This is a genomic window from Acidovorax sp. M2(2025) (genome assembly GCF_049330835.1).
GTDB lineage: Bacteria > Pseudomonadota > Gammaproteobacteria > Burkholderiales > Burkholderiaceae_C > Acidovorax.
This window is the reverse complement of sequence record NZ_CP186262.1, coordinates 948576-1174257: the sequence shown is the minus strand read 5'-3', so window position 1 is coordinate 1174257 and position 225682 is coordinate 948576. Positions and strand designations below refer to the sequence as shown.

Below are 225682 nucleotides of genomic sequence, written 5' to 3'. Positions count from 1 at the left end.
ATGCGCATCAAAGGTGTTGTAGATGCGGCTGCGCTTGTCCAGGTTGAAGGTGAAGCCCAGCGCCGCGCCGCGCGCCGCAATGGCCTCGCGGTTCTTCTGGCTTTGCTCGGGCGTGGCGCCGTACTTTTCGTGCAGGTGCTCGCCGATGTCCTGGCCTTCCGGCGCCATCTGGGGGTTCAGCTCGAAGGGCTGGAAGTGCAGGTCCAGCGCCACCTCGCCTTTCAAGCGGTCCGCCGCCTGCTCCAGCGCCTTGAGGCCGATGATGCACCAGGGGCAGGACACGTCGGACACGAAATCGATCTTGAGGGAGGTGGGGGCAGCAGGGGCGGACATAGCGGTGTGCGGAAAGGCAAAGCCTGAATGGTAGAGCGGCGGCAATGCCCTTGCCAGCCGGGCGTTGGAACGGGCGTTGGAACGGGCGTTGGGGCGGGCGTTGGTGCGGCCCCGGCACCAGCCCCCCTGCCGCCGCTTGACCCTCAAGCGGCTTCAAGGTTTCCAATGGCCGTATGACCCAGGAACACACCCCGTCCACCCTGTGCTGCGGCAGCGCCTGCAGCAGCATCAGCAGCCCCCCGCCCCCCGCCCCCCACAGCCATGCCGCGCACAGCCATGCCGCGCACAGCCATGCCGAGCACAGCCACGGCGCCCACGGCCCCGATTGCTGTGCACCCGCAGCCGCCGCCCAGCCGGGCGCAACCGCCTCGCCGCAGCCAGGCACGCGCTTTCGCATCACGGCCATGGACTGCGCGGCCGAGGAAAGCGAGATCCGCCATGCGCTGGCCAGCGTGCCCGGCATCCGCGGGCTGGGCTTCCAGCTGGGTGCCCGCACGCTGGCCATCGACGCGCCCGCCGACGTGCTGCCGGCTGCCCTGGCCGCGATCCGCAAGGCGGGTTTTGACCCCGAGCCGCTGGACGCGGCCTCGGTGGCGGCCGCGACGCCCGCCGACGGCCTGCTGCGCCTGGGCGCGGCGCTGGCCCTGGCCGTGGGCGCCGAGGTGGTGGCGTTCTTCGCGCCCGACACGCAGGCCTTTCGCGCCCTGGGCATGGGCGTGGCCGCCACGGCCATTGGCCTGGCGGGCTTTTCCACCTACCGCAAGGGCCTGGCCGCCCTGCGCCAGGGGCGGCTGAACATCAATGCGCTGATGACGGTGGCCGTCACCGGTGCCTTCCTGATCGGCCAGTGGCCCGAAGCCGCCATGGTGATGGCGCTGTACGCCGTGGCCGAGCTGATCGAGGCGCGCGCGGTGGACCGGGCGCGCAATGCCATCCAGGGCCTGCTGGCCCTGGCGCCCGACACGGCGGAAGTGCGCCAGGCCGACGGCCGCTGGGCCGTGGTGCCGTGTGCCGACGTGCCGCTGGGCGCAACGGTGCGCGTGAAGCCGGGCGCCCGCATTCCGCTGGACGGCACCGTGGCGGCCGGCACCAGTGCCGTGAACCAGGCGCCCGTCACCGGCGAGAGCATCCCGGTGGACAAGGGCGTGGGGGACGCCGTGTTCGCAGGCACCATCAACGACACCGGCCTGCTGGAGGTGACCGTGACCGCCGCCGCCAGCAACACCACGCTGGCGCGCATCATCCACGCCGTGGAGCAGGCCCAGGGCGCGCGAGCCCCCACGCAGCAGTTTGTGGACCGGTTTGCCGCCGTCTACACGCCCGCCGTGTTCGCGGCCGCGCTGCTGGTGGCGGTGCTGGCGCCCTGGGCGCTGGGCTGGGGATGGATGGAGGCGCTGTACAAGGCGCTGGTGCTGCTGGTCATCGCCTGCCCCTGCGCGCTGGTGATTGCCACGCCCGTCACCGTGGTCAGCGCGCTGGCGTCGGCCGCGCGGCGCGGCATCCTCATCAAGGGCGGCGTGCACCTGGAGGGCGCGCACCGGCTGCGCGCCGTGGCGCTAGACAAGACCGGCACCATCACCGAAGGCCGCCCCCGCCTGGTGGCGCAGGAGGTGCTGGCGACCACGGCCCCCACGGCCCAGGTGCTGGGCTGGGCGGCCGCGCTGGCCGGGCACTCGGACCACCCGGTGTCGCGCGCCATCGCGCAGGGCCTGCACGACACGGCCGGCACGGCAGCCGCGCAGGCCGGCCCGGCGGTACAAGGCTTTACCGCCCTGGCGGGCCGGGGCGTGCAGGGCCAGGTGGACGGGCGCACGCTGGTGCTGGGCAACCACCGGCTGATCGAAGAACGCGGCCTGTGCAGCCCTGCCCTGGAAGCGCGCCTGGCGGCCCACGAGCAGCAGGGCCGCACCGTGACGCTGCTGGCCGACGGCACCGAAGTGCTGGCCGTGCTGGCCGTGGCCGACACCATCAAGCCCAGCTCGCGCGAGGCCGTTGCGCAGCTGCGCGCGCTGGGCGTGGCCACCGTGATGCTGACGGGCGACAACGCCACCACGGCCCGCACGATTGCGCACGAGGCCGGTCTTGACGAGGCCCGCGGCAACCTGCTGCCCGAAGACAAGCTGGCCGCCATCGAAGCCCTGCAGGCGCGGCACGGCGCCCACGTGGCCATGGTAGGCGACGGCATCAACGACGCGCCCGCCCTGGCCCGCGCCGACATCGGCTTTGCCATGGGAGGCGCGGGCACCGACACGGCCATGGAGGCCGCCGACGTGGTCATCATGAACGACGACCTGCGCCGGATCCCCGAGGTGATCCGGCTGTCGCGCCACACGCGCGGCGTGCTGGTGCAGAACATTGCCATCGCGCTGGGCATCAAGGCCGTGTTCCTGGTGCTGGCCGTGGCGGGCAACGCCTCGATGTGGATGGCCGTGTTTGCCGACATGGGCGCCAGCCTGATCGTGGTGGCCAACGGGCTGCGCCTGCTGCGCGGCGCGCGGGCCTGACGGGAAAAGTCAAAATTTGAATCAAAACTGCCTCCAGCGCTTATGCAGCAAGCGCAAGCAGCTCTTCTATTGATAGCAAATTGCACCAGCCGCTGCATCCCACACCCCGGGTAGGCCGGCGCGCACACCGGCCGCCACCGCCCGGGCGCCCCGGCCCGCTGCGCCAATGCCGCCCGCAGGGCGTTGCGCGGCCGCGCCAGCGGCTGTAACACACAGCCCCGCGCGTGACAGAATCGGTCCATGCTCGACCACACGGATCCCGTCGCGTCCATCATCCCGGCCCAGGGGCTGGAGTCGCCGTCGGACAACGCCATGACGGCCCTGTCCCGGCTGGCGCTGGGGCCGGTGAACACCGACTACTACATCGCGGTGTTCGAGCGTTTTGACGCCACCGGCCGCACGACCACCACCTGGAACTGGGCCGCTTGCCTGGCCACCATCAGCTGGATGGTGTTCCGGCAGCTCTGGACGCCGGCACTGGTCTACGTGGCCGCCGCCGAAGGCCTGGCGCTGGGCGCGTTCGCCCTGGGGCGCGCCGTGCTCCACTGGCCGATGGGCGTGGAGCTGGGCGTGCTGGGGGCCGTGGCGGTGCTGGCCTTTGCGGTGCCAGGCCTGTACGGCAACGCACTGCTGTACGCCGACATCCGCAAGCGCGTGGCGCGCGCACTGGCGGCATCGCGCACCCTGCCCGAAGCCTGCCGGCTGCTGGAGCGGCAGGCCAGCTCGCGCAAGCGGCTGCAAGCGGTGGTGCTGGCCACGGGGGCGCTGGCAGCGGCCGCCGTACTGGCCTTCCTGCTCTGGCCGGCATCGCAGACGCGCCCGCTGGCGCTGGAGCCCGACGTGACCGTGGCCCAGGCAACGGCGGCCCACACCCCGCCGTCCGCCCCCCCCAAAACCCTGCCGGTGGGCGAACTGCCGCCCCCGGCCCAGCCCCCCGTGGAGGCAGGATCGGACGAAGCGGCACCGCCCGCCGCCACGCCGGCTGCCTCCACCCCTGCATCCGCGGCGCCCCCTGCACCTGCACCTGCACCTGCACCTGCACCTGCACCTGCACCTGCACCTGCACCGGCGGCAGCTGCGGCACCGGCACCAACTCCTGCAGCAGCGGTCACCTCTGCACCGGCCAAGCCGGCCACCAAGGCCGAGCCGAAGAAGGCAAGTGCTTCCGACAACCACGGGCGCCGGCCCGTCGCCTCTGCTACCTCTGCCGCGCAGGCCGCCCCCGCCACCAAGCCTGCCAAGCCGGCTGCGTCAGCCGCCACGGCACCCGCACCGGCCCCTGTCGGCTCTGCGCCGGGCTACTACATCAACGTGGGGCTGTTTGCGGAGGAAGCCAATGCCCGCAAGGCCCAGGCGCGGCTGCTCAACGAAGGCCTGCCCGCCTTCCGCCAGGAACTGCAGGGCGCCAAGGGCCGGCGCATTCGCGTGCGTGTGGGGCCTTACGCCAGCCGCGCGCAAGCCAACGCCGCGGCCGAATCGATCCGCGCCATGGCCCTGGAGGCCGTGGTATTCAAGCAGTCTTAGCCTCCCCTCGAAACGCGTCTCAGAGGCCCACGGGCCATCTCAAGCGCAGCGCAGCCAGGCCGCCACCTGCTCCACCACCCATGCCGGGTCGTCCAGCGGCAGGTCGTGCCCGGCCCACGGGTGCAGCACCAGCGGCACGCCCCAGGCGGCGGCAATGGCGTGCGAGCAGGCGCAGTCCACCAGGCCGTCCTGGCGGCTTGCCAGCAGCAGCATGCGCGGCACCGGCGCACTCGGGGGGGCGCGGTAGCGGACGGCCGCCAGCAGCTGGCGCAGCGTGTTGCCGGCCGGCACGGGCCGCTGGGCGCGCACGGCAGCCCACTGGCGCACCACGTCGTCCACGCCGTCGTCCGTGCGGCGGCTGGTCATGCGCAAGACGGTGCGCTCCACCGCCTGTGCCGACCCGCCGGCCAGCAGCAGGCGCAGCAGCGCGCCATAGTTGCGCGGCCGCAGCCGCTGGTAGAAGGGGCTGAAGGGCCGCAGGCTGGTGTTCACCAGCACGCAGCCGGCCACCTCCGCGGGCGCCTCCCGGGCCCACTGCGTGGCCACCATGGCGCCCAGCGACAGGGCCAGCAGGTGGTACGGCGGCGCCACGCCGCGCGCGGCCAGCGCAGCGCGGCACGCCTGCGCCATGCCCGGCACCGACGCGGGCGATGCCTGGCGGTGCAATTCCCCATGGCCCGGCAGGTCCAGCGCCAGCACGCGGTCCTGCGGCAATGCGCGGGCCAGGCGGTCCCCAAAGTCCCCCCAGTGCGCGGTCTCGCGGGCCAGGCCCCGCAGCAAGATCCATTGGCGCACGGCGCCGCCTCCTTCTCGCATCAGTACCACGCCGCCAGGGCCTGCGCGCGCCGCTGCGCCCGCTGCGCGGGAGCGGGCGTCCACCGGTCGTGGCTGCAGGCAGCGCGTGCCAGAAAGTCCAGCAGCGACACGTGGCGCCGCAGCACGCGCTGCTGGCGGTGGCTGATGAGCGGGTTGAAGATGCCGTTGCGCGAGAACAGCTGGCGCGGGTTCTTCTTGATCCACAGCCACGAGCCCATCTCCAGCGTGAGCGGCAGGAAGGTGTGCTCCGGGCGTTCGCGGCAGGCCTGCAGGTACAGGTGGTCCCACAGGTCGCCGTGCGCCAGGTACTGCGCGCTTTGCGGCTCGATGGTGTACGGGTGGTGGCTGTGGGCCTGCAGGAAGATCTCCTGCAGCGCGTGCATCTCCGCCAGGTGCTCAATGGGTTTGCGCGTGTGGGCGAACGGGAACCACAGCCGGTCCTTCACGCCAAAGCCCGAGTGGCAGTCCAGCGCCATGCTGAACGGGCGCGCCAGCAGCTCCTGCTGCACCACGCTGCACAAGGCGGCGCTTTCCACCTCCAGCGGGTCCCCCAGGCGCCCGCGGTACCAGGGCAGCCCGGCGCTCACCCGCTGCCCGCCAATCCACAACGGCACCCGGTCGGTGGCGTCGACCGGGGCGTTGCGCATCAGATCCACGCCGCGGGGATTGGCGCGCGTGGCCGTCCACATGCCGCCGGGGTTCACCACCGGCATGAACACCAGGCGCATGCGCTCCAGCTGGCGGTGCAGCAGGGTGTCCCACTGCAGCCGCATCACGAGGCTCTGCAGGTAGGCGATGACCACCTCGGCGCCGATGCGCTCCAGCCCGTGCACCCCGCCAAAGAAACCGATCACGGGCACGTCCAGCGCCGCATTGCCCAGGGCCATGGCGTGGATGGGAAAACAGGTGCCTGAGGCCACCGTCACCTCCGCCACCACGCGCACCTGCAGGTGCGGCGCGCCCATTTCCATGATCTTCTCCAGCGCCAGCAGCTCGGGCAGGGTGTTCATGGCAGTGTCAGGGCAGGCGCAGCGGAGGGTGGACGGCAGGGATTGGCGCAGAGCATAGCCCCGGCCCAGGCCCCTGTGCTGCCCGCGTGCCGGGGTGTGGGATTTCGGCAAAACGACGCGCAGCTGTCACACAAGCGCGTTACCTTGCCAGGCAACTCAACCTGTCGAAGAGGCGCACGATCATGCTCTGGAGATGGCTCGGACTGCAGCGGCTGCTGGATGAACTCTTTGATGCGCCCGGGGGGTTGAGCTTCGACCTGCCGCGCACCCATGAATGGTCCGTGTTCGACGACGCCGCCGTGCCGTCGTCGCCCGACTGAAGCACCATGGCCCGCCAGGCATTGCGCTGGTGCACGCTGGGGTGCGTTCTGGCCTGGGGGCTGGTGGAGCTCCTGGCCCTGCAGCGCCAGCGCCTGCACGTGTGGCGCTTGCGCCACCAGGACGCACAGCCTCGTTGACGGCACCTGCGCCGCAGCGCGCACCGCCAGCCGCCCGTGACTTCCCGCGCAGCGCGCCTTGCCAAGGCGCGTTGATGGGGCTTAGGTTTTGCGCCGCAACCGCGCCGCACCTAGAATTGCGCACCTCCCTGCAAAGCAGGGGAGGCATCGTGCAACTCTGAACCTACAAGAAATCACCATCATGGCAACTGCAAAGAAGACCGCCGCACCGGCAAAGAAGGCCGTCAAGGCCGCAGCGCCCGCTGCCGCCAAGAAGGCACCCGCTGCTGCAAAGAAGGCTGCTGCTCCCGCAGCCAAGAAGGCCGCTGCGCCCGCAGCCGCCGCAGGCGTCAAGCCCATCAAGGCCGCATTCAACAAGACCTCGCTGCTCGCCCACCTGGCTGAACAGGCCGGCGTGGAGCTGAAGGCTGCCAAGGCCGTGCTGTCCGCGCTGGAAGCCGCGATCCTGGGTTCCGTGCACAAGAAGGGCTCGGGCGAGTTCACGCTGCCCGGCCTGATGAAGATCGGCCTGCAGCAGATCCCTGCGAAGAAGAAGCGCTTCGGCAAGGACCCGTTCACGGGCGAAGAGCGCTGGTTCCCCGCCAAGCCCGCGTCGGTCAAGATCAAGACCCGCGCGCTGAAGAAGCTCAAGGACGCCACGGCCTGAGCGCCTGAGCGCCTGCCCCCCCGGCAGTTCCCCTGCCACCGCGGCGGCCCGGTTTCCACCGGCCGCCGCACCCCCAAGACCCGTCGCCTCGCGGCCGCGGGTCTTTTCTTTCTTGCGGCCCGGCCCGCGCAGCAGCGCAACCCGCAGCTCAGGCCGGGCCGACCGCTGTTCGGGCGCGCGGGTCGGCCGCCTGCACGAAGGCCACCGCCTCGCGCACCACCGCCAGGGGCTGGTCGCGGTGGGGCGAATGGCCGCAATCGGCCAGCTCCAGCAGCTGCGTGCCGCGCACGCGGGCCGCGATGCCCCGGATCTGCGCCAGCGTGCCGTACTCGTCCGCAAGGCCTTGCACCGCCAGCACGGGGGCGCGCACCGACGCCAGGTCGGCTTCGATGTTCCAGCGGCGAAAGGCCGGGTCCAGCCAGATGCGGTTCCACCCCCAGAAGGCGGAATCGGGGTCCTCGTGGTACGGGGCCAGGCGGTCCCGCAGATCGGTGGTCTGGTAGGCCTGCCGGGCCTTTTCGATGTTCTGCACGGTGATGTCTTCCACGAAGATGTGGGGCGCCAGCACCACCAGTCCCTGCACACGGTGCGCACAGGCCGCGGCGTGCAGCAGCGCGATGGACGCGCCATCGCTGTGCCCGAAGAGCCACACCGGCCCATGCACACCCAGCGCGTCGAGGAGCGCGGGCAGCACCTGCTGCGCCTGCTGGTGCATGAAGTCCACGCCCCACGCCTCCTGCGGCGCCCGGGGCGTGGAACGCCCATAGCCGGGCCGCGAAAAGACCAGCCCGCGGAACCCGCCTGCCGCGCACAGCTGGTGCGGGAAGCTTTTCCACATCGCCAGCGATCCCAGCCCTTCGTGCAGGAACACCAGCAGCGGCGCGCCCTCGCGCTCCGGCGCGATCCATTGGTACTCCAGGCGCACCACGCGCTCGCCCCAGGGCACGGCGGCAAAGGCGCTGGCCGTTGTTTCGCCGTTCATGCCCGCGCCTCCCGTTCGCGCAGCCGAAAGCGCTGGATCTTGCCGGTGGCGGTCTTGGGCAATTCGGATAGGAACTCGATGAAGCGGGGATATTTATAGGGCGCCAGGCGCTCCTTCACGAACGCCTGCAGCGCCTCTTGCGTGGCGGCCTGCCCATCCTTGAGCACCACGAAGGCCTTGGCCTTGGTCAGGCCCTGGGCGTCCTGCGTGCCGATCACCGCCGCCTCCAGCACGGCGGGGTGCTGCATCAGCGTGGACTCCACCTCGAACGGCGACACGTAGATGCCGCTGACCTTGAGCATGTCGTCGCTGCGGCCGGCATAGGTGTAGTAGCCCTCGGCGTCGCGCACGTACTTGTCGCCGCTCTTGGTCCAGCCGCCCTGGAAGGTCTCGCGCGTCTTGTCGCGCTGGCCCCAGTACAGGAGCGCGGCGCTGGGGCCGCGGATGTACAGGTCGCCCACCTCGCCGTCGGGCACGGGCTGCCCGTCTTCGCCCCGCAACGCGACCTCGTAGCCCGGCACCGGCTTGCCGGTCGTGCCGTAGCGGATGTCGCCAGGCCGGTTGGAGAGGAAGATGTGCAGCATCTCCGTGGAGCCGATGCCGTCGATGATGTCGCAGCCGAAGTGCGCCTTGAAACGCTGGGCGATCTCGGCCGGCAGCGCCTCCCCGGCCGAGGAGCACATGCGCAGGGCCACCGCCGCGCGCTCCGGCAGCCGCGGCGAGGCCAGCATGCCCGCAAAGCCCGTGGGCGCGCCAAAGAACACCGTGGGCCGGTGCTCCACCCAGCGCCGGAAGGTGGCATCGGGCGTAGGACGCTCGGCCATCAGCACCACCGTGGCCCCTACGGACAGCGGGAAGGTGAGCGCGTTGCCCAGGCCGTAGGCAAAGTACAGCTTGGCGGCTGAGAAGCACACGTCCTCGGGGGTCAGGCCCAGCACGGGCTTGCCGTACAGCTCGGCCGTCCACCACAGGTTGCCGTGGGTGTGCACCGTGCCCTTGGGCTTGCCGGTGGAGCCGGAGGAATACAGCCAGAAGCCGGGTTCGTCCGCCCCCGTGGGCGCCGCGGCGGGCAGGGGCTGCTCGGCGCCGATCGCCGCTTCGAGATCGCGCGCCCCGGCGTGCAGCCTGCCCACGGGCTGGGACACCAGCAGCGTTCCCACCTCGTGCGGGCCTTGCGCCAGGGCCTGCGACAACACGGGCAGCAGCGCGCCAGACACCAGCGCGGCCTGTGCGCGGCTGTGGGCCAGCATGTAGGCATAGTCGGCCGCCGTGAGCAGCGTGTTCACCGCCACCGGCACCACGCCGGCGTACAGGCACCCCAGAAAGCACACCGGCCAGTCGCTGGTGTCATGCATCAGCAGCAACACGCGCTCCTCACGCCGCACGCCAGCGTCCAGCAGCACGGCGGCCAGCCGCCGCGCGCGGTCTTCCAGCGCGCCATACGCCAGGCGGCCGCGGTCGTCGATGTAGGCCGTGCGGCCCGCGTGCCCCCGGTTGAGCTCGAACAGATGCGCCGCGAAGTTGAACCGTTCCGGCAGGCTGGTCATGGGAGGGCCTCCAAGTTCCTGGGGGGCGCCGGCGCGTTGGCGAGGGAAAGAAAAATGGTGCGCCGGCGGGCGGGGACAATCAGCACAGTGCACGCCATTGATGTGCGTGCTTGCGGAACCGGAAGATGTGCAGTATTTTGCCTCCGCATGAACCATAAGTAATGCTTGACGCAGTGTCAAGCACTATAGTGCATAAAACCACCCTGTGCCGCCGCGCTTGCTGGCGCAGCAGACCGGCCCACCTCCATGGACACTCCTGACACCGCCGAACTCCCGCAGACCGCCGACGAGGCCCGCAACCCGCTGCTGACGGCACTGGGCGAACGCGTGCGCAACCTGCGCGCGCAGCGCGGGCTGACCCGCAAGGCCGCGGCCCAGGCCGCCGGGGTCTCGGAGCGCCACCTTGCCAACCTGGAGTACGGCACCGGCAACGCATCCATCCTCGTGCTGCACCAGGTGGCCGGCGCCCTGCACTGCCCGCTGGCCGAGCTGCTGGGCGACTTCACCACCCGCTCGCCGGAGTGGCTGCTGATCCGCGAACTGCTGGAACACCGCAGCGAGGCCGACCTGCGGCGGGCGCGGCTGGCGCTGCACGCGCTGCTCAACAGCGGCGCGAGCGACACGGCGCGGCACGGCCGCATTGCCCTGATCGGGCTGCGCGGCGCGGGCAAGTCGACGCTGGGCCCGCTGCTGGCGCGCGATCTGGACGTGCCGTTCATCGAGCTGAGCCGCGAGATCGAAGCCCTGGCCGGCTGCAGCGTGCGCGAGATCCACGACCTGTATGGCGCCACCGCCTACCGCCGCTACGAGCGCCGCGCGCTGGAGGAGGTGGTGCAGATCCACGCCGACGTCGTGATTGCCACGCCGGGCGGCATCGTCTCGGACCCCGCCACGTTCAACGAATTGCTCGCGCATTGCACCACCGTGTGGCTGCGCGCCGCGCCCGAGGAGCACATGGGCCGTGTCCTTGCACAGGGCGACATGCGCCCGATGGCCGCCAGCCGGGAAGCCATGGACGACCTGCGCCGCATCCTGGAGGGCCGCGCGGCCTTCTACTCGAAAGCCGACCTGACCGTGGACACCTCCGGCCGCACGCTGGAAGAGAGCTTGCGGCAGCTGCGCACGGGCGTGCGGCAGCTGATGGACCGCCCCGCCACCTAAGACCCCTTAGCGTTCACAGACCAGGCTGCCGATGCGCCGGCAGCGGCAGGCATTGACTTTGCCGAAAACATGCATGATGATGCATGTCGACACGGTTGATTTGCATTATTTTGCAGCATTGTTCAGGGAGATGCCCATGACCGCCGAACCCCGGCCACCCGCACGCGTGGACTACCGCACCGACCCCTCGCAGTACCGCCACTGGAAGCTGTCGGTGGATGGCCCGGTGGCGCGCCTGACTATGGACATTGCCGAAGACGGGGGCATTCGCCCCGGCTACAAGCTCAAGCTCAACAGCTACGACCTCGGGGTGGACATCGAACTGCACGACGCACTCAACCGCATCCGCTTCGAGCACCCCACCGTGCGCACCGTGGTGGTCACCAGCGCCCGCGACCGCGTCTTCTGCTCGGGCGCCAACATCTTCATGCTGGGCGTCTCCAGCCACGCGTGGAAGGTGAACTTCTGCAAGTTCACCAACGAGACGCGCAACGGCATCGAGGATTCCTCGCGGCACTCGGGCATCAAGTTCGTGGCGGCCGTGAACGGCGCCTGCGCGGGCGGCGGCTACGAGCTGGCCCTGGCCTGCGACGAGATCGTGCTGGTGGACGACCGCTCGTCCGCCGTGTCGCTGCCCGAGGTGCCGCTGCTGGGCGTGCTGCCCGGCACCGGCGGACTGACCCGCGTGACGGACAAGCGCCACGTGCGCCACGACCTGGCCGACATCTTCTGCACCAGCGTGGAGGGCGCGCGCGGCCAGCGCGCGGTGGACTGGCGCCTGGTGGACCGCATTGCCAAGCCGGCGCAGTTCGCCGCCGCGGTCCAGGAGGCCGCCGCCCGCCTGGCCGAGGGCAGCCCGCGCCCAACGGAGGCCCGCGGCATTGCGCTCGCACGCATCGAGCGCGAAGAGGCGGCCGACCGCCTGCGCTACGCGCATGTCCACGTCGACATCGACCGCACGCGCCGCACCGCCACCCTGACGCTGCACGCCCCCGCCGGACCGCAGCCGGCAGACGCTGCGGGCATCGAGGCCGCAGGCGCCGCGTGGTGGCCGCTGGCGCTGGCGCGCGAGCTGGACGATGCCATCCTGCACCTGCGCACCAACGAGCTGCAGATCGGCACCTGGCTGCTGCAAACCGCGGGCGATGCGCAGGCCGTGCTGGCCAGCGACGCCACGCTGCTGGCCCACCAGCACCACTGGCTGGCGCGCGAGACGCTGGGCGCGCTGCGCCGCACTTTCGCGCGGCTGGACGTGTCCTCGCGCAGCCTGTTTGCGCTGGTGGAGCCGGGCTCGGCCTTTGCGGGATCGCTGGCCGAGCTGGCCTTCGCGGCCGACCGCACCTACATGCTGGCCCTGCCGGACGACGCGGCGCGCGCGCCCCGGCTCACGCTCAACGAATTCAACTTCGGCCTGCTGCCCATGGTGAATGGACAAAGCCGCCTGCAGCGCCGCTTCTACGAGGAAAGCGCGCCGCTCGAGGCCGCCCGCGCCGCGGCGGGCCGGCCGCTGGACGCCGATGCCGCGCTGGCCCTGGGCCTGGTCACCGCCGCACCCGACGACATCGACTGGGACGACGAGATCCGCATCGCCATCGAAGAGCGCGCCGCCATGTCGCCCGACGCGCTGACCGGGCTGGAGGCCAACCTGCGCTTTGCGGGCCGGGAGAACATGGCCACGCGCATCTTCGGCCGCCTGACAGCGTGGCAGAACTGGATCTTCAACCGCCCCAACGCCGTGGGGGACAAGGGCGCGCTCAAGGTCTACGGCACGGGCGAAAAGGCCGGCTTCGACTGGAACCGCGTCTAGCCATCCACCACCACCCCGGCCGTTCTGGCGCAGGCCGAACGGGTCGCCGACTTCCCATCCTGCAGGAGACAACCATGAGCGCCATCAACTACAGCGAGAAGATCCCCAACAACGTGAACCTGAGCGAGGACCGCACGCTGCAGCGCGCACTCGAGGGCTGGCAGCCCAACTTCATCCAGTGGTGGGACGACGTGGGCCCCGAGGGCTCGACGAACCACGAGGTCTACCTGCGCACCGCCGTCAGCGTGGACCCGGGCGGATGGGCCCAGTTCGGCCACGTGAAGATGCGCGACTACCGCTGGGGCATCTTCCTGAACCCCGGCGACGCCGAGCGCCAGATCCACTTCGGCGACCACAAGGGCGAGAAGGCCTGGCAGGACGTGCCCGGCGAGCACCGCGCCAACCTGCGCCGCATCATCGTGACGCAGGGCGACACCGAGCCCGCGTCGGTGGAGCAGCAGCGGCACCTGGGCCTGACGGCGCCCAGCCTGTACGACCTGCGCAACCTCTTCCAGATCAACGTGGAGGAAGGCCGCCACCTGTGGGCCATGGTGTACCTGCTGCACAAGCACTTCGGCCGCGACGGCCGCGAGGAGGCCGAGGCGCTGCTGCAGCGCCAGTCGGGCGACGTGGACAACCCGCGCATCCTGGGCGCATTCAACGAGAAGACGCCAGACTGGCTGGCGTTCTTCATGTTCACCTACTTCACCGACCGCGACGGCAAGTTCCAGCTCTCGGCGCTGGCCGAGAGCGCGTTCGACCCGCTGGCGCGCACCACCAGGTTCATGCTGACCGAGGAAGCGCACCACATGTTCGTGGGCGAGAGCGGCATCTCGCGCGTACTGGCACGCACCGCGCAGGTGATGAACGAGCTCAAGAGCGACGACCCCGCCCGGGTGCGCGCGGCCGGCGCCATCGACCTGGCCACCATCCAGCGCTACCTGAACTTCCACTACAGCGTGACCATCGACCTGTTCGGCGCCGACCAGTCGAGCAACGCCGCCACGTTCTACAGCTCGGGCCTCAAGGGCCGGTACGAAGAAGGCAAACGCGAGGACGACCACATCCTCAAGGGCCACGCCTACCGCGTGCTGGAGGTCCAAAGCGGCCAGCTGGTTGAAAAGGAAGTGCCCATGCTCAACGCGCTGAACGAAGTGCTGCGCGACGACTTCATCAAGGACTCGATGGCGGGCGTGGCGCGCTGGAACAAGGTGCTGGAAAAGGCGGGCATCGCCACCCGGCTGGCGGTGCCGCACAAGGCCTTCAACCGCCAGATCGGCGCACTGGCGGGCATCCGCATGTCGCCCGACGGCCGCGTGGTGAGCGAGGCCGAATGGGCCGCGCGCAAGGGCGAATGGCTGCCCACCGGCGAGGACTTCGCCTTCGTGGCTTCGCTCATGGGCCGCGTGGCGGAGCCCGGCAAGTTCGCGGGCTGGATCGCTCCGCCGGTGATGGGCATCAACCGCCAGCCCGTCGATTTTGACTACGTCCGTTTTAACTGAGCCCCCGGAGCCCCCGGAGCCCCATGAGCCCCCTCCTGAGCCTTTGGCGGCGCTGGCGTGGGCCATGCCGGCGCCAAAGCCTGCTCCAGCAGCCGCCTGCCGGGGTGCCGGAAGACTTGTTGGAAGAAGCACATGGATAGCACCCCGCTGATCGACAACGGCATCCTGAGGCAGCACCTGATCGACCCCGAGATCTGCATCCGCTGCAACACCTGCGAGGCCACCTGCCCGGTGAACGCCATCACGCACGACGACCGCAACTACGTGGTGCGGGCCGACGTGTGCAACGGCTGCATGGCCTGCATCGGGCCTTGCCCCACGGGCTCCATCGACAACTGGCGCAGGGTGCCGGTGGCGCGCGCCTACAGCATCGAGGAGCAGCTGGGCTGGGACGCGCTGCCGGCCGAGCAGCCCCCCGGCTCATGGGCCGCCGAAGACGCGCCGCAGGACGCGCCGGCAGCGCCAGCCACCACACCAGCGGCGCCGTGCGCCGAGCCCGGCGCGCAGCCGTTCCACGCGGCCCGCTACGGCGCGAGCGTGCCGCCCTGGTCGGCCGCCCACCCCTACACCAACCTGTTTGCGCCCAAGAGCCCCGCCACCGCCATCGTGGTGGGCAACGCCAACTGCACCGAGGCCGGTTTCGCCAGCGAGACGCACCATGTGGTGCTGGACTTCGGCAGCCTGCCGTTTCCGGTGCTGGAGGGGCAGTCCATTGGCATCATCCCGCCCGGCACGGACGCGCAGGGCCGGCCGCACCACGCGCGGCAATATTCGGTGGCCAGCCCGCGCAACGGCGAGCGGCCGGGGTACAACAACCTGGCGCTCACGGTCAAGCGTGTCACCGTGGACCACCAGGGCAACGCCCTGCGGGGCGTGGCTTCCAACTACGTGTGCGACTTGCAAGTGGGCGACACGGTGCAGGTGGTGGGGCCGTTCGGCAGCTCGTTCCTGATGCCCAACCACCCGCGCTCGCACATCGTGATGGTGTGCACCGGCACCGGCAGCGCCCCCATGCGGGCCATGACCGAATGGCGCCGCCGCCTGCGCAGCAGCGGCAAGTTCGAGGGCGGCAGGCTGCTGCTGTTCTTCGGCGCCCGCACGCAGCAGGAACTGCCCTACTTCGGCCCGCTGCAAAACCTGCCCAGGGACTTCATCGATATCCACCTGGCGTTCTCGCGCACGCCGGGCCAGCCGCGGCGCTACGTGCAGGACCTGATGCGCGAGCGCGCCGCCGACCTGGCCGCGCTGCTGCGCGACGACCACACGCACTTTTACGTGTGCGGCCTCAAGAGCATGGAAGAAGGCGTGGTGCTGGCCCTGCGCGACATTACCGAGGACAGCGGGCTCGACTGGGAACCGCTGGGGGCCGCCCTGCAGCGCGAAGGGCGCCTGCACCTGGAAACCTATTGAACAGGGACCGGCGCAGCCATAGTGGATCAAATTTTGATCAAAATATGGCCGCAGCGCTTGATGGACAAGCGCAAGAAGCTATAAAAATAATAGCAAATTGTTCTGCGTGGCGGCCGCCTGCGCAAGCGCCGCCACGCCGGTGGCGCCCCACACCGTGGTGCCCGGGATAACGCTCGCTCACGGCAGGGACAGCAGCCAGCAGCAATACCTGGCGCGGGCACACGCCATCGCAGCGCTGGGCTGCATGTGCCTGACCTTCGACTTGCGGGGCCATGCGCGCGACAAGGCACACCGCGACACCGTCACGCGCGAGGGCAACCTCAACGGCACGCTGGCCGCGTGCGACCTGCTCACCGGCCACCCTGCGGCCGACGCCGACGCCGTGGCCTGACCGTGGCGAGAAGCAGCTACGGCGGGTACCTGGCCGCCGTAGCTGCTGCGGCCCATCCGCTGGATGGCACTGCGCACCACGGCGCTGCACAAGGACGAGGACCGGCTGGTGCCCAAGCAGCACCTGGGCCGGCAGGAGATCGCACCCGCCCTGGCCGCCACCGCCATCTTCGAAGGGAGCGTGCCCGCTGATGGCCTTGATCAACCTTGTCCGACATCCGCGCTGCGTGCCGGGTGGACCAATGGGACGACCCCGACAACGTTCTGGAGGCCCCCATGTCAAAGACCCATCGCTCCGGTTTGGACTCCTACCACCTCAAGCCCCGCGCGCTCAAGCGCTTGCGCCAGTGGGAAGCCATGGCCCGCCCCCGTCCGGTCCCGCTGCGGTTTCCCGAGCCCGAACCCCCGGTGTGGAAGCCCCTGGGCTGAACCCGCCGGCCCACCCCCATCCACCCCCATCCACCCCCATCCCCCCCCATCCACCCCCCCCATCCATCCCTCTTTCGCCATCACCATGCCGCCACCCTCCACCTCCGCACCGCCTACTTCCGCACCGTCCAGCGACGCAACCACCCAGAAGCAGCAGCGCATCCAGTCCGCGCAAGACCAGAAGGACCAGCGCTCCCAACAGGCGTCGCAGGCCTCGCCCGAAGCGCAGCCCGCGCCCGGCCCCGGCCGCAGCGAGCCCGCGCCACCGCTGCCGCGGCAGCACTTGGCCAAACCCGGCCACGAGGCCGACATGCAGCTGGCCCCCAAGTACCAGGCGCCCCACTACCGCGGCAGCGGCAAGCTGGAAGGGTTTTCGGCCCTCATCACCGGCGGCGACTCGGGCATCGGCCGGGCGGTGGCGGTGCTGTTTGCACGCGAAGGAGCGGACGTGGCCATCGCCTACCTCTGCGAACACGACGACGCGGAGCAAACGCGCAAGCTGGTGGAGGCCGAGGGCCGCCGCTGCATCACGCTCTCAGGCGACGTGAAAGATGCGTCGTTCTGCGTCGACGCCGTGCGCCAGGTGGTGAAGGCCTTTGGCAAGCTCAACGTGCTGGTGAACAACGCGGCCTTCCAGGAGCATGCAGCGTCGCTCGAAGACCTGACCGAAGAGCGGTTTGACGAAACCTTCCGCACCAACATCTACGGCTATTTCCACATGGCCAAGGCGGCTCTGCCCCACCTGCAGCGGGGCGACTCCATCATCAACACGGGCTCGGTCACGGGGCTCAAGGGCAGCAAGGAGCTGCTGGACTACTCGGCCACCAAGGGGGCCATCCACGCCTTCACCAAGGCGCTGGCGCACAACCTGGCCGACCAGGGCATCCGCGTGAACGCGGTGGCGCCGGGCCCCGTCTGGACGCCGCTGAACCCGGCCGACAAATCGCCCGAGGACATTGCAAAGTTCGGGCAGCAGACGCACCTGGGCCGCCCGGCCCAGCCGGAGGAGATCTCGCCCGCCTACGTGTTTTTGGCGGCGCCGTGCTGCTCCAGCTACATCACGGGCACGGTGCTGCCGATCACCGGCACGGCGGGCGACGGCGCCTAGCGGCGGGTGCGGAGCGCGCCAGGGCGGTCCGCGCCGCCCGCAGCGTCAAGCCAGGTCCCGGGCCACCGTGGCCTCAAGGGCTGCCCATTCCGCATCGGTAAACAGCCGCGACCGCGTGTGGAAGGCCTTGCCCGTGCTGCCTTCGAGCGAGAACGTGCCGCCCTGCCCTTCCACCACGTCCAGGATGAGCTGGGTGTGCTGCCAGTACGCGTACTGCGACTTGCCGATGTAGAACGGCACGCCGCCCACCTCCCCCAGCAGCACGTCCTGGGCGCCGATGGTGAGGTCGCTGGGCAGGTAGCAGTTGGCGGCGCTGTTGTCGCAGCACCCGCCACTTTGGTGAAACAGCAGGTCCCGGCCATGCCGGGCCTGCAGCAAGGCCAGCAGTTCCAGGGCGGCCGGCGTGGCCACCACGCGGGGTGGCAGCGGGGGCGGCGGGGTGGTCATGGCCGGGGTTGCGCAACTGCGGCGCTCAGGCCGTCATGGCACCGCGGAAGATGCCTTCGATGTCGGCCTGCGTGGCACGGCGCGGGTTGGTGAGCCCGCAGGCGTCCTTGAGCGCATTGGCGGCCAGCAGCGGGATGTCGCCTTCCTTCACCCCCAGATCTGCCAGGCATTTGGGGATGCCGATGTCCAGCGCCAGCTGGCGGATGGCGGCCAGGCAGGCCTGGGCGCCCGCTTCGGCGTCCAGCCCCGCCACGTCCACCCCCATGGCGTGGGCCACGTCGCGCAGGCGCGCGGCCGACGTGGACACGTTGAACGCCTCCACATGCGGCAGCAGCAGGGCATTGCACACACCGTGGGGCAGGTCGTAGAAACCGCCTAGCTGGTGCGCCATGGCATGCACGTAGCCCAGCGATGCGTTGTTGAACGCCATGCCCGCCAGGAACTGCGCATACGCCATCTGCTCGCGGGCGTTCAGGTCGCCGCCATGGGCCACGGCAGTGCGCAGGTGGCGGGCGATCAGCTCCACCGCCTTCAGCGCGCAGGCATCCGTGATGGGGGTGGCGGCGGTGGACACGTAGGCCTCCACTGCGTGGGTCAGTGCATCCATGCCGGTGGCCGCCGTCAGGCCCTTGGGCTTGGCAAGCATCAGCTCGGGGTCATTGACGGACAGGAGGGGCGTGACGTTGCGGTCCACGATGGCCATCTTGATGTGCCGCGTCTCGTCGGTGATGATGCAAAAGCGCGTCATCTCGCTGGCCGTGCCGGCGGTGGTGTTGATGGCCACCAGCGGCAGTTGCGGCTTGGCGGAGCGGTCCACGCCTTCATAGTCGGCAATCTCGCCGCCATTGGTGGCGCACAGGGCGATGCCCTTGGCGCAGTCGTGGGGCGAGCCGCCGCCTAGCGAGATCACGAAGTCGCACTGCTCGGCCCGCAGCTGCGCCAGACCGGCGCGCACATTGCCCACCGTGGGGTTGGGCTGGGTGCCGTCAAACACCACCGATGCAATCTGCTCCGCGGCCAGCTGGGCCTGGATGCGGGCCGCCACGCCCAGCTTGCTGAGCACGGCATCGGTCACGATCAGTGCCTTGTGAAAGCCGTGGCCCTTCAGGGCCGTGATCGCCTCCTGCAGGCACCCTGCGCCCATGATGTTGACACTGGGCATGAAAAACGTACTGCTGCTCATCGCGAACCTCCTGGATGGATCGAACCGACGGCCCATGCGCCAGCCGCGCTGGCTGGCACGCCCCCGGCGATGTACTCCCGGGGCAGGCCACTTCGCCAAAAAATCGTACGCCCGCATGGGCAGGCGCACCGGGGCGGGCAAGCCGCCCCAGCCTGTCAGAAGAAGCCCAGCTTGTTTTCGCTGTAGCTCACGAGCAGGTTCTTGGTCTGCTGGTAGTGGTCGAGCATCATCTTGTGGGTCTCGCGGCCGATGCCCGACTCCTTGTAGCCACCGAATGCAGCGTGCGCGGGATAGGCGTGGTAGCAGTTGGTCCACACGCGGCCCGCCTTGATCGCACGGCCCATGCGATAGGCCACGTTGCCGTTGCGGCTCCACACGCCGGCGCCCAGGCCGTACAGCGTGTCGTTGGCAATGGCCAGCGCCTCGGCCTCGTCCTTGAAGGTGGTCACGGCCAGCACGGGGCCGAAGATTTCCTCCTGGAAGATGCGCATCTTGTTGTGGCCCTTGAACAGCGTGGGCTGCACGTAGTAGCCGCCTTCCAGGTCGCCGCCCAGGTGGGCCTGGCCGCCGCCGGCCAGCACCTCGGCACCTTCCTGCTTGCCCAGGTCGAGGTACGAGAGGATCTTGGTGAGCTGCTCCTTGGAAGCCTGCGCACCCATCATGCTGTCGGTGTCCAGCGGGTTCTGGTGCTTGATGGCGGCCACGCGCTTCAGGACACGTTCCATGAACTTGTCGTAAATGCTTTCCTGGATCAACGCGCGGCTGGGGCAGGTGCAGACCTCGCCCTGGTTGAAGGCGAACAGCACCAGGCCTTCAATGGCCTTGTCCAGGAACGCATCGTCCTTGTCCATGACGTCGGCAAAGAAGATGTTGGGGCTCTTGCCGCCCAGTTCCAGCGTGGCCGGAATCAGGTTGTTGGCAGCGGCCTGGGCGATGACGCGGCCGGTGCTGGTGGAGCCTGTGAACGCAATCTTGGCGATGCGCTTGCTGGTGGCCAGCGGCATGCCCGCTTCGCGCCCGAAGCCGTTGACGATGTTGAGCACGCCCGGCGGCAGCAGGTCGGCAATCAGCTCGACCAGCACCAGGATGGAAATGGGCGTGGACTCGGCAGGCTTGAGCACCACGCAGTTGCCCGCGCCCAGTGCGGGAGCCAGCTTCCACGCGGCCATCAGGATGGGGAAGTTCCAGGGAATGATCTGGCCCACCACGCCCAGCGGCTCCTGGATGTGGTACGCCACGGTGTTCTCGTCGATGTTGCTCAATGCGCCTTCTTGCGCCCGCACGCAGCCCGCGAAGTAGCGGAAGTGGTCCACCGTCAGGGGGATGTCGGCGTTCAGCGTCTCGCGGATGGCCTTGCCGTTGTCCACGGTTTCGGCATAGGCCAGCAGTTCCAGGTTCTGCTCGATGCGGTCGGCAATCTTGAGCAGGATGTTGGCGCGCGTGGCGGCGTCGGTCTTGCCCCACTGGTCGGCCGCGGCATGTGCGGCGTCCAGCGCCAGCTCGATGTCTTCGGCGGTGGAGCGGGCGGCCTGCGTGTAGACCTTGCCGTTGACCGGCGAGATCACGTCGAAGTACTGGCCCTTGACCGGGGCCACGAATTTGCCGCCGATGAAGTTGTCGTAGCGGGGCTTGTAGACGATCTTGGCGCCAGCGGCGCCGGGGGCTGCATACACGGTCATGGTGGTTGTCTCCGATGGTTTTGTGGACATCTGGCAGCACAAGCGCCTGCCAGATGCGAGCCACCCATCAAAACCCGTGCCAGCGCGCTGCACCCTGCCAAGTCATTGATTTTTAAGGAATTCCCCGCAAAGCACCGGGTTGCACGCGTGACACGGTGTCCGCTCCAGAACGCGACAGCTGTCTCGAAATGGAACAGTTGACCGAGCCAGGGGGTTGTGGCGCTTGCCGGGGAACCGGGGGGCCGCCATACTGGACCGACCCCAGTGAAACGGCGCGACGACGCCCGGGGCGGAGACAAACCCGATGCGTTCAACATCCACATCCGTGGCGCTGCGGCAAGCTCGGCAGCATCTGCTGGAAACCGGCCAGTGCCCCAGCGGCCTGGTGGACGACCGCCTGGCGCGGTCCTGGCGGCGCAGCCTGGACAACGGCCTGGCCCCCACCGGGCGCCTGGGATGCCACGACAACCTGGAGCATCCGGCCCTGCGGCAACTGCGCAGCCTGCACCAGGAGCTACTGGCCCATTCGCGCCCCGTCATGGAATACCTGTTCGAGCAGGTGCGTGACAGCCAGAGCGTGGTGGTGCTGGCCAGCCCGTGTGGGACGCTGGTGGACACCTGCGGCGACCCCTACTTCCTGGGCAAGGCCGAACGGGTGGCGCTGACCAGCGGCGCCTCCTGGCACGAAGCACAGCGGGGCACCAATGCCATCGGCACGGCGCTGGCCGAGATGGCTCCCGTGGAAGTCCATGGCGCGGAGCATTTCCTGGAGCGCAACGGCTTTCTGACCTGTGCCGCGGCGCCCATCCTCTCGGGCACCGGGCAGCTGCTGGGCATTCTGGACATCTCCAGCGAGCACAGCCGGGGCAATCCGCACACGCTGGGGCTGGTGAGCACGGCCGCCCACATGATCGAGAACCGGCTGCTGGTGTCCGGCAGCCAGCGGCACGTCCGCCTGCACCTGCACCCCCACCCCGAAGGGATCGGCACGGTGGCTGAAGGCATCGTGCTGGTCTCGGAGGACGGGTGGGTGGTCGGCGCCAACCGCAGTGCACTGGCGATGTTGCGCCTGCCGGCGGGGCAGCTCGGCAGCGTCCCTCTCGACCAGGTGCTGGACGCCCGCCTGGAAGATCTGATGCTGCGGCACCAGCGCCGCCCGGAGGCCCCCCTATCCCTGCGGCGGCACGATGGATCGGCCCTGTTCGGCCAGCTGGTGCCCGACCGGCGTACCGTCCGTGCCACGCCCGTGCAACCGCCCGCTCCGCTGGCGCCGGACGACGCCCTCGCACGGCTGGACACCGGAGACGCGCGCTGGCGCGCCGCGGCCGCCAAGACGCGGCGGGTTCTGGACAAGCCGATTCCCCTGCTCATCCAGGGCGAATCGGGCGTGGGCAAGGAGTGGTTCGCGCGCAGCGCCCACCAGAGCGGCCCGCGCCGCAACGGCCCGTTTGTGGCCGTCAACTGTGCCGCGTTGCCCGAATCGCTGATCGAATCCGAGCTGTTTGGCTACGCCGCAGGTGCGTTCACCGGCGGGCGGCGCGAGGGGCGTGCGGGCTTGCTGCGCGAAGCCCATGGCGGCACGCTGTTTCTGGACGAAATCGGCGACATGCCGCTCGCGCTGCAAACCCGGCTGCTGCGCGTCCTGCAGGAGCGCCAGGTGGTGCCGCTGGGCAGTGCGCAGCCGGTGGCCGTGGATTTCGCCCTGGTGTGCGCATCCCACCGCAATCTGCGTGAGGAGGCGGAGCAGGGCCGGTTCCGCTCCGACCTGTACTACCGGATCAACGGGCTTGCCATTGAGTTGCCGCCGTTGCGCGAGCGCACCGATTTCGAGGCGCTGAGCCTGCAGCTGCTGCAGAGCATCGAACCGGGCCGCACGCTGCGCCTGGCGCCCTCCGTCATGGCGGCCCTGCAGAACTACCGCTGGCCCGGCAACCTGCGCCAGTGCGCCAGTGTGCTGCGCACGGCCTGCGCCATGCTGGACGCGCACGAAGACCGGGTGGAATGGCACCACCTGCCCGACGACTTCCAGCACGAGCTCCAGCGCGCGGAACGGTTTGCCGCCGAACCACCGCCGGCGCGCGCCCCGCAGAATCTGGACGAGCTGTCGCAGTCCGCCATCCAGCAAGCGCTGGAGAGTTGCCGCGGCAACATGAGCCATGCGGCCCGCACCCTGGGCATCAGCCGCCAGACGCTGTACCGCAAGCTCGCCCAGCGTAAGCAGCGCGCGGCACGCTGAGGGCGGGCCACCTGCCCGGACCTACCGGCGGTCGCCCCGGGCATAGGCCCGCACTGCGTCCACCGCCTGTTCGCGCGAAGGCCATACGGCATCGCTGACCGGGATGTTGTGGCCGTCCACCAGCAGGCTCCGCACGGTGAACTGGCCCTGGCGGGTCCGCCCCAGCACGGCGGAATACGACGTGCCGTCGGATTCGCCAAAGATATTCTCTTCCTGCTCGCTTGGATCCGGCATGTCAGCTCCCATCATTCGGTGGCTGTCGATTGTGGGCACACCAACGCGCCGGCGGTGTAGGCCAACCGCCCTTGGGCCCGTTGGCGATTTCGCAGGAAAACCCCGTTGCAGCGGCAGCGGGCTGCCACCGGCCCGGGGGGGGGACTCCCGCGCGCGTGGGATGATGCAGCGCATGACACCGCGCAAGACCCTGCTGATCGTCTACCACTCGATGACGGACGGGACCCGCCAGATGGCCCAGGCTGCGTGCGACGGAGCCTCGGCCGACCCGGATTCCCCTGTGCAGGTGCGGCTGCTGCATGCAGCGCAGGCCGGCGCATCGGAGGTGCTGGGTGCCGACGGCTACGTGTTTGCCACGCCCGAGAATCTCGCAGCCATCAGCGGGCAGCTCAAGGACTTCTTTGATCGCAGCTACTATGCGGTGCTCGACCACGTGAACGGCCGCCCGTATGCCAGCCTGGTCTGCGCTGGCTCCGACGGACGCGGTGCCGCCAGACAGATCGAGCGGATCGCCACCGGCTGGCGCCTGAAACCTGTTGCCGAACCCCTGATCGTGTGCACCCATGCCCAGACTCCGCAAGCCATCCTGGCGCCCAAGCGCATTTCCGACGACGCACTCCTGCGCTGCAGGACGCTGGGCGAAGCCTTTGCGCAAGGCCTGGCGCTGGGTGTCTTCTGAGCCTGTTCAGCCCAGCACCGCCCCCATGGCCAACAACCGCCGCCCTGCCTGGACCGTCCGCCTGCGTGCCGCTGCTGCGGCGCTGGTGTGCGCTGCTGCGGCGTGCAGCGCCCAGGCGGCGGAGTCCATGTGGCTCACAGTGGTGGGTGACTCCGGGGATGCTGCCGTGGACACGGTGGAGGTGGACGCCACCAGCGCCGTCGCATTCGAGTCGATGCGTCTGGTCAAGCTGCGGGTCAACCGGGCGAGGCCGCGGACGGGGTTTGACGGGCAGCCCTACCGGTCTTACTACTCCACCGCCGTAATGGACTGCAACGGACTCAAGGCCTGGCACCGCACCTTGTCACTGTACGAGCAGCCGCTGTGGCGCGGAAAGCTCCGCATCATGGAATACACCGAGAGCGACGGGCGGGAAGTGGCCTTTGCCGACATGGAAGCCAATCCCAGGGACCGGCTGATCAAGGCCGCCTGCGCCATCGCCCTGCGGGGCGGCTAGCCCCCGCCTTGAGGGCGCGCTGCCGCGGTTGCCGTCAGCGCCCCAGCTGGAATGCTGCCCGTGCTGCGGCGTCGCGCTCCAGCCGCCGTGCAATGTTGCCGCACACCAGGTCGCACAGCGCGTCCACCGACGCGTCGGTCAACCGGTAGTACACGCTCGTCCCACGCCCTTCCCGGCTCACCAGGCCGTTCTTGGTCATCAGTGACAGGTGCCGGGAAATGTTGGCCGCCGTGTAGCCGCATTCCTGCGCCAGCTCCCCGACGTTCTTTTCCCCGCCCCGGAGCAGGTTGAGGATGCGTAGCCGCGTGGGTTCGGCCAGCACCTGGAAGTAAGCAGCCACCTGCGCAAGGGCTTCGGGGGGCATGTTCATCATGGTTGATCTCCAGCATTCGGGTATAGGATACATTATTGACTAATTAGCTGATTAGTTAAATAATTAACAGAACACCGATTCCTGGAGCCTTCATGAGATCCCTGAGCATCTGGACCGCCGCACTCTCGCTGGCCTGGGCGCCCCTGGCCGCGTCCGCCGGTGAAGCCCCCCTGACCAGCTTTACAGTGCAGCCGGCGGCCACGCAGCTGTCCAGCAGCGTGGATGCCCAGGTCGAGGCCGTGCGCGACGCCACGGTGGCAGCCCAGGTGCCGGGCGCCATCGTCCGGCTGGCGGTGCGTGCGGGAGAACAGGTGACGGCCGGCCAGGAACTGGTGCGCATTGACGCGCGGGCCGCGCAGCTCAACGCGGCGGCCAGCACGGCCCAGGTGGACGCTGCACGGGCCACCCTGCGCGTGGCGGCGCAGGAATACGAACGCCAGAAGCAGTTGTTCCAGAAGCAGTACATCAGCCAGTCTGCCCTGGACCGGGCCGAGGCGCAGTGGCGCGCCAGCCAGGCGCAGGTTCAAGCCCTCCAGGCCCAGGCCGGGGCAGCGTCTACGCAGTCCGATTTCTACGCCCTGAAAGCGCCTTTCACGGGCGTGGTCGGCACCGTCCCCGCCACGGTGGGCGACATGGCCCTGCCGGGCAAGCCGCTGCTGACGGTGTACGACCCCTCGGCCATGCGCGTCACCGCGGCCGTGGGGCAGCAACAGGCGGCAGCGCTGCGCAACGCCAGCGGACCGGTGCAGATCGAGATTCCCGGCCTCACCCCCGAGCGCGTGGCCGTGCCTGCCGGCAAGGTTCAGGTGTTGCCCACCGTGGACAGCCTGAGCCACACCGTGCAGGTGCGGGTAGACCTGCCGCCCGGCACGGCCGGCGCAGCACCAGGCATGTTTGCGCGGCTGTGGCTGCCGACGGCCCCACCGCAGAGTGCGGCGGCGGGCGCTGCGCAAGCAGGCCCCCTGCTGGTGCCCGCCAGTGCGGTGGTGCGCCGTGCGGAAATGACGGGCCTGTATGTGCTGGACGCACAAGACCGGCCCCTGCTGCGCCAGGTCCGGCTGGGCCGGGCGGTCGGCGACCAGGTGGAAGTGCTCAGCGGCATCCGCGCCGGGGAGCGGGTCGCGCTCCAGCCCCAAGCGGCTGCAAAGGTGCGCTGACATGGCCCATCCAAACAATCCTTCGCCGCTGGGCATCTCGGGGCGCATTGCCGCCTTGTTCCAGGGTGCGCAGATCACGCCGCTGCTGGCGCTTGTCGCATTCCTGCTGGGCGTGTTTGCCGTGCTGGTCACCCCCCGGGAGGAAGAGCCCCAGATCGACGTGACCATGGCCAACGTCATCGTGCCCTTCCCTGGCGCTGCGGTGGCCGACGTGGAGCAGATGATCGCCATCCCGGCGGAACAGGTGCTGTCGCAAATGCAGGGCACCGAGCACGTGACCTCGGTGTCGCGTCCCGGCGTGGCCGTGATGACGGTGCAGTTCAAGGTGGGCGTGCCCCGCACGGAAGCCCTGGTCCGGCTGCACGACACCCTGCGGAGCAACGCGGACTGGCTGCCCAAGGGGCTTGGCGCGATGGACCCCGTGATCAAGCCCAAGGGCATTGACGATGTGCCGGTGGTGACGCTCACCCTGCACAGCCACGACGAGGCGTCGGGCGCGTTCGCCCTGGAGCGCGTGGCGCACAGCGTCGAGGCCGAAATCAAGCGCGTTCCCGGCACCCGCGAAGTCCAGACCCTGGGCGGTCCGGGGCGCGCCGTGCTGGTGCGCATGGACACGGACCGCATGGCCGCCACCGGCACCACGGTGGACGACCTGCGCCGGGCTTTGCAATCGGCCAACATGGGCCTGCCGGTAGGGGAGCTGCTGGGCGAGGACCGCACCGTGCAGGTGGACAGCGGCCCGCTGCTGGCGGGCGCAGACGAGGTGGCGGACCTGATGGTCGGCGTCCGGTCTGGCAAACCCGTTTTCCTCAAGGATGTGGCGCAAGTGCAGGACGCCGCGCCCCCCTCCACCCAGTACGTGTGGCACGGGGTCCCGCGGCGCGCCGAGGCTGGCGCTGACGCAGCACCGTCCGGCGGCGTGGATGAATTCCCCGCAGTAACCCTCACCGTGACCAAGAAGGCCGGCGAGAACGCCATCGACGTGGCCAACGCCGTGGTGCAGCGCGTGGACCAGCTGCGCAACACCGTGATTCCGGCAGGCGTGGAAGTGACCGAAACGCGCAACTACGGCGTCACCGCCAACGACAAGGCCCAGAAGCTCATCCAGAAACTGCTGTTTGCCACCGCCTCGGTGGTGGCCCTGGTGTTTCTGGCGCTGGGCCGGCGCGAGGCGGCCATCGTGGGCGTGGCGGTCGTGCTCACGCTCACCGTGACGCTGTTTGCCTCCTGGGCCTGGGGCTTCACGCTCAACCGCGTGTCGCTGTTTGCGCTGATCTTTTCCATCGGCATCCTGGTGGACGACGCCATCGTGGTGGTGGAGAACATCCACCGCCACCAGCAGCTGCACCCGGGGCGTAGCCTGCGGGAGATCATTCCCCATGCGGTGGACGAGGTCGGCGGGCCCACCATCCTGGCCACCTTGACGGTGATCGCCGCGCTGCTGCCGATGGCTTTCGTCAGCGGACTCATGGGCCCCTACATGGCCCCCATCCCCATCAACGCGAGCATGGGCATGCTGCTGTCGCTGGCCGTGGCCTTTGTCATCACGCCCTGGCTGGCGCGGCTGTGGATGAAGGAACAATCGGCCCACCACGCACCCGGCACGGCCACGGCCCAGCACAGCGGCCTGAGTGCCCGCATCGCTCCTTGGTTCGAGCGTGTGTTCACGCCGTTGCTGGACGAACAGCGGGGCCGGCGCAACCGCCGCTGGCTGGCCGCCGGGGTGGCGGTGCTGATCGCCGTGTCGGTGGCGCTGCCCGTGGTCGGCTGGGTGCAGCTGAAGATGCTGCCCTTCGACAACAAGTCCGAGTTCCAGGTGGTGGTCGACATGCCTGCGGGCACCCCGGTGGAGCGGACTGCTGCGGTGCTGCATGAACTGGGGGCGCACCTCGCCACCGTGCCGGAGGTCGTCCACTACCAGGCCTATGCGGGCTTGTCCGGGCCCATCAACTTCAACGGCCTGGTACGCCAGTACTACCTGCGGGCCGGCGGCGAAGTCGGCGATATCCAGGTCAACCTGGCCGACAAGCACCACCGCAAGGACCAAAGCCATGCCATTGCCACGCGGGTGCGTCCGGCTCTGCAAGAGATCGGAAAGCGCCACGGTGCCAATGTGAAGGTGGTCGAGGTGCCCCCGGGCCCCCCCGTGCTCTCACCCATCGTTGCCGAGGTGTACGGCCCCAGCGCCGAAGGTCGGCGCGCGGTGGCGCGTGCGGTACGCACCGCACTGTCCGGCACCGAAGGCATCGTGGACGCAGATGACAGCAGCATTGCGGACGCACCGCGCACGCTGCTGATCGTCGACCGGCGCAAGGCCGCGCTGCTGGGTATTCCGCAGCAGGCCATCGTGAGCACGCTCCACGCGGGCCTCAGCGGCGAGGCCGCCACTTGGCTGCGCGATGCCAGCAAGTACCCGGCCCCCGTGCTGCTGCAGCTGCCCGCGGAAAGCCAGGGCGACCTGCAAGGCCTGTTGCGCCTCACGGTACGGGGAGCCCAGGGACAGCTGGTCCCCATCCGCGAGCTGGTCACGCTGAGCGACACCCTGCGCGAGCAACCGGTCTACCACAAGGACCTGCTGCCGGTGAATTTCGTCGTGGCCGACATGGCGGGCCGGGTGGACAGCCCCCTGTACGGCATGTTCCAGAACCGCGCCGAGATCGGCCGCATCGTCGCCCCCGACGGTGGCGCAGTAGAGGAGTATTTCGTGCGCCAGCCCTCGGACCCGCTGCGCGGCTACGCCGTGAAGTGGGACGGCGAATGGCAGATCACCTACGAAACCTTCCGCGACATGGGGGCTGCCTACGCCGTGGGCCTGGTACTGATCTATCTGCTGGTCGTGGCGCAGTTCGGCTCCTACCTCACGCCGCTGATCATCATGGCGCCCATTCCGCTGACCATCATCGGCGTGATGCCTGGCCACGCCCTGCTGGGAGCGCAGTACACCGCGACCAGCATGATCGGGATGATCGCGCTGGCGGGCATCATCGTGCGCAACTCCATCCTGCTGGTGGACTTCATCCGCCTGCAGGTGGGCGAAGGCGTGCCGCTGAAGACCGCCATCGTGCACTCGGCCATCACCCGCGCGCAGCCCATCGTGCTCACCGGGCTGGCCGCCATGATCGGTGCGTTCTTCATCCTGGACGACCCGATCTTCAACGGCCTGGCTATCTCGCTCATCTTTGGCATTTTTGTCTCCACCGTCCTGACGCTGGTGGTGATCCCCACCCTGTACTACGCGGCGTACCGCCCGCGCGGTACGGCCCCGGGACCGGAAGGTTCCGGCCCCGCAACCCCGCCTGCCGACAACAGTCCGCCAGAGACTGTGGCCCGCCCCTGAAAGGACCGGGCGCAGGCACCCCATCCGTCCACCACAGGAGACAAGCATGGCACACGTAGTGATTATTGGAGCGGGCATCGGCGGCATGCCGGCCGCGTACGAGATGCGCGCCCGACTGCCCCGCGAGCACCGGGTGACCGTCATCAGTGCGGTCGACTATTTCCAGTTCGTTCCGTCCAACCCCTGGATCGCCGTGGGCTGGCGCCAGCGTGACGACGTGGTCCTGCAGATCCGCCCCTTGCTGGAGCGCAAGGGCATTGATTTCATTGCCCAGCCCGTCCAGGCGATCAACGCCCAGGCCAACACGCTGGCGTTGCAGGACGGCAGCACGGTGGCCTACGACTACCTGGTCATCACCACCGGACCTCGGCTGGCTTTCGAGGAAGTGCCGGGTTCGGGGCCAGTCAACGGCCACACCCATTCGGTGTGCTCGGTGGATCATGCGGAACATTTCTGGAAGGACTACCAGAAGTTCCTCGAAGCACCCGGCCCCATCGTCATCGGTGCCATGCCCGGCGCCAGCTGCTTCGGGCCTGCGTACGAATTCGCTTTCATCGTTGCGGCGGACTTGCGCAAGCGCAAGCTGCGCCACAAGGTGCCCATCACCTTCGTGACCAGCGAGCCTTACATCGGGCATCTGGGGCTGGGCGGCGTGGGCGACAGCAAGAGCATGCTGGAAAGCGAACTGCGCAGCCAGGACATCAAGTGGATCACCAATGCGCGCACGACACGGGTCGACGAGGGCAAGATGGTGGTCGAGCAACTGGACGGCAAAGGCCAGGTGGACTCCGTGCACGAGCTGGGCTTCAAGCTGTCGATGATGCTTCCCGCCTTCAAGGGCGTGGACGCGGTAGCGTCCGTCGCCGGACTGTGCAACCCGCGCGGTTTCGTGCTCATCGACGAGCACCAGCGCAGCAAGGCCTACCCCAATATCTTTGCCGCCGGGGTGTGCGTGGCCATTCCGCCGGTGGAAGCCACCCCTGTGCCCACCGGCGCCCCCAAGACGGGTTACATGATCGAGACCATGGTGTCTGCGATCGTGCACAACATCGCGGCCGACATTGCCGGCCAGCCGGCCGACGCCACGGCCACCTGGAACGCCATCTGCCTGGCCGACATGGGCGATACCGGCGCGGCCTTCGTGGCCCTGCCCCAGATTCCGCCCCGCAACGTGAACTGGTTCAAGAAGGGCAAGTGGGTCCACCTGGGCAAGATCGCGTTCGAGAAATACTTCCTCAACAAGATGAAGTCGGGCAACTCGGAGCCGATCTACGAGAAGTATGTGCTCAAGCTGCTGGGCATTGCCCGGCTGCACGACCACAAGCCCCATTGAGGCCTGCTCTGCCCGCACGCTCGCCCGTTTTTTTCTCTCATCTTTCCGTGCTTTTTTTACAAGGAGTTTTCATATGACAAGCTGGCAAATCGTGCGCGTGGTCGCAGGCGCATTCATTCTGCTGTCCCTGGCGCTGGGCATCCCGGGCAGCCCGGTGTTCATGAGTTCCTGGTGGCTGGCGTTCACAGCCTTCGTGGGCGTCAACCTGCTGCAAAGCGGCATCACGAAGTGGTGCCTGATGGAATCCATCCTGCGCAAGCTGGGCGCACGCCCCGGCTGCTGACAAGGAGCCACCATGCGCAAACTTCTCCTGTGCGCGGCCGCCCTGCTGGCCTGCGGCGTGGGCCCGGCCCAGGCGGCGGATTTGCGCGACGCCTGGCTGGCAGCCAGACAACAGCACCCGGGCATGGCGGCGGCGGCCGCAGAACGTGCGGCAGGCGACGCCCGCCGCCTGCAGGCCGAACGAATCTGGAACCCGACCGTCGCAGCCCAGGCCAGCGCCGGCGCCATGGGGTCTCGCACCTCCGCCCAGGGCGCTGCGTTTTCGCTGCCGGGGTCCGCACCGGTGGCGGGCGTGGGCTTTGAAACATCCGTGCACAGCGGACCCGGCACACGCTGGGGCGTCGAGGCCCGGATGCCTTTGTACAGCCCGGAACGGTCTGCCCAGGAGCGCCAGCTGCGGCTCTCGGCCGATCTGTCGGAGTTGCAGGCGGCTTCCTTGCAGCAGCAGCTGATGCTGCAGACCGCCGAGCGGTATTTCGCGGCCGTACTGGCCGAGCAGCAGCACGCCCTGCTGGTGCGCCAGCAGCAGGCCACCGACCGGGCCTTGCAAGAGGCGCGCGACCGGTTCACCGCCGGCGACACGCCGATCACCGATGTGCGCGAAGCGGAAGCCCAAGCACTGGCGACGGCCGCACAGGCCGAGGCCGCCAGTGTCGACCTGCAGATAGCACGCCGTGCGCTGGCGCAGACCACGGGCTGGGACCCGGCGGCCCCGCAAACCCTTCGCCCCCCCGCCGCTGTCAGTGCCCTCGCTGAAACCATGGGCGCAGCCTCCGCCCTCGGACCCGTCACCTCCTGGCTTGATGGCGCCGCACATGAGAACCTCCAGCTGCGCACCCAGGCCCAGTTGGTTGCCGTGGCTGCACAGGAAGCCGCCAAGGCCGCCCAAGGCGCCAGCACCAAGGTGGACCTGGTCGGACAGGCCGGGGCCGAGCACCTGTCCGGCTCAGGCCGCTGGGGATCAGCGAGTAACGCGGCCCGCCAGTTCATGGTGGGGGTGCAGATTCAGGTGCCCCTGTACACCGGCGGACAGCAGGATGCCCGCGCACAGGAATTGCTGCGCCTGCAGGACAAGGCCCAGGCGAACCTGGACAGCGCGCGGCTGGAGGTAGCGCAGCAGGTCCACGCGACCTGGCTGCAGTTGCAGGCCGGTGTCGCGCGCGCTCACGCGCTGGAGGCCGCGCTGAAGGCTGCGCAAGCACGGCTGGACGCCACCCAGCTGGGCCGCCAGGTGGGGGACCGGACCACGCTTGAACTGCTGCGCGCCACCAACGATGCACTGCAGGCGGAATCCCAGTTGCTGGCCCACCGGGCGCGGATGGCACAGGCGCGACTGCAGCTGCTGGCACTGGCCGGCCGGCTGGACGAATCGGCCCTGCAAGCTGCCACCGATGCCGGCACGCCGGTCTCACCATCTCTTCCACCGTCTTCCTGAACCATGCCGCTCGAAACCCCTACCGCAAAGCCGCTCCTCATCGTCGACGTGCGCTCTCCCGGCGAATTCGCCGCAGGCCACGTTGCCGGCTCCGTCAACCTGCCGCTGGACCAGTTGGCCCTGCGCGCCAGCACCGTGCTGCCCGACCAGCACCAGCCCCTGGTGCTGTGCTGCCTGTCCGGCGCGCGCTCCGGAATGGCAGCACAATGGCTCAAGGCGCAGGGCTACAGCCAGGTGGTCAATGGGGGAAGCGTGGGCACCGTGGCGCTGCAACTCGGCCGCCGCATCGAGGCCGACTAAAGCGGAGGGTCCTCCGCCTGCCCGTGCCCGCCGGTCAGCAGGTGCGCCGGGCCGTGGCCTGGGCCAGGCCCGGCTCGCAAAACTGCTCGAACAGAACCTTCATCACGGCCAACGCCTCAGGGCTCGCGATGTCGTAGTAAATGCTCTTGCCCTCGCGGCGGGTATTGACCAGGCCTTCTTCGCGCAGCACGGCCAGCTGCTGCGACAACGTGGGTTGTGCAATGCCTGCAAGCGCTTCCAGCTCGCCCACTCTCTTCTCTCCCTGGGTGAGTTGGCACAGGAGCAGCAAGCGGTCGGGGTTGGACAGAACCTTCAGAAGGCGGCAGGCGTTTTCGGCCAGCTGGCGCAAACTTTCGAGATCAACGGGGGTGTCGGCGAGCATGGTGACGTTCCTCAATTTCGCTTCTCATATTCTATTGACAGACAAAATATAAAAACATAGATTATTTGTATCACCGCACTTCTGGTCACCGATGACGCCCCAGATCCAAGCCTTCTTCGACGACGCCACATGGACCGTCAGCTACGTGGTCTTCGACGAGCCCGGCGGCCACTGTGCCGTGATTGATTCCGTGCTGGACTACGACCCCAAGTCCGGCCGCACCCGCACGCAATCGGCCGACCGCCTGCTTTCGTTCATCGAAAGCCAGCGCCTGACGCTGCAGTGGATTCTGGAAACCCACGCCCATGCCGACCACCTGTCGGCTGCGCACTACCTGCGCAGTCGGCTGGGCGGCCGCATCGCGATTGGCGCAGCCATTACCCAGGTGCAGGAGGTCTTCAAGGCGGTCTTTCATCTGGAGGCAAGCTTCTCCACACAAGGCCGCCAGTTTGACCATCTGCTGCACGACAAAGAGGTCTTCTCGATCGGGCGGCTGCAGGCCCAGGCGTTCGCCGTGCCGGGCCACACGCCGGCCTGCGTGGCCTACCAGGTGGACGACGCGGTGTGGGTGGGGGACACGCTTTTCATGCCCGACGTCGGCACCGCACGCTGCGATTTTCCGGGCGGCAACGCGCACACGCTGTATCAGTCCATCCAACGGCTGCTGAGCCTTCCGCCGCAAACCCGGCTTTTCATGTGCCACGACTATCCTCCGCAGGGTCGGCCCCCTGCGTGGCAGACCACCGTGGCGGCACAACGGGAGCACAACATCCACGTGCGCGACGGCACCACGGAGGAGGCTTTCGTGCAACTGCGCGCCGCGCGCGACGCGACCCTGGAGATGCCGGTGCTCATCCTGCCTGCAGTCCAGGTCAACATCCGGGCGGGCGCCCTGCCCCCAGCCGAAGACAACGGTATCTCGTACCTCAAGATTCCGGTCAACGGGCTGTGAGGCGCACTTCCCCATCCTGTTCCTCTCGAGGCCCCCATGAGCAATGAACAAATCACCGTCGAACTCTTCCAGCAAGAAAACTACCGCTTTGGCGTGCGCTTCGGCGCCAGCGTGCCCGACCTGGTCGCCGACGAACCGGCACCGCTGGGCGCGGGCAGCGGCCCCTCGCCGGTGCAATTGCTGTGTGCGGCCGTGGGCAACTGCCTGAGCGACTCGCTCCTGTTTGCGCTGCGCAAGTTCAAGCAGGCACCGGAGCCGCTGCAGGCCACGGTGGCTGCGGAGGTCGGCCGAAACACCGAAGGCCGGCTGCGCGTGCTGGGCATGAAGGCCACGCTGCGCCTGGGCGTGAGCGCTGCCCGCCTGGAGCATCTGGACCGCGTGCTGGGACAGTTCGAAGCCTTCTGCACGGTCACGCAGAGCGTGGGCCAAGGCATTCCCATCACGGTGAAGGTCATCGACGCCGACGGCCTGGTGCTCCAGTAACCCCTCCTTCCATTCTTCAGGAAACGCCATGAAAAACGCCCACGATCTGGTGGCCGAAGCAAAAGCCCAGGTGCCCGAGATCCCGCTGGAGCAGGCCGAAGAGGCCCTGCGCAAGGCCGACGTGCTCATCGATGTCCGCGAAGCCGACGAATACCTGGCGGGCCATATTCCCGGTGCCATCCACATGTCGCGCGGCGTGCTGGAATTCAAATTGAGCGGCGCCCCGGCCCTTGCCGCACGCGATCTCAAGATCGTCCTGTACTGCAAGACCAGCGGGCGCGCCGCGCTGGCCGCCCGGTCGCTGCAAGCCATGGGTTACCTGGACGTGCAGTCTCTCGCCGGGGGATTCGACGCCTGGTCGGCAGCCGGCAAACCGGTGGCCTCTCCCCAGGCACCCACGTTCGACTGACGCAGGCGCCCCACCAGCCACCCGCTTTTTTTTTGCGCCATCCCAGCCCCGCAGGGGCCTTCAACCCGAAAAGGAAAACACCATGAAAGCCAACGTTGGAACCATTGACCGCGTGCTGCGCATCGTTGCAGGCCTGGTGCTCATCGCCCTGGCAGCCACCGGCACCGTCGGATGGTGGGGCTGGCTCGGCGTCGTCCCGCTGGCCACGGGCCTGTTTCGCTTTTGCCCAGCCTACACCTTGCTGGGTATCACCACCTGCCCCATGAAGCAATAAGCCTCAACACTACAACCCGCGAAGGGGCGCTTGGCCGGATGCGCAGCTGCAGTGCGCCCGCGCCTTGGCTTGGCTGCGCCACCGGCCCCTCCCTCCGTTCCCCCTATCGCTGCGCCACCGCTGCGCCGCGGGGCTCCATCGCTGCACTGACGCCCGCCATGGGCGTCCGCCTACACGGCCCGGCAGTGGGTTTCCAGAAGATGAGGTCGCTTTCATAACCCTCTTAAGGAGTTCCCATGCCCTCCAGCCAACGCCAGAAAGACGTGTGCGACCTGCTTGACGCCGACCACAAGGCCGTCAAGAAAATGTTCAAGGATTTTGACGCCCTGTGCGAGTCCCGGGCGCGCAATGCCCCCCAGATGCGGCTGGACCTGGCCCGCGAGATCTGCATCGAATTGACCGTGCATGCCCAGCTGGAAGAAGAGCTGTTCTACCCGGCGCTGCGCGGCGCCATCAAGGAAACCGACCTGATCGCCGAAGCCGAGGTGGAGCACCAGACCGCCAAGGACCTGATCGCGCAAATCCAGGCGGCAGAAGCCGCCGATGAAACCTTCGACGCAAAGGTGAAGGTCCTGGGCGAATACATCGACCACCACGTCAAGGAAGAGCGCAACGAAATCTTCCCCAAGGCCCGCGCGGCCCGAAAACTCGACCTTGTCGCCCTGCGCGACGAAGTGGCGGCGCGCAAGCAGGAACTGATGGACGAACAACTGGCCGTGGCCTGATGGCCCGCCCCCCTCCGGCCCGCGGTGAGCCGGCCTGCGCTGGTTCTTGCGGGGTGAATGCATGTGGCAACTGACGCTGCCGTGGTGGGAACTGGTGCTGCGCGCCACCCTGGTGTATGCAGCCCTGCTGTTGCTGATCCGGATTTCGGGCCGGCGCACCGTGGGCCAGTTCACCCCGTTCGACCTGCTCGTGGTCATGCTGCTCAGTGAGTCTGTGTCCAACGCCCTGTCGGGCGGCGACGAATCCGCTGTGGCCGGCCTCATCGGTGCCAGCACCCTCATCGGGCTCAATTTGGTGGTGGCCGTGGTCACTGCGCGCAGCGCTACCTTGCAAACAATTTTGCAAGGCGAACCTGTTCTTGTGGGCAAGGACGGCTACATCTTCCGCGACGCCCTGCGAAGGCAGCACGTTCCCGAATCTGATCTCCGCCAGGCCCTGCGGGAGGCGGAGTGCGAACTGGAATCCATGCAGTGCGCTTTCCTGGAAGCCGACGGGCGCATCAGCATCCTCAAGAAGCCCGAAACCGGGTGAAAGAACCCGGCGGTACCCCACGAACGGGAACGGCCTTGTGCCGCCCCCCCTCAGTCCAACCCTTCCGCGAGAGGACCTTCCATGCCCAGATCCAAGAATCCCGCAGCCGCCACCGCAACCACCTCAGCCGCGGCGGCAAGAAACACCGACAGCGCTCCGGCCAAGGCCGGGCCCGCCGTGGATGCGGCGTCCGCCAAGGCGGCAGAGAGCGATGCCCTGGCTGCTGCGATGCCGTTCAACACGTCCAAAGCCGCCGAACATGGGTTCCAGAACGGCACAAGCCCCGTGGCGGGCGCCACGGTCCAGCCCGGTTCGCGGCTGGCTACGGCCAGCACGCTGTCCGAGAACCAGAACACCGGGAAAACGGGAGGCATCGCTCCCCAGGGCCTGAATGCCACCCTCCAGCCCCTGGACCGGGTGCGCGTGGACTCTTCCGGCCAGAGCCTCACCACGAACCAGGGGGTCCGCGTTGGCGACAACCAGAACTCCCTGAAGTACGGTGAGCGCGGCCCAGTGCTGCTGGAAGACTTCATCCTGCGCGAAAAAATCACGCACTTCGACCACGAGCGGATTCCCGAACGCATCGTGCATGCACGGGGATCAGGTGCGCATGGCTTTTTTGAATGCTACGAGCCCTTGACCGACATCACACGCGCCGCGCCCTTCCAGGCCGCAGGAAAGCGCACGCCCGTATTCGTGCGGTTTTCCACGGTGCAAGGAGAACGGGGTTCCAAGGACACGGCGCGCGATGTGCGCGGTTTCGCCGTCAAGTTCTATACCGACGAAGGCAACTGGGACCTGGTGGGCAACAACATGCCAGTGTTCTTCATCCAGGACGCGATGAAGTTCCCCGACCTGGTGCACGCGGTCAAGCCCGAGCCCCACCACCAGATGCCCCAGGCCGCCAGCGCCCACGACACGTTCTGGGACTTCGTTTCGCTGATGCCAGAGTCCACCCACATGCTGCTGTGGGTCATGTCCGACCGTGCGCTGCCGCGCAGCTACGCCACCATGCAGGGCTTTGGCGTGCACACCTTCCGTTTCGTCAACGCCGCTGGCGAAGCCGTGTTTGTCAAGTTCCACTGGAGCCCACAGGCGGGTACCCATTCGCTGGTGTGGGACGAGGCCGTGAAGATTTCGGGCGCCGATCCCGACTACCACCGCCGCGACCTGTGGGAACGCATTGAGGCCGGGGCCTACCCGGAGTACGAACTGGGCGTGCAGGTGTTTACCGAGGAACAGGCCGAGGCTTTCAGCTTCGACATCCTGGATGCCACCAAGATCGTGCCGGAAGAGCTGGTGCCCATACGCCCCGTGGGCCGGATGGTGCTCAACCGCAACCCGGACAATTTCTTCGCCGAAACCGAACAAGTCGCCTTCTGCGCGGCGCATGTCATCCCGGGGATCGATTTTTCCAACGACCCGCTGCTGGCCGGGCGCATTCATTCCTATGTGGATACGCAGATATCCCGGTTGGGAGGACCCAATTTTCATGAGCTGCCCATCAACGCCCCGCTCGCACAGGTTCACAACAACCAGCGCGATGGCATGCACCGCCAGGCCATTCCCCGAGGACGGGTGGCCTATGAGCCCAATTCGCTCGCAGGGGGGTGTCCCTTCCAGGCCGGTGCAGCGCAAGGCTTTGTGTCGGTGCCGGCACGCATCCAGGCGCAGGAGGCCCAAGGCAAGTTGCGCGCCAAACCGGAGAAGTTTGCCGACCACTACACGCAGGCCCGGCTTTTCTATGCGAGCCAGAGCCCCGTGGAGCAAGCCCACATCGCGGCGGCATTCCGCTTCGAGCTGAGCAAGGTCACGGTCCCCGCCGTCCGCGAACGCATGGTGGCATCCTTGCGCAATGTCTCCGACGCGCTGGCCCAGCAGGTGGCCGCTGGCCTGGGCATGGAGGCGCTGCCGCCCGCCATGCCCCGTGCGCTGGAAAAGCCCGTGTCGCCAGAGGTCACTGCCTCGGCCGCCCTGTCGCTGTTTGCGCGGCCAGGAGATGGGCGCCTGCTGGGCCGCAAGGTCGCCATCCTGGTGGCGGACGGTATCGTGGGCCAAAGTGCCATGGAGTTGCACGCAGCCCTGCTGGAGCGCGGCGCTGTTCCGCGGCTAGTGGGGCCGCGCATCGGCCCGGTGAAGACGGCCGACCATGTGCCGATGCAAGCCGACGCCTCGCTGGAAAACGAGCCCGGTTTCCTGTTTGACGCGCTGGCACTTCCCGACGGCGATGCGGGGGTGCAGGCGCTGGCAGCTATCGGCCACACGGTGGAGTTCCTGAAGGACCAGTACCGGCACGGCAAAGCGATCCTGACCATGCCCTCCTCGTCGGCCCTGCTGCTGAAAGCCCAGATTCCCTCGGCACTGCCCTCCGGCGACATGGACCCGGGCATGGTCTTCGGGGCATCTGCCGCGGACTTCGAACGCTTCCTGCTAGGCATTGCACGGCACCGGCACCCGGAACGGGAAACCGATCCGCCAGCGGTCTGAAGGACCGCACCGCCGCACGCACTGTTCCATGAAACACACCCACCCATGGTTGCTGGAGCGGGCCCGCCGACGGCTACGGAAGCGACGGCCCAGCCCAAGCAGCGGCTCGCGCGCCGGGACGTGGTGGCGACCTGCGCGAACGACAACTACGGCGTTGGGCATTCAGTCTTCAAGGAACTGGTAGCGGCGTGCCAGAAGTTCCCCTGCCGGCCCCAGCTAAAAATGATCTGACCGAGCTCAAGCCGCGCCATTCCGCGTTCCACGCCAGGCCTCTGGACCATCTGCTGCAGCACGATGTCATCGTCAGCGGTGATCACCGGATCGGGCATGGTCTCTGCCGCACGTCCTTGGCGCCTTGGTAGTTCAGAGCTCTCACAGGGGGCCCTTTTGATCTCAGAGATGGTTCAAAGCAGGGGAGGGTTACCGCCCACTCTGGCCACCGCCTGCCGCAGGGCCCGCAGGACAGTGCCGCGCCAGCGCCACCGCGCGAGGGCGGCCGATTCTTTTGAGAAAGTTGAAGGCCGAGGTAGTCCGCTGCCTACACCACCTTCCTGCCGAGTCCCGCAATCCCGCCCGTCCCGTCCGCAGACGATGGGCTTTTTTGAGCCCACGCCATGCCCGCGCCCACGCCTTTCCTCGCTTCGCCTCTCCGCCCGGCAGGCCGCGCCCTGCGCACCCCATGAACACCCCCATCTTCGACTCCCAGGGCACCGAAGCACCACTGCATGTAGCGCAGGCAAGACGCCACCGCGCCACGCGCCATCGGGTGGAGCCCGGCCGCCCCTGCCCGCTGGGCGCCACGGCGGAGCGCCAAGGCGTGAACTTTGCGGTGTACTCACGCGTGGCAGACCGGGTAGAGCTGTGCCTCTTCACCGCGGACGGACAGGAAACCCAACGCATTGCCTTGCCCACACTCACCGACGATGTGTGGCACGGCTTCGTTCCCGGCTTGCGCCCCGGTCAACACTACGGATTTCGCGTCCACGGGCCGTACGAGCCAGAGCGAGGCCAGCGCTGCAACCCATCGGTGCTGCTGATGGACCCCTATGCCCGAGCCCTTGCGGCACCAGTGCACGGCGCCCCCGACCAGTTCAGCTATGTGCTGGGGCACGCCGACGAGGACCTGGCTCCGTGGCAGGGGGACAACGGCGCCACGGCCCCCAAGTCGCTGGTCGTACGCTCCCGCTTTGACTGGGGCGACGACAAGCCGCCCCGTATACCCGCACAAGACACCGTGTTCTACGAGGTCCACGCCAAGGGCTTCACGCAAACCATGCCCGGTGTCCCCGAGGCGTTGCGTGGCACCTATGCCGGCCTGGCCAGCGACGCCGCCCTGCAGCATTTGCGCAGCCTGGGCGTGACCAGCGTGGAGCTGCTGCCGGTGCAGGCCTTCATCGACGACCTGCGGCTAGTAGAGCAGGGTCTCGCAAACTACTGGGGCTACAACACCATCGCATTCCTGGCCCCCGAGCCCCGTTACGCCACACCCGGGGAGCGGGCGCGGGACGGCGGAGTGGACGAATTCAAGGCCATGGTCAAGGCCTTGCACGCCGCAGGGCTGGAAGTGATTCTGGACGTTGTCTACAACCACACGGGAGAAGGCAGCCATCTGGGCCCCACCCTCAGCCTGAAAGGCCTGGACCACGCCGCGTACTACCGGCTCACGGAGGATCCGCGCTTCTGCCTGGACTTCAGCGGCACGGGCAACACCCTGGACACCAGCAGCCCGCCGGCGTTGCGGCTGGTGCTCGACAGTCTGCGCTACTGGGTGCAGGAAATGCATGTCGATGGCTTTCGCTTCGACCTCGCGAGCGCCCTCGGGCGCGATGCAGCCGGCGACTTCACCTGGCGCGCACCGTTCTTTGCCGCCCTGGTGCAAGACCCGGTGTTGGCCCAGGTGAAGCTGGTGGCCGAGCCCTGGGACCTGGGTCCCAACGGCTACCAGTTGGGCGGGTTTCCAACCGGGTGGATGGAGTGGAATGGGCGGTACCGCGATGCAGTACGGGACTACTGGGCGAACGCCGACGGCAGCCTGCCCGCGTTCGCAGCCTGCCTCTGCGGGTCTGCCGACCTGCTGGAACCCCGCCGCCGGCGCCCTACCGCCAGCGTCAACCTGGTGACGGTCCATGACGGATTCACGCTGGCGGACCTCGTGAGCTACAACGGCAAGCACAACGAGGCCAATGGCGAAGACAACCGCGACGGTGAGAACCACAACCGCAGCTGGAACTGCGGTGCCGAGGGCGAAACCGAGGACACCGAAGTCCAGGCGCTGCGCGCGCGCCAGGTACGCAACTTTCTGGCCACGCTGTTTCTTTCGCACGGCACGCCCCTGCTGCTGGGGGGCGACGAACTGGGGCGCACCCAGCAGGGCAACAACAACGCCTACTGCCAGGACAACGCCCTCTCATGGTTCGACTGGGAGCGCGCCGCGACGTACACCGGCCTGCAGGCGTTCACCCGGGATCTCATCGCGCTGCGCCGTGAACTGTCGGTGGTGCGGCTCGCCCGGTGGCCTCACCACAGCGCTGGCGCTACGCCATCCGTCACGGTCCAGTGGCACAGCGTGTGGGGGATGGCCATGACGGCCGAAGAGTGGGGCGACCCGGCCGTGCGCTGCATTGCCGCCCTGATGGAGAGCACGCAAGCCGGGGAAGACGCGCTGCTCATGCTGTTCAACGCCTCCGGCGAAGAAGCGGTGTTCACCCTGCCCGCAGCGACGCCCACCCGGGAATGGACCCTGCGGCTGGACACCCGCACGGCACAGGTGGTCCCATCAAGCCCTTCGCCAGAGCACCCCGCCGCGGGGTCCGTGGCCTCCGGAGAGCACTACACGCTGCTGCCCCACTCCATGGCTGCCTTCGCTGCGCCTTCCATCGCACCTGCATCAACGGACGGCCCGTCGCCCCCGCCATGAGCCAGACCGAAAGCCCTTCCACCGCCCCGGCCGCGGCCCACGCCATGCCTTTCGGTGCCCGCCTGCACACCGCAGGGGGTGTCGACTTCACCCTCTGGGCTCCCGCAGCGCGCCATGCGCAGGTGCTGCTGGCCGACGGTCCCCAGGTCGAGCCCCAGGCGCTCGCCGCTACTGCTGCGCCCGGCGGCTGGTGGCGCGTGCACGCAGCACACGCCGCTGCGTCGAGCCGGTACCAATGGCAAATCGACGGGAAGTTGAAAGTGCCCGACCCCGCTGCGCGGTATGCCCCCGGGGGACCTCACGGGCTTTGCCAGGTGGGCGATCCGTCCGCCTATTCGTGGCATATCCGCCACTGGGGCGGGCGGCCCTGGCACGAACTGGTGTTCTACGAACTGCACGTGGGCACCTTCACCCCCCAGGGTAGCTACACGGCCGCAGCCGCGGAACTGCCCCGCCTCGCCGACCTCGGATTCACCGCCATCGAGCTCATGCCGCTGGCGACCTTCGGGGGGACATGGGGCTGGGGCTACGATGGCGTGCTGCCTTTTGCCCCCCATCCCGCGTACGGCACGCCGGAGGATCTCAAGCACTTTGTGGATGCCGCGCATGCGCTCGGGCTGTGCGTGTTTCTGGACGTGGTTTACAACCACTTCGGCCCGGACGGCAACTACCTGCACACCTATGCGCCGGCCTTCTTTTCGCAGACCCACCAAAGTCCGTGGGGGGCGGCCATCAATTTCGATGCGGCAGACAGCGACGTGGTGCGCTCGTTCTTCGTCCACAACGCGCTGTACTGGATTGAAGAGTTCCAGATGGACGGATTGCGGCTGGACGCCGTCCACGCCATCGTGGACACCAGCCGCCCGCACATCCTGGAGGCGATCAGCACATCCGTGCGCGCGCTGGCCAGCACCACCGGCCGGCATGTCCATCTGGTGCTGGAAAACGAAAAGAACCAGCCCCGGTGGCTGGCTGCGCCGGACGGCGAACGCGCTGCCTACGATGCGCAGTGGAATGACGACTTCCACCACGCTCTGCATGTGAGCCTGACCGGGGAGTCCCACACCTACTATGCGAAGTTCGCGCGCGACCCGGTCGCGTTGCTGGCGCGGGTGCTGACCCAGGGATTCGCCTTCCCCGACGGCGTTGCGGCCACCGACAACGTTGCGCCCATGGCCCTCACCCGCCTGATCCACTTTCTGGGCAACCACGACCAGATCGGCAACCGGGCCTTTGGCGAGCGGCTCGCTGCGCTGGTGCCGGAGCCCGCTGCCGAACTGGCCCTGCTGCTGACGCTCCTGGCCCCCGCAACGCCGCTGGTGTTCATGGGCGACGAGTTTGGCGCCACCACGCCATTCCTTTACTTTGCGGGGTGGGAAGGGGAACTGCGCGGGGCGGTGCGGGCCGGCCGGCAAAAGGAATTCAGCCACGACGTGCCGGAGGGCCGCACGCTGCCCGACCCCTGCGATCCCGCCACCAGGGCCGCCAGCCGCCTGGACTGGACCGAGTCCGAACTCCCGCCCGGCCGTGAGCGCAGCCTACTGTTGCAGCAAGCGTTGGCGGTGCGGCGGCAGTGGATCACGCCCCGCGCCGCCCAATGGCGCACGGGCGGCCACATTGCCGAACGGGTGGGCTCCCACGGGCTCCGCGTCGGCTGGGGCTGGGGGCCAGGCGCCCAGCGCTGGTGGATGGAAGTCAACCTGGGCCCGCACGAAATTCCGTCGCCCCCACCAAGCCCCCGCGGCACCGTCGCGTGGGAGCACCGCTGGACCACGGACACACCCGGCGGTGCCTGGGCGCCTTGGTCCGCCCGCTGGATCTGCTCAGACTACCTTCCATGACCGCACCTGCATCCCTCTCCACACCGCCAAACGCGGGACACGACGACCTGCTGCGGCGTGCAGAACAGGCCGGCATTGCCCCCACCTACTCGGGCTTTTGGGGGGAGACCGTGGAAGTGGGCGACGAAGTGCTGGCGCGCGCCTTGGCCTCGCTGGGCTCCTGGCGCGATGCCGCTGCCGCGCCGGCCAGCCTGGTCATCCCCGTGGGCCAGCCCCACTCCGTGGAGTTCACGCAAGCCACTGGCTGGACACTGCACCGCGTGGAGAGCGCCGACGCCCCACCGCTTGCCAGCGGCTATGGCACCAGCGCGTCGCTGCCGCCCACGCTGGCAATGGGCATCTACCGCCTGGAAGCGGGCAGCAGCGTACAGACCGTACTGGTCGCACCTCCGCAGTGCTGGCTGCCGGAGGGCTTGCGCCACGGCGAGCGCTGGTGGGGCATCACGGCCCAGATGTATGCCCTGCGCTCCGAACGCAGCTGGGGCATTGGCGACTTCAGCGATCTGGCCCAATGCATCCGCCTGGCCGCCGCACAAGGGGCCGCGTTTGTGGGCGTCAGCCCGCTGCACGCCCTGCGTCCGGGCCAGCCCGATGCCGCCAGCCCCTACAGCCCGAGCAGCCGGTTGGCCCTGAACGTCCTGCACATTGACGTCACCGCCGTGCCCGAGTTCCTTCACTGCGACGCCCTGCACGCACTGTGCGCGGAGCCCGGCTTTCGCGCACGGCTACAGGCTGCGCAGGAAAGCGCCACCGTGGACTACCCCGCCGTGGCGGCACTGAAGGACGCGGCGCTGGCCTGCCTCTGGCAAACCTTCCGGCAGACCGCGTGGGAGGGCGAAGGCACGCGCGGCGCGGCATTCGACGCATTTCGCACCCGCTGTGCGCCGACACTGGGGCCGCACGCACGCTTTGAAGCCATTCAGTGCACGCTGCAGGCCAGCGACCCCGGCATCTGGGGCTGGCCCGCATGGCCGGAGGCGCTTCGCGATCCCCACAGCCCCGCCGTGCAGGCTTTCCTCGACGAGCACGCCGATGCCGTGGACTACCGCTTCTGGCTGCAGTGGCTTGCCCACGACCAGCTTGCGCAGGCGAGTGCGACTGCGCACGCCCTGATGCCCATCGGGCTGTACTGCGATCTCGCCGTCGGCGCGGCCGATGGCGGCACGGACACCTGGGCCGCCCAGGGGCTGTATGCCCGCGGCATGAACGCGGGCGCGCCGCCCGACCCCCTCAGCCCCCACGGGCAGGACTGGGGCCTGCCGCCGATGAACCCCGTGGCACTGGCCGCCGCGCACTACCTGCCACTGCAACGCATGCTCGCTGCGGTCATGGAGCCCGCCGGTGCCGTGCGCATGGACCATGTGATGGCGCTGATGCGACTGTTCTGGACCTGCGAAGCGGGCGGCACCTATGTGGGGTACCCGCTGGAGGCCATGCTCGCGGTGCTCGCCATCGAAAGCCATCGCCACCACTGCATGGTGATTGGAGAAGACCTGGGCAACGTGGCGCCGCGCATGCGCGAGGCGATGGCCGAGCATGCCCTGCTGTCCTACCGACCCCTCATTTTCGAGCGTCTGGACGGTGGCGCCTTCCGGCCGCCAGCGCAATGGCCGGTGCAGGCGCTGGCCGTGGTGACCACGCACGATCTCCCGACCCTGGCGGGCTTCTGGGCCGCGGATGACGTGGCGCTGCACGACGCGCTGGGCTGGCTGGACGGCGACGCGCGGCTGCGAGCCCAGCTTGACCGGGCGCAGGACCGCACGCACCTGCTTGCAGCACTGGAAGCCGAAGGGCTGTTGCCTGAGGGCGCCACGCTCGATGCGCAGTCGGTCCCCGAGATGACGCCAACGCTCGCCGCCGCCGTGCACCGCTATCTCGCCCGCACACCGTGCCACCTGGTAGGCGTGCAGCTGGAAGACCTGCTGGGGCAGCGCGAGCAACCCAACGTACCCGGCACCACCGACAACGTGCACCCCAATTGGCGGCGCCGCATGGCGGTACCGCTGGAACAACTGGCCGCCGCCCCCTTCTTCACCGCCATCACGGCGGCTGTGCATGCCGAGCGCGACAGCAGCTGGCCACTCGCAAGCCCCATCCCGCCACTGCACACGGCAGACATTCCGCGCGCCACCTACCGGGTGCAGCTGAACGCGCAGTTCAACTTTGACCAGGCGCGCGCCGCCGTTCCCTACCTGCAAGCGCTGGGCATCAGCCACCTCTACACGTCGCCGTACCTCAAGGCAGGCGCGGGCAGCAGCCACGGCTATGACATGGTGGACCCTACCCAGATCAATCCGGAAATCGGTACGCCCGAACAACACGGCGCCTTGTGCGCAGCGCTTGCGGACCACGGCATGGGGCATTTGCTGGATACGGTGCCCAACCACATGGGTGTGGAAGATGCGGGCAACCGCTGGTGGAACGACGTGCTCGAGCACGGGCGCGCATCGCCCCACGCCGCCACATTCGACATCGAATGGAACCCGGAAGACCCGCAAACCGGGGAGCGGGTGCTGCTTCCCGTTCTGGGAGACCACTATGGCAAGGTGCTGGACGCGGGTGAACTGCAGGTGCGTTTTGACAGCGGTACGGGACAATTCAAGGTGGACTACTGGGAGCGCTCTTTCCCGCTGGACCCCCGCAGCTACGCCGCACTGCTGTCCCACGCGCCCCTGCCGGTGACGGTAGCGCCAGGGGCGGGACCGGACGACCTGGCGGCCCTGCAGTCCCTCGTCGACGCATGGGCCCAGCTGCCCCCGCAGGACACCCCGGATCCCGCCGCCCGGGCGGCCCGCCTGCGCGACACCGCCCTGCACCAGCAGCGGCTGGCAGAGCTGGCCGCACGCCACCCCTGGGTTCTCGAATGGATTGAGGCCAACCTTCGCCAGGTGAATGGCTCGCCGGGCATCGCCTCCAGCTTTGACGCGCTGGACCAGTTGCTCCAATGCCAGGCCTACCGGCTGGCGGACTGGCGGGTCGCCGGCGATGACATCAACTACCGCCGGTTTTTCAACATCAATGCGCTGGCCGCCATTCGCATGGAAGAACCGGCCGTGTTTGATGCGGTGCATGCACTCACCTTCCGCTGGCTCGCCGAGGGCAAGGTCAGCGGCCTGCGGATTGACCACCCGGACGGGCTGGCCGACCCCGCGCAGTACTTCATGCGCCTGCAGCAGCGCTACCAGCAAATGCGCAATGCGCAGGGCCTGCCGCCCCGTTCGCTGTATGTGGTGGTCGAGAAGATCATGGCCGATCACGAGCCCTTGCCCGCGGATTGGGCCGTGCACGGCGGCACGGGCTACCGCTTTGCCACCCTGGTCAACGGTCTCTTCATCGAAAGCGAAGCGCAGGAACGTTTTGACGCGGTCTACACCGCATTCACGGGCGACACCTTGCCCCTGGACGAGGCTGCATGGGCTTGCAAGCGACTCGTCATCGAAACGGCACTGTTCAGCGACCTGGCATGGCTTGTGGCCACGCTGAGCCGCATCACGCGTGCGGACCGGCGCTTTTGCGACTTCACGCGCAACCAGCTGCGCGTGGTCCTGACCGAGGTGGCGGCCCAGTTCCCTGTCTACCGCACGTATGTCGTTCCGGCAGGCGCCCCGCCGAGCGTGTTCGACGTGCAGCACCTCGACCGTGCGCTTGCCGCCGCAGGGCGGAGCCTGGGCACGGCCGAAGGTGGCGTGCTGGCCTTTCTGCGCGGAGTGTTGCTGGGCGAGGACGGCCCGGAGCCCGCCCTGCGGGCAAGCTTTGTGCGCCGGTGGCAGCAATTCACCGCGCCGGTCATGGCGAAGGCGGTGGAGGATACGCTGTTCTACCGCTGCGTGCGCCTGGTTTCGCTCAACGATGTGGGTGCAGAACCGCGCCGCTTTGGTCTGCCCGTCGCCGCGTTCCACCAGGGCACCCTGCAGCGCGCACGCCACGTGCCCCACGGCCTCCTCGCCACCTCCACGCACGACAGCAAACGGTCCGAGGATGTCCGGGCCCGCCTGAACGTGCTCTCGGAACTGGTGGACGAATGGCACGCAACGGTGCTGGCCTTGCAGAGCGCTGGGGAAACCTACCAGGGAACGGTGGACGAAGCCCCCGCGCCCAGCGCCCATGACCGCTGGGCATTGTTCCAGGCGCTGGCGGGCATCTGGCCGGCGGAAGGCGCCGACGCCACCAGCCGCGCAGCGCTGGGCGAACGCATCCAGAACTACATGGTCAAGGCCATGCGCGAGGCCAAGCAGCAAACCAACTGGCTGTTTCCCCACCAGGCTTACGAAGAGGCCGTAGGTCGCTACATCGACAAGGTGCTTCACTGCGAGCAGTTCCGCAAGCCGCTGCAGGCCTGGGTGGAGCGCATTGCCCCGTACGGCTTTCGCAACAGCCTGTGCCAGCTCGCCATCAAGCTGCTGGCGCCCGGGGTGCCCGACATCTATCAGGGCTGCGAGCACTGGAACTTCTCGCTGGTGGACCCGGACAATCGGCGGCCCGTGGACTTTGCTGCGTTGGCCGCATCGCTCGCCCCCGTGCAGGCCTTGTACGCGGGCGGCAAATACCCATCTGCCGGCGCGTGGGACACATTGCTGGGCCGGACCAGCAAAGCCATGCCCGCGGCCGCCAAGCAACTGGTGACATGGCGGCTTTTGCAGCTGCGGTCCCGCTGGCCCCACCTCTTTCGCGACGCCCTGTACTTGCCATTGACGGTGGAAGGGCCGGCCGCATCCCATGCCGTCGCGTTTGCGCGCATCCATGAAGGCCGTGCCGTGGTCCTGGTTTGCGGGCGGCTTCTGGCCCAGAGGGACGCACGCTTCGCCAACGACGTCGCGGGCTGGACGGCGACCCAGGTCGCCTTGGCCGAAGCGCACCCTGCACTGGCCAAGCCGCAGCGCTGGGCCAACCTGTTCACCGGGGAAACTGTGCCCAACGGTCCACAACTGCCGCTGGCCACCGTGCTCGGCGCGATCGGTGCAAGCGATGCCCGCCTGCCCTTCGCCGTACTCGGCGAGCCGGACCTGTTGCGGTGAGCGGGCGCGACAAACGCCCACCCAGGCACGGGCGGTACGCCTACTCTGCGGCCCGTGACCCGGCCCGACACTGGCGGCCGGCCCCAAAGCCCACTGTGAGGAGACCCCGTGTCGAAGGTGAATGAAACCGTTGAGCGTGTCACGGCACAAAACATCGAAAGCATCCTGTGTGCCGAAGATGAACGACGCACCCGCGTGCCCGCCATCTACCGCGCGATCTCCGCCGTCACCGCGGCGTGCGGCACCCCAGTCTTCCTTGCAGCCAATGCCGCCGTTTTTGCCGCGTGGGTGGCCTTCAACCAATGGGTGTATGCCTTTGATCCCTACCCGTTCACGCTGCTGCTGTTCGCGGTATCGCTCGAAGCCATCTTTCTGTCCATCCTCATCCTGATCAGTCAGAACATGGCGGCGGCAGAGAGCGAGCGCCGCCACCACCTGGATCTGCAGATGAACCTCCTGGCCGAGCGCGAACTCACGGCCCTGATGCGGCTTGTCGTGGACATGGCTGATCGCGCGGGCTTGCCGGCGCAAAACACCGCTGAAGTCCGGTCGTTTGCGCATGAGACCGACCCCTCCGGCGTACTGGCCCAGATCGTTCGCGCAGAGCACCGCCACCGGGTGCCCAACCAGAGTAGGGAAATCCGCATGCACAGCGGCAGGGAAGACGCCAAGACTGCAACCGCGGCCCAACTGCGGGCTATATCTGGCGCGCAGCATTGACGGACAACCCACGGTTGACGCAACGCCGTGGTCCTACAGAGAGCCTTGCACAGAGAGATTCAAAGCAGAGTGCCTGGCCTTCTTCTGCTCGCGCTCTACCGCCACCACGCCTTGGTGTCCGGCTCCGTCGCAAGCCTCTTGTCCGCAGCTGCCCTCACCGGCAGACGCGAGACGCACAGCGCCGCGGCGCCTTCGAACGCCGTGGGCCACTGGTATTGGAGCCACCGGGCGCTGTGGCAGCAGCAGGTAGACGCAAGCACACGCTGGCGGGGTACGCCCCCAACGGCACCTCGGTGTTCCGAGCCACCTTGTTTTCGGAGCTTCTGGAGCGGCTCACGCCCGGGTTTGAGCACCGACGCGCTCGCCCAGCCCTCGCCGCGACCTACATGGCTGTTGCCGCAGGCATGGGGCTGGGAGCCCTGGCCACATCCGCCCCCCTGGGCTTCCTCACCCCGAGAACCGGAAATGGCCAACCTCCGTCAAAGCGTCAGCCTTTTCCACCTCCCGCTGCCATGGTCAAAGACGTCCTTGAGCTTCTGCCACAGGGAATGCGGGCGCTTGGCAGCCGGTGCTTCCGCCAGCCAATGCAGATCGGGAGGGGCGCCAGGTCCTGACCGTGAGCTGCCGCGCCGTATCCCCCGCTCAGGAAGCACTTTCGGTTGGGAGCTTCGGGGCCGGCAGCCAGAGCAGCGCGCTCAGCGTGGCCGCTGCAACGCTGCTCCACACCGCCACCCAACTGCCTTGCCGCAGCACCGCAGCTACCAGCAAGGGCGTCAGAAAATAGGAGCCGAAGGCAAACGTGTTGCCCAGGCCCAGCGCGGCCCCCACGCGCGACGGCCCAGCCAGCACGGCCAGTTCGGTGAACGCCACCCCGTGCCAGCAGGACGCGATGACGCCTGCGGCCACGGCAATGCCCCAGAGCGCTACAGGCGCCTGGATCCATCCGGAGCCCCCTGCCACCCAGGTGACTGCCGCCAGTGAGACCAGGCTCAGGACCGACAGAACCGCGCAACCGCGCAGAAACGCGCGCCGGTTCCTGCGGCGGTCGGTCCAATACCCGGACCACACGCGCAGGGCCGCAGCCCCGCACTGGTAGGCCACCATGGCGGCCGAGGTCCAGGCCAGGTCCATTGCCGCCACGTCGTGCAGGAACACCGCGATGAAGCTGAGGATGGCGATCTGCGGCACGCATAACACACCGATGCCCAGAACGAATCGCCAGACCGTGCCGTCGCGCAGCAGCGGACCACGGGCGCTGGCGGAAGTCGGCCGGGTGAGCGCCGCGTGGACGGCTGGCGCTTCGTGCAGCCATGCCCAGGCCAACCCGGCGGCGGCCAGGCACATCAGCGCCAGCAAACCGTAGGCTGGCGCAAACCCCTGGCGCTCCACGACCGCAGGCAGCACCAGTGCCCCCACGGCGCCGCCGACTGGCAGTGCGGTCTGGCGGATGCTCATGGCCAATCCACGGTCTGCCTCGGTGAACCATCCCATGACCGCACGACCGCTCGATCCATTGAGGCTGCCACCGGCGAGGCCGAGCAGCGCCATCCCGGCCACCAACGCCGGATAGCTGGGCACGGGGCCACGGCCCGGCGAAACCTGCCAAGCCAGCACGGAGAGCACCAGGCAGGTCATTGCGAGGCCCGACAACAGCACGCGGCGGTCGCCCAGGCGGTCGGTGACGATGCCCCACGGCAGCTCGCTCAGCGCAATGCCCAGCCCAATGGCGCTGAGCACCACCCCCAGTTGCACCATGCTCAGCTGGTAGCCCTGCCGCACCAGCGCAGCGGCGGCTGGCAGGCCGGAGATCGCGGCGGAAAACACGGCATTCGCCGCAAATCCCACCCCCAGCACCCGCCACCGGTGGGACGGGCCAAGCGGCCGCGTTGTCTGCAAAGGTTGGCCGGCAGGGACTTCAGTTGGCATCGCATGCTCCTTAGAAGCAGCTGTTTATAGGCAACGCCGACCATTCCAACAATTGAATAAAATCTGTCAACCATTCGATTTTTCGGAACTGTTGTGGCGGCTTCTTTCGACCTGGATATCCTGCGGGGATTTGTGGTGGGCATAGAACTGGGCAGCTATGCCCGGGCCGCGGAACAGCTCGGCCGGTCCACATCGGCCCTGAGCACGCAGCTGCGCCGACTGGAGGCTGCGGCCGGCACAGTGCTGTTGCGCAAGGACGGGCGGGGCCTTGCGCTCACCCCGGCAGGGCAAGTGCTTTTCGACTACGCGAAGCGGCTGCTGGCGCTGCACGACGAGGCCCTGGGAGCTGTGCAAGGCCTGTGTGCAGAAGGCTCCGTGCGGGTCGGCATCCAGCACGATTTCTGCGACGACCTCCTGCCACGCGCCCTGGGCCGGTTCGCCCGTGCCCATCCCCGCGTGCAGTTGCAGACACGTGTGGGCCGCAACACCGAGCTTCTGCAGGCGCTTGCCGACGGCGTGCTGGACTTTGCGCTCGCATGGGGAGAGGCCGTTCCCGGGTTGCGCAAGGACGTCATCGCCAAAGTCCCCATGGTCTGGATTGGTCCGGCCGTGCCAGAGGCGCTGCCGCAACTCGGCTCCGAAATTCCACTGGTGGCCTACGAAGACGCCTGCAGGTTCCGCACCGCTGCGACCGCTGCGCTCGACAGGGCGCACATTCCCTGGCGTGTGGCGCTGACCAGCCCGAGCCTGAGCGGCTTGTGGGCTGGCGTCTCTGCAGGACTGGGACTTAGCGTGCGCACACCGCTAGGCCTTCCGCCGTCGGTGCTCTGCATGGACCGCAAGGCCTGGAAGCTCCCCGCGCTCCCGTCACTGCCCCTGGCGCTGTACCGCCGGGCGCCTCCGCTCAGTGATGTGCAAGCCCGGTTGCAGGAGATCATCCGGGAAGAAATCCAAAAGGCGCTCGTGGCTGCGAATGCAAGAAGCCCCGAGTAGCCCCGCTTCGCAGCGCCACACGCAAGGCGCCTGGCGCCCGGTTGACGCACCACAACAAAAAGGCTCCCCAAGGGGAGCCCGTATGCTTCAGTCAGTGCGGAGCGTGCTTAAAAACACTTGCCCATGGCAGCGGCACCTGCGACATGCCACCGATGTCGCCACCATGGGCAAGGCCCGCAACCGTTGCAATTACATGCTGAATTCGCCCGAAGGGATCTTGCCGGTGCGCAGGGCTTCGGCAGCCTGGGCGCGCACGGCAGCGCGGTCGGCCGTGCTCTTGTAGGTCACCACGCGGGAGCCTGCGGGCTCTTGGCTGCGGGTAGCAGCCACCGTGGCGGCTTCGGAAGCCACTTCAGCGCGGGTGCGGTTGGTCTGGAACTGCGTGGCGAATTGCGAAGCGTCGGCTTCGTCGGCCTGGGCGCCGAAGGAAGCGAAAGCGGCCACGGCAGCGATGGAGAGGATACGTGCGGTCTTGTTCATGATGGATTCCTAGTTAAGCGTCTCAGAAAAGCCGGTGCAAGAACCATTCTTGAACCGGGTTCGGTGAGTCGCCTTGCGGGTTCGGCTCATCGATGGGATGAACTGTACGCCGAGGGGGTTCAGGGAAAAACCACTGGGTCACGAACTAACTGTTCCAGTATTGAAAACAATCGCCACATTTGGCTCTGAGGAACCCGGCGGCAGACGGTTACCGGCCAACGCAAGCCGCAAGGCCTTACAGGGCCTTGACCAGTTCCGGCACGGCCGTGAACAGGTCGGCTTCCAGGCCGTAGTCGGCCACGCTGAAGATCGGGGCCTCCGGGTCCTTGTTGATCGCCACGATCACCTTGGAGTCCTTCATGCCCGCCAAGTGCTGGATGGCGCCCGAGATGCCCGCGGCGATGTACAGCTGCGGCGCCACGATCTTGCCGGTCTGGCCCACTTGCAGGTCGTTGGGGGCGTAGCCCGCATCCACCGCAGCGCGGCTGGCGCCGATGGCGGCGCCCAGCTTGTCGGCCAGCGGGGTGATGACTTCGTCGAACTTTTCCTTGCTGCCCAGCGCCCGGCCGCCGGAGACGATGATCTTGGCGGCGGTGAGTTCGGGGCGGTCGCTCTTGGCGATTTCGCTGCCCACGTAGCTGCTCTTGCCAGAGTCCTGCGCTGCTGCGGCGGTTTCGACTTGTGCGCTGCCGCCGCTGGCGGCTGCGGCGTCAAAGCCGGTGGTGCGCACGGTGATGACTTTCACGGCGTCGCCCGATTGCACGGTGGCGATGGCGTTGCCGGCGTAGATGGGGCGCTCGAAGGTGTCGGCACTCACGACCTTGGTGATGTCGCTGATCTGGGCGACATCGAGCTTGGCGGCCACGCGGGGGGCGACGTTCTTGCCGCCGGCGGTGGCGGGGAAGACGATGTGGCTGTAGTTGCCCGCGATGGCGAGCACCTGGGCTGCGACGTTCTCGGCCAGGCCGTGGGCCAGGCCGGGGGCGTCGGCGTGGATGACTTTGGCCACGCCGGCGATCTGGGCGGCGGCTTGCGCTGCGGCGCCCGCGTTGTGGCCGGCCACCAGCACGTGCACGTCGCCGCCGCAGGCGGCGGCAGCGGTGACGGTGTTGAGGGTTGCGCCCTTGATGGTGGCGTTGTCGTGTTCAGCAATAACGAGTACCGACATCTCAGATCACCTTTGCTTCGTTCTTGAGTTTTTCGACCAGGGCGGCCACGTCGGCCACCTTGACGCCAGCGCCGCGCTTGGCGGGCTCGCTCACCTTGAGGGTCTTCAGGCGGGGTGCAACGTCCACGCCGAGGTCTTCGGGCTTGATGGTGTCCAGCTGCTTTTTCTTGGCCTTCATGATGTTGGGCAAGGTGACGTAGCGGGGCTCGTTCAGGCGCAGGTCGGTGGTGATGACGGCGGGCAGCGTCAGCGAGAGGGTTTCCAGGCCGCCGTCGATTTCGCGGGTGACGCTGGCTTTGTCTGCGGCCAGTTCGACCTTGCTGGCGTTGGTGGCCTGGGGCAGTTCGGCCAGGGCGGCGAGCATCTGGCCAACCTGGTTGGCGTCGTCGTCGATGGCTTGCTTGCCCAGGATGATGAGCTGGGGCTGCTCTTTGTCCACCACGGCCTTCAGGAGCTTGGCCACGGCCAGGGGCTGCAGGTCCAGCTCGGCCGGGGTTTCCACCAGGATGGCGCGGTCGGCACCAATGGCCATGGCGGTGCGCAGGGTTTCCTGGCACTGGGCCACGCCGCAAGAGACTGCGATGACTTCGGTCACCAGGCCCTTCTCCTTCAGGCGCACGGCCTCTTCGACGGCGATTTCGTCAAAGGGGTTCATGCTCATCTTCACGTTGGCGATGTCCACACCCGTGTTGTCCGACTTCACGCGGACCTTCACGTTGTAGTCCACCACGCGCTTGACGGGAACGAGGATCTTCAGCATGTTGGATTGGCAAAAAAGTGAATGCGCTGCTCGGTGAAGCAGCCATGAGAAAGCGGCAATGCCCATCAGGATGGGCATTGCCGCAAACAAAGGCGCTGCGTCAGGGATTGACGTACGCCGTCTTGACCGTGGTGAAAAACTCAGCCGCGTAGCGCCCTTGCTCTCTGGGGCCGTAGCTGGACCCTTTGCGGCCGCCAAACGGCACGTGGGGGTCGACCCCAGCCGTGGGCGCATTGACCATGACCATGCCGGCCTGCAACTCGCGCTTGAAACGCGCGGCGCTTTTCAGGGATTGCGTCATGACCCCGGCGGACAATCCATAAGGGGTTTCATTCGCCACCTTCAGTGCTTCGTCCGCGTCTTTCACGCGAATGACGCTGGCGACCGGCCCGAAAATCTCTTCACGGTTGATGACCATGGAAGGGGTCGTTTCGGTGAACAGTGCCGGCTGAAGATAGAAGCCAGGCTGTCCATTCCATTGCTCCATGGCGTTGCCGCCGAACGCCAGTTTCGCCCCTTCCTGCGTGCCCAGGCCGATGTAGCGCAGGTCCTGCTCCAGCTGGCTTTGATCAACGACGGGACCAATGACCGTGCCTGAAGCGCGGGCGTCCCCCACCACGAGGCGCTTCATCGCGTCGGCCATGCCCGCCACGAAGCGATCATGGATGGCGTCCGTCACGATCAAGCGGGACGAAGCGGTGCAGCGCTGCCCCGTGGAATAGAACGCGCCGTTGATGGCGCACGCCACGGCTTGCTCGATGTCCGCATCGTCCAGCACCACGAGCGGATTCTTGCCGCCCATCTCCAGCTGGAACTTGGCCATGGCACCGGGCCGGCCCACCGCGCTCTGTGCGACTTTGCGACCGGTCGCCTCCGACCCCGTGAAGGTGATGGCCTGAACGCCTGGATCCTCCAAAAGAACTTCGCCAAGCTCCCGGCCCCGCCCCATCACCAGATTGAAGGTGCCTGCGGGCAGTCCCGCCCGCGAGATGATGTCCGCCAGGGCCCAGGCACAGCCGGGAACCAGCTCCGCAGGCTTGAACACCACCGCGTTGCCGTAAGCCAGTGCGGGCGCGATCTTCCAGGCCGGAATCGCCAGCGGGAAGTTCCACGGCGTGATGATGGTGACCACGCCAAGGGGCTCGCGCGAAATCTCCACGGTCATGTTGGCGCGGGTGGATCCCAAGAGCTCGCCGCCCACGCGCAGCGCTTCGCCGGCAAAGAACTTGAAGATGTGCGCAGCGCGCAGCACTTCGCCCGCTGCGTCTGGCAGGGCTTTGCCTTCCTCGCGCGCCAACAGGTCGGCCAGTTCGCCCTGCCGTGCCAGCAGCTCGCTGCCAATGCGGTCCAGCGCTTCGGATCTCTGCATGGGCGTCAGCGCCGCCCAGCGCGGTTGCGCCGCCGCCGCAGCGGCCACGGCCGTGCGTGCCTGCGCCTGGCTGGCGCGCGCATACAGACCAATGACATCCCGGGTGTCGGACGGGTTGATGTTGGCCGCTGCGTCCGTGCCAGCGACCCAATCGCCCGCAATGAAATTGTGGTGGATGGTGTTACTCATTCGGATAGAGACCCTTGGTTTGAGCGAATAGTCGGCAGATCCCGAACAACGCGTCCACATTCGGCGTGGGGACCTGCATCCGTTGCGCAATGTCCCGCACGGCACCGACGATGGCGTCGAGCTCCAGCGTTCGGCCTGCCTCGGCGTCCTGCAACATGGACGTCTTGAAAGCCCCCAGCTTTTCCGTGATGCGATGCCGGTCTTCGGGGCTTTGATCGATGGGGCAGCGGATTTTTGCGCCCAGGGCGGCGACTTCATTCATGGCGGCAGAGCAGAACGCCCGCACTTGCGCACCCGACAAGATGCGGTCCACGGTAGCGCCTGTAATCGCAGATAAAGGGTTCATGGTCAGGTTTCCCCAGAGCTTGAACCAGATGTCTCGCCGGATGTCGTCACTCACCGTGACCTCGAACCCTGCAGTTCGCAAAAGCTCACCCACGGCCACCGCCCGTGGCGAGCTGGCCCCTTGGGGCTCGCCAATGATGAGGTGCCGGCCCTTCACGTGCTTGACCAGGCCCGGCCCGCGCATCAGGCTGCTGGCGTGCACCACAGCCCCGAGCACGTGGTCAAAGGGGATGTTCGCGGCAATTTCCCCGCGAGGATCCATGCGGGGCAGGCCGGCCTCGAAACCTGGCAACCCTTGGCAGAACCACCAGGGCACCCCGTTCATGGCGGGCAGCACCACCGTGTCGGGACCGATGAGCGGCCGGATGGAAGCGGCCACCGCCGCAAGCGCCGGGCCTTTGACCGCAATCACAACCAGGTCCTGGGGCCCCAAGTCCTCGGCGCGGTCACTCGCGATGGCTGGCGCCTGGATGCGGCTGCCATCCTCCCGCTCCATGCGCCACCCGAAAGTGCGCAAGGCCTTCAGGTTGTCGCCACGAGCGAGCGCCGATACCCGGACAGTCCCCGTCGCGGCGATGGATGCCCCAATGAGACTGCCGATAGCTCCCGCCCCTGCGATGCAAACCGTTTGCAGCGTCGGGGCGTCGAGACTGGCGGCAAGGCGCGGTGGCGACTCAAGCATCGGCCGTGAAACCGATGGACTTGACGATAGGCCCCCAACGCTCCAGATCGGCCTTCAAAGCTGCCGCGAGTTCTTCAGGCGAAGAGGCGCGAACTTCCAGGCCCATGGCCGCGAGCCCCTCCACCACGTCTTTTGCGCCAAGCGCCTTGCGGATTTCTGCGTTGGCACTACTCACTACGGCGGCGCTGGCCTTGCCGGGCAGGAAGAAGCCGTGCCACTCACCGTACACCAGCGACTTGTACCCTTGCTCTGCCAACGTGGCTACCTGCGGCACGAACTTGCTGCGCGTTGCGCCGCTGGTGGCAAGGACTCGCAACTTGCCGCCGGGCAGATGGGGCAGAAACTCTCCCACGGGCGCGGACACGGCTGCAATCTGCCCGCCCACCAGGTCCATGATGGCCGGCTGCGTGCCGCGGAAACCCACGTGCCGCAGATCCACCTTGCCCGCCCGCCCGATAAGCACCCCGACAAAGTGGGGAACAGAGCCGGGCGCGGGGGAGCCGAAGTTCGCCAGCGTCGGGTTGGCATTGCACCAGGCAAGAAACTCGGGAATGGTGGTGACCGAGGCGGGAACCAGGGGACCCACGGCAAAACCCATGTCCACCTGCACGGCCGTTGACACCGGCGTCAGGTCGGCCAGCGGGTCATAAGGCAGCTTCTTGTACGTATGGGGGTAGATGCCGAGCATCGACATCGGTGTCACCAGCAGGGTGCTGCCATCGGCGGCCGACGCCTTCAGTGCGGAAATGGCGATTTGCCCACCTGCCCCCGGGCGGTTGTCAACGACGACCGACTTGGCATAGGTGCCGGTCAGGCGGGCAGCAACGCGGCGGGCTTCCGTATCGATCGTTCCCCCTGGCGCGAAGCCGGCAATGATCTTGGCGTTCTCTACCGTGTTCGCCCGGGCTGCAAAAGGTACGGCGGTGGCGGCCAATCCCCATGCCATCTGCGATATGAGTTGTCGACGTGTTTGCATTGATGTGTCTCCTTTGTGAGTCGTTGAGTGGGTGGAAGGGCTCAGCCCCTCTTGTTCTTTCTTGCCTCGGCGAGGTTTTGCTTGAAGCGGTCAGGGACGCGCTCGTCGAATCCGAGCGCTACGCGCCGCACCTCTGCGGTATCAGTGGGCTGGTGGCCCACACCCAGGGCACTGGCGCGGGGAGCCGCGATCTCCACCACCGTTCCGGCCACGCGGCCGATACCAGTGATCTCGCACTCGACGACATCGCCGGGGTCTACGGACCGCGAATGGCACGGGGTGCCCATCAGGATCACGTCGCCCGCCACCAGCGTGATGTGGCGCGCCAGATCGGCGATGACATAGTGGGGTCCCCAGATGGTCTCTTCGCCGATGTGGGCTTCCTGCACCACCAAGCCGTTCACATAGGTCCGAAGAGTCTGCTCAAACAGGTTGACGCCGCGCACCAATCCTGGCCCGATGGGCAGCAACGTGTCCGCCCCCTTCACGCGCAGCATCGAGCCCTGGTCGGTGTCGCGAAAGTTCTGCAAGCCCATGTCGAGTGCGGGGCAGAAACCTTCGATGTAGTCCCACGCCTCGTCGGGCGTGACATTGCGGCAGGTCTTGCCGATCACCACGGCATATTCGCCCTCGTAGTTCAGATACTGGCAATCGGCGGGCTTGAGGATTTGCCCACCGTGCCCGTTGAGCGACGTGGGCGGCTTGGTGAAATACGTCGGCGACTCTGTCGGCTTGGGCTTTTGGCGCGTCTCGTAGCTGCGCGAGCTGTACGAGATGTGCACGGCAATGATCTTGCTGGGGTTGACGGGCGGCAGGTAGCTCAGCGCCTGGGCGTCCAGCACCCGGCCGTCGTCCAGCTGCAAGCGGCCAGCGTCGGCCCCCTCCTCGATCAGGGTTCCCCAGAATGCGCTGCCGCCGACCAAGGCGCGACGGCGCTCCACCCGGGGGCCGCGCATGACGGCGGGGAGCTCAGAGATGGGAAACTCGAAATTCATGGTGCTCAATCTGTTGGAGGTGTTGAAGGGGCGCGACGCATCAGGCGGCAGCAAGCTGGCCCGCTGCGCCGGTGTTGCCCTGGCTTGCTGCCTCGGAAACATCGAACCAGATGTGGATATTTCCGGTGCCGCGGGCGTTTTCGTAGGCCGACAGCGGCTCGCCTTTGGCGCGGCAGGCAGCGCCGCCCATGGCTCCGAGCATCTGCAGGTAGTGCGCCCCAAACGCTTCCCACGGCTTGCGGCGGTAGTCGTCGTCCCAGCGCGCGAGGATCTCGTCATGGCGCCCCTGGCGCATGAGTTCGATGGCGGCCTTGTCGCTGGCAATGTTCTCGGGGCGGGACACATTGCTTTCGTGGAAGATGCGCGGATGGTTCGGGCGCCAATCAATGCCGTTGAACTTGTGGCTCAGCGCCCCTGAGGCGAGCAACACCACGTTGAGATCACTGCGGCGGATGGCCTCGCCAATGTCTTCACCCGACTGAAGGAACTGAGGCCACTCGCAGTTCTGGCAGGAGCTGACGGTCAGCACCGGGGTCTGGCTCAATTCCAGTTGCAGGTGCTTGACCAGGTTGATCGTCGCGTACTGCTTTCCCAAATCGGGATGGCGGATGTTGCGCACATAACCTTTGCGTTCCCGCGAAACGGCCTCCGCCTGAACGGCGAGTTCTGGGCAGCCCAGGTAGCTGTAGGGAACGCCGTGGAGATACCAGGGCATTTCGTCCGAGATGTAGCTGCCTTCGAACTTCTCGCCCCCGTCCACCAGGTGGTAGCCGGTGGTGAACCAGTGCGAATCGAAGATCAGCACGGCATCTGGCCTGACGGCCTTGATCCGCTCCCGCAACCGGGCATAGCCCGAGATCAGGTCAGAGTCTGCCCCCGCACCTTGCAACACGCGAAACTCTTCACACTGCATCAAGCCGGGGTGGTGCGACACCACGGCCGCGCCAACGATTTTTCCCATCGGGAATCTCCTATAGGCTGCCGAACGGGCAGCAGATCAGTTGAATTTCTTGCCCGCCCACAGCTGCCGCCGGTCCGCCAAGGGGTCGGCAACCACGGCAGATCGCGTGTCAAAGCGCATCGTCGGGCGGGTGGCAAGGTCGTACCGCGCCCATCCGGGATCGCCGGTTTTGACGAATCGCAGCCAGTGCCCAAACATGGTGTCCGCGAGCGGCTGGTGGCCCGGACCGCCCAGGAAGGGACCTGCTTGCGGGCTGGTCAAGGTGTTGAAGACGTAAGGCACGTCCACCACGTGGGCCGCACCCAGCCGGCCTCCAAACCCCGGCGATTGCCACGCAAACTGGTAGCTCCACGTCGGAGCGCCCGCTGCCACCCGGTTTTCTGCGTAGCGCAGCGCAGGCATCCGGAACGTGCTGTCGGACTCCAGCGCCGCCAGCATGTCGCCAGGTGTTGCGTTGGGACGCACTTGGGCGTAGACATTTGGCGCGTCGGCGGTCAGGCCCGCCCCTCCGAGCGCAGCCGCGAATGCCGGTGCGGAGATTCGATCAATGGCGCCGGCGGGCACCAGGTACAAGCGGGCTTCGTCGTCGGTGCTGCCAACCAGCAGGGGCACTTCTTTGGGCGCATGCCGGGTCAGCGAGGCCAACGGAGGATCCGTGAGCACCGCGCCGTCCACTACAGGCAGATAAGGCGGCTGGCCGCCGACGCTGCCCCACTTGGCCCGATCGCGCAAGTCGGCCACCATGCGTTCCGTGCCCGCGACGAGCGCGGGCAGTGGTACACCGGCCAGCGCCTTGGCAGTCGGCTCTACCCCCAGCGTTGCGGCAGTCGCCACCGCGATGCGGCGGGCTTGCTCAGGGGTCAAGTGGTTCTGTGGTGGGCTCTGTGCAATGGCCTTGTGGAATAGCCCCTTGGCCGCAGGCATGCCCATCAGGGCCATCACGCTCTGGGCTCCGGCAGACTGGCCGGCCAGCGTCACGTTGGTAGCGTCGCCCCCAAAGGCCGCGATGTTCTGCCGCACCCACTGGAGGGCTGCCACCTGGTCCAGAAAGCCCCGGTTGGGCGGCATGCCCTCTACCCACATGAATCCATCGATGCCCACGCGGTAGTTCACGGTCACCACCACCACCCCTTCGCGGGCGTAGGCACTGCCGTCGTACCACGACTCGGCGGCATCCACACGATAGAAGGCGCCGCCCGGCAACCAGACCAGGACCGGAGCCCTCTGGGCATTGGCGGGGGCCCAGATATTCAATGTCAGGTCGTCAGCGCCGCCCGACATTCCCCCATCGCCGCTGCGGGAAGGCTGCGGCGGCATGGGCCCCGCGGTGGACGCATCGCGAACACCGGCCCATGCGGGCGCTGGCTGGGGCGCCTTGAAGCGGTTGGATTCCAGGTACGGGTTGGCTGCGTACGGTATGCGCTGGAAGGAGAGCACCTGCCCCTGTCTTTGGCCCATCAGTTTTCCCTGTGCCACCGTCGCGATGGGGGCATCGCCCATGGCATGGGCCATCGCCGTGGCCGCCGATGACGCGCATCCACCGAGCGACATGCTGCCCAGGCCCAGCGCTGCGCACCCCATCAGAAGCTGGCGCCGGGATGTGTTCTCGTTGTTCATCGTTGTCTCCTTGTTCCGCGCCCATCCAGGCAGAAACTCAACGGTGGCTGAAGCTGGCCTTGAAAGGCTTCTTGGGAACGACCACGTCCTTCACATCACAGAAGAACTCGAAGCTCCACTCCCCGCCTTCCCGGCCGACTCCCGAACGCTTGATGCCGCCAAACGGCGCTGCCAGATCACGGATGCCGAAGCTGTTCACCCAGATAAATCCGGTGCGGACCTGCTCGGCCACAGCCACTGCGTGTTCCTGCGCGCCGTAGCACACGCCACCGAGGCCGTAGTCGGTGCCGTTCGCCATCTCGATGGCTTCGTCGTCGGAGCTGAAGGTCTGCAGCGTGAGCACGGGACCGAACACCTCGTTCTGTACGATCTCGTCGTCCTGGCGCAGGTTGGTCACCATGGTGGGCTGGTAGTACTGCGCGCCGAATGGATGGCGAGCCCCGCCCCATAGCACACGAGCCCCACCAGCCACGGCACGGTCCACAAACGCGGCGACACGGTCCAGCTGCCGGGGATGAATCAGCGGCCCCACTTCTGTCGACTCGTCGCGCGGGTCGCCAATGTTGAGCTTCTCCACGTAGCCGCGCAGCGCCGCGATGTAGCGGTCGGCGATCTTCTCGTGCACCAGGAAGCGGGTGCCGGCCAGGCACACCTGGCCGGCGTTTCGGTACATGAGTGCCCCTGTGGCCGCAGCGCTGTCGATATCAGCGTCTTCCAGCACGATGAAGGCGCTCTTACCGCCCAGCTCCAGGCTGCACGGCACCAGGTTGGCGCCTGCGGCCCCGGCGATCCACTTGGCGGTAGGGACCGAGCCGGTGAACGAGATCCGGGCAAGGCGCGGGTCGCTGACCAGCTTGGCGCCGGTCTTTGCGCCGCTGCCTTGCACCACGTTGAACACGCCGGGGGGCAAGCCCGCAGCGTGGGCCGCATCGGCCAGCAGCGAACAGGTCAAGGGCGCCCACTCTGGCGGCTTGAGCACACAGGTGTTGCCCGACGCCAATGCGGGACCCAACTTCCAGGTGGACAGCATGAGCGGTGCGTTCCACGGGGTGATGATGGCGACTACCCCCGCAGGGTCATGCCGAACCAGGTGGGTGGCTTGCTCCGTTTCCAGCGTGCGGTCCTGCAGCCCCAGCGCATGTTCCGCAAACCACTTGATGTTGAGCATGGCCCGCGGCACCACGCCGTGGCGCATGCGCGAGAGGAGAACCCCCGCATCGTTGCTTTCCAGTTGGCATAAGGCGTCTGCGCATTTGCCGATCTCGTCAGCAAACCGGTCCAGATAGGGCTTGCGGCCCTCTGCCCCTAGCGCGGCCCAGGCCGGAAACGCACGTTGCGCCGCCTGGATCGCCTGGTCCACATGCTCGGCAAGGCCTTCCGACACACGGCCCAGCAGGTGTTGGTCAATGGGGCAATGCAGTTCGAAGGTTTCGGTGGAACCTATTCTTTGGCCGTCGATATAGTGGTCTGGCGACACAGAGATGCCGGCCACGACCAGGGGTGCGTTATTCATGGGGATTCCCGTCCAGGTTGGAAACAGAAGAAAACGATCGATCAGGGCAGCAACTTGCCGGGGTTGAGCAAGCCATGCGGATCGAGCGCGGCCTTGATGCGACGCATCAGGTCAAGCTCTACGGGCGACTTGTAGCGGGCCGACTCGTCGCGCCGGAGCACGCCCAGCCCATGCTCTGCAGAGATCGAGCCACCACGCGCGTGCACTGCGTCATGAACCAGGCGATTCATCGCTGGCTCCAGTGCCAGAAATTCGGCGGGGGAGGCGCCCTCGGCAGGCGACAGGTTGTAGTGCAGGTTGCCGTCGCCCAAATGGCCGAAGACCACAAGACGGACCATGTCGGACTGTGCCCGGATGGCCGTATCGGTGGATTCGATGAACTCGGCAATGCGCGACGCAGGCAGCGAAATGTCGTGCTTGATGGTCTTGCCTTCGGCACCTTGCGCTTCGGAGATGTTCTCGCGCAGCGCCCACAGGGCCTGCAGCTGCGACAGGCTGGAAGACAGCGCTGCGTCGGTGATCAGGGACTGCTCGAACGCAGCCTCCAGCAGCGACTCCATGCTGGACGTGGCCTGCGCGTCGTCCAGCTCTCCGGACAACTCCATCAGCACATACCACGGGCTGCGTTCTCCAAAAGGAATGCGGCTACCCGGCACATGTTTCTCGACCAGTTGCAAGCAGGTGTCGCTCATCAACTCAAAGGCGGTGAGCGCAGCGCCCAGGCGTGCCTGCGCGAAGGTCAGTAGCTCGACCGCTTCGCCGGGTGCGGGCACCGCCACGCATGCGACGACCTGGGACCTGGGCTGGGGGAAGAGCTTCAGGGTCGCGCCCGTGATGATGCCGAGCGTGCCTTCGCTGCCGATGTACAGGTCGCGCAGGTCATAGCCGGTGTTGTCTTTGCGCAGCCCCCGCAGGCCATTCCACAGCCCGCCTTCGGCCGTCACCACCTCCAGCCCCAGACAAAGCTCGCGCGCGTTGCCGTAGCGGAGCACCTGCACACCCCCGGCGTTGCTGGCCAGGTTGCCGCCAATGGTGCAGCTCCCTTCGGCGGCCAGGCTCAACGGAAACATCCGGCCCTGTGCCTGCGCGGCTTCCTGGAGCGCCAGCAGCGTGACACCCGCATCCACGGTGATGGTGTTGTTCTGGAGATCCACCGAGCGGACGCTCTGGAGCCGGGACAGCGACAGAACGACGGAGCGGCCCGACGCGTCGGGTGTGGCCCCTCCGGACAATCCGGTGTTGCCCCCTTGGGGTACCACCGGAATGCGCCGCTCATGGCACCACCGCATGACGCTCGCAACGTCCTGGGGGCTTTCGGGTTGCACCACCGCCAACGCAGTCCCCGTCCACTTGCCGCGCCAATCCGTCAGGAACGGCGCCATCTCATCAGCCTCAGTGAAGAGGCGGCCGGCAAATGCAGCACGGAGCGACGTGTGCAGCTCAGTACCCATTGCGCACCTCGGGGCTGGGGGAGGCAACGTCGTTGCGATAGCGTTGCAGCAAGGCCCGGGCCGCCTGCGAAAGCAGCGTCGTATCGACCCCGATAGCAACAAACTGCGCACCCACCGAGGTGTAGTGACGCGCCAGGGCTTCGTCGGTGCACAGGATGCCCGCCGCCTTGCCGTGCGAGCGGATGGTCTGGATGGCCTTCTCGATGGCCGCCTTGACCTCGGGGTGCGAGGGCTGCCCCAGGTAGCCCATGGAAGCCGACAGATCGGCCGGGCCGATGAAAACGCCATCCACCCCTTCGACCTGCGCAATGGCATCCAGCTGCGCGAGCGCGTCCGCCGTCTCGACCTGGACCAGCAGGCAGACCCGGTCGTTGGCCTCGTGCAGATAGTTGGGATACCGGCTCCAGCGGGAGGACCGCGCCAGGCCGCTGCCCACGCCGCGAATGCCCTGCGGTGGATAGCGCATCGCGGAGGCCAGCGCGCTGGCGGCTTCCGCAGTCTCCACCATCGGGACGAGCAGGGTCCGTGCACCGATCTCCAGCACTTGCTTGATGAGGGCGGCATCGCCGTGCGGTATGCGCACCACCGCTTCCGTGTCGTAGGGGGCTGCCGCCTGCAGCGCGCCCAGCATGGAACGCAGATCGTTCGGGCCGTGCTCTCCGTCGATCAGCAGCCAGTCATAGCCGAGCCCTGCGCACACCTCCGTCGCATAGGGATCCGCCAGTCCCAACCACAGGCCTGCAAGCTGACGCCCGCCCTTGAGAGCGTCCTTGAACGTATTGCGAGGCGTCTGGGTCATACAAACCTCGCAGAGATCGAGCCCAGAGGGCCGTAGTCCGCATGGAACACATCGCCCACGGCACAAGCGACAGGTCGCGTGAAGGAACCACCCAGAACGATTTCACCGGCGGCAAGCGATTGCCGGTAGGGCGCGAGCCGGTTGGCCAGCCAGGCGACGCCGTTGCCGGGGTGGTTGAGCACAGCGGCCCCGAGGCCCGACTCTTCGATCACGCCGTTCTTGAACAGCAGGGCACCAGCCCAACGCCAGTCCACCTCGTTCGGGCGCATGGGGCGGCCGCCCAGAATGATGGCGCCATTGGCCGCGTTGTCCGCAATCGTGTCCAGCACCTTGCGCGGCGCACGCGTGTTTCTGTCGAACTGCTCGATGCGCGCGTCGATGAGTTCCAGCGCCGGGACGACATAGTCGGTCGCGTTGAGCACATCGAACAACGTAATGCCCGGCCCCTGGAGGGGCTTGGACAGGATGAACGCAAATTCCACCTCCAGACGCGGCAGGATGAAGCGGTCGGTCCGAATTTCCGATCCGTCGGGGATCAGCATGTCGTCGAGCAGCGTCCCGTAGTCAGGCTCCGTGATCTGGGACGAGATCTGCATGGCCCGGGACGTCAACCCGATCTTGTGACCGATGACTCTGCGGCCCTCCTGCTTGCACAGCTCCATCCAGGCGCTCTGGATGGCATAGCTGTCTTCGATATTCATGGCGGGATGAAGACGGGAAAAGTGTTCAAGCTGGATGCGCGTGCGCTGCGACTCGTGCAGCTGACGCGCCAGCGAAGCATGCAATTCAGGGCTGAGATTCACGGTATGGGCCTGGTCGGTGCTGATGGCAGGCCCGGAGTATCTTTGCGCGGATTACGATTGACAAACGACAAATAATGTTGAATTGATAAGCAGAAGTTGCCAATTGATTTGACCTGGTGCAAGGCGCAAGTTGCAAAATCCGCACATGGCTCTTACCCGGTTCACCCTGAGACAATTCGAGGCGTTCGCCAGCGTGGCGGACATGCGCAGCTTTGCGGGCGCCAGCGAACAGATGGGCTTGTCGGCCTCTGCCGTGAGCCAGCTCGTTGCCGAGCTGGAGTCCACGCTCGGCTTCCGTGTGTTTGACCGGAGCACCCGGCGTGTCGAACTCTCCAGCGCCGGGCGGGACTTCCTCGGCTCCGTCAAGTCAGTGCTCAGGCACCTTCACATGGCGGAGTCCGCGGCGTCCGACGTCCGGAACCGGGCCTCGGGGGTGGTGCGCATCGGCGCGCCGATGGTGCTCGCGGGCGCCATTCTTCCTGCAGCGATCAAGGCCTTCTGCGAAACCCGCCCCAAGGTGGTGATCCGCATCCGGGACACCCCCGTCGATGACCTCCTGGACCGGGTGGCCAGCGGTGATCTGGACCTGGCGGTCGGGCCGGACCGCAGCGGCATCGAGCACGTGGAGGCGGTTCCTGTTTTTGACAGCCCGTGGGTGCTGTGGTGTTCCCCCGCGCATCCGTTCGCGCAGCGCAAGACCCTGAAGTGGGCAGACCTGCGCAGTGCGCACATCGTCGCCGCCGGGCGCGACCATGAGCGCAGCGTCGCGCAGATGCGCCTCAACGCGCCGGAAGGCTCTCGCGTGTTGCCGGTGGATGTGGTGGACAACGTCTCCACCGCGCTGGGCATCGCGGCCCAAGGGCTGGCGGCAACCTTGGCACCGGCCTACATCTCCGTCATGGCCATGCCGCTGGGCCTGGTCATGCGGCGGGTCAAAGATCCGGAGGCGATCCGGCAGGTCTGCATATACCGGTCCACGGTGCGCGCAGCGCCTCCGGCGGCGGAGGCGTTTGCCGAGTTTCTCAGAGAGTGGCTTCAGCAGTGGCAAGCTGATCAAGCTCGGCGGACACGGGCTCCACGGGCAGCTGCGCGATAACCTGCCCCGTTCCCGACGCCACGAAATACGGCGTCACCAGATTGGCGTGCGCCTTGTAGTTTTTCCAGCCCAGCGCACCCAGGAGCATCGCCGTGTCGTGCATCCACCCTTCGCCGGTGCATGCCTTGGCATAGCTCGGGAGCATCGCCGCAAACTCAGCCCAGCGGCCCTCCTGCCACAACTCCAAGGTGCGCAGGTCGCACTGCCGGTTGAATTCGTCGCTGATCTCGTACGGCCGGTCCAGAACGTCCTGGTTGTCGTGAATCCGATGGGAGAGCGAGCCGCTGGCGATCAGGGCGACGCGGCTGCCCGACGCTTCGATGGCTCTACGGAACGCAGCCCCCACCCGGCGGCTTTCGTCGATCGTCGCAAACGCGCACCAGCCGGACACCGACACCACCCGGATGCTCTTGTCGAGCTGCATGAAGTGCAGCGGCACGAGCGTTCCGTATTCCAGCCCGAGGTGGGATTTTTGGTGCGCAATCGTCTTGACGCCCGCCGCACTGGCGTACTGCGCCATGGCGAATGCCAGCTCCGGGTTGCCCAGGTAAGAATAAGGCAGTTCGCTCAGCTGCGTCGGGAATTCGCTGCTCGTGAAGACCCCGTCAAACTGCGCCGCTCCGTTGATGTGGTAGGCGGCATTGCTCAGCCAGTGCGTGTCCAAGATCACGACGGTGTCGGCCCCGGCCTCGGTGATTTGCCGGCCCACCTCCAGCAGTCCGTCCGTGGCATCACGCCGGCAACCGTGCAATGGCCCGGGCTGCTCCGACATGATGAGGCGGGGAATGTGCGTGACTTTGGCGGCGCAGACAAGTTGGCCCATGGATGATCTCCTGTGGTTTGAATTCCGCCGCAGTGTGGTTCAGGCAGATCACAAATCACAAGCAATGAATACTTGCCAACTCATCAGAATTCCTCAGCAAACGGGGCTCGAACCATTGCGCTTTGTCAAAACCATGCGCACTTGCGCATGGCAGAGCGGCGGTCACGGGGAAGCGCCTCCGTAAGCCGCATTTGGCGCCGCGACCGTGCGTGATACGGCAACCAGCGCCGAACGCAACGGCTTGGTGCGCCCTCCAAAGCCGCGGAGGCTGCATGAAGGCGCTACCAGGAAATAGCCTGTAGTAGGGCGGCCAACGCCATCACGAACGTGCAGCCTGTGACCCAGGCGACTTCCCAGCGAGGAGCACCAGGACGCCGACGCCTCAGTTGCTCGCCTCTTCGCTGGGCGACGGACAGCAGGATGATGGCCGCCGCGCACAGTGCGGCACAACCCACCCACGATACCGCCCCGGCCTGGAGCAACGGCGTACGCACCAGCAGGGCGGCGTTGACGATCAATGCCAAGACCGCGCGAGTCCATGCCAGGGCCGTGCGCTCGGGTTGCAGACCGGGGTCCGGAATCATTGCAGCCCGAACACGGCCGTCGCCAAGACCGAGAGGACCACGACGCTGCCAGCCAGGAGTGGCAGGAGCCAGGTCCGCGGTAGCGGGCGCTGGTTGCGCAGGGCGATCTCGTTGCCCCTCCAGCGGACATACGCGCCCACCCCCAGCAAACCCGACAGCACCGCCAGCAGCGCAGCAGCCAAGTCAAACGCCCACTGCGGCCGACCATGAAGCGCGAGCTGGTGCAGCGCAACCCCTCCTGCCAACAACGCCAGGGCCGTTCGGCTCCACGCAAGGAAGGTGCGCTCGTTTGCCAACGAAAAACGGTAGTCTGGCTCTTCGCCTTCTTCATGCCACTTCATGCTTGAGCGCTCTCCTGCAAGCGGATCGGAGGGATGGCGGTGACGGGGCTGAAGCGGTATCCAGCGCTTCAGCACACGCAGCACCGAAATTTATGGCCCTGATCAATGGTTTATCTAATCAACTACCCTCGGGGTTTACGCTCAGGAGCAATGGAGGTGCCTGTGGATGGCTCGAAGGAGTTCTTCTTGTTTCGCTTGAACAGGCTCGCTGCCATGGCAGGCCAACCGCTGGTTCGGCTGTGCGAGGGAAAGTTCGGGATCACGCGACGCGAGTGGCGACTGATCGTTGTGCTGTCCCAGAGCGGGCCGTTGCTCTCCTCTGACCTGGCAAGCCGGGCTCTTGTCGAACCCGCCCGCACTTCCAAGGCCGTCAGCCAGTTGGTCGAGAAAGGACTGGCGGAGCGCGTCCCTCGCCCGAACGACCGGCGCTGCGTGGAGATTCACCTGACGGAGCGCGCAAGGCAGATTTACGCAGAGCTGTACCCCGTCCTCAAAGACATCAACGGCGCGCTGCTGTCCTCGCTCCCGGTGGCGGACCAGCAGCACCTGGAACGGATCTTCCAGGCCCTGGAGCACAAAGCCGCCGACTTGCTGGAAACCGGGGGATTTCCCAAGATGGACCGCAGCAGGCAGCGGAGGGAGCGCCCGGCCCGATAGCGCAACTCATCGTGATGCCGCGGACCTGGGGAAACCTAGCGTAATCCCTGAAAAAGCTTGATTTCATGAACTATTGGTGGGGACCTTAGAGTTTGCCAATGACCCGCGTCAAGGCACGCAGGGCATTCAACACACCGGAGACACCATGAACGTTCATCGCTTTGCGCGGCAACCCTTCTCGCGCTGGGCTTTTGGCCTGGCAGCAGTTGTAGTCACGGCCCTTCACACCCCCAACGCCACCGCACAAGGGTGGCCCAGCAAGCCCGTCACCATCGTTGCTGGGGTACCCGCAGGGGGTGCGCTTGATCCGTTTGCGCGGGCGCTGGCGGACCAGTTGCAAAAAGAGACCGGGGGCACCTTCGTTGTCGACAACAAGCCCGGGGCGAACGGCAACCTGAGCGCGGAGCTGGTTTTGAAGGCGCCCGCCGATGGCCATACGCTGTGGATCGGAACACAGTCGATGATGACCATCAACCCCGCTGCGTTCGCAGCGTTGCGATGGAAGCCGAGTGACTTCACCCCCATCATCAAGTCGGTGGAAGCGCCGCTGGTGCTGGTGACCCATCCATCGGTACCTGCCAACGACTTTGCCGGGCTCTCCAAGTGGATCAAGGATCCTGCCAACAAGGCCGCCTACGCCTCTTTCAGCCCCGGAACACCTTCGCACTTTCTCGGCTTCCAGCTCAACGAGCGGCTGCGCGCGTCCATGGTCCACATCCCGTACAGAGGATCGCCTCCACAGGTCACCGACATCCTGGGCGGGCAAGTGCCTCTGGGGTTCACGCAACTCGCCACCGCCATTCCCCATGTCAAGGAGGGCAAGCTGAAAGCCCTCGCAGTGACGAGTCCGCAGCGCTCGCGCTATCTGCCCGACGTTCCCACGCTCGCAGAACTGGGCTACAAGGACCTGAGCACCACCATCTGGTTTGGCGTCTTTGCCTCGGCAGCGACACCGCCCGCCGTGCTCAAGGCGATCCGCGCGGCCGCCGACAAGGTGCACAGCGACCCGGGCTACCGGGCTCGGCTGGAAGCGCTCAATTTCGATATGGCTACCGAGAACATTCCCGCGTTCGAAGCCACCATTGCCACCGAAACGCAGCGCTGGGCCGCCTTGGTCAAAGCCACGGGCTTCCGCGCGGCGGACTGACCTACCCGTCTCAACATTTGGGTCCGGCATGAGCCTTCACTGAAGGCTTTTGCCACGCCCGCGAACCGTCCATGCAACCCAACATCATCTTCATCGTCGCCGACGACCTCGGCTTTGCCGACCTCGGCTGCTACGGCGGGCGCAACGCCCAGTTCGGCCCCGTCTCCCCGGTGCTGGATTCCCTGGCGGCCAATGGCATTCGCTTCACGGACGGTTATTCCAACTCTCCCGTGTGTTCACCCACGCGCTTCGCCCTCATCACCGGGCGCTACCAGTACCGGCTGCGCGGCGCGGCCGAAGAGCCGATCAGTGCGAGTTCCCGGGGCAGCACAACCTTGGGCATGCCGCCCGCTCACCCGACCATCCCGTCGCTGTTGCGCGATGCGGGGTACCACACGGCATTGATCGGGAAGTGGCATCTGGGCTACCCGCCGCATTTCAGCCCCATCAAGTCGGGCTACGGGGAGTTCTTTGGCCCCATGTCCGGCGGCGTGGACTATTTCACCCACTGCGGCGCCAACGGTTCCAAGGACCTCTTCTTCAACGAGGACGAAGCGCAGGACGACGGCTACCTGACGGACCTCCTTTCCCACCGTGCGGTGGAGTACATCGACCGCGTGGCGCCCGAAGGCAAGCCGTTTTTCCTGAGCCTGCACTACACCGCGCCCCACTGGCCGTGGGAGACGCGCGACGACGCGCAGGTTGCCGACGGAATCAAGGGCAATCTCTTCCATCTTCACGGCGGGAATATCCACACCTACCAGCGCATGATCCACCACATGGACGAAGGCATTGGCTGGGTCATGGACGCGCTGCGGCGCAATGGGGTGGACGGCAACACCCTGGTCATTTTCACCAGCGACAACGGCGGTGAGCGCTTTTCTGACAACTGGCCTCTCGTCGGAGGCAAGATGGATCTGACAGAGGGAGGCATCCGCGTGCCATGGATCGCGCACTGGCCGGGCGTCATCCCCCCGGGCAGCGTGAGCCGCCAGCACTGCATGACGATGGACTGGTCTGCAACGGTACTGGATGTCGCAAGCGTCGCTCCGCACCCCGACTTTCCCTTGGACGGAATGTCGGTATCGAGCACCCTGCGCGGCCCGGCGTCGCACTTTGAACGTCCGCTTTTTTGGCGAATGAAGCACCGGGACCAACGTGCCTTCCGCCTGGGGGACTGGAAGTACCTGCAGGTCGATGGAAACGACTATCTTTTCAACGTTGCCGAAGACGCCCGTGAACGGGCCAATCGGGCCAAACTCGAGCCCGACCGCCTGGCCACAATGAAGCAGGCTTGGCAGGCATGGAATGACGGCATGCCTGCCATTCCAGCGGACGCGGAGGTGAAGCTGGGGTACAGCACCAAGGACATGCCGCAGCGCTGATCGCTAGAAAGCCAAGGCCGCCGCCATCGCGCGCGGATGCGCGGCTTGACGAAGGGCTCAGGCCGAACGCGCCGCAATCCAGCGGATCTCCTCAAGCAGTTCCTGCAGGCCTGCCTGGATGATGTCCAGCGTGGGCTTGTCCACCAGCTGGCCGTCCTGCACGCGCGTGGCCACGCTGGCGATGGCAATGTGCTGGCGCACCAGCGGGCGGGCCAGGGTGGCCGTCAACGCATCGCGAATCTGGGCCTGCGCACGGACGCCGCCGGCCGTGCCCGGCGATGCGGTCATGATGAGCGCAGGCTTGCCCTTGAGGGGCGATGCGAAGCCCGGGCGCGATGCCCAGTCGATGGCATTCTTGAGCACGCCCGGTATGCCGTAGTTGTATTCTGGCGAGCAGAAAACCAGGCCGTCAGCGCTCTCGATCGCCCGCTTGAACTGAGCCACGGCAGCGGGCGGCTGGTCCCCATCCAGGTCGGCGTTGTACAAGGGGATCTCGCCCAGAGGGAACAACACCAGCGTCGCCCCCGATGGCAGCAGCGGCGGCAGGCTGCGCAGCACGGCGGTGCAGTGCGAGGCGCGGCGGATGCTGCCCGAGATGGCCAGGAGGCGCGCGGGACGGGAAATCGGGTCGGTGGTCACTGGGGTTTTCTCCTTCTTTCAACGCGCCGAGTTTATGCATAAAATTAAAAACATGTATAAAAATGACACATCGCAGCGCACCCCGCCCCTGGTGGATCAAGCCTTTGCGCAACTGCGCAGGGATGTGTTGAACGGCACCTACAGCCCCGGGGCCAAGCTCAAGCTCGATGAGCTGCAAGCTGCCTATGGCTTTTCCAGCAGCCCCCTGCGGGAAGCGCTGAGCCGCCTGTCTCAGGAAGGGCTGATCCGCGCCGACGAGCGCCGGGGGTTTCGGGTCACCGCAATCTCTGCGGACGATCTGATGGACATCACCCGCATGCGGGTCATGCTGGATGTGCAGGCGCTGCGCGAATCCATCGAGCACGGGGATGACGCATGGGAGGCCCAGGTGGTGGCGGCCTTCCACCGCCTGGAAAAGGTGGAAGGCCGGCTCAGCGACGGGCCGGTCGTGCTGGACCAGGGGTGGACCGACGTGCACACGGCCTTTCACATGGCCCTGATCTCGGCAAGTCCCTCGGAGCGCCTGCGCACCTGGAGCGCCAGCCTCTTTGACCAGGCGGAACGCTACCGGCGCTTTTCTGCACGGCACCGGAAGACCTTCAAGAACAAATCCAGCGAGCACCGCAAACTCATGGATGCCACCTTGCGGCGCGATGCCGACACGGCCTGTGCGCTGCTGCGAGAGCACATCCTGGGCACGGAGCGCAATGTGCTGGCCGTGCTGAGCAAGGTCGAACCCGATCGCGGAGGCTGAGCGCCGCCGCACTGTAAGCCCTCACCAGGGCGCTGCCCGTGGAGGCCGTCATCCCACAGAGGATCACCAGACCCGTCAACGCACGCCGCTCTCGCGGCACACAGCCCGCCGGCCTCGCACCCGCGGGCTTTTTTGCTTCTGGGCGCTGCTCCTTCTGAAGTGGAGCTGCGCCGTCAGCGGCAGCCCGCTCCACATAGGTTCCCGGAATTTTCTCCGTAGAAACCACTATGCATGAAACCATTTTTATGCATAAAAATTACGTCATGCATTTAAAGGGACGGCGGGCTGTCAGCCCTCCTCTCTCAACACCTCCTTTCCATCCCTCTTTAAGGAAACCCATGAAACTGATGTCCTACTCGATCGGCGGCCGTGAAACCTGGGGCGTCGTCCTGGGCGATGGCGTGGCCGAACTGGCCAGCCGCACGGGCCACGCCACGCTGGCCGACTTCATCGCCAGCCCGGATTTCAAGCGCCGCGACGCGCTGGTGGCTGGGCTCAAGGCCGATGCAAAACTGGCCGAAGTGACCTTCCTGCCCGTGATTCCCCGCCCCGAAAAGATCGTCTGTGCGGTGCGCAACTACATGGACCACCACCAGGAGGTGCTCGCCGCCGGCATGCAGCGCGAGCTGTCCGAGCAGCCCCCGATCTTCTTGCGCGTGTGGCGTTCGCAGACGCCCCATCAAGGCCCCATCGTCCGCCCCCATGTTTCGGAATCGCTGGACTGGGAAGGCGAGCTGGCCGTGGTGATCGGCAAGGAAGGCCGCGACATCAGCGAGGCGGACGCCTGGTCGCACATTGCCGGCTACAGCTGCTACAACGACGCCAGCGTGCGCGAATGGCAGTTCCACGCCAAGCAGATCGCCTCGGGGAAGAACTTTGAATCCACCGGCGCCTTCGGCCCCTGGATGGTGACGGCCGACGAGATCGCGCCGGGCCGGGAACTCAAGCTGGAGACGCGCCTGAATGGTGCCGTGGTGCAGTCCAGCCACACGGGGCACATGATCTTCTCCATCCCCCGGCTGATCGCCTACGCCTCCACCATCTTCACGCTGGTGCCCGGCGACGTGATCATCACCGGCACCCCGGCAGGCGTGGGCTGGAGCAAGAAGCCCCCGCAGTTCATGAAGCCGGGTGACGTGGTGGAAGTGGAAATCGAAGCCATCGGCGTGCTGCGCAACCCGGTGGTCGCGCAGAACTGACCCGCCCGCCGTCATTTCTCGATCTTCATCCCCCCCTGCACGGGTAGAGCCAGGCCCCACGCGGCCGCCGCCCACGGAGACAAACACCATGCACAGAAGACACGTCCTGGCCGCCTGTGGCGCGGCCGCGCTTGGATGGACGGCCCTGCCCGCCTGGGCCCAGGCGTACCCCGAGCGAGCCATCAAGCTCTACCAGGGCTTCGCCCCCGGCGGGAACGCCGATGCCATCGCCCGCGCAGTTGGAACGGAAATGGCCAAGGCCTTGGGCCAGCCGGTGGTGGTGGAAGCCCAGTCGGGCGCAGGGGGAACCATCGCCGCCACCACCGTGGCACGCGCCAAGCCCGACGGGTACACGCTGCTGCTGGCCACAGGGGGCCACGCCGTGGCCGGCGCCTTGTACAACACGCTGCCGTACAAATCGGTGGCGGACTTCGAGATGGTGTCCACCATCACCTTCTTTCCCTTCCTGGTGGTGGTCAACGCCAGCTCCAAGGTGCAGGGCCTGCGCGAGATGATCGCAAACGCCCAGGCAGCACCCGGAACGGTGGGGTTCGGCACTGCGGGGGTGGGCTCCACCCACCATCTGGCAGGCGAGCTGCTGGCCAAGATGGCCCGCGTGAGCCTGCTGCACGTGCCCTACCGGGGCGATGCCGCATCGATCACCGCCCTGCTGGCGGGCGATGTGCCTTTCATCATCGCGCCCCCCACGGCGGTGCTGACCAACATCCAGGCCGGCAAGCTGCGGGCCATCGCCACCACCGGGCCGCAGCGCTGGCCGGGCCTGCCCAGCGTTCCCACCGTGGCAGAGCAAGGCGTGGCGGGGTACGACGTGCGGTCGTGGGCCGGGTTGATGGCGCCGGCCGGCACGCCCCGCCCCGTCGTGGAGCGGCTCCATGCTGAGGTTCTGCGCGCACTGCAAGCGCCTGCCGTGCGCCAGCGCCTGGAAGACATGGGCGGCGAGGCACGCGGCAGCACGCCCGAGGAGATGAAGACCCTGGTGAGCCACGAAATCGAGAAATGGCAGCAGGTGGTGGCCGACGCCAAGATTCCCAAACAATGAATACCCCTCATTTCGCCGAAGGACCTATTGCATGACTTTGATCGCTATCCGCAAACGCAGCCTGACCATCGAAACGGTGTACCACGAAGGCGGACCGCCGCCACAAACCCCGCTGCGTGTCGCTTCCGCCTGCGCGGTGATTCGCAACCCGTACGCCGGCCGGTATGAGCCGGACCTCCTGCCCTTCATGGCCGAGCTGCGCAGCCTGGGCACGACGCTCGCCGAAGAGCTGGTGGGCGTGCTGGGCAAGGACAACGTGCAGGCCTACAGCAAGGCCGCCATCGTGGGTGTGAACGGCGAGCTGGAGCACGGCGCCGTCTGGCACGAGGCCGGAGGCTGGGCGATGCGCCAGGTGCTGGGCGAGCCCAAAGCCATCGTGCCGTCGGCCAAGGTGGTTGCGGCGACGGGCTACCGCTTGGTGGTGCCGCTGCACTACATCCACGCCGCCTATGTCCGCAGCCATTTCAACAGTGCCGAGGTCGGCATCCAGGACGCGCCGCGCCCCGACGAAATCCTCTTCGCGCTGGTGATGGCCGATGGCGGCCGCATCCATGCGCGCCTGGGCGGGCTCACGCGCGAGCAGGTTTCCGTCCACGATGGCCAGCGCTGAGGGCGGCGATGGCGACCGCTTCTGAAGGCACGATGAAAGCCGTGCAACTGCAGGTACCGGGCGGGCCGGACGTGCTGTCCTGGGTCGATCTGCCCCTGCCCCGGCCCGGGCCGGGCCAGGTGCGCGTGCGAGCGCAGGCCATTGGCGCGGGCGGCCCCGACGTGCTGATCCGCAACGGCACCTACAAATGGATGCCGCCGTTGCCCGCCATCCCCGGCAACGAGCTGGCCGGCGTCGTGGACGCCGTAGGGCCGGGCGTGGCGCGGCTGCAGGTGGGGGACCGGGTGCTGGTGAGCGCGCGCGAGCTGCCCCAGCGCGGCGGCTGCTACGTGCAGGCCATTTGCGTGCCCGAAGCGGTGCCCTTTGTGCTGCCCGACAGCATCGCTTGGGAAGACGCGGTGAGCCTGGGCAACTTCCAGCTCGCCCTGGCGCTGCTGGCCAGCAACGGCAACCTGCCGGCCCAGGCGATCCTGGTGCCGGGCGCAGCCGGTGGCGTGGCCACGGCGCTTGCACAGGTGGCGCGCTCGCGCGGCCTGCGGGTGATCGGCACCGCCTCCACGCCCGAAAAGCGCGCGTTCGCGCTGGAAAACGGCGTGACGGACCTGGTGGACGGCGACGTGCAGGCGCTGCCGCAGCGAGTGATGGAACTTACGGGCGGCCGCGGCGTGGACCTGGCGTTCGACCACGTGGGCGCCGCGCTCTTCGTTGCCTGCCTGCGCTCGCTCGCGCCGTCGGGCATGGCCGTGTCGTACAACATCCTGGCCGGTCCGCCCTCGGCCGACGTGTTCGACGAGTTGCGCAAGCTGCTCGCCAGGAGCCTGGCCATCCGCACCTTCTCCATCCACGCGGTGGACGCCGATGTGGCACAACGCCGCGGGTTGATGGAGCAGGCCATCGCCCTCATGGCCAGCGGCCAGGTGCGCGCGCCACGCGCCATGCGCATGCCGCTGGCGGAGGCCCGCCGCGCCCACGAGCTTCTCGACAGCGGCGGCACGCTCGGCAAGCTGGTGCTCATCCCCTGAACCCCTGAAGTCCGACACCATGAACCCACCCTACACCGCCAACCTGTCCCACTGCGGCATCTTCTGCCGCGACCTGGACGTGATGAAAACCTTCTACACCGGCGTGTTCGACATGCAGGAGACCGACCGGGGCGAGGGCGTGACCTTCCGGTTCGAGATCGTGTTCCTCAGCGGGCGCGGCGACCAGCACCACCAGCTGGCGCTGGCAGGGGGCCGCGCAGCGGACGCGCCCAGCACGGTGATGCAGCTGTCCTTCAAGGTCCAGACGCTCGACCACCTGCGCGAGGCCCGCCGCCGCGCGCTGGCCCTGGGGGCGACGAAGATGCGCGGCCTCAACCACGGCAACGCGATTTCCATCTACTGCATGGACCCCGAGGACAACACGGTGGAGGTCTATCTGGACACGCCCTGGTACGTGAGCCAGCCGCACGGAGACCCGCTGGACCTGGACCAGGACGACGATGCCATCTGGGCCCAGACAGAGCGCGTGGTGCGCACGGACCCGAGCTTCATGCCCATGGCGGAATGGACTGCGCGGTTTGCGGCAAGACAGGCCGGCCCGAACAATGCGCTTGCGTAGCGGTGCGCGAAGTGAGCGGCGTCCAAGCCGCGCAACCTGGGCGCTGCGCGCGGCGGCGCTGCCGCCCCAAGCCCGTGCCGGTCATTCGACCGTCACGGACTTGGCCAGGTACTTTTTCTCTTGTGCCGCCGCATAACTTCCCTGCGCGAAGTGAGCGGCGTCCAAGCCGCGCAACCTGGGCGCTGCGCGCGGCGGCGCTGCCGCCCCAAGCCCGTGCCGGTCATTCGACCGTCACGGACTTGGCCAGGTTGCGCGGCTTGTCCACATCCGTCCCCCGCGCGCAGGCGGTGTGGTACGCGAGCAGCTGCAGCGGCACCACGTGCAGCAGCGGGCTCAGCGGGCCGTAGTGCTCGGGCATGCGGATGACGTGGATGCCTTCGCTGCTTTCGATGCGGGTGTCGGCGTCGGCCAGCACGTAGAGCACGCCGGCACGGGCGCGCACCTCCTGCATGTTGCTCTTGAGCTTTTCCAGCAGCGCGTCGTTGGGGGCCACGGTCACCACCGGCATGGCGCTGGTGACCAGGGCCAGCGGGCCGTGCTTGAGCTCGCCGGCGGGGTAGGCCTCGGCGTGGATGTAGCTGATTTCCTTGAGCTTCAGCGCCCCTTCCAGGGCAATGGGGTAGTGCAGGCCCCGGCCCAGGAAGAGCGCGTTTTCCATGCGGGCAAAGTCCTCGGCCCAGCTGATGATCTGCGGCTCCAGGGCCAGCACGGCCTGCAGGGCCACGGGCAGGTGGCGCATGGCCTTGAGGTGGGCGGCTTCCTGCTCCTCGCTCAGGCGGCCCTTGCTTTGCGCGAGCGCCAGCGTCAGCAGGAACAGGCCCGCCAGCTGCGTGGTGAAGGCCTTGGTGCTGGCCACGCCGATCTCCACGCCCGCGCGGGTGATGTAGGCCAGCTTGCATTCGCGCACCATGGCGCTGGTGGCCACGTTGCAGATGGTCAGCGTGTGCTGCATGCCCAGCGACTGCGCGTGGCGCAGCGCGGCCAGGGTGTCGGCGGTCTCGCCGCTCTGGCTGATGGTGACGACCAGGGTGCGCGGGTTGGGCACGCTGGTGCGGTAGCGGTACTCGCTGGCCACCTCCACCTGCGTGGGGATGCCGGCAAGGGCCTCCAGCCAGTACTTGGCGGTGCAGCCGCTGTAGTAGCTGGTGCCGCACGCCAGGATGAGGACGTTGTCGATCTCCTGGAACACGCGCCAGGCGGCGGCCCCGGGCTGGCCGTGCAGGGGAGCGCCGTCGAACAGCTCGGGCACGATGCCCTGCAGGCCTTCCAGCGTGTCCGCGATGGCGCGGGGCTGCTCGAAGATTTCCTTTTGCATGTAGTGGCGGTACGGGCCCAGCTCGGCGGCGCCGCTGTGGGCCAGCACGGTGCGCACGGGGCGCTGGGCGGGCGTGAGCGCGGCGCGGTCCTTGCCCACGATCCAGTAGCGGCCCAGCTGCAGGTCCACCAGGTCGCCTTCTTCCAGGTAGACGATCTGGTCGGTGACGCCGGCCAGGGCCATGGCGTCGCTGGCCAGGAAGTGCTCCGCGCCGTCTTGCCCCACGCCCAGCACCAGGGGCGAGCCCGCCCGGGCGCCCACCACGCGGTGGGGTTCGTCCTTGTGCAGGACGGCGATGGCATAGGCGCCGTGGAGTTGCGCCACCGCGGCCTGCACGGCCTCGAACAGGTCGCCGCTGTAGAGGCTGTCCACCAGGTGGGCGACGACCTCGGTGTCCGTCTGGCTCGCAAACACGTAGCCCCGCGCCTGCAGGGCCGCGCGCAGCTCCTCGTGGTTTTCGATGATGCCGTTGTGCACCAGCGCCACGCGGCCCGCGGATGCGGCGGCGGCGTCGCTGCCCGTGCCGTGGCTGAAGTGGGGATGGGCGTTGTGCACGGCCGGCGCGCCGTGGGTGGCCCAGCGGGTGTGGGCAATGCCGGTGGCGCCCTCGATGTGCTCGGTGGTCACCTGCTCCAGCAGCTCGGCCACGCGGGCGGTGCTGCGGGCACGCTGCAGCCCGCTGGGCCGCGAGGCATCCAGGCTGGCGGCATGCACGGCCACGCCGCAGGAGTCATAGCCCCGGTACTCCAGCCGCTGCAGGCCCTGGACGAGGATGGGGACGATGTTGCGCGTGGAGACCGCGCCGACGATGCCGCACATGGTGTTGCCTTGCTGTGTCAAACGAAGATGGGCGGATGGTAGACAGGGCGCAGCGAAATTTGCAGTTGATCTTTTAATGAAAATGAAATTCAATTTCTCATTTCTCCCCGAGAGAAATTTAGTTTCAAAATATTGAAAAAAATGGAATCCCTCACACTCGACGCCACCGACCTTCAGTTGCTGAACCTGCTGCAGCACGATGCCGCCCAGAGCAACCAGGCGCTGGCGGAGCAGGTGCACGTATCGCCCCCCACCTGCCTGCGCCGCGTGAGGCGGCTGCACGAGGCCGGGCTGATTGAGCGCCAGGTGGCGTTGCTGCAGCCCGACAAGCTGGCCGCAGTGCAGGGCCACGGGCTGGCGTGCATCGTGGAAGTCACGCTGGACCGGCAGGGCGCCGAGGCGCTGGATGCCTTTGAAGCCCGCGCGGTGGCGGAAGCGGCCGTGCAGCAGTGCTGGCGCGTGTCGCCCGGGCCGGACTTCGTGCTGGTGGCGCACACCCGCGACATGCCGGGCTACCTGGCCCTGTCGCAACGGCTGTTCACCGCCGACGCCAACGTGCGCAACGTGAAAGCCTTCTTCAGCACCAAGCGCGCAAAATTTGAGACAAAAGTGCCTCTAGCCCTTTTCTAGCAAGCGCAAGCAGCTATAAATTCAATAGCAAATCAATCGCCACCAGCGGCCGCAGGCCATTCCACCCGCACCGTGCAGCCCTGGCCCGGCGCCGCCGTGGCGCTGATGTGCGCCCCGTGGCGCTGGGCAATGGCGCGGCACACGGCCAGGCCTGCGCCCACGCCGTCGAATTCGGTCTCGCGGTGCAGACGGTGGAACACGCCGAACAGCCCGGCGGCGCGGGCCGGGTCGAACCCCGCGCCCTGGTCCTGCACCTCCCAGGCAGCCCAGCCTGCGCCCCGCTCGGCCGGCACCGCGCGCACGGTGATGTGCGGCGCCGGGGCCGCCGGTCGCTGGCTGAACTTGAGCGCGTTGCCCAGCACCTGCACCAGCAATTCGTGCAGCAGCGCCGGGTCGGCCTGGACGGCGGGCAGCCCGCCGGGCAGCGTCCATTGCACCGCGGCCGCCTGGCTGGCCTGCGCGGCGGGCAGCGCCGCACGGGCCTGGTCCACCGCCGCGGCCAGGTCCACCAGCTGCGGGTGCAGCGGGGCGCGCCCTGCGCGCGAGAGCGCCAGCAATCCGTCGAGCATCAGCGCCATGCGGCGGGCAGACTGCTCCATGGTGCCCAGGAAATCGCGGGCTTCCCGCAGCGGCTCGGCGGCCTGCACCTCGGCGGGCAGGTCGCCCAGCACCTCGCGCACCAGCTTGCCGTACGAGGTGATGTGCCGCAGCGGCGCGCGCAGGTCGTGCGACACGGCGCGCAGGAACTCCTCTTGCGCAGCCGCCATGTCGGCCACCTGCTGCTGGCTGCGGGCCAGTTCGGCGCGCAGTTGCTGCAGTTCGTGCTCGGCGGCGGTGGCGTCAGGCGCGCTCATGGCTTGGGTTGTTTGGCGGGACGCGACCAGTTGGCGATGCTCACCTGCTTGCCGCGCGCCACGCTCAAGGCGCCGGGCGCGGTGCTCTTGGTGATGGTGCTGCCGCCGCCCACCGTGCCGCCCGCGCCGAGGGTGACGGGCGCCACCAGCACGCAGTTGCTGCCCACATGCACGTCGGCCTCGATCACCGTGCGGTGCTTGTTCGCACCGTCGTAGTTGGCGGTGATGCTGCCGGCGCCGTAGTTCACGCGCTCGCCCACGGTGGCGTCGCCCAGGTAGGCCAGGTGGTTGGCCTTGGCGCCGTCGGCCAGGGTGCTGTTCTTCACTTCCACAAAGTTGCCGATGTGTACCTCGCGGCCCAGCTGCGCACCGGGGCGCAGGCGGGCAAAGGGGCCGACCAGCGCGCCCTCGCCCACGGTGGCGCCGGCCTTCTCGCCGTCGATGTGGGTGTAGGGGTGGATCACGGCGCCTGCCGCAATGCGCGCATTGGCGATGCAGCAGTGGGCACCGATCGATACGCCCTCGCCCAGCTCGACGCGGCCGGTGAAGATGCAGTTCACGTCGATCTCCACGTCCTGCCCGCACACCAGCTCGCCGCGCACGCCGGTGCGCGCGTCGTCGCGCACATCGAACCGTGCGGGGTCGGCCAGGCGCACGCCCTGCTCCATCAGGGCGCGGGCCTGGCGCAGCTGGTGGGCGCGCTCCAGCTCGGCCAGCTGCAGGGGGCTGTTCACGCCCGCCACCTGCAGCGCGTCGGTGATGCGGTGGGCCACCACGGGCACGCCGTCGGCCACGGCCATGGCGACGATGTCGGTGAGGTAGTACTCGCCCTGGGCGTTGTCGTTGGTCAGGCGCGCCAGCCACGGCGCCAGCAGCCGCGCGGGCACGGCCAGGATGCCGCTGTAGATTTCGGTGATGGCGCGCTGTGCCTCGGTAGCGTCCTTGTGCTCCACGATGGCCTGCACGGCGCCGTCGGCTCCGCGCACGATGCGGCCGTAGCCGGTGGGGTCGGGCAGGGTCACGGTCAGCAGCGCCAGGCGCTCGCCCGCGCTGGCCGCCACCAGGGCGCGCAGGGTGTCCGCCTGGGTCAGCGGCACGTCGCCGGACAGCACCACCACCGTGCCGTCGCCGGGCAGGTGGGGCACGGCCTGCTGCACGGCGTGGCCGGTACCCAGCTGCGGCTCCTGCCGCACGAACTTCAGGTCAAATCCGGCTGCAGCGCTTGCCACGCCTGCGGTGGCTGCTTCTACTTCGGTAGCACCGTGGCCGGTGATGACGATGGCGCTGCGTGCCTGCAGGTGCGTGGCCTGGTCCAGCACATGGTGCAGCAGGGGCCGGCCGGCCAGGCGCTGCAGCACTTTGGGGAGGCGGCTTTTCATGCGCGTGCCTTTGCCGGCCGCCATGATGAGGATGTCGAGTGGGGTCATGAACGCGGGGAAGCCTGTGGGGAGTGCTGCGATTATCGGCGCCCTGCCGCGCGGCCCGGTTACTTCACTTTTGATAGCTGCCTGCGCTTTCCCACAAAGCGCTAGAGGCCGTTTTCCCTTGAAACCCCGGGCCGGCCTACAGCATGGGCATCAGGCGCGGCGGCGTATCGAAATAGTCGGCAATGCGCGCCAGCGCGCGGGTGTTGAGCAGCCGCAGCCGCCCGTTGCGGATCTCGTGCAGGCCCAGCAGGGCCAGGCGCCGCAGCGTCTTGTTGGTGTGCACCAGCGACAGCCCCAGCGCATCGGCAATGTGCTGCTGCGTGAGCGGAAACTCCACCGTGCCGCCTTCGGCCAGGCCGATGCGGTCCAGGCGGCGGTACAGGTGCATGAGCAGCATGGCCACGCGCTCGGTGGCGTTGCGCCGGCCCGCGGTGAGCAGGTTGTCGTCCACGTGTCCCTCCTCGTGGGCCGCGAGCCAGGTCACGTCGTAGCCCAGGCGGGGATGCTCGCGGAACACGGCCCAGAGGCTGTCGTTCTGGAACACGCACAAGGTGCACTCCGTGAGCGCCTCGACCCCGTGGGCGGAGGCGTCGCCAAACTCCTGCTGCAGGCCCACCAGGTCCCCCGGCAGCAGGAAGTTCAGGATCTGCCGGCGCCCGTCGCTCAGCGTCTTGTAGCGAAACGCCCAGCCCGCATACAGCGTGAACAGCTTGGCGTTGGTCTGGTTCTCGCGGATCAGGGCCTGGCCGGGCTCCACCACCTCCGTGCCGGCCCGCAAGCCCCGGATGAATTCCAGCACATCGGGTCCCAGCGGGGTGAAGGCCCCCGTCTTGCGCAGTCTGCAGTCATGGCAATCGGCCGTGCAGGGACCGGCGGGCGAGGCGATGTTCATGGCGGCATTCTAGGGACCGGCACATCCCTCCGGCGTGCAGTACGGCCTGGGCCGCGGACGGGCGGCATACATTTGGCAACAATTGGGCCGATCTTTGGGCGTCGCTTGTGTCTTTTGACGTAGGAAACGGGCCGTGCGAACGCTTACATTCGTTCGCAACATGATGATCCATCCAGGCCTTTACGAGGTGCTCTACGTGAGCATCCTCGCCCCCGACCAGCCGCCCGGCGTGGTTGCCGAGATTGCCGGCCGCGCGCGCGTGGTCAATGCGGAACTGGATGTCACCGGCCTGCTCATCTTCGACGGCCAGCGCTTTTGCCAGCAGCTGGAGGGGCCGCAGAAAGCGGTGCTCAAGCTGATCGAACGCATCCGCAACGACCCGCGCCACGTCCAGGTCGAGGTGCTGCACCACGGCCCGCTGGCGGCGCGGCGGTTCCAGAAGTTCAGCCTCGCCTTCAGCACGCTGGAAGACGCCGACGCGCTGCCGCGCATGGAGCAGCTGGACGGGGCGGCCGCGCTGGCCGCCTTTGAAGCGGTGCGCGGCGAACTCGTTCTCTGAGCCCGTCCGAGCCCGTTTGAGCACATCGGCGATCACGCCCCCGCCCAGCGCCGCAGCACCAGGCTGGCGTTGACGCCCCCGAACCCGAAGCCGTTGACCATGGCGTGCGTGAGCGCCATGGGCCGCGCGCGCAAGGCCACCAGGTCCAGGCCGTCGGCCAGCGGGTCGGGCGTGTGCAGGTTGAGCGTGCCGGGCACCACCTGGTCCCGCAGCGCCAGCGTGGTGAAGATGGCCGCCACCGCCCCGGCGGCGCCCAGCAGGTGGCCGGTGGCCGACTTGGTCGACGCAATGGCCACCCCTGCCCCCGGGCCGAACACGCTGCGGATCGCCGCCAGCTCCCCACGGTCGCCCACCGGGGTGGAGGTCGCATGGGCGTTGAGGTGCTGCACGTCGTGCGGCGCAAGGCCCGCCTGCGCCAGCGCCGCGGCCATGCTGCGCGCCGCGCCGCTGCCGTCCTCGGGACCCGAGGTGATGTGGTACGCGTCGGCCGAGGTGCCGTAGCCGACGATCTCGGCCAGCGGCGTTGCGCCGCGCGCCAGCGCGTGCTCCAGCGCCTCGATCACCAGCAGGCCGGCCCCCTCGCCCATGACAAAGCCGTCGCGCTGCGCGTCAAACGGGCGCGAGGCCTGCTCGGGCGTGTCGTTGAAGTCCGTGCTCAGCGTCTTGGCCGCCGCGAAGGCGCCCAGGCTCACGCGGTCGATGGCGGCCTCGCTGCCGCCGCACACGGCCATGTCGGCCTCGCCGCAGCGGATGAGGCGGGCCGCATCGCCAATGGCCTGCACGCCAGCGGCGCAGGCCGTGACGGGCGCGCCGATGGGGCCTTGCAGCCCATGGCGGATCGACACCTGCCCCGCCGCCAGGTTGACCAGGAACGAAGGCACGGTGAAGGGCGACAGCCGCTGCGGGCCGCGCGTTTCGGTGGTACGCACCGCATCGGCAATGGCGCCAAACCCGCCGATGCCGGAGGCGATCACGGTGGCCGCGCGGGCGCGCTGGCGCTCGTCCGCCGGGGGCCAGCCCGCCTGGGCCAGCGCCTGGTCGGCGGCGCCCAGCGCAAAGGGGATGAAGCGGTCCATCTTGCGCTGGTCCTTGGCGGACACCACGGCGTCCACATTCCACCCGCCTTCGGGGTCCTCCTCGGGCGGCAGCACCCGCCCGGCCACCTTGGCCGGCACCCCCTCGGTCACGGCCTCGGGCAGGCGCGTGAGGCCCGAGCGGCCCGCCAGCAGCCGCTGCCAGGCCAGCTCCACCTGGCATCCCAGGGGCGACACCAAGCCCATGCCGGTGATGACGACGCGGCGCATCAAAGGGCTACCCTTCGCGCAGCGCAGGACGCTGGGCCGGTGGCCCGGGCGGGCAAACGCCGCGGTGGGTGGAAGGAATGGGGATGCATGAAGTCACCTCGCTGGTTGACGCCCGGCGTCCACGGACACCACCGGTCCGCAGTCTGCGCCCACCGGTGGACAACCGGGCGTTTATGATTGGGGCCATCATCATAAGCACAAAAGTGCGGTTTGCTGACGATCGCAATCAATAGAAAATCTGGCCATGAAAGTCTCGAAAGCGCAGGCGGCTGAAAACCGCCAAGGCATCCTCGACGCCGCGGCGCGGCTGTACCGCGAGCGCGGCCTCACCGGCGTGGGCGTGGCCGACATCACGCGCGACGCCGGGCTCACGCACGGCGGGCTGTACCGGCATTTCGAGTCCAAGGACGCCCTGGTGCGCGAGGCCTGCGCGCGCGCGTTCGACTGGTCCATTGCGCCGCTCGACGGCCACACGCCCAACGCGAACGTCGCGGACCGTATCCGCAGCTACCTCTCGCCCCAGCACCGCGACGCGCCGGGCAGCGGCTGCCCGGCCGCTGCCCTGGCCGTGGACGCGGCACGGGCCGGGCCCGAGCTGTCGGAGGTGTTTGCCGCGGGCATCGAGCGCAACATCCAGCGGTTCACGCAGTTGCTGGTCGATGCCGACCCGCCCACCGCCCCGGCGGACACCGGCGCCGCCACGGAGACCGGGTCCACGCCACCGGCCGCGGCCGCCCAGCGGGCGCGCGCCATCGAGGTGCTGGCCACCATGGTCGGGGGGCTGGTGCTGGCACGCGCCACCGCGGCGGCGCAGCCCGCGCTGTCGCAGGAGCTGCTGACCACGCTGCAGGGGCAGCTGATCGGGCTGCTGGAAGACCCCGGGCGGCGCGGCTGATCTATCGCTACAAAAAAGAGAGCTTGCAGCGCTTGTGGGACAGGCGCTGCAAGCTCTTTTTGCTCATATCACCAACTGGGCCTCGGCCGCAGTCCGGCCAGGCCGGCGGTATCAGGCGCAGCAGGTGCCGCCCGCCACGCGCTGGTCCACGGCCGCGGCGCTGCCGAAGGCCGCCCGGCGCCACCACGGCGCCACGCTGGCGACGGCCTCCACCGGCCGGCTGGCCCAGCGATACTTGAGCCGCTCGGCGCCCACGGGCTCCACCACCGCGCGCCGGCCGGCGTCTACCCACAGCGTCTGGCCGGGGTGCAGAAAGACATCCCCCGATTCGGTGCCCGCACCGAAGGGGCCAGCGTCCAGCGTCACCCAGGCGCAGCCCTCGGCCACGCGCAGGGCCATGGGCGCGCGCGGCGTCAGGCTGACGGCATGGCCGGGCGGCAAGGTGTTGACGCCATGGCCGGCCGCGTTGGATCGGGAAGTGAAAGTGTGCGAGAGGGTCATACAAATCTCCGGGTTAACCCTTGGTTAACGCAATGGTGTGCTGTGCTAGGCAAATCGTCCAATGAAAAGGAGTGGCGCTATTGATGCGCTTTGTGCATGCCGTGCTCACACCGGCCTGCGCTGGCGGGGCGTAGCTATCCAAAAGAGAGCAAACCGGGCCAGGCCCGCCACCAGCCGCCCGGTGGCGCCCAGCGCCTGGGCGCCGGCCCACCCCACGGCCCGGCCGCCCTGCCCCAGGGCGCGGCCCAGATCCCGCAGCGGCTGCGCCACGCTGCCCTCCCACTGCGCGCGGAGCGCGGCACTGCGCCAGCCCGCCGCCGGGGCGGCCTCGGCCTCCGGCTCCGCCCACCAGTCGAAGGCGGCACCGACCGGCGCCTCCACGGGGCTCCAGGCTTCCAGCACGGCGTGCTGGCCGGCCGCAATGGCCAGGCGGTCCCCGGCCTGCAGCACCACATCGGCCGCACGGCCCGGCTGCCCGGCGCCCGGCGCTGCCCGCAGGGTGAGCCACACCCGGCCGTCCACCACCTCGACCACGCCGCGCTCCAGCGGGTGCAGGGACAACGCGCGGCCGGCCGCCAGCTTCCAGCAGCCGGCACCCCGTGGCCGAAGGTCGGCGGCGTGCAGGGATTGTTGCGATTCCAGAACGTGACTGGCGGACATGGCAGGCTCCTTGGAGAGGCGGAAACAACGACTTTCGAGCCCCGATGGTGCGCCGCAGGGCCTGCACAGTCCAATGAAAACGCGGTACCCTATTCATTCCACTCACGCATGAATCCACGCGCTATGACCGCTGCCGAATATGCTCCTGCCGTGCTTCGCACGCGCCCCGTCGCCGTCGGCCACTGGCGCGCCTTCCTGGCCGTGGCAAAGCACCTGAACTTCCGCGCTGCCGCCGACGAGCTGGCCCTGACCCAGTCGGCCGTCAGCCGCCAGATCCAGGCACTGGAGGACGAGGTGGGCGTGGCGCTGTTCCTGCGCCACACGCGCGCGGTGGAACTGACCAGCGCGGGCGCCCAGCTGCAGCGCGCCGTGGCGCCGGCGCTTGAGCGCATGGACGCCGCCGTGCGGCTGGTGCGCCAGACCGCCGGGCGCCGCAGCGTGGCCATCACCACCTGGGCCAGCTTCGCGTCCATGTGGCTGATCCCGCGCATGGAAGAGTTCCAGCGCGACAACCCGGGCATCGACATCCGCATCGACGCGAGCGACGTGTCGGTGGACCTGGACACCTCCGACGTGGATCTCGCGCTGCGCTACAGCCTGCCGGGGCCGCCCGCGCAAGGCGGCGTGCGCCTGTTCGGCGAGCAGCTGGCGGTGGTGGCGAGCCCCTGGCTGCTCAAGAGCGGCAAGCCGCTGCGCACGCCGGCCGACGTGGCCCAGTTCACCCTGATCGAAGCGGGAGACGCCCACCGCAGCCAGCACCTGGAGTGGCTGAGCTGGCGGCGCTGGCTGGATGCACGCGACCTGACCAAGCTGCAGCCCCAGCGCTGGCTTTACTTCAACTACGCGCACCAGATCGTGCAGGCGGCGCTCAGCGGCCAGGGGCTGGCGCTCGCGCGCATGCCGCTGATTGCCGACGCCCTGGCCGCGGGCGACCTGGTGGAGGTGCTGCCCGGCTACCGCATCGATTCGCCGCTGGCGTACTGGCTGATCGTGGGCCCGCGCAGCAGCCAGCGGCCGGAGATCAAGGCGTTCTGCGCCTGGCTGCAGATCCAGGCCCAGGCCACGCGCGAAGCCATCGGCGATGTGCCCGATCCGGACCTGAACGACAACCTCGACTGAGCCGGGGCCCGGGGCCTTTTCGGGGTGCCGCGGCGCCCCTCGCGACGCCCACTTGACAGCGCTCAAGGCGCGCCGTTGATGCATATCAACGGGCAGTGATTTGGGTCGCGCCGATGCGCAATGACCATCTTCCGCAGCCCGCCCGGGCCGGGCATTCTGGCGCGCCTAGATACAGGAGAGCGCCCCTCATGACCTTCATGCCATGGACCACCGAGCTGGAACTGGGTTTTGACGAAATCGATCGCCAGCACCAGGAACTGGTGCGGTTGACCAACCTGCTGTACGAGGAACTGTGCTGCCCGATTCCGCGGCGCGAGGCCATCGGCGCGGTGCTGGAAGGACTGGTGGCCTACACGCACGACCACTTCATCGTGGAGGAAGTCCTGTTCCAGCGCCACGGCTACCCCGAGACGCCCGCGCACCAGGCCGAGCACAACGGTTTCACCGCCCGGGCCATGGACCTGCTGATGCGCTTCGAGGACGGGGAGGAGGTCTCCATCGAGGCCATGGAGTTCCTCAAGCACTGGCTGGTGCACCACATCTGCAAGGTGGACCGCGCCTACATGCCCTACCTGCGCGAGGCGCTGGCGCGGGAGGCCGCGTAGCCGGCGGCGCTGCAGCGTCCCCGCCGCGCCGCCGGCTCAGGCCAGCGTCACGCGCGCAAACTTGCGCTTGCCCACCTGCACGACATAGGTGCCGGCTTCCAGCTTCAGCCCCTTGTCGCTGACCACGCCGCCATCCACGCGCACGCCGCCTCCGTCGATCAGGCGGTTGGCCTCGCTGGTCGAGGGGGCCAGGTTGGCCTGCTTGAGCAGCGCGCCAATCCCCAGCGGCGCGCCGGACAGTGCCAGCTCCGGGATCTCGTCGGGCACGCCGCCCTTGCTGCGGTTGATGAAGTCCTGCTCGGCCGCGTCCGCCGCCGCCGCGCTGTGAAAGCGCGTGGTGATCTCCTTGGCCAGCATCACCTTGGCATCCTTGGGGTTGCGCCCACCGGCCACCTCGGCCTTGAGCGCGGCGATCTCGTCCAGGCTCTTGAACGACAGCAGCAGGTACCAGTCCCACATCAGCGTGTCGCTGATCGACAGCACCTTGGCGAACATGGTGTTCGCGTCTTCGGTAATGCCGATGTAGTTGTTCTTGGACTTGGACATCTTGTCCACGCCGTCCAGCCCCACCAGCAGCGGCATGGTGAGCACGCACTGCGGCTCCTGGCCGTATTCCTGCTGCAGATGGCGGCCCATGAGCAGGTTGAACTTCTGGTCGGTGCCGCCCAGTTCCAGGTCGCTCTTGAGCGCCACGGAGTCGTAGCCCTGCATCAGCGGGTACAGGAACTCGTGCACGCTGATGGACTGGCCGGACGTAAAGCGCTTGTGGAAGTCGTCGCGCTCCATCATGCGCGCCACGGTGTACTTGGCGGCCAGCTGGATCATGCCGCTGGCGCCCAGGGGCTCGCTCCACTCGCTGTTGTAGCGGATCTCCGTCTTCGCCGGGTCCAGCACCAGGCTGGCCTGCTTGTAGTAGGTCTCGGCGTTGGCCTGGATCTGCTCCTTGGTCAGCGGCGGGCGGGTGCTGTTGCGGCCCGAGGGATCGCCGATCAGGCTGGTGAAATCCCCGATCAGGAAGATCACCTGGTGGCCCAGATCTTGCAACTGCCGCATCTTGTTGAGCACCACGGTGTGGCCGATATGGATGTCGGGGGCCGTGGGGTCCAGCCCGAGCTTGATGCGCAGGGGCTGGCCGGTGGCTTCGGAGCGCGCGAGCTTCTTGACCCACTCGTCCCGGGGCAGCAGTTCGTCCACGCCGCGCAGCGAAATTTCGAGGGCCCGGCCTACACCATCAGACACCGGTTCGGTTGTAACAGCAGATTGATTCATAAGGGTTTTTTGCGATGTCTATACAGCATGCGCCGCTATACTCCAGCCCACGTTGCGTGAGGCGATTCTAGTGGGCTCGCTGTTTCGACCTGTTTTTCCACCCTGTCGACGCGCTACAGCCTGACAGCCTCGGCTCCCGGCCCTCGTCTCCCCGCCAGCGTTGCGCGAGAGGGGGCTGCGGATCCACCTTCACCCTGGGGATAGACCTTTGATTCACGGCTTGACCACCGCCAGCTCGGCTTTGCTTGACCGGCTGTCCCAAACGATCCAGAAACACCCCCGCCGCATCACCGCCGCCGTCGCAGCCCTGCTGCTCACGGGCGGCGGTGGCGCATTTGCCGTGGCCTCGTTCGCGCCCGATCCGGCCGAGCTGCCGGTGCGCACCGTGAGCTACCCGGTCGAATCGCTGGCCGAGAACCTGGAACTGGGCCAGCTGGAAACGCCCGGTTTCTCGCTCTACCGCTCCGAGCAGGTGCGCAGCAGCGACACCCCCGAGTCCCTGCTGCAGCGCATGGGCGTGGCCGACCCGGCCGCAGCGGCGTTCATGCGCGGCGACACGCCCGTGCGCCAGAACGTGCTGGGCCGCACTGGCCGCGTGGTGTCGGCCGAGACCACGGACGACCACCGCCTGGTCCGCCTGACGGTGCGCTGGGTGCCCGACGACAGCGGCAATTTCCGCCGCCTGGTCGTGGAGCGCCAGGGCGACAAGTTCACCTCCCGCGTGGAAACCGCCAAGCTCGCCAGCGGCAGCCGCCTGGCGGGCGGGATCATCCACAGCTCGCTGTTCGCCGCCACGGATGCCTCCAACATCCCCGACGGCGTGGCCGTGCAGATGGCCGAGCTGTTCTCGGGCAACATCGACTTCCGCCGCTCGCTGCGCAAGGGCGACCGCTTCTCGGTGGTGTACGAAACACTCGAAGCCGACGGCGAGCCCCTGTCCAGCGGGCGCGTGCTGAGCGCCGAGTTCGTGAACAACGGCAAGACCCACCAGGCCGTCTGGTTCCAGGAGCGCGGCGCGGCCAAGGGCTCCTACTACACGCTGGACGGTGAAAGCATGCGCCGTGCGTACCTGACCTCGCCCGTCGAGTTCTCGCGCGTCACCAGCGGCTTCAAGATGCGCCTGCACCCCATCCTGCAAACCTGGCGCGCCCACCTGGGCACCGACTTTGCGGCCCCCACCGGGACCGCCGTGCGCACGGTGGGCGACGGCGTGGTCGAGTTTGCCGGCGTGCAGAACGGCTTTGGCAACGTGGTGTTCGTGAAGCACCGCAACCAGCACGTCACCGTGTACGCCCACCTGAGCCGCATCGACGTGCGCCAGGGTCAGTCGGTGGAACAGGGGCAGACGCTGGGCGCTGTCGGCCAGACCGGCTGGGCTACCGGGCCGCACCTGCACTTTGAATTCCGCGTGAACGGCGTGCACCAGGACCCGCAAACCATCGTGGCCCAGAGCGAAGCCGCCGCACCGATCTCCGCGGCGTCCCGCCCGGCCTTTGACCGATTGGCCGCCAACATGCGCGTGCAGCTGTCCGCTGCGGCGCTGATCGAACAAGCCAGCGCAGAATGATGTGATCCCCCCTGAGTCGCCTGCGGCGCCTTCCCCCCAAGGGGACGACGCCAGCGGCCTGGCAAAGCCAGTTCCGCGGCGTCCCAGGCTCGGGCAGCGCCCGTAGCAAACGCCCTGGCCTGTTTGCATTGTTTCCCATGAACACCCCCACCGAGCTGTACATCGGCCTCATGTCGGGCACGTCGCTCGATGGTATCGACGGCGTGCTGGCCGACTTCTCCGGGCCGCGCATGGTGGTCACGCACCATGCGAGCGCTCCCTTCGAGCCCGGCCTGCGGGCCGAGCTGCTGGCCCTGAACACCCCTGGCGACAATGAACTGCACCGCGCGGCGTTGGCGGGCAATGCGCTCTCGTTGGCCTACGCCGAGGTGGTGGAGACGCTGCTGCAGCAAAGCCGCCAGTCCAGCTCAGCCATCCGGGCCATCGGCGCCCACGGGCAGACCGTGCGCCACCGCCCGCAGGAATTTGACGGCACGGGCTACACCCTGCAGCTGGGCAACCCCGCCTTGCTGGCAGAACGCACCGGCATCGCCGTGGTGGCCGACTTCCGCAGCCGCGACGTGGCAGGGGGCGGCCAGGGCGCGCCGCTTGTACCGGCGTTCCACCAGGGCGTGTTCGGCCGGGCGGACGAGACGGTGCTGGTGCTCAACATCGGCGGCATCTCCAACCTCAGCGTGCTGCATGCGGACGGCCGCGTGGCCGGGTTCGACTGCGGGCCGGGCAACGCGCTGATGGACTTCTGGTGCCACCAGCACACCGGCCAGGCCTATGACGCCGGCGGCACCTGGGCGGCCAGCGGCCAGGTGGTGCCCGCGCTGCTGGACGCACTGCTGGACGAGCCCTTCCTGCACAAGGCGCCCCCCAAGAGCACGGGCCGCGACCTGTTCAATCCCCAGTGGCTGGCGCAGCGCCTGGCGCCCTTTGCCTCCGCACGCCCGCAGGATGTCCAGGCAACACTAACGGAATACACCGCCCGCGCTTGTGCAATCAGCGCAAGCAGCTATCAAAACAATAGCAAATGCCTGGCCGTCTGCGGCGGCGGGGCCCACAACCGCCACCTGATGGAACGGCTGCAGGCGGCCTGCCCCACCCTGCAGGTGGTGGCCACGGACGCCCTGGGACTTCCGGCCCTGCAGGTGGAAGCGGCAGCGTTTGCCTGGCTGGCCCGGCAAGCGCTGGACGGCAAGCCCGGCAATCTGGCCAGCGTGACCGGTGCCGCCGGGCCGCGGGTGCTGGGCGCCATCTACCCCCGCTGAGCCCCGCCGGCGCGCTCAGCTCCCTTCGGCGGCGTCGGCCGCAGCGGCCACCCGCACACCGGCCCGGTCTTCCGGCGAAAGCTGCCAGAAGATGGCGGCCGAGGCGACCGTGATCAGGCCCATGCACGCAAAAGTCGCCTGGAATGCCAGCAGGGTCTGGTGGTCCGGGGCCGCCTGGTAAAAGTCGGTGAAAGCCGCCAGCACGCCACCCGCGGCCGCCACCCCCATGCCCATGGCCAGCATCTGCACCATCGACAGCAGGCTGTTGCCGCTGCTCGCCATGCCGTGCTCCAGGTCCTTCAGGGTGACGGTGTTCATCGCCGTGAACTGCAGGGAGTTCACCGCCCCGAAGACGGCGAGCTGCAGGCCGTGCACCCACAACGGCTGGGAGGGCGCCGCCAGCGCAAAGCTGGCCATGGCCAACCCCACCAGCAGGGTGTTGGTCACCAGCACCCGGCGGTAGCCGAAGCGGGTGATCAGGGGCGTGGTAAACCGCTTCATCGACATGCCAGCCACCGCCACGGGCAGCATCATCAGGCCCGCATGCAGCGGCGAGTAGCCCATGGTCACCTGCAGCAGCAGCGGCACCAGGAATGGCATGCAGGAACTGCCCAGGCGCGAAAACAGATTGCCCAGCAGGCCGATGCGCAGCGTGGGCACCGAAAAAAGGTGGGGCGAAAACAAGGGATCGGGCCGCCGCGCCGCGTGCAGCCAGTACGCCGCCAGCGCGGCCAGGCCGAAGATCATCAGCACCAGCACGCTCGCCTGCCGCAAGCCCAGGCTGGCCAGGCCGTCCAGCGCCAGCGACAGCGCCACCATGCCAAACGCCAGCATCAGATACCCCGCCAGGTCGAGGCGGGCCACCTGCGCCGCCGGCTGGCCGGGCATGTAGCGCAGGGTGGCCAGGCACCCCGCCATGCCCACCGGCACGTTGATCAGGAAGATCCAGTGCCAGGAGGCCGCCTCCACCAGCCAGCCGCCCAGCGTGGGCCCGATCAGCGGGCCGATCAGGCCGGGAATGGCCACAAAGCTCATGGCCTGCAGGAACTGCTCGCGCGGAAAGGTGCGCAGCACCACCAGCCGCCCCACGGGCAGCAGCAGCGCCCCGCCCAGGCCCTGCACCACCCGCGCCGCGACGAGCTGGCCCAGCTGCTGGGCCAGCGCGCAGCACACCGATCCCACCACGAAGAGCGTGATCGCCGCCAGGTACACCCGCCGGGGGCCGAAGCGGTCCGCCAGCCACCCGGAGGCCGGAATCAGCATCGCCATGGCCAGGGAGTAGGCCACCACCACCGACTGCATGCGCAACGGGCTTTCGCCCAGGCTGCGCGCCATGGCAGGCAGCGCGGTGTTGACGATGGTCGCGTCCAGCGTCTGCATGAAGAAGCCGATGGCGACCAGCCACAGAAGCACTTTGAGGGAGGTATCGCGGTTTCGCTGCATGGGCTCAGGGAAGGAGTTTTCTAGCGTGCGGCCCCGGGCACCCGGCAGGGCGCGGTCCCGGCGGCCCATGAAGAAAGCCGCCCGAGGGCGGCTTTCAGCGAAGGGTTGGCGCCCGGCGCACGGTCATACGGAGAAGCTCGAACCGCAGCCACAGGTCGTGGTGGCGTTGGGGTTCTTGATGACGAACTGGGCGCCCTGCAGGTCTTCCTTGTAGTCGATCTCGGCGCCCAGCAGGTACTGGTAGCTCATGGCGTCGATGAGCAGCGACACGCCGTTCTTGGTCATCGTCGTGTCGTCCTCGTTGGTGATCTCGTCAAAGGTGAAGCCGTACTGGAAACCCGAGCAGCCGCCGCCTTGCACGAACACCCGCAGCTTCAGGTCAGGATTGCCCTCTTCGGCAATCAGGTCCGCCACCTTGGCCGCCGCACTGTCGGTGAACAGGATGGGCTCGGGCATATCGGTGGGGGCGTCGTTGTGGGCCACTGCGCTGCTCATGGGGTACTCCGGGGTCTGTAGGAGCGAAATGGTACTGCACCCCGCGGGGGAATTCAGGTCACTGCCCGTTTGACGCTAATTTGAGTGGGGGTTTTTCCTCGACCAGCACGGCCACGGGGCACAGCTGCCCCGCAATCACGGCCCCCTGGTGCATTTCGAGGGCCTTGTAGTGCACGTTGCCGGTGATCTTGGCGCGGGGCTGCAGCTCCAGCAGCTCTGCGGCGTGCACGGGCCCCACGACCTGGCCGTTGACGATGACATGGTCGGCATGGATGGCGCCCTCCACCTGCGCCGTCTCCGAGATGACCAGGATGCTGGGCTGCTCCGCCGCCGCCCGGATATCCCCCACCACGTGGCCGTCGATGCGCATGCCTTCGGCAAACAGCACATCGCCCTCGATCCGGGTGCCCTGCGCAATCAGGCTCTTGATCGGCGGCTGCTTCTTGCGGGAAAACATGGGGTAGAGCTCCTCAGTGGGGGGATGCGCGGCGCAGCACGCGGAACAGCAAGAAAGACGCCAGGGCTGCGGACACCCTGCCGCAAGGGGGGAAGCGCCCGCTATCCGTCGACGGCCATGGCCTGCACGGCGCGCACCGCCGTGCCCTCCAGCACGCGCGCCGTCACGGTTTTTACCACGGCGTTGGGCGGCAGATCGACCACGCCCTCCACGCGGCGGTATTGCCGCACCTGCAGGGGCTGCGACGAAGTCGGCTGCGACTGCGTCCAGGGCTTGCCGTCCAGGGTCCCCGCCAGCACCAGCTCCAGCCGGCCGTTGAACTCGGGCGCATTGCGCGCGGCCTGGATCACCAGCACCTGCCAGCGCAACTGCATGCCGCCCAGCACCTCGGCCTGCAGGCTGCGGATCGCCAGCCCTTCGCTCTTGGCGGCGGGAATCAGCTTTTCAAAGAACCCCAGGTCCTCCCGCAGCGTGCGGTTGTCCGCCTCCAGCTGGCGTACCTGGGCCACCAGGCTCTCCTTGGCTGCGCGTTCCGCCGCCAGCAGGCTCCCGGCGGTGTGGGCCACCGTCTGCTGCTCCTGGCCTTCCGAGCGCAGGCGGGCCACTTCTGCCCGCAGCTGCACCAGCTCATCCCGGGAAACCCGGTCCAGGCCGGCAATGGACTTGCCGAACTCGAACGCCCACAGCGCCACGGCGCCGCACAGGCCCAGCATCACGGCCAGCACCATCCACCGGACGGGCCAGGGCATGGCGCTGCGGATGGCCACGCGCGGGGCGCTGATCGTCAACCGGCGGCGCAGGAGGCGAAAGCGCATGGTGCTGCAGACAGGTGGTTCATCGGAAGGGGGGGGTGCGGGACGAAAAGAGCGCACCATAAACGAAAAAACCGCCCGAAGGCGGTTTTTTGTCTTGCAGGCAGGGCCCGGAAGCGTTGCGGGGAGCAAACAGCGCCGCCCGGGGGCAGGCCGTCCGGTCCGTGGATCAGCGCTTGGAGAACTGCTTGGCGCGGCGTGCGGAGTGCAGACCGACCTTCTTACGCTCGACTTCACGGGCATCGCGGGTCACGAAGCCGGCTTGGCTCAGTGCGGACTTCAGCGTTGCGTCGTAGTCGATCAGGGCGCGGGTGATGCCGTGGCGGGTGGCGCCGGCCTGGCCGGATTCACCGCCGCCGTGCACGTTGACCTGGATGTCGAAGGTTTCGACATGGTTGGTCAGCACCAGCGGCTGCTTGGCAATCATGATGGAGGTTTCGCGGCCGAAATACTGCTGAATGTCTTTGCCATTCACAGTGATCTTGCCGGAACCCTTCTTCAGAAACACGCGGGCGACGCTGGACTTGCGACGGCCGGTGCCATTGTTCCATTCACCAATCATCTCAAGGCTCCTTAGATTTCCAGCACTTTGGGCTGCTGGGCGGTGTGGGGATGCTCAGCACCGCCATACACCTTGAGTTTCTTGATCATTGCGTAGCCGAGGGGGCCCTTGGGCAGCATGCCCTTGACGGCCTTCTCCAGCGCGCGGCCGGGGTGCTTGGCTTGCAGGTCGCGGAAGTTCGTGGCCGTGATGCCGCCGGGGTAACCCGAATGGCGGTAGTACACCTTGTCCAGGGACTTGGTGCCGGTGACCTTGAGCTTGGCTGCGTTGATGATGACGATGAAGTCACCGGTATCGACGTGAGGCGTGTAGATGGCCTTGTGTTTGCCGCGCAAACGGAGAGCAACTTCGCTGGCTACTCGTCCGAGGACCTTGTCGGTCGCGTCAATCACAAACCACTCGTGCACGACCTCAGCGGGCTTGGCGCTGAAAGTGGTAGTCATGAGTCTTCTCTTTTGAAAGAAAGATGGTTTGGCGGGCCCTTTTCCACGGTCGGTGCTTCTCTTTCGGAAGCCTCTTAGGTGGCATGTCCTCTTCGCCGCGGGGCCACAAAGGCGCTGCGAAGCCTTCCATTATACGAATTTGCCTGCGCAGTGCGCAAGGCCGGCATGAGGGACCGCCCGAGACCGCGGTTGCACGCGGCGCGACGATTCGTGCAGAGCGCCCCTAGTTCGGGGTCTGGCGGCGGCGCTGTTCCTCGGCCTCGTAGCGTCGGCGGTTTTCCACGCAGATGGGCTGATTGACCTGCGAGGGCTTCTGGCATTCCTGGTGAATGCACATGGGCCGCGCCAGGAAACCCGAGTCCGCACAGGCCTCCTGGGGGCTGGGCACCCGGGGCGGCGCGGGGCGGGGCTTGGGTTCGGCCACCACCGGCGCGGGCGCGGGCACGGGCTCTTCGCGCACCACCACGGCCGGTGGCGGGGGCTCCGCCGGGGCGCGCTTGGCCGTGCGGGCAGCCGCCCGCGGCGCCACCGCGGGCGCCGCCGGGGCGGCGACGGGCGCAGGGGCGGGTGCGCTGGCCTGCGCGTCCGTGGACGCCACGGCGATGGCGGCAGACGCTGCGGCGGCCACCGAAGGATCGGCCGCAGCGACGTCCACCGAGGCAGGGGTGGCCGCTGCGGCCGGCTCCGCCATCTCGGTGATGATCTCGGTCTGGCGCACCTTGCCGCCGCTGCCCTGCACCCACCGCAGCCCTGCCGCCGATGCCACCACGGCAAACGCGCCGATGCCGAGCCAGAGCAGCAGGTGCGGGCGCCGCCGGGACCTGGGCGCCTTGTGGGCCGAGCGCACCAGTTCCCGCTCCAGCGGCAGGGGACGGGCGTCGGCCGCATGCCGCGCGCTGCCCGCCCCGCCGTCCGGGTACGCCGCCGCGCCGTCGTAGCGGGAGTCGTCGGCCGCCACGGTATCGCGCGGGTCGAAGAACACGGTATCGCCGCCGTCTGCAGCCAGGGTGTCCGGCCCGGCCAGCATCACGGTGTCTCCGCCGGCCAGCGGCTCCACAAAATTGTCAACTTCTGTGCCCGAATCCGCCACTTTTGTCAGGGGCCGATGGGGCTGGACCGTTGTTTCGGCCCCGGCGCGGGGCGCGGAGGTGATGTCCACCGTGGGCGACACCAGGCCGGGCCCGGGCTGGTCGGCCGGCTCGACCCAGATATCCCCCAGCTCAGCGCGGAAGTCGAAATGGTCGATCCCCTCGGGCGGCGCAGTCATCTCCATGGTCCGCAGGAACTCGTCGATGCTCTGCGGCCGGTCCTGCGGCTGCAGGGCCAGGGATTGCGCAATCGCAGCCACGAACGGCGCGGAATACTCCACGCCGAACTGCCGCTTGACGGTGCGGGCCACCCGCGAGAACGACACCATGCGGTCGCGGATGGAGCGCAGGGTGGCCGGCAGCGGCGTGTCGTTGCACAGGCAGCCGTGCACCACGGCCGCCAGGGAGTACAGGTCGCTCCAGGGGCCCTGGCGCAGGTCCTGGTCGCCGTCCGCATACTGCTCGATCGGGGCGTAGTTGACCTTGAGAACCGCCGTGTGCTTGCGGTCCTGGTCGTTGATGGCGTGGCGCGCGGCGCCCAGGTCCAGCAGCACCGGCGGGCCGGCGTCCTGCAGGAAGATGTTGTCGGGCGAGATGTCGCGGTGCAGCGTGTTGTCTTCGTGGAGCACCCGCAGCGCGCCCAGCACGGACCACAGCACCTTGCGCAGCCAGATCTCGGGCGGCGGCGTGCGCATCTGGGCACGGGCCTGCTTGAAGGTCATGCCGCTGTACAGGGGCATGACCATGTAGGCGGTGTTGTTGGCCTCCCAGAAGCGAAACACCTTGACCAGCGACGGATGGTCGAACTGGGCCAGCAGCCGCGCCTCGCCCACGAAGGAGGCCAGCCCGGCGTTGAACGTCTGCAGATCCGCCGGGGAGCGCACCCACAGCGACGGGCCCTGCGCCCGGCCCGCCAGCGCGGAGGGCATGTATTCCTTGATCGCCACGGCGCGGTGCAGGGAATGGTCGAACGCCTTGTAGACCATGCCGAAGCCGCCCACGCCCAGCAGCGCCAGGATCTCGAACTCCGCCAGCCGGGTGCCGGGCGGGAGCGCATCCGTATGGCTGACACCGCTGGCGGGGGCTGGGCTGGAACTTGCGATCATGGTGGAAAAGGCGTGGCGTTCGGGCAGGCATCAACGGGGGAGTGCACCCGATCAGAGGTCAACAGGTTCTCGGCCGCGGCAAAACACAATCAGGAAGCATGCCAGCTCGCACCGCGAAAGCCAGGAATTTTGCGCCGGCCGGAACCGCCCCACCCCATCGGACAAGCCCGGATTGTGCCCGGCGGCGGCGCGCCTGCCGCGGCACTTGATCACGAAACCGCGGCTTCCTTGACGCGCGTCCAGTTTCCGCACAGCGCCCGGCGCTGCCAGGCCCACTCGTTACCATAGCGCCATGTTCAGTTACCGCCACGCCTTCCACGCAGGCAACCATGCCGATGTGCTCAAGCACACCGTCCTGATCGCCGCCTTGCAACACCTTACGGAGAAAGACGCGGCACTGACCGTGCTGGACACGCACGCAGGCGCGGGCCTGTACCGGCTCGATGGCGACTACGCCAGCACCAGCGGCGAGGCCGCCGATGGCGTGGCGCGCCTGTTTGCCCCCACCGCGCCCCCGCTGGCGCCGGCGCTGCAGGCCTATGTGGACATGGTCCGCGCGTTCAACCAGGGCAGCGCGCCGCGGGTCTATCCCGGCTCGCCGTTCATTGCGCAGCGCCTGCTGCGCGCACACGACAAGCTCAAGCTGTTTGAGCTGCACCCCACCGACCTGCGCGCGCTGGCCGGCAACGTGGCCCAGCTGGAGGCCGGCCGGCAGGTGGCCGTGCTGCACGAAGACGGGTTCGAGGGCATCAAGAAGTTTCTGCCCCCGCCGGCCCGCCGCGCTTTGGTGCTGTGCGACCCCAGCTATGAAATCAAGAGCGACTACGCCAAGGTGCTGGACATGGCGGCCGATTCGCTCAAGCGCTTTGCCACCGGCACCTACGCGTTCTGGTACCCGATCATCCCGCGCCCCGAAGCGCACGACCTGCCCCGGCGCCTCAAGACACTGGCCACCAAGGCCGGCAAGAGCTGGCTGCATGCCACGCTCACGGTCAAGTCCAGCAAGCGCACCGAAGCCCCCACGGGCGAGGCCAAGCGGCCCGGGCTGCCGGCCAGCGGCATGTTCCTGATCAACCCGCCCTACACGCTCAAGGACGCGCTAAAGAACGCCCTGCCGCAGATGGCCGAGCTGCTGGCGCAGGACCGCAACGCCGCCCACACGCTGGAATCCGGCGGCTGACGGCGCCTTCTTGCGCAGCCCCGCTGCGCGCCGGGGCGGCGTCACGGCGCGTCACGGCGCCGCGGGGCAGTCGCTTTCGCCGTCGTCCAGCGCGAACAGCTCCACGGGCTTGAGCCCCAGCCCCACCATGCCCAGCGCCTCCGCTGCGCCCCGGCTCAGGTCGATGATGCGGTTGGCGGAGTGCGGCCCGCGGTCGTTGATGCGCACGATCACCGTGCGCCCGGTGGCCTGGCTGCGCACGCACACGCGCGAGCCGAACGGCAGCGTGGGGTGCGCGGCGGTCAGCGCCTTCATGTCGAACAGCTCGCCGCTGGCGGTGCGGCGCTTGTGGAACTTGGCTCCGTACCAGGACGCAAGCCCCACTTCGTCAGCGGAAAGGCCCACCTCCGGCGCCACGGAGAGCCCGGTCTCGCCCGGCCTGGGGCCGGGCGGCGCGGGCGGGTCGATGAGCATGGCCTCGCCCGGCACGCTCAGGAGGTGGGGGGCCAGGGCATCCGCCTCGGCCGACAGCCCCTGGGCGTGCGCGGGCAGCAACCCGGCAGTGGCCAGGCCGACCAGGCAGGCGGCGGCCAGCCGCAGCAGCCGCACCAGCACCCGCTGCCGCCAGGCGCGCTGGCGCATCAGATGCCCAGCCGGCGGCAAATCTCCAGCGTGGCCGCGCTCTGGTTCATGGTGTAGAAGTGCAGGGCCGGCACCCCGGCGCTGCGCAGGCGGTCGCACAGGTCCGTCACCACGTCCAGGCCAAAGGCCTTGATGCTGGCCGTGTCGTCGCCGAACGCTTGCAGGCGCAGGCGGATCCAGCGCGGAATCTCGGCGCCGCAGGCGTCCGAGAAGCGCATGAGCTGCGTGGAGCTGCCGATGGGCATGATGCCGGGCACCACGGGCACGTGCGCCCCCAGGCGCTCGGTGTCCTCCACGAAGCGGAAGTAGGCGTCGCTGTTGTAGAAATACTGCGTGATGGCCGAGTCCGCACCGGCCTGCACCTTGGCCAGGTAGGCCTTGAGGTCGGCCTCGGGCGAGCGCGCCTGCGGATGCACCTCGGGGTAGGCCGCCACCTCGATGTGGAAGTCGCGCCCGGTCTCCGCGCGGATGAAGGCCACCAGGTCGCTGGCGTACTGGAATTCGCCGCCCGCGCCGTAGCCGCTGGGCAGGTCGCCGCGCAGGGCCACCAGGCGCTTGACGCCCATGGCCTTGAGCTGGGCCAGCTGCTCGCGCACTGACTGCCGCGTGGCGCCGATGCACGAGAAGTGCGAGGCCGCGCTCACGCCCTCGGCCAGGATCTCACGCACCGTGCCAAAGGTACCGTCCTGCGTGGAGCCCCCGGCGCCATAGGTCACGGAGCAGAAGTCGGGGTGCAGCTTGTACAGCTGCTGCCGCGCCGCGCGCAGCTTGTCGGCCCCCTCGGGCGTCTTGGGCGGGAAAAACTCGAAACTCACCGGGAAACCGGTGCCCTGGGCATTGGCGGCTGCGTTCATGCGGCCCTCCTCGCAAAGACAAAAAATTCCTGGTTGCCGTCGCCGCCCTGGATGGGGCTGTCCAGCCATGCCAGCACGGCCAGGCCATTGGCGGCGCAGCAGTCGCGGATGCGTTGCTCCACCACAGGGTACAGCGCCGCGTCGCGCACCACGCCGCCCTTGCCCACCTGGCCCGGCTGCAGTTCGAACTGCGGTTTGACCAGCATCAGCAGGTGGCCCTGCGGCGCCAGCAGCGGCACCAGGGCCGGCAGCACAAGGGTGAGGGAGATGAACGACAGGTCGCCCGTGACCAGATCGAACACGGGGCGGATGTCCACGTCCTCGCGGCCCGGCTTGCGGCGGCGCTCGGTGGGCAGCGTGCCTTCGGCGCGGGCGCGGGCCTTGGCGGCGCGCTCGGCCTTGAAGGCCTCCACGTCCTGCTCCTTGGCGTCGTCGCTGTCGTCGTAGGCCTCGTCCACCTGGCCGCCGTTGCGCATCCAGGCGTAGGGTGCCACGGGCTGGGTGTCGTTGTCCTCGTCGTCCTGCACGATCTCCTCGGACAGGGCGTCGTCGCAGCCCTGCTGCAGCGATTCGGCGGTGAGCGCGCGGGCGTTGAGCCCTTCCACGCACACCACGCGCGGGTCGCTCTTCAGCCGCTCGTGCAACTGGCCGTGGCCCACGTCGACCCCGATCACCTGCGCTGCGCCCTGCTGCAGCAGGCAGTCGGTGAAGCCACCCGTGCTCTGGCCCACGTCCAGGCAGCGCAGGCCGGCCACGGCCAGGCCGGTGTGCTGCAGGGCGCCTTCGAGCTTGAGGCCGCCGCGCGAAAGGTATTTGGCCTCGGCGCCGTCCAGCAGCTTGACCTCGGCCACGGAGGGGATGTCATCCCCGTTCTTGGCGACCTTGTTCCAGGGCGCCAGCGGCGACAGGCGCCACTCGACCCCCGCAGCAATCAGCCGCTGCGCCTGCGAGCGCGTGGCCGCGTGGCCCGCTTCCACCAAAAAAACGTCTGCGCGCATGCGCTCCTCTTGCTCTCAAGATACTTAGAACAAAATGGGGCTCCAGCGCTTATGCAGCAAGCGCTGGCAGCTCCAATTTTCATAGCAGCAGCCGACCACCGCCGGCCTGCCGCGCCCTCAGTAGCGGTAGGTGTCCGGCTTGTACGGGCCTTGCTTGGGCACGCCGATGTAGGCGGCCTGCTCGTCGGTCAGCTCGGTCAGCATCGCGCCCACCTTCTTCAGGTGCAGGCGGGCCACCTTCTCGTCCAGGTGCTTGGGCAGCACGTAGACCTTGCCGTTTTCGTAGTAGTCGCTGTGGGTGAACAGCTCGATCTGGGCGATGGTCTGGTTGGCGAACGAGTTGGACATCACGAAGCTGGGGTGGCCCGTGCCGCAGCCCAGGTTCACCAGCCGGCCCTTGGCCAGCAGGATGATGCGCTTGCCGTCGGGGAAGATCACGTGGTCCACCTGGGGCTTGATCTCTTCCCACTGGCAGTGCTCTTCGAGCTTGGCGACCTGGATCTCGTTGTCGAAGTGGCCGATGTTGCAGACGATTGCCTGGTCCTTCATCGCAGCCATGTGCTCGAAGGTGATGACGTCGCGGTTGCCGGTGGTGGTCACGAAGATGTCGGCCTTGTCGGCGGCCCACTCCATGGTCACGACCTTGAAGCCTTCCATGGCGGCCTGCAGGGCGTTGATGGGGTCGATCTCGGTCACCCACACCTGGGCGGAGAGCGCGCGCAGGGCCTGGGCGCTGCCCTTGCCCACGTCGCCGTAGCCTGCCACCACGGCCACCTTGCCGGCAATCATCACGTCGGTGGCGCGCTTGATGCCGTCCACCAGGCTTTCGCGGCAGCCGTACAGGTTGTCGAACTTGCTCTTGGTGACGGAGTCGTTCACGTTGATGGCGCGGAACATCAGCGTGCCCTTGGCCGACATTTCCTTCAGGCGGTGCACGCCGGTGGTGGTCTCTTCGGTCACGCCGATGATCTCGGCGCTCTTGCGGCTGTACCAGGTGCTGTCCTCGGCCAGCTTGGCCTTGATGGCGGCAAACAGGATGCGTTCTTCCTCGCTGCCGGGGTTGGCCAGCACGGAGGCGTCCTTCTCGGCGCGCTTGCCCAGGTGCATGAGCAAGGTGGCGTCGCCGCCGTCGTCCAGGATCAGGTTGGGGCCTTCGCCTTCGCTGCCCTTGGGGCCGAAGTCGAAGATGCGGTGCGTGTAGTCCCAGTACTCGGCCAGCGTCTCGCCCTTGACGGCGAACACCGGCGTGCCGGTGGCGGCAATGGCGGCGGCGGCGTGGTCCTGCGTGGAGAAGATGTTGCAAGACGCCCAGCGCACCTGCGCGCCCAGGGCCTGCAGGGTTTCGATCAGCACCGCCGTCTGGATGGTCATGTGCAGGCTGCCGGTGATGCGCGCGCCCTTGAGCGACTGCTTGGCCGCGAATTCCTCGCGGATGGCCATCAGGCCGGGCATCTCGGTTTCGGCGATCTTGATTTCTTTGCGGCCCCAGTCGGCCAGGCCGATGTCGGCAATGATGCAATCGGTGTTGACGGGGGCGTTGACGCGTGCGTTCATGATGGTTTCGTGCTCCAAAGCATGTTTGAAAAACCACTGGTCGCGGGAGAGAGCAAGCTCACCACACGAGAAGTGGATGAGCGTCGTTGCGGGGTGACTCCGAGCCTCACGCCCCGCCGGTGCTGGGGACGCTGCAACGCTCCTCGGATCGGCGGATTATAAAAGCAAGCGGCCGGCACCCCGCGCCGCGGCGGGCACCCCGGGCGCGCAACAGTAAAATCCGGGCTCTGCCTACCTGCGGGATCACCACGCAGGCATCGGACGACGACCCGCGCGGGCCCATCAGCCCTGCGCCCCTCCCCATTCAGGAATCCCGTGTCTTACGCCACCGAAACCCGGCGCCGCCGCACCTTTGCCATCATTTCCCACCCCGACGCCGGTAAAACGACGCTCACGGAAAAACTGCTGCTGTTCTCGGGCGCCATCCAGATCGCCGGGGCCGTGAAGGGCCGCAAGGCCAGCCGGCACGCCACGTCGGACTGGATGGAGATCGAAAAGCAGCGCGGCATCTCGGTGGCCTCCTCCGTCATGCAGATGCTGTACCGCGAGCACGTCATCAACCTGCTCGACACGCCAGGCCACAAGGACTTCTCTGAAGACACCTACCGCGTGCTCACCGCCGTCGATTCGGCGCTGATGGTGATCGACGCCGCCAACGGCGTGGAAGCGCAGACGCGCCGCCTGATCGAGGTCTGCCGCCAGCGCGACACGCCCATCATCACCTTCGTCAACAAGATGGACCGCGAGGTGCGCGACCCGCTGGACATCCTGGACGAGGTGGAGCGCGAACTGGGCATGCCCTGCTGCCCCATGACCTGGCCCGTGGGCCAGGGCAAGAGCTTTGGCGGCATCATCAACCTGCGCACCAAGACCATGACCGTGTTCGAGTCCGGCAGCGAACGCCGCCCGCAGGACTTTGAATCCATCCCGCTCACCGACGTGGACACGCTGCGCGCCCGCTTCGGTGCCGAATTCGACGCCGCCATGGACAGCATGGAGCTGGCCACCGGCGCATCGCCCGAATGGAACCACGAGGCCTTCCTGGCCGGCAAGCTGACCCCCGTGTTCTTCGGCTCCGGCGTGAACAACTTCGGGGTGATGGAGGTACTGGACGCGCTGGTGGACATGGCCCCGCCGCCCGGCCCGCGCGTGAGCACGCTCGAAGTGAACAAGCAGCCCGTGGTGAAGACCATCCAGCCCGAGGACGAGGGTTTCTCCGGCGTGGTGTTCAAGGTGCAGGCCAACATGGATGCCAACCACCGCGACCGCATCGCCTTCGTGCGCGTGGCGTCAGGCAAGTACACGCCGGGCATGAAGCTCAAGGTGCAGCGCACCGGCAAGGAGCTGCGGCCCACCTCGGTCGTGACCTTCATGTCCCAGCGCCGCGAGGCCGTCGAGGAAGCGTATGCGGGCGACATCATCGGCTTCACCACGCACGGCGGCGTGCAGCTGGGCGACACCATCACCGACGGCGCCAACCTGCAGTTCACCGGCCTGCCCTTCTTCGCGCCCGAGATGTTCATGACCGTGGTGCTCAAGAACCCGCTGCGCACCAAGCAGCTGCAGCAGGGCCTGGCCCAGCTGGGCGAGGAAGGCGCCATCCAGGTCTTCAAGCCCGATGCCGGCGGCAACATGCTGCTGGGTGCCGTGGGCCAGCTGCAGTTTGAAGTGGTGCAGCACCGCCTGAAGGCCGAATACGACGCCGACGTGCGCCTGGAGGGCAGCCAGTACACCGGCGCGCGCTGGATCACCGCCGACAACGCGGCCGACCTGCGCGCCTTCACCGACGCCTACCCGCTGCGCCTGGCGCACGACGCGGCCGACACGCTGGCCTACCTGTGCACCAGCCCCTACGACGTGCGGCTGGCGCAGGAGCGGTTTCCCAAGATCCACTTCCACCCGCTGCGCGAGCACGCGGGGCTGGCGCTGCAAAAGGCAGGCTGACGCCGCATGCTGCCCCTCACCCGCTGGCCGCTGCCGGCCCGCCGCGGCGTGGCGGGCGTGTTCACGGACATCGACGACACGCTGACCACCGAAGGCGCCATCACGCCCGACGCGCTGCAGGCCCTGGCCGGCCTGAAGGCGGCGGGGCTGCACGTCATCCCCATCACCGGGCGGCCCATCGGCTGGTGCGCGCCCTTCATGGCCGGGGCTGCCGGCACGGCCTGGCCGGTCGACGCCATGGTGGCGGAAAACGGCGCCGTGGCGTTTGTCCAGGGCCCGGGGGGGCAGCCGGGGCCCACCAAGCTCTACCAGCAGGACGCCGCCACGCGCCACGCCAACCAGGCCCGCATGCGCGCGGTGGCCGCCCAGGTGGCGGCCGAAGTGCCCGGCGTGGCGCTGAGCCGCGACAGCGGCGGGCGCGAAACCGACATCGCCTTTGACTACGCCGAGTTCGACCGGCACCCGCCAGAGACCGTGCAGCAGGTGCTGGCCGTGCTGCAGCGCGCGGGCCTGCAGACCACGGTGAGCAGCATCCACATCCACGGCTGCTTTGGCGACTTCAACAAATGGCAGGGCGCGTGCTGGATCGTGCGCGAGCTGCTGGGCCGCGACCTGGCGCAGGAGCTGGACCGCTGGGTGTTCGTGGGCGATTCGGGCAACGACCAGGCCATGTTCGCGCACTTCACCCACAGCGTGGGCGTGGCCAACATCGCGCGGTTCGTGCCGCAGCTCACGCACCTGCCGCGGTACGTGGCGCAGGGCGAACGCGGGACCGGCTTTGCCGAAGTGGCGCAGGCGCTGCTGGCAGCCCGGGCCGAAGGCGGTGCCGGGCGCTGACGCAAACTCAGACGCCTGGCAGAAAATTTGGATAAAAACGGGCCGCAGCGCTTTATACACAAGCGCAAGCAGCTATCATTTCAGTAGCAAACCAATCCCCTGCGAGGCGGCCGCGCCTCAGGCCTTCAGGAACAGTTCCGTATCCGGCGCAAAGCAGGCGTGCAGCGGCAGCAGCGCCCCACCCAGTGCGCGCGCGTCCGAGCCGATGCCGCCCAGCTCCAGCCGCGGCGGGGCGTGCAGGCCTTCCCAGCTGTAGGTGCGCAGGGCTGCGCGCACCCCGTCGGCCAGCGCCTGCAGCACACCGGGGTCGGCCGCGCCGTCCAGCACCACCGCGTCCAGATCCAGGAAGGCCGTGGCCGACACGATGCAATGCGCCAGGGCAGCGGCGGCGCTGGCAATCCATGCGCGGCTGTGCGGGGCCCAAGGCTCCTGCAGCGCACGCTGGTCGTACGCGGCCATCGGCTCCAGGCCGTGCTCGCGCAGGCGCTGCTCCAGGTCCCACAGCGACGCCTGACTGATGAGCTGCGCGGGGGCGGCGCCGGCCTGCGCCACCGCCAGCGGCAGCGACGCCACCGCGCCCGCATTGCCGTGCAGCCCGCGGTGCAGGTGCGAGTTGATGACCAGCCCCCCGCCGATGAAGGTGTCCAGGAACAGGTACAGGAAGCTCGGAATGTCGTGCCCGCGCCCGTACAGCAGCTCGGCCACGCAGGCGGCCGAGGTGTCCTTGGCAAAGCTCACGGGCAGCTCGGTCATCTGCTGCACCTGTTCGGCCAGGTCGATGTGGTTCCAGGCCTCGGATTGCGCTTCCGTCAGCCCCAGCATCCGGTGCCAGCCGCCCAGCTGGAACGGCGCGGCCACGCCCACGCCCACCACGCGCGCGCGCAGCGGACCCAGCCCGTCCAGCAGCTGGTGCAGGTGCCGGCGGATGGCGGGCAGCAGCACGTCGATGTCGGGAAAGGCGTAGTCCAGCACGATGCGCTCGCGCACCTGGCCGGTGAAATCCACCAGCAGCCAGTCCGCGCTGCGCCGGCCGATCTTGATGCCGATGGCAAAGGCACCGTCCGGGTTGAGCCCCAGCGGCACCGAGGGCTGCCCCACGCGGCCGCGCACGGGGGCCTCGCGGCGCAGCAGGTGGTCTTCGTCCAGCCGCGCGGTGATGAGCCCGATGGTCTGCGCCGTGAGCCCGGTGACGCGCGCGATCTCGGCCTTGGCCAGGCTGCCATGCGTGCGCAGCGCCTGCAGCACCACGCGCTCGTTGAACTGGCGCATGCCCACATGGTTGGAGCCGCGCTGGCGCAGCCGCACCGGCCCGGCGCTGGCGGGGTCGCCGGCGTCGGCAGGGGGTGGGGAGGGGGCGTCGGTTTCCAGCATGGCAGGCGCGGAGTTCATTCCAAGTTGCCTTCGAGAATACAAAACCGTTCACGCTGAGCCTGTCGAAGCGCCGCGCAGGGCTTCGACAGGCTCAGCCCGAACGGTTCTCAAAGTTTGAACAAGCGTCCGGTCAATCCCGCAGAGTTTCGCCGATCACGCCCTTGCGCAGCAGGAAATTGCCCCAGGGCTGCGGCTCGCCCGTCACCACGATGGCGTAGGCCTTCTTTACCCGCTCGTAGAACGCGAAGCGCTCCACGCCCTCGGCCTGCGTGCTGGCCACGCCCTCGCGCGCCAGCACGGCCAGAGTCTCGCGCTGCAGGGCCGAGCGGTACGGCGGCTCGGTGCCGCCCACCTGCATGTAGGCCACGGGGTGCGGCACGTCCTGCGCCAGCGGCAGCACGCTGGCCACGGCCTGCACGGCGCGCGCCATGCCGATGCCGGGCATGCGCAGCACGGGCTTGCCGGCGCCCAGGCTCATGGCGGTGAAGTTGGCGTCGGCCAGCACGATGGCATCGTCGTGGCCCATCTCAGCCAGCACCTTGAGCAGGTCGGGGGTCAGCAGGGGATCAATGTTCTTCAGCATGGCAGCGTGTCGTCTTCAAGCGAGGCATTCGGCAGGCAGCTCGGAGGCCGCCTTGGCCCCGGTCATCACGGCCACGGTGTCGCTCATGCTGATCTTCTTGGGGTTGACCACGGCCGCGCGCTTGCCCAGGCGGGCGATGTGGATGCGGTCGGCAATCTCGAACACATGGGGCATGTTGTGGCTGATGAGGATCACGGGCAGGCCCTTGTCGCGCACGCGGCGGATCAGCTCCAGCACCATGTTGCCCTCCTTCACGCCCAGGGCGGCGGTGGGCTCGTCCATGATGACCACGTGCCGCGCAAACGCGGCCGCACGCGCCACGGCCACGCACTGGCGCTGGCCGCCCGAGAGCGTCTCCACCGCCTGCGTCATGGAGCGGATGCCCACCTTCAGCTCGGCCATGCGGGCCACGCTTTCTTCCAGCATCTTCTTCTTGTCGAGCATGCGCAGCGCGCTGCCCAGGAGGCCGGGGCGGCGCAGCTCGCGGCCCAGGAACAGGTTCTCGGCAATGGTCATGGCCGGGGCCACGGCCAGGTCCTGGTAGACGGTTTCGATGCCGGCGCGGCGCGCGTCGATAGGGCTCTTGAACTGGATGCGCTGGCCGTCGAGGAGAATCTCGCCGTCGTCCGGCACGGTGGCGCCGGACAGCGCCTTGATGAGGCTGGACTTGCCCGCGCCGTTGTCGCCGATCACGGCCAGGATCTCGCCGGCGCGCAATTCAAAGTCGGCACCGTCGAGCGCGGTGACCTGCCCGTAGCGCTTGACCAGGCCCTTGGCCTGCATCACCAGCGGGGCGTTGGCAGTCTGTGGGGTGGTGCTCATGGTCAACGCACTCCTTTGCGCGAGAGTTGGTCGGTGGCCACGGCCAGGATCACGAGGATGCCGGTCACCAGGATCTGGTACACCGACGACACGCCCATCAGCGTGAGGCCGTTGCGGAACACGCCCACGATGAGCGCCCCCACCAGCGTGCCCAGCACCACGCCGCGCCCGCCAAACAGGCTGGTGCCGCCCAGCACCACGGCGCTGATGGCGTCCAGGTTCTCGGTCTGGCCTGCATTGGGGTCGCCCGCGCCGGTGCGCGCCACCGACAGCAGCGATGCGATACCGTAGAACAGGCCCGCCAGCACATACACGCCCAGCAGCACCTTGTCGGTGGCAATGCCGGTGAGGCGCGTGGCCTCGGGGCTGTTGCCCACGGCGTACACGTGGCGGCCGGGGGTGGTCTCGCGCAGCGCAAACCAGGTGACGAGGTACAGCGCCAGCATGAGCACGGCGCCCCAGACGATGGCCGTCTCGCCCACCTGGAAGGTGCTGCCCAAGAGCGTCATGCCGTCGGGAATGTCGGTGATGGTCTGCGCGCCCGAGTACAGCTGCGTGGCGGCAAACGCGATGTTGAGCGTGCCCAGCGTGACGATGAAGGGCGGCAGCTTGATCTTGGTGACCAGGAGGCCGTTGACCAGCCCGAACAGCATGGTCACCGCCATGCCGCAGGCAATGGCCACGGGGGCCGACAGGCCGTAGTCCGCCGCCATCTTGGTCATGACGATGCCGCCCAGCGCCATCACCATGCCGCACGACAGGTCGATGCCCGCGGTGAGGATGACCAGCGTCTGGCCGATGGCGATCACGGCCACGACCATGACCTGCTGCAGGATGAGCGCGAAGTTCTGCGCGGACAGAAAACGCTCGCTCTGCGTGGCAAAGAAGGCGCACGCCAGGATCAGCGCGATGAACGGCCCGAGCGTGGCCAGGGGCGGTAGTTTGGAAGCGGGGGAGGACATGGCGGCTCCGGGCGGATGGACGGGTCGGCGGCGCCCGGGCAGGCCCAGCGTGGGCTGCCCGGCGCCAGGTCAGGAGGAGCGGCTTACTTGGCGCCCCAGCACAGGTCCGTGCCCGTCTTCACGTCCTTGCTCTCCACGCCCGCCAGGGGCTTGCCGGCGATCAGGGTCACGCCGGTGTCGGTGTAGCCGCTGACCTTCTTGCCGGTCTTGGCGTAGTCCACGCCGGCCGCCACGCCCATGGCCGCCATGCGCAGCGGGTACTGCTGGCTGGTGGCCGCGATCACGCCACGCCCCACATCGGCCACGCCCGCGCAGCCGCCGTCCACCGAGACGATGAGCGCGTTCTTGTCCTTGCCCGCGGCCTTGAGGGCCTTGTACGCACCGGCCGCGGCCGGCTCGTTGATGGTGTAGACGAGGTTGATGTCGGGGTTCTTCTGCAGGCAGTTTTCCATGCCGGTCTGGCCCTTGGCGCGGTCGCCGAAGCTGTCGGCCATGCACACCACCTCGGCTGGACGCGAGAGCTCGTTGCTCTTGGCGTCGTTGGCCTGCAGCCCAAAGCCCTTGAGGAAGCCGTTGTGCCGCTGCGCGCCCACGGGGTGGCCGGGGTGCAGGTCCAGCATGGCAATCACGGGCTTCTTGCCGGCAAGCGCCGCCTTGGCGTACTGGCCGATCAGCTCGCCGGCCTTGTAGTTGTCGGTGGCAAACAGTGCGTCGGTGGCGTCGGACGGGTCGGTGGGGCTGTCCAGCGCAATCACCATCACGCCCTTGGCCTGGGCCTTCTTGATGGCCGGGACGATGGCCTTGGCGTCGCTGGGGGTGATGAGGATGGTCTTGGCGCCGGCGGCGATCAGGTTCTCCATGGCCGTGACCTGGCCGGCGTTGTCGCCGTCGGTCTTGCCGGCGGCGGACACCACCTTGGCGCCCAGCTTCTTGGCCTCGGCCGTGGCGCCCTCCTTCATCTTCACGAAGAACGGGTTGGTTTCGGTCTTGGTGATGAGGCCGATCACCGGCTCCGACGCCTGGGCCTGAGCCTGGGCCAGGCCGCAGGCCAGGGCGCCCGACAGGGCCAGGGCGGAAATCACGAAAGCAGGGGCACGAGAGGTCACGGTTGTCTCCTGGAATGGAACGGCGGGCCCCGGGGGCGAAGGCCCCGGGGTTTGCCACCCTTGCGGGGTGGATGGGAGCGAACTATAGTCCGCGGCATTTTAATAAATCAAGCGGATTTATTTATGGTTTTCCCTACCCAGCCCGATCCAGCCGCTAGCGCCGGCCAGCCTTTTCCCACCGCCCCGGTACCGGCGGACGGGCCGCCGCTGCCGAGCGACACGGTGCCCGCGGCCGCGGTGCGCGTGGCCACGGCAGGCGAGGCGCTGTTCGACCTGATCGAGGAAGCGGACGGGCGGCTGCGCCCCTGTGCCGGCGGCGCGGTCTACAACCTGACCCGCGCCCTGGGCCTGCAGGGCGTGGGCACCGCGTACCTGAACCCGCTGTCGTCCGACCTGCTGGGGCGGCGCCTGGCGGAGGGCCTGCGCGGCGCGGGCGTGCGGCTGGCCGACCCGGTGCCCGTGCGGGCGCCGAGCGCCCTGGCGCTGGCCACGCTGGACGCCGAGGCCAAGGCCAGCTACAGCTTCTACCGCGACGGCGTGGCCGACCGGCAGGTGGACGCGGCCCGCTTGAACGCGGCGTGCGCCGCCCTGCCCGGCCTGCAGGTAGTGGCCACCGGCTGCCTGGCGCTGGTGGCGCAGGACGCCGGGATTTACCAGCCCTGGCTGGCCGCGCAGCGCGCCGCGGGCCGCATGGTGGTGGTGGACGCGAACCTGCGCCTGTCGGCCGTGGACGACGCGCCGGCCTACCGCGCCAACGTGATGGCGGCGCTGCAGCAGGCCGACCTCATCAAGGTCAGCGACGACGATCTGGAAGCTCTGGCGATGCCGGGCGCCAGCGCGCTGGAGCGTGCCCGCACCCTGCTGCAGCACACGTCCGCCCAGTGGCTGGCCCTGACGCTGGGCCCCGGCGGCGCCTGGCTGCTGCAGCGCGACGGCGTGGCGCTGCACGCGCAGGAGGCCACGCCCCTGGCCGTGGTGGACACGGTGGGCGCGGGCGACTGCTTTCTGGCCGGGCTGGTCACCGCGCTGCTGGCGGGCCCCGGGCGCGGCGAGGACGCCCTGGCGCCCCGCCCCGGCGGACTGGCCACCCCGCTGGCGCAAGACCGGCTGCGCCGCGTGCTGCAGCATGCGCTGGCCAGCGCCAGCCACTGCGTGGAGCAAGCCGGCTGCACCCCGCCCCGCTACGAGGACGTGGCCCGGCGGCTGGCCTCGCGCCCCCTGGCGGCCGCGCCGCAAAGCTGAACGGCCCCACCCGCCCCACCCCGCCCTGCGCGGGCGCGGGACGGCGCCGTGGCGAGTCCCGTTACTCGGCGGCGGGCTTGCGGGCCCGGCTGCGGGAGCGTGCAGGCGCCTTGGCGGGCGCAGCGCCGTCGGCGTCCGGGCTGACGGCTGGCGCCGCGGGCGTGGAGCCCTCCACCTTCACGGCTTCCGCTGCATCTGCATCCGCTGGTGCCCGCCCGCCGCGCGCCCGGGGCGTGGCGGCCTTGCGGCTGGCGCCCCTCGGTGCGGCCGCACCGGCCGAAGCGCCTTCCGCCGCGCGTGCTCGGCCGCGGCGGGGGGCGGGCGCCTCAGCCGCCGGGTCACCCGCCACATCGCCAGCCGCCACGGTGGCGGCGTGCTCCGGGGCCGGGGCCTCGGGCTCGGCGGTGTTGCCCAGGTCCGGCTCCGGCGGCGTGGCGCTGACCGGCTCCACCAGCTCGGCCGGCTGGGCCTGGGGCGCGGCGGCCTGGCTGAAGTACCGGCTTGGCGTGCGCTCTGCGGGGGCATCGGCTCCATCCTGCTCTGGCGTCTCGCTGCGATGGGCCTGGCGCGGCTCCGGGCGGTCGGCGCGGTCGGCGCTGTCGCCGCCGCGGCGGCCGCGGTGGCGCCCGCCGGGGGCCGCGCCCTCGCCGGGCCCTTGGGGCAGGTCGGGGGCGGTTGCCACCGCATGGAAGTCGTGCCGCGTGGACGCGCCGGCCTGCCCGCCGCGATCGGGCGGTGCCTCGCCGCGCGCAGGCGCCGCAGCGCCGCCCGCCGGGCCGTGGCTGCGGTACACGTACGCGCCCGATTTTTCATCGCGTCCAAACTCCAGCAGCCCGCGCGCCTGCGCCTCTTCCAGCAGGTTGCCAAAGGTGCGGAAGCCATAGCGGCCCTCGCTGAAATCGGGCTTGCGGCGCTTGATGGCCTCCTTGAGCACCGACGCCCAGATCTTGCCGCTGTCGCCCCGCTCGGCCATGAGGGCGTCGAACGTTTCGGCCGCCAATTCCACGCCCTGGGTGCGGCGCGCGTCCTGGCTTTCCTTGCGGCTGCGCTCCTCTTCCGGGCTGCGGCGCTGCGCGGGAGCGGGGTTGCTGCCCGGGGCCTGCCGGCGGGCCTGGGCGCGCTGGTTCTCGCGCACCAGGTCGTCGTAGAAGATGAATTCGTCGCAATTGGCGATCAAGAGGTCGGACGTGGACTGCTTCACGCCCACGCCGATCACCTGCTTGGCGTTCTCGCGCAGCTTGGAGACCAGCGGCGAGAAGTCCGAATCGCCGCTGATGATGACGAAGGTGTTGACGTGCGACTTGGTGTAGCAGAGGTCCAGCGCGTCCACCACCAGCCGGATGTCGGCCGAGTTCTTGCCCGACTGGCGCACGTGGGGGATCTCGATCAGCTCGAAGTTCGCCTCGTGCATGGTGGCCTTGAAACCCTTGTAGCGTTCCCAGTCGCAATAGGCCTTCTTGACCACGATGGAGCCCTTGAGCAGCAGGCGCTCCAGCACGGGCTTGATGTCGAACTTTTCGTACTGCGCATCGCGCACGCCCAGGGCGACGTTTTCAAAGTCGCAGAACAGGGCCATGCTGATGCTGTCGGAGGGGGATGCCATAGTTTTTCGCGGTGTTCCGTTCAATGTCGGGACGGATCATCACACGGAACGGCTTCGGCCCCTCCAAAGCACCTGTTCTCAGGACGGCCGTGCCAGCCCGAGCTTCTCCACCAGCGCTTTCTCGCGCGTGAACGTGTCCTGCGCAAACTTCTTGTAGGCCGCAGTGCCCATGTACATCGGCACCATGTCGTAGCGCGCCAGTGCCGTCTTGTAGCTGTCCTGCTCCATCGCCTGCTTGAAGGCGTCGTGCAGGCGCTTGACCACTGCGTCGGGCGTGCCCTTGGGCGCGCCGATGCCGAACGGCGAGTTCTGCACCAGGTTCAGGCCCAGTTCCTTGAGGGTGGGCGCCTCGGGGAACTTGGCCAGGCGCTCGGCGCCCCATGTGTTGAGCACGCGGAGCTTGCCGGCCTCGACCTGCGGGGCAAAGCCGGTGGAGTCGGCCGCCGCCATGAGCTGCCCGCCCAGGATGGCCTGCATCAGGTCGGCGCTGCCCTTGTAGGGCACGTGCAGCAACTCGATGCCCAGCTGCTGCGCAATCAGCTCCATGGTCAGGTGCGGGCTGGTCATGGTGCCGGTGGAGCCGTAGCTGAGCTTGCCGGGGTTGGCCTTGGCCCAGGCCACGAAGTGCGTCCAGGTCTTGAGCGGGGAATCGGCCGGCACCACCACGCCGAAGGCATAGCCCGTGACGTTGAGCACGTAGCTGATGTCCTTGACCGGGTCCCAGTTGATCTTGGTGGTGTAGGGCAGGCGGAACACGCCCAGCGGGATCTGCGCGATGGTGTAGCCGTCGGCCGGGGCGCTTTGCAGCGCCTGCGCGGGCAGCGTGCCGCCGGCGCCGGGCTTGTTCTCCACGATGACCGGCTGGCCCAGCACCTTGCCGGCGTTGTCGGCGAGCGCCCGCATGGTGATGTCGGTGGGGCCACCGGCCGGGAAGGCGATGACCAGCTTGACGGGCTTGCTGGGAAAGCTCTGGGCCTGTGCCAGGAAGGCAGGCGCGGCGAGGCCGGCGGCTCCCCATTGAAGGATCTGGCGACGTTGCATGGCGGGGCTCCTCAAAACGAAAGGCAAACGATCCGTCCATTGGACTGCAGCCCCACGCCCCGGGGCATGCAGGAAACTCCCTACCCCCTGTCGCCAATGCAGCACAACCCCCTGAGTCGCTTCGCGCCCGGTGCCACCGCCACAGGCGGCGGCTCTTTGGGCACGTCCAAGCCTGCGCAGGCAGGCTTGGAGCCGCGGCCCTCAGCCCCTTCTCTCGAATGGCTGCGCCATTCGGAAAGGGGGACACCGCCAGCGCGGCGGGGCGGCCCTTGCGCGGCGGTCGCAACACTACGCCGCGCCAGTTTTCCGACCCGGGGACGCTGAACGCCCCCTCTCGCCAGAGGGACTTCACGCCTTGTACGTGGACAGCAGCAGGCTGGTTTCGGTGTTGGCGATGCCCGGGGTGAGGCGGATGCGGGTGAGGGCCGCGTCGAAGGCCTCCAGGCTTTCAGCGCGCACCTCGGCCACGATGTCCCAGCGGCCGTTGGTGGTGTGCAGCGTGCCCACGGTGGGCTCGCCGCGCAGGGCGCGGATCACCTCGGGCGCGGCGTTGCCCTCCACCGCAATGCTCATCCAGGCGCGGATGCGCTGGGGCTCCACGTCGGGCCGCAGGCGCAGGGTGTAGCCGACGATCACACCGCCCTCCTCCATCTTGCGCAGGCGGTTCTGCACCGTGCCGCGCGACACGCGCAGCTTGTGCGCCAGCGTGGCCACCGGCGTGCGTGCGTCGTCGCGCAGGATGCTGAGGATTTCGCGGTCGGTGTCGTCGAGCTTGGGCGTCATGGCGGCTTCGCAATCAGGTGGAGGGCGGCACCCCGGGTATCATACGCAAAATGGCCGCCAGCGCCCTGCTGTAAAGCGCAGGCAGCTATTCTTTATATAGCATTCACGGCGCACCATCATGGGGCGGCTGCACCGACTGCACGTCCAGCCGCGCATCGCAGCCCACGCCCGACGCGATCCAGCGCCTGGCCAGGGCGGACAGGGCCCGCACGGCCCAGGGGCGCGTCCAGCCGGTCACGTCCGCCGGGTCGGACACGGCGCCGCACCAGTAGCGCTGGTCGGGCTCGCTCCAGCGCAGCGCCGCGCACGCGCCGGTGCGCCGGCGCGACAGCAGCATGCCCAGGGGACAGGGCTGCGCCAGGCAGCACAGCCCGCAGCCGTTGCACGGCGCGCCCTCGGCCGGCTTGGGCGGCGCGCCGGCCGGGCGCCAGAAAACGGCCACGTGGTCCGGAGCGGTGGAAAGAGACGGCGGAGCGGGTGAAGGCATGGGCACGAAAGCGGGAAGGCCGCTGGCACGCATTGTGTGTCCAGGGGCGCGCGGGGGCGCCGCATGCCGCAAAAAAGCCCTCCACCAGCCAGGCCGGTGGAGGGCAGAACCGGCCGTTGCGGCCGGAGGAGGGAGTCAAGCAATGAAGAGAGGGGCGCGCGTCAGCAGCCCAGCGGCCGGTTCGGGCGCATGGGGACGATGCCGCTCACGCGCAAGGTGTTGTTGGAGCCGTCGGTGGCGGTGAGCGTCTTGTTGGTAAAACGCACCTGGTCGCTCTCGCGCACCACCGCGGTGTCGGCGGGCTCGCCGCTGGCGTATTCCTTGCCGTCGAACGTCAGGAACACCTGGTGCAGGCTGGTGGCGTCGGGGCGGTAGCGGATGTCGCCAAACGCGGTGGCGGGCGAGCCCACCTTGTTGGCACCGTCGAACTTGAAGGTGCACAGCTCGGGCGTGGAGCCGATGGGGTTCTTCTTGTCCACGTCCGTCAGGTTCAGCGCACCGTTGCCATACACGCCGTTGAGGCCTTCCAGGCTGGCGCCGGTCACGGTCAGCACGCCGGGCTCGTTGCTGGGCGAGGGGTCGTCATCGTTGCCGCCGCCGCAGGCGACCAGCAATACGGAAGTGGCGGCCAGCGCGGCGCAGGTCTTGAAAAGGGTTTTCATGGTGATGGACATCCGTTAAGTGGTAATCGGTGGCTCATCGTAGAAAGCCCTTTTTTGCGGCCGCGTGCGCCATGTTCCGCGCTGCGCGTAGGACATTGGCGGACAGTGGCGTGCGCCGCGATGCGGCCCATCTCTTGGGCTCCCGGCGCCCCTGCTGCGGGCCGACGCCGGGCGCTGGCGAAGCGTGCTGCATTTCACGCACCCGAAGAGCGCTGGTCCATCGCAGACACAGGCCTGGTATGTAATGGCTGGCCTCGCCGATCCACAGCGCCATGCCTGCATCCTCCCGCCCCCACGCCTCCCCACCCCGGCCCCCGGCCTTAGCACAGCAGCGGCTGTGGCAGGAGCTCGATCTGCTGTGCCGCCTGGGACTGGGGCTCGCGCCCATCGCGCCGGATATCTGTGCGGTGCTGCGCGCACTCGTCGGCGCAGACGCGGCAGCCGTGTTCTGGCTGGACGAGCACGGCTTGCCCGAAGGCTTTTTCCACGAGGACTCGCCCGCGTCTGCGCAGGACCTGTTCCTCAACGAATTCGAGCGCCTGTTCGTCGGCGAGGGCGAGACCAACGTGGTGGCACTCGCCAGGGCCAACGGCCCCGCCGTGGGCCGCCTCCTCGCGCCCGATGCGCAGTACTTTCGCTCCAACACCTACAACCTGCTCATCCGCGCCGGCGGCCACCACCACACGCTGGACCTGCGCGTGGAGGTGCAGGGCCGCACGCGCGCCGTGCTGCTGCTGTTTCGCGCCCGGGGCGAGGGGTTTGGCGCTGCGGACGCGGCCGTGCTGGAGCGCGCATCGGCCAGCCTGCAACGCGCCTTCGGCCCGGGCCCCGTCGCCGCGCACATGCTGCCTCCGCGGCCCGAAGGCGCCACCGGCCACATCGTGCTGGACGCCATCGGCCAGCGCCCGGTGCTGGCCGATGGCGCCGCGCTGGCGCTGCTGCAAGGCGCGCGCCTGCGCGGCCTGGGTGTGCTGGGGGCCAACGCGACGCTGCCCCCCGACCTGGCTCTTCGCCTGGGGGTACGTCCCGGTTGCGCCAGCCACCTCCCCGTGCCCCACGGCCTGCTGCTGGTACAGGCCCACGAGCTGCTGCCGCCTGCGGGCGGCACGGCGCAATGGCTGATCACGCTGCAGTTGCAGCGCCCGCGCCAGATCGACGTGGTGCGCCGCGTGCTGCAACTGCCGCTGTCGCCCCTGCAGCGCGAAATCGCCGCCCTGGCGGGCCTGGGCCATGCGCGTGCCCATGCCGGTCCCCTCACCGGCGTGGGCGATGCGGCCCTGAAAAAGCACATGCGCAGCATCCTGGAGGCGGCGGGCGCGAGCGATTGGAACGAACTGGGCATGCACCTGCGCGGCTGACATCGCGCCCCTGCAACAAAAGCCCCCAGCGCCCTTCCAGCGGGCGCGAATAGCTATCAACCCTATAGCATCAACAAGACCGTACCCCTGGGGGGAATGGCGCACACACCGCATTCTTTGAACAATCGCGCGGCTTCCACATGGCCCCCTGAAGACCGCACATGCCCTCTCGCTCCGACCTCTCGCTCCGCCCCCGCCTGGCCACCCTGCTGGCGCTGGCGGCCACCCTGACCGCTCCCGCCGCCATGGCAGCCCCCCTGACCTTTCCCGGCTGTGGCGCCACGCTGCAAGCCTGCGTGGACGCCGCCGCCAGCGGTGGCACCGTGGAGCTGGCCACCGACAGCTGGATCAACGAAACGGTCACCGTCACCAAGAGCCTTACCGTGCAAGCGGCGGCGGGCAGGCGCCCCGGCGTGCGCTCGCTCGTGGCCGTGGCCAGCGTGGCCGACGTGCGCGTGGAGTTCGCCGGCCTGTACGGCAACACGTCGCTGGCCGGCATCGTGGGGCCCGGCGGCGGCAGCCTGGACTTCACGGCCACACGCAACCAGCTGGAAACCAGCGCCAACGCCGCCATCGAAGCGCGCCACAGCACCCAGCCCGGTACCTATGGCGCGCTGGCCGCGCACATCACCGACAACACCATCATCCACCGCCGCAACGGCAGCTGGTGCGGCACTCCCATGAGGATCCTTGCGTCCAACGCCGGCCCCATCTCCGCCACCATCGCCCGCAATAGCATCGCAGCGGTGGACCTGGCGGAGTGCGCGCTGATCGAGCTGTACGCCACCACCGGCCCGTTCCAGGTGCTGGCCCAGCACAACACCCTTCGCGGCACTGGAGGCTTCAACAACGGCATCTCCCTGCGCAGCCAGGGCAGCGCGGTGACGGCGGCCCTTCTCAACAACGTCATCAGCGGCCAGAGGAATTTTGCAGGCGGCCCCGCCGCCATCACGCTGTACGCCGAGGCCGACAACGCCCACATTGATGCCCAGGTGCTGCACAACACCATCGTGGACAACGACGTCGGCCTGAACGCCAGCGCCCGCACGGACCTGGGCGCGCTCCTGACGGGCCGGCTGGCCAACAACATCTTCGCCCACCACAGCCGCCACGCCTTCTGGCTGGACGGCGAAGAAGTGCCCGGCTTCCTGGACAGCCACAACCTGGTCTTCGACGCGCCGCCGCTACCGTCCGCGGGCGGCCCGCGCCCCTACGGGCCGGGAACGCGCACCGGCGACCCCCAATTCGGCGATCCCGCGCCCGGCGATTTTTCCTTGCGGCCGGGCTCCGACGCCATCGACTACGGCAGCGACGCCCTGGCCGACGCCCGCGTCACGCAGGACCTCCTGGGCCAGCCGCGCCGGGTGCGCACCGTGGACATGGGGGCCTATGAATTCCAGGGCACGCCCCTGCCCCAGGTGCGCATCGCCCCGGCATCCACCATCGAGGGACCGGCAGGCGGTGCCCCGCAGCTGCGCTTCACCGTCACCCTCTCGGCCACGCCCACTGCGCCCGTCAGCCTGCAATGGCGCACCGCGGACGGCACCGCCAACGCGCCCGCCGACTACACCAGCGGCCTGGGCACGCTCACCTGGCCCGCGGGCGACAACAGCGCCCGCACCATCAGCATCAGCGTGCGAGGCGACGACGACGCCGAGTCCGGCGAGACCCTGCTCTTGCTCCTGGACAACGTCACCGGCGCCACCGCCGCCACGGCGCAGGCCCTCGGCACCATCGTCAGTGACGACGCAGCGCCCGGCCCCGTGGACGGCGGCGCGCACCCCGTCCCCGCGCTCGGCCCGGCAGCCCTGGCCGCCTGCGGTGCGCTGCTGGGGGCTTGCGGCGCAAGGTCCGCACGGCGCAGGCGCAAAGGCCGGCCACAGGCCTGACGCCATGCCGGTGCGCCAACGGCTTTGGCAAGAGCTGGACATGCTGTGCCGCCTGGGGCTTGGGCTGGCGCCCATCGCACCCGACGTCTGCGCACTGCTGCGCGCGCTTGTCGGCGCCGATGCGGCAGCGCTGTTCTGGATGGACGGCAATGGCCAGCCCGCGGGCTTTCACCATGAAGACTCGCCCGCCAGCGTCAGGAACCTGTTCCTCAACGAACCCCACCTCTTCACGGGCGCTGGAGAGACCAACATCCAGGCCCTTGCCCAGCCGGACGGTCCGCGCACAGGCCGACTGCTGTCGCCCGGGGCCCAGTACTTCCGCTCGAACAGCTACAACCTGCTGGTGCGCGCCAACGGCCACCACCACACCCTGGACCTGCGTGTGGAAGCGCTGGGCCGCACACGTGCGGTGGTGGGCCTGTTTCGCCCGCCGGGCCCCGGCTTCAGCGACGCGCAGGCCGCCCTGCTGGAACGCGCCGGTGCCAGCCTGGCGCGCGCCTTCCTGCCCGGGGCGGCCGCACCGGGCAGGAAGGCGGCCCAGGCCACCGGCCATGTGCTGCTGGACGCGGACGGCCTGCGCCCCGCACTGGCCGACGCCACGGCACTGCAGCTACTGCAGGACGCCCACCTGCCGGGCCTGGGCCTGTACGGGGCATCCACCGCCGATCTGCCCGCAGACCTGCTGCACCGCCTGCGCCTTGAGGCGGACGGGCAGCGGCACATTCCCGTGCCCGACGGCATGCTGCACGTCCAGGCACATCCGCTGCACCCGGTGGCGGGCGGGGCACCGCAGTGGCTGGTCACGCTGCACCTGCAGCACCTCCCGCAAATCGACGTGGTCCGCCGCGTGCAACAGCTGCCGCTGACGCCGCTGCAGCGCGAGATCGCCGTCACGGCCGGCCTGGGCCACGCACGCACGGACTGCGCCGCCCTCACCGGCATTGGCAATGCCCTTCTCAAAAAGCAGCTGCGCACCATCCTGGCAGTGGCCGGCGCGAGCGACTGGGAGGAACTGGCTGCCCACCTGCAAGGGAGGGACACGGCTCATTCGGCCCACAGCGCCCATCCATCAAGCGCAAGCAGCTATTAAATCAATAGCAATCAAGCGCTCCCCATAACCCTTGGGGGAATGGCGCAGCCTGGGTCAAGACCCAAAAATCCAGGCACCTTGCAACCGGAAGAACTCCCGACGATGAAACGATGGATGCTGGCCGCGCCCGCGGCCTTGGCACTGGCCCTTGGATCTGGCGCCCGTGCGGATGTGACGTACTACTTCTCCTCACCGCTCTACCAAACCGTCACCAGCTACACCCCGCCCTGCAGCACGGGCACCTGCACCAACCTGCCCACCGGGGCGGGCATCAACGGCTGGTTCCGCACGGCCTCGCCGCTGCCCCCCAACCACCTTCTGAGCGACGACATCACTCCGCTGGTCACGGGCTGGTCGTTCAGCAACGGCGCGATCGGGATCTCGGGCCAGCCCGCGCGTCCCGACATCCGGGTCCACGGCTTCAAGGCCGCCACCGACGCGCAGGGCAACATCGTCCAGTCGGTCATCACGGTCAGCCGCTGGGTGGACGGTGCCGCCGGCCCACACGCCACCGACGCCCTGGTGGACACCATCAGCGCCAACACCCATGGCAGCGGAAGCACCCTGCTCAACGCCCTGTGCAAGGGAACGGCCACCGTCGGCGGCGTGGGCGATACCTGCATCCTGTTCGCCCCCCATGCCAACATCACCTCGCAAGCCGCCTACCCTGCCGGCGGCACCTGGACGCTGGACGCGCCGCGTCCGGCCTTCCGTGCCGCAGCCGTCAGCGCCACCGAAGGCTTCGCGGGCACCCGGGTGCTGGTGTTCACCGTCACGCCCGACAAACCCTCGGCCACCATGCCCATGAGCCTGGACTGGCGCACCGTGGCCGGCACGGCCAGCGCCGGCAGCGACTACACGGCGGCCAGCGGCACGCTGACCTGGCCCCCCGGCAACCGGGACCCGCAGCACATCGAAATCACCCTCCACGGCGACACCGCGCCCGAGGCGGACGAGAGTTTCACCGTCGAGCTGTCTCACTTCGTCGGCATGGCGCCCGGCGCAACCACCCAGGCCACCGGCACCATCCTCAACGACGATGCGCCTGGGCCTGGGCCCGCGCCCCCACCCACCGTCACCCTCGGCAACGCCACCCTCGCAGAAGGCCACGCGGGCACGTCGCTGATGACATTCACCGCCACCCTCTCATCCACCCCCACCGCCGCCGTCACCCTGCAGTGGAGCACCGCCAACGGCACGGCCACCGCCGGCAGCGACTACACCGCAGCGACGGGCACGCTGCAATGGGACGCGGGGGACGACGTGGCCAAAACGTTCACGGTCGCCATCCACGGCGACACCACGGCCGAGGCGGACGAAGCCTTCACCGTGGCGCTGTCCCACCTGGCCGGCGCCACCGCAGGCGCCTCCACCACGGGCACGGGCACCATCGCCAACGACGACGGCACACCGCCGCCCGCCCCCGGCGGCGTGCAGCCCGTGCCCACCTTGTCGGGATGGGCGGTGATCGCCCTGTCTGCGGCCCTCGCCCTTGCCGCGGCGCTGCTGCGCAGGCGACCGGCCTGACGGCCGGTTGCCCACACCCCAACCGCCTTTCTCTGGAGAACTGCAAATGCTTCGTCCTTTCCTCTGCGCCTTGGTCCTGGGGGCCGCAAGCGCAAGCCTCTGGGCAGCCCCGCCCACCCCGGCGGAACGGTTCAGGCTCACGCCGGCGCTGCTGGACCGCATGGAAGCCGTGCAGGCGGCATCACAGGCCATCGCGCACGACAGCGAAGACCAGGATGTGGATGCGCAATCCGAGGAGGAGCTTGCGCGCGCGCTGGAGGCCGACCCGCGCATCCGGTCGCTGCTGGCCCAGCACAAGATCACCAGCACCGACTATGCGTCTGCGGTGTTCGCCGCCATCCACGCAGGCACCTTTCTGGCCATGGAATCTGCCGCGCGCAAGAAGGACCTGGCCGCCGCCCTGGCGTCCTTCACGCCGGAGCAGCGCGCCAACATCGAGGTGCTGCGCAGCCGCAAGAAGTAGCCCCGGCGCACCGGGGGCAGGCGGCGCGGGTCAGCTCCGCGCCAGCACCGGCGCCAGCGCCCGGCCCGTGTGCGTGCCTGCCGCCACCACCTGCTCGGGCGTGGCGGCGGCCACGATGCGGCCCCCGCCGCTGCCGCCCTCGGGGCCCAGGTCGATGATCCAGTCGGCCTCGGCGATCACATCCAGGTCGTGCTCGATCACGACCACGCTGTGGCCGCCGTCCACCAGGCGGTGCAGCACGCGGATGAGCTTGTCCACATCGGCCATGTGCAGGCCCACGGTGGGTTCGTCCAGCACGTACAGCGTGTGCGGCGCCTTCTGGCCGCGGCGGCCCACCTCGTCGCGCACCTTGGTGAGCTCGGTCACCAGCTTGATGCGCTGCGCCTCTCCACCGGACAGCGTGGGCGAGGGCTGGCCCAGCGTGAGGTAGCCCAGGCCCACGTCCTTCAAGAGCTGCAGCGGGTGCGCGATGCTCGGCATGGTGGCGAAGAAGTCCACGGCCTCGTCCACCTCCATCTGCAGCACATCACCAATGCTCTTGCCGCGCCAGGTCACGGCCAGCGTTTCGGGGTTGAAACGGGCGCCGTGGCAGGTTTCGCAGGGCACCTTCACGTCGGGCAGGAAGCTCATCTCGATGGTGCGCACGCCCGCGCCTTCGCAGCTGGGGCAGCGGCCTTCGCCGGTGTTGAAAGAAAAGCGCCCGGCCGCATAGCCGCGTGCCTTGGCCTCCAGCGTCTCCGCAAACAGCTTGCGGATGGTGTCCCAGAAGCCGATGTAGGTGGCGGGGCAACTGCGCGGCGTCTTGCCGATGGGCGTCTGGTCCACTTCCAGCACGCGGTCGATGCTCTCGAAGCCCGACAAGCCCGTGCAGCCGACCAGCGGTGGCGCCTTGCCGGCGTCCATCGCATCGCGCCCGGCCTTGGTGCTGCGTTGCTGCACCCAGGCCTGCACGTTGGCCAGCAGCACATCGCGCGCCAGGGTGGACTTGCCCGAGCCGCTCACGCCCGTCACCGCCACCAGGCGGTGCAGCGGCACGGTGGCCGTCACGTTCTGCAGGTTGTGCAGCTGCGCGCCGTGCACCGTCAGCCAGCGCATGGCAGCACGTTCCTTGGCTTCGGCGAGGGCATCGGCGGCCAGCGCGGCGGCCTGGGCGGCACGTTTCTTCACGGCCGCGCTCTGGCGGCCGGTGGGTGCGGACGCCTCGGCCTGGGCGAAGGCGGCCTGGGCCTCGGCGCTCACCTCGCCGGCCACCATGCTGCGGCGCAGCTGCAGCGGGTGCTTCATCGCGTGCAGCAGGTAGCGGCCGGTTTGCGAATCTTCTGCGGCCGTGAGGTCGCTCACCGAACCCTGCGCCACCAGGCGCCCGCCGCGTTTGCCGGCGCTGGGGCCGATGTCGATGATGTGGTCGGCGCGGCGGATGGTATCTTCGTCATGCTCCACCACCACCAGCGTGTTGCCCTTGTCGCCGAGCTTGTGCAGGGCGTTGAGCAGAATCTGGTTGTCGCGCGCGTGCAGGCCGATGGTGGGCTCGTCCAGCACGTAGCACACGCCCTGCAGGTTGCTGCCCAGCTGGGCAGCCAGGCGAATGCGCTGGGCCTCGCCGCCCGAGAGCGTCGGCGCGCCCCGGTCCAGCGTGAGGTAGCCCAGGCCCACTTCTTCGAGGAATTCGAGGCGGCTCTGGATCTCGGGCACCAGGTCGCGGGCGATGTCGGCCTCGCGCTGGGTCATGCCGCCTTCGGTGCGCAGGGTTTCCACCCAGCGGCGCACGTCCAGCACGGACAGCGCAGCGATGTCGGTAATGCCCACGCCCGCAAACTTCACGGCGCGGGCCGTGGCGTTCAGGCGCGTGCCGCTGCAGGTGGGGCAGGCCGTGTCGGCCAGGTCTTCCACCTCGGGCTCGGCAAAGGTCTGTTCGCGGCCTTTTTCGTTGGCGTCCTGCACCGAGTCGTCAAACACCTTGCGCTGGTCCCGGGTGAGCTTGACGCCCGTGCCCACGCAGTCGGGGCACCAGCCGTGCTTGCTGTTGTAGCTGAACAGGCGCGGGTCCAGCTCGGCATAGCTGGTGGCGCACACGGGGCAGGCGCGCTTGGTGGAAAACGCCTGCAGCGTGCCGATGCCCGCCGTGGGCTGGCCGCCCTCCATCGCCTCACGCAAACCATCGATACCGCTGAGCACATGCACCACGCCCTTGCCGTGCGTGAGCGCGTCGGCCAGCGCCGTGCGCAGCTGCGCCTCGTTCTCGGGCGACACGTCCAGGCTGGCCACGGGCAGCTCGACGGTGTGCTCCTTGAAGCGGTCGATGCGCGGGAAGCCCGTGGTCGGCAGGAAGTTGCCGTCCACGCGCAGGTGCGTGTAGCCGCGCGGGCGGGCCCAGTCGGCCAGTTCGGTGTACACGCCCTTGCGGTTCATCACCAGCGGCGCCAGCAAGCCGATGTGCTGGCCGCGGAACTGCGTGAGCAGCTGGGCGGCAATGCTCTCGGGCGTCTGCGGCTGCACGGCCGCGCCGTCCTTCACGCAGTGCTGCGTGCCGAGCTTGACGTACAAGAGGCGCAAAAAGTGCCACACCTCGGTGGTCGTGCCCACGGTGGACTTGCGCCCGCCGCGCGACAGGCGCTGCTCGATGGCCACGGTCGGCGGAATGCCGTACACCGCGTCCACCTCGGGCCGGCCGGCCGGCTGCACGATGGAGCGGGCGTAGGCGTTGAGCGATTCCAGGTAGCGGCGCTGGCCTTCGTTGAACAAAATGTCGAACGCCAGCGTGGACTTGCCCGAGCCGCTCACGCCCGTGACCACGTTGAACTTGCCGCGCGGAATGTCCACGCTCAGGTTCTTGAGGTTGTGCTCCTTGGCGTTGACGATTTCAATGGCATTTTTGGCCTCTAGCGCCCGTCCTTCTTGCGCAAGCAGCTCCTCTTTTCGCAGCAGAGCAGCCTTTTCGTGCACCGAATGGCCGCCCGCGCCCAGCGCCAGCTCGTAGTCGCGCAGGGCCTGGCCGGTGTGCGAGGTGGCGTGCTGGCGCACGTCCTCGGGCGTGCCCTCGGCCACGACCAGGCCGCCGCCGTCGCCGCCCTCGGGCCCCAGGTCGATGAGCCAGTCGCTGGCGCGGATCACATCCAGGTTGTGCTCGATGACGATCAGCGAATGCCCGGCGTCGATGAGCTTGCGCAGCGCCCGCATGAGCTTGGCGATGTCGTCGAAGTGCAGGCCCGTGGTGGGCTCGTCGAACAGGAACAGCGTGCCCTTGCGCGCCACGGCCTGGCGCGATTTGGTGGCGCTCTTCGCCGCCTCGGCCAGGAAGCCTGCCAGCTTCAGGCGCTGCGCCTCGCCGCCCGACAGCGTGGGCACGGGCTGGCCCAGCGCCACGTATTCCAGGCCCACGTCCACGATGGGCTGCAGCGCGCGGATCACGTCGCGGTCGTTCGCGAACACGGCAGCCGCCTCGGCCACGGTAAGCGCCAGCACGTCGGCCACGTTCAGCGCCCGTCCGCCGCGCTCGATGGTGATCTCCAGGATCTCGGGCCGGTAGCGCTTGCCGTCGCAGTCGGGGCAGCGCAGGTACACGTCACTCAGGAACTGCATCTCCACGTGCTCGAAGCCCGAGCCCCCGCAGGTCGGGCAGCGCCCGTCGCCGCTGTTGAAGCTGAACTTGGCCGCGGTGTAGCTGCGCTGTTTGGACAGCGGCGCCACGGCGAAGAGCTCGCGGATGCTGTCCCACGCGCCCACGTAGCTCACGGGGTTGGACCGGGCCGTCTTGCCGATGGGCGACTGGTCCACGAACACCACGTCCGACAAGTGGTCGGCGCCCAGCATGCGGTCGTGCGCGCCCGGCGCGTCCGTGGCCTTGCCGAAGTGGCGCAGCAGCGCCGGGGCCAGCACGTCCTGGATCAGGCTGGACTTGCCCGAGCCGCTGACGCCCGTCACCGTGACCAGGCGCTGCAGCGGAAACTCCACCGTCACGTCCTTCAGGTTGTGCTCGCGCGCGCCCTCCAGGATCAGCCGCGGCGTGGATTCGGTCACCATGCGCTTGAAGCCGAAGCCCACGTGCTTGCGCCCGCCCAGGTAGGCGCCGGTGAGCGTGTCGGCGCGCCGCAGGTCGGCCGTGGTGCCGTCAAACACGATCTGTCCGCCCTGGCGGCCGGGGCCGGGGCCCATGTCGATCATGCGGTCGGCCGCCAGCATCACGGCCGGGTCGTGCTCCACCACCACCAGGGTGTTGCCCGCATCGCGCAGGCGCAGCATGGCCTCGGTGATGCGGTGCATGTCGCGCGGGTGCAGGCCGATGCTGGGCTCGTCCAGCACGAACAAGGTGTTGACCAGCGACGTGCCCAGGGCGGTGGTGAGGTTGATGCGCTGGACCTCGCCGCCGCTGAGCGTGCGGCTTTGCCGGTCCAGCGTGAGGTAGCCGATGCCCACGTCGCACAGGTACTTCAGGCGCGAGGTGATCTCCTCGTGCAGCAGCTTCAGCGCTTGCGCGTCGCCGCCTTTGGCGTCATCTCCCACCGGCAGCTGCATGCGCGCAAAGAACTGGCGCAGGCGGCCGATGGGCAGCAGCATCAGGTCGTGCAGGCACAGGCCCGGCAGGGCCTCCAGTTGCTCCCGCGACCATTGCACGCCTTCGGGCAGGAAGCGCTTGCCGGGCTCCAGCACGGCATCGGCGTCTTCCTTGCGGCCGATGCGCCAGAGCAGGCTCTCCGTCTTGAGCCGCGCGCCCCCGCAGGTGGGGCACGGCGTGTAGCTGCGGTACTTGGACAGCAGCACGCGGATGTGCATCTTGTAGGCCTTGCTCTCCAGGTATTCGAAGAACCGGCGGATGCCGTACCACTGCTTGTTCCAGTTGCCTTCCTTGTAGCCGGGCGTGCCGTCGATCACCCACTTCTTCTGCTCGTCCGTGAGCTTGTACCAGGGCGTGTCGCGCGGAATGCCGGCCGCCTCGGCGTGGCGCATGAGGTCGTCCTGCGCCTCCCTCCAGGCGGGGGTCTGGATGGTCTTGATCGCACCCGCCCGCAGGGTGAGCTTGTCGTTGGGGATGACCAGGCCGTAGTCCACGCCGATCACGCGGCCAAAGCCCCGGCAGCTCTCGCAGGCGCCCACGGCGGAGTTGAACGAGAACATCGAGGGGATGGGGTCGCTGTAGCGCAGGTCGCTGTCGGGGCAATGCAGGCCGGTCGAAAACCTCCACAGCACGGGCTCGCCGTCATCCACCAGCCGATACACATTCAGCCGCCCTGTTCCGCGCTTGAGTGCCACCTCGATCGCCTCGATCACCCGCGCCTTCTCGGCGTTGCCCAGCCGGAAACGGTCCGCCACCACGTCCAGCACTTTGCGTGGTCCGGTCGGCGTGGCCACCTCGCGCTCGGCCTGCACCTTGGTGAAGCCGCTGGCGGACAGCCATTGCTCCACCTGCTCGGCCGACGTGCCGCCCGGCAGCTCGACCGGGAAGGTCAGCACCACGCGAGGGTCGCCGGCTTCACTGCTGCGCCGCTGCAGCTCGGCATAAATCGTCTCAGGGGTGTCGTGCCGCACCGGCTGCGCTGTCTGCTGGTCGAACAGCTGGCCCGCACGGGCGAACAGCAGCTTCAAATGGTCGTTCAGCTCCGTCATCGTGCCCACGGTGGAGCGGCTGGAGCGCACGGGGTTGGTCTGGTCGATGGCAATGGCCGGGGGCACGCCCTCCACCTTGTCCACGGCAGGCTTGTCCATGCGGTCGAGGAACTGGCGCGCGTAGGCGCTGAACGTCTCCACGTAGCGCCGCTGGCCCTCGGCGTACAGGGTGTCGAACACCAGGCTGGACTTGCCCGAGCCGCTGGGGCCCGTGACCACGGTCAGCTCGCCGGTGCGGATGTCCAGATCAAGGTTGCGAAGGTTGTGCTGGCGTGCACCACGGATGCGGATGGTTCCCTGGGTCATGGGTGGCTTTGCGGAGCGTTGGAGGGGTGAGGCCGAACATTCTAGGAACGCCCTGCTGACAGCCGCTGTCAGCAGGGGTTTGACCCCACGGCGTACTGCGGCACCTTGTCCGGTTGCGGACACGACCGGATTGATGCAGCGCAAGCCGCGTGATAGCGTCGCGGGCTTTCCAGTCGCTAGACTGGGGGAATCCACCACGAGGAGATTTCACATGAAGAAGAAAAAGGCATGGTCCGCCCTCTGCGCGGGCCTCATCCTGGCATGGGGCATGGGGTCGGCCCAGGCCCAGCTGCTCATCGGGCAGACGGCCGGGTTCTCGGGCCAGGTGGCCTCCGGGGTGCAGGAAACCTCGGACGGCGCCAAGCTCTACATTGACATGGTCAATGCCCGGGGCGGCGTCAACGGCCAGAAGATCGAGGTGATCTCGCTGGACGACAAGTTCGACCCCAAGACCGCGGCCGAGAACGCCCGCCAGCTCATCGAGGAAAAGAACGTGCTGGCCATGTTCCTCACCCGGGGCACGCCCCACACCGAGGGCATCATCCCGCTGCTGGACAAGCACGGCGTGGCGCTGGTGGCGCCCTCCACCGGGGCCATGGTCTTGCACCAGCCGGTGCGCAAGAACATTTTCAACGTGCGCGCCACCTACCAGCGCGAAGCCGAAAAGGCCATGACCCACCTGGCGTCCATGGGCATCACCCGCGTGGCCGTGTTCTATTCGGACGACAGCTTTGGCGCCGACGGCGTGCAGGGGGCGCAAAAGGGCCTTGCCGCCGCCAAGCTGCAGCCCGTGGTGCTGGAGAAATTCGACCGTGCCAAGCCCGACTTCGCCCCCCTGGCTGGCAAGGCCGCCAAGGCGGATGCCCAGGCCGTGCTGATGATCGCCTCGGGCACCTCGGTGGTGGAAGGCGTGAACGCCCTGCGGGCCGCGGGCTCCGCTGCCCAGATCGTGACGCTGTCGAACAACGCCTCCAGCGGCTTCATCAAGAGCCTGGGGGCGAACGCGCGCGGCGTGATCGTGACCCAGGTGTTCCCCAATGAGCGGGGCGCCAACTACCCCATGGTGAAGGAGGCCCAGGAGCTCGCCAAGGCCAAGGGCACCGAGGTGAGCCCCGCCATGCTGGAAGGCTTTGCAGCGGCCAAGGTGCTGGTCGAAGGACTCAAGCGCGCCGGCCCCAAGCCCGACCGCGCCAAGATCCACGCGGCGCTGGAGAGCATCCGCAAGTTCGACATCGGCGGCCTGGAGGTGTCGTTCACGCCCGAGGACCACACGGGCCTCGACTTTGCCGACCTGTCCATCATCGGCACGGACGGGCGGTTCCGGCGCTGAGCACGGGCCTGCCCCAGCGGGGGACCTGAAGAGTCCTCCCAAAAAGAAAGCCCAGGGCATCCCCCTGGGCTTTCTTTTTGCAGGCGGGCCGCCGGGGCCCCGGCGCGGGCGCTCAGCCTGTCACGGCGCGCTGGCCGCCGAGGCGGGCGCGGACGCGGCTGGCGCCGCGGGCGTGCTGGCGGCCGGCTCGGGGGCATGCACGGCATCGGCGCCATGCTTTTCACCGCCCATGTCGGCCTTGTCGCCCGCCTTGATGATCACAAACATCGCCAGCGCGGCAAACGCGATGAAGCCAACAACAATCTTCCACATGCTCTCAATCTCCTTGGATGGGTTTGTTCGATCAAAGGGCCTGGCGCCGCCGCTGCAGCCGTGCTGCCCGGCCCGTCAAGCCCCTTGATGGAACCCAGGGCCCGCCCTTCGGACGGGCCCTGCGCACCGCTGCGGCGGATCAGTCGTTGGCGTAGATGTCCACGTCCTTGGTCTCACGGATGAACAGGCCGCCAATCACCACCGTGGCGCCGGCGATGATGATGGGGTACCACAGGCCGTTGTACATGTTGCCGGTCTGCGCCACGATGGCGAATGCCGTGGTGGGCAGCAGGCCGCCGAACCAGCCGTTGCCGATGTGGTACGGCAGGGACATGGAGGTGTAGCGGATGCGCGTGGGGAACATTTCCACCAGCATGGCGGCGATGGGCCCGTACACCATGGTCACCAGCAGCACCAGGTAGGTCAGGATCACCGTGACCATGACCTTGTCGATGCGGGCAGGGTCGGCCTTGGTGGGGTAGCCCGCAGCCTTCAGGTCGTTGGCCACAAGCTTCTTGAACTCGGCGTCCTTCTTCTTGGCTTCTTCGGCGCTCAGGCCCTTGCTGGAGTACGAGGGGATGGCCGTTTCGCCGATCTTGATGGTGGCCACCGTGCCCGCGGGGGCCGCAACGTTTTCATAGCTCACCGAAGCGCCGGCAAGCACCTGCTTGGCGATGTCGCACGAGCTGGTGAACTTGCTGGTGCCGGTGGGGTTGAACTGGAACGAGCACTCGTTCGGATCGGCCGTGATCACCACCTTGTTCTTGGCCTGGGCTTCGGCCAGCGCGGGGTTGGCCGCCTTGGTCAGCGCGCCGAACACGGGGAAATACGTGAGCGCGGCCAGCAGGCAGCCCGCCAGGATGATGGGCTTGCGGCCGATCTTGTCGGACAGCGCGCCGAACACGATGAAGAAGGGCGTGCCGATCAGCAGCGAGACGGCCACGAAGATGTTGGCGGTAGCACCGTCGACCTTGAGGGCCTGCGTCAGGAAGAACAGCGCATAGAACTGGCCCGAATACCACACCACGGCCTGGCCGGCCGTCAGGCCGATGAGCGCCAGGATCACGATCTTGAGGTTCTTCCACTGGCCGAACGATTCGGTCAGCGGCGCCTTGGAGGTCTTGCCCTCGGCCTTCATCTTCTGGAAGGCCGGCGATTCGTTCATCGACAGCCGGATCCAGACCGAGATGGCCAGCAGCAGGATGGACACGATGAACGGCACGCGCCAGCCCCAGTCGGCAAACGCTTCCTCGCCCAGCACCGTGCGGGTGCCCAGGATCACCATCAGCGACAGGAACAGGCCCAGCGTGGCGGTGGTCTGGATCCAGGCGGTGTAGGCGCCGCGCTTGCCATGCGGGGCATGCTCGGCCACGTAGGTGGCCGCGCCGCCGTACTCGCCGCCCAGCGCCAGGCCCTGCAGCAGCCGCAGGGCGATGAGGATGACGGGAGCCGCCACGCCAATGGACGCGTACGCGGGCAGGATCCCCACGATGAACGTGGACAGGCCCATGATCAGGATGGTCACCAGGAAGGTGTACTTGCGCCCGATCATGTCGCCCAGCCGGCCGAAGAACACGGCGCCGAACGGGCGCACGATGAAGCCCGCGGCAAACGCCAGCAGCGCGAAGATGAACGCCGACCCGGCATCCAGCCCGCTGAAGAACTGCTTGGCGATGATGGCGGCGAGCGAGCCGTAGAGGTAGAAGTCGTACCACTCAAAAACGGTGCCGAGCGATGACGCGAAGATGACTTTCCTCTCTTCGGGCGTCATGGGCCGCGGTGCGGGATGGTTGGCCATGGTGCTTGTCTCCAGTGTTGTTGATCATTCCCGGCAGCGGGATCCGCCGGCTGAGCACACTGCGGTGCTGGGGCGGAATATCCGGTGGGCGTCTGACCGAAAACTGACACGAAAGCTCAGCTATTCCGGCCCGCGCACCGTCACTTTTTTTTGCTCAGGACAAACCCGGGGGCGTTTTTTCTTGATGCGGAAAATCCCGCGGCAGGCGCCCCCCCGCGGCGCGGCTGCCGCCCCTTTTCCCAGGGTTAACACCAAGCAAAGTCCCTAGGGAAATCCAGCACAGGACAAACCCTGACCGGTTCATGTTGCACTGCCGTAAGAAGGCGGTCAGCGCGCATTTCCAGAATCGGCCCCGTCAGAACCTGTTCTCAGTGCACTACCCCGGCCGGGCTCGCGCAGACGCATTCCGATCACTCAAGGAGACCACCATGACGGATCCCGTGGCAACACGCATCCAGAGCCATCCGCGCTATCTCGAACTCCGGCAGGAACGCAACCGCTTCGGCTGGACGCTCACCGCGCTGATGATGTTCGTCTACTACGGCTACATCGCGCTCATCGCGTTCAACAAGCCGTTCCTGGCCCAGCCCATCGGCGGCGGGGTCACCACCCTGGGCATCCCCCTGGGCCTGTTCGTGATCATCTTCACCATCGTGATCACCGGCATCTACGTGCGCCGCGCCAACGGCCGCTACGACGCACTCACCCAAGACATCCTGCGGGACGCCCAGAAATGAAAGCCAAGAACCTTGCAAGCCGCGCCCGCTGGGGTCTCGCGGCAGCCGCCTGCTGCGCGGCCGCCTCTGCCTACGCCGCCGGCGGCGACGTGGGCCAGGCCGCCAAGCAGGCCACCAACTGGACCGCTATCGTGATGTTCGCCGTGTTCGTGGCGGGCACCCTGTGGATCACCAAGTGGGCTGCGGCCAAGACGCGATCGGCCGCGGACTTCTACACCGCCGGCGGCGGCATCACGGGCTTCCAGAACGGCCTGGCGATCGCGGGCGACTACATGTCGGCGGCCTCGTTCCTGGGCATCTCGGCCGCGGTGATGGCCACGGGGTATGACGGGCTGATCTACTCCATCGGCTTCCTCGTGGGCTGGCCCATCATCACCTTCCTGATGGCCGAGCGCCTGCGCAACCTGGGCAAGTTCACCTTCGCCGACGTGGCGGGCTACCGCTTCAAGCAGGGCCCCATCCGCGCCTTTGCAGCGAGCGGCACGCTGGTGGTGGTGGCCTTCTACCTGATCGCCCAGATGGTGGGTGCGGGCCAGCTGATCAAGCTGCTGTTCGGCCTGGAGTACTGGATGGCCGTGGTCATCGTGGGCGTGCTCATGATGGTGTACGTGCTGTTCGGCGGCATGACGGCCACCACCTGGGTGCAGATCATCAAGGCCATCATGCTGCTGGCCGGCGTGAGCTTCATGGCCTTCATGGTGCTGGCCAAGTTCGGCTTCAGCCCCGAGGCCCTGTTCGCCGAAGGTGTGAAGGTCAAGACCGCCATCGCCGCCAACGCGGGCAAGGACCCGGTGGCCGCCGCCAAGGAAGGCCTGTCGCTGATGGGCCCGGGCGGCTTCATCAAGGACCCGATTTCCGCCATCTCCTTTGGCATGGCGCTGATGTTCGGCACGGCCGGCCTGCCCCACATCCTGATGCGCTTCTTCACGGTGCCCGACGCCAAGGAAGCCCGCAAGTCCGTGCTGTGGGCCACCACCTGGATCGGCTACTTCTACGTGCTGATCTTCATCATCGGCTTTGGAGCCACCACGCTGGTGCTGACCAACCCCGAAATGGCCGACGTGGCCAAGGGCGTGATCAAGGGCGGCGCGGGCACGGCCAACATGGCCGCCGTGCTGGTGGCCAAGACGGTGGGCGGCGACGTGTTCTACGGCTTCATCTCGGCCGTGGCCTTTGCCACCATCCTGGCCGTGGTCGCGGGCCTGACCCTGTCGGGCGCCTCGGCCGTGTCGCACGACCTGTACGCCACCGTGCTCAAGAAGGGCAAGGCCGACAGCGCCTCCGAGCTGAAGGTCTCGCGCATGACCACCATCGCCCTGGGCGTGATTGCCGTGCTGCTGGGCATTGCCTTCGAGAAGCAGAACATCGCCTTCATGGTGTCGCTGGCCTTCGCGATTGCCGCCTCGGCCAACTTCCCGGTGCTGTTCCTGTCCGTGCTGTGGAAGGACTGCACCACCAAGGGCGCCGTGATCGGCGGCTTCCTGGGCCTGATCTCGTCGGTGGCCCTCACCGTGGTGTCGCCCTCGGTGTGGGAAGCCACGCTGGGCAACCCCAAGGGCTCGGCCTGGTTCCCGTACTCCTCGCCCGCGCTGTTCTCCATGGCCATCGGCTTCTTCGGCGTGTGGCTGTTCTCGGTGCTCGACAAGAGCGCCCAGGCAGCCAAGGAACGCGAAGCCTTCCCCGCGCAGCAGGTGCGCTCGGAAACCGGCCTGGGCGCATCCGGCGCGTCGGGGCACTGAGCCCCGCCGCCCGCCCCGCGTGCCCCCTGCGGGCACGCGCCGCCAACCCGCCGGGCCTTGCGCCCGGCTTTTTTTTGCCCGGGTCCCTGTTGACCCATATCAAGACCCTCGCGCCGCCCCCGCCTACAGTGGAGTCCCCTGCAGGCCCCCGGGCAGCCCCTACCCTGGACCACCGCCATGCTGTCTGCCTACATTTCCCACCCGGACTGCCTCCAGCACGACATGGGCCCCGGCCACCCCGAGTGCCCTGAACGCCTTCACGCCATCGCCGACATGCTGCTCAGCAAGGGATACAGCGACTTCATGGTGCCGTACGACGCGCCGCTGGCCAGCGTGGAGCAGCTGACGCGCGCGCACTCGGCGCTGTATGTCAGCGAACTCATGGGCAGGTCCCCCGCCGAAGGCTACGAGCGCCTGGACCCGGACACGCTGATGAACCCCCACACCGTGCCCGCCGCGCTGCGCTCCGCGGGGGCGGCCGTGCTGGCCACCGACCTGGTGCTGAAAGGCGAGGTGAGCACCGCGTTCTGCAACATCCGCCCGCCAGGCCACCATGCCGAACGCGGCGCCTGCATGGGCTTTTGCTTTTTCAACAACGTGGCCGTGGGCATCCGCCACGCGCTGGACGTGCACGGCCTGGAACGGGTGGCGCTGATCGACTTCGACGTGCACCACGGCAACGGCAGTGCCGACATCCTGGCCGGCGACGAGCGGGTGCTGATGTGCTCCCTCTATGAAAAAGGCCTGTACCCTCTGGGCAAGGACGAGCAGCCCGGCGGCAGCAACATGGTGCACGTGGGCATGGACAGCCGCACCGGCAGCGCCGAGTTCCGCGCGCTGGTGGACGCCGCCTGGATGCCCGCGCTCGAAGCCTTCCGCCCCCAGCTGGTCTACATTTCCGCCGGCTTTGACGCGCACCGCGAGGACGACATGGGCAACCTGGGCCTGGTGGAGGCCGACTACGAATGGGTCACGCAGCGCCTGCTGGACCTGGCGCGGCGGCATGCGCAGGGGCGCATCGTCTCGTGCCTGGAGGGCGGCTACGTGATGAGTCCCCTGGCCCGCAGCGCGGCCGCCCACGTCAAGGTGCTGATTGGCGCAGACTAGCGAAGGCCGCCGCCCCTATCCAAAAAAGAGAACCTCCTACCATGGACAAGCACTTCCTCCAACCCCTGTTCAACCCCGCCTCCATCGTCGTGTTCGCGGGCGGCCTCGACCCCGACACGCTGGAACCCGGCCTGGCGCGCACCCTGGCCGACCAGCTGCGCGGCTGCGGATACACGGGCGAGCTGCGCTTCGTGGACATCCGCATGAGCGGCACGCTGGCCGACCTGGCCCGCTCGCGCGCCGAGCTGGCGGTGATCGCGCTGCCCACGGTGGAGGAGATGGACAACGCGCTGGAAGTGGCCGGCCGCATCCGCTGCCGCGCGGCACTGGTGGTCTCCTCGGGCCTGAACGCGCAGGACGCGACCCGGCTGCACGCCACGGCCCAGCGCCACCAGCTGCACCTGCTGGGGCCCAACTGCAACGGCTTTCAGCGGCCCCACCACCATCTCAACGCCAGCGTCATCGGCGCGCTGGCCAAGCCCGGGCCGCTGGGGCTGCTGTCGCAGTCCGGCGCGCTCACAGCGTCCACGCTGGACTGGGCGCAGCGCAGCGGCGTGGGCTTTTCGGCCGTGGTGTCCCTGGGGCCCAACACCGCGCTCGACCTGGCGGATGCGCTCGATTTTCTGGCCGCGGACCCGCACACGCACAGCATCGTGATCTACATGGAGGGCATCCGCAACGCGCGCCGCTTCATGAGCGCGCTGCGCGCCGCCGCCAGCGCCAAGCCGGTGATCGTGCTCAAGGCCGGCCGCAAGCCCGCGGGCAACGAGGCGGCGCTTACGCACTCGGGCGCCATCGTGGGCAGCGACGACGTGTTCGACGCCGCGCTGCGCCGCGCGGGCGCGGTGCGCGTGCGCACGTTCTCGCAGCTGTTCTCGGCCGTGCGCTGCCTGGCCTCGCGCTACCAGCCCTCGGGCCGGCACCTGGCCGTCATCACCAACGGCGGCGGGCCCGGCGTGCTGGCGGCCGACTGGGCCAACGAGCTGCGGCTGCAGCTGGGCAAGCTGGACCACGCCACGGCCACCGCGCTGGCGCCCCGGCTGTCGCCGCAGGCCTCGCTCAAGGACCTGATCGACCTGTCGGAAGACGCCACGCCGGAGCACTTCACCGCCGCCATCGAGGCGGCCAGCGCCACGCGCGGCATCGACGGCATCCTGGTGATCTACTCGCCCAAGCTCGGCTCGGACCCCACCCGCGTGGCCCAGGCGCTGGTGCAGACGCAGCTGTCGGTCAGCAAGCCGCTGTTCACCTGCTGGATGGGCGACTCCACGGTGAACGAGGCGCGGGCCGTGCTGAACGCGGCCTCCATTCCCACCTTCCGCACGCCGGAGGCGGGCGTGGACGCGTTCTCCAACATCGCCAACCACCACGAGAACCAGCTGCTGCTGCAGCAGACGCCGCCCCCGCTGGCACACGACCTGGCCAAGCCCGACGTGGAAGGCGCGCGCCTGCTCATCGAGAGCGTGCTGGCCGAGCGCCGCAACGTGCTCACCGAGCTGGAGTCGAAAGCGCTGCTGGCGGCGTTCCACATTCCGGTCACCAAGACCATCCTGGCCCGCAGCGCCCACGAGGCCATGATGATCGCCACGCAGCTGGGCTACCCCGCCGCGCTCAAGATCGACTCGCCCGACATCGCCCACAAGTCCGACGTGCAGGGCGTGGCGCTGAACCTGGTCAACGCCACGCAGGTGCGCGACACCTACAACGACATGGTCAAGCGCGTAGCCCAGCTGCGGCCCGACGCGCACATCAACGGCGCGACGGTGCAGAACATGTCCGCGCAGCGGCGCGGGCGCGAGCTGTACATCGGCCTGGTGACGGACGAGCTGTTCGGCCCGGTGATCACGTTTGGCGCGGGCGGCACGATGATCGAGCTGATCGGCGACCGCAGCATGGAGATGCCGCCGCTCAACCAGTTCCTGGCGCGCGGCCTGGTGCAGCGTGCCCGCGTAGCCGCCACGCTGGGCGAGTGGCGCGGCGCCCCGCCCATCGACATGGCGGCGCTGGAACACGTGCTGCTGCGCGTGTCCGAAATGGTGTGCGAGCTGCCCCAGCTGCGCGAGATGGACATCAACCCCATCATCCTGGACGAATCCGGCGCGCTGGCGGTGGACGCGCGCATCGTGGTGCAGCCCATGCCCGCGCACGGCCAGCACTACGGGCACCTGGCGATCCTGCCCTACCCCTCGCACTTCGAGCAGGAATGGCCCATGCGCGGCGGCGGCATCTACACCGTGCGCCCCGTGCGGCCGGACGATGCCTCGATGCTGCAGGCGCTGGTCAAGGGCCTGTCGTCCGAGAGCCGCTACTTCCGGTTCGCCTCGTCCATGCCCGAGCTGCCCTCGCGCATGCTGGCGCGCTTCACCCTGATCGACTACGACCGCGAGATGGCCCTGGTGGCCGTGCACCGCGAGCGCAAGCTGGGGGCCGACGGCGAGTTCATCGACACCGAACGCATCATCGGCGTGTCGCGCTACGTGACCAATCCGGACCTCCGAACCTGCGAGTTCTCGCTGCTGGTGGCCGACGAGTTCGCGGGCCAGGGCCTGGGCTCGCGGCTCATGGCGGCCATCACCGAATTTGCCCGCAACAAGGGGCTGGCGCAGATCGAGGGGCTGGTGCTGGCGCACAACAGCAACATGCTCAAGCTCATGCGCCACCTGGGCTTCCAGATCAAGCACTTTGACGAGGACCCGGACTTCAAGCTGGCGGTGAAGGTGCTGTGAGCGGGGCTGGACGCCGTTCGCGCTGGACGTGTGCGCCCCTCCCCCCGTTCGCCCTGAGCTTGTCGAAGGGCTGCTCAAACTCCGCGCCCCGGCTTCGACAGGCTCAGCCCGAACGGGCGGGGAAGCGACTTCCCAAACCTGTTCGCCCTCCCCTCGTTCGCCCTGAGCTTGTCGAAGGGCTGCTCAGACTCCGCGCCCCGGCTTCGACAGGCTCAGCCCGAACGGGCGGGGGCCGGAGGGCTCGGTCCCAAAGGGTGAGAGCTGATGATGCAGGACATTCCGCATTGAGAAGAAAATCGACCTCCAGCGCTTGATGGACAAGCGCAAACAGCTACCATTTCAATAGCAACCTGAGACACACAGGCCGCCGCGCGGCGTCAAACGGCGCCCAGCAAGCGCCGCAGCTTGATGAACGCCAGCGCCGCCGTCACGGCATCGTTGACCGCGTCGTGCGCCTCGCGCGCGGGCAGGTCCAGTTCGCGCACCAGGGTGGCCAGGCGCAGGTCGATGTCGGCGTTGGCATGCTGCTGGTAGGGCGGCAGCTGGCGGAAGCGGTAGTCGTAGTACAGCGCCGAGACCTCGATGCACGGCTGCGGCAGGCCGATGCCCAGCCAGGGGCGCACGGCGCGGTTGAGCATGGCCACGTCGAACTCCAGGTAGTAGCCCACCAGCGGCCGCCCGTCAATGAAGTGCAGCAGCTGGGGCAGCAACTCTGGCAGCGGCCGGGCCTGCGCCACGTCCTGCGCGCGCAGGCGGTGGATGCGCACGCTCTCTGCCGACACTGGTCCGGCGGGGCGCACCAGCAGCTCCAGCCGCTCGCTGGCCACGATGCGCTGGCCGCACACGCGCACCGCGCCAATGGAGACGACCTCGTCCGTGCGCACGTCAAGCCCCGTGGTCTCGCAGTCGATGGCCACCCACTCGCCGGGCGGGCCGGGCTCCAGCACGAACGCGTATTCGGGCCGGCGCAGCCGGTGCTGCAGCCAGCGGCGGCGCGCGGCGGCCCAGGGGCTGTGCAGCGGCATCAGAGCACCCCCAGGTGAAAGCGCGTGCGCAGCATCTGCTGAAAGCGCTTGACCACGCCCAGCGCATCCTTGAGCAGGTCGCGGTCCAGGCTGCCCAGCTGGTCGGGCGCCACCGTGCCGGAGATGGGGCGCTGCTGCTCGCGCTCGGCCAGCCCCGCCTTCAGCCGCAGGGCCATCAGCACCTGCAGGGCCTCGGCCAGGTCCTCGCCTTCGCCGGGGCTCAAGGCGCCCAGGGCCACCAGCGCCTCAATGCGGTCGGTGGTGGCGGTGGCGGTCACCCGGTGGGCCAGCGCCAGGCTGCGCACGCCGTGCACCAGCGGAAACAGCCCTTCCTTCTTGATGTGCCAGGGCTCGGGCGCGGCGCCGGGGGTGAGCAAGCGGCTCCACCAGCTGGGGCCGGCGTGGCCGAAGGCGTCGATGGCGGCGGCAAAGCGGCTCTGCAGCCCTTCATGGTCGGTGGCCAGCGTCATCAGATGGGCCCGCGCCGCGTCCAGCAGCGCGGCGTCGCCCGCCACGGCGTGGGCGTCCAGGAAGATCGCCAGGTGCATCAGCGCCTCGCCCTCGGGCCGCCACACCCAGTCCTGCAGCTGGCGCGCCCATTCGCTGCTGCTGCGCCGCCACAGGGGCTGGCTGAGCATGATGCCGCCGGGGCACGGCGGGTAGCCAAAGCGGCCCAGTGCCTGCGAGAAGCGGTCGCAGAGGTCCGCCAGGTCGGGCGGCGGCGCGTAGCCGTCGCGCAGGATCAGGCCGTTGTCCTGGTCGGTCTTGAGCAGCTGCTCGCCCCGGCCCTCGCTGCCCATCACGAACAGGCAGCTGTTCGCCACCAGCTCCGGCGGCGCGATGAGCTGCCAGGCGCGCAGGAAGAGGCGCGCGTTGAGCTGCTGCACCAGGTGCGCCACCAGCCCCACGCGCGTGCCGCTGCGAAACAGCACGGACACCACGCGGTCGATCTGCGCCGCGGCGTCAGCCAGCGCGTCGAGCGAGCTGGCGTTGTCGATCTGCAGCGCCACCAGGTGCGAGGGGTTGGACACGTAGCTCAGCAGGTCCAGCGACTCCAGCATGCCCAGCGTGCGCTCGCCGTCCACCACCACCAGGCGGTGGATGCGGTGGCGCAGCATCAGCGCCATGGCGTCGCCGACCGAATCGCCCGCCCGCACCTCCACCACCGGGAACCGCGCCCAGTCGCCCACGGGCATCTGGTCCAGGGGCCGGCCCGACAGGATGGCGCGCTCCAGCAGCGTGCGGCTGAAGATGCCGCGGCGCGGCGGCGTGGCGGCGTCGTCCCGCACCAGCACGCTGGCCGTGCGCTCGGCGTGCATGCGGCGCACGGCGCTGAGCACGTCCAGCGCGGCGGGCACCTCGTGCACCGGCCGCAGGAAGGCGTCGCCCACGCGCGACAGGCTGAGCGAGGGCAGGTCGCGCGGGTGCTGGCGCTGCGCCAGCACGCTGAGCTTGTGCCCCAGGTCGGAAAAAAGCAGCGCGCCAAAGGTGGCGTTGCGCGCGATCAGCTCCAGCACCGTGGCGCGGGCCAGCTCGTAGGTGATGACCTCCTCGGTGGCCACGAAGCGGCTGCTGGCGCGGCCGGCCACCAGGCTGCGGCCGTCAAAGCAGTCCTCGGGGCCGTAGGTGACCACCGTGTCGCCCTGGTCCTCTTGCGCCACATGGCCCTTGACGACGACAAACAGGTGCGTGGGCGCAGCGCCACGCTCCAGCAGCACCTGGCCGGGCGCGTAGTAGCCGATGTCGACATGGTCGCGCACCATGCGCTGCTCTTCGGGCTCCAGGCAGTCGAACGGCGAATGGGCAAAGGAAAAGGCGTTGGGCATGCAGACCTCGCTCGCTGCCGGGCAGCGTCGAAGCCATTGCACCACCGGCCCCTTGCGGGGCGCTTGCAGCACGGGGCGCCGTGTTTGCGCGAACGCAACACCGGCACGGGCGCGCCAAGCCTTAACCGAGCCCTAGTTTGGCGAAACGCCTCCACCCGTTCGGGCTGAGCTTGTCGAAGCCTCGCGCGGCGCTCCGGCAGGCCCAGCGTGAACAGCTTTGGAGGGCCTGACCGAACGCATCAACGCGCCACGGGAGCCAGCCCCGAGGGGGTGCGCTGCGCCACGTCCCAGCCGGGCCCATCGAACCAGGCGTCGCCGTCCAGGTAGGCGCGCAGCATGGGCAGGGCATCCAGGCCCCAGAAAATCTTGCCGTCCACCCCGAAGGCCGGCACGCCAAACACCCCGGCCGCCTGGGCCGCCTCGGTGTTGGCGCGCAGCAGGGCCTTGGGCTCTGCGCTGTTCACGTCGTGCCCGGGACGGATCTGTTCGGCCAGCGCGGCCGAGAGCGCGGCCAGGCGCTCGGGGTCCAGTGCGTCCTGCCCGCCCACCCACACGTGGCGCAGCACCGCGCCGGCCACGTAGCGGTTGATGCGGCCGTCGTCGCTGCAGGCCAGGGCCTGGCGCAGCAGCGGCAGCGGGTTGAAGGGGTGGCGGGCGGGCATCTGCAGCGGCGTGCCCTGCGCGTGGCCCAGCCAGCACACGTGGCGGTAGGTCCAGTCGCGCTTGGGGGCAATGCCGGCGGGCCCGGGGTTGGCATGCTGCTGCAACAGCGCGCCCAGCAGCACCGGGCGGTATTCCACGTGGTAGCTCAGGCCCGCCAGGGCTTCGGGCAGGCGCTCGAAGGCCAGCCAGGCGTAGGGCGAGACAAAGTCCAGATAAAAGGTGATGTGCTTCATGCCTGAGGCTCCTTCACGCCGCGCTCGGCAGCGGCCAGGGACGGCGGCACGGCCGCGCCGGCACGCTGCAGCAGCCGCACCCAGATGGCCCGCCGCTGGGCGCCGTCCGCCCCGGACCAGGCGCGGATCTCGTCGATGGTGCGAAAGCACCCTTCGCAGCGGCTGCGGTCTTCCGTCATGCGGCACACCGAAATGCAGGGCGACGGCACGACCTCGTCCGAATCAAGATCAAAATAGCCCGCATCGCCCATCAGGCGGGCGCGAGCAGCTATCGAATCAGTAGCATCACTCATGCCGCAGCCGCTCCGGTGGCCGCCCCGGCGTCGGGCGCCGGCACCTGCACCACGTCCACCACGGGCGCGCCGGTCAGGCGCTGCAGGTCGCCCGGGTGCAGCGCAAACACGCCGTGCGGGTGCCCGGCCGCGGCCCACACCACATCAAAACGCAGCAGGTCCTGGTCGATCAGCGTGACGGGCGGCGTGGCATGGGCCACGGGCGAGACGCCGCCGATGGAAAAGCCGGTGCGGCTTTTCACGAATTCCGCGTCGGCACGGCCGATCTTGCCGCCCACGTGGGCTTCCACCTTTTTCTCGTCCACCCGCCGGTCGCCCGACGTGACCACCAGCACGGCCGCGTCATCGCTCTTGCGGCGGAAGATGATGCTCTTGGCGATCTGCCCCACGGCGATGCCCAGCGCATCGGCCGCCTGCTGCGCCGTGCGGGCGGCGTCGTCCAGCATCTGCGGGCGGTGGGGGTGGCCCAGGGATTCCAGGGCCGCAGCCACGCGCTGCACGCCCTCGGGCAGGTTTTTCAGTTCGGCTCCACACATGCGGCTTGGTCTCCAGCGTCTCACAGGAAAGGGTTGAGGGGTCGGATCTCCCCCCATTTTGCCGCGCGCTGCGCGACCGGGCGCGGCATGCCAATATCGGGGGCTGCTTTACAAACAGGAAATGTGCGGACCCCACAATGGGCCGTCCCCTCCGAACCCCCCGCCTTCACACCCATGAACGTTGCCGCGCTGCCCCCGCTGGGCCCAAGCCTGCCTGCGCCCACCCCCGCCCACCCTGCCTTGCGCCGCGCCGCCCGCCCGGCGCCGGGGGCCTTGCCGTACCGGGGAGCGCTGCTGGGGCTGCTGCTGATCGCCGGCATCCTGGCGGGCTGCGGCAAGACGGGCGAAGCGCCCCCACCGGCCAAGCCCGCCCCCGAGGTGGGCGTGGTCACCCTCAAGCAGCAAAGCCAGCAGCTCGAAGCCACCCTGCCCGGCCGCACCCGCGCCTCGCTCACGGCCGAAGTGCGGCCCCAGGTGTCGGGCATCCTGCAAAAGCGCCTGTTCACCGAAGGGATGCTGGTGCGCCAGGGCCAGCCGCTGTACCAGATCGACGACGCCGCGCTGCGGGCCACCGAGGCCAGCGCCCTGGCGGCCCTGGCCAAGGCCGAGGCCACCGCACGCACCCAGGAAGCCACGGCCAAGCGCAATGCCGAGCTGGTGAAGATCGACGCCATCAGCCAGCAGGCGTTTGAAGAAAGCCAGGCCGCCGCCGCCCAGTCGCGCTCCGACGTGGCCGTGGCCCAGGCCAACCTGGCCACGGCGCGCATCAACCTCAAATACAGCCGCATCGAAGCCCCGATCAGCGGCCGCATCAGCCTGTCCAGCGTCACGCCGGGGGCGCTGGTCACGGCCAACCAGGCCGACGCGCTGACCTCCATCGTCCAGCTCGACCCGATGTACGTGGACTTCACCCAGTCCGCCACCGAGCTGATGCAGCTGCAGCGGGACTGGGACGCAGGCCGCTTCCAGAAGGTCGAGGGCGACAAGATCCCCGTGCGCATCCGCCTGGACGACGGCACCGAGTACCCGCAGCGCGGCCAGCTGCAGTTTGCGGGCGTGATCGTCAACGCCACCACCGGCACCGTCACGCTGCGGGCCGTGGTGCCCAACCCCAAGGGCACGCTGATGCCCGGCATGTACGTGCAGGCGCTGCTGCCCACCGGGCTGGCGCCCGAAGCCCTGCTGGTGCCCCAGCAGGCCGTGGCCCGCGACCTTGCCGGCAAGCCCAGCGTGCTGGTGGTCAAGGACGGCGACGTGCTGGAGAAGCGCCCGATCAGCATCGACCGCGCGGTGGGCAACCAGTGGCTGCTGCAAAGCGGGCTGGCTGCAGGCGAACGCGTGGTCGTCGAGGGCTTCCAGCGCGTCAAGCACGGCGACAAGGTCAAGCCGGTGGAGGTGGACCCGCGCGCGAGCGCCAAGGACGGCGGCAAGCCTTCGCCGGGGGCCGGCGCACCGCCCGCCAGCGCGCCCGCACCTGCCGCAGCAGCCTCGCGCTGAGCACGAAGGACGCGGCACATGGCTCAGTTCTTCATCAACCGGCCCATCTTTGCGTGGGTCATCGCCATCATCATCATGCTGGGCGGCGCGCTGTCCATCGTCACGCTGCCACTGGAGCAGTACCCCGACATCGCTCCGCCGCGCGTGACCATCGGCTCGCAATACACCGGCGCCTCGGCCGAGACGGTCGAGAACTCGGTGACGCAGATCATCGAGCAGCAGCTCAAGGGCATCGACAACATGCTCTACATGAGCTCGACCTCGGACGCCGCGGGCCGCTCGCGCACCACGTTGACCTTCGCGCCCGGCACCAACATCGACGTGGCGCAGGTGCAGGTGCAGAACAAGCTGCAGGCCGCCACCAACCGCCTGCCCGACGCCGTCAAGAGCCGGGGCGTGTTCGTGAACAAGGGCGGGCAGGACTACCTGGTCATCTACAGCTTCTTCTCCAAGGACCCATCGATGAGCGCCGTGGACATCGGCGACTTCCTGACCAGCAGCCTGGCGGACGTGATCGGCCGGATCGACGGGGTCGGCGACGTGACGGTGTTCGGCACCAACTACGCCATGCGCATCTGGATGGACCCGGCCAAGATGGAGAAGTACGCGCTGATGCCATCGGACCTGGTCAACGCGCTCAACGCCCAGAACGCGCAGGTGTCCGCCGGCCAGCTGGGCGCCCTGCCCGCGGTGTCTGACCAGCAGCTCAATGCCACCATCACGGCCCGCACCAAGCTCAAGACCGTGGAGCAGTTCGAGCGCATCGTGCTCAAGTCCGCGCTGGACGGCTCGGTCGTCACCATCAAGGACGTGGCCCGCGTGGAGCTGGGCGCCGAGAACCTGACCGTGAAGGCCAAGCTCAACGGCATGCCCGGCGCGGGCATGGGCATCGTGCTGGCCGACGGCGCCAACGCCATGCAGGTGGCCGACGCCATCGCCGCCAAGCTGGCCGAGCTCAAGCCCTACTTCCCCAACCAGATCGACTACTTCGTGAGCTCGGACTCCACGCCCTTCGTGCGCGCCTCCATCAAGGAAGTGGTGAGCGCGCTGGGCGAGGCCATGCTCCTGGTGGTGATCGTGATGTTCGTGTTCCTGCAGAACTTCCGCGCCACCCTCATCCCCGCCATAGCCGTGCCGGTGGTGCTGCTGGGCACCTTCGGCGTACTGTCGCTGGCGGGGTATTCGATCAACACGCTGACCATGTTTGCCATGGTGCTGGCCATCGGCCTGCTGGTGGACGACGCGATCGTGGTGGTCGAGAACGTCGAGAGGGTGATGCACGAGACCGGCCAGTCGGCCAAGGACGCCACGCGCCAGTCCATGCGCGAGATCACGCCCGCCCTGGTGGGCATCGGGGTCACGCTGTCGGCGGTGTTCGTGCCCATGGCGTTCTTCGGCGGCTCCACCGGCGTGATCTACCGGCAGTTCTCCATCACCATCGTGGCGGCCATGGCACTGTCGGTGTTCGTGGCGCTGACCCTCACCCCCGCGCTGTGCGCCACGCTGCTCAAGCCTGCCGCCGCGGCGGCCGGGCACGACCGGCCGATCCGCCGCGGCCTGCTGGGCCTGAACGACCGGTTCTTCCGCTGGTTCAACCACCATTTCGACGCCACAGCCTCGCGCTACCAGGGCACGGTGGCCTACACCCTGCGCCGCACCAAGCGCATGGCGCTGATCTTCCTGGCCGTGTGCGGCGTGGTGTGGCTGCTCATGGCGCGCCTGCCCACCTCGTTCCTGCCCGACGAAGACCAGGGCTTCCTGTACGTGAACGTGAACCTGCCCTCGGGCGCCGCCGATGCGCGGCTGCAGAGCGTGCTGGACCAGGTGCGCGAGTACTTTGCGCAGCAGCCCGACGTGCTGAGCTTCTACCAGGTCTCGGGCATCAACGGCGACCAGGCCTCGGCCCGCGGCTTTGTGCGCCTCAAGCCCTGGGCCGACCGCCCGTTGCCCAGCCAGGCGGCCGCGCAGATCGCCTTCAAGGCCACGCGCGACCTGGCCTCCATCCGCGATGCGCGGGTGCTGGTCGTCATGCCGCCGGCCGTGCGGGGCCTGGGCTCCAGCTCGGGCTTCAACTTCGTGATCAAGGACATGAACGGCCTGGGCCACCAGGCGCTGCTGGCGGCCACCAACACCTTCCTGAGCGAGGCGCGCAAGCGGCCGGAGCTGACCAACCTGCGCATGACCAATCTGGAGGACGCCAGCGAGCTGCGCCTGAACATCGACGACCGCAAGGCCGCCGCGCTCGGGCTGTCCTACAACGACATCAACAACGTGCTCTCCAGCGCCATCGGCGGCACCTACGTGAACGACTTCCTGAACAACGAACGGGTCAAGCGCGTGTACATCCAGGGCGACGCCCCGGCGCGCATGCTGCCGCAGGACGTGGCCCGCTGGAGCGTGCGCAACAGCAAGGGCGAGATGGTGCCGTTCGGCGCGTTCTCGTCCAGCTACTGGGCCTACGGCTCGCCGCAGCTGATGCGCTACAACGGCAACCCGGCCTACGAACTGGAAGGCCGCGCCGCGCCGGGCGTGAGCTCGGGCGCGGCCATGAAGATCGCAGAGGACATCCTGCGCACCCTGCCCCCGGGCATCGGCTACGAATGGACGGGCGCCTCGCTGCAGGAACGCCAGTCGGGCGCGCAGGCCCCCATGCTGTACGCGATCTCGATCCTGTTCGTGTTCCTGTGCCTGGCCGCCCTGTACGAGAGCTGGACCGTGCCGCTGTCCGTCATCCTGGCCGTGCCGCTGGGCGTGGTGGGCGCCCTCGCCTCCACGTATACGCGCGGCCTGACCAACGACGTGTACTTCCAGGTGGGGCTGCTGACCACGGTGGGGCTGGCGTCGAAGAACGCGATCCTGATCGTCGAGTTCGCCGTGCAGCTGCAGGAGCAGGGCAAGAACCTGTTCGACGCCATCGTGGCCGCCGTGCGCCTGCGCCTGCGGCCCATCCTGATGACCTCGCTGGCCTTCGGCTTCGGCGTGATCCCGCTGGCCATCGGCACCGGCGCGGGCGCGGGCGGGCGGGTTGCCATCGGCACCGCCGTGCTGGGGGGCATGCTGGCGTCCACGGTGCTGGGCATCTTCCTGGTGCCGGTGTTCTTCCTGCTCATCCGCCGCTGGTTCAAGAGCCGGTCGCGCAGCGCAGACGACACGCCGCAACACCCTGCCACGACCCCGCCGCACCCCACTCAGGAGAGCGCAGCATGAAGCGCCCACCCTTGACCGCCGCCCTGGCAGCCGCGGCGCTGCTCGCAGGCTGCAACCTGGCCCCCGTCCACCAGACGCCCGCCCTGCCCGTGCCGGACACCGTCGGCACCCGGGGCGAGCAGCCCGCCGAGGCCACCGAGGCCGGCCTGCAGGCGGCCGCCGCGCTGGGCTGGGTGCAGGCCCAGCCGCTGCGTGATGTCATTGCCCTGGCGCTGTCCAACAACCGCGACCTGCGCGTGGCCGTCGAGGCCATCGAGCGGGCGCGCGCCCAGTACGGCATCACCCGGGCCGACCTGTTGCCCAGCGTCACCGCGCAGGCGCAAGCCAGCCGCGCACGCACCGCCGCCGGCATGAGCAGCGCCACCGCGCCAGCGCAGGTGGCCACGCAGTACACGGCCCAGCTGGGGTTTGCCAGCTACGAGATCGACTTCTGGGGCCGCGTGCGCAACCTCAACGAGGCGGCGCTGCAGCAGTTTCTGCAGAGCCAGCAGAACCAGCGCAACATCCAGACGGGCCTGGTGGCCGACGTGGCGAACGCGTGGCTCACCCTGGCCGCCGACGAAGCCCGGCTGCAACTGGCACGCGACACCCTGGCCAGCCGCGAGAAGGCCTATGCGCTGACCGAACGCATCCACGCCATCGGCTCGACCTCAGGGCTGGTGCTGGCGCAGGCGCAGACCACGGTGGACGCCGCACGCGGCGATGTGGCGGCCTACCTGGCCCAGGTAGAGCGCGACCGCAACGCGCTGCAATTGCTGGTGGGCGGCCCGGTGCCTGCGGCCCTTTGGCCCACTGCCAGCACGCTGCGCGCGGACGCGCAGGCGCCGGCGGCGTTGCAGCCCGTGCCGGTGCCGCTGGCGTCCAGCGTGCTGCTGGCCCGGCCCGATGTGCAGGCCGCCGAAGCCGCCCTGCGCGCCACCGAGGCGAACATCGGCGCTGCGCGGGCGGCCCTGTTCCCCACCATCAGCCTCACGGCCAACGTGGGCACCGGCAGCCGCGAGCTGGACGGCCTGTTTGGCGCGGGCAGCGGCACCTGGAGCTTTGTGCCGCTGGTCCGCCTGCCGATCTTCGACGCGGGCCGCAACCGCGCCAACGTGCAGGTGGCCGAGGCCAACCAGCGCATCGCCGTGGCCCAGTACGAGAAGGCCGTGCAGACCGCGTTCCGCGAGACTGCCGATGTGCTGGCCGACCGCGCGCAATGGGACGAGCGCATTGCCGCGCAGACGCGGCTGGTGGCCTCCACCCAGAAGGCGTTCGACCTGTCGGAAGCGCGCTTCAAGGCCGGGGTGGACAACTACCTCACGGTGCTGGATGCACAGCGCAGCCTGTATGCGGCGCAGCAGGCCCTGATCGGCCTGCGCCTGGCCGAGCAGGTCAACCGCGTGACGCTCTGGAAGGTGCTGGGAGGCACCCCGGACGCCGGATCCCCGGACGCCGGTTGACGGCGGCCGGGGGGAGTTGGACCAGCGGGGGTCAGTCCGCGCGCTTGGTCAGCAGGGCGTTGGCTGCGCGTGAGTTGGGTTTGCGGTCCAGAAAACCGCTGATGTAGGCGCCTGCGTCGATGAGAAGGTCGAGGTCGATGCCGGTCTCGATGCCCATCCCCTGCAGCATGTAGACCACATCTTCGGTGGCCACGTTGCCGGTCGCACCCTTGGCATAAGGGCAGCCGCCCAGCCCAGCCACGGACGACTGGAAATTCCACACACCCAGCTCCAGCGCGGCCAGCGTGTTGGACAGCGCCTGGCCGTAGGTGTCGTGGAAGTGGCCGGAGACTTCGTCGATGCCAAAGTGCTGCAAGGCCGCCTCGATGGCGCGCTGCACCTTGCGCGGCGTGCCCACGCCAATGGTGTCGGCCACGTCCACGCGCTGCACGCCAATGCCCTTGAGCAGGCCGGCCAGGTAGGCCACGCGCTCGGGGGCGATGTCGCCCTCGTACGGGCAGCCCACGGTGCAGCTCATGGCACCGCGCACGCGGATGCCCGCAGCCAGCGCCGCCTGCACCACGGGCGCAAAGCGTTCGATGCTCTCGGCAATGCTGCAGTTGATGTTGCGCTGGCTGAAGGCCTCGCTGGCGGAGCCGAAGACGACGATCTCGTCGGGTTTGTCCAGCACGGCGGCCTCAAAGCCCTTGAGGTTGGGCGTGAGCACCGAATACGCCACGCCGCCCTGGCGGGTGATGCCGCTCATCACCTCGTGGTTGTCGGCCATCTGCGGCACCCATTTGGGGCTGACGTAGCTGGTGACTTCGATCTCTTTCAGGCCCGCCTGCTGCAGGCGGTGCACCAGCTCGATCTTGACGGCGGCGGGCACCGGGGTCTTTTCGTTCTGCAGGCCGTCGCGGGGGCCAACGTCGATGAGGCGGACGCGGGAGGGAATGCTCATGGGGCTACCAAGGGTGGACAAGGAATCTCGCCATTGTCTCGCCAGCGCCGACGCAGGGCCACCTCATATCGTGCCAGACCACTCGCCGGACGCGCCATCAGCCACTCTGCGCGTCGGCGCCCTCCACCTCCTGCCGCAGCAAGGCCACCATGGCCTGCGCCGCCAGCGACAGCGGCCGCCCGCGCAGCGTGATCAGCCCGATGGGCCGGTGCAGCACGGGCGCCTTGAGCGCTCGCGTCACCACCTCGGGCCGGCGCACCACCTGGGCGGCCAGCTCGGGCAGCGCGCTCACCCCCAGACCCGCCGCCACCATGGCCGCAATGGTGGCCAGGTGCTCCACCTCGTAGCGGGGTTCAAAGCGGATGCGGTGCGTCAGCAGGGCCTCTTGCGCGTACTGCCGCACGCTGGTGCCCGCGGGCATGGAGATGTGGGGCAGCTCGGCCACATCGGCCCAGGCAACGGCGCCCCGCCCACGGGCCAAGGGGTGCGTGCGCGGCAGCAGCAGTACAAACCGGTCGGACACCAGCGGGGTGTAGTCCAGGTCCGCATAGGCAGGGTTGGCGGCGGTGAGGGCAAAGTCCACCCGTCCGGCGCGCACCATGTCAAACGCCGGGCCCGCCAGGCTGTCAATCAGCTCCATCTGCACGCCCGGGTGCTGCGCGGCAAACCGGGCAAACGCGCGGGGCACGGCCCCAGCGGCCAGCGACGGCAGCGCTGCCAGCGCCACGCGGCCCACCTGCAGCTGCGCCACCTCCTGCACGCGGCGCACGGTCTCCTCCATCTGGTGGCGCAGGAACCGCGCCTGCTCGGCAAACACCTCGCCCGCCAGCGTCAGCTGCACGGTGCGCGTGGTGCGCTCGAACAGGCGCACATCCAGCATCTCCTCCAGCCGCGCCACCGTGCCGGACACCGCCGACTGGGACAGGTGCATCTGCAAGGCCGTGCGCCGAAAGCTCAGCGTCTCGGCCAGCGACAGGAACACATCCACCTCGCGGGCGGACCAATTGATCTTCATAGCCGATCAGTCTATCGAAAAAGACGTCTGGACCGTGCAATGCAGGCTCCCTAGACTGCATTGCACGCAAGCACGCTCAGCAAGAAACAGGAGACACGATGGAAACAAGTTCGCCTCGCAACGCACGCACCGTGGTGGTGGGCGGAGGCACCATGGGGGCCGATGTGGCCGTGGTCCTGGCGCGCGGGGGCGCCCACGTCACGGTGGTAGACCCGCACACCGACCGCCGCAACCGGCTCCTGCCCCACATCGCCCAGGAACTGGCCGCCGCAGGCCAGGCCGACCACGCAGGCCCGGTGCAGGTGTGCGCTGCGCTGCAGGAGGTGGACTGGACCGGCGTGGTGCTGGTGGTCGAATGCATCACCGAGCAGCTGGCCGCCAAGCAGCACCTGTTTGCGGAGCTGGAAGCCGTGGCGCCCCCCAGCGCTGTGCTGGCCAGCAACAGCTCGGGCTTTCCCATCAGTGCCATTGCCCAGGGGCTGGCTACGGCGCAGCGCATGCTGGGGCTGCACTTCTTCATGCCCGCCCACCTGGTGCCCCTGGTGGAAGTGGTGATGGGCGAGCGCAGCGACCCGGCCCTGGGTGCCTGGCTGCATGCCTTCATGCGGGGCTGCGGCAGCGTGCCGGTGCTGGTCAAAAAGGACAAGCCCGGCTTTCTGGCCAACCGCATGCAGCATGCGCTCTCGCGCGAGGCCTTTGCCCTCATCGACGAAGGCATTGCCTCGCCCGAAGACGTGGACGCTGCCGTGCGCTTTGGCTTCGGCTTCCGCTTTCTGGCGGCCGGGCCGGTGCTGCAGCGCGACCATGCAGGCATCGAGGTGCACACCGCCGCCGCGGCCACCATGTACCCAACCCTCTCCAACACCGACATACCCGCCCAGGCCCTGCGCGACAAGGTGGCCCAGGGCCAGCTCGGCATGAAGACCGGCAAAGGCTTCTTTGACTGGCCGGAAGACCGCAAGCGGGCCGAGCGCGAGCGCTACGACACGCTGCTGCGCCAGGGCCTGGCGCTGCTGGCGAGCGAGCTGCCCGCCATCGAGCCCCCTGCCGACGCTGCCTCCAAGACCGGAGATCGTTCATGACCGCATTGCCCACATCACCTGCCATGGCCAGCCCGTGGGCCGACCCACTGATCGTGACCGTGGCCCCCAACGGCGCGTACAAACAGCCCGCCGACCACCCCGCCGTGCCCATCACCCCCGCCACGCTGGCGACCACGGCCAAGGCCTGCCTGGATGCGGGCGCGGCCATGCTGCACATGCACATCCGCGACGCACAAGGCCGCCACAGCCTGGACGTGGAGGGCTACCGCGAGGCCCAGCGCGTGGTGCGCCAGGCTGTGGGCGATGCCATGGTCCTCCAGATCACCAGCGAAGCCGCAGGCGTCTACCAGGCCCCGGCGCAGATCGCGATGGTGGAGGCTTTGCAGCCCGAAGCCGTCTCCATCGGCCTGCGCGAGGTGGACAAGCCCGAGATCGGCGACGCGGGACTGCAGCGCTTCTTCACCGGCCTGGCCCAGCGCCGCACCATGGTGCAGGTCATCCTGTACGACGTGGCCGACCTGCGCCGCTGGCAGGCCTTGCGGGCCAGCGGCGTGGTGCCGGATGCGCCCTGGTTCCTGCTGTTTGTGCTGGGCCGCTACAGCGCGGGCCAGACCTCCAGCCCGCGCGACCTGCTGCCGTTTTTGAACGCCCACGACAGCAACGAGCCCTGGGCCGTGTGCGCCTTCGGTGCCGCAGAAAACGCCTGCGTGGCGGCCGCCGCCGCATTGGGCGGCCACGCCCGCGTGGGGTTTGAGAACAACCTGCTGTGCAAGGACGGCAGCACGGCCCCCGACAACGCCGCGCTGGTGCGCCAGGCGGTGCAAGCCGCGCAAGCGCTGGGCCGCCCGCTGGCCACCGCCGCCGACATCCGCCAGCGCTTTGGCGCGGGCTGAAAACACCCACCGTTCACCGACAACAACCCGCGCCAGACGGGACGGATCCATCCCCACAGGAGACAACATGCAACACCATCCCACGCTTTCCCCCGCGCTGCGCACCACCCGGCGCGCCCTGCTGCACGCCGCCTGCGCCGTGCCGCTGGCCCTGGGCTTGGCAGGCCAGGCCGCCGCGCAAACTGCCGCTAGCAGCTGGCCCAGCAAGACCATCCGCTTCGTGGTGCCCTACCCGCCCGGTGGCCCCACCGACCTGATGGCGCGCATGCTGCAGCCCGAGCTGCAAAGCCGCCTGGGCGTGACCGTGATCGTGGACAACAAGGGGGGTGCAGGCGGCAACACCGGCAGCGCCGAGGTTGCCAAGCAAGCCCCCACCGACGGCCACACGCTGCTGCTGGCGGCCAGCGGCCCCATGGCGGTGAACGCATCACTGTACAGCAGCATGCCGTTCAACCCGCTGACCGACCTGGCCCCGGTGGTGCAACTGTCCGCCTTTCCGCTGGTGCTGGAAGTGCACCCTTCCCTGGGAGTCAAGACCCTGGCCGAGTTCCTGGCCCTGGCCAAGGCCGGCAAGCCGGTGCTGAGCTATGCCTCTGCCGGCAACGGCACGCCCCAGCATCTGGCGGGCGAACTGTTCAACAGCACGCTGGGGGTGAAGCTGGCGCACATCCCGTACCGGGGCGCAGGGCCGGCGCTCAACGATCTGATCGGCGGCCAGGTCAATGTGATGTTCGACATCGTGGGCAGCTCGCTGCCCCACATCCAGGCGGGCAAGCTGGTTCCGCTGGCCGTGACGTCCAGCGAACGCACCAAGGTGCTGCCCAATGTACCCACCCTGGCCGAGGCCGGCGTGCCCGGCTACCAGATCACCGGCTGGCACGGCATCGCGGTGCGGGCCGGCACGCCGCAGCCCGTCGTCGACAAGCTCAACGCCACGGTGAATGCCATCTTCAAGGAGCCCGCCTTCCGTGCCAAATGGGAGGCCATCGGCACGCCGGTGGTGGCAGGCAGCGCCGCCGACTTTGGCGCCCTGATCAAGGCCGACGCGCAGCGCCTGGGCAAGCTGGTGCGCGACGCGGGCGTGACGATGGACTGACCGCCACACCGCCCCACACCGCGCTGGCGCAGCTCAGCGCCGCTCTCAGTAGCCGCGCCCGGGGTTCACCACACCGGCCACGGCCTCGCCCCGCTCCAGCGCCGCCATCTTGCGCGCGATCTGGGCAATGCTCTCGTCGCGCAAGGTGCGCGCCGAGGTGTGGGGCGTGACGGTGATGCGCGGGTGCGTCCAGAACGCGTGGCCGGCGGGCAGCGGCTCGGTGCGGAACACATCGAGCGTGGCGCCCGCCACATGGCCGCTGTCGAGGGCGGCGAGCAGGTCCTCGTCCACCAGATGGGCGCCGCGCGCCACGTTGATGACGTAGGCGCCGGGCAACAAACGGCCCAGGGTGTCCTGGTTGATGATGTCAGCGGTGTCGGGCGTGAGGGGCAGCAGGTTCACCAGCACGCGGCTGGCCGCCAGAAAATCGTTGAACTGTTCCGCCCCTGTGAACGCACGCACCCCCTCGATGGCCTTGGCGCTGCGGCTCCAGCCGTTGATCGGAAAGTCAAATTGCGCCAGCGCACGGGCCACGCGCTCGCCCAGCACGCCCAGGCCCATCACGCCGACGGGATAGTCGCTGCGCAGGCGCGGCTTGCGGTAACCCCAGCGGCCGGCCAGGGTGTCGGCCTCGTAGCCATCGAATTCACGGAAGTGGCGGATGACCGCGTGGCACACGTATTCGGCCATCTGCACGGCCATGCCCGCATCGTCCAGCCGCACCACCAGGGCCTGGGGCGGCAGGCGCAGCCTGAGCAGGGCATCCACGCCTGCGCCGATGTTGAACAAGGCCTTGAGCGCCGGCTGCTCGTCCATGAACTGCTGGGGCGGCGCCCAGACCACGGCGTAATCGGCTGGGGGCGCGCCCGGTTGCCACACGGAAATCTCGGCGCCGGGCAAAGCGGCAGACAGGCCCTGAAGCCAGGGCTCGGCCTTGGTGTCGGTACAGCAAAAGGTGATTTTCATGGGCCCCGAGCGTAGCCGCATTGGCCCCTTGATGCTGTCGCCTGCAGGGCGAGGCTGGGCGGCTCACGCCTTCTCGGCCACCCCCAGATTGAGCAGCTCGGCCCCTTCGGCCACCTGGTCGCCGGGGGCGTAGAGCAGTTCCTGCACCACGCCATCGGCCGGGGCGGCAATGGTGTGCTCCATCTTCATGGCCTCCATCACCGCCAGCGGCTGGCCCTTGGTCACGGCATCGCCCGCCTTCACGGCAAACGACACCACCTTGCCGGGCATGGGAGCCGTCAGGCGCCCGCCTTCGGCAGCAGACTCGCCGGAATGTGCCAGCAGGTCGATTGCGGTGATCTGCGTGGCGCCCAGCGGGGTGAAGATGTGGTCCACCTCGCCCTGGGCATAGACCGCGGCGCGCGTGCGCTGGCCGGCAAACTGCACCTCGATGCCGCCGGGAACGGATGCAAACACGAGTGGCCCGGCCACGGCGGCGCCTTCGCCGACGGCCAGGTGCAGGCTGCCTCCACGCTCGTAGGTCAGCAGCGCCTTGGCGTGCTCGCCGCCAAAGTCAAACTCAAAGCGGCGCTGCACCACGCCATGCGTGTGGAAGCCGTCGCGGCGGCTGAACGGGTCTGTGCCTTCGCTGGCGCGCTCGCGCAGCAGCGTCTGGGCCACGGCCGCCGCCGCGGCCAGGGGCAAGCCGACGGGCTCCTGGTGGAACAGCACGGCCTGTTCGCGCGGGATGAGCGCGGTGTCAAGCTGGGCTTGCGCGAACGCACCCGTCTTCGCCACGCGGCGCAGAAACTGCACGTTGGTCGCCAGGCCCACGATGTGGGTCTGCGCCAGGGCGTCGTCCAGCCGCGCCAGCGCCTGCTCGCGCGTGTCGCCGTGCACGATGAGCTTGGCCACCATGGAGTCGTAGAACGGGCTGATCGCATCGCCCTGGCGCACGCCGGAATCGACGCGCACCGCGACACCTGTGTCGCTCACATTCGCGCGCTCGAACGCCACATGCTGCGGCAGCGCATACACGTTGAGCGCGCCGGTGGCGGGCAGGAAGTTGTTGTCCGGGTTTTCGGCGCAGATGCGCGCCTCGATGGCATGGCCGTGGATGCGCAGGTCTGCCTGCCTCAAAGGCAAGGGCTCACCCGACGCCACACGCAATTGCCACTCCACCAGGTCCAGCCCGGTGATGGCCTCGGTCACGGGATGCTCCACCTGCAGGCGGGTGTTCATCTCCATGAAGTAGAACTTCATCTGGTCGGGCCGCTCGTAGCCGCCCGGCTGCTCCACGATGAATTCCACCGTGCCCGCGCCCACGTAGTTCACGGCCTTGGCGGCGGCCACGGCGGCCTCGCCCATCTGTGCGCGCAACGCGGGCGTCATGCCGGGGGCGGGGGCTTCTTCCAGCACCTTCTGGTGGCGGCGCTGCACCGAGCAGTCACGCTCGAACAGGTACACGCAATTGCCGTGCGTGTCGCCAAACACCTGGATCTCGATGTGGCGCGGGCGCTGCACGTATTTTTCGACCAGCACCGCGTCGTCGCCAAAGCTGTTGATGGCCTCGCGCTTGCAGGATTCGAGCGCGGCGGCGAAGTCCTCGCGCTTGTCCACCGCACGCATGCCCTTGCCGCCGCCGCCCGCGCTCGCCTTGATGAGCACGGGGTAGCCGATGCGGTCGGCCTCGCGCTGCAGCAGCGCCGGGTCCTGGTCGCGGCCGTGGTAGCCGGGCACCAGCGGCACGCCGGCCTTTTCCATGAGCTGCTTGGACTCGGCCTTGAGCCCCATGTCCTTGATGGCCGAGGCGGGCGGGCCGATGAAGACCAGGCCCGCCTCCGCGCAGGCCTGGGCGAAGTCTTCGTTCTCGCTCAGGAAGCCATAGCCGGGGTGGATGGCCTGCGCCCCGGTGGACTTGGCGGCTTCGATGATGCGCTCCCAGCGCAGGTAGCTGTCCTTGGGCGCGCTGCCGCCGATGTGCACGGCCTCGTCGCAGACGGCCACGTGCTTGGCGTTGGCGTCGGCGTCCGAGTAGACAGCGACGGTTTTCACGCCCAGGCGCTTGGCCGTTGCAGCAACACGGCAGGCGATCTCGCCGCGGTTGGCGATCAGGATTTTTTTAAACATTGCGCCCTCCTGCGGCGAAATCGCCTGCGCACGCTACGCGTGCCATGCGATTTGTCGAAGCGGTTGCAAAGCGACCGCTTTCACCACGATTGGCAATCAGAATCTTGTTGAACATGTTTAAGCCACCTTGGCAGAACCAGAAAAGAAGGAAGACAGGCGCCGTACCACGGCGCGCAGAAACTTGAACAGCACCACCAGCAGCAGCACCGACACGATCACCATCACCACCAACGCGATGCCGAAGGCCACCGGGTGCTGCGTGGACAGCCACACCACGGCCACGACCAGGCCGTCTTCAAAGAACGACAGGCCCCAGTTGGAAAACGGCTCGGGCGAGGTGTTCACGGCCGCGCGGGTGGTCATCTTGGTGGCCAGCGCCGTAGCCGACAGCGAGCCGCCCAGCAGCCCGGCCACCACGGCCATGGTGGCGTTGTCGGCACCGAACACCCCCGCCGCCAGCAGGGCGCCGGCCGGCACGCGGATGAAGGCATGCACGGCGTCCCACGCGCTGTCCACCCACGGGACCTTGTCGGCAAAGAACTCCACCAGCAGCATGCAGCCGCTGACCATCAGCACCAGCGGGTGCTGCAGCATGGCCAGGCCGGGCGGCAGCGGCATCCAGCCCAGCACGCCCATCATGCCGACCAGGAACACCACGGCATACAGCCGGAAGCCGCTGGCCCAGCCCAGGGCCGCCGCCAGCGCCAGCAGGCTGGGCATGTCCAGCCGCGCCGTGGCGTTGGCCGCCGCCTCGCCCACGGCCCGCGCCGTGCCGCCGTCCACATGCAGCCCCAGCGTGTGGAGCCACTGCACTATGTTGAACCAGAGGGTGTCCATAGCGTTGTCTGAGCTGATCGATCAGCTCAGCCAGCCGGGCTTGCGCTTGTTGAGGAAAGATTGCACGCCTTCCTTGCCCTCGTCGCTGGCGCGGATGTCGGCGATGCCCTGCACGGTGGCGGCAATCAGGCCGGCGTTGATCTCGCGCTCGGCCACATCGATGACCAGCTTCTTGCACACGCGGACGGCGTTGGGGCTGGCGCTGGTGAGGTGCTTGAGCAGCTCATCCACCTTGGCGTCGAGCTGGTCGGCCGCCACCACGCTGTGAACAAAGCCGATGCGCAGCGCCTCGGCCGCGTCGAACCGCTCGGCCGTGAGGAAATAGCGGTGCGCCGCCCGTGCACCCAGGGCGCGGATCACATAGGGGCTGATGGTGGCGGGGATGAGGCCCAGCTTCACCTCGCTCAGGCAAAAGCCCGCCGTGTCCACGGCCACGGCCATGTCGCACGCGGCCACCAGGCCCATGCCGCCAGCGTACACGTCGCCCTGCACGCGGGCGATGGTGGGCTTGGGGCATTCGTAGATCACGCGCAGCATCTCGGCCAGCTTGCCGGCGTCTGCGACGTTCTCATCGCGCGTGTAGTCGGCCATGCGGCGCATCCAGTTCAGGTTGGCGCCAGCGCAAAAGGCCGGGCCTTCAGCGGCCAGCACCACGGCACGCACGTCGGCGCGGCAGCCCACGTCGGCAAAGGCCGCCGTGATCTCGGCGATGACCTCGTCGCTGAAGGCGTTGCGCACCTCGGGCTGCGTGAGCGTGATGCGCGCCACGGCGCCGGACTGGGTGATGGAAAGGTTCTTGCTGCTCATGGCTTGGAAGGGTTTTGCAGAAAGTAGACGAGGTCCAGCTCCGGGCAGGGCTGGCCCAGCGCGGTCAAGGCCGCGGTGATCTGGCCCCGGTGGTGCGTGCCGTGGTTGAACACGTGCGCCAGCGTGGCCGCAAAGGGCAGCGATGCCGCCGTGCCGCGCATGGTGATGTAGTCCAGCGTACCCTCCCAGCGCGCGGCGGGCCAGCCGGCGATCAAGGGCTCCCAGCGCGCCGCGCCGTCGCGCAGGCGCCGGGCCAGCGCGGAGCGGTCGGGCTCGGCCTCGGCATCCAACGCCATGCGCGGCGAGGTGCCTTCGGAAAACCGCACGAACCACAGCAGATGCTCGCCCACCAGCAGGTGGTTGAGCGTGCCGTGGATGCTTTGGAAGAACAGGCCCGCATCGCGCCGGTAATCCTCCTCGGGCAGCGCCTGCACGGCATCAAGCAGGCGCGCCGTGGCCCACACGTTGTAGCGTGCAAGCTGGGTGAAATGGGCCACGGCGTCCATGGGCGACCTCATCACATGCGGAAGATGCCGAACTTGGTGTCTTCGATCGGTGCATTGCGCGTGGCCGAGAGGCCCAGCGCCAGCACGCGGCGCGTGTCGGCGGGGTCGATCACGCCGTCGTCCCACAGGCGGGCGGTGGCGTAGTAGGGGTGGCCCTGCTCTTCATACTGGCGGCGGATGGGGGCCTTGAAGGCTTCTTCTTCCTCCATGCTCCACTGGCCGCCCTTGGCTTCGATGCCGTCGCGCTTGACGGTGGCCAGCACGCTCGCGGCCTGCTCGCCGCCCATCACGCTGATGCGCGCGTTGGGCCACATCCAGAGGAAGCGGGGCGAGTACGCCCGGCCGCACATGCCATAGTTGCCTGCGCCAAAGCTGCCGCCGATGATGATGGTGAACTTGGGCACGCTGGCCGTGGCCACGGCCGTGACCAGCTTGGCGCCGTGGCGGGCGATGCCTTCGTTCTCATACTTGCGGCCCACCATGAAGCCGGTGATGTTCTGCAGGAACACCAGCGGAATCTTGCGCTGGCAGCACAGCTCGATGAAGTGCGCGCCCTTTTGCGCGCTCTCGGAAAACAGGATGCCGTTGTTGGCGATGATGCCCACGGCCATGCCTTCGATGCGCGCAAAGCCGCAGACCAGGGTACTGCCGAAGCGGGCTTTGAACTCGTCGAACTCGCTGCCGTCCACGACGCGGGCAATGATCTCGCGCACGTCAAACGGCTTGCGCGTGTCCACGGGGATCACGCCATACAGCTCTTCCGCTGCAAATTTAGGAGCTGCCGGCGCTTGATCAGCAGGCCCTGGAGCCTTGTTTTTATTCAAATTGCGCACGGCGGTGCGTGCCAGCTGCAGGGCATGCAGGTCGTTTTGCGCCAGGTGGTCGGCCACGCCGGACAGGCGCGTGTGCACGTCGCCACCCCCTAAGTCTTCGGCGCTCACCACCTCGCCCGTGGCGGCCTTCACCAGCGGCGGACCGCCCAGGAAGATGGTGCCCTGGTTCTTGACGATGATGGACTCGTCGCTCATCGCCGGCACATACGCGCCGCCCGCCGTGCAGCTGCCCATCACCACTGCGATCTGCGCGATGCCCTGGGCGCTCATGTTGGCCTGGTTGTAGAAGATGCGGCCGAAGTGGTCGCGGTCGGGGAACACGTCGTCCTGGTTGGGCAGGTTGGCGCCGCCGGAGTCCACCAGGTAGATGCAGGGCAGGCGGTTCTGCGCGGCCACCTCCTGCGCGCGCAGGTGCTTCTTCACCGTCATGGGGTAGTAGGTGCCGCCCTTCACCGTGGCGTCGTTGCACACGATCATGCAGTCCACCCCGCTCACCCGGCCGATGCCTGCGATCAGGCCCGCGCCCGGCGCATCGTTGTTGTACATGTTCAGCGCCGCCAGCGGGGCCAGCTCCAGGAAGGGCGTGCCCGGGTCCAGCAGGTTGGCCACGCGCTCGCGCGGCAGCAGCTTGCCGCGCGCCGTGTGCTTGGCGCGGGCCGCTTCGCCGCCGCCCTGGGCGACCTTCTCCAGCTGGGCGCGCAGGTCCTCCACCACGGTGCGCATGGCGGTGGCATTGGCCTGGAAGTCCGCGGAGCGGGGGTTGAGTTGGGTGTCGAGGATGGTCATACGTTCTAGCTCTTCAAGCGGTTTTTGCTTCGACCAGCCCCAGCTGGTCTTTCATCTCGTCGCGGATCTTGAACTTCTGGATCTTGCCGGTCACCGTCATCGGGAAGCTGGTGACGAAGCGGATGTAGCGCGGCACCTTGTAGTGCGCGATCTGGCCCTTGCAGAAGGCGCGGATGTCGTCCTCGGTGGGCGCGGTGCCGGGCTTGGCGATGATCCAGGCACACAGCTCCTCGCCGTATTTCAGATCGGGCACGCCCACCACCTGCACGTCCTGCACCATGGGGTGGCGGTACAGGAATTCTTCGATCTCGCGCGGGTAGATGTTCTCGCCGCCGCGGATCACCATGTCCTTGATGCGGCCCACGATGTTCACGTAGCCCTCGGCGTCCATGGTGGCCAGGTCGCCGGTGTGCATCCAGCCGCTTTCGTCAATCGCCTCGCGGGTCTTGGCCTCGTCGCCCCAGTAACCGTGCATCACGGAATAGCCCTTGGTGCACAGCTCGCCGCGCTGGCCGATGGGCACGATGGCGCCGGTGTCCGGGTCCACGATCTTCACCTCCAGGTGCGGCTGCACCTGGCCCACGGTGGACACGCGTTTTTCCAGCGGTGTGTCGGTGCTGCTCTGGCAGCTCACGGGGCTGGTCTCGGTCATGCCGTAGGCGATGGTGACCTCGCGCAGGTGCATCTGCTCCACCACGCGCTTCATCACCTCGGTGGGGCACGGCGAGCCGGCCATGATGCCGGTGCGCAGCGTGCTCAGGTTGAACTCCGCAAAGCGCGGGTGGTCCAGCTCGGCAATGAACATGGTGGGCACGCCGTGCAGGCCGGTGCACTTTTCATCCTGCACCGTCTGCAGCACGGTGAGCGGATCAAACCCGTCATTGGGGTACACGATGGTCGCGCCGTGCGTGAAGCACGCCAGGTTGCCCAGCACCATGCCAAAGCAGTGGTACAGCGGCACAGGGATGCACAGCCGGTCTGCAGGCGTGAGCTTCATGCACTCGCCGATGAAGAAGCCGTTGTTCAGGATGTTGCGGTGCGTGAGCGTGGCGCCCTTGGGAAAGCCCGTGGTGCCGCTGGTGAACTGGATGTTGATGGGGTCGGTGGCTTTGAGCGTTGCCGCCACCTGCGCCAGGTACGGGTCGGCCGCGTTGCCGCGCGCGATCAGGTCGCTAAAGCGCAGCAAACCCGGCTCGTCGGCGCCCTGCCCGGGCTCGTCGATCCACACCACGGTGTGCAGGTGCGGCAGCTTGACGGAGCCCAGCTGCCCCGGCTGCTGGTGCTGCCACTCGGGCGCCAGCTCACGCAGCATGCCCAGGTAGTCGCTGGTCTTGAAGCGCGCCATGCTCACCAGCAGCTTGCAGCCCACCTTGTTCAGCGCGTATTCCACCTCGGCCATGCGGTAGGCCGGGTTGATGTTGACCAGCACCAGGCCCACCTGCGCCGTGGCCAGCTGCATCAGCACCCATTCGGCGTTGTTGTGCGACCAGATGCCCACGCGGTCGCCGGGCGCCAGGCCCTGGGCCAGCAGCGCGCTGGCCAGGCGGTGCGCTTCGGTCTGCAGTTGGGCATAGGTGAAGCGGCGGCCCTGGTGCACGCTCACCAGCGCCTCACGGTCGGGCTGGCGGGCCACCATGTCGGCAAAGAAGGCGCCGATGGTCTGCTCGATGAGCGGCACGCCGGTCGCGCCCCGGGCGTAGCTCTCCACCAGCGGTGCGGAAGGGTTTGCGGCTGCACTCGTCATGGGTGTTGTCTCCTTGGCTTGGTCGTCCGCCCCGGCCCCGGGCGGAACCCGCGGGCGGCAATCCCGTAAGGATAGAAGCCTGTACCCCGGCCAGGTTGCCACAATGGTTGCAAATCGTGCCACGGCTGGCACACTCGGGTGCGTGACGCCGCCCGCCCCTTCTGCCCCCCTCCCGTCCCCGCCCGCTGCGGCCCCCGCGGCTGCGCCCATCGCACCTGCGGCCACGCCGATCGCATTCGTGCGCGCCATTGCCCGGGCCTACGAACGGCGCGGCATGAGCCCCGAACGCGCCCTGGCCCAGGCACAGATTGCGCCGCAGCTGTTGCAGGACGACAGCGCCCGCATCACCGCCTGGCAAATGGAGCAGATCTCCGATGCCGCCATGCAGGAACTGGACGACGAGGCCCTGGGCTGGTTCAGCCGCCGCCTGCCCTGGGGCAGCTACGGCATGCTGGCGCGCGCCTCCATCAGCTCGCCCACGCTGCAGGTGGCCCTGGCCCGGTGGTGCCGCCACCATGGCCTGCTGGCAGACGACATTGCGCTGCACCTCACCACCCAGGGCGACACCGCCACCCTGGCCATCACCGAGGCCCGCGACCTGGGCGCGCTGCGCGAGTTCTGCCTGGTGTCGGTGCTGCGCAATGCCCACGGCCTGGCCTGCTGGATGGTGGACTCGCGCATCCCCCTCATCGCCGCCGAGTTCGCCTTCGATGCGCCCCCGCACGCCGATGCATACGCCGTGCTGTTCCGCGGCCCCGCCACCTTCCACGCCCCGCGCACCGCCATCCACTTCGACGCCCGCTACCTGCACCTGCCCCTGCGCCGCGACGAACAGGCCCTGCGCCAGATGCTGCAGCACGCCCTGCCCCTGACGGTGCTGCACTACCGCCGCGACCGCCTGCTGGTGCAGCGCGTGCGCCAGTTGCTGGCCGCCCCCCTGCCGGGCCAGCCCGTGCACGCCCTGCCCCAGCACAGCGCCGAATCCCTGGCCGCGCTGCTGCACGTGTCGCCGCGCACGCTGCACCGGCAGTTGAAGGAGGAAGGCGCCACGCTGCAGGGCCTGAAAGACGAGGTGCGCCGCACCCGCGCAGTGGAGCTGCTGCACCGCACGCAGCGGCCGATCAAGCAGGTGGCCGAGGCGGCGGGGTTTGAGAACGAGAAGAGTTTTATCCGGGCGTTTCGGGGGTGGACGGGGCAGTCGCCGGCGGAGTTTCGGAAAGCATTGACCTGAGGAGGCATTTCGACTCTACCTCTGGCCGAGACACACTCCTGTGCCAGTCCAAGGGTCAGACCTCGACCGGTAAGATGACCCGAATATTCACTTTAAGACTCGGGGGGAAGTTTTGAGTTTCGACAGCTGCTGCTCCTGTGCTTCGCTCTTGCCTTAGTCCAGTTCATCGTGCTTGTCTTGAAAACGAAGAAGCATCAACCGTTTCTCAACCAGTTCAAGGCGCACTCCTACACGCACGCACTGAAGCAACTCGCGCAAACTCATGCGAACGACGTGCGGACAATTCGTGTGTGCTATGCGCTGTTCGTGGTGGACGTGCTTGTTTTATCAATCGTCAAGCATCTCTTCTATTAGTTCTTTTTTCAAACGGCGGGCGCGCACTGAACAGATTACGAATCACTGATAGGAAACGCAATTCGTAAGACGAAATCGCAGCAATCCACACCGTGCCAGTAAGGCTCATCGGCCCATGCTCCACCTCCACCTCCACCACTGCATCAGCGCCCGCTCCTTCCGCCCCCTGTGGATACTCGAAGAGCTGCAACTGCCCTACCAGCTCCACATGCTGCCCTTCCCGCCGCGCGCCAAGGCGCGGTGGTTTCTGGACGAGAACCCGCTGGGCACGGTGCCGCTGCTGGTGCAAGGCGATGTGCGCATGACGGAATCCGCCGCCATGTGCCAGTACCTCGCGGCCACGCACCCCGGCGCAGGGCTGGACGTGGCGCCCACGCACCCGGCGTATGGCGCCTACCTGAACTGGCTGCACATGAGCGATGCGACGCTGACCTTTCCGCAGACACTGGTGCTGCGCTATGGGCGCTTTGAGCCTGCAGGGCGCCAGCAGCCGCAGGTGGTGGAGGATTACACGCGCTGGTTCCTGGCGCGGCTGCGGGCGGTGGAGGCCACCGTGGCGCACGGCGAGCATCTGTGCGCGGGGCGCTTCACGGCGGCGGATGTGGCGGTGGGGTATGCGCTGCTGCTGGCGCAGCACCTGGGGCTGGTGCCGCAGTTCGGGCCGGCCACGCAAGCCTATTGGCAGCGGCTGCAAGCGCGGCCGGGCTACCAGCGGGCGATGGCCGCGCAACTGCGGGCGGCGCAAGAGCAGGACGTGCCCACCACCCCGGCGCCCGACACGCAGCCCTGAAGGGATGCCCGGGCCCCCGCACGCACTCAGCAGCCCAGCAACGCCGGCAGCTCGGCCATGCTCGCAAAGACGTGGGCGGCACCGGCAGCGCGCAGGGCTTGTACGCTGTCGCCCAGGGGCGCATAGGCGAACACGGTGGCGCCGGCCGCCACGCCGGCCATCACGCCCGTAACGGTGTCTTCCACCACGGCGCAGCGCGGCGCTGGCGTCTGCAGTGCGGCGGCTGCGGCCAGGTACACGTCCGGCGCGGGCTTGGTGCGCGGCATCTCATGGCCGCTGAAGACGCGGCCGGCAAAGAACGGCGCCAGGCCCACCTTGGCCAGCTGCATCTCCACCTTGTAGCGGTCGGCGCCGGAGGCGCAGGCGATGCGCCCGCCGTGGTGGGCATGCACGCGTTCGATGGTGGGGTGGATGTGCTCGATGGCGGTGAGGCGCGCCTCCAGCTCGGCGTTGCGGCGTGCGTAGAAGTCGGCCATCCACGCATCGGTGAGCGGGCGGCCGGTGTGGGCCTCGATGCGGGCGGCTTCGCTGCGCACCGTCTTGCCGACAAAGAGGCGCATGCAGTCGTCAGCGGTCAGGGCCCAGCCGGCCTCTTCCAGCATGTCGCGCAGCACGCCGTTGGTAATGGGTTCGCTGTCGACCAGAACGCCGTCGCAGTCAAACAGGATTGCTTCAAATTTCATAGCTGCTCGCGCTTATCCAGCAAGCGCTGGAGGTCAATTTTATTAAAAAACTACGCACCCAGGTCGCCATCCACATAGAACCAGCGCCCGCCTTCGCGCACGAAGCGGCTGGTCTCTTGCAGGCGCACGGCGCGGCCGCCCACGCGGTAGCGTGCGACAAACGCCACCTCGGCCCGGTCGGGCCCGGTGCTGCGGTGGCTGCGCACGTCCAGGCCCAGCCACTTGGCGCCGGCGTCGAACTCCAGCGTGGCCGGCCGGGTGCTGGCGTGCCAGGTGGCCTGCAGGTAGTCGGCACGCTCGGCCACGAAGGCGGTGTAGCGCGAGCGCATGAGGCTTTCGGCGTCGGGCGCGGGGGTGGCGTCCCAGTGGTCCAGGTAGCGGCCGCAGCAGTCCGCGTAGGCCAGGGGTTTGTGGCGTGCATTGAGCCGGCCGCAGGGGCAGGCGCCGGTGGGTTCAGGGGATGCCATGGGGTGGAGCGGGCTGTATCAAGGGACGGGGTGGCGCCGCCGCCGGGGCGCCAGAGCGCACGGTGGCGCGGCGGCTCGAGGGGCGCGCCATCTACCGCAACGCGCCAAACACCTTGCGGGCAATGGCGCTGCCGGCGCCGGCCGGGTTCTGGCGGATGCGGCGCTCTTCCTCGCCGATCATGAAGTACAGGCCGTCCAGCGTCTTGCCGGTGACGTAGTGGCCCAGGTCGGCCTCTTCGGGGCGCAGCAGGCCAAAGCCGGCCGCCTTGCTGGCGAAGGTGTTGTACTTCTGCGCCAGGCCGACCTTCTCGATGGACTGGTTCACCACGGGCCGGAAGCGCTCGGACAGCGGGGTGCGCGTCTTGTCGGCAAAGAAGGAGGTCACGGAGGTGTTGCCGCCGGTGAGGATGTTCTTGGCGTCCGTCACCGTCATGGTCTGCACGGCGCGCACCAGCAGGTCCTTGCCCAGGGGCACTGCCGCTTCGGCGGCGCGGTTGATGGCGGTGACCAGCTCATCCACGCGCCGGCCCTGGCCCAGCGACTTCATGACCTTGGCGGCATCGTCCAGGGCGCCCGGCAGGCCGATGCGCACCTGCGGATTGCCCAGAAAGCCGTCGGGCCGCCCCAGCAGCGCCACGGCCGCCTGCGCCCCCTGGCCCAGCGCCGCCTTGACGCCACTGGCCGCGTCGGCATTGGAGAGGTCGCCCAGCGACAGCGCCAGCGCCCGCTGGTGGGTAAGCAGCAGCAGGGCGCCCAGCGAGAGGGCGGCGCTGGCCTGGTGGAACTGGCGACGCAGCATGGGGGGAGAGTCCTTGTGGTGAGGGTGGCGGGAGAACGGTCCAACAACTGAACCCGCGGGCGTGCCCGCTTGGAACCGCTGATTTTCGCCCACGCCAGCCAGGCCCTCCCCAAACCGGCAGGCCCTACGGCAGCGCGCGCAGGAATTCCGCCAGCGCGGCGTTGACGGGCTCGGGGTGCGTGAGGTTGCTGGCGTGCCCGCCGCCGGGGATCTCCACCATCCGCGCGTGGGGCAAGGCATCGGCCATGGCCTGCGCCCGCGACAGGTCGATGGCGTGGTCCAGCGTGCCATGCACCACCAGGGCAGGCACCGTGATCGCGCCCAGGCGGTCGCTGATGTCGTCGCGGCTACCCAGGGTGGTGAAGCACTGCACCAGGTTGGGCACGGTGAGCTGGCGCCACTTGGCCTGCCACGCCGGCGTGCCGGCCCAGCCGTCGCCCAGGATGGTGTGGGCCACCACGGCGGCAATCTCGTCCGACAGGCCGCCCTCCAGCCAGGCTTTCATCAGCGCCTCGTGGCCCACCATCTTGGCCGGGTCTTCCTGCAGGGCCTGGGTGTCGATGAGCACCAGCGCGCGCACGATCTCCGGATGGGTCAGCGCGCAGCGCAGCGACAGGTACCCGCCCTGCGACATGCCGGCCAGCACCGCCTGCCGGACGCCCAGGTGCGCCAGCAAGGCGGCCAGATCGTTGGCCGAGTCGTAGTAGCTGAAGGGTTCGCACCGCGCCGGATCGGCCGTCTGGCCGTGGCCGCGCTCGTCCCAGGCAATGCAGCGCCAGGAGCCGCGCAGGGCTTCGACCTGCGGCGCAAACATGCTGCTGTCCATGAGCAACCCGTGCGAAAAAACGATCACCGGGCCGTCGCCGCCGGTGTCTTCGTAGTACAGCTTCTGTTGGTTGACGTGCGCAAAAGGCATGCAGGGCTCCTTGCTGGAATGAAGCGGCCATCTTGCACGCCGGGCAACGCCAGGCGCAACCTGCACAACCCGCAACGGGGCGCCGCACAGTCGCCTTGGCGTCAACGGACGGCGCTGGGTACCATGGTGCTTGCAGCCCAACAGAAGGAGTCAGGCAATGTGGACAACAAGCGTGCCGTGGTGGGAGTTCATCCTGCGCGGCGTGGTGGTGTATGTGTTTCTGCTGGTCTTCTTGCGCCTGACGGGCAAGCGGCAGACGGGGCAGTTCGCGCCCTTCGACCTGGTGCTGCTGCTGATCCTGTCCAACGCCGTGCAGAACTCGATGAACGCGGGCGACAACTCGCTTGTCGGCGGCCTCATTTCGGCGTCGACACTCATCATGTGCCACATGGTGCTGGCCTGGCTCACCTTCCGCCACGCCTGGCTGGAGCGGCTGGTGGACGGCAGGCCGCAAGTGCTGGTGCAGCACGGGCAGCTGGACACCGCGCTCATGCGCAGCGAGCTGCTGTCCACCCGCGACCTGCAGGCCGCGCTGCGGGCCGGCGGCTGCCTGGACCTGCACGAGGTGGAGCGCGCGACCATCGAGACCAACGGCCAGATCACCGTGGTGCTGAAGCGGCGGGACAGCGCGGCGGGCTGAGCGCCCCCGCTCCCGCCGCCGGGCTCACCCCCGCGCCGGGAACACCGGCCATTGGCCCACGATGCGCCCGCCCTCGTACACGGCGATATCGCCCAGCTGCTGCAGCACGGCTTCGCTCTGCCGGGGGCGGAAGAACACCACGTCGTCCGGCTGCAGGGCCTGCGCGCCGGAGCCGACCAGCAGCTGCTGGTTGGACGACAGCCCCATGAGCATGCTGATGCCCAGGCCCGGCGGAGAGACGGGGTCGGCCAGCCAGTTGCCGCCGTGGATGAAATACGCCGTGCGCTCGTTGGCATCCCACGCGCGCGCCAGGCGGCCCAGGGCGCCCACGCCGTCGGGCGCCGCGAATGCGCCCACCTTGAGGACAGGCGTGGCGATCCACGCGGCGGGCTCCAGGTCGGCCAGCAGGGGCGTGTCGAAGTCCGAGGGCAGCACCATGGCGGAGCCCACCGCCACCTCGTTGGCCGCGCCGCTGCCGTCGTGCAGGCGGAAGGTGGGCGAGCCGGCGGTGTTGAAGGTCCACGGCCCGGACGGCGATGGCAGCGGGCTCGCGCGCAGCACATCCACAAAGCCCTGGTAGGCCGCCAGCGCGTCATGGTGCGCGCGGGCGCGCGCTCCGGCGATGTCAGGGATTTTCTGCGTGTGCGCGTCGTAGCCCATGAAGCCCGCGAAGCGCAGCAGCGGCTCCTGGTGCACCATCTGCAGCATGGCGCGCAGCGTGTCGGCGTCTGCCACGCCGCCGCGGTGCAGGCCCACGTCGATCTCGATATTGATGCGCATCGGCTGCCCCCGCCCGCGCGCAATCTCGCGGTACTGCGCCAGGCGCCGGGGCGTGTCCACCAGCCACTGCAGCTGGCGCGCCGGGTCAAAGCCGGAGGCTGGCGGCGCGGCCAGGAAGGCCGCGGCGGCGGCGGCTGGCAGCGGCTTGCCCAGCAGCACGTCCGTGTGGGGCCGCTCTTGGGCGATCAGGGCCAGATACGGCAGGCTGAACACCATCTGGCGGGTGCTGCCGGTGGCGGCGCCCACCTCGTCAAGCAGGCCCAGGCAGGGCAGGGATTTGTTCACCAGCCGCAGCGCGAGCGGGCGGCCCTGCACGTGCGCGCGCACCTTTGCCGCGTTGGCGCGCAGCCGCGCCCGGTCCACGACCAGCGTGGGCTGCAGGGCCAGGCCGGCAGCCTTCAACGCCTGGGCCATGGCGGCGAAGTCACCGGTGTGGGGCGCGCCCCGGTCGGCCGGGCGTGCGGCCAGCAGCACGGCGCCCGTGGCGGCGAGCGCACCAGCCGCCACCACGCGGCGACGGGTGAGTCCTTGACGCTTCATGGGGTCCCCTAGGCGATGCCAAACACCGACCGCAGGTGCGCATTGAGCATGCGGCCCTGCGGGTCGAACGACGCGCGCAGCGCCTGGAAGTCGCGCCAGCGCGGGTACAGCGGCGCCAGCGCGGCGGCCGTCAGCGGGTGCATCTTGCCCCAGTGCGGGCGGCCGCCGTGGGCCCGGCAAATGGTGGCGCCGATCTGCACGATGTAGTCGTACGCCTCGCCCGCCGCGGCGTGCAGGGCGATGGAACAGCTGTCGCGCCCATGGAACGGGCTGAGCCACGCCCCGTCGCCGCGCACCCAGCGGAACTCGATGGGGTAGAACGCTTCGTTGTGCTGATGGATGGCGTCGATCACCTGGCGCAGGCAGGCGATGCCGTTCTCCGCCGGCACATGCCACTCGGTCTCGTTGAAGCGCGACGCGCGCACGGTAGACAGCAGCCGGTGGGCGCGCTCGCGGGCTTCCTCGGTCTGCTGCGGGTCGATGAAGCGTTGCGCCGCCCAGGTGCGCAGTGCGGGAAACCGCCCCAGCCAGTCGCGCAGGCGTTGCAGGTCGGCCAGCATGGCATCTTCGGCCGAGCTGGGCAGCAGCAGGTCGTTGCCCTGGTACACCTCGTGGGCCACGCCGGCCGCATAGCCGGTGAAGGGCAGCACGAACATCTCGAAGTGGCGGTGCCTGGCGGCCAGGGCCGGTGCATCGCGCAGCAGGTCCTGCACGGGCTGCAGCCACACCTTGCGCTGCAGGTTGAATGCGGGCACCACGCGCAGCGTGAGCTGCGACACCACGCCCAGGCTGCCCAGCGAGACGCGGAGCGCCGCCAGCGCATCCGCGTCGCGCGGCCCGGCCAGCTCCACCACCTGCCCTGCGGGGGTGACCAGTCGCGCGCCCACCACGCCGTCGTGCACGGCGGGCAGCGCAGCGCCCGTGCCATGTGTGCCGGTGGCAATGGCGCCGGCGAGGGTCTGCGCGTCGATGTCCGGCAGGTTGGGCAGCGCCAGGCCTTCGGCGTCCAGCAGGCGCGCCAGGGCGCCCAGGCGCGTGCCCGCGTACACCGTGGCGGTCATCGCCGCCTTGTCGATGCGCACGATGCCGGACAGGCGGTCCAGCGACACCAGCGTGCCCGCGGTGGGCACCAGGGCCGAGAACGAGTGCCCCGCCCCCGCCACCCGCACCTCGCCGCTGGAGCGCGCCAGCAGCGCGGCCAGTTCGGCCTCATCGGCCGGCAGGGGGCGCGCCCGGGGCTGCGCGCGCTGCACGCCCGACCAGTTCTGCCAGGGCTGGGGTGGCGCGCCTGCGGCGGGCAGCCCGCCGCTGACTGCCGCAGGCCCGGCCTGCGCCCGGGCGCGGTCCGCCAGCAGCGGCTGGGCCAGCAGGCCCGCCACCACGGCGGAGGCGCTCGCGGCCAGGGCGCGGCGGCGGTTGAGCGGCGCGGGCGCCGAGGGGTGGATTGGCATGGTCATTCATTGCCCCTGGATCAGGAAGTGGATGAGCTGGCGCAGCTCGGTGTCGCTGCAGTCGGTGCACAGACCCATGGCGGGCATGGCGTTGAAACCCTCGCGCACATGGGCCAGCAAGGCCCCCTCGCCCTGCGCCGCGCGGCCTTTCCACGCCGGGGCAAACCCCACCAGCGGGGCGCCGCTGCGCACGCCATGGCACAGCAGGCACGAGCGCTCGTACTTGGCGGCCAGCTGCGCATCGCGCGGGCGCAGGGCTTCGGCCCGGCGCACGTCGGCATCCGTGGGCGGCGCAGGGTTGGGGCCGCAGCCCGCCAGCAGCGCCACCCAGCCCGCGCCACAGAGGGCGAGCACCCGGCCGCAGAGGCGCGTGCGCAACGCCGCCCACCGGCCACGACGGCCCGGCCCTCGCCAGGCGCGAGCCGGGGGAAATTTCGCTTCGGATGGCATTGGTGCGTCTCCTGGTTCCCGGGCTGGCCGTCACACCCAGCGCAAGGCATTCACCAAGGCCGTGCTGAGCCGGTGCCGCAGCGCGGTGTAGGGCGCAAAGAACAGTCGCACCACCGTGAACGGCCCCGCGGCCAGGCAGGCGCGCTCGTGCGAAAACGCCTTGAAGCCATAGACCCCGTGCGCGTTGCCAATGCCCGAATGGTTGACCCCGCCAAACGGCAGCCCGCCGTGGGCGTACTGCTGCACGCAGTGGTTCAGGCAGAGGCCGCCCGAGCTGGTCTGCGCCGTGACCAGCGCCTGGGTGGGCCGGTGGCGGCTGAAGAGGTACAGCGCCAGCGGCTTGGGCTGCGCGTTGATGCGGCCGATCACGTCCTGCAGCGCGTCATACGGCTCGATGGGCAGCACGGGGCCAAAAATCTCTTCGCCGCTGATGCGGGCGTCGCCCGGCACATTGCCCAGCAGCGTGGGCGCCACGTAGCGCTGTGCGGCGTCGTGCCCGCCGCCTGCCAGCAGCGTGGCGCCGCGCGCCAGGGCATCGTCGATCAGGCCACCCACACGCTCGGCATGGCGGCGGGTGACCATGCGCGCCAGGTCGGGGCTGGCCTGCACGGCCGCATCGGTGCGGCCGTAGCGCGCGGCCAGGGTCTCCTGGCACAGCTGCACAAAGCGGGCGTGCACGCTGCGGTGCACGTACACGTGGTCGGGCGCCACGCAGGTCTGGCCGGCGTTGGTGAACTTGCCCCACAGCACCAGCTCGGCCGCGCGGCGCAGGTCTGCCGATGCGTCCACGATCACGGGCGACTTGCCGCCCAGCTCCAGCGTGACGGAAGCGAGGTGCTGCGCGGCCGCGCCCATCACCACCTTGCCCACCGCGGGCGAGCCGGTGAAGAACACGTGGTCGAACGGCAGCGCGAGCAGGTGCTGGGCCGTGGCCACGCCGCCGTGCACCAGCGCGACCTCGGCGGAATCGAACAGCGCCGCCACCAGCTCGGCCACCACGGCGTTGACGTGGGGCGTGAACTCCGAGGGCTTGAGGATCACCGCATTGCCCGCCGCAATGGCGGACACCAGCGGGCCCAGCAAGGTGTTCACCGGGTAGTTCCAGGGCCCGATGATGAGGCAGCGCCCCCGGGGCTGGTAGAGCACCCGGGCGCGCGTGCCCAGCGTGGTGAGCGTGGGCCGCACGCGGCGGGGCCGCATCCAGCGCGCCAGGTGGGCGATGGCGTGGCGCGCCTCGTCCGCCACGGGCAGCAGCTCGGTCAGCTCCACCTCCAGCGGGGGCTTGCGCAGGTCGGCGGCGAAGGCCTGGTACAGCGCCTCGCGGCGCTCCAACAGGCCGTCGCGCAGCCGCCGCAGCTTGGCCGCGCGCTCGCGGGCGGTGGAGCTGCGCAGGGCCAGGGCGGTGAGCGCCTGGCGGTCAAACAGGTGCTGCAGCAGCTGCGGGTCCGTGTCGCCAGTGGGGTCCATGGGGGCTTTCGGTGGCGTGGCGGGTGGGCTGGTCACGGCAGGGCTCCGGCGGGAGCTGTGGCACGCGGTGCGCGGCCCAGCAGCGCCAGCACCGCGGCGGCCAGGGCAAAGCCCGCGCTGAGCAGCGGCACCGCGCTGGCGTTGTCACCCTCCACGATGAACGACGCCATGAGCGGCCCGAACGCGCTGCCCAGCAACTGCGCGGCGGGCACCAGGCCGGCCAGGCGGCCGCTGGGGTCGGCGCGAAAGGCCAGCCCGATGTGGAACGGCAGCATGAAGAGCCATACAAAGCCGAACAGCAGGCAGGCCAGCGCAAAGTCACGCGTGTGGCCGGCAGGCAGCTGGTGCACGGTGGCGGTGACGCCCGCCAGCGCCAGGGAGCAGGCCACGAGCGTGGGGACCACGGGCAGGCGGCGCACGGCCAGCGTCGCCACGCTGCCGGCCACCACCTGCGTGGCCAGCACGGCGGCAATCAGGGTTTGCGCGCCGCGCCCATCAAACCCTGCGGCCTTGCCCAAGGGCTCCAGGTAGGCCCAGAAGGCGCCCAGCGTGGCCAGCTGCAGGAAGGCCACGGCCAGCGGCTGCAGCGTGCGCGCCGACCAGCGGAAGCCCGATACCGCGGGCGGCGCCAGGGGTACCAGGCGCGCCGGCTGCGCGAAGGCCAGCAGGCAGCACGACAGCGCCAGCGCGGCCAGTGCCGCAAAGCCGCCCTGCCACCCCCAGCGCGGGATGACGGCGTGGGCCAGCACCAGGCCCAGCAGGGCTTGCGCCAGGGTCTGCAGCACAAAGAAGATGCCGCCCACGCGCGCCGGGTTGGCCGTGCGCACGATGACGCCCGTGGTGCCCCACACCAGCACACCCTCCGCCAGCCCTGCGGCAGCGCGCACCGCCGTCATGGCGCCGTCGCCCGTGGCCCGCAGGGTCAGCGCGTCCAGGCCCCCGGCGGCCAGCGCGGCGGCGATGGTGATCCAGCGCAGCTGGCCCACGGGCAGCAGGGCATCGCCCAGCACCACGCCCAGGCCCAGCAGGATGATCTCGGCCATGGCCACGATGCCCACGCCCTCCAGGCTGACCTGGTGCGCGTCCACCAGCTCGCCCAGCACGATGGGCTGCACGCCCACCATGAGCACGGCGATGGTGCCGATGGCCAGCGCGGCGACCACCTGAAAGGCCGGGAGGGGCGTGTTGTCGTGCGCGGTCATGGAGCCTCCTGTTGCTTTTTTCGGATGTTGGGGGTCAGTAGCCCTTGCTTTCCTCGGGCAGCAAGCCCTGCTGAAAGCGTGCTGCGGCGCGCTGCTGGTCCTTGGCCAGGCGCCGGTTGGCCACCCAGCGCACGATCCACGGCAAGGGCCGCACGCGCCCGCCGCCGGCCACTGCCAGCACGTAGGCCTTGGCGCATTTTTCAAACAGTTCGGCGTTGAGCGCAAGCCGTAGCGCCGTCGTGCCCAGGCAGACGGGCCGCCCCGCCACCAGCGCCACGTTGCCCCGCCCGTGCAGGGCCGGCGAAGCACCGGCTGCCGGGTGCATGGGCCCCAGGTGGCGCGCCTGCTCGTCAAACACCTGGGGCATGGCGCCGCCAAAGTCCGCCAGGCACGGGCCGAACGCCCCGCCGCCCACGGCCACGGCGCCCGCGTCGGCGCGCTGCGCGTAGGCCTGGCGGTGCACCGCGGCCTGCGGCAGCGGCGTGTGCAGGGGCACGCGCTGCGGCTGCTCGTCCGCGACCAAGCCGAACCACATGGCATCGCTGCCGGGGATGCGCAGCGACAGGCTGGAGCCCTCGCCCTGCAGCAGGTGCCTGGCCTGCAGGCGGTCGCGCAGCGCGGACCACTCCTGGCGCAGTGGGTCTTCGGTGTTCATGGGGTGATGCCTCCTGCGAATCCGTGTTCGATCATTCACGCCCGTTCGGGCTGAGCTTGTCGAAGCCTTGCGCAGCGCTTCGACAAGCTCAGCGTGAACGGTTGGTGCATGGAAGAAAACAGCACGCGTCACACCAGCTTGAAGACGTCTTCAAAACGGTTCAGCGCATCGTCGATCACCGCGTCGGTGTCGGCCAGGCTGGTGTAGATGCGGCTGCCAGCCAGGGTGATGAGGCCGTGGGCGGTGTAGGCCGCGCCCATCTCTTCCATCATGTGCTTGCGGCGCTTGGCCTCGTCCTTGGCCTTGAACAGCTTCCAGAGGCTGCCGGTGTCCAGCAGCAGCACGCCCGAGGTCTGCAGGTGCACGATGGAGCCCATGTTGTAGGTCACATAGGGCAGGCCCAGGCGGTTGATGATGCCGTCGAGCCCCTGGCGCAGCCGGTCGCCGGCGCGCCCGGCCACGCCGGCCGCGTCGGTGCGCTGCGCCTCCAGCAGCGCGTAGTAGCCGGCCACGCACGACAGCGGGTTGGCCGACAGCGTGCCGCCCACGAAGGCGCGCTTGGCGGTGGTGCCGATGCCGCCCACCAGCATCATCATGATGTCGCGGCGCCCGCCGATGGCCCCGGCCATGGGGTAGCCGCCCGTGAGGCATTTGCCCAGCACGGTGAGGTCGGGCGTGACGCCGAAGTAGGCCTGCGCGCCGCCCATGCCGATGCGAAAGCCCGTGACCACCTCGTCAAAGATCAGCAGCGCGCCAAACTCATCGCACAGTGCCCGCACCTGCCGGTTGTAGTCGGGGTGCACGGGGCGCGTGCCGCTCTCGGGGCCCAGGGGTTCCAGCAGCACGGCTGCGGTGCCGCCGCGCAGGCGGTTCCAGCGCAGCTGGCTGCGCAGGGCATCCAGGTCGTTGGGGTTGCACTCCTGCGTGTTGCCGGTGGCGCCGTGCGGGATACCCACGGCCTCCATGCGGCCGGTCTTGGGCAGGCGCATGCCGTAGACCAGCTGGTCGCTCCAGCCGTGGTAGGCGCCACCCACCTTGATGATGCGCTTCTTGCCCGTGTAGGCGCGCGCCAGGCGCACCGCGCCCATCACGGCCTCGGTGCCCGAGCCCAGCAGGCGCACCATGTCCACGCCGGGCATGCTCTGGCACACCAGCTCGGCGAGCTTGACCTCGTACTCGTGCAGCAGGCCGGTGACGGGGCCGCACGAATCCAGCACCTCGTTCACCTTCTGCCGCACCGCCGGATGGTTGGAGCCCAGCAGCGTGGGGCCGCCCGCCTGCAGGAAGTCGATGTAGCGGTTGCCGTCCACGTCGGTCATGTGGGCGCCATCGGCCTGGGCGATGGCCAGCGGGAACGGGTGGTTGAAGGCCAGGTTGTGCTGCACGCCGCCGGGGATCACGGCCTTGGCGCGCTCGGACAGGCGCCGGGAGCCCTGGCAGCGCTCGTCGAAGTAGCGCATCACCTGCGGCATCTTGTCGGCGCGGATGGGGCGCATGGGCTGCTTCACCAGCTCGGCAAAGCGGCGGTACAGAGTGTCCACGTCGGGCCAGGCGGAGATGGCGGGGCGCGGAGCCAAGGCACTGGGTGTGGCGGCCGATGCGGCGGTGTGGAAGGGGGCGAGATTGCTCATGGTGGACGGGTGCGAAGGTGAAAGGGAGAAGAAGGCCGGTCAGGCCGCCAGCGCATCGGCCACGCGGCGCAGCGCGGCCTGGCGGGCGGGCTCGCGCCGGGCGCGCTCGGACAGGGCCTGCAAGAGCTGGCCGCGGCACAGCGCCTCCAGGTCTTCCACGGCCTGCACGGCGGCCCCGGTGGTGGGGCCGCAGCACAGCACGCCGTGGTTGCGCATCAGGTAGGCATGGGTGTCCGCCCGCAGCGCGCGCGCCAGCCTGGACGACAGCCAGCCGCTGCCCGAAGGCGCGTAGCCCACCACCGGGATGGAGGGCCCCAGCGTCGCCTGCAGCGGCCCCGGCGGCACGGCCAGCGGCAGCCCCAGCAACGCACAGGCGCTGGCCACGGGCTGGTGGGTGTGGATGCTGGCCTGCACATCGGGGCGGGCGCGCAGCACCTTGGCGTGCAGGCCGCTTTCCACCGAGGGGGCGCGCTCACCCGCGACCTGCTGCAGGTCGGACAGGCGCAGCACGCAGATGTCGTCGGCCACCATGGTGAGGTAGTCGGTGGCCGAAGGCGTGACGGCGATGTGCGCGGCGTCGATGCGCAGCGCGATGTTGCCGCCGGTGCCCGAGAAATGGCCGCGGCGCGACAGCTCCACGCACAGTGCGACGGCGCTCTGGCGGATGCTCAGCGTGGCGGGGGTGTGCTGGCGGCTCATGCGGCGGCTCCTTGCGCGCGGTCTGGGGCGTTGATGCGGTGGTACAGCGGCGCCAGCCGGGTGCGCACTTCCTTGAAGGTCTCGAACTGGTCGCCGTACAGGCGGCGCAGCGCGCGGCTGGGCTCGTAGACGGCGCGGGTGCGCCGCCGGTGGGCCAGGTCGGCAAAGGTGCAGGCGCCCAGGCCCACCCCGGCAATGAAGGTGGCGCCGATGGCGTTGGTCTGGATGGGGTTCTCCAGCTGCCGCACGGGCTGGCCCGTGACGTCGGCCATGATCTGGCACCACACGTCCGACTGGGCGCCGCCGCCCACGGCATTGATGGCGCCGGCGTCGCGGCCCAGCAGGCGCGCAAAGGGCTCCAGCATCCAGCGGGTGTTGAGCGCCACGCCCTCCAGGAAGGCGCGGAAGATGTCCTCGCGCGTGTGCTCCAGCGACAGGTTGAGCAGGCCGGCGCGCAGGCGCGGGTCGTCCACCGGCGTGCGCTCGCCCAGCAGCCAAGGCGTGTAGATCAGCCCCCGGGCGCCCGGCGGCACCCGGGCGGCGATGCGGTTGAGCACCTCGTAGACGGCGGGATGCTCCTCGTCGCTGGCCAGCTCGTCGGGGTGGTAGAGGATGCGGTCGCGCAGGAACGAGAGGTTGGCCCCGGCCGTGGACTGCAGCGCCATGGCCAGGTAGCGGCCATCGACGGCGCTGGGGATGGCGGCGATCTTGTGGCGCACGTCGGTCTTCATGAAGGGCACATGCGCGCCCAGCCAGGAGGAGGTGCCCAGGTACAGGTGGGTCTCGAAATCGGCCACCGCCGCGCCCACGGCCACGGCCGAGGTGTCCACCGCGCCCGCGACCACCACGGTGTGCGGGCTGAGCCCCAACGCCTGCGCCACCGGCGGCAGCAGCGGGCCCAGCACGTCGGTGGAGTGCACGATGTCGGGCAGCTTGGCGGCATCCAGGCCCAGCAGGCGGATGAGGCCCGCGTCGTAGCGCACGCGGTGGGGGTTGCGGTTGTCGGTGATCCACGAGGTGACGGCGGAGTCCTGCGTGGCGCAGAAGCGGCCGGACAGCCGCAGGTTCAGGTAGTCGAGCACGTTGAGGAACTTGTGCGTGCGCGCATAGCGCGCAGGCTCCTCGTCATGCAGGTAGGCCATGTGCCCGGCCGAGTCGCGCCCCGACAGCGACGGTGCCCCGCCGGTCAGCCGCAGCCAGCGCCAGAGCCTGAGCGGTGCATAGCCCTCGATGTTCAGCGACCTGCCGCGCACCCGCCGCGCGATGGCGGCTGCGCCGCGGGCGTCCAGCCACGTCAGGGCGTTGCCGAGGGCCTGGCCGTCGCGGTCCACGCACACGGTGCCCTCGGTCTGGGAGGAACAGCACACCGCCGCCACGCGGCGGCGCAGCGCGGCGTCCGCCCCCAGGATTTCCCCGGCGCTGTGGAGGAAGGCGTCCCACCACGCCTGCGGAGATTGCTCGGCCAGCGCGCCCTGCACGTGCAGGGGCACCGGGCGGAAGGCCCAGGCGTGCACGCTGCCGTCCAGCGCGACCAGGGCGCATTTGCAACCCGAGGTGCCCAGGTCCACCGCCAGCACCAGCTGCGTTTCGTCCATCAACCAGTCCTGTCAGAAGCTGCGCGAGACCGAGAGGACCACGCGGCTGTTGTCCATCGCACGGGGGCGGGTGCCGTCCATGGCGATGTACAGCTCGCGCACCCGGGTGCGGGTGGTCATCCATTCGGCGGTCCAGTTGAAGCCCCAGCGCTTGTGCGTGATGCCGATGGCGTAGTCCGAGAAGTTCGCTTCCTTGAAGTGGGCGATGCGCTGGTAGCCCGCGTGCAGGTTGAGCGTGGTGGTCGGGTTGAGCGGGTGCTTGTAGCCCAGGTCGAACAGCCAGCTGCCGCGCGAGTTGTGGTCGCCCCGGGCATAGCATTCCAGCGCCGGGGTGGGGTCCGCCATCAGCGACAGCATGGCGCCGCAGACCCCGCCGGTGCTGATGCCGCGGTAGGTCTTGGAGATCACGTTCATCACGCGGGCCTCCAGGTTGCCATAGCCGATCTCGGCCACGGCAAACGCGCTGTTGTAGCGGGTGCTGCGCAAGTCCGTGGGCTCACCCGTCTCCATGTTGAAGCCGTAGGGCGCCTGGAACTTGGCGCCGGGAAACATTTCAGCGGCCAGGCCCAGGCCGTAGTGCCAGCCGTCCGGGTCTCCGAACCGGTAGCCGCCGCCCAGCGTGACGCCTACGCCCGCGCCTTCGGGAAACTGCTTGCGGCTCACGGTGGCGAACTCGGCCAGGCCGACCCAGCCGCTTTCGTGGGCGAGCTGCACGCTGAGCTTGGCCCCCGGGCCCCGCAGCGAGTCCGACACGCCGCGGCTGCGCTGGTCGGTGGTGAGCTTCACATCGGTGGTGACCGCGTAGCTGGCGGTTTCCTGCGCGGACGCCGGCAGGGCCACGCTGGCGCAAAGGGCCACGGCAAGCGCGGCGGACGGGACACGGATCAGGCTCATGGGAGGCTCCTTGGTGGGGTGGACGGAGGAAAACGCAACGGTCTGGAAAGCGGCTGCAGGACGGGTCAGGAGCCGGGCGCGCACGACGGTGCCGCCGGCACGGCCGCCACGCGCTGGAGCTGCTCGGTCTGCCCCAGGACCTCCACCCCCACGAAGGCGCGGATGCGCAGCTCGTCCCCCTTGGCGCGCACGGCGCCCTTGTATTTCTTCTGGTCGCGCGGGTCGAACACCCAGCCATCGCGCCAGGCATCCCCGGCATAGCGGGACAGTTGGGCGATGCGCACGTTGCAGGTGCTGGGGGGCGTGCCGGCGTCCTTGTCCCACACGATGGTTCCGCACAGCGCGGCCGGCGCGTCATCGCAGGCGGCGAAGCGGATCACCGCGTCGCGCTCGGCGGTCATCCACAGGCCGTGGGCATCGTCGGGCCCGGCCGCGCGGGCCGTGGCTCCCAGAAGGCAGCCCGCCAGGGCCAGCCAGCAGATCGAAGTCTTCATCGCGCGCTCCTTTCTTGAGCCAGAGCAAAACCATTTGGGTAGTGATAACTAGTATATAGTTATGACTACTGTTTGCGTAAACTGCGGATACTGGGACAATCCCTGATATCCCGGACGCTCCTCCTGATGCCCGCCACCCGCCACCACCCGCCTTCTCTCGCCACCAAGAAACAGCCTGCGCAGCAGCGCGCCGCAGAGACGTATGAACGCATCCTGGAGGTGACGGCCCTGACGCTGGCCGATGTGGGCATCGAGCGGCTGTCGACCAACCTGGTGTGCGAACGCGCGGGGCTGACGCCGCCCGCGCTTTACCGCTACTTCCCCAACAAGTACGCCCTGCTGTCCGAGCTGGGCAAGCGCCTGATGCAGGCGCAGAACGCGCGCGTGGACCGCTGGATCACGCTAGACGCGCTGGCAGGGGGCGTGGAGAGCCTGGAGCGCGCCGTGGAGGGGCTGATCCTCGACACCTACGAAGCCACGGTGCAGACCGTGGGCGGGGTGTGGATCATGCGGGCGCTGCGCGCGGTGCCCGCGTTGCAGGAAGTGCGCCTGGCCTCGCATGCCACCGTCACGCAGGAGCAGGCGCGCCTGCTGTCCCAGGCGCTGCCGGAGGCGGACGCAGCCGAACTGCAGCTGGTCAGCCGCATCGTGGTGGAGCTGATCTATGCCACCGTCGAGATGATCTTCGACGAGCCGCTGGATGTGAATGCGGTGGCCCGCACCGTGGCGGGCATGGTGGCCAGCCACCTCACCAAGGTGCAGCCCCCCGCCGGCCGTGGGCCCGCGCCCCGCAACAAGCCGGCCAAGCCGCGGGCGGCCCGGCGCAGCGCCGACTGACGGACGCTGGCGGGCGATGGCAGGCACTTTCGGGCGCCTGGCCCGCCCTTGCCGCCTTGTTGGCGGCCTGGCCTTGAAGGGACTTCAAGCCAAATCGCCTGATTAGCGACCTACCTCAGACGCTTTCTCTTCCCCACCTGTTCGGGCTGAGCCTGTCGAAGCCTTGCACGCGCGCTGCAAGCCCTGGCTTCGACAGGCTCAGCCCGAACGGATGGAGTGGTATCTGAGACATGCAAAGAATCAAGCAAAATCGGCCTCTAGCGCTTATCCAGCAAGCGCTAGCAGCTATTTTTTCAATAGCAACTGGCAGCTCACGCCAGCGCGCGCTGGATGAGGATTTTTTGCACGTCGCTGGTGCCCTCGTAGATCTGGCACACGCGCACGTCGCGGTAGATGCGCTCCACCGGGAAGTCGTTCACCACGCCGTAGCCGCCCAGGGTCTGGATGGCGGCGCTGCACACGCGCTCGGCCATCTCGCTGGCAAACAGCTTGGCCATGGCGGCCTCCTTCAGGCAGGGGCGGCCCGCATCGCGCAGCGCCGCGGCGTGCCAGATGAGCTGGCGCGCGGCCTCGATCTGCGTGGCGCACTCGGCCAGGCGAAAGCCCACGGCCTGGTGGTTGAAGATGGCGGTGCCAAAGCTCTCGCGCTCTTTGGCGTACTGCACGGCGAAGTCGAACGCGCTGCGCGCCATGCCCACGCTTTGCGCCGCGATGCCGATGCGCCCGCCTTCGAGCGCACCGAGGGCGATCTTGTAGCCCTCGCCTTCCGCGCCGATCAGGTTTTCGGCGGGGATGCGGCAGTTGTCAAAGTTGATCTGCGCGGTGTCGCTGCTGTGCTGGCCGAGCTTGTCTTCGAGCCGAGCGACCACGTAGCCGGGCGTGCTGGTGGGCACCAGGAAGGCGCTCATGCCCTTCTTGCCCGCGCCCTTGTCGGTGACGGCGATGACGATGGCCACGTGGCCGTTCTTGCCGCTGGTGATGAACTGCTTGACACCGTTGATCACGTACTCATCGCCCTGCTTCACGGCCGTGGTGCGCAGCGCAGACGCATCGGACCCCACGTGCGGCTCGGTCAGGCAGAAGGCGCCCAGCATCTCCCCGCGCGCCAGGGGCGTGAGCCAGTCGCGCTGTTGCTGCGCGTTGCCGTAGCGCATGAGGATGGCGTTGACGGGGCAGTTGGTCACGCTGATGGCGGTGCTGGTGCCGCCGTCGCCGGCGGCGATTTCCTCCAGCACCAGCGCCAGCGTGACGTAGTCGAGCTGGGCACCGCCCAGCTCCTCGGGCACGCAGATGCCGTAGGCGCCCAGGGCGGCCAGGCCCTGGTGGGCGTCTTGGGGAAAGTGGTGCTCCTTGTCCCAGCGGGCGGCGTTGGGCCACAGCTCGGTCTGTGCGAAATCGCGCACCGCGTCGCGGATCATTTCCTGGTCTTGGGTCAGCAGCATGTTGTCTCCTTTTTTTGGAATGGTCGTGCCGGGCGGTGTGCCGAACCACCTGCCCGCAAGCCAACATGCGATTTTGCCCGCGCTGGCGCCGGATCTCTCCCCGGCATCGCAGCCTACGTGCTCTTGCGTACCCGCGCGGCAGCACCGTGGCGGCCGCGCGGCAGCATCAGCACCGCTACACCAGCGAGACCTTCCCGCTCGCCAGGTCGTACACCCCGCCGACCGCGCGCACGGCGCCGCTGCCCATGCGCCCGGCCAGGATCGGCTCGGCCGTGGTCAGCCGGGCAACGTTGAGGCGCACGTTCTGCTCAGTGGCCGCCGTCAGCAAGTTGGCGGGCTGGCGGCGCGATGCGGCCTCGACGGCGGGACGGATGGCGTTGACCAGGCCCGGCAGGTGGCCGGGCAGCTGCGTGCCCTCCTGCACCACCTTGATGGCGGCCGACACGGCGCCGCAGTTGCTGTGGCCCAGCACCAGGATGAGGGGCACCTCCAGAAACTGGATCGCGTATTCCATGCTGGCCAGTGCGTCGTCGTTGACGAAGTTGCCCGCCAGCCGCACCACGAACAGGTCGCCCGGCCCCTGGTCAAACGCCAGCTCGGGCGCGATGCGCGAATCCGCGCAGCTCAGGATGGCCGCAAACGGCTTCTGGCCGGTGGTGCGGGCCACGCGCCCGACCGAAAAGTCGCGCTGCGTGGACCGGCCCGCCACGTAGCGTGCGTTGCCCTGCACCAGCCGCGCCAGTGCGGCATCGGGGCCGATGCGGTTGTCGGGCAGAGGGGTGTCGGCGGCCAGCACGCGCGCGCTGGAAGCAAGGGCCGCCAAGGCGGCGGCTCCGCCCAGCAGGCGGCGGCGGGACGGCGCAGGCGCCGCGGGGGTAGCAAGACAGTCACACATTGGAAGGCTCCCGGTGGGTTGAAAGGCAGGCACGGCGCTCTCTCCTTCGCCAAGCCGCGCGCGCCCCACCTCGGCGACTGGGGAGCCCGCGCAGCGCCATTCTGGGAGCGCAGGCCCCGGGTCGCAAGTCCAAATGTTGCACGCATCGGGGCGTGCGGCCACGCCTCTCGCATCCAGCCAGCCCGGGAACACGGCTGGCGGTGGCCGTGGCGGGGAGCTACCCGGCTACCAATGCGCGGCCCGGCTGCCGTCGTGGTGCAGCAGGCGGCCCTTGTCGGCCGGCGTGAGGCCTGCCACGGTGTTGCGCAGGCCCCGCACGCTGTCGGCCACCGTCAGCGGGGCGCCGCCGCCGCCCATGTCGGTCTGCACCCAGCCCGGGTCGATGGTGACCAGCGTGGCGCCGGGGTAGCTGTGCTGCGCGGCGGCCACCGCCATGTTCAGCGCCGCCTTGCTGGTGCGGTACAGCCAGGCATCGCTGCCTGGCACGCTGCCGATCTGCGACATGGACGAGGACAGGAACGCAAACACGCCGCCCGCATCGGCCACCAGGGGCGCCACCTGCGGAATGGCCTGCATGGCCCCGAGCACGTTCGTGTGCATGACGGCGTCGAAGTCCTGCTGCGTGGGCGGGGTGCGGGCGTCGGGCCGGCGGATCACGCCCGCCACGTACCAGGCGGTGTCGATCTTCTCGCCGTCCAGCTGCCAGGCCAGGCCGCTCACGCTGGCCGGGTTGGCCACGTCCACCGTCAGCACCTCGGCGCCCAGGGCCTGCACGCGCGCACGGCCGGCCTCGTCGCGCACGGTGGCGATCACGCGGCAGCCGGCCTCGGTGGACTGGCGCACCAGCTCCAGGCCAATGCCGCGCGAGGCGCCCAGGATGAGTACGGTGTTCATGGTTTCATGCAAAAAAGGCTTCTAGCGCTTATGCAACAAGCGCCAGCAGCTATCATTTCAATAGCGCAAGCGGCGCAACGCGTCGCACCGCCGACGCACGGGTTCACACCAGTTCCAGCGCCACGGCCGTGGCCTCGCCGCCGCCGATGCACAGCGTGGCCAGGCCCTTGGTCAGGCCCCGCGCCTTCAGCGCGTACATCAGCGTGACCATGATGCGCGCGCCGCTGGCGCCGATGGGGTGGCCCAGCGCGCAGGCGCCGCCATTCACATTGACCTTGTCGTGCGGCAGGTCCAGTTCCTTCATGAGCGCCATGGGCACCACGGCGAAGGCTTCGTTGACCTCCCACAGCTGCACGTCGCCCACCTGCCAGCCGGCCTTGGCCAGCGCCTTTTGCGTGGCGCCCAGCGGCGCGGTGGCGAACCACTCGGGCTCCTGCGCGTGGGTGGCGTGGCTCACGATGCGCGCCAGGGGCTTGCAGCCGAGCTTTTTGGCGGTGGACTCGCGCATCAGCACCAGCGCGGCGGCGCCGTCGTTGATGCTGGAGCTGGACGCGGCGGTGATGGTGCCGTCCTTCTTGAACGCGGGCTTGAGGGTGGCGATCTTTTCGAGCTTGACCTTGCCAGGGCCTTCGTCCACCGACACCACGGTTTCGCCCGTGCGGGTCTTGACGGTGACGGGCACGATCTCGGCCGCAAACGCGCCGGACTCGGTGGCGGCCTTGGCGCGCTGCACGCTGGCGGTGGCAAAGGCGTCCTGCTGCGCGCGCGTGAAGCTGTACTTGGCGGCGCAGTCTTCGCCAAACGTGCCCATGCTGCGGCCGGGCTCGTAGGCGTCTTCCAGGCCATCCAGCATCATGTGGTCGAAGATGCGGTCATGGCCCAGGCGGTAGCCGCCGCGGCCTTTCTGCAGCAGGTACGGGGCGTTGGTCATGCTCTCCATGCCGCCGGCCACCATCACGTCGTGCGTGCCGGCCAGCAGCATGTCGTGCGCCATCATGGCGGCCTTCATGCCGGAGCCGCACATCTTGCTGAGCGTCACCGCGCCCGCCTCCTTGGGCAGGCCGCCCTTGAACGCGGCCTGGCGCGCGGGCGCCTGGCCCTGGCCCGCCATCAGGCAGTTGCCGAACAGCACTTCGCCCACGGCGCTGGGCGACACGCCCGCGCGCTCGATGGCGGCCCGGATGGCGGCGCCACCCAGGTCGTGCGCCGCCAGGCTGGAGAAGTCGCCCTGCAGCGAGCCCATGGGCGTGCGCGCGGCGCCGACGATGACAACGGGGTCTTGAACGGTGGTGGACATGGGAGGTCTCCTCAAAAGGTTTGGGAACAAAGGTTGAGAAACGAACGCGCGCAGCGGGGGCGGCGCGAGAGGGCTTGGGCGCCTACCCGCTGCCCACGGCATGGGGCGCGGCCGCGTGCTCGAAGCGCCGGTCGGCGTCGTAGGGAAACACGTCAAACAGATGGCCGGCCTGGATGCGCTCCTTGTGCGTCTGCCAGAAGCCGGGGTCCAGCAGGTCGGCGTGGTGGCGCAGGAACACCTCCCGCACGGCATCGTTGCCCAGCAGGAAGGGGCCGAAGGTCTCCGGAAACACGTCGTGCGGGCCCACGCTGTACCAGACCTCGCCGCTCATCTCTTCCTCCTCGTTGCGCGGCGCGGGCACGCGGCGGAAGTTGCAGTCGGTGAGGTACTCGATCTCGTCGTAGTCGTAGAACACGACCTTGCCGTTGCGGGTGATGCCGAAGTTCTTCCACAGCATGTCGCCCGGGAAGATGTTGGCCGCCACCAGGTCCTTGATGGCGTTGCCGTATTCGATGACGCTGTGCTCCATCTGCTGGCGCGCGCGCGGGTCCGACAGGCCGGTGTCGAAGGCCTCCTGCAGGTAGATGTTCAGCGGGATCATGCGGCGCTCGATGTACAGGTGCTTGATGATCACTTCGGTCTGGCCGTCGCCGTCGCGGTCGCTGATCTCCAGCTGGCTGGGCGCGAACTTCTCGATTTCGGCTATCAGCGCGTCGTCAAAGCGCTCGCGGGGAAACGCCACCTCGCTGTACTCCAGCGTGTCGGCCATGCGGCCCACGCGGTCGTGCTGCTTGACCAGCAGGTACTTGGCCTTGATCTGCTCGCGCGTGGTTTCCTTCTGCAGCGGAAAGTAGTCCTTGATGAGCTTGAAGACGAAAGGAAAGCTCGGCAGGTCGAACACCAGCATCACCATGCCCTTGATGCCGGGCGCAATGCGGAACTGGTCGGTGGAGTGCCTGAGGTGGTAGAGGAAGTCGCGGTAGAACAGCGTCTTGCCCTGCTTGGCCAGGCCCAGGGCGTTGTAGATCTCGGCACGCGGCTTGCGGGGCATGAGGCTGCGCAGGAACTGCACGTAGGCGCTGGGGATCTCCATGTCCACCATGAAGTAGGCGCGGGCAAAGCTGAAGAGCACCTGCAGGTCGTCCTCGCCGAACAGCGCCGCGTCGATCAGCAGCTTGCCGTCCTGCCCGTGCAGGATGGGCAGGGCAAACGGTATCTCGGTGAAGCCGTTGATGATCTTGCCCACCAGGTACGCGCCCTTGTTGCGGAAGAACAGGCTGGTGAGCACCTGGATCTGGAAGTTGGCCCGCAGCCGCACCTTGTCCAGCCGCGCCCGCATGGCCGCCCCCACCAGGGCGCTGTCGCGGGCCAGGTCGGAGAATTCGCGCTGGAGTTCGCAGTGCTCGACCATCTGCCGCAGCGTCTGCGCCAGGTTGTCGCGCGACGGGTAGTAGGCGCGGTAGGTGGGCCGGGCCGCGGGCTCGTCGTTCTCGATGTACTCCGTGCTCACGGCCGGGCGCACGAAGATGAAGTCGTTGTGGAAGTGCGTGCGGTGCAGGATCTTGGTCGTCACCGAGTTGAAGAACGTCTCGGCCAGCTCGGGCTGGTAGTGGTTCACCAGCAGGCCGATGTAGTGCAGCTTCACCTGGTGCCACACCTCCATGGGCTGCGAGCCCGCGCCAAACTCCTTCTCCAGCCGGCGCACGCACTCTTTTACGCGCAGGTCATAGAACTCGATGCGCTCGCGCTGCGCGCGCTGCTGGCCGGCCCAGTCGGCGGTTTCAAAGCGGTGCTTGGCCCGCGCCGACTCCGTGCGGAACAGGCGGTAGTGGCGGTTGAACCCGTCCATCATGGCCTTGGCAATGCCGTAGGCCTGGGGCGCGTCAAGCCGTGGCGGGAACATGGCGGGCTCTCAACCGTCGCACCGTGGTACCAGCGGCAGGCGCCTATTGGCGCTGCACGGCCGCCACCCCGGCAATGGCGGCCTTGTAGAGAGACTCCAGCCCTTCGGTGCTGTCGACCGTCATGTGCAGGTTGTTGATGAGGCCGTCCTTGAGGCCGTAGCACCAGCCGTGCAGCGTGACCTTCTGGCCGCGGCCCCAGGCGTCCAGCATCACGGTGGTCTGCGCCACGTTCACCACCTGCTCGATGGCGTTGAGTTCGCACAGCACGTCGTGGCGCCACTGGGGCGCGATGGAGGCGATCAGGTCGCGGTGGCGGTCGCGCACATCGGTCACGTGGCGGATCCAGTTGTCGGCCAGGCCTACCCGGGTGCCCTCCAGCGCGGCCAGCACGCCGCCGCAGCCGTAGTGGCCCACCACCATGAGGTGCTCCACCCGCAACTGGTCCACCGCATACTGGATGGTCGACAGGCAGTTGAGGTCGGTGGGCACCACCACATTGGCCACATTGCGGTGCACGAACACTTCACCGGGTTCCAGGCCGGTGATCTGGTTGGCGGGCACGCGGCTGTCGGAGCAGCCGATCCACATGTACTTGGGCTTTTGCTGCGCCAGCAGGGCCGTGAAGAAGCCCGGCCGCTCGCGCTCCATCTCGGCCGCCCAGGCGCGGTTGTGGACAAACAGGTCGTCGATGGAGGTAGACATGGGGTTTGGCAGTGCAACGGTGGAGGGTTGAGGGTGAATGCTGTCAGCAGGTTTCGGCAAACAGTTCGCGGCCGATCAGCATGCGGCGGATTTCGCTGGTGCCGGCGCCGATCTCGTAGAGTTTCGCATCACGCCACAAACGGCCCAAGGGGTATTCGTTGATATAGCCGTTGCCGCCGTAGATCTGCACCCCTTCGCCCGCCATCCAGGTGGCCTTCTCGGCACACCACAGGATGACGCTGGCGCAGTCCTTGCGCACCTGGCGCACATGCTCGGTGCCCAGCATATCGAGGTTCTTTGCCACCGTGTAGGCAAACGAGCGCCCCGCCTGCAGCACGGTGTACATGTCGGCCACCTTGCCCTGGATGAGCTGGAATTCGCCGATGCTCTGGCCGAACTGCTTGCGGTCGTGAATGTAGGGGACCACGTTGTCCATCACGGCCTGCATGATGCCCAGGGGCCCGCCCGTGAGCACGGCGCGCTCGTAGTCCAGTCCGGACATGAGCACCTTGGCGCCGCCGTTGACGGTGCCCAGCACGTTTTCAGCGGGCACTTCCACGTCCTGGAACACCAGCTCGCCCGTGTGCGACCCGCGCATGCCGAGCTTGTCGAGCTTTTGCGCAATGGAGAAGCCCTTCATCCCTTTCTCGATCAGGAAGGCCGTCACGCCGCGGGCGCCCAGTTCGGGTTCCGTCTTGGCGTAGACCACCAGGGTGTCGGCATCCGGCCCGTTGGTGATCCACATCTTGCTGCCGTTGAGCAGGTAGTAGCCGCCCTTGTCCTCGGCCTTGAGCTTCATGCTGATGACGTCGGAGCCGGCGCCAGGCTCGCTCATGGCCAGCGCGCCTACGTGCTCGCCGCTGATCAGCTTGGGCAGGTACTTCTGCTTTTGCGCGTCGCTGCCGTTGCGGTTGATCTGGTTCACGCACAGGTTGCTGTGGGCGCCGTAGGACAGGCCCACCGAGGCGCTGGCGCGCGAGATCTCTTCCATGGCAACCATGTGGGCCAGGTAGCCCATGTTGGCACCGCCGTACTGCTCGGGCACGGTGATGCCCAGCACGCCCAGGTCACCCATCTTGCGCCACACGTCCATGGGGAACTGGTCGGTGCGGTCGATCTCGCCGGCGCGCGGTGCGATCTCCGCCTGCGCAAAGTCCCGCACGGCGTCGCGCAGCGCGTCAATGTCGTCGCCCAGCTGGAAGTTGAGGCCGGGCAGGTGGGAGGAAAGGCTCATGGGTTGTCTCCTTGGAAGTAGGTAGTCGAAAGGCTGGAAGCCGCGTGTTCAGCCCTGGACGGCGTCTCGCCCGGTGACCGCCATGAGGGTGCACCCCATGGTGGCGACGAGCTTCTCGCGGTCGCCGTCCAGGGCAAAGGCGCGGCCTTCGCAGACGGTGATGGTCCGGCCGGGCTTGAGGACGCGGCCTTCCATCCGGAACCGCTCGCCCTGCGCAGGGGCGAGCAGGTTGATCTTGAATTCCACCGTGAGCACGGCGGCTTCCTCTGCCATCAGCGTGAAGCCCGCATAGCCGCAGGCCGAATCCAGCGCGGTGGCCACCATGCCGGCATGCAGAAACCCGTGCTGCTGCGTCAATGCCGTGGCCCAGGGCAGTTCGATGGTGACCACGCCGGGCGCGATCCCGGCCAGTGCCGCCCCCAGCGTCTGCATGGCGCCCTGGCGGGCAAAGCTGTCACGTACCCGCTCGGCGTAGTGGGCGCACCGGGGCTCGAAAGAAGGGAGGGTCACGGTTTTTTGATTTACGTTTACGTAAACGTCAATTATGGATCATTTTTCCGATTCCACCTTGCGCAGCAGGGCCCGGGCTTCTTCCTCATGCTCCTGGACCTCCTCCAGGTTCGCGCGCAGGTCGGCCATCTGCTCTTCCAGTTGCTTGCGGTGAACCACCAGCACGTCCAGGAATTTGCGCAGCTGCACCCCGGTGTCGCGGGGGCTGTCGTACAGATCGATGATCTCCTTGGCCTCTGTCAGCGACAGGCCAAGGCGCTTGGCCCGCAAGGTCAGCCGCAGCCGGGTGCGATCACGGGCGCTATAGACGCGGTTGCGGCCGGCAGGCCCCGTGCGCGCCGGCTGCAGCAGGCCCATGTCCTCGTAGAAGCGGATGGCCCGCGTGGTGAGATCAAACTCTTTGGCGAGATCGCTGATGGTGTAGGTAATGGCCATGGTGTGCTGGAGCGGAGCCCGGTGCCATTTCGCACAAGAGACAGCCCCGCGGCCATCGCTGCCTACAATGGTGCACCGGATTCGTGACGTTTACGTTAACGTCAATCCTACCGCATGCGATCGGCCGCCATGAACCCCCAAGAACACCAGATCCACTACCCCCACGGCGATGCGCTGCCGGCCCCGGGTACCGCCCTCACGGTGGCGGCCGGCGTCAAGTGGATCCGGATCGGGCTGCCGTTTGCACTCGACCACATCAACCTGTGGCTGCTGCGGGACCGGCAACCCGATGCCCGCGGGACACCGGTGGATGGCTGGACCGTGGTGGACTGCTGCATCGACAGCGCCGGCGCACGTGCGCAATGGGAGCAAGTATTTGCCAGTGCCCTGGAGGGGCTGCCGATCCTGCGCGTCATCGTGACCCACATGCACCCCGACCACATCGGCCTGGCGCATTGGCTGTGCGAGCGCTGGAACGTGCGCCTGTGGATCAGCGCCACGGACTACCACGTGGCCCGCACCGCGGTCTACGACCGCGACGGCTTTGGCGGCGAGGCCGGGGCGGACTTCTACACCCAGCACGGCATGCAGGACCCCGCGTTTCTGCAGCACGTGCGGGGCCGCGCCTCGTACTTCCCCACGCTGGTGCCCGCCATTCCCAGCCGCTACCACCGCCTCATGGACGGGGACGCCGTACAGATCGGCGACCACACCTGGGAATGCATCAGCGGCTATGGCCACGCGCCCGAGCACATCGCGCTGTACTGCGCGCAGCTGGGGGTGCTCATCAGCGGCGACATGGTGTTGCCGCGCATCTCCACCAACGTGAGCGTCCATGCCACCGAGCCGGAGTCGAACCCCCTGCGTCTCTTCTTGGCATCCTTGCTCCGCTATCTGCCGCTCCCGCCGACAACGCTGGTGCTGCCCTCCCACGGCAAGCCCTTCCTGGGCCTGCAGGAGCGCATTCAGCAATTGCAACACCACCACGAGGCGCGGCTGGGCGAGATTCTAGGGGCCGCGGAAAACGGCCCTTTATCCGCGGCCGACGCAATGCACCTGATGTTCCGGCGCAAGCTCGACGCCCACCAGATGACCTTTGCCATGGGCGAGGCCCTCGCACACCTGCACTGGCTGTGGCGGGAAGGACAGCTGCAGCGCGTGCTGGACGCCAACGGCGTGTACCGGTTTCACCCGGCCAGCGCAGGTCTGAGCCAACTTGCATCCCGAGGCCTGCCGCCTGCAGGCGGGGCTGAACCCAAGACCACGAGCAACCCGCCAGGTGGCGCGAGCCATTAACGGACCTTGCCAGGCCCATCGGGCCAATGGCGGCCTGTTTATCACGGGGCTCTGGAAGCGGGGTTGGCGGGATTTTGTTTGCGCATGTGCAAAGCAAAACGCCCTTCTGCTCGGTGGAGCAGAAGGGCGGTTTGGGGCTGTAAGAGCCTGACGATGACCTACTTTCACACGGGTATCCGCACTATCATCGGCGCAAAGTCGTTTCACTGTCCTGTTCGGGATGGGAAGGAGTGGTACCAACTTGCTATGGTCATCAGGCATAACTTGGTGCTGGGCAGTGGTTGAGGACTGCCTGGCGAATTCATAGAGTTTGGAATCAGTTTTAGTTTTGACTGCGTCTAACTTGGCATAACAGACTTTGAGCTTTTGCACAGATGTGCGTTGGCTATCAAAGTTATAGGGTCAAGCCGCACGAGCAATTAGTATCAGTTAGCTTAACGCATTACTGCGCTTCCACACCTGACCTATCAACGTCCTGGTCTTGAACGACTCTTTAGGGGGCTCAAGGCCCCGGCAGATCTCATCTTGAAACGAGTTTCCCGCTTAGATGCTTTCAGCGGTTATCTCTTCCACACTTAGCTACTCGGCAATGCCACTGGCGTGACAACCGATACACCAGAGGTGTGTCCACTCCGGTCCTCTCGTACTAGGAGCAGGCTTCCTCAAATCTGCAGCGCCCACGGAAGATAGGGACCAAACTGTCTCACGACGTTTTAAACCCAGCTCACGTACCTCTTTAAATGGCGAACAGCCATACCCTTGGGACCGGCTACAGCCCCAGGATGAGATGAGCCGACATCGAGGTGCCAAACACCGCCGTCGATATGAACTCTTGGGCGGTATCAGCCTGTTATCCCCAGAGTACCTTTTATCCGTTGAGCGATGGCCCTTCCATACAGAACCACCGGATCACTATGTCCTGCTTTCGCATCTGCTCGACTTGTCAGTCTCGCAGTTAAGCACGCTTATGCCATTGCACTATCGTCACGATGTCCGACCGTAACTAGCGTACCTTCGAACTCCTCCGTTACGCTTTGGGAGGAGACCGCCCCAGTCAAACTGCCTACCATGCACTGTCCCCGATCCAGATGATGGACCTAGGTTAGAACCTCAAACACACCAGGGTGGTATTTCAACGTTGGCTCCATGAGATCTAGCGACCTCACTTCAAAGCCTCCCACCTATCCTACACAGATCTGTTCAAAGTCCAATACAAAGCTACAGTAAAGGTTCATGGGGTCTTTCCGTCTTTCCGCGGGGAGATTGCATCATCACAAACATTTCAACTTCGCTGAGTCTCAGGAGGAGACAGTGTGGCCATCGTTACGCCATTCGTGCAGGTCGGAACTTACCCGACAAGGAATTTCGCTACCTTAGGACCGTTATAGTTACGGCCGCCGTTTACTGGGACTTCAATCAAGAGCTTGCACCCCATCATTTAATCTTCCAGCACCGGGCAGGCGTCACACCCTATACGTCCACTTTCGTGTTTGCAGAGTGCTGTGTTTTTATTAAACAGTCGCAGCCACCGATTTTTTGCAACCGCGTTGGGCTCCCTTTGTACAAGATCACCTACTTGCGGCATACCTTCTCCCGAAGTTACGGTATCAATTTGCCGAGTTCCTTCTCCTGAGTTCTCTCAAGCGCCTTAGAATACTCATCTCGCGCACCAGTGTCGGTTTGCGGTACGGTCGTCAATAGCTGAAGCTTAGTGGCTTTTCCTGGAAGCAGGGTATCACTCACTTCGGCTGCAAGCAGCCTCGTTATCACCCCTCATCTAAGCCCGGCGGATTTGCCTACCAGGCACGACTACAGGCTTGAACCAACATATCCAACAGTTGGCTGAGCTAACCTTCTCCGTCCCCACATCGCACTATTGATCGGTACAGGAATATTGACCTGTTTCCCATCAGCTACGCATCTCTGCCTCGCCTTAGGGGCCGACTCACTCTACGCCGATGAACGTTGCGTAGAAAACCTTGCGCTTACGGCGAGGGGGCTTTTCACCCCCTTTAACGCTACTCATGTCAGCATTCGCACTTCTGATACCTCCAGCATCCGTTACCAGACACCTTCACAGGCCTACAGAACGCTCTCCTACCACGTGCAATAAATTGCACATCCGCAGCTTCGGTAACTGGCTTAGCCCCGTTACATCTTCCGCGCAGGACGACTCGATCAGTGAGCTATTACGCTTTCTTTAAATGATGGCTGCTTCTAAGCCAACATCCTGACTGTTTTAGCCTTCCCACTTCGTTTCCCACTTAGCCAATTTTAGGGACCTTAGCTGGCGGTCTGGGTTGTTTCCCTCTTGAGTCCGGACGTTAGCACCCGGTGCTCTGTCTCCCAAGCTGTACTCTTCGGTATTCGGAGTTTGCATAGGTTTGGTAAGTCGCCATGACCCCCTAGCCTAAACAGTGCTCTACCCCCGAAGGTAATACTTGAGGCACTACCTAAATAGTTTTCGGAGAGAACCAGCTATTTCCAAGTTTGTTTAGCCTTTCACCCCTATCCACAGCTCATCCGCTAGTTTTGCAACACTAGTCGGTTCGGACCTCCAGTACCTGTTACGGCACCTTCATCCTGGCCATGGATAGATCACTTGGTTTCGGGTCTACACCCAGCGACTGATTCGCCCTATTCGGACTCGATTTCTCTACGGCTTCCCTATTCGGTTAACCTTGCCACTGAATGTAAGTCGCTGACCCATTATACAAAAGGTACGCCGTCACCCTTGCGGGCTCCGACTTTTTGTAAGCATGCGGTTTCAGGATCTATTTCACTCCCCTCCCGGGGTTCTTTTCGCCTTTCCCTCACGGTACTGGTTCACTATCGGTCGATTACGAGTATTTAGCCTTGGAGGATGGTCCCCCCATATTCAGACAGGGTTTCTCGTGCCCCGCCCTACTTTTCTCTAACTTAGTACCACACGTCTGCTTTCGCATACAGGGCTATCACCTACTATGGCCGGGCTTTCCATCCCGTTTTGCTAACAGTCGTGCTATCACTAGAAGGCTCTTCCAATTTCGCTCGCCACTACTTTCGGAATCTCGGTTGATGTCTTTTCCTCGAGCTACTGAGATGTTTCAGTTCACCCGGTTCGCCTCGCATGACTATGTATTCATCATGCGATACCTCTTGCGAGGTGGGTTTCCCCATTCAGAAATCTCCGGATCAATGCTTATTTGCCAGCTCCCCGAAGCTTATCGCAGGCTATCACGTCTTTCTTCGCCTGTAATCGCCAAGGCATCCACCACATGCTCTTAGTCACTTGACCCTATAACTTTGACATCTCTTTCAAGATATCGCCATCATCTTCAAGGACTTGCCAGGTCTTTCACCTGGCGCGTTATGCCGTAATGTGAATATTTCCTCGATATCACTATCAAAGAACATTCGTCATTACTGAATTTCAATCAGCTTTCGCTTATTGAATATTCGTTTTGACGCAATCAAAAAATTGTCATCAGAGGCACGGTCTGCACTAAACCTTTACGAATGTGCAGTTTCCTCTGACAACGCTGATTCGACTCTATGAATTTTTAAAGAACAGCCGATTGATCAATCGATATTGATCAACAACAAAGTAGCCTCTTGCAAAGCCACTTTGGTGTTGAATTACCAGTGCGTTGGTGGTGGAGGATGACGGGATCGAACCGACGACCCCCTGCTTGCAAAGCAGGTGCTCTCCCAGCTGAGCTAATCCCCCAGTGTCCTCTCACGTATCTTGCCATCGGAATTTGGTGGGTCTAGTTGGGCTCGAACCAACGACCCCCGCCTTATCAAGACGGTGCTCTAACCAGCTGAGCTACAGACCCATTCCACATCCAAGCGAATCCCTTCGCTGGTCTGCGGCTTCTTCCAACAACCGATAAGTGTGGGCGTTCAATCTTGAATGCTGTTTTCCAGAAAGGAGGTGATCCAGCCGCACCTTCCGATACGGCTACCTTGTTACGACTTCACCCCAGTCACGAACCCTGCCGTGGTAATCGCCCTCCTTGCGGTTAGGCTAACTACTTCTGGCAGAACCCGCTCCCATGGTGTGACGGGCGGTGTGTACAAGACCCGGGAACGTATTCACCGCGACATTCTGATCCGCGATTACTAGCGATTCCGACTTCACGCAGTCGAGTTGCAGACTGCGATCCGGACTACGACTGGCTTTATGGGATTGGCTCCCCCTCGCGGGTTGGCAACCCTCTGTACCAGCCATTGTATGACGTGTGTAGCCCCACCTATAAGGGCCATGAGGACTTGACGTCATCCCCACCTTCCTCCGGTTTGTCACCGGCAGTCCCATTAGAGTGCCCTTTCGTAGCAACTAATGGCAAGGGTTGCGCTCGTTGCGGGACTTAACCCAACATCTCACGACACGAGCTGACGACAGCCATGCAGCACCTGTGTTACGGCTCTCTTTCGAGCACTCCTCTATCTCTAAAGGATTCCGTACATGTCAAAGGTGGGTAAGGTTTTTCGCGTTGCATCGAATTAAACCACATCATCCACCGCTTGTGCGGGTCCCCGTCAATTCCTTTGAGTTTCAACCTTGCGGCCGTACTCCCCAGGCGGTCAACTTCACGCGTTAGCTTCGTTACTGAGTCAGTGAAGACCCAACAACCAGTTGACATCGTTTAGGGCGTGGACTACCAGGGTATCTAATCCTGTTTGCTCCCCACGCTTTCGTGCATGAGCGTCAGTGCAGGCCCAGGGGATTGCCTTCGCCATCGGTGTTCCTCCGCATATCTACGCATTTCACTGCTACACGCGGAATTCCATCCCCCTCTGCCGCACTCCAGCGATGCAGTCACAAATGCAGTTCCCAGGTTGAGCCCGGGGATTTCACATCTGTCTTACATCACCGCCTGCGCACGCTTTACGCCCAGTAATTCCGATTAACGCTCGCACCCTACGTATTACCGCGGCTGCTGGCACGTAGTTAGCCGGTGCTTATTCTTACGGTACCGTCATGAACCCCCTTTATTAGAAGGAGTCTTTTCGTTCCGTACAAAAGCAGTTTACAACCCGAAGGCCTTCATCCTGCACGCGGCATGGCTGGATCAGGCTTGCGCCCATTGTCCAAAATTCCCCACTGCTGCCTCCCGTAGGAGTCTGGGCCGTGTCTCAGTCCCAGTGTGGCTGGTCGTCCTCTCAGACCAGCTACAGATCGTAGGCTTGGTAAGCCTTTACCCCACCAACTACCTAATCTGCCATCGGCCGCTCCGTTCGCGCAAGGCCTTGCGGTCCCCTGCTTTCATCCTTAGATCTTATGCGGTATTAGCAAAGCTTTCGCTCCGTTATCCCCCACGATCGGGCACGTTCCGATGTATTACTCACCCGTTCGCCACTCGTCAGCATCCGAAGACCTGTTACCGTTCGACTTGCATGTGTAAGGCATGCCGCCAGCGTTCAATCTGAGCCAGGATCAAACTCTACAGTTCGATCTTGATTTTTTCGCTCTTTCGAGCAACTCATAAAAAGAATTGAAGTGAACTTCACTTCTATCTCATGAGCGTTTAAGTGCTATGCACTCGGTTACTAGAACCTTGGCACTCGCCATCAAACGCCCACGCTTATCGGCTGTATGTTTTTAATGAACCAGACAACAAATCAGACCGAAGTCTTCTCTCTTATCTCGACCTAGCTGCGATCAGCTGAGCCTTGAATTCTAGCACGGTTTTTAAAGAACCGTCAAACTTTTTGAAAACTTTTTTGTTTTCATCACCGATCAGATTCAGCACCTTGCAGCACCACCTTCGATCAGCGAAGCCTTGAATTATATACCGGTTTTTACGCCGCTTGCAACCCAAGACCAAACTTTTTTTCTTCTTTACCTCCGCAGCATCTGTCCCCTAAAGAACTAGCAGCGCGGGTAGCGAAGCCCTCTACTATAACACTGGTCTGGGGGGCTGGGAAAAGTTTTCTCAATTTTTTGCCCACGGAGGCCTTGACCTCACAAGCTGCGGGAGCAGGCTGCGGGCAAAGAGAGGTGTACTCCAGGCGGCCCCCCGCCCACCGCCTACGCCCTAGGCAGCCGCACCGCCGCCACAACGGCCTCATGGACAGGCCTCCATCAGCCCTCCACCGATAATTCCCAGGCTATGGCTCTTATTACCTTACTGAACGCGCAGCTTGCCTTTGGGCACGTTGCCCTGCTGGACCACGCCGCCTTCTCCCTGGAGCCTGCAGAGCGGGTCGGGCTGATCGGCCGCAACGGCGCTGGCAAGTCTTCCTTGCTCAAGATCCTTGGGGGGCTGGCGAAGCCGGACGATGGGACGCTCCATGTACAGCAAGGCGTCCGGATCGCCTTTGTCGCCCAGGAGCCATCGCTGGATCCAGCGGCCACGGTTTTCAAGGCCGCGTCGGAAGGATTGCAACGCGCCATCCAGTTGCGCGATCAGTATCTGGCGGGAGCCGAAGGCGTGGACCTGGATGCCCTGCAGTCGGAGATCGAGGCGTACGACGCGTGGAACTGGGAGCAGCGGGTTGCGGAAACCCTACAGCGCCTTCACCTGGACCCCGAAGCGGTGGTGGGAACGCTGTCGGGCGGAACCAAGAAGCGGGTGGCGTTGGCCCAGGCCCTGGTGGCCCGTCCCGATGTGTTGTTGCTGGACGAGCCGACCAACCACCTGGACCTGGACTCGATCGAGTGGCTTGAAGATCTGCTCCTCGACTTTCCCGGCAGCGTGGTCACGGTGACCCATGACCGGTCCTTTCTGGACCGGGTCGCCACGCGCATCGTGGAACTCGACCGGGGGCAGCTGCGGTCCTTCCCCGGCAACTTCGCGCAGTACGTGGCACAGAAGGAGGAGCAACTGGCGCAGGAGGCGGTCGTTGCCGCAAAGGCCGACAAGCTGCTGGCGCAGGAGGAAGTCTGGATACGCCGCGGCGTGGAGGCCCGGCGCACGCGCAGCCAGAGCCGCATTGCCCGCCTGGAGCTCTTGCGCCAGCGCCGCGACGCGCGCCGGGAGGCCGTGGGAAGCGTTCGCATGGAGGTGGCCACGGGTGCTTCGGGCAACTACCAGGGCAAGATCGTGGCCGAGCTGACGGGGGTGAGCAAGTCCTTCGGGGACCGGTGCATCGTCCGCAACTTCACGGGCACGGTGCTGCGCGGCGACAAGGTGGGGCTGATTGGCCCCAACGGCGCCGGCAAGACCACGCTCCTGAAGATGATCCTGGGGGAACTGGCCCCGGACACCGGAACGATCCGCCAGGGGGCCAATCTGCAAGTGGCGTATTTCGACCAGATGCGCCAGGCTATCAACTTGGACGCAACGCTGGAGGACTTCATCAGCCCCGGCAGCGAATGGATCGAGATCGGCTCCCAGCGCAAGCACGTCAAGAGCTATCTGAGCGATTTCCTTTTTTCCCCGGCGCGGGCGCACTCGCCGGTCCGCTCGCTCTCCGGCGGCGAGCGCAACAGGCTGTTGCTGGCCCGCCTGTTTGCCCGCCCCGCCAATGTGCTGGTGCTGGACGAACCCACGAACGATCTGGACATCGACACCCTGGACCTGCTGGAGGAACTGCTGGGCGCCTACGAAGGCACCGTCTTCCTGGTCAGCCACGACCGCACCTTTCTGGACAACGTCGTCACCAGCACCATCGCCTTTGAAGGCGATGGCCTGTGGCGCGAGTACGAAGGCGGCGTGCGCGACTGGCTGGCGCAATCGCAGCGCAGCCGCGCGGTGCTCGGCGCTGCCGCGCCATCGGCAAAGAAGAGCACGGAAGAAAAAAAGAGTGAAAATGCATCTCAGGGAACGTCCAGCAAGCGCGAGCAGCTATCAAAAAAGAAGCTGAGCTACAAGGAGCAGCGGGAACTGGAGCAGCTCCCTGCGCAGATCGCGGCGCTGGAGGCGGAACAGCAGACACTGCAGGACGCATTGGCCGACGGCAGCCTCTACGGCACGGACCCCGCCCGGGCGACCACGATGGCGACACGGGTCAGCGCGATCGAGGACGAATTGATGGCGGCCTTGGAGCGCTGGACCGCGCTCTCCGCATAGTCCGCCGCGCACCCCGCCGTTCCAGCGGACCGGCGGTGCGACCGGCCATCCGCGGCGACCACGGCGCGCGGGGGCCGGGCAGCGTCAGATGCGGTGGTGGAGCCGGTCTGTGGTGCCCCGCAGGCGCGCCACCAACGCCGGCGCGATCTGCCCCAGCGGCAGCACCTCGTCTGCGGCACCGTGGGCAATGGCCTCGCGCGGCATGCCGAAGACAATGCAGGTGGCCTCGTCCTGCACATAGTTGTAGCTGCCCGCGTCCTTCATCTCGCGCATGGCGGCGGCCCCGTCGTTGCCCATGCCGGTGAGCATGATGGCAAATGCGTTGCGGCCCACCACGGCGGCCGCGGACTTGAACAGCACCTCCACCGACGGCTTGTGCCGGTTCACGGGCGGGCCATCGTCCACCACGGCCACGTAGTTCGCACCGCTGCGCGCGAGGTGAAACTGCGTGCCCCCCGGGGCGATGTAGGCATGTCCCGGCAGGATGCGCTCGCCGTTCACGGCTTCCTTCACCGTGATCTGGCAGAGACCGTTCAGGCGCGCGGCGAAACTGGTCGTGAAACCGGCCGGCATGTGCTGGGTGATGACGATGGCCGGGGAATCGGCGGGCATTTGCACCAGCACTTCCTTGATCGCCTCCGTGCCACCCGTGGAGGCGCCGATGCAGATCACCTTCTCGGTGGACAGGCGCCCCAGCAGTGCCGACGCGGGCGGCGGTGCTGTGCCCGCGGCTGCGGCGGCCCCGGGCGCCGCGGCATCACGCGCGGGCGGCGCCCGGCGCACATGGGCCACGGCCGCCACGCGGATCTTGTCCACGATCTGCGACGCCAGTTCGTTGAGGCCGCTGGCCAACCCTACGCGCGGCTTGGCCACGAAATCGACGGCGCCCAGTTCCAGCGCCCGCATGGTCACCTCGGCGCCCCGCTCCGTCAGCGTGGAAATCATGACCACAGGCATCGGGCGCAGGCGCATCAGGCGCCCGAGAAAGTCGATGCCGTCCATGCGCGGCATTTCCACATCCAGGGTAATGACATCGGGATTGAGCTCGCGGATCATCTCGCGGGCCACCAAGGGGTCATTGGCCGTCCCGATGCACTCCATGTCGCGCTGCCGGTTGATGATCTCGGACAGCAGACTGCGGACCAATGCCGAATCGTCCACCACGATCACCCGGATTTTGCTGCTCATTCACTCGCGCCTTTTCTTCTCTACTTAAAACAGATCGACAGAACCGCCCGAGGTGGCCTTGGCCACCACGGCGGCATTGCCCCGCACTTCCTGGGCCGCCAGCGCTTCGGGGTGGGCGTGAGCCAACCGCTTGACCATGGCCTTCCCCGTTACGGGAAAGAACACCACCTTGCGCGGGTAGATGTCCAGCACGTCCTCGGAGACGATGGGGATGCGCTCGGTGTGCAGGTAGTTCAGGACAAAGTTGGTGTTGCGCTCGCCCACGTTCATGGTCGTGAAGTTGTGCATGACCTGCGCACCGCCAAAAATCTTGGCCTGCATGGTTTCGCGCCGCGCACCCAGCTTGAGCATTTCGTTGATGAGCAATTCCATCGCATACGAGCCATAGCGGCCCGAGGCGTCGGCCACGTCGCCATCGGGCAGCATGAAATGGTTCATGCCGCCCACCAGCGCACGGCTGTCCCACAGGCAGGCCGCGATGCAGGAGCCCAGCACGGTCATGATGATCATGTTCTCGTCGGCGACGAAATACTCGCCCGGAAGAACCTTCACCGCGTTGTGCTGGAAATGGTGGTCCAGATAGAAAAACGAGGCCTCACCCGGCTTGCGGCTGCGCGCCTTGAGTTCCTGCAGCGATGATTCCCGCACGGTTCTTCCGCCCGCGGCGTAGACATCCGCACTCAAGGGCGCAATACGGGGCGCACGGCGCCGCTCCGGCACGCCGGGCATTGCGGCCGGTGCAGAGGATGGAGATCCAGTAGGGAGTGTGGTCATGGTGCTAGGTGCGCAGCAGCAAGCAGATCATCGGCGCTCGTACACCGTTTTTCCGCGCAGCGTGAACAGGTCTCTGGATTCGCTGAAATTCTCGGCATGCCCGACGAACAGCATGCCGCCCGGCTTCAGGACGCGGTGGATGCGCTCCAGCACACGCCGCTGCGTGGGAGCGTCAAAGTAAATCATCACGTTGCGGCAAAAGACCACATCGAAAGGCTCCTTGAAAGGCCAGTCGTCACGGATGAGGTTGACGCTCATGAAGTCAATCATCCGGCGCAGCTCGGGCTTGGCGCGCACCATCCCGGCATTGGTGCCTTTGCCTCGGAGGAAGAACTTCTGCAGGCGCTCGGGGCTGAGGCCCTTGAGGCTGTCGAGCCGGTACACCCCTTGCGCGGCCGTGGCCAGCACGCGGGAATCGATGTCGCTGGCCACGAGCTTGAAAGAAGCATGGGCCCCCAGCGCTTCCAGCGCCGTGATGACGATGGAATAGGGTTCCTCGCCTGTGGAGGCGGCATTGCACCAGACCCGCCAGTTGGCACCGGGCTTGCTCCGCAGGTGCGAGGCCAGGATCTCGAAGTGGTGCTGCTCGCGGAAGAAGGCCGTGAGGTTCGTGGTGAGCGCGTTGATGAACTCCTGCCACTCCGGGCCATCGTGCGTTTCCAGCCAGCCCAGGTAGTCATGGAAGCTGCTGTGCCCGGTCTCCCGCAGCCTGCGCGACAGGCGGCTGTACACCATGGCGTGCTTGCCGTCGTGCAGGCTGATGCCCGCACGCTGGTAAATCAGCGCCTGCACCCGCGCAAAGTCCGCATTGGTCCAGACGAACTCCCGCCCCTGCGCCAGCGGCCCTGCCGGAGGGGCTGCCGAGGCAGTCACGGAATCCAGCCTGCCGCTGGAGGGGCGGGCTATCGATGGGGCGCTGGAGGGTTGGGCCATAGTGATCGTCCGACGGAAATCCTGTTCGCTCCTGAAGAAGATCTGCAAGCCACGCCTGTCCTGGTGCCAGCGGCGGCCGAGCCACCGCCAAGGCGAAGACGAGGGCCTATTCGTTGGCCGTCACGAGCCCCATGTCCACACTGGACATGAGCTTTTCAATGTCCAGCAGGATCAGCATGCGCTCACCCACCGAGCCGAGACCCAGGATGCAGCTGTTGTCGATCGCGCTTTCAATATCGGGGGCCGAACGGATGCTGTCGGGCGTGAGCTCCATCACATCGCTCACGGAATCCACCACAATGCCCACCACGCGGCTGCGCAGGTTCAGGATGATGACCACCGTGAAGCTGTTGTAGTCCGCCTGCGCGCAATTGAACTTCAGGCGCATGTCCACGATGGGAACGATCGTGCCGCGAAGGTTCACCACGCCCTTGATGAAAGCCGGCGCATTGGCGATGCGGGTGGGCGGCTCGTAGCCGCGGATCTCCTGCACTTTCAGGATGTCGATCCCGTACTCTTCCTGGTCGAGACGAAAGGTCAGGTACTCGCGGGCGCCCGTGGACACCGCCTCTGAAGTCTTAGCCATCACACTCATCGTGCGTTCTCCTTGCATGACGGCGGCGCACACACGCGGGTGCGTCCGCACAGTTCCATCTCTTTAGTGGCGGGCGCGGCGCACCAGGGCTCCGGTGTCCAGGATCAGGGCCACGGTGCCATCGCCCAGAATCGTGGCGCCCGACACATTGGGGACCTTGCGGTAGTTCGACTCCAGGTTCTTCACCACGACCTGGTGCTGGCCCAGCAGCTCGTCCACCAGCAGGGCCACGCGGCTGCCGTCGGCCTCCACCACCACCATGATGTTGCTGGACTTGTTGAGGTCAAACCGCGGCACCTGGAAGATCTTCTCCAGCGCGATCACCGGCATGTATTCGTCGCGGACCTTCACCAGCTGCGAGCCCTGCGCCACCGTGCTCACGTCATCGGCATTGACCTGGAAGGACTCCACCACGGAGGACAGGGGCAGGATGTAGACCTCGTCGCCCACGCCCACCGACATTCCGTCCATGATGGCCAGCGTCAACGGCAGGCGCACCGAAACCCGCATGCCATACCCTTCGGCGGAATCGATCTCGACGGAACCGTTGAGCGCCGCGATGTTCCGCTTGACCACGTCCATGCCGACGCCGCGGCCGGAAACGTCCGTGACTTCTTCGGCCGTGGAAAAGCCCGGCGCAAAGATCAGCTGCCAGACGTCTGTGTCGCTCATCTGGTCGGAAACGTCGAGGCCGCGCTCGCGCGCCTTGCCCAGAATCTTCTCCCGCGACAGGCCACGGCCGTCGTCACGCACTTCGATCACGATCGATCCCCCCTGGTGGGACGCCGACAGCGTGATGGTGCCGTGTTCCGGCTTGCCCTTGGCAAGGCGGTCTGCCGGCATCTCGATGCCGTGGTCGCAGCTGTTGCGCACCAGGTGGGTCAGCGGGTCGGTGATCTTCTCGACCAGGCCCTTGTCCAGCTCGGTGGCTTCGCCCAGCGTGACCAGGTCCACCTTCTTGCCCAGCTTGTTGGCCAGGTCGCGCAGCATGCGCGGGAAACGGCTGAAGACGATGGACATCGGGATCATGCGGATCGACATGACCGATTCCTGAAGATCGCGCGTGTTGCGGTCCAGGTCCGCCAGGCCGGCGAGCAACTGCTGGTAGGCCCCCGAATCCAGGCCCCGGCTGTTCTGGGCCAGCATGGCTTGGGTGATGACGAGTTCACCCACCAGATTGATCAGCTGGTCCACCTTCTTGACATCCACCCGGATGGTGGTGGACTCCATCTGTGCCTGCATGGCCGCCTTGGGCTCGCCCGCCTTGACCGCGACGGCGGCAGCGGCGGGCTTGGGCGCCTGCACGGGCGCCGATGCGGCCGGGGTTGCCTCCGCATGCGGCGCACCCGGCGCCTCGTGGAAGAAGCCGTAGGCCTCACCAGAATCCGCCGTAGCGGCAACCGCATCCCCGGACTCCGCCGCCTGCGACGCACCGGCGGCAGCAGCAGCATCGCGGATCTGCACCTGCTCCTTGGCCACATGGAACGCAAAGAGGTCCAGCAGATCGTCGTCGGTGGACGTGGTTTCCACCGCAAACAGGCGTGTGTTGGGCTGGGCGCACTCCAGGTCGCTGATGGTGCCCAGGCCCGGGATGTCGCGGAACAGTTCCTTGAGGGCATCCGCCTGGGCCACGCGCTCCAGCGGTCCCACTTGGATCTGAAGCTGGCGCTTCTGGCCGGGCACGGCGGGTGCCGCGGGCGCCGGCGTGGCGGGCGCTGCAGCCTGCACCGCAGGCGCCGGGGCCGGCGCCACGGCGGGCGGAGGCGCCACCGGCGCAGACGCGTCGGGCACCAGTCCGGCTGCGAGGTCACTGATGCGCCGAACCAGCGACGCGGTGGACACGGCCTCGCCCTGCCCCCCGGCCTGGTGGCGCGCGAGAAGGCTGCGGGAGGCGTCGGCCGACTCCAGCAGCACGTCCACCATCTGGGGGATCGGCTGCAACTCGTGGCGGCGCAGGCGGTCCAGCAGGGACTCCATCTGGTGGGTCAGTTCCGCCACATCGGAGAACCCGAACGTGGCCGAGCCGCCCTTGATGGAATGGGCGCACCGGAAGATGCCGTTCAGCTCTTCGTCATTGGCGGCGCTCAGGTCCAGATCGAGCAGCATCTGCTCCATCTGGTCCAGGTTCTCGCCGGCTTCCTCGAAAAAGATCTGATAGAACTGGCTCAGATCGAAGTCGGCGCCCGCGCCCGATCCTTCTTGGTAGGTTTCCGCCATATGGGCTCCTGTGTACGTGGTGTCCCCGGACCGTCCGGCTCAGCGGATCACTTTCTGAATAACCTCGATCAGACGGTTGGGGTCAAAAGGCTTGACCAGCCAACCTGTCGCGCCCGCGGAGCGACCTGCCTGCTTCATCTGATCGCTGGACTCGGTCGTCAGGATCAGGATGGGAATCGTCTTGAACTTGGGGTTCTCGCGCAGCTTGCGGGTGAGCCCGATGCCGTCGAGCCGGGGCATGTTCTGGTCCGCCAGCACCAAGTCAATGTCGTGGCTTTCGGCCTTTTCCAGCGCGTCCTGTCCGTCGACCGCCTCCACCACGTTGTAGCCGGCACCTGTCAGAGTGAACGACACCATTTTTCGCATAGAAGGTGAATCATCTACGGCAAGGATCGATTGCATGTAAGGCTCCAACTGGCTGAATATATAGATTTACCGGCGGTGTGAAGGTCAGAACAGGTCCACAGAACCCGCGTCCATTTCGCTTTGGGTCACGGGGTTGGGGCGGTCGGGCGCCATCTCCGCAAACGGGGCAGCCTCCTCGCCTTCCTCATGGCCCATGGCTTCCGATGCCAGGCGAAACGCGCACCCCTGCAGCACTTTGGTCGTATGGAAGATCAGCTGGGAGGCCATGTCCTGGAATTGCAATTCCGTCACGGCACTGCGCAACGCCGCCCGCGCGGCCAGAAGCTCCGGCGAATCGCCCACCACGGCATCCGTGAGCAGGGCATTGGCTTCGCCAAAACGCTCCAGCAGGTTGTCCGTGGCATGGTTGAGCAACCCTTCCAGCCGGTGCAGGTCATGCATGACCACCAACAATGAGTCCTGCAGTTCCGCCGCCACCATGACGGGAACCTGGACTGCAGGTCCTCCAGACGTCGTTAGCGTAGATTGCATCGTCTCTCCATCGCGGCACGTAGCAGCAAAGCACGCAAAAAGCACGGAAACTCGGCACCGTCCGCGGGTCGGAATGGCGCGCGCACTGTGGCGTCAACACCCCCTCAACCCAGCCTCCAATGCCACCGCTGAAACAATTCCCACAGGACAAGCCCCCAAGTTTGTTCCAATTTGTATCCTATGATAGCGCCCCTATGGTCCCCATGGCATCAGACCGGGCTCTCAGCATCCTGCATCTTGAAGATTCATTGGCAGATCATGAATTGGCCGTATTGACGTTGCGGCGCTCGGGCAGGGTGTGCCAATTCCTCCAGGTGGACTCGCTCCCAGAGTTCCAGCGGCTCACCGACAGCCAGCCGTTCGACGTCATCCTGGCAGACTACCGGCTGCCCGGATTCACCGCACTGGACGCATGGGCACATGTGGCGCAAAAGCCGCACCATCCCCCTTTCATCCTGCTTTCGGGCGCCATTGGCGAGGCCGCTGCCGTGGACGCCATCCGGCTGGGAATTGCGGACTACCTGCTGAAAGACGATCTCCAGCGGCTGCCCCACGTGATTGCGCGGGCGCTGGAGGTCCACGAGGCGCGCCAGGCCCGCGAACAGGCCGTCGCCCAGCTGGAGGCGTCGGAGCGCCAGCTGGCGAACCTGGCGGAGCACCTGCAGACCTCCATCGAACAGGAGCGTGCCGCCATTGCCCGGGAAATCCACGACGATATCGGCGGGGCGCTGACGGCGGTCCGCTTCGATGTGGCGTGGATCGGACGCCACAGCGCCGATCCGCAGATGCAGGAGCATGCCGCCTCGGCCGCTGAAATGCTGCAGCACGCCATCGGCGCGAGCCAGCGCATCATGATGAACCTGCGCCCACCCGTGCTGGAGCAGGGCTTGGTGGCCGCCATCCAGTGGCTCGCCGCAGGATTCGAGCGCCGCTCGGGCACCCCGGCGCGGGTGGTCAGCAGCAGCGAAACCATCCACGCCGCGGCCGACATCCAGCTGGCCGCCTACCGCACGGCGCAGGAAGCCCTGACCAACATCAGCAAATACGCCCAGGCCAGCACGGTCCACATCGACCTTTCCGACAAGGAAGAGGTGTTGACCCTGGAAATCACGGACGACGGCGTGGGTATCGACCCCGCCCTGCTGAACAAGCCCAAGGCTTTTGGATTGAAAGGCCTGCGCGAGCGCGCCCGCACGGTGGGAGGATGGCTGGACATCAGCAGCCGGCCAGGCCACGGCACGTCCGTCATCCTGTCCGTGCCGCTAACATCCGCCTCGTCGTCACCACCAGCCCAAGGAGATGCGCAGTGATTCATGTGGTCCTGTGCGATGACCACGCCGTCCTGCGGCGCGGCATACGCGACACATTGGCCGAGGCGCCCGACATCCGGGTGACCGGCGAGGCGGGTGGCTATGCCGAGCTGCGGGACGTGCTGCGCTCCGCCCCCTGCGACGTGCTGCTCCTGGACCTGAACATGCCGGGCCGCAGCGGCCTGGAGGTGCTCGCCAGCCTGCGCGAAACCCATTCCGCCATCAAGGTGCTGGTGGTCTCCATGTACCCCGAGGACCAATACGCCCTGCGGTGCCTGAAGGCCGGGGCGCAGGGGTATGCCAACAAGGCGGGCGACCCCGTGGAGCTGATTTCCGCGGTGCGCACCGTCATGCAGGGCCGCAAGTACCTGACGGCCGAAGTGGCGCAGATGCTTGCCGACAGCCTCGCGCAACCCACCCCGGAGGCCCCGCATGCGGCCTTGTCGGAGCGCGAGCTGCAAACCCTGGTCAAGATTGCGTCGGGCCGCCGGCTCTCGGACATCGCGGAGGAACTGATGCTCAGCCCGAAGACCGTGAGCGTCTACCGCTCCCGGGTGCTTGAAAAGCTCAAGCTCTCCAACAACGCGGAACTCACGGTGTACGCCATCCGCAACCAGCTGGTGTAAGAACGTGCCCACGGACTGGGAGCCGCCCTACCGCTGCGCCGCAAACAGGTCGATGGCCTGCTGCATCAGGGCCAGCACCGGCTGCTCCAGCAGCGGCAGCGTGGCCACGATGCCCAGCATCCCGACCGTCAGCGTGACCGGGAAGCCCACGGCATAGATGTTCATTTGCGGTGCCACGCGGGAAATGATGCCCAGCGTGAGGTTGACGAACAGCAGCAGCGCAATCATCGGCAGGGCGATCCACAGGGCGCTGGAAAAGAGCGATGCGCCCAGCTCGTGCAGCCGCATCTGCCCGAGGGCCTGCAGAAAATTGCCGTCCACCGGGAAGCGGTCGAAGCTCTTGACCACCGCCATCAGAATCAGCAAGTGTCCATTGATGACCACGAAGAGCAGGATGGACATGTGCCCGAAAAAGCGCGCGACAGCACTGATCTGGGCGTTGGACGAGGGGTCGAAGAAGGACGCGAAATTGAGCCCCATCTGCAAGCCGATGACTTCTCCCGCCAGCTCCACCGCGGCGAAGACGAGCCGGGCCGCGAACCCGATGGCCAGTCCCACCGCCACCTGCTGCGCCACCGCCCCGAGGGCGGCACGGTCGTTCACGCTGATGACGGGCTGGTCGCCCAGGACCGCCTGCGCGCACACGGCCACGAGAAACGCCAGCCCGATCTTCACGCGCATGGGAACCACGCGCATGGAAAACACCGGAGCAACCGAAAAGACGGCGAGCACGCGCAGGAAGGGCCACAGGACGGGCGAAAGCCACGCCATCAGCTGGGCTTCGGAGAACGTGATCACGTCCGCCCCTGCAACCGGCCTGCGCGCCCCAGGACCGACCTCATGCGCTACCCGACCATGGACGGGATGGACTCGATCGTGCGGCGCAGAAAGTCCACCAGGGTGCTGAGCATCCAGGGGCCCGCGATGGCAAACACCACCATGGCCGCGATGAGCTTGGGCACGAAGGCCAGCGTGGCCTCGTGGATTTGTGTCACGGCTTGGAAGATGCTGACCAGCAGCCCCACCGCCATGACCACGGCCAGCACGGGCATGGAGATCATCAACAGCAGGGTGAGGGCATCGCGCCCGATGGTGAGAACCACTTGGGGAGTCACGGGACCATCCTTCAGGTGACAAAACTGGCCGCCAGCGAGCCGATCAGCAGATTCCAGCCGTCCGCCAGCACGAACAGCATCAGCTTGAACGGCAGCGCCACCAGCACGGGAGACAGCATCATCATCCCCAGCGACATGAGAATGCTCGACACGACCATGTCGATCACCAGGAACGGGATGAAGATCATGAAGCCGATCTGGAACGCCGACTTCAACTCGCTGGTGACAAAGGCCGGCACCAGCACCCGCAGGGGCGCCGTTTCGGCCGTGACCGAGGCGTCCAGCTTGGCCAGGCGAGAAAACAGGGCGAAGTCGGACTGCCGCGTCTGCTTGAGCATGAAGCTGCGCATGGGGGCCTCGGCCTTTTCCAGCGCCTGCTCAAAGCTGATGGTGTTCTTGGTGTAGGGAAGGTAGGCGTCCTGGTACACGCGGTCCAGGGTCGGCCCCATGACGAAGAGGGTCAGGAACATCGACAACCCGATGATGACCTGGTTGGGCGGGGCCGATTGCGTCCCCAGCGCCTGGCGCAGCAGCGACAGGACAATCACGATGCGCGTGAAGCCGGTCATCATCAGCAGCACGGCCGGCAGGAACGACAGCGCGGTGAAGAACAGCAGCGTCTGGATGGGCACCGAATAGCTGTTGCCCGACGGGCCGCTGCCCACCACCAACGGCAGAGCGCCCGCCGATGCTTGCGCGAACGCGGCGCCGTGCGATGCCAGGGCGACCGCGGCCAGGGCCCCGGGCAGCAGCCAGCGGTGAACCGTGGAGACCTCAGCCATGGGACACCGCCCCCGCAGCGCCTGCTGCAGATGCCGCGGATGCCATCTCTTGCGCAAAGGAAGGGCTGGCCGTACGGGATGCGGACGCCGGTTGCGCGCCCCCGCCCACCGGCAGCACATGCAGGCAGCTGACCTGCTGGGCCGTCACGCCCAGCACCAGCCAGGTCCGGGCATGCTCCGGTCCGACTTCCACAGTCACCACGCGCTGGTGGGGCCCCACGGTCACGGCCGACAGCACCTTGGAGGCAGCGACTGCCGCCGTGCCGCCTGCCGCGTGGCGCTGCTGCATCCGCCGGACCAGCCACGGCAGCAACGCCATGGCACCGACGAAGAGCACGACCACCACCAGGGTCGAGGTCATGTTGCCGCTATCCACGGCTGACCCGCCGCAAGCGCTCCGAAGGCGTCACCACGTCCGTGAGGCGGATACCGAACTTGTCGTTCACCACCACCACCTCGCCTTGAGCGATGAGGTAGCCATTGACGAGCACGTCCATGGGCTCGCCCGCGAGAGCGTCGAGCTCCACCACCGAGCCCTGCGCGAGCTGGAGGATGTACTTGATCGGCACCTTGGTGCGGCCCAGCTCCACCGACAGCTGGACGGGAATGTCCAGCACCATGTTGATGTCGTTGACCGGCGCATCGCTGCCACCGGACAAGGGGCGCACCGGCTCGCCGGACAACGGTCCGCCTTGCTCGGCGTCCGCGGGCTTTTCGTCGGTGCGCTTTTGCTCTTCCAGCGCCTCGGCCCAACCCGCAAACGGATCTTCCGCTGCGGCGTCCTTGTTTTCGTCTTCAGTTGACATCTTTTTCTCCCAACCAGCTCATGTCCGAGCTGCGCAGGCATTCTTCAATGCGAATGGCGTACCGGGAATTGTGGGTTCCGTACTGGCATTCAAAAATGGGAACCCCGCCGATCGACGCGCGAATGCGGGGCTCCCGGTCCAACTCGATGAAATCGCCCGGCTTCATGGCCAGCAATTGCTCCACCGTGGCGTCGGCACGGGCCAGCTCGGCCACCAGCGTTACCTCGGCCGCCTGGATTTCCCGCGTCAGCACCCGCACCCAGCGGCGGTCCACCTCGATCGAGTCGCCTTGCGTGGACGAGTACAGCACGTCACGGATCGGCTCCAGCGTGGCATAGGGCATGCACACGTGGATCGCCCCCGACAGGTCACCGATCTCCAGCTGAAAGGCGGTGGACACCACGATTTCGCTGGGGGTGGCGATGTTGGCAAACTGCGGCTGCATCTCCGAGCGCTGGTACTCCAGCTCCAGGGGGTAGATGCCCTGCCAGGCCTTCTTGTACTCGGCGCAGATCACGTCGACCAGGCGGTTGATGACGCGCTGTTCCGTGGGGGAGAAGTCCCGGCCTTCGATACGGGTCTGGAACTTGCCGACGCCGCCGTACAGCGTGTCGATGATGCCGAACACCAGCGACGGCTCGCAAACGATCAGCCCGCTGCCCCGCAGGGGCCGGATAGCCACGATGTTGAAGTTGGTGGGAACCGCCAGCTCCCGCAGGAACGCGCTGTACCGCTGCACCGACACCGTACCCACCGAGATTTCAGGGCTGCGGCGGATGAAATTGAACAGGCCGATGCGGAAATTGCGCGCAAACCGCTCGTTGACAATTTCCATCGTCGGCATGCGGCCGCGAACGATGCGCTCCTGGCTGGAGATGTCGTACGTGCGGACCGAGCCCGCCTCGGCGACTTCCTCCACCTGCTTCTGGCTCTCGCCGGTGACGCCCTCCAGAAGGGCATCAACTTCTTCCTGCGAAAGAAATGAATCACTCATGACAGGTCCTTGCCAAGGTCACTGGATGATGAAGCTGGAGAAAAGCACCCGCCGCACCGGATTGCGCTCCACCCGCCGGCGCGGCCGCTCTTCTGGATCCTCTTCCTTGTCCGCGGCAGCGGCGCGTGCGCGCTCGCGCTCCGTGGGCACGGAGAAGCCCAGGGGCCGGGACACTTCGCGCAGGATGTCGTTGGCCAGCTTCTCCTTGCCCTCGCGCTGCAGGAGTTCGCTGGAGGTGCGCTGCGAGATCAGCATGAGGATGCCGCTGCGGATGGCGGGCAGGTACTGCTTGACCTGCTCCGCCGTCTTGGCATCGTCCAGCTCCAGGGTGATGCCCACCTGGGCAAAGCGGTCGCCACCCGGGTCGGCCAGGTTGACCACCATGTTTTCCAAGGGCAGAAACGTGGGGGCGACCTTCGGAGCCTCCTTGTGCGCAGGGGCCGCGCTCCCCTCTTCATCGTCCGCATGGGACCGGCTCATCAGGAACCACGCGGCCGCCCCGCCGCCGATCACGAGCACGGCCACCACCCCCAGAATGATGATGAGCATCTTCTTGCTCTTGGCCGGGGCTGCTGCTGCGGGGGTATTTGCTGACACGGTGCGGGTTCCTTGGAATAGGAGGAGGCAAGCTGCGCCCGCGCAGTCCATGAGCGAGCAATGCCGATGGCCCATTATTGGGCGGGGGAGCGACCAATAATAGCCAGAATAAAAGCCCAAAACCATGGCATTCGCCGGGCTACACCGGCGGGCGGCGCCGCGCGGGATGCGGCATTCCCGGCACCCTGTACCACCGGCCCGCGAGGGAGTAGCCCACCGCGCCAGAGCGCGGCAGCTCAGCCCGTCGCGCCCAACGAGGCACGCACTCCTGCGCCCCGATCCGGGCGCCTGGTTACACGAAGATGTCGACGGCCCGGTCCGGGGCACCGCCCCGCGACAGGGGCGCCGTGCCGGCCGGTGCCGGCGCCACCACGCGGGCCTGCCGTGCCCCGTCACGGCGGTCCTGCCCTTCCGCCTGCCCCCCTGCGTTGTCGCGGTAGCCTGCCGACGTGCCCACCGACATGCCGGACAGCACCAGCCCTTCGCCACGCAGCAGTTCGCTCAACTGCGCCATGCTCCGGTCCAGCACCTCGCGGGTGTGCGCCTGGTCGCTGCGGAATGACACATGGGCCTCGTTGCCCGACAGCGTGACCGACACCTCCACCGGCTGGCCATCCGAGTTGAGCGTGAGTTCCGCGTTCTGGGTTTTCTGGTTGACCCAGTAGGCCACCTGTTCAGCAACCTGCTCCTCGGCGCCGACCTGCGAGGGATCGGCAAAGGACGGCGCACCGTCCACCGCCCCGGGCTCCGCCGGCGCGGGGCCCGCGGCCGCGGCGTCCAGCCACGCCCCGCCCTCGGTGCCGCCGTCGCCGCGGCGGTTGCCGCCCGCGGCGCTCTCGCCATTGCCTGCGGCGCCCAGCGCAGCCGCCAGCCCCTCCTGCAGCGGCGCCGACAGGGCGGATCCGGCTACGGGGTCCGCCGCACGGCCCACCCCACGGTCCTGCGGCCCGGCGCCCCCCCCAGCCGCCGCGACAGATTCGGCCGCTGCATGCAGCGCCGAGAGCAAGGGTGCCTGGAGGCCTTGCGCCGCGGTGGCGGCGCCTCCGGCAGCCTGCAGACGCCCAGCCCCGGTGTCGGGCACGTCCGGCCGGCCACCCAGAGGGCCTTGCCACCGGAAGGACGGCCGGCCATGCGCCGTGCCGCCGGCCAGCGCAATGCCATCCTTGCGGTCCGCAGCACCATCGAGCATCGCTGTTTCCGCCACCATGCCCTGCAGGCGCGCATCCGCCCCGGTGGCCAGTCCGGCTGCGGCGGCGCCCCCCGGGCCGGCCAGGCCCTGCGCCCCCGGCAGGCCTGCGGCAGCGGAGTCGATACCAGCGACCCCGCCAGACGCGCTGCCGGCGGTGCCTCGGCCTGCAGCAGCGTCCTGCCCGGCCGCCGCAGCCGGCACCAGCAGGCCTTGCCAGGCCGCCAGCACGGAAGCATCTGCAGCGCCATGGGGAGCCGCCGCCCCATCTGCCGGGACATCGGCCGCCCCCGCCGGGGCGTCCAGCAGTTCGGTGCCGGCCGCGGTGGCGTCGCCCAGTGCCGCCAGCAAGGCCAGGAACCCGCCAGCACCCGAGGGGACGGTTTCGTCCACGTTGCCAGCATGGCCTGCGGCCGTCGAGGCTGCGGTCCGGGGCCGCACGGCCTGTGGTGACGAAGTGCCCTGAGAAGAAGAAATTTTGGTGGGTTCCATGGTGTTTACTCCGGGACCGATGCGCCCAGGGCCGGGCCGCGGTACTGCAGCGCCGCGCGCTCGTCGGTCTGTTTCTGATCTCGCCGCACGCCCGCCAGCTCCAGGTCCCGGCGCCGCTTGTCGATGACTTTTTGCAGGCTGGCCAGCCGCAGTTCCGCCTCCAGCAAGGCGCGGCGCGCGTTCTCGACGCGGGCTGCATGGTCTTCCACCACGTTGCCCTGGATGCCTGCCGCGTGGCCGAGCCGGTCCATTAACTGGTAGTGGTGGTACATCACCTCGGGCTTGACCGTTGCGTCGGCTTTCATGCCCCAGCGCGCCTGGGTCTCGTTCGCATAGTCTTGCAGCTGCTGCAGCTGCGCGCGGGCCGCCTGCTGCGCGGCCAGCGCATCCTGCAGCACCTTGCGGGCCTCGTCGCGCTTGCGGGAGGCCACTTCGACGGCAACGGAAAGGGCGTTGAGGCTGCTGGACATGGCGGGCTGGCTGTAGTCGGTCTGCGATGGTTCACTGGCCCAGCACCGCGGCCATGTCGGCCACGCTGCCGTCCAGGGTGGAGGCCTCGAACATGTCCTGCTGCAAGAAGGCCGCCATCTGGGGCTGCAGGCGGATGGCCTCGTCCAGGGCGGGGTCCGAGCCGCTCATGTACGCGCCCACCTGCACGAGATCGCGGCTCTTCTGGTAGCGCGAGTACACGGCCCGGAAGCGCCGGGCCAGGTCGAAGTGCCCGCGCGACACCACGTTGTGCATGACCCGGGAGGCCGACTGCTCGATGTCGATGGCCGGGAAGTGGCCGGTCTCCGCCAGCGCGCGGGACAGCACGATGTGGCCGTCGAGAATCGCGCGCGCCGCGTCGGCAATGGGGTCCTGCTGGTCGTCGCCTTCGGACAGCACGGTGTAGAAGGCCGTGATCGAACCCACCCCGTGCAGGCCGTTGCCGCTGCGCTCCACCAGCTGGGGCAGCTTGGCAAAACACGACGGCGGATAGCCCTTGGTGGCGGGCGGCTCGCCAATGGCCAGCGCGATTTCCCGCTGGGCCATCGCGTAGCGGGTGAGGGAATCCATGAGCAGCAGCACGTGCTTGCCCCTGTCGCGGAAATGTTCGGCCACGGCCGTGGCGTAGGCGGCGCCCTGCATGCGCAGCAGCGGCGGAGCATCGGCCGGCGCGGCCACCACCACCGAGCGCGCGCGGCCTTCTTCGCCCAGGATGTCCTCCACGAACTCCTTGACTTCGCGGCCCCGTTCGCCGATGAGCCCCACCACGATGACATCCGCCCGCGTGTAGCGGGCCATCATGCCCAGCAGCACGCTCTTGCCCACGCCCGAGCCGGCGAACAGCCCGAGCCGCTGGCCGCGTCCCACCGTCAGCAGCGCGTTGATGGCGCGCACGCCGGTATCCAGCGACTCGCGCACCGGATCGCGGTCCATGGCGTTGATCTGGCGGCGGCCCATGGGCTCGGACACCACGTCCTGCACGGGTCCGCCATGGTCCAGCGGCAGGCCCTGCGCATCCACCACGCGCCCCAGCAGACCTTCGCCCATGGGCAGGCGCAGCACGCCGGCGCGCTGGATGGCCCGCGACGGCTCGCCCAGGCGGGGGATGGGAATGTAGGGCGCGGCCGGGACCACGCTGGCCCCGCTGGACAGGCCGTGGATGTCGCCCGCGGGCATCAGGAACGCCCGGTCCGCCGAGAAGCCGACCACTTCCGCGAGCACGGGCGCCTGGCCCGGCATCTGGACCATGCACTGCGAGCCCACCGGCACGCGGATGCCCACGGCCTCCAGCACCAAGCCGGTCAGCCGCGTGAGCGTGCCGCGTGTCTCCAGGGGCGTGCCCTCCGCCACGCGTGCGCGGGCGTCGTCGACCAGGCGCGCCCAGGCTGCCGAGGTTTCAACGGCCATCGGCGTGCTCCGGCCCGTCCCACGGCGACTGCAGGCCCAGCGCCGCAATGGCCCGCTGCCAGCGCTTGTCGAGGCTGCCGTCCACCACCGTGCCGGCCGACTCGACCAGGCAGCCTCCGGGCGGCACGGCGGCATCGGCCATCCATTGCACGCCGGGCGCACCGGACTCCTCACGCAAGGGCTCGGCCAGGGACTCCATGTCCGCGGGGTTCAGGCGCACCGTGGCAGGGCGCCCCTCGGACACCAGCATGCCCACGGCCTCGCGCACCACGGGCTGCAGCGCGTTGGGGTTGACCGACAGTTCCTGGCGCACCACCTGGCGCGCGATGTCGCATGCCAGCTCCAGCAACTGCTGGGCCATCTGCTGCTGCATGTCGATGAGGCTTGCATCCAGGGTCTGCATCACCTGCTGCAGGCGCTGGGCAGCCTCCTGGCCCTGCTGGGCCACATAGCCGTCCAGGCGCTGCTGCCATTCCAGCGCGGTCTGCGCCTGTCCCTGGGCAAAGCCCTGGGCATAGGCGTCGTCACAGGCCTGCTGCAATTCCGCCTGCCGGGCGGCCTCGTCAATCTCCACGGGAATTTCCGGCACGGGCTCGGGTTCGGGCTCGACCAGGTCGGAGCCGTCCACCGCGCCGAACTTCCACTGCGTGAAGTCCCCCAGCTCCTCGCTGGGGATGAAGCGCGTGTACGCGCGGTGGCTAGACGAAGGCATCATCACCACCACCACCGATCATGATCTGGCCTTCGTCGGCCAGGCGGCGCACCGTCTTGAGGATTTCCTTCTGCTGGGCCTCGACTTCGGACAGCCGCATCGGGCCGCGCGACTCCAGGTCTTCGCGCAGCGCTTCCGCGGCGCGCGAGGACATGTTGGACAGGAACTTGTCGCGCAGCTCGGGAACGGCGCCCTTGAGTGCGACGATAAGGGTCTCGGACGCCACTTCCTTGAGCACTGTCTGGATGGCCTTGTCGTCGAGCTTGAGCACGTCCTCGAACACGAACATCTTGTCCATGATCTTCTGGGCCAGGTCGGGGTCGTAGCTGCGGATGGACTCCAGCACCACGGCATCCATGTTGCCGCCCAGCAGGTTGATGATCTCGGCGGCCGCCTTGACGCCGCCCAGCGAGCTCTTGCGGATCTTGTCGCCGCCGGCGAGCACCTTGAACAGCACCTCGTTCAGGTCCTTGAGGGCCGTGGGCTGGATGCCTTCGAGGGTGGCCACGCGCAGCAGGATCTCGCTGCGCTGGCGGTCGGTCAGGTGCATCAGGATGCCTGAGGCCTGGTCCGAGTCCAAGTGCACGAGGATGGCGGCCACGATCTGCGGATGCTCGTTGCGCAGCAGCTCCGCCACGGACAGCGGGTCCATCCACTTGAGGCTTTCAATGCCCGAGACGTCCCCGCCCTGCAGGATGCGGTCGATGAGCAGCCCCGCCTTGTCGTCGCCCAGCGCGCGCTTGAGCACGGCGCGCACGTAGTTGCCGGTGTCGGACACCAGCAGGCTCTGCGCCGCGGCGGCGTTGGAGAACTTGTTGATGACCTCGTCCACCTTGTCGCGGGAGACCGAGCGCATGCGCGCGATGGTCTCGCCCAGCTTCTGCACCTCTTTGGGCGAGAAATGCTTGAAGACCTCGGCCGCCTCCTCTTCGCCAAGGGACATCAGCATGATGGCGGCGTCGTTGAGTCCTTGCTCGTCCATGGTCGTTGTCGTCCTGCGTTGGGGGCGTCAGACCGGCTCGCCGTTCAGCCAGGTCTTCAAGATATTGGCCACAGCCATCGGGTTTTCCTTGGCCAGCACCCGCGCCTCTTCCAGGCGCAGTTGCTCCGGCGTGGCGGGAAGCACTTCGTTCTTGGCACTGGGCGCGGGCAGCGCGGGCCGCTCGGGCGTCTCGGACTCCAGCGCGTCCAGCTGGCCGCCCGCCAGGGGGGTGGCCCGTGCCTTGGCGGCCTCGGGGCTGGCGCCCTTGAGGGCCGGGCGCACCAGGCCCATCAGCACCAGGGCGGCAAACAGCACGGCACCCACCGGCCAGGCGAAGGTCTTGGCCAGTTCGATCATCTCCGGCTGCTTCCACAGCGGAATATCGGTGGTCGGCGTGGCCTCCACCTGGAACGGCGTGTTCATGAGGTTGACGGAGTCGCCCCGGTCGCGGTTGAAGCCGATCGTCTCGCGCACCAGCGCCGTCATCTGCTCCAGCTGCTCGGGCGTGAGCGCCTTGGTCACCGTCTTGCCCTTGTCTTCCACCGACTGGTAGTTCACCACCACCGCCGCGCTGACCCGCTTGAGCGCGCCGCTGCCGCCGCGGGTCACGCGCACGGTCTTGTCGACCTCGTAGTTGGTGATGGATTCGCGCTTGCTGGGCGCCGTCTGGGCGCCCTGGGCCTGCTGGCCGGCGGCCGTCGGCGCCGGGTTGGCGCCGTTGATGGGCGCCGTGGCCGGTGCGGGCGGCTGGTTGCTGGTGGCGCCCGGCACGCCCGTGGGCAGCGGGTTGCCCTGGGGACCGGTGCTTTCCACGATCTGCTGGCTGCGGATGGCGCTGGCATCGGTGGCCAGGTTGGGGCGGTGCTGCTCCGACGTGGACTCCGTCTGGCTGAAGTCCACCTCGGCCGTCACCTGCGCCTTGACATTGTTGCGGCCCACCACCGGCTCCAGGATGTCCAGAATGCGCCGGGTGTACTGCTGCTCGATCTGCTGCACGTACAGCAGCTGCTGCGCATCGGCGCCCGTGCCGGCCGCCGTATCGGGCGACTGCGACAACAGCTTGCCCGAGTCATCGAGCACGCTGACCGCCGAGGGCGCCAGCTCGGGCACGCTGGACGCAACCAGGTGCACGATGCCCGCCAGCTGCGCCCGGTCCAGGATGCGGCCGGGGTACAGGCTCACCAGCACCGAGGCGGAAGGCTTTTGCTGCTCGCGGAAAAAGCCGTTCTGGTTGGGCAGCGCCAGGTGCACGCGCGCACTCTGCACCGACGACAGCGCCTGGATGGAGCGGGTGAGCTCGCCCTCCAGGCCGCGCTGGAAGTTCAGCCGCTCCTGGAACTGCGTCATGCCGAACTTGCTGGACTCCATCAGCTCGAAACCCGCCACCGAGCCCTTGGGCAGGCCCTGGGTGGCCAGGCGCAGCCGCACGTCGTGCACGCGGTCCGAAGGGATCAGGATGGCCCCGCCGCCGTCCGCGTACTTGTAAGGCACGTTCATCTGCGACAGCTGCGCCACGATGGCGCCGCCGTCCTTGTCGCTCAGGTTGGCAAACAGCACCCGGTAGTCAGGCTGGCGCCCCATGACGATGGCGGCGATGGCCACGGCCACCAGGAGCGCTGCGCCCACACCCAGCCGCATGCGCTGCGCCCGGTCGAGGGCGGACAGCCGCTGCAGCCAGTTGGGCGCGGGGCTGACAGGGGGAGTGAGAGGGACTTCAGCAACTGCAGACATCTTGCATTCCAGTAGGGCGGGCCCGGCAAACGGACCTCAGCGTGGGCTCGATTATTCGGGCAGGCCCCCAAAATGTTCGCTGAATAAGCCGCGCGTTTGGCCATCATTTCCGCAGGATGGGCCGGGGCGCCATGGCTAGGATACGCAGCATACCGCCATTCCCCCGGACACTGCCATGGACCTTCGCATCTCAAGCTCGACCGCCCCGCTCACGGGCGCTGGCCTGGCGCGCCGTGCCGCGGCGCCGCAAGCCGCGGGCGGCAACAACGAAGTGGGCTTCTCCGGCGCCCTCAAGGGTGCGCTGCAGTCCGTGAGCGCCGCCCAGAACCGCGCGACCGACCTGCAGACCGAGGTGCAGATGGAAAACCCCTCCGTCAGCCTGGAAGAAACCATGGTGGCGATCCAGAAGGCCCAGATCGGGTTCCAGGCCACACTGCATGTGCGCAACCGGATGGTGCAGGCCTATACCGACATCATGAACATGCAGGTGTAGCTAGGAGCCCCCTCTGAGGCGCTGCGCGCCTTCCCCCCGCTCTCACAGCGCTGCGCGCTGTGGGCTGGGGGACGCAGCCCTCGCTGCGGGGCGGCCCCTTGCTTGGCTGCACTGGCCTGGGACGCGCCAGTATCGACGTGCAGTGGCGGTAGCAACTCCTGATTCTGTAGCTGCTGGCGCTTGCTGGATGGGCGCTGGGGGCGTTTTTCGCCATAGCAGAGGAAGAGGCTGCCTGTCCGCACGACCCCTCACTCCGCCTGTACACCCGCGGCGGCGGTGCAGGCAATCACCAGCGCCCCATGAAATTGCTACTAATTTGATAGCTATTCGCGCTTGATGAATAAGCGCCAGAGCCCGATTTAACCCATAAAAAAGCCGACCCCCAGGGGTCGGCTTGGGCCGGCTTTGTTCTGGCCGGGTCTTCGCCAGGCCTCAATGCATCATCTGCGGCTGGCCTTCGAACAGGTGCTCGAACTGCGCAAGCCAGGGCTCGGCCAGGCAGCGGATCTGGGCGTCGTTGCGCAAGATGCGCTGCATGATCCGGGTCTTTTCGCGGCGGTGCTCGGGCAGCAGCTCGTGCTCCTGCGACTTGTAGCGCAGCTGCTCGATCAGCACGGCACAGGCGCCTTCGTAGCGCACCACGCCGTCCCAGTCCTTCAGTTTGGCGGCCTCCAGCATCTTGGCGCTGCTGTCCTCGATCGCCTTGTAGTAGTCAATAAGCATGTGGGACATGGTTCAGGCCTCCGCCAGCACGGGCTGGCCAGCGGTGGCGGGCGCACTGGCCGAAGCCGTGCCGCCGGTTTTCTTGATTTCGTTCCAGCCCTGGGCCACCGGCTCGATGAGGCGCATGACCTCTTGCATCATCGCGTCGTCGTTGCGGGCGTTGGCCAGGATGAGGCGGCGCATGCAGTAGTCGTACAGCGCGCCCAGGTTCTGGGCCAGTTCGCCGCCGTCGACCTTGTCCAGTGAGGTGCTCAGGCCTTCTTCGAGGATGCGCACGGCCTTGGAGATGGCGTTGACCTTGCCCAGGACGTCGCCGCGCGCCATGGCGCCGCGCGCCGTGGCGATGGAGTTGAGGATCCCTTCATACAGCAGGCTGACCAGCTGGTGCTGGTCGATCGTGTGCATGCTGGTTTCCACGTTGATGCGTTGGTATGCGTTGGCTGCACGGGGGCTGTAGGCGCTGAACATGCTGACAATCCTTCCGAGGTATTACTTGAGTTATCGGCCTGCGCCAGAAAAACTGAAGCCCCTCGTTCACCCCGACTGCTTGTTCCAGGACGTGACCTGCTGCGCGATATAGGCGTTCAGCGCGTTCAGGCTGGACATCTTGGTGTCCAGGGCGGTGTAGCGCGCCGTCAGGCTCTTCTCCAGCCGGTCCGCACGGTCATTGATGGTCTCGACATCCTTGGCGTTGAGCTTGAGCGCCTGCTCGTACACCTTGGTCTTGGTGGCAAAGAACCCATCCGATGCCAGCAGCTTGGTGGTGATGGCGCCGAACTTGCCGGCAAAGCCATCTGCCACGTTCCCGCCATCCGGCCCGCGGAAGAAGGCCTTGACCTCGTCGGGGGTTTCCATGGCCTTGTTGAACTTGGTCACGTCAAGCGTCAGGTTGCCCGTGGGCGAAACATTGCCCAAGCCGCCTTCGGTGACCACGCCCACGGCAGACAGGTTGCGCAAGGCCCCCGAGCTGTTCACGGACTGCAGCGCAGACCGCAAGGTGTTTTGCAGGTTCACCGCGCCGCTGTCGCCCTGCAGCAGGCCGGCCGTTTTCGTTTCCTTGTCGTACTTCGTCACATCGTTCAACGCCTGGTTGATGGCGTTGTAGGCGCTGATGAAGGCTTCAATGTTCTTCTTGACCGCGGAGTTGTCCTTGGCCACGGTGACCGCCACGTCGCTGGAGCTCACCTGCAACGCGGTGAAGGTGACGCCCGAGACCGTATTGGCAAAGGTATTCGTGCCCGACGTGACCGCCACGCCGTTGACGGTCGCGTTGGCATTCATCGCGTACTCCGTCGTTCCCCCCGTCACCAGCCGCGACAGACCGGCGCCGTCGGCCAGGTTGCCGTCGGCATCCGTCGCGCTCATCCGGTAGCCCGCGTCCTCGCCCGTCGTGCTGCTGCGCAGCATCAGGCGCTCGCCGGTGGCATCGCTCAGCACGGTGGCGGTCACGCCCGCCTTGGATCCATTGATCTTGCTCGCGATATCGCCCAGAGTGTCCGTGGCGCTGACCTCGACATTGACGGCCCCGGCATTGCCCATCGTGAAGACCTTGGGCTCGCCCGACCACTTGCCGACCTCCAGCGTCAGGGTCCCGGCGCCCACCGCCTGGCTCACGGGCGACAAGGCCACGGAGATGGTGGTCTGGGCCTTGGCCAGGTTCTGCACCTGCACATTGAAGGCCGTGGGGGCGGTGCCGCCCACGGCAGACACCGAGACGACGTCCGGCTTTGCCGACGTGGCACTCACGCCGTTCCATCCCGTGACGCTGCCCAGCTTGCTGGCCGCGTCGGCCAAGGTGGACACCAGGGATTTGAATTGCCCGAACGCAGACACCTTGGCGTTGGTCAGTGCGGCCTGCTGGTTGAGCCCGTTGGTCCGGGTGATCGGGGCCTTCACTGCATCGACCGACGCTTTGATCAGGCCATTGACGTCCACATTGCCGCCCAGGCCGATACCTATCGATGAAAAGCTAGCCATGTCCC

At 67.9% G+C, this 225682-nt stretch carries 201 protein-coding genes, 2 tRNA genes, 3 rRNA genes and 1 riboswitch (1 of these 207 running past the window's edge); of the genes, 79 read left to right on the top strand and 127 right to left on the bottom strand.

The features are described 5' to 3' along the window. Positions 1 to 333, bottom strand: partial view of a DsbA family oxidoreductase gene (locus tag ACOYR3_RS05430; RefSeq protein WP_422845457.1) — the 5' portion only. Its footprint begins 330 nt before the window's first position; the window shows 333 of its 663 coding nt (coding positions 1-333); its start codon is at positions 331 to 333; its stop codon lies beyond the left edge, outside the window. Positions 334 to 506: 173 nt separating this feature from the next. On the opposite strand from ACOYR3_RS05430, the gene ACOYR3_RS05425 reads away from it, so the two are divergent. After that, entirely contained in the window at positions 507 to 2837 is a 2331-nt protein-coding gene (locus ACOYR3_RS05425; RefSeq protein ID WP_422845456.1) for a heavy metal translocating P-type ATPase, read from the top strand. 240 nt (positions 2838 to 3077) lie between these two features. Next, the gene (locus tag ACOYR3_RS05420; RefSeq protein WP_422845455.1) at positions 3078 to 4361 is read left to right on the top strand and encodes an SPOR domain-containing protein; all 1284 of its coding nucleotides are present in this window, start codon (positions 3078 to 3080) and stop codon (positions 4359 to 4361) included. A 39-nt stretch (positions 4362 to 4400) separates the two neighbouring features. Here the strand turns inward: ACOYR3_RS05420 and ACOYR3_RS05415 are convergent, their stop codons facing one another. Further along, complete coding sequence (locus ACOYR3_RS05415; protein WP_422845454.1) at positions 4401 to 5156, bottom strand: alpha/beta fold hydrolase; 756 nt, start codon at positions 5154 to 5156, stop codon at positions 4401 to 4403. Between the two features lie 20 nt (positions 5157 to 5176). Then, positions 5177 to 6187 carry a M14 family zinc carboxypeptidase gene (locus ACOYR3_RS05410; protein WP_422845453.1) on the bottom strand — a complete coding sequence of 337 codons (1011 nt, stop codon included), beginning with the start codon at positions 6185 to 6187 and terminating at the stop codon, positions 5177 to 5179. Positions 6188 to 6369: 182 nt separating this feature from the next. Here ACOYR3_RS05410 and ACOYR3_RS05405 point away from each other — a divergent pair, with 182 nt between their 5' ends. The 3 genes from ACOYR3_RS05405 (at position 6370) to ACOYR3_RS05395 (ending at position 7291) form a co-directional block, all read left to right on the top strand. Continuing rightward, complete coding sequence (locus ACOYR3_RS05405; protein ID WP_291484710.1) at positions 6370 to 6507, top strand: hypothetical protein; 138 nt, start codon at positions 6370 to 6372, stop codon at positions 6505 to 6507. A gap of 6 nt (positions 6508 to 6513) precedes the next feature. Then, complete coding sequence (locus ACOYR3_RS05400) at positions 6514 to 6645, top strand: hypothetical protein (RefSeq protein ID WP_422845452.1); 132 nt, start codon at positions 6514 to 6516, stop codon at positions 6643 to 6645. A gap of 181 nt (positions 6646 to 6826) precedes the next feature. Next, positions 6827 to 7291: an HU family DNA-binding protein gene (locus ACOYR3_RS05395; protein WP_422845451.1), complete on the top strand. Its 465-nt coding sequence runs from the start codon at positions 6827 to 6829 to the stop codon at positions 7289 to 7291. A 148-nt stretch (positions 7292 to 7439) separates the two neighbouring features. Here ACOYR3_RS05395 and ACOYR3_RS05390 read toward each other — a convergent pair whose 3' ends face one another. Continuing rightward, positions 7440 to 8273: an alpha/beta fold hydrolase gene (locus ACOYR3_RS05390; RefSeq protein WP_422845450.1), complete on the bottom strand. Its 834-nt coding sequence runs from the start codon at positions 8271 to 8273 to the stop codon at positions 7440 to 7442. Then, positions 8270 to 9820, bottom strand: coding sequence for a benzoate-CoA ligase family protein (locus ACOYR3_RS05385; RefSeq protein ID WP_422845449.1), 1551 nt, complete (start codon positions 9818 to 9820; stop codon positions 8270 to 8272). The genes ACOYR3_RS05390 and ACOYR3_RS05385 overlap by 4 nt, the downstream gene beginning before the upstream one ends. Positions 9821 to 10066: 246 nt before the next feature. On the opposite strand from ACOYR3_RS05385, the gene ACOYR3_RS05380 reads away from it, so the two are divergent. From ACOYR3_RS05380 to ACOYR3_RS05350, 7 genes are all read left to right on the top strand, one after another. Beyond that, entirely contained in the window at positions 10067 to 10981 is a 915-nt protein-coding gene (locus ACOYR3_RS05380; RefSeq protein ID WP_422845448.1) for a helix-turn-helix transcriptional regulator, read from the top strand. A 136-nt stretch (positions 10982 to 11117) separates the two neighbouring features. Further along, positions 11118 to 12788 (top strand): 2,3-epoxybenzoyl-CoA dihydrolase, encoded by a 1671-nt coding sequence (gene boxC, locus ACOYR3_RS05375; protein ID WP_422845447.1) that lies wholly within the window; start codon positions 11118 to 11120, stop codon positions 12786 to 12788. 74 nt (positions 12789 to 12862) lie between these two features. Further along, the gene (gene boxB, locus ACOYR3_RS05370) at positions 12863 to 14290 is read left to right on the top strand and encodes a benzoyl-CoA 2,3-epoxidase subunit BoxB (RefSeq protein WP_422845446.1); all 1428 of its coding nucleotides are present in this window, start codon (positions 12863 to 12865) and stop codon (positions 14288 to 14290) included. A 132-nt stretch (positions 14291 to 14422) separates the two neighbouring features. Then, a complete protein-coding gene (boxA, locus tag ACOYR3_RS05365; protein ID WP_422845445.1) occupies positions 14423 to 15700 on the top strand; it encodes a benzoyl-CoA 2,3-epoxidase subunit BoxA in 1278 nt (425 codons plus the stop codon). A 106-nt stretch (positions 15701 to 15806) separates the two neighbouring features. Beyond that, on the top strand, positions 15807 to 16091 hold the full coding sequence (locus tag ACOYR3_RS05360) for a hypothetical protein (protein ID WP_422845444.1): 285 nt from the start codon (positions 15807 to 15809) through the stop codon (positions 16089 to 16091). Between the two features lie 275 nt (positions 16092 to 16366). Further along, positions 16367 to 16519, top strand: a complete 153-nt coding sequence (locus tag ACOYR3_RS05355; protein WP_422845443.1) for a hypothetical protein — start codon at positions 16367 to 16369, stop codon at positions 16517 to 16519. Between the two features lie 85 nt (positions 16520 to 16604). Beyond that, positions 16605 to 17627 carry an SDR family oxidoreductase gene (locus ACOYR3_RS05350; protein ID WP_422845442.1) on the top strand — a complete coding sequence of 341 codons (1023 nt, stop codon included), beginning with the start codon at positions 16605 to 16607 and terminating at the stop codon, positions 17625 to 17627. Positions 17628 to 17672: 45 nt separating this feature from the next. On the opposite strand, the gene ACOYR3_RS05345 is transcribed toward ACOYR3_RS05350, so the two are convergent. The 3 genes from ACOYR3_RS05345 to adh all read right to left on the bottom strand — a co-directional run bounded on the left by ACOYR3_RS05345 (position 17673) and on the right by adh (position 20936). After that, positions 17673 to 18074 (bottom strand): DUF779 domain-containing protein, encoded by a 402-nt coding sequence (locus ACOYR3_RS05345; protein WP_422845441.1) that lies wholly within the window; start codon positions 18072 to 18074, stop codon positions 17673 to 17675. Positions 18075 to 18099: 25 nt separating this feature from the next. After that, on the bottom strand, positions 18100 to 19257 hold the full coding sequence (gene yiaY, locus ACOYR3_RS05340) for an L-threonine dehydrogenase (RefSeq protein ID WP_422845440.1): 1158 nt from the start codon (positions 19255 to 19257) through the stop codon (positions 18100 to 18102). 155 nt (positions 19258 to 19412) lie between these two features. Continuing rightward, on the bottom strand, positions 19413 to 20936 hold the full coding sequence (gene adh / locus ACOYR3_RS05335) for an aldehyde dehydrogenase (protein ID WP_422845439.1): 1524 nt from the start codon (positions 20934 to 20936) through the stop codon (positions 19413 to 19415). Positions 20937 to 21240: 304 nt separating this feature from the next. On the opposite strand from adh, the gene ACOYR3_RS05330 reads away from it, so the two are divergent. After that, complete coding sequence (locus ACOYR3_RS05330; RefSeq protein ID WP_422845438.1) at positions 21241 to 23172, top strand: sigma-54-dependent Fis family transcriptional regulator; 1932 nt, start codon at positions 21241 to 21243, stop codon at positions 23170 to 23172. 21 nt (positions 23173 to 23193) lie between these two features. Here the strand turns inward: ACOYR3_RS05330 and ACOYR3_RS05325 are convergent, their stop codons facing one another. Further along, positions 23194 to 23406, bottom strand: a complete 213-nt coding sequence (locus ACOYR3_RS05325; RefSeq protein ID WP_422845437.1) for a hypothetical protein — start codon at positions 23404 to 23406, stop codon at positions 23194 to 23196. 172 nt (positions 23407 to 23578) lie between these two features. Here ACOYR3_RS05325 and ACOYR3_RS05320 point away from each other — a divergent pair, with 172 nt between their 5' ends. Further along, positions 23579 to 24085 (top strand): flavodoxin family protein, encoded by a 507-nt coding sequence (locus tag ACOYR3_RS05320; RefSeq protein ID WP_422845436.1) that lies wholly within the window; start codon positions 23579 to 23581, stop codon positions 24083 to 24085. 25 nt (positions 24086 to 24110) lie between these two features. Next, entirely contained in the window at positions 24111 to 24581 is a 471-nt protein-coding gene (locus ACOYR3_RS05315) for a surface-adhesin E family protein (protein WP_422845435.1), read from the top strand. Positions 24582 to 24615: 34 nt separating this feature from the next. On the opposite strand, the gene ACOYR3_RS05310 is transcribed toward ACOYR3_RS05315, so the two are convergent. Beyond that, on the bottom strand, positions 24616 to 24954 hold the full coding sequence (locus ACOYR3_RS05310; RefSeq protein WP_422845434.1) for an ArsR/SmtB family transcription factor: 339 nt from the start codon (positions 24952 to 24954) through the stop codon (positions 24616 to 24618). A 92-nt stretch (positions 24955 to 25046) separates the two neighbouring features. On the opposite strand from ACOYR3_RS05310, the gene ACOYR3_RS05305 reads away from it, so the two are divergent. From ACOYR3_RS05305 to ACOYR3_RS05280, 6 genes are all read left to right on the top strand, one after another. Further along, positions 25047 to 26111: an efflux RND transporter periplasmic adaptor subunit gene (locus tag ACOYR3_RS05305; protein ID WP_422845433.1), complete on the top strand. Its 1065-nt coding sequence runs from the start codon at positions 25047 to 25049 to the stop codon at positions 26109 to 26111. 1 nt (position 26112) lies between these two features. Beyond that, entirely contained in the window at positions 26113 to 29448 is a 3336-nt protein-coding gene (locus ACOYR3_RS05300) for an efflux RND transporter permease subunit (RefSeq protein WP_422845432.1), read from the top strand. A 46-nt stretch (positions 29449 to 29494) separates the two neighbouring features. Next, positions 29495 to 30781: an NAD(P)/FAD-dependent oxidoreductase gene (locus ACOYR3_RS05295; protein WP_422845431.1), complete on the top strand. Its 1287-nt coding sequence runs from the start codon at positions 29495 to 29497 to the stop codon at positions 30779 to 30781. Between the two features lie 73 nt (positions 30782 to 30854). Continuing rightward, positions 30855 to 31064 (top strand): YgaP family membrane protein, encoded by a 210-nt coding sequence (locus ACOYR3_RS05290; RefSeq protein ID WP_422845430.1) that lies wholly within the window; start codon positions 30855 to 30857, stop codon positions 31062 to 31064. Between the two features lie 12 nt (positions 31065 to 31076). Beyond that, entirely contained in the window at positions 31077 to 32498 is a 1422-nt protein-coding gene (locus ACOYR3_RS05285; RefSeq protein ID WP_422845429.1) for a TolC family protein, read from the top strand. A 3-nt stretch (positions 32499 to 32501) separates the two neighbouring features. Then, on the top strand, positions 32502 to 32798 hold the full coding sequence (locus tag ACOYR3_RS05280; RefSeq protein ID WP_422845428.1) for a rhodanese-like domain-containing protein: 297 nt from the start codon (positions 32502 to 32504) through the stop codon (positions 32796 to 32798). 34 nt (positions 32799 to 32832) lie between these two features. On the opposite strand, the gene ACOYR3_RS05275 is transcribed toward ACOYR3_RS05280, so the two are convergent. After that, positions 32833 to 33180 (bottom strand): ArsR/SmtB family transcription factor, encoded by a 348-nt coding sequence (locus ACOYR3_RS05275; protein WP_422845427.1) that lies wholly within the window; start codon positions 33178 to 33180, stop codon positions 32833 to 32835. A 91-nt stretch (positions 33181 to 33271) separates the two neighbouring features. Between ACOYR3_RS05275 and ACOYR3_RS05270 the strand changes: the two genes are divergently transcribed. The 11 genes from ACOYR3_RS05270 to ACOYR3_RS05220 all read left to right on the top strand — a co-directional run bounded on the left by ACOYR3_RS05270 (position 33272) and on the right by ACOYR3_RS05220 (position 49535). Next, the gene (locus tag ACOYR3_RS05270; RefSeq protein WP_422845426.1) at positions 33272 to 34132 is read left to right on the top strand and encodes an MBL fold metallo-hydrolase; all 861 of its coding nucleotides are present in this window, start codon (positions 33272 to 33274) and stop codon (positions 34130 to 34132) included. A 36-nt stretch (positions 34133 to 34168) separates the two neighbouring features. Beyond that, positions 34169 to 34615 carry an OsmC family protein gene (locus tag ACOYR3_RS05265; protein WP_422845425.1) on the top strand — a complete coding sequence of 149 codons (447 nt, stop codon included), beginning with the start codon at positions 34169 to 34171 and terminating at the stop codon, positions 34613 to 34615. A gap of 28 nt (positions 34616 to 34643) precedes the next feature. Continuing rightward, positions 34644 to 35024 carry a rhodanese-like domain-containing protein gene (locus ACOYR3_RS05260; protein ID WP_422845424.1) on the top strand — a complete coding sequence of 127 codons (381 nt, stop codon included), beginning with the start codon at positions 34644 to 34646 and terminating at the stop codon, positions 35022 to 35024. Positions 35025 to 35106: 82 nt separating this feature from the next. Further along, complete coding sequence (locus tag ACOYR3_RS05255; RefSeq protein WP_422845423.1) at positions 35107 to 35298, top strand: YgaP family membrane protein; 192 nt, start codon at positions 35107 to 35109, stop codon at positions 35296 to 35298. Positions 35299 to 35534: 236 nt separating this feature from the next. Then, complete coding sequence (locus ACOYR3_RS05250) at positions 35535 to 36023, top strand: hemerythrin domain-containing protein (protein ID WP_422845422.1); 489 nt, start codon at positions 35535 to 35537, stop codon at positions 36021 to 36023. Positions 36024 to 36084: 61 nt separating this feature from the next. Further along, entirely contained in the window at positions 36085 to 36555 is a 471-nt protein-coding gene (locus ACOYR3_RS05245; protein ID WP_422845421.1) for a DUF421 domain-containing protein, read from the top strand. An 81-nt stretch (positions 36556 to 36636) separates the two neighbouring features. Further along, positions 36637 to 39042, top strand: a complete 2406-nt coding sequence (locus tag ACOYR3_RS05240) for a catalase (protein WP_422845420.1) — start codon at positions 36637 to 36639, stop codon at positions 39040 to 39042. 679 nt (positions 39043 to 39721) lie between these two features. Then, a complete protein-coding gene (glgX, locus tag ACOYR3_RS05235) occupies positions 39722 to 41959 on the top strand; it encodes a glycogen debranching protein GlgX (RefSeq protein ID WP_422845419.1) in 2238 nt (745 codons plus the stop codon). Continuing rightward, positions 41956 to 43800: a malto-oligosyltrehalose trehalohydrolase gene (gene treZ, locus ACOYR3_RS05230; RefSeq protein ID WP_422845418.1), complete on the top strand. Its 1845-nt coding sequence runs from the start codon at positions 41956 to 41958 to the stop codon at positions 43798 to 43800. Before glgX ends, treZ begins: the two co-directional genes overlap by 4 nt. Continuing rightward, the gene (treY, locus tag ACOYR3_RS05225; RefSeq protein ID WP_422845417.1) at positions 43797 to 48815 is read left to right on the top strand and encodes a malto-oligosyltrehalose synthase; all 5019 of its coding nucleotides are present in this window, start codon (positions 43797 to 43799) and stop codon (positions 48813 to 48815) included. Before treZ ends, treY begins: the two co-directional genes overlap by 4 nt. 108 nt (positions 48816 to 48923) lie before the next feature. Beyond that, on the top strand, positions 48924 to 49535 hold the full coding sequence (locus ACOYR3_RS05220) for a DUF1003 domain-containing protein (RefSeq protein WP_422845416.1): 612 nt from the start codon (positions 48924 to 48926) through the stop codon (positions 49533 to 49535). Positions 49536 to 50177: 642 nt separating this feature from the next. On the opposite strand, the gene ACOYR3_RS05215 is transcribed toward ACOYR3_RS05220, so the two are convergent. Then, positions 50178 to 51359 carry an MFS transporter gene (locus ACOYR3_RS05215; protein ID WP_422845415.1) on the bottom strand — a complete coding sequence of 394 codons (1182 nt, stop codon included), beginning with the start codon at positions 51357 to 51359 and terminating at the stop codon, positions 50178 to 50180. Between the two features lie 195 nt (positions 51360 to 51554). Between ACOYR3_RS05215 and ACOYR3_RS05210 the strand changes: the two genes are divergently transcribed. Beyond that, on the top strand, positions 51555 to 52454 hold the full coding sequence (locus tag ACOYR3_RS05210) for a LysR substrate-binding domain-containing protein (protein ID WP_422845414.1): 900 nt from the start codon (positions 51555 to 51557) through the stop codon (positions 52452 to 52454). Positions 52455 to 52643: 189 nt separating this feature from the next. Here ACOYR3_RS05210 and ACOYR3_RS05205 read toward each other — a convergent pair whose 3' ends face one another. From ACOYR3_RS05205 to hpaH, 13 genes are all read right to left on the bottom strand, one after another. Then, positions 52644 to 52934 (bottom strand): DUF4148 domain-containing protein, encoded by a 291-nt coding sequence (locus ACOYR3_RS05205; RefSeq protein WP_422844438.1) that lies wholly within the window; start codon positions 52932 to 52934, stop codon positions 52644 to 52646. A 235-nt stretch (positions 52935 to 53169) separates the two neighbouring features. After that, on the bottom strand, positions 53170 to 54102 hold the full coding sequence (locus tag ACOYR3_RS05200) for an electron transfer flavoprotein subunit alpha/FixB family protein (protein ID WP_422845413.1): 933 nt from the start codon (positions 54100 to 54102) through the stop codon (positions 53170 to 53172). Between the two features lies 1 nt (position 54103). Next, on the bottom strand, positions 54104 to 54859 hold the full coding sequence (locus ACOYR3_RS05195) for an electron transfer flavoprotein subunit beta/FixA family protein (protein ID WP_422846527.1): 756 nt from the start codon (positions 54857 to 54859) through the stop codon (positions 54104 to 54106). A gap of 103 nt (positions 54860 to 54962) precedes the next feature. After that, on the bottom strand, positions 54963 to 56408 hold the full coding sequence (locus ACOYR3_RS05190; RefSeq protein WP_422846526.1) for an aldehyde dehydrogenase family protein: 1446 nt from the start codon (positions 56406 to 56408) through the stop codon (positions 54963 to 54965). Positions 56409 to 56412: 4 nt separating this feature from the next. Then, entirely contained in the window at positions 56413 to 57447 is a 1035-nt protein-coding gene (locus ACOYR3_RS05185) for a 2-dehydropantoate 2-reductase (protein WP_422845412.1), read from the bottom strand. Next, positions 57440 to 58423, bottom strand: coding sequence for a Bug family tripartite tricarboxylate transporter substrate binding protein (locus ACOYR3_RS05180; protein ID WP_422845411.1), 984 nt, complete (start codon positions 58421 to 58423; stop codon positions 57440 to 57442). Before ACOYR3_RS05180 ends, ACOYR3_RS05185 begins: the two co-directional genes overlap by 8 nt. A gap of 41 nt (positions 58424 to 58464) precedes the next feature. Beyond that, positions 58465 to 59418, bottom strand: coding sequence for a fumarylacetoacetate hydrolase family protein (locus ACOYR3_RS05175; protein ID WP_422845410.1), 954 nt, complete (start codon positions 59416 to 59418; stop codon positions 58465 to 58467). Between the two features lie 40 nt (positions 59419 to 59458). Then, a complete protein-coding gene (locus tag ACOYR3_RS05170) occupies positions 59459 to 60379 on the bottom strand; it encodes an extradiol ring-cleavage dioxygenase (protein WP_422845409.1) in 921 nt (306 codons plus the stop codon). A gap of 36 nt (positions 60380 to 60415) precedes the next feature. Beyond that, a complete protein-coding gene (locus tag ACOYR3_RS05165) occupies positions 60416 to 61996 on the bottom strand; it encodes a carboxylesterase/lipase family protein (RefSeq protein WP_422845408.1) in 1581 nt (526 codons plus the stop codon). A gap of 37 nt (positions 61997 to 62033) precedes the next feature. Further along, positions 62034 to 63509: an aldehyde dehydrogenase family protein gene (locus ACOYR3_RS05160; RefSeq protein ID WP_422845407.1), complete on the bottom strand. Its 1476-nt coding sequence runs from the start codon at positions 63507 to 63509 to the stop codon at positions 62034 to 62036. Between the two features lie 41 nt (positions 63510 to 63550). Next, positions 63551 to 64960 carry an FAD-binding oxidoreductase gene (locus tag ACOYR3_RS05155; RefSeq protein ID WP_422845406.1) on the bottom strand — a complete coding sequence of 470 codons (1410 nt, stop codon included), beginning with the start codon at positions 64958 to 64960 and terminating at the stop codon, positions 63551 to 63553. Then, on the bottom strand, positions 64950 to 65759 hold the full coding sequence (hpaI, locus tag ACOYR3_RS05150) for a 4-hydroxy-2-oxoheptanedioate aldolase (protein WP_422845405.1): 810 nt from the start codon (positions 65757 to 65759) through the stop codon (positions 64950 to 64952). Before hpaI ends, ACOYR3_RS05155 begins: the two co-directional genes overlap by 11 nt. Continuing rightward, positions 65756 to 66562, bottom strand: a complete 807-nt coding sequence (hpaH, locus tag ACOYR3_RS05145) for a 2-oxo-hept-4-ene-1,7-dioate hydratase (RefSeq protein WP_422845404.1) — start codon at positions 66560 to 66562, stop codon at positions 65756 to 65758. The genes hpaI and hpaH overlap by 4 nt, the downstream gene beginning before the upstream one ends. 145 nt (positions 66563 to 66707) lie before the next feature. Between hpaH and ACOYR3_RS05140 the strand changes: the two genes are divergently transcribed. Continuing rightward, entirely contained in the window at positions 66708 to 67658 is a 951-nt protein-coding gene (locus ACOYR3_RS05140; protein WP_422845403.1) for a LysR family transcriptional regulator, read from the top strand. Here the strand turns inward: ACOYR3_RS05140 and hpaD are convergent. From hpaD to ACOYR3_RS05125, 3 genes are all read right to left on the bottom strand, one after another. Further along, on the bottom strand, positions 67585 to 68481 hold the full coding sequence (hpaD, locus tag ACOYR3_RS05135) for a 3,4-dihydroxyphenylacetate 2,3-dioxygenase (protein WP_422845402.1): 897 nt from the start codon (positions 68479 to 68481) through the stop codon (positions 67585 to 67587). The two genes, ACOYR3_RS05140 and hpaD, sit on opposite strands and share 74 nt — an antisense overlap. 281 nt (positions 68482 to 68762) lie before the next feature. After that, positions 68763 to 69065 carry a DUF202 domain-containing protein gene (locus tag ACOYR3_RS05130; RefSeq protein WP_422845401.1) on the bottom strand — a complete coding sequence of 101 codons (303 nt, stop codon included), beginning with the start codon at positions 69063 to 69065 and terminating at the stop codon, positions 68763 to 68765. Beyond that, a complete protein-coding gene (locus ACOYR3_RS05125) occupies positions 69062 to 69406 on the bottom strand; it encodes a YidH family protein (protein WP_422845400.1) in 345 nt (114 codons plus the stop codon). The genes ACOYR3_RS05130 and ACOYR3_RS05125 overlap by 4 nt, the downstream gene beginning before the upstream one ends. A gap of 186 nt (positions 69407 to 69592) precedes the next feature. On the opposite strand from ACOYR3_RS05125, the gene ACOYR3_RS05120 reads away from it, so the two are divergent. From ACOYR3_RS05120 to ACOYR3_RS05110, 3 genes are all read left to right on the top strand, one after another. Further along, on the top strand, positions 69593 to 70063 hold the full coding sequence (locus tag ACOYR3_RS05120; protein WP_422845399.1) for a MarR family winged helix-turn-helix transcriptional regulator: 471 nt from the start codon (positions 69593 to 69595) through the stop codon (positions 70061 to 70063). 145 nt (positions 70064 to 70208) lie between these two features. Beyond that, positions 70209 to 71210 carry a Bug family tripartite tricarboxylate transporter substrate binding protein gene (locus ACOYR3_RS05115; protein ID WP_422845398.1) on the top strand — a complete coding sequence of 334 codons (1002 nt, stop codon included), beginning with the start codon at positions 70209 to 70211 and terminating at the stop codon, positions 71208 to 71210. 71 nt (positions 71211 to 71281) lie between these two features. After that, complete coding sequence (locus tag ACOYR3_RS05110; RefSeq protein WP_422845397.1) at positions 71282 to 72595, top strand: sulfatase family protein; 1314 nt, start codon at positions 71282 to 71284, stop codon at positions 72593 to 72595. Between the two features lie 57 nt (positions 72596 to 72652). On the opposite strand, the gene ACOYR3_RS05105 is transcribed toward ACOYR3_RS05110, so the two are convergent. Next, positions 72653 to 73234, bottom strand: a complete 582-nt coding sequence (locus ACOYR3_RS05105) for an NADPH-dependent FMN reductase (protein WP_422845396.1) — start codon at positions 73232 to 73234, stop codon at positions 72653 to 72655. A 34-nt stretch (positions 73235 to 73268) separates the two neighbouring features. Here ACOYR3_RS05105 and ACOYR3_RS05100 point away from each other — a divergent pair, with 34 nt between their 5' ends. From ACOYR3_RS05100 to ACOYR3_RS05075, 6 genes are all read left to right on the top strand, one after another. Next, the gene (locus ACOYR3_RS05100) at positions 73269 to 73988 is read left to right on the top strand and encodes a GntR family transcriptional regulator (RefSeq protein WP_422845395.1); all 720 of its coding nucleotides are present in this window, start codon (positions 73269 to 73271) and stop codon (positions 73986 to 73988) included. 338 nt (positions 73989 to 74326) lie between these two features. Next, a complete protein-coding gene (locus tag ACOYR3_RS05095; protein WP_422845394.1) occupies positions 74327 to 75187 on the top strand; it encodes a fumarylacetoacetate hydrolase family protein in 861 nt (286 codons plus the stop codon). A gap of 88 nt (positions 75188 to 75275) precedes the next feature. Beyond that, entirely contained in the window at positions 75276 to 76247 is a 972-nt protein-coding gene (locus ACOYR3_RS05090; RefSeq protein ID WP_422845393.1) for a tripartite tricarboxylate transporter substrate binding protein, read from the top strand. Positions 76248 to 76278: 31 nt separating this feature from the next. Further along, positions 76279 to 76857, top strand: coding sequence for an amino acid synthesis family protein (locus ACOYR3_RS05085; RefSeq protein ID WP_056642250.1), 579 nt, complete (start codon positions 76279 to 76281; stop codon positions 76855 to 76857). 8 nt (positions 76858 to 76865) lie between these two features. Then, positions 76866 to 77879, top strand: coding sequence for a zinc-dependent alcohol dehydrogenase family protein (locus tag ACOYR3_RS05080; RefSeq protein ID WP_422845392.1), 1014 nt, complete (start codon positions 76866 to 76868; stop codon positions 77877 to 77879). 19 nt (positions 77880 to 77898) lie between these two features. Further along, positions 77899 to 78459: a VOC family protein gene (locus ACOYR3_RS05075; RefSeq protein ID WP_422845391.1), complete on the top strand. Its 561-nt coding sequence runs from the start codon at positions 77899 to 77901 to the stop codon at positions 78457 to 78459. 220 nt (positions 78460 to 78679) lie between these two features. On the opposite strand, the gene glmS is transcribed toward ACOYR3_RS05075, so the two are convergent. Then, the gene (glmS, locus tag ACOYR3_RS05070; protein WP_422845390.1) at positions 78680 to 80593 is read right to left on the bottom strand and encodes a glutamine--fructose-6-phosphate transaminase (isomerizing); all 1914 of its coding nucleotides are present in this window, start codon (positions 80591 to 80593) and stop codon (positions 78680 to 78682) included. 141 nt (positions 80594 to 80734) lie between these two features. Here glmS and ACOYR3_RS05065 point away from each other — a divergent pair, with 141 nt between their 5' ends. Then, the gene (locus tag ACOYR3_RS05065) at positions 80735 to 81223 is read left to right on the top strand and encodes an Lrp/AsnC family transcriptional regulator (RefSeq protein ID WP_422845389.1); all 489 of its coding nucleotides are present in this window, start codon (positions 80735 to 80737) and stop codon (positions 81221 to 81223) included. Between the two features lie 32 nt (positions 81224 to 81255). Here the strand turns inward: ACOYR3_RS05065 and ACOYR3_RS05060 are convergent, their stop codons facing one another. The 3 genes from ACOYR3_RS05060 to ACOYR3_RS05050 form a co-directional block, all read right to left on the bottom strand. Next, positions 81256 to 82077, bottom strand: coding sequence for a sensor histidine kinase (locus ACOYR3_RS05060; RefSeq protein WP_422845388.1), 822 nt, complete (start codon positions 82075 to 82077; stop codon positions 81256 to 81258). Beyond that, positions 82074 to 83504: a bifunctional UDP-N-acetylglucosamine diphosphorylase/glucosamine-1-phosphate N-acetyltransferase GlmU gene (gene glmU / locus ACOYR3_RS05055; protein WP_422845387.1), complete on the bottom strand. Its 1431-nt coding sequence runs from the start codon at positions 83502 to 83504 to the stop codon at positions 82074 to 82076. Before glmU ends, ACOYR3_RS05060 begins: the two co-directional genes overlap by 4 nt. Positions 83505 to 83640: 136 nt before the next feature. Beyond that, positions 83641 to 84396: a Crp/Fnr family transcriptional regulator gene (locus tag ACOYR3_RS05050; RefSeq protein ID WP_422845386.1), complete on the bottom strand. Its 756-nt coding sequence runs from the start codon at positions 84394 to 84396 to the stop codon at positions 83641 to 83643. A 160-nt stretch (positions 84397 to 84556) separates the two neighbouring features. On the opposite strand from ACOYR3_RS05050, the gene ACOYR3_RS05045 reads away from it, so the two are divergent. Next, a complete protein-coding gene (locus ACOYR3_RS05045; RefSeq protein ID WP_422845385.1) occupies positions 84557 to 84955 on the top strand; it encodes a BLUF domain-containing protein in 399 nt (132 codons plus the stop codon). Between the two features lie 32 nt (positions 84956 to 84987). Here ACOYR3_RS05045 and fabF read toward each other — a convergent pair whose 3' ends face one another. Further along, entirely contained in the window at positions 84988 to 86259 is a 1272-nt protein-coding gene (gene fabF, locus ACOYR3_RS05040) for a beta-ketoacyl-ACP synthase II (protein ID WP_422845384.1), read from the bottom strand. 244 nt (positions 86260 to 86503) lie between these two features. Here fabF and ACOYR3_RS05035 point away from each other — a divergent pair, with 244 nt between their 5' ends. After that, positions 86504 to 87154: a TetR/AcrR family transcriptional regulator gene (locus ACOYR3_RS05035; RefSeq protein WP_422845383.1), complete on the top strand. Its 651-nt coding sequence runs from the start codon at positions 86504 to 86506 to the stop codon at positions 87152 to 87154. 111 nt (positions 87155 to 87265) lie between these two features. Here ACOYR3_RS05035 and ACOYR3_RS05030 read toward each other — a convergent pair whose 3' ends face one another. Continuing rightward, positions 87266 to 87655: a DUF2917 domain-containing protein gene (locus tag ACOYR3_RS05030; protein ID WP_422845382.1), complete on the bottom strand. Its 390-nt coding sequence runs from the start codon at positions 87653 to 87655 to the stop codon at positions 87266 to 87268. 105 nt (positions 87656 to 87760) lie between these two features. Next, positions 87761 to 88315 (bottom strand): DUF2917 domain-containing protein, encoded by a 555-nt coding sequence (locus ACOYR3_RS05025; protein WP_422845381.1) that lies wholly within the window; start codon positions 88313 to 88315, stop codon positions 87761 to 87763. A gap of 123 nt (positions 88316 to 88438) precedes the next feature. Between ACOYR3_RS05025 and ACOYR3_RS05020 the strand changes: the two genes are divergently transcribed. Both ACOYR3_RS05020 and ACOYR3_RS05015 read left to right on the top strand, forming a co-directional pair. Next, positions 88439 to 89434, top strand: a complete 996-nt coding sequence (locus ACOYR3_RS05020) for a LysR substrate-binding domain-containing protein (protein WP_422845380.1) — start codon at positions 88439 to 88441, stop codon at positions 89432 to 89434. A 188-nt stretch (positions 89435 to 89622) separates the two neighbouring features. Next, a complete protein-coding gene (locus tag ACOYR3_RS05015; protein ID WP_291489897.1) occupies positions 89623 to 90039 on the top strand; it encodes a bacteriohemerythrin in 417 nt (138 codons plus the stop codon). A gap of 36 nt (positions 90040 to 90075) precedes the next feature. Here the strand turns inward: ACOYR3_RS05015 and tyrS are convergent, their stop codons facing one another. Then, positions 90076 to 91308, bottom strand: coding sequence for a tyrosine--tRNA ligase (gene tyrS, locus ACOYR3_RS05010; protein WP_422845379.1), 1233 nt, complete (start codon positions 91306 to 91308; stop codon positions 90076 to 90078). A gap of 208 nt (positions 91309 to 91516) precedes the next feature. Between tyrS and ACOYR3_RS05005 the strand changes: the two genes are divergently transcribed. Both ACOYR3_RS05005 and ACOYR3_RS05000 read left to right on the top strand, forming a co-directional pair. Next, a complete protein-coding gene (locus tag ACOYR3_RS05005) occupies positions 91517 to 92875 on the top strand; it encodes a peptidoglycan DD-metalloendopeptidase family protein (protein ID WP_422845378.1) in 1359 nt (452 codons plus the stop codon). A gap of 137 nt (positions 92876 to 93012) precedes the next feature. Beyond that, complete coding sequence (locus tag ACOYR3_RS05000; protein WP_422845377.1) at positions 93013 to 94131, top strand: anhydro-N-acetylmuramic acid kinase; 1119 nt, start codon at positions 93013 to 93015, stop codon at positions 94129 to 94131. A 15-nt stretch (positions 94132 to 94146) separates the two neighbouring features. On the opposite strand, the gene mdtD is transcribed toward ACOYR3_RS05000, so the two are convergent. The 7 genes from mdtD to ACOYR3_RS04965 form a co-directional block, all read right to left on the bottom strand. Next, the gene (gene mdtD / locus ACOYR3_RS04995) at positions 94147 to 95574 is read right to left on the bottom strand and encodes a multidrug transporter subunit MdtD (RefSeq protein ID WP_422845376.1); all 1428 of its coding nucleotides are present in this window, start codon (positions 95572 to 95574) and stop codon (positions 94147 to 94149) included. A 123-nt stretch (positions 95575 to 95697) separates the two neighbouring features. After that, positions 95698 to 96069 carry an iron-sulfur cluster insertion protein ErpA gene (erpA, locus tag ACOYR3_RS04990; protein ID WP_422845375.1) on the bottom strand — a complete coding sequence of 124 codons (372 nt, stop codon included), beginning with the start codon at positions 96067 to 96069 and terminating at the stop codon, positions 95698 to 95700. A gap of 58 nt (positions 96070 to 96127) precedes the next feature. Continuing rightward, the gene (locus ACOYR3_RS04985) at positions 96128 to 96526 is read right to left on the bottom strand and encodes a bactofilin family protein (RefSeq protein ID WP_422845374.1); all 399 of its coding nucleotides are present in this window, start codon (positions 96524 to 96526) and stop codon (positions 96128 to 96130) included. 101 nt (positions 96527 to 96627) lie between these two features. Beyond that, on the bottom strand, positions 96628 to 97341 hold the full coding sequence (locus ACOYR3_RS04980; protein ID WP_422845373.1) for a DUF6776 family protein: 714 nt from the start codon (positions 97339 to 97341) through the stop codon (positions 96628 to 96630). A 166-nt stretch (positions 97342 to 97507) separates the two neighbouring features. After that, positions 97508 to 97900, bottom strand: a complete 393-nt coding sequence (gene rpsI / locus ACOYR3_RS04975) for a 30S ribosomal protein S9 (RefSeq protein ID WP_011797079.1) — start codon at positions 97898 to 97900, stop codon at positions 97508 to 97510. Between the two features lie 11 nt (positions 97901 to 97911). Continuing rightward, entirely contained in the window at positions 97912 to 98343 is a 432-nt protein-coding gene (gene rplM, locus ACOYR3_RS04970) for a 50S ribosomal protein L13 (RefSeq protein WP_291489888.1), read from the bottom strand. Positions 98344 to 98566: 223 nt separating this feature from the next. Beyond that, complete coding sequence (locus ACOYR3_RS04965) at positions 98567 to 100537, bottom strand: serine/threonine protein kinase (protein ID WP_422845372.1); 1971 nt, start codon at positions 100535 to 100537, stop codon at positions 98567 to 98569. 292 nt (positions 100538 to 100829) lie between these two features. Here ACOYR3_RS04965 and ACOYR3_RS04960 point away from each other — a divergent pair, with 292 nt between their 5' ends. After that, positions 100830 to 101717 (top strand): 23S rRNA (adenine(2030)-N(6))-methyltransferase RlmJ, encoded by an 888-nt coding sequence (locus tag ACOYR3_RS04960; protein ID WP_422845371.1) that lies wholly within the window; start codon positions 100830 to 100832, stop codon positions 101715 to 101717. Positions 101718 to 101768: 51 nt separating this feature from the next. On the opposite strand, the gene ACOYR3_RS04955 is transcribed toward ACOYR3_RS04960, so the two are convergent. The 4 genes from ACOYR3_RS04955 to ahcY all read right to left on the bottom strand — a co-directional run bounded on the left by ACOYR3_RS04955 (position 101769) and on the right by ahcY (position 105744). Continuing rightward, on the bottom strand, positions 101769 to 102338 hold the full coding sequence (locus tag ACOYR3_RS04955; protein WP_422845370.1) for a septal ring lytic transglycosylase RlpA family protein: 570 nt from the start codon (positions 102336 to 102338) through the stop codon (positions 101769 to 101771). Further along, positions 102338 to 103192, bottom strand: coding sequence for a methylenetetrahydrofolate reductase [NAD(P)H] (metF, locus tag ACOYR3_RS04950; protein WP_422845369.1), 855 nt, complete (start codon positions 103190 to 103192; stop codon positions 102338 to 102340). Before metF ends, ACOYR3_RS04955 begins: the two co-directional genes overlap by 1 nt. Then, positions 103189 to 104190 carry a TlyA family RNA methyltransferase gene (locus ACOYR3_RS04945; RefSeq protein ID WP_422845368.1) on the bottom strand — a complete coding sequence of 334 codons (1002 nt, stop codon included), beginning with the start codon at positions 104188 to 104190 and terminating at the stop codon, positions 103189 to 103191. Before ACOYR3_RS04945 ends, metF begins: the two co-directional genes overlap by 4 nt. Before the next feature lie 117 nt (positions 104191 to 104307). Then, positions 104308 to 105744, bottom strand: a complete 1437-nt coding sequence (ahcY, locus tag ACOYR3_RS04940; RefSeq protein WP_422845367.1) for an adenosylhomocysteinase — start codon at positions 105742 to 105744, stop codon at positions 104308 to 104310. Between the two features lie 71 nt (positions 105745 to 105815). Then, positions 105816 to 105895: riboswitch (S-adenosyl-L-homocysteine riboswitch) on the bottom strand. Between the two features lie 164 nt (positions 105896 to 106059). Between ahcY and ACOYR3_RS04935 the strand changes: the two genes are divergently transcribed. Both ACOYR3_RS04935 and ACOYR3_RS04930 read left to right on the top strand, forming a co-directional pair. Then, entirely contained in the window at positions 106060 to 107688 is a 1629-nt protein-coding gene (locus ACOYR3_RS04935; RefSeq protein ID WP_422845366.1) for a peptide chain release factor 3, read from the top strand. A gap of 6 nt (positions 107689 to 107694) precedes the next feature. Continuing rightward, on the top strand, positions 107695 to 108525 hold the full coding sequence (locus ACOYR3_RS04930) for an HAD family hydrolase (RefSeq protein WP_422845365.1): 831 nt from the start codon (positions 107695 to 107697) through the stop codon (positions 108523 to 108525). A gap of 117 nt (positions 108526 to 108642) precedes the next feature. Here the strand turns inward: ACOYR3_RS04930 and ACOYR3_RS04925 are convergent, their stop codons facing one another. The 5 genes from ACOYR3_RS04925 to ACOYR3_RS04905 all read right to left on the bottom strand — a co-directional run bounded on the left by ACOYR3_RS04925 (position 108643) and on the right by ACOYR3_RS04905 (position 113342). Further along, positions 108643 to 109896, bottom strand: coding sequence for an ROK family protein (locus tag ACOYR3_RS04925; protein WP_422846525.1), 1254 nt, complete (start codon positions 109894 to 109896; stop codon positions 108643 to 108645). 130 nt (positions 109897 to 110026) lie between these two features. Further along, entirely contained in the window at positions 110027 to 110479 is a 453-nt protein-coding gene (locus ACOYR3_RS04920; RefSeq protein ID WP_422845364.1) for an RbsD/FucU family protein, read from the bottom strand. Positions 110480 to 110494: 15 nt separating this feature from the next. Then, positions 110495 to 111301 carry an ATP-binding cassette domain-containing protein gene (locus tag ACOYR3_RS04915; protein ID WP_422845363.1) on the bottom strand — a complete coding sequence of 269 codons (807 nt, stop codon included), beginning with the start codon at positions 111299 to 111301 and terminating at the stop codon, positions 110495 to 110497. A gap of 2 nt (positions 111302 to 111303) precedes the next feature. After that, complete coding sequence (locus tag ACOYR3_RS04910; RefSeq protein WP_422845362.1) at positions 111304 to 112263, bottom strand: ABC transporter permease; 960 nt, start codon at positions 112261 to 112263, stop codon at positions 111304 to 111306. A gap of 83 nt (positions 112264 to 112346) precedes the next feature. Next, positions 112347 to 113342 (bottom strand): sugar ABC transporter substrate-binding protein, encoded by a 996-nt coding sequence (locus ACOYR3_RS04905; protein WP_422846524.1) that lies wholly within the window; start codon positions 113340 to 113342, stop codon positions 112347 to 112349. A 150-nt stretch (positions 113343 to 113492) separates the two neighbouring features. Here ACOYR3_RS04905 and ACOYR3_RS04900 point away from each other — a divergent pair, with 150 nt between their 5' ends. Further along, positions 113493 to 114611 (top strand): PfkB family carbohydrate kinase, encoded by a 1119-nt coding sequence (locus ACOYR3_RS04900; RefSeq protein ID WP_422845361.1) that lies wholly within the window; start codon positions 113493 to 113495, stop codon positions 114609 to 114611. Positions 114612 to 114672: 61 nt separating this feature from the next. Here ACOYR3_RS04900 and ACOYR3_RS04895 read toward each other — a convergent pair whose 3' ends face one another. From ACOYR3_RS04895 to ACOYR3_RS04875, 5 genes are all read right to left on the bottom strand, one after another. Then, entirely contained in the window at positions 114673 to 116214 is a 1542-nt protein-coding gene (locus tag ACOYR3_RS04895; RefSeq protein WP_422845360.1) for an NYN domain-containing protein, read from the bottom strand. A gap of 78 nt (positions 116215 to 116292) precedes the next feature. Beyond that, the gene (locus ACOYR3_RS04890) at positions 116293 to 117255 is read right to left on the bottom strand and encodes a Bug family tripartite tricarboxylate transporter substrate binding protein (RefSeq protein WP_422845359.1); all 963 of its coding nucleotides are present in this window, start codon (positions 117253 to 117255) and stop codon (positions 116293 to 116295) included. 348 nt (positions 117256 to 117603) lie between these two features. Next, positions 117604 to 118038 (bottom strand): Lrp/AsnC family transcriptional regulator, encoded by a 435-nt coding sequence (locus ACOYR3_RS04885; RefSeq protein WP_291484373.1) that lies wholly within the window; start codon positions 118036 to 118038, stop codon positions 117604 to 117606. 103 nt (positions 118039 to 118141) lie between these two features. Further along, positions 118142 to 118525 (bottom strand): hypothetical protein, encoded by a 384-nt coding sequence (locus ACOYR3_RS04880; protein WP_422845358.1) that lies wholly within the window; start codon positions 118523 to 118525, stop codon positions 118142 to 118144. 161 nt (positions 118526 to 118686) lie between these two features. Next, positions 118687 to 119187 (bottom strand): hypothetical protein, encoded by a 501-nt coding sequence (locus tag ACOYR3_RS04875; RefSeq protein WP_422845357.1) that lies wholly within the window; start codon positions 119185 to 119187, stop codon positions 118687 to 118689. A gap of 272 nt (positions 119188 to 119459) precedes the next feature. Between ACOYR3_RS04875 and ACOYR3_RS04870 the strand changes: the two genes are divergently transcribed. From ACOYR3_RS04870 to ACOYR3_RS04850, 5 genes are all read left to right on the top strand, one after another. Then, positions 119460 to 120545 (top strand): hypothetical protein, encoded by a 1086-nt coding sequence (locus ACOYR3_RS04870; protein ID WP_422845356.1) that lies wholly within the window; start codon positions 119460 to 119462, stop codon positions 120543 to 120545. 161 nt (positions 120546 to 120706) lie between these two features. Next, positions 120707 to 122434 carry a Calx-beta domain-containing protein gene (locus ACOYR3_RS04865; protein WP_422845355.1) on the top strand — a complete coding sequence of 576 codons (1728 nt, stop codon included), beginning with the start codon at positions 120707 to 120709 and terminating at the stop codon, positions 122432 to 122434. 4 nt (positions 122435 to 122438) lie between these two features. Beyond that, entirely contained in the window at positions 122439 to 123524 is a 1086-nt protein-coding gene (locus ACOYR3_RS04860; protein WP_422845354.1) for a hypothetical protein, read from the top strand. Between the two features lie 102 nt (positions 123525 to 123626). Next, positions 123627 to 125051: an IPTL-CTERM sorting domain-containing protein gene (locus tag ACOYR3_RS04855; RefSeq protein WP_422845353.1), complete on the top strand. Its 1425-nt coding sequence runs from the start codon at positions 123627 to 123629 to the stop codon at positions 125049 to 125051. A 46-nt stretch (positions 125052 to 125097) separates the two neighbouring features. Continuing rightward, the gene (locus ACOYR3_RS04850) at positions 125098 to 125514 is read left to right on the top strand and encodes a hypothetical protein (RefSeq protein WP_422845352.1); all 417 of its coding nucleotides are present in this window, start codon (positions 125098 to 125100) and stop codon (positions 125512 to 125514) included. A 30-nt stretch (positions 125515 to 125544) separates the two neighbouring features. Here the strand turns inward: ACOYR3_RS04850 and uvrA are convergent, their stop codons facing one another. Beyond that, positions 125545 to 131421, bottom strand: coding sequence for an excinuclease ABC subunit UvrA (gene uvrA, locus ACOYR3_RS04845; protein ID WP_422845351.1), 5877 nt, complete (start codon positions 131419 to 131421; stop codon positions 125545 to 125547). 211 nt (positions 131422 to 131632) lie between these two features. On the opposite strand from uvrA, the gene ACOYR3_RS04840 reads away from it, so the two are divergent. Continuing rightward, positions 131633 to 132751, top strand: a complete 1119-nt coding sequence (locus tag ACOYR3_RS04840; protein ID WP_422845350.1) for an ABC transporter substrate-binding protein — start codon at positions 131633 to 131635, stop codon at positions 132749 to 132751. A gap of 120 nt (positions 132752 to 132871) precedes the next feature. Here ACOYR3_RS04840 and ACOYR3_RS04835 read toward each other — a convergent pair whose 3' ends face one another. After that, a complete protein-coding gene (locus ACOYR3_RS04835; RefSeq protein WP_422845349.1) occupies positions 132872 to 133063 on the bottom strand; it encodes a hypothetical protein in 192 nt (63 codons plus the stop codon). Between the two features lie 139 nt (positions 133064 to 133202). Continuing rightward, entirely contained in the window at positions 133203 to 134861 is a 1659-nt protein-coding gene (locus ACOYR3_RS04830) for an MFS transporter (RefSeq protein WP_422845348.1), read from the bottom strand. A gap of 428 nt (positions 134862 to 135289) precedes the next feature. Here ACOYR3_RS04830 and ACOYR3_RS04825 point away from each other — a divergent pair, with 428 nt between their 5' ends. From ACOYR3_RS04825 to ACOYR3_RS04810, 4 genes are all read left to right on the top strand, one after another. Next, on the top strand, positions 135290 to 135598 hold the full coding sequence (locus tag ACOYR3_RS04825) for a DUF485 domain-containing protein (RefSeq protein WP_422845347.1): 309 nt from the start codon (positions 135290 to 135292) through the stop codon (positions 135596 to 135598). Beyond that, positions 135595 to 137337: a cation acetate symporter gene (locus ACOYR3_RS04820; RefSeq protein ID WP_422845346.1), complete on the top strand. Its 1743-nt coding sequence runs from the start codon at positions 135595 to 135597 to the stop codon at positions 137335 to 137337. Before ACOYR3_RS04825 ends, ACOYR3_RS04820 begins: the two co-directional genes overlap by 4 nt. A 177-nt stretch (positions 137338 to 137514) precedes the next feature. Beyond that, positions 137515 to 138444, top strand: coding sequence for a histone deacetylase family protein (locus ACOYR3_RS04815; RefSeq protein ID WP_422845345.1), 930 nt, complete (start codon positions 137515 to 137517; stop codon positions 138442 to 138444). A gap of 41 nt (positions 138445 to 138485) precedes the next feature. Beyond that, entirely contained in the window at positions 138486 to 141170 is a 2685-nt protein-coding gene (locus ACOYR3_RS04810; RefSeq protein ID WP_422845344.1) for a GNAT family N-acetyltransferase, read from the top strand. Positions 141171 to 141547: 377 nt separating this feature from the next. On the opposite strand, the gene ACOYR3_RS04805 is transcribed toward ACOYR3_RS04810, so the two are convergent. The 5 genes from ACOYR3_RS04805 to ACOYR3_RS04785 all read right to left on the bottom strand — a co-directional run bounded on the left by ACOYR3_RS04805 (position 141548) and on the right by ACOYR3_RS04785 (position 145746). Next, positions 141548 to 142195: a 3'-5' exonuclease gene (locus tag ACOYR3_RS04805; RefSeq protein WP_422845343.1), complete on the bottom strand. Its 648-nt coding sequence runs from the start codon at positions 142193 to 142195 to the stop codon at positions 141548 to 141550. Further along, entirely contained in the window at positions 142195 to 144021 is a 1827-nt protein-coding gene (locus tag ACOYR3_RS04800; RefSeq protein ID WP_422845342.1) for a DUF294 nucleotidyltransferase-like domain-containing protein, read from the bottom strand. The genes ACOYR3_RS04805 and ACOYR3_RS04800 overlap by 1 nt, the downstream gene beginning before the upstream one ends. A 239-nt stretch (positions 144022 to 144260) precedes the next feature. Further along, complete coding sequence (locus tag ACOYR3_RS04795; protein ID WP_422845341.1) at positions 144261 to 144917, bottom strand: 2-hydroxychromene-2-carboxylate isomerase; 657 nt, start codon at positions 144915 to 144917, stop codon at positions 144261 to 144263. Next, on the bottom strand, positions 144914 to 145210 hold the full coding sequence (locus ACOYR3_RS04790) for a DUF1289 domain-containing protein (RefSeq protein WP_422845340.1): 297 nt from the start codon (positions 145208 to 145210) through the stop codon (positions 144914 to 144916). The genes ACOYR3_RS04795 and ACOYR3_RS04790 overlap by 4 nt, the downstream gene beginning before the upstream one ends. Then, positions 145207 to 145746 carry a YbaK/EbsC family protein gene (locus ACOYR3_RS04785; protein ID WP_422845339.1) on the bottom strand — a complete coding sequence of 180 codons (540 nt, stop codon included), beginning with the start codon at positions 145744 to 145746 and terminating at the stop codon, positions 145207 to 145209. Before ACOYR3_RS04785 ends, ACOYR3_RS04790 begins: the two co-directional genes overlap by 4 nt. A gap of 174 nt (positions 145747 to 145920) precedes the next feature. Here ACOYR3_RS04785 and ACOYR3_RS04780 point away from each other — a divergent pair, with 174 nt between their 5' ends. The 3 genes from ACOYR3_RS04780 to ACOYR3_RS04770 are packed head-to-tail and all read left to right on the top strand — an operon-like array spanning position 145921 to position 151892. Further along, on the top strand, positions 145921 to 147243 hold the full coding sequence (locus tag ACOYR3_RS04780; RefSeq protein ID WP_422845338.1) for an efflux RND transporter periplasmic adaptor subunit: 1323 nt from the start codon (positions 145921 to 145923) through the stop codon (positions 147241 to 147243). Between the two features lie 18 nt (positions 147244 to 147261). Then, positions 147262 to 150450: an efflux RND transporter permease subunit gene (locus tag ACOYR3_RS04775; protein ID WP_422845337.1), complete on the top strand. Its 3189-nt coding sequence runs from the start codon at positions 147262 to 147264 to the stop codon at positions 150448 to 150450. Further along, positions 150447 to 151892 carry an efflux transporter outer membrane subunit gene (locus tag ACOYR3_RS04770; protein WP_422845336.1) on the top strand — a complete coding sequence of 482 codons (1446 nt, stop codon included), beginning with the start codon at positions 150447 to 150449 and terminating at the stop codon, positions 151890 to 151892. The genes ACOYR3_RS04775 and ACOYR3_RS04770 overlap by 4 nt, the downstream gene beginning before the upstream one ends. Before the next feature lie 31 nt (positions 151893 to 151923). Here the strand turns inward: ACOYR3_RS04770 and ACOYR3_RS04765 are convergent, their stop codons facing one another. Both ACOYR3_RS04765 and ACOYR3_RS04760 read right to left on the bottom strand, forming a co-directional pair. Then, entirely contained in the window at positions 151924 to 152832 is a 909-nt protein-coding gene (locus tag ACOYR3_RS04765; protein WP_422845335.1) for a hydroxymethylglutaryl-CoA lyase, read from the bottom strand. A gap of 97 nt (positions 152833 to 152929) precedes the next feature. Further along, entirely contained in the window at positions 152930 to 153847 is a 918-nt protein-coding gene (locus tag ACOYR3_RS04760; protein ID WP_422845334.1) for a LysR substrate-binding domain-containing protein, read from the bottom strand. A gap of 98 nt (positions 153848 to 153945) precedes the next feature. Here ACOYR3_RS04760 and ACOYR3_RS04755 point away from each other — a divergent pair, with 98 nt between their 5' ends. The 3 genes from ACOYR3_RS04755 (at position 153946) to ACOYR3_RS04745 (ending at position 156879) form a co-directional block, all read left to right on the top strand. Beyond that, positions 153946 to 154929: a 3-hydroxyacyl-CoA dehydrogenase family protein gene (locus ACOYR3_RS04755; RefSeq protein WP_422845333.1), complete on the top strand. Its 984-nt coding sequence runs from the start codon at positions 153946 to 153948 to the stop codon at positions 154927 to 154929. After that, positions 154926 to 155783: a 3-keto-5-aminohexanoate cleavage protein gene (locus ACOYR3_RS04750; RefSeq protein WP_422845332.1), complete on the top strand. Its 858-nt coding sequence runs from the start codon at positions 154926 to 154928 to the stop codon at positions 155781 to 155783. Before ACOYR3_RS04755 ends, ACOYR3_RS04750 begins: the two co-directional genes overlap by 4 nt. Before the next feature lie 67 nt (positions 155784 to 155850). Continuing rightward, positions 155851 to 156879, top strand: a complete 1029-nt coding sequence (locus ACOYR3_RS04745; RefSeq protein ID WP_422845331.1) for a Bug family tripartite tricarboxylate transporter substrate binding protein — start codon at positions 155851 to 155853, stop codon at positions 156877 to 156879. A 45-nt stretch (positions 156880 to 156924) separates the two neighbouring features. On the opposite strand, the gene ACOYR3_RS04740 is transcribed toward ACOYR3_RS04745, so the two are convergent. The 7 genes from ACOYR3_RS04740 to ACOYR3_RS04710 all read right to left on the bottom strand — a co-directional run bounded on the left by ACOYR3_RS04740 (position 156925) and on the right by ACOYR3_RS04710 (position 165467). Then, positions 156925 to 157845, bottom strand: coding sequence for a 2-hydroxyacid dehydrogenase (locus ACOYR3_RS04740; RefSeq protein WP_422845330.1), 921 nt, complete (start codon positions 157843 to 157845; stop codon positions 156925 to 156927). A 63-nt stretch (positions 157846 to 157908) separates the two neighbouring features. Further along, entirely contained in the window at positions 157909 to 159954 is a 2046-nt protein-coding gene (locus ACOYR3_RS04735; protein WP_422845329.1) for an acetyl-CoA carboxylase biotin carboxylase subunit, read from the bottom strand. A gap of 117 nt (positions 159955 to 160071) precedes the next feature. Continuing rightward, positions 160072 to 160791 (bottom strand): DUF4126 domain-containing protein, encoded by a 720-nt coding sequence (locus ACOYR3_RS04730; RefSeq protein ID WP_422845328.1) that lies wholly within the window; start codon positions 160789 to 160791, stop codon positions 160072 to 160074. A 21-nt stretch (positions 160792 to 160812) separates the two neighbouring features. Further along, the gene (locus ACOYR3_RS04725; protein WP_422845327.1) at positions 160813 to 161598 is read right to left on the bottom strand and encodes an enoyl-CoA hydratase/isomerase family protein; all 786 of its coding nucleotides are present in this window, start codon (positions 161596 to 161598) and stop codon (positions 160813 to 160815) included. Next, positions 161595 to 162104: a DinB family protein gene (locus ACOYR3_RS04720; RefSeq protein ID WP_422845326.1), complete on the bottom strand. Its 510-nt coding sequence runs from the start codon at positions 162102 to 162104 to the stop codon at positions 161595 to 161597. Before ACOYR3_RS04720 ends, ACOYR3_RS04725 begins: the two co-directional genes overlap by 4 nt. Before the next feature lie 11 nt (positions 162105 to 162115). Continuing rightward, entirely contained in the window at positions 162116 to 163723 is a 1608-nt protein-coding gene (locus ACOYR3_RS04715) for a carboxyl transferase domain-containing protein (protein WP_422845325.1), read from the bottom strand. Between the two features lie 13 nt (positions 163724 to 163736). Further along, entirely contained in the window at positions 163737 to 165467 is a 1731-nt protein-coding gene (locus tag ACOYR3_RS04710; RefSeq protein WP_422845324.1) for an AMP-binding protein, read from the bottom strand. Positions 165468 to 165570: 103 nt separating this feature from the next. Here ACOYR3_RS04710 and ACOYR3_RS04705 point away from each other — a divergent pair, with 103 nt between their 5' ends. Both ACOYR3_RS04705 and ACOYR3_RS04700 read left to right on the top strand, forming a co-directional pair. After that, positions 165571 to 166698, top strand: coding sequence for an AraC family transcriptional regulator (locus tag ACOYR3_RS04705; RefSeq protein WP_422845323.1), 1128 nt, complete (start codon positions 165571 to 165573; stop codon positions 166696 to 166698). A gap of 469 nt (positions 166699 to 167167) precedes the next feature. Next, positions 167168 to 167842 (top strand): glutathione S-transferase family protein, encoded by a 675-nt coding sequence (locus tag ACOYR3_RS04700; protein ID WP_422845322.1) that lies wholly within the window; start codon positions 167168 to 167170, stop codon positions 167840 to 167842. Between the two features lie 26 nt (positions 167843 to 167868). Here ACOYR3_RS04700 and ACOYR3_RS04695 read toward each other — a convergent pair whose 3' ends face one another. From ACOYR3_RS04695 to ACOYR3_RS04680, 4 genes are all read right to left on the bottom strand, one after another. After that, complete coding sequence (locus ACOYR3_RS04695; RefSeq protein WP_422845321.1) at positions 167869 to 168525, bottom strand: HAD family hydrolase; 657 nt, start codon at positions 168523 to 168525, stop codon at positions 167869 to 167871. 50 nt (positions 168526 to 168575) lie between these two features. Next, positions 168576 to 168992, bottom strand: coding sequence for a YchJ family protein (locus tag ACOYR3_RS04690; RefSeq protein ID WP_291484340.1), 417 nt, complete (start codon positions 168990 to 168992; stop codon positions 168576 to 168578). A gap of 91 nt (positions 168993 to 169083) precedes the next feature. Then, on the bottom strand, positions 169084 to 169791 hold the full coding sequence (locus ACOYR3_RS04685) for a DUF4197 domain-containing protein (protein WP_422845320.1): 708 nt from the start codon (positions 169789 to 169791) through the stop codon (positions 169084 to 169086). 124 nt (positions 169792 to 169915) lie between these two features. Further along, entirely contained in the window at positions 169916 to 170707 is a 792-nt protein-coding gene (locus ACOYR3_RS04680; protein WP_422845319.1) for an alpha/beta fold hydrolase, read from the bottom strand. Between the two features lie 157 nt (positions 170708 to 170864). On the opposite strand from ACOYR3_RS04680, the gene ACOYR3_RS04675 reads away from it, so the two are divergent. Continuing rightward, the gene (locus tag ACOYR3_RS04675; protein WP_422845318.1) at positions 170865 to 171347 is read left to right on the top strand and encodes a DUF421 domain-containing protein; all 483 of its coding nucleotides are present in this window, start codon (positions 170865 to 170867) and stop codon (positions 171345 to 171347) included. 24 nt (positions 171348 to 171371) lie between these two features. Here the strand turns inward: ACOYR3_RS04675 and ACOYR3_RS04670 are convergent, their stop codons facing one another. From ACOYR3_RS04670 to ACOYR3_RS04620, 11 genes are all read right to left on the bottom strand, one after another. Then, positions 171372 to 172667 (bottom strand): alanine racemase, encoded by a 1296-nt coding sequence (locus ACOYR3_RS04670; RefSeq protein WP_422845317.1) that lies wholly within the window; start codon positions 172665 to 172667, stop codon positions 171372 to 171374. A gap of 8 nt (positions 172668 to 172675) precedes the next feature. Then, positions 172676 to 174124, bottom strand: coding sequence for a D-arabinono-1,4-lactone oxidase (locus tag ACOYR3_RS04665; RefSeq protein ID WP_422845316.1), 1449 nt, complete (start codon positions 174122 to 174124; stop codon positions 172676 to 172678). Further along, entirely contained in the window at positions 174125 to 174472 is a 348-nt protein-coding gene (locus ACOYR3_RS04660; protein WP_422845315.1) for a c-type cytochrome, read from the bottom strand. Between the two features lie 126 nt (positions 174473 to 174598). Next, the gene (locus ACOYR3_RS04655; protein ID WP_422845314.1) at positions 174599 to 176071 is read right to left on the bottom strand and encodes an aldehyde dehydrogenase family protein; all 1473 of its coding nucleotides are present in this window, start codon (positions 176069 to 176071) and stop codon (positions 174599 to 174601) included. Next, positions 176068 to 177237 (bottom strand): MFS transporter, encoded by a 1170-nt coding sequence (locus ACOYR3_RS04650; RefSeq protein WP_422845313.1) that lies wholly within the window; start codon positions 177235 to 177237, stop codon positions 176068 to 176070. Before ACOYR3_RS04650 ends, ACOYR3_RS04655 begins: the two co-directional genes overlap by 4 nt. Positions 177238 to 177271: 34 nt before the next feature. Next, a complete protein-coding gene (locus ACOYR3_RS04645) occupies positions 177272 to 177892 on the bottom strand; it encodes a hypothetical protein (protein ID WP_422845312.1) in 621 nt (206 codons plus the stop codon). Between the two features lie 128 nt (positions 177893 to 178020). Beyond that, positions 178021 to 179523, bottom strand: coding sequence for an aspartate aminotransferase family protein (locus ACOYR3_RS04640; protein WP_422845311.1), 1503 nt, complete (start codon positions 179521 to 179523; stop codon positions 178021 to 178023). Positions 179524 to 179562: 39 nt separating this feature from the next. Beyond that, entirely contained in the window at positions 179563 to 180222 is a 660-nt protein-coding gene (locus tag ACOYR3_RS04635; protein WP_422845310.1) for a class II aldolase/adducin family protein, read from the bottom strand. Beyond that, entirely contained in the window at positions 180219 to 181817 is a 1599-nt protein-coding gene (locus ACOYR3_RS04630) for a xylulokinase (protein ID WP_422845309.1), read from the bottom strand. Before ACOYR3_RS04630 ends, ACOYR3_RS04635 begins: the two co-directional genes overlap by 4 nt. A gap of 12 nt (positions 181818 to 181829) precedes the next feature. After that, positions 181830 to 182711 carry a TorF family putative porin gene (locus ACOYR3_RS04625; protein ID WP_422845308.1) on the bottom strand — a complete coding sequence of 294 codons (882 nt, stop codon included), beginning with the start codon at positions 182709 to 182711 and terminating at the stop codon, positions 181830 to 181832. Positions 182712 to 182776: 65 nt separating this feature from the next. Further along, a complete protein-coding gene (locus tag ACOYR3_RS04620) occupies positions 182777 to 183205 on the bottom strand; it encodes a DUF2147 domain-containing protein (RefSeq protein WP_422845307.1) in 429 nt (142 codons plus the stop codon). 126 nt (positions 183206 to 183331) lie between these two features. Between ACOYR3_RS04620 and ACOYR3_RS04615 the strand changes: the two genes are divergently transcribed. Beyond that, on the top strand, positions 183332 to 184042 hold the full coding sequence (locus tag ACOYR3_RS04615) for a TetR/AcrR family transcriptional regulator (protein WP_422845306.1): 711 nt from the start codon (positions 183332 to 183334) through the stop codon (positions 184040 to 184042). Positions 184043 to 184353: 311 nt separating this feature from the next. On the opposite strand, the gene ACOYR3_RS04610 is transcribed toward ACOYR3_RS04615, so the two are convergent. The 9 genes from ACOYR3_RS04610 to ACOYR3_RS04570 all read right to left on the bottom strand — a co-directional run bounded on the left by ACOYR3_RS04610 (position 184354) and on the right by ACOYR3_RS04570 (position 193355). Continuing rightward, entirely contained in the window at positions 184354 to 185484 is a 1131-nt protein-coding gene (locus ACOYR3_RS04610; RefSeq protein WP_422845305.1) for an acyl-CoA dehydrogenase family protein, read from the bottom strand. A gap of 175 nt (positions 185485 to 185659) precedes the next feature. Further along, positions 185660 to 186379 (bottom strand): carbonic anhydrase, encoded by a 720-nt coding sequence (locus tag ACOYR3_RS04605; RefSeq protein ID WP_422845304.1) that lies wholly within the window; start codon positions 186377 to 186379, stop codon positions 185660 to 185662. A 225-nt stretch (positions 186380 to 186604) separates the two neighbouring features. Further along, a complete protein-coding gene (locus ACOYR3_RS04600; RefSeq protein WP_422845303.1) occupies positions 186605 to 187273 on the bottom strand; it encodes an SDR family oxidoreductase in 669 nt (222 codons plus the stop codon). A gap of 103 nt (positions 187274 to 187376) precedes the next feature. Next, positions 187377 to 188570 (bottom strand): acetyl-CoA C-acyltransferase, encoded by a 1194-nt coding sequence (locus ACOYR3_RS04595; RefSeq protein WP_422845302.1) that lies wholly within the window; start codon positions 188568 to 188570, stop codon positions 187377 to 187379. Positions 188571 to 188652: 82 nt separating this feature from the next. After that, positions 188653 to 190473, bottom strand: a complete 1821-nt coding sequence (aceK, locus tag ACOYR3_RS04590) for a bifunctional isocitrate dehydrogenase kinase/phosphatase (RefSeq protein ID WP_422845301.1) — start codon at positions 190471 to 190473, stop codon at positions 188653 to 188655. A gap of 43 nt (positions 190474 to 190516) precedes the next feature. Then, positions 190517 to 191176 (bottom strand): carbonate dehydratase, encoded by a 660-nt coding sequence (can, locus tag ACOYR3_RS04585; RefSeq protein ID WP_422845300.1) that lies wholly within the window; start codon positions 191174 to 191176, stop codon positions 190517 to 190519. Between the two features lie 43 nt (positions 191177 to 191219). Next, positions 191220 to 192410 carry an isovaleryl-CoA dehydrogenase gene (locus ACOYR3_RS04580; protein WP_422845299.1) on the bottom strand — a complete coding sequence of 397 codons (1191 nt, stop codon included), beginning with the start codon at positions 192408 to 192410 and terminating at the stop codon, positions 191220 to 191222. A 48-nt stretch (positions 192411 to 192458) separates the two neighbouring features. After that, on the bottom strand, positions 192459 to 192842 hold the full coding sequence (locus ACOYR3_RS04575; protein ID WP_422846523.1) for a PaaI family thioesterase: 384 nt from the start codon (positions 192840 to 192842) through the stop codon (positions 192459 to 192461). A gap of 117 nt (positions 192843 to 192959) precedes the next feature. Beyond that, entirely contained in the window at positions 192960 to 193355 is a 396-nt protein-coding gene (locus tag ACOYR3_RS04570) for a MerR family transcriptional regulator (protein WP_422845298.1), read from the bottom strand. Between the two features lie 129 nt (positions 193356 to 193484). On the opposite strand from ACOYR3_RS04570, the gene ACOYR3_RS04565 reads away from it, so the two are divergent. After that, complete coding sequence (locus ACOYR3_RS04565) at positions 193485 to 194651, top strand: MBL fold metallo-hydrolase (protein WP_422845297.1); 1167 nt, start codon at positions 193485 to 193487, stop codon at positions 194649 to 194651. Between the two features lie 145 nt (positions 194652 to 194796). Here the strand turns inward: ACOYR3_RS04565 and rrf are convergent. The 5 genes from rrf to ACOYR3_RS04540 form a co-directional block, all read right to left on the bottom strand. Continuing rightward, a 5S ribosomal RNA gene (gene rrf / locus ACOYR3_RS04560) occupies positions 194797 to 194909 on the bottom strand. Positions 194910 to 195049: 140 nt separating this feature from the next. Continuing rightward, positions 195050 to 197928: ribosomal RNA gene (locus ACOYR3_RS04555) — 23S ribosomal RNA — on the bottom strand. A 356-nt stretch (positions 197929 to 198284) separates the two neighbouring features. After that, positions 198285 to 198360 (bottom strand) — tRNA-Ala (locus ACOYR3_RS04550). A 32-nt stretch (positions 198361 to 198392) separates the two neighbouring features. Next, a tRNA-Ile gene (locus ACOYR3_RS04545) sits at positions 198393 to 198469 on the bottom strand. A 91-nt stretch (positions 198470 to 198560) separates the two neighbouring features. Continuing rightward, a 16S ribosomal RNA gene (locus tag ACOYR3_RS04540) occupies positions 198561 to 200089 on the bottom strand. Together the 16S, 23S and 5S rRNA genes with 2 tRNA genes alongside form the textbook arrangement of a ribosomal RNA operon. A gap of 660 nt (positions 200090 to 200749) precedes the next feature. Between ACOYR3_RS04540 and ACOYR3_RS04535 the strand changes: the two genes are divergently transcribed. Then, positions 200750 to 202651, top strand: coding sequence for an ATP-binding cassette domain-containing protein (locus ACOYR3_RS04535; RefSeq protein WP_422845296.1), 1902 nt, complete (start codon positions 200750 to 200752; stop codon positions 202649 to 202651). An 84-nt stretch (positions 202652 to 202735) separates the two neighbouring features. On the opposite strand, the gene ACOYR3_RS04530 is transcribed toward ACOYR3_RS04535, so the two are convergent. From ACOYR3_RS04530 to ACOYR3_RS04500, 7 genes are all read right to left on the bottom strand, one after another. Then, positions 202736 to 203839: a protein-glutamate methylesterase/protein-glutamine glutaminase gene (locus tag ACOYR3_RS04530; RefSeq protein ID WP_422845295.1), complete on the bottom strand. Its 1104-nt coding sequence runs from the start codon at positions 203837 to 203839 to the stop codon at positions 202736 to 202738. A 24-nt stretch (positions 203840 to 203863) separates the two neighbouring features. Then, positions 203864 to 204613 carry a chemoreceptor glutamine deamidase CheD gene (gene cheD, locus ACOYR3_RS04525; RefSeq protein WP_422845294.1) on the bottom strand — a complete coding sequence of 250 codons (750 nt, stop codon included), beginning with the start codon at positions 204611 to 204613 and terminating at the stop codon, positions 203864 to 203866. Between the two features lie 27 nt (positions 204614 to 204640). Then, a complete protein-coding gene (locus ACOYR3_RS04520; protein WP_422845293.1) occupies positions 204641 to 205546 on the bottom strand; it encodes a CheR family methyltransferase in 906 nt (301 codons plus the stop codon). Positions 205547 to 205652: 106 nt separating this feature from the next. After that, positions 205653 to 206141: a chemotaxis protein CheW gene (locus ACOYR3_RS04515; protein ID WP_422845292.1), complete on the bottom strand. Its 489-nt coding sequence runs from the start codon at positions 206139 to 206141 to the stop codon at positions 205653 to 205655. A gap of 63 nt (positions 206142 to 206204) precedes the next feature. Then, complete coding sequence (locus tag ACOYR3_RS04510; RefSeq protein ID WP_422845291.1) at positions 206205 to 208358, bottom strand: chemotaxis protein CheW; 2154 nt, start codon at positions 208356 to 208358, stop codon at positions 206205 to 206207. A 39-nt stretch (positions 208359 to 208397) separates the two neighbouring features. Further along, positions 208398 to 208760, bottom strand: coding sequence for a response regulator (locus ACOYR3_RS04505; RefSeq protein WP_422845290.1), 363 nt, complete (start codon positions 208758 to 208760; stop codon positions 208398 to 208400). A gap of 48 nt (positions 208761 to 208808) precedes the next feature. Next, positions 208809 to 209255: a hypothetical protein gene (locus ACOYR3_RS04500; RefSeq protein WP_291489545.1), complete on the bottom strand. Its 447-nt coding sequence runs from the start codon at positions 209253 to 209255 to the stop codon at positions 208809 to 208811. A gap of 194 nt (positions 209256 to 209449) precedes the next feature. Between ACOYR3_RS04500 and ACOYR3_RS04495 the strand changes: the two genes are divergently transcribed. Together ACOYR3_RS04495 and ACOYR3_RS04490 are read left to right on the top strand one after the other, a co-directional pair. Then, a complete protein-coding gene (locus ACOYR3_RS04495) occupies positions 209450 to 210565 on the top strand; it encodes an ATP-binding protein (protein ID WP_422845289.1) in 1116 nt (371 codons plus the stop codon). After that, the gene (locus tag ACOYR3_RS04490) at positions 210562 to 211191 is read left to right on the top strand and encodes a response regulator (protein ID WP_422845288.1); all 630 of its coding nucleotides are present in this window, start codon (positions 210562 to 210564) and stop codon (positions 211189 to 211191) included. The genes ACOYR3_RS04495 and ACOYR3_RS04490 overlap by 4 nt, the downstream gene beginning before the upstream one ends. A 27-nt stretch (positions 211192 to 211218) precedes the next feature. Here ACOYR3_RS04490 and fliR read toward each other — a convergent pair whose 3' ends face one another. From fliR to fliF, 13 genes are all read right to left on the bottom strand, one after another. Continuing rightward, the gene (fliR, locus tag ACOYR3_RS04485; RefSeq protein WP_422845287.1) at positions 211219 to 211989 is read right to left on the bottom strand and encodes a flagellar biosynthetic protein FliR; all 771 of its coding nucleotides are present in this window, start codon (positions 211987 to 211989) and stop codon (positions 211219 to 211221) included. A gap of 47 nt (positions 211990 to 212036) precedes the next feature. Beyond that, complete coding sequence (fliQ, locus tag ACOYR3_RS04480) at positions 212037 to 212306, bottom strand: flagellar biosynthesis protein FliQ (protein WP_291489542.1); 270 nt, start codon at positions 212304 to 212306, stop codon at positions 212037 to 212039. 11 nt (positions 212307 to 212317) lie between these two features. Further along, the gene (gene fliP / locus ACOYR3_RS04475) at positions 212318 to 213088 is read right to left on the bottom strand and encodes a flagellar type III secretion system pore protein FliP (protein ID WP_422845286.1); all 771 of its coding nucleotides are present in this window, start codon (positions 213086 to 213088) and stop codon (positions 212318 to 212320) included. After that, positions 213081 to 213449: a FliO/MopB family protein gene (locus ACOYR3_RS04470; RefSeq protein ID WP_422845285.1), complete on the bottom strand. Its 369-nt coding sequence runs from the start codon at positions 213447 to 213449 to the stop codon at positions 213081 to 213083. The genes fliP and ACOYR3_RS04470 overlap by 8 nt, the downstream gene beginning before the upstream one ends. Before the next feature lie 7 nt (positions 213450 to 213456). Continuing rightward, positions 213457 to 213894, bottom strand: coding sequence for a flagellar motor switch protein FliN (gene fliN, locus ACOYR3_RS04465; protein WP_422845284.1), 438 nt, complete (start codon positions 213892 to 213894; stop codon positions 213457 to 213459). Then, positions 213884 to 214888 (bottom strand): flagellar motor switch protein FliM, encoded by a 1005-nt coding sequence (gene fliM, locus ACOYR3_RS04460; RefSeq protein WP_291489538.1) that lies wholly within the window; start codon positions 214886 to 214888, stop codon positions 213884 to 213886. The genes fliN and fliM overlap by 11 nt, the downstream gene beginning before the upstream one ends. 18 nt (positions 214889 to 214906) lie before the next feature. Further along, positions 214907 to 215485, bottom strand: coding sequence for a flagellar basal body-associated FliL family protein (locus ACOYR3_RS04455; RefSeq protein ID WP_422845283.1), 579 nt, complete (start codon positions 215483 to 215485; stop codon positions 214907 to 214909). Positions 215486 to 215777: 292 nt separating this feature from the next. Then, positions 215778 to 217163 (bottom strand): flagellar hook-length control protein FliK, encoded by a 1386-nt coding sequence (locus tag ACOYR3_RS04450; RefSeq protein WP_422845282.1) that lies wholly within the window; start codon positions 217161 to 217163, stop codon positions 215778 to 215780. A 5-nt stretch (positions 217164 to 217168) separates the two neighbouring features. Next, positions 217169 to 217633 (bottom strand): flagellar export protein FliJ, encoded by a 465-nt coding sequence (gene fliJ, locus ACOYR3_RS04445; RefSeq protein ID WP_422845281.1) that lies wholly within the window; start codon positions 217631 to 217633, stop codon positions 217169 to 217171. Positions 217634 to 217664: 31 nt separating this feature from the next. Further along, positions 217665 to 219059 carry a flagellar protein export ATPase FliI gene (fliI, locus tag ACOYR3_RS04440; RefSeq protein ID WP_422845280.1) on the bottom strand — a complete coding sequence of 465 codons (1395 nt, stop codon included), beginning with the start codon at positions 219057 to 219059 and terminating at the stop codon, positions 217665 to 217667. After that, positions 219049 to 219774, bottom strand: coding sequence for a FliH/SctL family protein (locus ACOYR3_RS04435; RefSeq protein WP_422845279.1), 726 nt, complete (start codon positions 219772 to 219774; stop codon positions 219049 to 219051). Before ACOYR3_RS04435 ends, fliI begins: the two co-directional genes overlap by 11 nt. Continuing rightward, a complete protein-coding gene (gene fliG, locus ACOYR3_RS04430) occupies positions 219758 to 220753 on the bottom strand; it encodes a flagellar motor switch protein FliG (protein WP_422845278.1) in 996 nt (331 codons plus the stop codon). The genes ACOYR3_RS04435 and fliG overlap by 17 nt, the downstream gene beginning before the upstream one ends. Before the next feature lie 27 nt (positions 220754 to 220780). Then, positions 220781 to 222484, bottom strand: coding sequence for a flagellar basal-body MS-ring/collar protein FliF (gene fliF, locus ACOYR3_RS04425; protein ID WP_422845277.1), 1704 nt, complete (start codon positions 222482 to 222484; stop codon positions 220781 to 220783). A 175-nt stretch (positions 222485 to 222659) separates the two neighbouring features. Between fliF and fliE the strand changes: the two genes are divergently transcribed. Beyond that, positions 222660 to 222977 carry a flagellar hook-basal body complex protein FliE gene (fliE, locus tag ACOYR3_RS04420; protein ID WP_291489530.1) on the top strand — a complete coding sequence of 106 codons (318 nt, stop codon included), beginning with the start codon at positions 222660 to 222662 and terminating at the stop codon, positions 222975 to 222977. 432 nt (positions 222978 to 223409) lie between these two features. On the opposite strand, the gene ACOYR3_RS04415 is transcribed toward fliE, so the two are convergent. From ACOYR3_RS04415 to fliD, 3 genes are all read right to left on the bottom strand, one after another. Then, positions 223410 to 223709 (bottom strand): flagellar protein FliT, encoded by a 300-nt coding sequence (locus ACOYR3_RS04415; protein WP_291485581.1) that lies wholly within the window; start codon positions 223707 to 223709, stop codon positions 223410 to 223412. Between the two features lie 3 nt (positions 223710 to 223712). After that, positions 223713 to 224168, bottom strand: a complete 456-nt coding sequence (gene fliS, locus ACOYR3_RS04410; RefSeq protein ID WP_422845276.1) for a flagellar export chaperone FliS — start codon at positions 224166 to 224168, stop codon at positions 223713 to 223715. 66 nt (positions 224169 to 224234) lie between these two features. Then, positions 224235 to 225677, bottom strand: a complete 1443-nt coding sequence (gene fliD, locus ACOYR3_RS04405; RefSeq protein WP_422845275.1) for a flagellar filament capping protein FliD — start codon at positions 225675 to 225677, stop codon at positions 224235 to 224237. Positions 225678 to 225682: the final 5 nt, after the last annotated feature.

Bases quoted from the DNA above. Each gene is read 5' to 3' on its own strand.
- ACOYR3_RS05425 (WP_422845456.1), top strand. From the start codon at position 507: ATGACCCAGGAACACACCCCGTCCACCCTGTGCTGCGGCAGCGCCTGC.
- ACOYR3_RS05420 (WP_422845455.1), top strand. From the start codon at position 3,078: ATGCTCGACCACACGGATCCCGTCGCGTCCATCATCCCGGCCCAGGGG.
- ACOYR3_RS05410 (WP_422845453.1), bottom strand. From the start codon at position 6,187: ATGAACACCCTGCCCGAGCTGCTGGCGCTGGAGAAGATCATGGAAATG.
- ACOYR3_RS05405 (WP_291484710.1), top strand. From the start codon at position 6,370: ATGCTCTGGAGATGGCTCGGACTGCAGCGGCTGCTGGATGAACTCTTT.
- ACOYR3_RS05400 (WP_422845452.1), top strand. From the start codon at position 6,514: ATGGCCCGCCAGGCATTGCGCTGGTGCACGCTGGGGTGCGTTCTGGCC.
- ACOYR3_RS05395 (WP_422845451.1), top strand. From the start codon at position 6,827: ATGGCAACTGCAAAGAAGACCGCCGCACCGGCAAAGAAGGCCGTCAAG.
- ACOYR3_RS05390 (WP_422845450.1), bottom strand. From the start codon at position 8,273: ATGAACGGCGAAACAACGGCCAGCGCCTTTGCCGCCGTGCCCTGGGGC.
- ACOYR3_RS05385 (WP_422845449.1), bottom strand. From the start codon at position 9,820: ATGACCAGCCTGCCGGAACGGTTCAACTTCGCGGCGCATCTGTTCGAG.
- ACOYR3_RS05380 (WP_422845448.1), top strand. From the start codon at position 10,067: ATGGACACTCCTGACACCGCCGAACTCCCGCAGACCGCCGACGAGGCC.
- boxC (WP_422845447.1), top strand. From the start codon at position 11,118: ATGACCGCCGAACCCCGGCCACCCGCACGCGTGGACTACCGCACCGAC.
- boxB (WP_422845446.1), top strand. From the start codon at position 12,863: ATGAGCGCCATCAACTACAGCGAGAAGATCCCCAACAACGTGAACCTG.
- boxA (WP_422845445.1), top strand. From the start codon at position 14,423: ATGGATAGCACCCCGCTGATCGACAACGGCATCCTGAGGCAGCACCTG.
- ACOYR3_RS05355 (WP_422845443.1), top strand. From the start codon at position 16,367: ATGTCAAAGACCCATCGCTCCGGTTTGGACTCCTACCACCTCAAGCCC.
- ACOYR3_RS05350 (WP_422845442.1), top strand. From the start codon at position 16,605: ATGCCGCCACCCTCCACCTCCGCACCGCCTACTTCCGCACCGTCCAGC.
- ACOYR3_RS05345 (WP_422845441.1), bottom strand. From the start codon at position 18,074: ATGACCACCCCGCCGCCCCCGCTGCCACCCCGCGTGGTGGCCACGCCG.
- yiaY (WP_422845440.1), bottom strand. From the start codon at position 19,257: ATGAGCAGCAGTACGTTTTTCATGCCCAGTGTCAACATCATGGGCGCA.
- adh (WP_422845439.1), bottom strand. From the start codon at position 20,936: ATGACCGTGTATGCAGCCCCCGGCGCCGCTGGCGCCAAGATCGTCTAC.
- ACOYR3_RS05330 (WP_422845438.1), top strand. From the start codon at position 21,241: ATGCGTTCAACATCCACATCCGTGGCGCTGCGGCAAGCTCGGCAGCAT.
- ACOYR3_RS05325 (WP_422845437.1), bottom strand. From the start codon at position 23,406: ATGCCGGATCCAAGCGAGCAGGAAGAGAATATCTTTGGCGAATCCGAC.
- ACOYR3_RS05320 (WP_422845436.1), top strand. From the start codon at position 23,579: ATGACACCGCGCAAGACCCTGCTGATCGTCTACCACTCGATGACGGAC.
- ACOYR3_RS05315 (WP_422845435.1), top strand. From the start codon at position 24,111: ATGGCCAACAACCGCCGCCCTGCCTGGACCGTCCGCCTGCGTGCCGCT.
- ACOYR3_RS05310 (WP_422845434.1), bottom strand. From the start codon at position 24,954: ATGATGAACATGCCCCCCGAAGCCCTTGCGCAGGTGGCTGCTTACTTC.
- ACOYR3_RS05305 (WP_422845433.1), top strand. From the start codon at position 25,047: ATGAGATCCCTGAGCATCTGGACCGCCGCACTCTCGCTGGCCTGGGCG.
- ACOYR3_RS05300 (WP_422845432.1), top strand. From the start codon at position 26,113: ATGGCCCATCCAAACAATCCTTCGCCGCTGGGCATCTCGGGGCGCATT.
- ACOYR3_RS05295 (WP_422845431.1), top strand. From the start codon at position 29,495: ATGGCACACGTAGTGATTATTGGAGCGGGCATCGGCGGCATGCCGGCC.
- ACOYR3_RS05290 (WP_422845430.1), top strand. From the start codon at position 30,855: ATGACAAGCTGGCAAATCGTGCGCGTGGTCGCAGGCGCATTCATTCTG.
- ACOYR3_RS05285 (WP_422845429.1), top strand. From the start codon at position 31,077: ATGCGCAAACTTCTCCTGTGCGCGGCCGCCCTGCTGGCCTGCGGCGTG.
- ACOYR3_RS05280 (WP_422845428.1), top strand. From the start codon at position 32,502: ATGCCGCTCGAAACCCCTACCGCAAAGCCGCTCCTCATCGTCGACGTG.
- ACOYR3_RS05275 (WP_422845427.1), bottom strand. From the start codon at position 33,180: ATGCTCGCCGACACCCCCGTTGATCTCGAAAGTTTGCGCCAGCTGGCC.
- ACOYR3_RS05270 (WP_422845426.1), top strand. From the start codon at position 33,272: ATGACGCCCCAGATCCAAGCCTTCTTCGACGACGCCACATGGACCGTC.
- ACOYR3_RS05265 (WP_422845425.1), top strand. From the start codon at position 34,169: ATGAGCAATGAACAAATCACCGTCGAACTCTTCCAGCAAGAAAACTAC.
- ACOYR3_RS05260 (WP_422845424.1), top strand. From the start codon at position 34,644: ATGAAAAACGCCCACGATCTGGTGGCCGAAGCAAAAGCCCAGGTGCCC.
- ACOYR3_RS05255 (WP_422845423.1), top strand. From the start codon at position 35,107: ATGAAAGCCAACGTTGGAACCATTGACCGCGTGCTGCGCATCGTTGCA.
- ACOYR3_RS05250 (WP_422845422.1), top strand. From the start codon at position 35,535: ATGCCCTCCAGCCAACGCCAGAAAGACGTGTGCGACCTGCTTGACGCC.
- ACOYR3_RS05245 (WP_422845421.1), top strand. From the start codon at position 36,085: ATGTGGCAACTGACGCTGCCGTGGTGGGAACTGGTGCTGCGCGCCACC.
- ACOYR3_RS05240 (WP_422845420.1), top strand. From the start codon at position 36,637: ATGCCCAGATCCAAGAATCCCGCAGCCGCCACCGCAACCACCTCAGCC.
- glgX (WP_422845419.1), top strand. From the start codon at position 39,722: ATGAACACCCCCATCTTCGACTCCCAGGGCACCGAAGCACCACTGCAT.
- treZ (WP_422845418.1), top strand. From the start codon at position 41,956: ATGAGCCAGACCGAAAGCCCTTCCACCGCCCCGGCCGCGGCCCACGCC.
- treY (WP_422845417.1), top strand. From the start codon at position 43,797: ATGACCGCACCTGCATCCCTCTCCACACCGCCAAACGCGGGACACGAC.
- ACOYR3_RS05205 (WP_422844438.1), bottom strand. From the start codon at position 52,934: ATGAACAAGACCGCACGTATCCTCTCCATCGCTGCCGTGGCCGCTTTC.
- ACOYR3_RS05200 (WP_422845413.1), bottom strand. From the start codon at position 54,102: ATGTCGGTACTCGTTATTGCTGAACACGACAACGCCACCATCAAGGGC.
- ACOYR3_RS05185 (WP_422845412.1), bottom strand. From the start codon at position 57,447: ATGCTTGAGTCGCCACCGCGCCTTGCCGCCAGTCTCGACGCCCCGACG.
- ACOYR3_RS05180 (WP_422845411.1), bottom strand. From the start codon at position 58,423: ATGCAAACACGTCGACAACTCATATCGCAGATGGCATGGGGATTGGCC.
- ACOYR3_RS05175 (WP_422845410.1), bottom strand. From the start codon at position 59,418: ATGAATTTCGAGTTTCCCATCTCTGAGCTCCCCGCCGTCATGCGCGGC.
- ACOYR3_RS05170 (WP_422845409.1), bottom strand. From the start codon at position 60,379: ATGGGAAAAATCGTTGGCGCGGCCGTGGTGTCGCACCACCCCGGCTTG.
- ACOYR3_RS05165 (WP_422845408.1), bottom strand. From the start codon at position 61,996: ATGAACAACGAGAACACATCCCGGCGCCAGCTTCTGATGGGGTGCGCA.
- ACOYR3_RS05160 (WP_422845407.1), bottom strand. From the start codon at position 63,509: ATGAATAACGCACCCCTGGTCGTGGCCGGCATCTCTGTGTCGCCAGAC.
- ACOYR3_RS05155 (WP_422845406.1), bottom strand. From the start codon at position 64,960: ATGGGTACTGAGCTGCACACGTCGCTCCGTGCTGCATTTGCCGGCCGC.
- hpaI (WP_422845405.1), bottom strand. From the start codon at position 65,759: ATGACCCAGACGCCTCGCAATACGTTCAAGGACGCTCTCAAGGGCGGG.
- ACOYR3_RS05140 (WP_422845403.1), top strand. From the start codon at position 66,708: ATGGCTCTTACCCGGTTCACCCTGAGACAATTCGAGGCGTTCGCCAGC.
- hpaD (WP_422845402.1), bottom strand. From the start codon at position 68,481: ATGGGCCAACTTGTCTGCGCCGCCAAAGTCACGCACATTCCCCGCCTC.
- ACOYR3_RS05130 (WP_422845401.1), bottom strand. From the start codon at position 69,065: ATGATTCCGGACCCCGGTCTGCAACCCGAGCGCACGGCCCTGGCATGG.
- ACOYR3_RS05125 (WP_422845400.1), bottom strand. From the start codon at position 69,406: ATGAAGTGGCATGAAGAAGGCGAAGAGCCAGACTACCGTTTTTCGTTG.
- ACOYR3_RS05115 (WP_422845398.1), top strand. From the start codon at position 70,209: ATGAACGTTCATCGCTTTGCGCGGCAACCCTTCTCGCGCTGGGCTTTT.
- ACOYR3_RS05110 (WP_422845397.1), top strand. From the start codon at position 71,282: ATGCAACCCAACATCATCTTCATCGTCGCCGACGACCTCGGCTTTGCC.
- ACOYR3_RS05100 (WP_422845395.1), top strand. From the start codon at position 73,269: ATGCATAAAATTAAAAACATGTATAAAAATGACACATCGCAGCGCACC.
- ACOYR3_RS05095 (WP_422845394.1), top strand. From the start codon at position 74,327: ATGAAACTGATGTCCTACTCGATCGGCGGCCGTGAAACCTGGGGCGTC.
- ACOYR3_RS05090 (WP_422845393.1), top strand. From the start codon at position 75,276: ATGCACAGAAGACACGTCCTGGCCGCCTGTGGCGCGGCCGCGCTTGGA.
- ACOYR3_RS05085 (WP_056642250.1), top strand. From the start codon at position 76,279: ATGACTTTGATCGCTATCCGCAAACGCAGCCTGACCATCGAAACGGTG.
- ACOYR3_RS05080 (WP_422845392.1), top strand. From the start codon at position 76,866: ATGGCGACCGCTTCTGAAGGCACGATGAAAGCCGTGCAACTGCAGGTA.
- ACOYR3_RS05075 (WP_422845391.1), top strand. From the start codon at position 77,899: ATGAACCCACCCTACACCGCCAACCTGTCCCACTGCGGCATCTTCTGC.
- glmS (WP_422845390.1), bottom strand. From the start codon at position 80,593: ATGTGCGGCATCGTCGGCGCGGTCTCCACGCGCAACATCGTCCCCATC.
- ACOYR3_RS05065 (WP_422845389.1), top strand. From the start codon at position 80,735: ATGGAATCCCTCACACTCGACGCCACCGACCTTCAGTTGCTGAACCTG.
- ACOYR3_RS05060 (WP_422845388.1), bottom strand. From the start codon at position 82,077: ATGAGCGCGCCTGACGCCACCGCCGCCGAGCACGAACTGCAGCAACTG.
- glmU (WP_422845387.1), bottom strand. From the start codon at position 83,504: ATGACCCCACTCGACATCCTCATCATGGCGGCCGGCAAAGGCACGCGC.
- ACOYR3_RS05050 (WP_422845386.1), bottom strand. From the start codon at position 84,396: ATGAACATCGCCTCGCCCGCCGGTCCCTGCACGGCCGATTGCCATGAC.
- ACOYR3_RS05045 (WP_422845385.1), top strand. From the start codon at position 84,557: ATGATGATCCATCCAGGCCTTTACGAGGTGCTCTACGTGAGCATCCTC.
- fabF (WP_422845384.1), bottom strand. From the start codon at position 86,259: ATGCGCCGCGTCGTCATCACCGGCATGGGCTTGGTGTCGCCCCTGGGA.
- ACOYR3_RS05035 (WP_422845383.1), top strand. From the start codon at position 86,504: ATGAAAGTCTCGAAAGCGCAGGCGGCTGAAAACCGCCAAGGCATCCTC.
- ACOYR3_RS05030 (WP_422845382.1), bottom strand. From the start codon at position 87,655: ATGACCCTCTCGCACACTTTCACTTCCCGATCCAACGCGGCCGGCCAT.
- ACOYR3_RS05025 (WP_422845381.1), bottom strand. From the start codon at position 88,315: ATGTCCGCCAGTCACGTTCTGGAATCGCAACAATCCCTGCACGCCGCC.
- ACOYR3_RS05020 (WP_422845380.1), top strand. From the start codon at position 88,439: ATGACCGCTGCCGAATATGCTCCTGCCGTGCTTCGCACGCGCCCCGTC.
- ACOYR3_RS05015 (WP_291489897.1), top strand. From the start codon at position 89,623: ATGACCTTCATGCCATGGACCACCGAGCTGGAACTGGGTTTTGACGAA.
- tyrS (WP_422845379.1), bottom strand. From the start codon at position 91,308: ATGAATCAATCTGCTGTTACAACCGAACCGGTGTCTGATGGTGTAGGC.
- ACOYR3_RS05000 (WP_422845377.1), top strand. From the start codon at position 93,013: ATGAACACCCCCACCGAGCTGTACATCGGCCTCATGTCGGGCACGTCG.
- mdtD (WP_422845376.1), bottom strand. From the start codon at position 95,574: ATGCAGCGAAACCGCGATACCTCCCTCAAAGTGCTTCTGTGGCTGGTC.
- erpA (WP_422845375.1), bottom strand. From the start codon at position 96,069: ATGAGCAGCGCAGTGGCCCACAACGACGCCCCCACCGATATGCCCGAG.
- ACOYR3_RS04985 (WP_422845374.1), bottom strand. From the start codon at position 96,526: ATGTTTTCCCGCAAGAAGCAGCCGCCGATCAAGAGCCTGATTGCGCAG.
- ACOYR3_RS04980 (WP_422845373.1), bottom strand. From the start codon at position 97,341: ATGCGCTTTCGCCTCCTGCGCCGCCGGTTGACGATCAGCGCCCCGCGC.
- rpsI (WP_011797079.1), bottom strand. From the start codon at position 97,900: ATGATTGGTGAATGGAACAATGGCACCGGCCGTCGCAAGTCCAGCGTC.
- rplM (WP_291489888.1), bottom strand. From the start codon at position 98,343: ATGACTACCACTTTCAGCGCCAAGCCCGCTGAGGTCGTGCACGAGTGG.
- ACOYR3_RS04965 (WP_422845372.1), bottom strand. From the start codon at position 100,537: ATGATCGCAAGTTCCAGCCCAGCCCCCGCCAGCGGTGTCAGCCATACG.
- ACOYR3_RS04960 (WP_422845371.1), top strand. From the start codon at position 100,830: ATGTTCAGTTACCGCCACGCCTTCCACGCAGGCAACCATGCCGATGTG.
- ACOYR3_RS04955 (WP_422845370.1), bottom strand. From the start codon at position 102,338: ATGCGCCAGCGCGCCTGGCGGCAGCGGGTGCTGGTGCGGCTGCTGCGG.
- metF (WP_422845369.1), bottom strand. From the start codon at position 103,192: ATGAACGCAGCCGCCAATGCCCAGGGCACCGGTTTCCCGGTGAGTTTC.
- ACOYR3_RS04945 (WP_422845368.1), bottom strand. From the start codon at position 104,190: ATGCGCGCAGACGTTTTTTTGGTGGAAGCGGGCCACGCGGCCACGCGC.
- ahcY (WP_422845367.1), bottom strand. From the start codon at position 105,744: ATGAACGCACGCGTCAACGCCCCCGTCAACACCGATTGCATCATTGCC.
- ACOYR3_RS04930 (WP_422845365.1), top strand. From the start codon at position 107,695: ATGCTGCCCCTCACCCGCTGGCCGCTGCCGGCCCGCCGCGGCGTGGCG.
- ACOYR3_RS04925 (WP_422846525.1), bottom strand. From the start codon at position 109,896: ATGCTGGAAACCGACGCCCCCTCCCCACCCCCTGCCGACGCCGGCGAC.
- ACOYR3_RS04920 (WP_422845364.1), bottom strand. From the start codon at position 110,479: ATGCTGAAGAACATTGATCCCCTGCTGACCCCCGACCTGCTCAAGGTG.
- ACOYR3_RS04915 (WP_422845363.1), bottom strand. From the start codon at position 111,301: ATGAGCACCACCCCACAGACTGCCAACGCCCCGCTGGTGATGCAGGCC.
- ACOYR3_RS04910 (WP_422845362.1), bottom strand. From the start codon at position 112,263: ATGTCCTCCCCCGCTTCCAAACTACCGCCCCTGGCCACGCTCGGGCCG.
- ACOYR3_RS04900 (WP_422845361.1), top strand. From the start codon at position 113,493: ATGGTTTTCCCTACCCAGCCCGATCCAGCCGCTAGCGCCGGCCAGCCT.
- ACOYR3_RS04895 (WP_422845360.1), bottom strand. From the start codon at position 116,214: ATGGCATCCCCCTCCGACAGCATCAGCATGGCCCTGTTCTGCGACTTT.
- ACOYR3_RS04890 (WP_422845359.1), bottom strand. From the start codon at position 117,255: ATGCAACGTCGCCAGATCCTTCAATGGGGAGCCGCCGGCCTCGCCGCG.
- ACOYR3_RS04885 (WP_291484373.1), bottom strand. From the start codon at position 118,038: ATGACGCCCAAGCTCGACGACACCGACCGCGAAATCCTCAGCATCCTG.
- ACOYR3_RS04880 (WP_422845358.1), bottom strand. From the start codon at position 118,525: ATGCCTTCACCCGCTCCGCCGTCTCTTTCCACCGCTCCGGACCACGTG.
- ACOYR3_RS04875 (WP_422845357.1), bottom strand. From the start codon at position 119,187: ATGAAAACCCTTTTCAAGACCTGCGCCGCGCTGGCCGCCACTTCCGTA.
- ACOYR3_RS04870 (WP_422845356.1), top strand. From the start codon at position 119,460: ATGCCTGCATCCTCCCGCCCCCACGCCTCCCCACCCCGGCCCCCGGCC.
- ACOYR3_RS04865 (WP_422845355.1), top strand. From the start codon at position 120,707: ATGCCCTCTCGCTCCGACCTCTCGCTCCGCCCCCGCCTGGCCACCCTG.
- ACOYR3_RS04860 (WP_422845354.1), top strand. From the start codon at position 122,439: ATGCCGGTGCGCCAACGGCTTTGGCAAGAGCTGGACATGCTGTGCCGC.
- ACOYR3_RS04855 (WP_422845353.1), top strand. From the start codon at position 123,627: ATGAAACGATGGATGCTGGCCGCGCCCGCGGCCTTGGCACTGGCCCTT.
- ACOYR3_RS04850 (WP_422845352.1), top strand. From the start codon at position 125,098: ATGCTTCGTCCTTTCCTCTGCGCCTTGGTCCTGGGGGCCGCAAGCGCA.
- uvrA (WP_422845351.1), bottom strand. From the start codon at position 131,421: ATGACCCAGGGAACCATCCGCATCCGTGGTGCACGCCAGCACAACCTT.
- ACOYR3_RS04840 (WP_422845350.1), top strand. From the start codon at position 131,633: ATGAAGAAGAAAAAGGCATGGTCCGCCCTCTGCGCGGGCCTCATCCTG.
- ACOYR3_RS04835 (WP_422845349.1), bottom strand. From the start codon at position 133,063: ATGTGGAAGATTGTTGTTGGCTTCATCGCGTTTGCCGCGCTGGCGATG.
- ACOYR3_RS04830 (WP_422845348.1), bottom strand. From the start codon at position 134,861: ATGGCCAACCATCCCGCACCGCGGCCCATGACGCCCGAAGAGAGGAAA.
- ACOYR3_RS04825 (WP_422845347.1), top strand. From the start codon at position 135,290: ATGACGGATCCCGTGGCAACACGCATCCAGAGCCATCCGCGCTATCTC.
- ACOYR3_RS04820 (WP_422845346.1), top strand. From the start codon at position 135,595: ATGAAAGCCAAGAACCTTGCAAGCCGCGCCCGCTGGGGTCTCGCGGCA.
- ACOYR3_RS04815 (WP_422845345.1), top strand. From the start codon at position 137,515: ATGCTGTCTGCCTACATTTCCCACCCGGACTGCCTCCAGCACGACATG.
- ACOYR3_RS04810 (WP_422845344.1), top strand. From the start codon at position 138,486: ATGGACAAGCACTTCCTCCAACCCCTGTTCAACCCCGCCTCCATCGTC.
- ACOYR3_RS04805 (WP_422845343.1), bottom strand. From the start codon at position 142,195: ATGCCGCTGCACAGCCCCTGGGCCGCCGCGCGCCGCCGCTGGCTGCAG.
- ACOYR3_RS04800 (WP_422845342.1), bottom strand. From the start codon at position 144,021: ATGCCCAACGCCTTTTCCTTTGCCCATTCGCCGTTCGACTGCCTGGAG.
- ACOYR3_RS04795 (WP_422845341.1), bottom strand. From the start codon at position 144,917: ATGAAGCACATCACCTTTTATCTGGACTTTGTCTCGCCCTACGCCTGG.
- ACOYR3_RS04790 (WP_422845340.1), bottom strand. From the start codon at position 145,210: ATGAGTGATGCTACTGATTCGATAGCTGCTCGCGCCCGCCTGATGGGC.
- ACOYR3_RS04785 (WP_422845339.1), bottom strand. From the start codon at position 145,746: ATGTGTGGAGCCGAACTGAAAAACCTGCCCGAGGGCGTGCAGCGCGTG.
- ACOYR3_RS04780 (WP_422845338.1), top strand. From the start codon at position 145,921: ATGAACGTTGCCGCGCTGCCCCCGCTGGGCCCAAGCCTGCCTGCGCCC.
- ACOYR3_RS04775 (WP_422845337.1), top strand. From the start codon at position 147,262: ATGGCTCAGTTCTTCATCAACCGGCCCATCTTTGCGTGGGTCATCGCC.
- ACOYR3_RS04770 (WP_422845336.1), top strand. From the start codon at position 150,447: ATGAAGCGCCCACCCTTGACCGCCGCCCTGGCAGCCGCGGCGCTGCTC.
- ACOYR3_RS04765 (WP_422845335.1), bottom strand. From the start codon at position 152,832: ATGAGCATTCCCTCCCGCGTCCGCCTCATCGACGTTGGCCCCCGCGAC.
- ACOYR3_RS04760 (WP_422845334.1), bottom strand. From the start codon at position 153,847: ATGAAGATCAATTGGTCCGCCCGCGAGGTGGATGTGTTCCTGTCGCTG.
- ACOYR3_RS04755 (WP_422845333.1), top strand. From the start codon at position 153,946: ATGGAAACAAGTTCGCCTCGCAACGCACGCACCGTGGTGGTGGGCGGA.
- ACOYR3_RS04750 (WP_422845332.1), top strand. From the start codon at position 154,926: ATGACCGCATTGCCCACATCACCTGCCATGGCCAGCCCGTGGGCCGAC.
- ACOYR3_RS04745 (WP_422845331.1), top strand. From the start codon at position 155,851: ATGCAACACCATCCCACGCTTTCCCCCGCGCTGCGCACCACCCGGCGC.
- ACOYR3_RS04740 (WP_422845330.1), bottom strand. From the start codon at position 157,845: ATGAAAATCACCTTTTGCTGTACCGACACCAAGGCCGAGCCCTGGCTT.
- ACOYR3_RS04735 (WP_422845329.1), bottom strand. From the start codon at position 159,954: ATGTTTAAAAAAATCCTGATCGCCAACCGCGGCGAGATCGCCTGCCGT.
- ACOYR3_RS04730 (WP_422845328.1), bottom strand. From the start codon at position 160,791: ATGGACACCCTCTGGTTCAACATAGTGCAGTGGCTCCACACGCTGGGG.
- ACOYR3_RS04725 (WP_422845327.1), bottom strand. From the start codon at position 161,598: ATGAGCAGCAAGAACCTTTCCATCACCCAGTCCGGCGCCGTGGCGCGC.
- ACOYR3_RS04720 (WP_422845326.1), bottom strand. From the start codon at position 162,104: ATGGACGCCGTGGCCCATTTCACCCAGCTTGCACGCTACAACGTGTGG.
- ACOYR3_RS04715 (WP_422845325.1), bottom strand. From the start codon at position 163,723: ATGACCATCCTCGACACCCAACTCAACCCCCGCTCCGCGGACTTCCAG.
- ACOYR3_RS04710 (WP_422845324.1), bottom strand. From the start codon at position 165,467: ATGACGAGTGCAGCCGCAAACCCTTCCGCACCGCTGGTGGAGAGCTAC.
- ACOYR3_RS04705 (WP_422845323.1), top strand. From the start codon at position 165,571: ATGGTTGCAAATCGTGCCACGGCTGGCACACTCGGGTGCGTGACGCCG.
- ACOYR3_RS04700 (WP_422845322.1), top strand. From the start codon at position 167,168: ATGCTCCACCTCCACCTCCACCACTGCATCAGCGCCCGCTCCTTCCGC.
- ACOYR3_RS04695 (WP_422845321.1), bottom strand. From the start codon at position 168,525: ATGAAATTTGAAGCAATCCTGTTTGACTGCGACGGCGTTCTGGTCGAC.
- ACOYR3_RS04690 (WP_291484340.1), bottom strand. From the start codon at position 168,992: ATGGCATCCCCTGAACCCACCGGCGCCTGCCCCTGCGGCCGGCTCAAT.
- ACOYR3_RS04685 (WP_422845320.1), bottom strand. From the start codon at position 169,791: ATGCTGCGTCGCCAGTTCCACCAGGCCAGCGCCGCCCTCTCGCTGGGC.
- ACOYR3_RS04680 (WP_422845319.1), bottom strand. From the start codon at position 170,707: ATGCCTTTTGCGCACGTCAACCAACAGAAGCTGTACTACGAAGACACC.
- ACOYR3_RS04675 (WP_422845318.1), top strand. From the start codon at position 170,865: ATGTGGACAACAAGCGTGCCGTGGTGGGAGTTCATCCTGCGCGGCGTG.
- ACOYR3_RS04670 (WP_422845317.1), bottom strand. From the start codon at position 172,667: ATGAAGCGTCAAGGACTCACCCGTCGCCGCGTGGTGGCGGCTGGTGCG.
- ACOYR3_RS04665 (WP_422845316.1), bottom strand. From the start codon at position 174,124: ATGACCATGCCAATCCACCCCTCGGCGCCCGCGCCGCTCAACCGCCGC.
- ACOYR3_RS04650 (WP_422845313.1), bottom strand. From the start codon at position 177,237: ATGACCGCGCACGACAACACGCCCCTCCCGGCCTTTCAGGTGGTCGCC.
- ACOYR3_RS04645 (WP_422845312.1), bottom strand. From the start codon at position 177,892: ATGAACACCGAAGACCCACTGCGCCAGGAGTGGTCCGCGCTGCGCGAC.
- ACOYR3_RS04640 (WP_422845311.1), bottom strand. From the start codon at position 179,523: ATGAGCAATCTCGCCCCCTTCCACACCGCCGCATCGGCCGCCACACCC.
- ACOYR3_RS04635 (WP_422845310.1), bottom strand. From the start codon at position 180,222: ATGAGCCGCCAGCACACCCCCGCCACGCTGAGCATCCGCCAGAGCGCC.
- ACOYR3_RS04630 (WP_422845309.1), bottom strand. From the start codon at position 181,817: ATGGACGAAACGCAGCTGGTGCTGGCGGTGGACCTGGGCACCTCGGGT.
- ACOYR3_RS04625 (WP_422845308.1), bottom strand. From the start codon at position 182,711: ATGAGCCTGATCCGTGTCCCGTCCGCCGCGCTTGCCGTGGCCCTTTGC.
- ACOYR3_RS04620 (WP_422845307.1), bottom strand. From the start codon at position 183,205: ATGAAGACTTCGATCTGCTGGCTGGCCCTGGCGGGCTGCCTTCTGGGA.
- ACOYR3_RS04615 (WP_422845306.1), top strand. From the start codon at position 183,332: ATGCCCGCCACCCGCCACCACCCGCCTTCTCTCGCCACCAAGAAACAG.
- ACOYR3_RS04610 (WP_422845305.1), bottom strand. From the start codon at position 185,484: ATGCTGCTGACCCAAGACCAGGAAATGATCCGCGACGCGGTGCGCGAT.
- ACOYR3_RS04605 (WP_422845304.1), bottom strand. From the start codon at position 186,379: ATGTGTGACTGTCTTGCTACCCCCGCGGCGCCTGCGCCGTCCCGCCGC.
- ACOYR3_RS04600 (WP_422845303.1), bottom strand. From the start codon at position 187,273: ATGAACACCGTACTCATCCTGGGCGCCTCGCGCGGCATTGGCCTGGAG.
- ACOYR3_RS04595 (WP_422845302.1), bottom strand. From the start codon at position 188,570: ATGTCCACCACCGTTCAAGACCCCGTTGTCATCGTCGGCGCCGCGCGC.
- aceK (WP_422845301.1), bottom strand. From the start codon at position 190,473: ATGTTCCCGCCACGGCTTGACGCGCCCCAGGCCTACGGCATTGCCAAG.
- can (WP_422845300.1), bottom strand. From the start codon at position 191,176: ATGTCTACCTCCATCGACGACCTGTTTGTCCACAACCGCGCCTGGGCG.
- ACOYR3_RS04580 (WP_422845299.1), bottom strand. From the start codon at position 192,410: ATGAGCCTTTCCTCCCACCTGCCCGGCCTCAACTTCCAGCTGGGCGAC.
- ACOYR3_RS04575 (WP_422846523.1), bottom strand. From the start codon at position 192,842: ATGCAGACGCTGGGGGCGGCACTGGCCGGGATCGCGCCCGGCGTGGTC.
- ACOYR3_RS04570 (WP_422845298.1), bottom strand. From the start codon at position 193,355: ATGGCCATTACCTACACCATCAGCGATCTCGCCAAAGAGTTTGATCTC.
- ACOYR3_RS04565 (WP_422845297.1), top strand. From the start codon at position 193,485: ATGAACCCCCAAGAACACCAGATCCACTACCCCCACGGCGATGCGCTG.
- ACOYR3_RS04535 (WP_422845296.1), top strand. From the start codon at position 200,750: ATGGCTCTTATTACCTTACTGAACGCGCAGCTTGCCTTTGGGCACGTT.
- ACOYR3_RS04530 (WP_422845295.1), bottom strand. From the start codon at position 203,839: ATGAGCAGCAAAATCCGGGTGATCGTGGTGGACGATTCGGCATTGGTC.
- cheD (WP_422845294.1), bottom strand. From the start codon at position 204,613: ATGACCACACTCCCTACTGGATCTCCATCCTCTGCACCGGCCGCAATG.
- ACOYR3_RS04520 (WP_422845293.1), bottom strand. From the start codon at position 205,546: ATGGCCCAACCCTCCAGCGCCCCATCGATAGCCCGCCCCTCCAGCGGC.
- ACOYR3_RS04515 (WP_422845292.1), bottom strand. From the start codon at position 206,141: ATGAGTGTGATGGCTAAGACTTCAGAGGCGGTGTCCACGGGCGCCCGC.
- ACOYR3_RS04510 (WP_422845291.1), bottom strand. From the start codon at position 208,358: ATGGCGGAAACCTACCAAGAAGGATCGGGCGCGGGCGCCGACTTCGAT.
- ACOYR3_RS04505 (WP_422845290.1), bottom strand. From the start codon at position 208,760: ATGCAATCGATCCTTGCCGTAGATGATTCACCTTCTATGCGAAAAATG.
- ACOYR3_RS04500 (WP_291489545.1), bottom strand. From the start codon at position 209,255: ATGCAATCTACGCTAACGACGTCTGGAGGACCTGCAGTCCAGGTTCCC.
- ACOYR3_RS04495 (WP_422845289.1), top strand. From the start codon at position 209,450: ATGGTCCCCATGGCATCAGACCGGGCTCTCAGCATCCTGCATCTTGAA.
- fliP (WP_422845286.1), bottom strand. From the start codon at position 213,088: ATGGCTGAGGTCTCCACGGTTCACCGCTGGCTGCTGCCCGGGGCCCTG.
- ACOYR3_RS04470 (WP_422845285.1), bottom strand. From the start codon at position 213,449: ATGACCTCGACCCTGGTGGTGGTCGTGCTCTTCGTCGGTGCCATGGCG.
- fliN (WP_422845284.1), bottom strand. From the start codon at position 213,894: ATGTCAACTGAAGACGAAAACAAGGACGCCGCAGCGGAAGATCCGTTT.
- fliM (WP_291489538.1), bottom strand. From the start codon at position 214,888: ATGAGTGATTCATTTCTTTCGCAGGAAGAAGTTGATGCCCTTCTGGAG.
- ACOYR3_RS04450 (WP_422845282.1), bottom strand. From the start codon at position 217,163: ATGGAACCCACCAAAATTTCTTCTTCTCAGGGCACTTCGTCACCACAG.
- fliJ (WP_422845281.1), bottom strand. From the start codon at position 217,633: ATGTCCAGCAGCCTCAACGCCCTTTCCGTTGCCGTCGAAGTGGCCTCC.
- fliI (WP_422845280.1), bottom strand. From the start codon at position 219,059: ATGGCCGTTGAAACCTCGGCAGCCTGGGCGCGCCTGGTCGACGACGCC.
- ACOYR3_RS04435 (WP_422845279.1), bottom strand. From the start codon at position 219,774: ATGATGCCTTCGTCTAGCCACCGCGCGTACACGCGCTTCATCCCCAGC.
- fliG (WP_422845278.1), bottom strand. From the start codon at position 220,753: ATGGACGAGCAAGGACTCAACGACGCCGCCATCATGCTGATGTCCCTT.
- fliF (WP_422845277.1), bottom strand. From the start codon at position 222,484: ATGTCTGCAGTTGCTGAAGTCCCTCTCACTCCCCCTGTCAGCCCCGCG.
- fliE (WP_291489530.1), top strand. From the start codon at position 222,660: ATGGACCTTCGCATCTCAAGCTCGACCGCCCCGCTCACGGGCGCTGGC.
- ACOYR3_RS04415 (WP_291485581.1), bottom strand. From the start codon at position 223,709: ATGTCCCACATGCTTATTGACTACTACAAGGCGATCGAGGACAGCAGC.
- fliS (WP_422845276.1), bottom strand. From the start codon at position 224,168: ATGTTCAGCGCCTACAGCCCCCGTGCAGCCAACGCATACCAACGCATC.
- fliD (WP_422845275.1), bottom strand. From the start codon at position 225,677: ATGGCTAGCTTTTCATCGATAGGTATCGGCCTGGGCGGCAATGTGGAC.